202 protein-coding genes, 6 tRNA genes and 4 pseudogenes (2 of these 212 only partly in view) are annotated in these 230686 nt (G+C 63.2%); 75 read left to right on the forward strand and 137 right to left on the reverse strand.

Annotation, left to right across the window (positions count from 1 at the left end):
* A protein-coding gene (gene gltB / locus MTHMO_RS08935) for a glutamate synthase large subunit (RefSeq protein WP_202214467.1) crosses the window boundary here: on the forward strand, positions 1-2789 show its 3' portion. 1777 nt of this gene lie to the left of the window's left edge; 2789 of the gene's 4566 nt are visible here — the last part of the coding sequence; its start codon lies off the left edge, out of view; the stop codon is at positions 2787-2789.
* 6 nt (positions 2790-2795) lie between these two features.
* Here the strand turns inward: gltB and MTHMO_RS08940 are convergent, their stop codons facing one another.
* From MTHMO_RS08940 to MTHMO_RS08955, 4 genes are all read right to left on the reverse strand, one after another.
* Positions 2796-3380 carry an aquaporin gene (locus MTHMO_RS08940; protein ID WP_370568305.1) on the reverse strand — a complete coding sequence of 195 codons (585 nt, stop codon included), beginning with the start codon at positions 3378-3380 and terminating at the stop codon, positions 2796-2798.
* A gap of 140 nt (positions 3381-3520) precedes the next feature.
* Entirely contained in the window at positions 3521-4141 is a 621-nt protein-coding gene (locus tag MTHMO_RS08945) for a hypothetical protein (RefSeq protein WP_202214468.1), read from the reverse strand.
* Positions 4138-5541, reverse strand: a complete 1404-nt coding sequence (locus MTHMO_RS08950) for a selenium-binding protein SBP56-related protein (protein WP_202214469.1) — start codon at positions 5539-5541, stop codon at positions 4138-4140. Before MTHMO_RS08950 ends, MTHMO_RS08945 begins: the two co-directional genes overlap by 4 nt.
* A gap of 162 nt (positions 5542-5703) precedes the next feature.
* The gene (locus tag MTHMO_RS08955; RefSeq protein ID WP_202214470.1) at positions 5704-6042 is read right to left on the reverse strand and encodes a LysM peptidoglycan-binding domain-containing protein; all 339 of its coding nucleotides are present in this window, start codon (positions 6040-6042) and stop codon (positions 5704-5706) included.
* A gap of 124 nt (positions 6043-6166) precedes the next feature.
* Between MTHMO_RS08955 and MTHMO_RS08960 the strand changes: the two genes are divergently transcribed.
* Complete coding sequence (locus MTHMO_RS08960; protein WP_202214471.1) at positions 6167-7699, forward strand: YifB family Mg chelatase-like AAA ATPase; 1533 nt, start codon at positions 6167-6169, stop codon at positions 7697-7699.
* 98 nt (positions 7700-7797) lie between these two features.
* Positions 7798-8661 carry an outer membrane lipoprotein-sorting protein gene (locus MTHMO_RS08965; protein WP_237394866.1) on the forward strand — a complete coding sequence of 288 codons (864 nt, stop codon included), beginning with the start codon at positions 7798-7800 and terminating at the stop codon, positions 8659-8661.
* Here the strand turns inward: MTHMO_RS08965 and glmM are convergent.
* From glmM to polX, 5 genes are all read right to left on the reverse strand, one after another.
* Positions 8620-9987, reverse strand: a complete 1368-nt coding sequence (glmM, locus tag MTHMO_RS08970; RefSeq protein ID WP_202214473.1) for a phosphoglucosamine mutase — start codon at positions 9985-9987, stop codon at positions 8620-8622. The two genes, MTHMO_RS08965 and glmM, sit on opposite strands and share 42 nt — an antisense overlap.
* 14 nt (positions 9988-10001) lie before the next feature.
* A complete protein-coding gene (locus MTHMO_RS08975) occupies positions 10002-10139 on the reverse strand; it encodes a hypothetical protein (RefSeq protein WP_202214474.1) in 138 nt (45 codons plus the stop codon).
* A 33-nt stretch (positions 10140-10172) separates the two neighbouring features.
* Positions 10173-10916, reverse strand: coding sequence for a diadenylate cyclase CdaA (cdaA, locus tag MTHMO_RS08980; RefSeq protein ID WP_202214475.1), 744 nt, complete (start codon positions 10914-10916; stop codon positions 10173-10175).
* On the reverse strand, positions 10913-11740 hold the full coding sequence (gene folP / locus MTHMO_RS08985; RefSeq protein WP_237394867.1) for a dihydropteroate synthase: 828 nt from the start codon (positions 11738-11740) through the stop codon (positions 10913-10915). Before folP ends, cdaA begins: the two co-directional genes overlap by 4 nt.
* 118 nt (positions 11741-11858) lie before the next feature.
* On the reverse strand, positions 11859-13643 hold the full coding sequence (gene polX / locus MTHMO_RS08990) for a DNA polymerase/3'-5' exonuclease PolX (RefSeq protein ID WP_202214477.1): 1785 nt from the start codon (positions 13641-13643) through the stop codon (positions 11859-11861).
* A gap of 147 nt (positions 13644-13790) precedes the next feature.
* Here polX and hemL point away from each other — a divergent pair, with 147 nt between their 5' ends.
* From hemL to MTHMO_RS09010, 5 genes are all read left to right on the forward strand, one after another.
* Positions 13791-15080 (forward strand): glutamate-1-semialdehyde 2,1-aminomutase, encoded by a 1290-nt coding sequence (gene hemL, locus MTHMO_RS08995; RefSeq protein ID WP_202214478.1) that lies wholly within the window; start codon positions 13791-13793, stop codon positions 15078-15080.
* Positions 15077-16843, forward strand: coding sequence for a SpoIVB peptidase S55 domain-containing protein (locus MTHMO_RS09000; RefSeq protein ID WP_202214479.1), 1767 nt, complete (start codon positions 15077-15079; stop codon positions 16841-16843). The genes hemL and MTHMO_RS09000 overlap by 4 nt, the downstream gene beginning before the upstream one ends.
* 133 nt (positions 16844-16976) lie before the next feature.
* Positions 16977-17729, forward strand: coding sequence for a cytochrome-c peroxidase (locus tag MTHMO_RS09005; protein WP_370568308.1), 753 nt, complete (start codon positions 16977-16979; stop codon positions 17727-17729).
* A gap of 23 nt (positions 17730-17752) precedes the next feature.
* The gene (locus tag MTHMO_RS11270; protein ID WP_370568309.1) at positions 17753-17998 is read left to right on the forward strand and encodes a hypothetical protein; all 246 of its coding nucleotides are present in this window, start codon (positions 17753-17755) and stop codon (positions 17996-17998) included.
* A 10-nt stretch (positions 17999-18008) separates the two neighbouring features.
* The gene (locus MTHMO_RS09010; RefSeq protein ID WP_202214480.1) at positions 18009-20177 is read left to right on the forward strand and encodes a WD40 repeat domain-containing protein; all 2169 of its coding nucleotides are present in this window, start codon (positions 18009-18011) and stop codon (positions 20175-20177) included.
* 6 nt (positions 20178-20183) lie between these two features.
* Here the strand turns inward: MTHMO_RS09010 and ftsH are convergent, their stop codons facing one another.
* The 8 genes from ftsH to dapF form a co-directional block, all read right to left on the reverse strand.
* A complete protein-coding gene (gene ftsH, locus MTHMO_RS09015; RefSeq protein ID WP_202214481.1) occupies positions 20184-22256 on the reverse strand; it encodes an ATP-dependent zinc metalloprotease FtsH in 2073 nt (690 codons plus the stop codon).
* A 55-nt stretch (positions 22257-22311) separates the two neighbouring features.
* A complete protein-coding gene (gene mqnE, locus MTHMO_RS09020) occupies positions 22312-23493 on the reverse strand; it encodes an aminofutalosine synthase MqnE (RefSeq protein ID WP_202214482.1) in 1182 nt (393 codons plus the stop codon).
* On the reverse strand, positions 23484-24344 hold the full coding sequence (locus tag MTHMO_RS09025; protein WP_202214483.1) for a UbiA-like polyprenyltransferase: 861 nt from the start codon (positions 24342-24344) through the stop codon (positions 23484-23486). The genes mqnE and MTHMO_RS09025 overlap by 10 nt, the downstream gene beginning before the upstream one ends.
* Entirely contained in the window at positions 24341-24904 is a 564-nt protein-coding gene (locus MTHMO_RS09030; protein ID WP_202214484.1) for a UbiX family flavin prenyltransferase, read from the reverse strand. Before MTHMO_RS09030 ends, MTHMO_RS09025 begins: the two co-directional genes overlap by 4 nt.
* A gap of 91 nt (positions 24905-24995) precedes the next feature.
* Entirely contained in the window at positions 24996-25634 is a 639-nt protein-coding gene (locus MTHMO_RS09035) for a hypothetical protein (protein WP_202214485.1), read from the reverse strand.
* Positions 25635-26382: 748 nt separating this feature from the next.
* A complete protein-coding gene (dapB, locus tag MTHMO_RS09040) occupies positions 26383-27123 on the reverse strand; it encodes a 4-hydroxy-tetrahydrodipicolinate reductase (RefSeq protein ID WP_202214486.1) in 741 nt (246 codons plus the stop codon).
* Positions 27120-28010, reverse strand: a complete 891-nt coding sequence (gene dapA, locus MTHMO_RS09045) for a 4-hydroxy-tetrahydrodipicolinate synthase (protein WP_202214487.1) — start codon at positions 28008-28010, stop codon at positions 27120-27122. The genes dapB and dapA overlap by 4 nt, the downstream gene beginning before the upstream one ends.
* Complete coding sequence (gene dapF / locus MTHMO_RS09050; protein WP_202214488.1) at positions 28007-28825, reverse strand: diaminopimelate epimerase; 819 nt, start codon at positions 28823-28825, stop codon at positions 28007-28009. The genes dapA and dapF overlap by 4 nt, the downstream gene beginning before the upstream one ends.
* A 128-nt stretch (positions 28826-28953) precedes the next feature.
* Between dapF and hisH the strand changes: the two genes are divergently transcribed.
* On the forward strand, positions 28954-29568 hold the full coding sequence (gene hisH / locus MTHMO_RS09055; protein WP_202214489.1) for an imidazole glycerol phosphate synthase subunit HisH: 615 nt from the start codon (positions 28954-28956) through the stop codon (positions 29566-29568).
* Positions 29565-30296: a HisA/HisF-related TIM barrel protein gene (locus MTHMO_RS09060; RefSeq protein ID WP_202214490.1), complete on the forward strand. Its 732-nt coding sequence runs from the start codon at positions 29565-29567 to the stop codon at positions 30294-30296. The genes hisH and MTHMO_RS09060 overlap by 4 nt, the downstream gene beginning before the upstream one ends.
* 454 nt (positions 30297-30750) lie before the next feature.
* Here the strand turns inward: MTHMO_RS09060 and MTHMO_RS09065 are convergent, their stop codons facing one another.
* Positions 30751-32100: an IS1380 family transposase gene (locus MTHMO_RS09065; protein ID WP_202214491.1), complete on the reverse strand. Its 1350-nt coding sequence runs from the start codon at positions 32098-32100 to the stop codon at positions 30751-30753.
* A 186-nt stretch (positions 32101-32286) separates the two neighbouring features.
* Between MTHMO_RS09065 and MTHMO_RS09070 the strand changes: the two are divergent.
* Positions 32287-33813, forward strand: a pseudogene (locus MTHMO_RS09070) (IS1182 family transposase).
* On the opposite strand, the gene MTHMO_RS09075 reads toward MTHMO_RS09070, so the two are convergent.
* The 8 genes and pseudogenes from MTHMO_RS09075 to tgt form a co-directional block, all read right to left on the reverse strand.
* Entirely contained in the window at positions 33810-34982 is a 1173-nt protein-coding gene (locus MTHMO_RS09075; protein WP_202214492.1) for a metallophosphoesterase, read from the reverse strand. The pseudogene MTHMO_RS09070 and the gene MTHMO_RS09075 overlap by 4 nt on opposite strands.
* A gap of 9 nt (positions 34983-34991) precedes the next feature.
* Positions 34992-38224, reverse strand: a pseudogene (carB, locus tag MTHMO_RS09080) (carbamoyl-phosphate synthase large subunit).
* A 90-nt stretch (positions 38225-38314) separates the two neighbouring features.
* Positions 38315-39421: a cyclic dehypoxanthinyl futalosine synthase gene (gene mqnC, locus MTHMO_RS09085; RefSeq protein ID WP_202214493.1), complete on the reverse strand. Its 1107-nt coding sequence runs from the start codon at positions 39419-39421 to the stop codon at positions 38315-38317.
* Positions 39412-40143, reverse strand: a complete 732-nt coding sequence (locus MTHMO_RS09090; RefSeq protein ID WP_202214494.1) for a menaquinone biosynthesis protein — start codon at positions 40141-40143, stop codon at positions 39412-39414. The genes mqnC and MTHMO_RS09090 overlap by 10 nt, the downstream gene beginning before the upstream one ends.
* A 36-nt stretch (positions 40144-40179) precedes the next feature.
* Positions 40180-41955 carry a single-stranded-DNA-specific exonuclease RecJ gene (gene recJ / locus MTHMO_RS09095; RefSeq protein ID WP_202214495.1) on the reverse strand — a complete coding sequence of 592 codons (1776 nt, stop codon included), beginning with the start codon at positions 41953-41955 and terminating at the stop codon, positions 40180-40182.
* Between the two features lie 99 nt (positions 41956-42054).
* On the reverse strand, positions 42055-44355 hold the full coding sequence (secD, locus tag MTHMO_RS09100; RefSeq protein ID WP_202214496.1) for a protein translocase subunit SecD: 2301 nt from the start codon (positions 44353-44355) through the stop codon (positions 42055-42057).
* A gap of 36 nt (positions 44356-44391) precedes the next feature.
* Positions 44392-44745 (reverse strand): preprotein translocase subunit YajC, encoded by a 354-nt coding sequence (gene yajC / locus MTHMO_RS09105; protein WP_237394868.1) that lies wholly within the window; start codon positions 44743-44745, stop codon positions 44392-44394.
* A gap of 3 nt (positions 44746-44748) precedes the next feature.
* Positions 44749-45897, reverse strand: coding sequence for a tRNA guanosine(34) transglycosylase Tgt (gene tgt, locus MTHMO_RS09110; RefSeq protein ID WP_202214901.1), 1149 nt, complete (start codon positions 45895-45897; stop codon positions 44749-44751).
* 287 nt (positions 45898-46184) lie between these two features.
* On the opposite strand from tgt, the gene MTHMO_RS09115 reads away from it, so the two are divergent.
* From MTHMO_RS09115 to MTHMO_RS09125, 3 genes are all read left to right on the forward strand, one after another.
* Positions 46185-47210 carry a DUF4931 domain-containing protein gene (locus MTHMO_RS09115; RefSeq protein WP_202214497.1) on the forward strand — a complete coding sequence of 342 codons (1026 nt, stop codon included), beginning with the start codon at positions 46185-46187 and terminating at the stop codon, positions 47208-47210.
* Between the two features lie 81 nt (positions 47211-47291).
* Entirely contained in the window at positions 47292-49451 is a 2160-nt protein-coding gene (locus MTHMO_RS09120) for a glycoside hydrolase family 57 protein (protein WP_202214498.1), read from the forward strand.
* Positions 49439-51478, forward strand: a complete 2040-nt coding sequence (locus MTHMO_RS09125; RefSeq protein WP_202214499.1) for an alpha-amylase/4-alpha-glucanotransferase domain-containing protein — start codon at positions 49439-49441, stop codon at positions 51476-51478. The genes MTHMO_RS09120 and MTHMO_RS09125 overlap by 13 nt, the downstream gene beginning before the upstream one ends.
* On the opposite strand, the gene MTHMO_RS11040 is transcribed toward MTHMO_RS09125, so the two are convergent.
* From MTHMO_RS11040 to MTHMO_RS09145, 4 genes are all read right to left on the reverse strand, one after another.
* Positions 51450-51668 carry a hypothetical protein gene (locus tag MTHMO_RS11040; RefSeq protein WP_237394869.1) on the reverse strand — a complete coding sequence of 73 codons (219 nt, stop codon included), beginning with the start codon at positions 51666-51668 and terminating at the stop codon, positions 51450-51452. The two genes, MTHMO_RS09125 and MTHMO_RS11040, sit on opposite strands and share 29 nt — an antisense overlap.
* A gap of 765 nt (positions 51669-52433) precedes the next feature.
* Entirely contained in the window at positions 52434-53528 is a 1095-nt protein-coding gene (locus MTHMO_RS09135) for a hypothetical protein (protein WP_202214501.1), read from the reverse strand.
* Positions 53417-54340 carry a hypothetical protein gene (locus MTHMO_RS09140; RefSeq protein ID WP_202214502.1) on the reverse strand — a complete coding sequence of 308 codons (924 nt, stop codon included), beginning with the start codon at positions 54338-54340 and terminating at the stop codon, positions 53417-53419. The genes MTHMO_RS09135 and MTHMO_RS09140 overlap by 112 nt, the downstream gene beginning before the upstream one ends.
* Positions 54341-54343: 3 nt before the next feature.
* The gene (locus tag MTHMO_RS09145) at positions 54344-55531 is read right to left on the reverse strand and encodes an SMI1/KNR4 family protein (protein ID WP_202214503.1); all 1188 of its coding nucleotides are present in this window, start codon (positions 55529-55531) and stop codon (positions 54344-54346) included.
* Positions 55532-55974: 443 nt separating this feature from the next.
* Between MTHMO_RS09145 and MTHMO_RS11275 the strand changes: the two genes are divergently transcribed.
* Positions 55975-56463, forward strand: a complete 489-nt coding sequence (locus MTHMO_RS11275) for a hypothetical protein (RefSeq protein ID WP_370568366.1) — start codon at positions 55975-55977, stop codon at positions 56461-56463.
* Positions 56378-56770: a transposase gene (locus tag MTHMO_RS11280; protein ID WP_370568365.1), complete on the forward strand. Its 393-nt coding sequence runs from the start codon at positions 56378-56380 to the stop codon at positions 56768-56770. The genes MTHMO_RS11275 and MTHMO_RS11280 overlap by 86 nt, the downstream gene beginning before the upstream one ends.
* Before the next feature lie 14 nt (positions 56771-56784).
* Here the strand turns inward: MTHMO_RS11280 and sixA are convergent, their stop codons facing one another.
* The 17 genes from sixA to MTHMO_RS09235 form a co-directional block, all read right to left on the reverse strand.
* On the reverse strand, positions 56785-57324 hold the full coding sequence (sixA, locus tag MTHMO_RS09155; RefSeq protein ID WP_202214504.1) for a phosphohistidine phosphatase SixA: 540 nt from the start codon (positions 57322-57324) through the stop codon (positions 56785-56787).
* A 409-nt stretch (positions 57325-57733) separates the two neighbouring features.
* Entirely contained in the window at positions 57734-58525 is a 792-nt protein-coding gene (locus MTHMO_RS09160) for a cytochrome c oxidase subunit II (protein WP_202214505.1), read from the reverse strand.
* Between the two features lie 255 nt (positions 58526-58780).
* On the reverse strand, positions 58781-59113 hold the full coding sequence (locus tag MTHMO_RS09165; RefSeq protein ID WP_202214506.1) for a hypothetical protein: 333 nt from the start codon (positions 59111-59113) through the stop codon (positions 58781-58783).
* On the reverse strand, positions 59110-59325 hold the full coding sequence (locus tag MTHMO_RS09170) for a hypothetical protein (protein ID WP_202214507.1): 216 nt from the start codon (positions 59323-59325) through the stop codon (positions 59110-59112). The genes MTHMO_RS09165 and MTHMO_RS09170 overlap by 4 nt, the downstream gene beginning before the upstream one ends.
* A 9-nt stretch (positions 59326-59334) precedes the next feature.
* On the reverse strand, positions 59335-59637 hold the full coding sequence (locus tag MTHMO_RS09175; RefSeq protein ID WP_202214508.1) for a cytochrome C oxidase subunit IV family protein: 303 nt from the start codon (positions 59635-59637) through the stop codon (positions 59335-59337).
* A gap of 27 nt (positions 59638-59664) precedes the next feature.
* Positions 59665-60462, reverse strand: coding sequence for a cytochrome c oxidase subunit 3 (locus tag MTHMO_RS09180; RefSeq protein WP_202214509.1), 798 nt, complete (start codon positions 60460-60462; stop codon positions 59665-59667).
* 23 nt (positions 60463-60485) lie between these two features.
* A complete protein-coding gene (locus tag MTHMO_RS09185; protein ID WP_202214510.1) occupies positions 60486-62357 on the reverse strand; it encodes a cbb3-type cytochrome c oxidase subunit I in 1872 nt (623 codons plus the stop codon).
* Between the two features lie 265 nt (positions 62358-62622).
* Complete coding sequence (locus MTHMO_RS09190) at positions 62623-63285, reverse strand: cytochrome c (protein ID WP_202214511.1); 663 nt, start codon at positions 63283-63285, stop codon at positions 62623-62625.
* On the reverse strand, positions 63282-63869 hold the full coding sequence (locus tag MTHMO_RS09195) for a cbb3-type cytochrome c oxidase subunit II (RefSeq protein ID WP_237394870.1): 588 nt from the start codon (positions 63867-63869) through the stop codon (positions 63282-63284). Before MTHMO_RS09195 ends, MTHMO_RS09190 begins: the two co-directional genes overlap by 4 nt.
* Positions 63866-65326, reverse strand: a complete 1461-nt coding sequence (locus tag MTHMO_RS09200; RefSeq protein ID WP_202214512.1) for a cbb3-type cytochrome c oxidase subunit I — start codon at positions 65324-65326, stop codon at positions 63866-63868. The genes MTHMO_RS09195 and MTHMO_RS09200 overlap by 4 nt, the downstream gene beginning before the upstream one ends.
* 19 nt (positions 65327-65345) lie before the next feature.
* Positions 65346-65768 (reverse strand): hypothetical protein, encoded by a 423-nt coding sequence (locus MTHMO_RS09205; RefSeq protein WP_202214513.1) that lies wholly within the window; start codon positions 65766-65768, stop codon positions 65346-65348.
* A 12-nt stretch (positions 65769-65780) separates the two neighbouring features.
* Positions 65781-66989, reverse strand: coding sequence for a hypothetical protein (locus MTHMO_RS09210; protein WP_202214514.1), 1209 nt, complete (start codon positions 66987-66989; stop codon positions 65781-65783).
* A gap of 2 nt (positions 66990-66991) precedes the next feature.
* Entirely contained in the window at positions 66992-67603 is a 612-nt protein-coding gene (locus MTHMO_RS09215; RefSeq protein WP_202214515.1) for a cytochrome c, read from the reverse strand.
* Positions 67604-67616: 13 nt separating this feature from the next.
* Entirely contained in the window at positions 67617-69635 is a 2019-nt protein-coding gene (locus MTHMO_RS09220; RefSeq protein WP_237394871.1) for a quinol:electron acceptor oxidoreductase subunit ActD, read from the reverse strand.
* A 21-nt stretch (positions 69636-69656) separates the two neighbouring features.
* Positions 69657-72914: a 4Fe-4S dicluster domain-containing protein gene (locus tag MTHMO_RS09225; RefSeq protein ID WP_202214516.1), complete on the reverse strand. Its 3258-nt coding sequence runs from the start codon at positions 72912-72914 to the stop codon at positions 69657-69659.
* A gap of 25 nt (positions 72915-72939) precedes the next feature.
* Positions 72940-73593 carry a cytochrome c3 family protein gene (locus MTHMO_RS09230; protein WP_202214517.1) on the reverse strand — a complete coding sequence of 218 codons (654 nt, stop codon included), beginning with the start codon at positions 73591-73593 and terminating at the stop codon, positions 72940-72942.
* 172 nt (positions 73594-73765) lie between these two features.
* Positions 73766-73837, reverse strand: a tRNA-Met gene (locus MTHMO_RS09235).
* Between the two features lie 154 nt (positions 73838-73991).
* Here MTHMO_RS09235 and MTHMO_RS09240 point away from each other — a divergent pair.
* Both MTHMO_RS09240 and MTHMO_RS09245 read left to right on the forward strand, forming a co-directional pair.
* Positions 73992-74066 (forward strand) — tRNA-Pro (locus MTHMO_RS09240).
* Positions 74067-74133: 67 nt separating this feature from the next.
* On the forward strand, positions 74134-74769 hold the full coding sequence (locus MTHMO_RS09245) for a polyphenol oxidase family protein (RefSeq protein WP_202214518.1): 636 nt from the start codon (positions 74134-74136) through the stop codon (positions 74767-74769).
* Between the two features lie 21 nt (positions 74770-74790).
* Here the strand turns inward: MTHMO_RS09245 and MTHMO_RS09250 are convergent, their stop codons facing one another.
* The 10 genes from MTHMO_RS09250 to thrS form a co-directional block, all read right to left on the reverse strand.
* Positions 74791-75189 (reverse strand): hypothetical protein, encoded by a 399-nt coding sequence (locus MTHMO_RS09250; RefSeq protein WP_237394872.1) that lies wholly within the window; start codon positions 75187-75189, stop codon positions 74791-74793.
* An 8-nt stretch (positions 75190-75197) separates the two neighbouring features.
* Positions 75198-76283, reverse strand: a complete 1086-nt coding sequence (hpnH, locus tag MTHMO_RS09255) for an adenosyl-hopene transferase HpnH (protein WP_237394873.1) — start codon at positions 76281-76283, stop codon at positions 75198-75200.
* A 53-nt stretch (positions 76284-76336) separates the two neighbouring features.
* Positions 76337-76627 (reverse strand): twin-arginine translocase TatA/TatE family subunit, encoded by a 291-nt coding sequence (locus tag MTHMO_RS09260; protein ID WP_202214519.1) that lies wholly within the window; start codon positions 76625-76627, stop codon positions 76337-76339.
* A 108-nt stretch (positions 76628-76735) separates the two neighbouring features.
* Positions 76736-78496, reverse strand: coding sequence for a (E)-4-hydroxy-3-methylbut-2-enyl-diphosphate synthase (ispG, locus tag MTHMO_RS09265; protein WP_202214520.1), 1761 nt, complete (start codon positions 78494-78496; stop codon positions 76736-76738).
* A gap of 2 nt (positions 78497-78498) precedes the next feature.
* Positions 78499-79932, reverse strand: coding sequence for an RIP metalloprotease RseP (rseP, locus tag MTHMO_RS09270; protein ID WP_202214521.1), 1434 nt, complete (start codon positions 79930-79932; stop codon positions 78499-78501).
* Between the two features lie 2 nt (positions 79933-79934).
* Complete coding sequence (locus tag MTHMO_RS09275; protein WP_202214522.1) at positions 79935-81098, reverse strand: 1-deoxy-D-xylulose-5-phosphate reductoisomerase; 1164 nt, start codon at positions 81096-81098, stop codon at positions 79935-79937.
* Complete coding sequence (gene rplT / locus MTHMO_RS09280; protein ID WP_202214523.1) at positions 81095-81472, reverse strand: 50S ribosomal protein L20; 378 nt, start codon at positions 81470-81472, stop codon at positions 81095-81097. Before rplT ends, MTHMO_RS09275 begins: the two co-directional genes overlap by 4 nt.
* Positions 81473-81633: 161 nt before the next feature.
* Entirely contained in the window at positions 81634-81843 is a 210-nt protein-coding gene (gene rpmI, locus MTHMO_RS09285; RefSeq protein WP_202214524.1) for a 50S ribosomal protein L35, read from the reverse strand.
* Positions 81844-81874: 31 nt separating this feature from the next.
* Positions 81875-82468 carry a translation initiation factor IF-3 gene (gene infC, locus MTHMO_RS09290; RefSeq protein ID WP_237394874.1) on the reverse strand — a complete coding sequence of 198 codons (594 nt, stop codon included), beginning with the start codon at positions 82466-82468 and terminating at the stop codon, positions 81875-81877.
* A gap of 1 nt (position 82469) precedes the next feature.
* A complete protein-coding gene (gene thrS, locus MTHMO_RS09295) occupies positions 82470-84305 on the reverse strand; it encodes a threonine--tRNA ligase (protein ID WP_237394875.1) in 1836 nt (611 codons plus the stop codon).
* Between the two features lie 267 nt (positions 84306-84572).
* On the opposite strand from thrS, the gene lgt reads away from it, so the two are divergent.
* Positions 84573-85379 carry a prolipoprotein diacylglyceryl transferase gene (gene lgt, locus MTHMO_RS09300; RefSeq protein ID WP_202214525.1) on the forward strand — a complete coding sequence of 269 codons (807 nt, stop codon included), beginning with the start codon at positions 84573-84575 and terminating at the stop codon, positions 85377-85379.
* Here lgt and cimA read toward each other — a convergent pair.
* The gene (gene cimA / locus MTHMO_RS09305; protein ID WP_202214526.1) at positions 85356-87008 is read right to left on the reverse strand and encodes a citramalate synthase; all 1653 of its coding nucleotides are present in this window, start codon (positions 87006-87008) and stop codon (positions 85356-85358) included. The genes lgt and cimA overlap by 24 nt on opposite strands.
* 64 nt (positions 87009-87072) lie before the next feature.
* Here cimA and hpf point away from each other — a divergent pair, with 64 nt between their 5' ends.
* Positions 87073-87438 carry a ribosome hibernation-promoting factor, HPF/YfiA family gene (gene hpf / locus MTHMO_RS09310; protein WP_202214527.1) on the forward strand — a complete coding sequence of 122 codons (366 nt, stop codon included), beginning with the start codon at positions 87073-87075 and terminating at the stop codon, positions 87436-87438.
* A 60-nt stretch (positions 87439-87498) separates the two neighbouring features.
* Here hpf and MTHMO_RS09315 read toward each other — a convergent pair whose 3' ends face one another.
* From MTHMO_RS09315 to MTHMO_RS09335, 5 genes are read right to left on the reverse strand one after another with little or no spacing between them, the layout of a single operon-like run.
* Positions 87499-89346, reverse strand: a complete 1848-nt coding sequence (locus MTHMO_RS09315) for a M3 family oligoendopeptidase (RefSeq protein WP_237394876.1) — start codon at positions 89344-89346, stop codon at positions 87499-87501.
* Positions 89277-91694, reverse strand: coding sequence for a glycosyltransferase (locus MTHMO_RS09320; protein WP_202214529.1), 2418 nt, complete (start codon positions 91692-91694; stop codon positions 89277-89279). The genes MTHMO_RS09315 and MTHMO_RS09320 overlap by 70 nt, the downstream gene beginning before the upstream one ends.
* Positions 91681-92421, reverse strand: a complete 741-nt coding sequence (locus MTHMO_RS09325) for a DUF2334 domain-containing protein (protein WP_202214530.1) — start codon at positions 92419-92421, stop codon at positions 91681-91683. Before MTHMO_RS09325 ends, MTHMO_RS09320 begins: the two co-directional genes overlap by 14 nt.
* Entirely contained in the window at positions 92418-93128 is a 711-nt protein-coding gene (locus tag MTHMO_RS09330; RefSeq protein ID WP_202214531.1) for a GNAT family acetyltransferase, read from the reverse strand. The genes MTHMO_RS09325 and MTHMO_RS09330 overlap by 4 nt, the downstream gene beginning before the upstream one ends.
* A gap of 27 nt (positions 93129-93155) precedes the next feature.
* The gene (locus tag MTHMO_RS09335; RefSeq protein WP_202214532.1) at positions 93156-94367 is read right to left on the reverse strand and encodes a glycosyltransferase; all 1212 of its coding nucleotides are present in this window, start codon (positions 94365-94367) and stop codon (positions 93156-93158) included.
* A 335-nt stretch (positions 94368-94702) separates the two neighbouring features.
* Between MTHMO_RS09335 and MTHMO_RS09340 the strand changes: the two genes are divergently transcribed.
* Positions 94703-96031: an outer membrane beta-barrel protein gene (locus MTHMO_RS09340; protein ID WP_237394877.1), complete on the forward strand. Its 1329-nt coding sequence runs from the start codon at positions 94703-94705 to the stop codon at positions 96029-96031.
* A 54-nt stretch (positions 96032-96085) separates the two neighbouring features.
* Here the strand turns inward: MTHMO_RS09340 and MTHMO_RS11285 are convergent.
* A pseudogene (locus tag MTHMO_RS11285) lies at positions 96086-96925 on the reverse strand (S1C family serine protease); the annotation flags it as partial.
* Positions 96926-97284: 359 nt separating this feature from the next.
* Here MTHMO_RS11285 and MTHMO_RS09350 point away from each other — a divergent pair.
* The 8 genes from MTHMO_RS09350 (at position 97285) to lepB (ending at position 105452) form a co-directional block, all read left to right on the forward strand.
* Positions 97285-97638: a hypothetical protein gene (locus tag MTHMO_RS09350; RefSeq protein WP_202214534.1), complete on the forward strand. Its 354-nt coding sequence runs from the start codon at positions 97285-97287 to the stop codon at positions 97636-97638.
* A 358-nt stretch (positions 97639-97996) separates the two neighbouring features.
* Positions 97997-98308: a transposase gene (locus MTHMO_RS11290; protein ID WP_370568318.1), complete on the forward strand. Its 312-nt coding sequence runs from the start codon at positions 97997-97999 to the stop codon at positions 98306-98308.
* A 45-nt stretch (positions 98309-98353) separates the two neighbouring features.
* A complete protein-coding gene (locus MTHMO_RS09360; RefSeq protein WP_202214535.1) occupies positions 98354-99334 on the forward strand; it encodes an aldo/keto reductase in 981 nt (326 codons plus the stop codon).
* Positions 99335-99435: 101 nt separating this feature from the next.
* Complete coding sequence (locus MTHMO_RS09365) at positions 99436-99702, forward strand: transposase (protein ID WP_237394928.1); 267 nt, start codon at positions 99436-99438, stop codon at positions 99700-99702.
* Between the two features lie 305 nt (positions 99703-100007).
* On the forward strand, positions 100008-101525 hold the full coding sequence (locus MTHMO_RS09370; protein WP_202214536.1) for a circularly permuted type 2 ATP-grasp protein: 1518 nt from the start codon (positions 100008-100010) through the stop codon (positions 101523-101525).
* The gene (locus tag MTHMO_RS09375; RefSeq protein ID WP_202214537.1) at positions 101522-102448 is read left to right on the forward strand and encodes an alpha-E domain-containing protein; all 927 of its coding nucleotides are present in this window, start codon (positions 101522-101524) and stop codon (positions 102446-102448) included. The genes MTHMO_RS09370 and MTHMO_RS09375 overlap by 4 nt, the downstream gene beginning before the upstream one ends.
* 50 nt (positions 102449-102498) lie before the next feature.
* Positions 102499-104307: a translation elongation factor 4 gene (lepA, locus tag MTHMO_RS09380; protein ID WP_202214538.1), complete on the forward strand. Its 1809-nt coding sequence runs from the start codon at positions 102499-102501 to the stop codon at positions 104305-104307.
* Positions 104304-105452 (forward strand): signal peptidase I, encoded by a 1149-nt coding sequence (gene lepB / locus MTHMO_RS09385; protein ID WP_202214539.1) that lies wholly within the window; start codon positions 104304-104306, stop codon positions 105450-105452. Before lepA ends, lepB begins: the two co-directional genes overlap by 4 nt.
* Here lepB and MTHMO_RS09390 read toward each other — a convergent pair.
* Both MTHMO_RS09390 and MTHMO_RS09395 read right to left on the reverse strand, forming a co-directional pair.
* Positions 105424-105915 carry a universal stress protein gene (locus MTHMO_RS09390; protein WP_202214540.1) on the reverse strand — a complete coding sequence of 164 codons (492 nt, stop codon included), beginning with the start codon at positions 105913-105915 and terminating at the stop codon, positions 105424-105426. The genes lepB and MTHMO_RS09390 overlap by 29 nt on opposite strands.
* 81 nt (positions 105916-105996) lie before the next feature.
* Positions 105997-107673 carry a formate--tetrahydrofolate ligase gene (locus tag MTHMO_RS09395; RefSeq protein ID WP_202214541.1) on the reverse strand — a complete coding sequence of 559 codons (1677 nt, stop codon included), beginning with the start codon at positions 107671-107673 and terminating at the stop codon, positions 105997-105999.
* Between the two features lie 127 nt (positions 107674-107800).
* Between MTHMO_RS09395 and MTHMO_RS09400 the strand changes: the two genes are divergently transcribed.
* The 3 genes from MTHMO_RS09400 to ileS all read left to right on the forward strand — a co-directional run bounded on the left by MTHMO_RS09400 (position 107801) and on the right by ileS (position 113524).
* Positions 107801-109711 carry a cytochrome c biogenesis protein ResB gene (locus tag MTHMO_RS09400; RefSeq protein WP_202214542.1) on the forward strand — a complete coding sequence of 637 codons (1911 nt, stop codon included), beginning with the start codon at positions 107801-107803 and terminating at the stop codon, positions 109709-109711.
* Between the two features lie 67 nt (positions 109712-109778).
* The gene (gene pheS / locus MTHMO_RS09405; protein WP_237394878.1) at positions 109779-110807 is read left to right on the forward strand and encodes a phenylalanine--tRNA ligase subunit alpha; all 1029 of its coding nucleotides are present in this window, start codon (positions 109779-109781) and stop codon (positions 110805-110807) included.
* A 5-nt stretch (positions 110808-110812) separates the two neighbouring features.
* Positions 110813-113524: an isoleucine--tRNA ligase gene (ileS, locus tag MTHMO_RS09410; protein WP_202214544.1), complete on the forward strand. Its 2712-nt coding sequence runs from the start codon at positions 110813-110815 to the stop codon at positions 113522-113524.
* On the opposite strand, the gene MTHMO_RS09415 is transcribed toward ileS, so the two are convergent.
* The 11 genes from MTHMO_RS09415 to MTHMO_RS09465 form a co-directional block, all read right to left on the reverse strand.
* On the reverse strand, positions 113521-114234 hold the full coding sequence (locus tag MTHMO_RS09415) for a L,D-transpeptidase (protein ID WP_202214545.1): 714 nt from the start codon (positions 114232-114234) through the stop codon (positions 113521-113523). The genes ileS and MTHMO_RS09415 overlap by 4 nt on opposite strands.
* A gap of 61 nt (positions 114235-114295) precedes the next feature.
* Positions 114296-114367, reverse strand: a tRNA-Cys gene (locus MTHMO_RS09420).
* A 49-nt stretch (positions 114368-114416) separates the two neighbouring features.
* Positions 114417-115100: a lipopolysaccharide assembly protein LapB gene (locus tag MTHMO_RS09425; protein WP_202214546.1), complete on the reverse strand. Its 684-nt coding sequence runs from the start codon at positions 115098-115100 to the stop codon at positions 114417-114419.
* Positions 115097-115777, reverse strand: coding sequence for a 6-phosphogluconolactonase (pgl, locus tag MTHMO_RS09430; protein WP_237394879.1), 681 nt, complete (start codon positions 115775-115777; stop codon positions 115097-115099). Before pgl ends, MTHMO_RS09425 begins: the two co-directional genes overlap by 4 nt.
* Before the next feature lie 4 nt (positions 115778-115781).
* Complete coding sequence (gene zwf, locus MTHMO_RS09435; protein WP_202214548.1) at positions 115782-117338, reverse strand: glucose-6-phosphate dehydrogenase; 1557 nt, start codon at positions 117336-117338, stop codon at positions 115782-115784.
* 95 nt (positions 117339-117433) lie between these two features.
* Positions 117434-117862: a DUF420 domain-containing protein gene (locus MTHMO_RS09440; RefSeq protein WP_237394880.1), complete on the reverse strand. Its 429-nt coding sequence runs from the start codon at positions 117860-117862 to the stop codon at positions 117434-117436.
* A 2-nt stretch (positions 117863-117864) separates the two neighbouring features.
* Positions 117865-118557, reverse strand: coding sequence for an SCO family protein (locus MTHMO_RS09445; RefSeq protein ID WP_202214549.1), 693 nt, complete (start codon positions 118555-118557; stop codon positions 117865-117867).
* Positions 118554-119354, reverse strand: coding sequence for an ABC transporter permease (locus MTHMO_RS09450; RefSeq protein WP_202214550.1), 801 nt, complete (start codon positions 119352-119354; stop codon positions 118554-118556). Before MTHMO_RS09450 ends, MTHMO_RS09445 begins: the two co-directional genes overlap by 4 nt.
* Complete coding sequence (locus MTHMO_RS09455; RefSeq protein ID WP_202214551.1) at positions 119335-120339, reverse strand: ABC transporter ATP-binding protein; 1005 nt, start codon at positions 120337-120339, stop codon at positions 119335-119337. Before MTHMO_RS09455 ends, MTHMO_RS09450 begins: the two co-directional genes overlap by 20 nt.
* A gap of 34 nt (positions 120340-120373) precedes the next feature.
* The gene (locus MTHMO_RS09460; RefSeq protein WP_202214552.1) at positions 120374-121717 is read right to left on the reverse strand and encodes a 3-deoxy-D-manno-octulosonic acid transferase; all 1344 of its coding nucleotides are present in this window, start codon (positions 121715-121717) and stop codon (positions 120374-120376) included.
* Positions 121718-121726: 9 nt separating this feature from the next.
* Positions 121727-122728, reverse strand: coding sequence for a tyrosine recombinase XerC (locus MTHMO_RS09465; RefSeq protein WP_202214553.1), 1002 nt, complete (start codon positions 122726-122728; stop codon positions 121727-121729).
* Positions 122729-122979: 251 nt separating this feature from the next.
* Here MTHMO_RS09465 and ppc point away from each other — a divergent pair, with 251 nt between their 5' ends.
* A complete protein-coding gene (ppc, locus tag MTHMO_RS09470) occupies positions 122980-125751 on the forward strand; it encodes a phosphoenolpyruvate carboxylase (RefSeq protein ID WP_202214554.1) in 2772 nt (923 codons plus the stop codon).
* An 84-nt stretch (positions 125752-125835) separates the two neighbouring features.
* Positions 125836-126057 (forward strand): hypothetical protein, encoded by a 222-nt coding sequence (locus MTHMO_RS09475; protein WP_202214555.1) that lies wholly within the window; start codon positions 125836-125838, stop codon positions 126055-126057.
* Between the two features lie 38 nt (positions 126058-126095).
* Here MTHMO_RS09475 and MTHMO_RS09480 read toward each other — a convergent pair whose 3' ends face one another.
* The 8 genes from MTHMO_RS09480 to rsmA form a co-directional block, all read right to left on the reverse strand.
* Positions 126096-127706 (reverse strand): 2-isopropylmalate synthase, encoded by a 1611-nt coding sequence (locus MTHMO_RS09480; protein WP_202214556.1) that lies wholly within the window; start codon positions 127704-127706, stop codon positions 126096-126098.
* Positions 127703-128758, reverse strand: coding sequence for a ketol-acid reductoisomerase (ilvC, locus tag MTHMO_RS09485; protein WP_202214557.1), 1056 nt, complete (start codon positions 128756-128758; stop codon positions 127703-127705). Before ilvC ends, MTHMO_RS09480 begins: the two co-directional genes overlap by 4 nt.
* Before the next feature lie 21 nt (positions 128759-128779).
* A complete protein-coding gene (gene ilvN / locus MTHMO_RS09490) occupies positions 128780-129259 on the reverse strand; it encodes an acetolactate synthase small subunit (RefSeq protein ID WP_202214558.1) in 480 nt (159 codons plus the stop codon).
* A 294-nt stretch (positions 129260-129553) separates the two neighbouring features.
* Positions 129554-129787, reverse strand: coding sequence for a broad-spectrum mercury transporter MerE (gene merE, locus MTHMO_RS09495; protein WP_202214559.1), 234 nt, complete (start codon positions 129785-129787; stop codon positions 129554-129556).
* A 12-nt stretch (positions 129788-129799) separates the two neighbouring features.
* Positions 129800-131365, reverse strand: coding sequence for a mercury(II) reductase (gene merA, locus MTHMO_RS09500; protein ID WP_202214560.1), 1566 nt, complete (start codon positions 131363-131365; stop codon positions 129800-129802).
* Positions 131366-131412: 47 nt separating this feature from the next.
* On the reverse strand, positions 131413-131721 hold the full coding sequence (gene merP, locus MTHMO_RS09505; RefSeq protein WP_202214561.1) for a mercury resistance system periplasmic binding protein MerP: 309 nt from the start codon (positions 131719-131721) through the stop codon (positions 131413-131415).
* 13 nt (positions 131722-131734) lie between these two features.
* Positions 131735-132115, reverse strand: coding sequence for a mercuric ion transporter MerT (merT, locus tag MTHMO_RS09510; protein ID WP_202214562.1), 381 nt, complete (start codon positions 132113-132115; stop codon positions 131735-131737).
* Positions 132116-132261: 146 nt separating this feature from the next.
* A complete protein-coding gene (gene rsmA, locus MTHMO_RS09515) occupies positions 132262-133038 on the reverse strand; it encodes a 16S rRNA (adenine(1518)-N(6)/adenine(1519)-N(6))-dimethyltransferase RsmA (RefSeq protein ID WP_202214563.1) in 777 nt (258 codons plus the stop codon).
* Between the two features lie 120 nt (positions 133039-133158).
* On the opposite strand from rsmA, the gene metE reads away from it, so the two are divergent.
* On the forward strand, positions 133159-135483 hold the full coding sequence (metE, locus tag MTHMO_RS09520) for a 5-methyltetrahydropteroyltriglutamate--homocysteine S-methyltransferase (RefSeq protein WP_202214564.1): 2325 nt from the start codon (positions 133159-133161) through the stop codon (positions 135481-135483).
* Positions 135484-135499: 16 nt separating this feature from the next.
* On the opposite strand, the gene MTHMO_RS09525 is transcribed toward metE, so the two are convergent.
* Entirely contained in the window at positions 135500-135772 is a 273-nt protein-coding gene (locus tag MTHMO_RS09525) for an acylphosphatase (protein ID WP_202214565.1), read from the reverse strand.
* A 107-nt stretch (positions 135773-135879) separates the two neighbouring features.
* Between MTHMO_RS09525 and MTHMO_RS09530 the strand changes: the two genes are divergently transcribed.
* Both MTHMO_RS09530 and MTHMO_RS09535 read left to right on the forward strand, forming a co-directional pair.
* Complete coding sequence (locus MTHMO_RS09530) at positions 135880-136986, forward strand: glycoside hydrolase family 3 protein (RefSeq protein WP_202214566.1); 1107 nt, start codon at positions 135880-135882, stop codon at positions 136984-136986.
* Between the two features lie 90 nt (positions 136987-137076).
* Positions 137077-139206 (forward strand): AMP-binding protein, encoded by a 2130-nt coding sequence (locus tag MTHMO_RS09535; protein WP_202214567.1) that lies wholly within the window; start codon positions 137077-137079, stop codon positions 139204-139206.
* 19 nt (positions 139207-139225) lie between these two features.
* Here MTHMO_RS09535 and MTHMO_RS09540 read toward each other — a convergent pair whose 3' ends face one another.
* Genes MTHMO_RS09540 through MTHMO_RS09555 form a run of 4 tightly spaced genes read right to left on the reverse strand, consistent with a single transcriptional unit; the run spans position 139226 to position 142723 of the window.
* Positions 139226-139777 (reverse strand): DNA repair protein RecO, encoded by a 552-nt coding sequence (locus MTHMO_RS09540; protein WP_202214568.1) that lies wholly within the window; start codon positions 139775-139777, stop codon positions 139226-139228.
* 3 nt (positions 139778-139780) lie between these two features.
* On the reverse strand, positions 139781-140080 hold the full coding sequence (gene ybeY / locus MTHMO_RS09545) for an rRNA maturation RNase YbeY (protein ID WP_237394881.1): 300 nt from the start codon (positions 140078-140080) through the stop codon (positions 139781-139783).
* Between the two features lie 25 nt (positions 140081-140105).
* Positions 140106-141749, reverse strand: a complete 1644-nt coding sequence (locus MTHMO_RS09550; protein WP_202214570.1) for an HD family phosphohydrolase — start codon at positions 141747-141749, stop codon at positions 140106-140108.
* Positions 141746-142723 carry a PhoH family protein gene (locus MTHMO_RS09555; RefSeq protein WP_202214571.1) on the reverse strand — a complete coding sequence of 326 codons (978 nt, stop codon included), beginning with the start codon at positions 142721-142723 and terminating at the stop codon, positions 141746-141748. The genes MTHMO_RS09550 and MTHMO_RS09555 overlap by 4 nt, the downstream gene beginning before the upstream one ends.
* 225 nt (positions 142724-142948) lie before the next feature.
* Here MTHMO_RS09555 and glgA point away from each other — a divergent pair, with 225 nt between their 5' ends.
* Positions 142949-144373, forward strand: coding sequence for a glycogen synthase GlgA (gene glgA, locus MTHMO_RS09560; protein WP_202214572.1), 1425 nt, complete (start codon positions 142949-142951; stop codon positions 144371-144373).
* A 4-nt stretch (positions 144374-144377) separates the two neighbouring features.
* On the opposite strand, the gene MTHMO_RS09565 is transcribed toward glgA, so the two are convergent.
* A complete protein-coding gene (locus MTHMO_RS09565) occupies positions 144378-144938 on the reverse strand; it encodes an NADPH-dependent FMN reductase (protein WP_202214573.1) in 561 nt (186 codons plus the stop codon).
* Positions 144939-145081: 143 nt separating this feature from the next.
* On the opposite strand from MTHMO_RS09565, the gene ald reads away from it, so the two are divergent.
* Positions 145082-146191, forward strand: a complete 1110-nt coding sequence (ald, locus tag MTHMO_RS09570; RefSeq protein WP_202214574.1) for an alanine dehydrogenase — start codon at positions 145082-145084, stop codon at positions 146189-146191.
* Positions 146192-146204: 13 nt separating this feature from the next.
* Here the strand turns inward: ald and MTHMO_RS09575 are convergent, their stop codons facing one another.
* The 8 genes from MTHMO_RS09575 to MTHMO_RS09610 form a co-directional block, all read right to left on the reverse strand.
* The gene (locus MTHMO_RS09575) at positions 146205-146900 is read right to left on the reverse strand and encodes a biotin/lipoate A/B protein ligase family protein (protein ID WP_202214575.1); all 696 of its coding nucleotides are present in this window, start codon (positions 146898-146900) and stop codon (positions 146205-146207) included.
* Complete coding sequence (locus MTHMO_RS09580; RefSeq protein WP_237394882.1) at positions 146897-147613, reverse strand: dienelactone hydrolase family protein; 717 nt, start codon at positions 147611-147613, stop codon at positions 146897-146899. The genes MTHMO_RS09575 and MTHMO_RS09580 overlap by 4 nt, the downstream gene beginning before the upstream one ends.
* A 263-nt stretch (positions 147614-147876) precedes the next feature.
* Positions 147877-149133, reverse strand: coding sequence for a Glu/Leu/Phe/Val dehydrogenase (locus MTHMO_RS09585; RefSeq protein ID WP_202214908.1), 1257 nt, complete (start codon positions 149131-149133; stop codon positions 147877-147879).
* 17 nt (positions 149134-149150) lie between these two features.
* A complete protein-coding gene (locus tag MTHMO_RS09590) occupies positions 149151-149762 on the reverse strand; it encodes an aminodeoxychorismate/anthranilate synthase component II (protein ID WP_202214577.1) in 612 nt (203 codons plus the stop codon).
* A 39-nt stretch (positions 149763-149801) separates the two neighbouring features.
* Positions 149802-151283, reverse strand: coding sequence for an anthranilate synthase component I (gene trpE, locus MTHMO_RS09595; protein WP_202214578.1), 1482 nt, complete (start codon positions 151281-151283; stop codon positions 149802-149804).
* A gap of 67 nt (positions 151284-151350) precedes the next feature.
* Entirely contained in the window at positions 151351-151971 is a 621-nt protein-coding gene (locus MTHMO_RS09600; RefSeq protein ID WP_202214579.1) for an energy transducer TonB, read from the reverse strand.
* Positions 151972-151990: 19 nt separating this feature from the next.
* Positions 151991-152497: a biopolymer transporter ExbD gene (locus tag MTHMO_RS09605; protein WP_202214580.1), complete on the reverse strand. Its 507-nt coding sequence runs from the start codon at positions 152495-152497 to the stop codon at positions 151991-151993.
* A 33-nt stretch (positions 152498-152530) separates the two neighbouring features.
* Positions 152531-153166, reverse strand: a complete 636-nt coding sequence (locus MTHMO_RS09610; protein ID WP_370568323.1) for a MotA/TolQ/ExbB proton channel family protein — start codon at positions 153164-153166, stop codon at positions 152531-152533.
* A gap of 348 nt (positions 153167-153514) precedes the next feature.
* On the opposite strand from MTHMO_RS09610, the gene MTHMO_RS09615 reads away from it, so the two are divergent.
* A complete protein-coding gene (locus MTHMO_RS09615) occupies positions 153515-154288 on the forward strand; it encodes an HAD family hydrolase (protein ID WP_202214582.1) in 774 nt (257 codons plus the stop codon).
* Positions 154289-154300: 12 nt separating this feature from the next.
* On the opposite strand, the gene MTHMO_RS09620 is transcribed toward MTHMO_RS09615, so the two are convergent.
* Genes MTHMO_RS09620 through MTHMO_RS09635 form a run of 4 tightly spaced genes read right to left on the reverse strand, consistent with a single transcriptional unit; the run spans position 154301 to position 158310 of the window.
* Entirely contained in the window at positions 154301-155455 is a 1155-nt protein-coding gene (locus MTHMO_RS09620) for a glycosyltransferase family 4 protein (RefSeq protein ID WP_202214583.1), read from the reverse strand.
* A complete protein-coding gene (locus MTHMO_RS09625) occupies positions 155452-156225 on the reverse strand; it encodes a bifunctional 2-polyprenyl-6-hydroxyphenol methylase/3-demethylubiquinol 3-O-methyltransferase UbiG (RefSeq protein ID WP_202214584.1) in 774 nt (257 codons plus the stop codon). Before MTHMO_RS09625 ends, MTHMO_RS09620 begins: the two co-directional genes overlap by 4 nt.
* On the reverse strand, positions 156222-156989 hold the full coding sequence (locus MTHMO_RS09630; RefSeq protein WP_202214585.1) for a bifunctional 2-polyprenyl-6-hydroxyphenol methylase/3-demethylubiquinol 3-O-methyltransferase UbiG: 768 nt from the start codon (positions 156987-156989) through the stop codon (positions 156222-156224). The genes MTHMO_RS09625 and MTHMO_RS09630 overlap by 4 nt, the downstream gene beginning before the upstream one ends.
* The gene (locus MTHMO_RS09635) at positions 156982-158310 is read right to left on the reverse strand and encodes a mechanosensitive ion channel family protein (RefSeq protein ID WP_237394883.1); all 1329 of its coding nucleotides are present in this window, start codon (positions 158308-158310) and stop codon (positions 156982-156984) included. Before MTHMO_RS09635 ends, MTHMO_RS09630 begins: the two co-directional genes overlap by 8 nt.
* A gap of 280 nt (positions 158311-158590) precedes the next feature.
* Here MTHMO_RS09635 and MTHMO_RS09640 point away from each other — a divergent pair, with 280 nt between their 5' ends.
* On the forward strand, positions 158591-159523 hold the full coding sequence (locus tag MTHMO_RS09640) for a bestrophin family protein (RefSeq protein ID WP_202214586.1): 933 nt from the start codon (positions 158591-158593) through the stop codon (positions 159521-159523).
* Between the two features lie 235 nt (positions 159524-159758).
* Here MTHMO_RS09640 and MTHMO_RS09645 read toward each other — a convergent pair.
* From MTHMO_RS09645 to MTHMO_RS09655, 3 genes are all read right to left on the reverse strand, one after another.
* Positions 159759-159831 (reverse strand) — tRNA-Lys (locus MTHMO_RS09645).
* Between the two features lie 88 nt (positions 159832-159919).
* The gene (locus MTHMO_RS09650; protein WP_202214587.1) at positions 159920-160492 is read right to left on the reverse strand and encodes a rhodanese-like domain-containing protein; all 573 of its coding nucleotides are present in this window, start codon (positions 160490-160492) and stop codon (positions 159920-159922) included.
* Complete coding sequence (locus tag MTHMO_RS09655) at positions 160489-160905, reverse strand: secondary thiamine-phosphate synthase enzyme YjbQ (protein WP_202214910.1); 417 nt, start codon at positions 160903-160905, stop codon at positions 160489-160491. Before MTHMO_RS09655 ends, MTHMO_RS09650 begins: the two co-directional genes overlap by 4 nt.
* Positions 160906-161090: 185 nt before the next feature.
* Here MTHMO_RS09655 and MTHMO_RS09660 point away from each other — a divergent pair, with 185 nt between their 5' ends.
* Both MTHMO_RS09660 and MTHMO_RS09665 read left to right on the forward strand, forming a co-directional pair.
* Positions 161091-162404, forward strand: a complete 1314-nt coding sequence (locus MTHMO_RS09660) for an APC family permease (protein ID WP_202214588.1) — start codon at positions 161091-161093, stop codon at positions 162402-162404.
* A complete protein-coding gene (locus MTHMO_RS09665) occupies positions 162368-163513 on the forward strand; it encodes a hypothetical protein (protein ID WP_202214589.1) in 1146 nt (381 codons plus the stop codon). Before MTHMO_RS09660 ends, MTHMO_RS09665 begins: the two co-directional genes overlap by 37 nt.
* On the opposite strand, the gene MTHMO_RS09670 is transcribed toward MTHMO_RS09665, so the two are convergent.
* From MTHMO_RS09670 to MTHMO_RS09700, 7 genes are read right to left on the reverse strand one after another with little or no spacing between them, the layout of a single operon-like run.
* Positions 163470-164594 carry a serine hydrolase gene (locus MTHMO_RS09670; protein WP_237394884.1) on the reverse strand — a complete coding sequence of 375 codons (1125 nt, stop codon included), beginning with the start codon at positions 164592-164594 and terminating at the stop codon, positions 163470-163472. The genes MTHMO_RS09665 and MTHMO_RS09670 overlap by 44 nt on opposite strands.
* A complete protein-coding gene (gene ruvB / locus MTHMO_RS09675) occupies positions 164591-165619 on the reverse strand; it encodes a Holliday junction branch migration DNA helicase RuvB (RefSeq protein ID WP_202214590.1) in 1029 nt (342 codons plus the stop codon). Before ruvB ends, MTHMO_RS09670 begins: the two co-directional genes overlap by 4 nt.
* Positions 165616-166227, reverse strand: a complete 612-nt coding sequence (ruvA, locus tag MTHMO_RS09680) for a Holliday junction branch migration protein RuvA (protein WP_202214591.1) — start codon at positions 166225-166227, stop codon at positions 165616-165618. Before ruvA ends, ruvB begins: the two co-directional genes overlap by 4 nt.
* Positions 166224-166709, reverse strand: a complete 486-nt coding sequence (gene ruvC / locus MTHMO_RS09685; protein ID WP_202214592.1) for a crossover junction endodeoxyribonuclease RuvC — start codon at positions 166707-166709, stop codon at positions 166224-166226. Before ruvC ends, ruvA begins: the two co-directional genes overlap by 4 nt.
* A 45-nt stretch (positions 166710-166754) precedes the next feature.
* A complete protein-coding gene (locus tag MTHMO_RS09690; RefSeq protein WP_202214593.1) occupies positions 166755-168020 on the reverse strand; it encodes an MFS transporter in 1266 nt (421 codons plus the stop codon).
* A 12-nt stretch (positions 168021-168032) separates the two neighbouring features.
* A complete protein-coding gene (locus MTHMO_RS09695; RefSeq protein ID WP_202214594.1) occupies positions 168033-168401 on the reverse strand; it encodes an iron-sulfur cluster assembly accessory protein in 369 nt (122 codons plus the stop codon).
* Between the two features lie 58 nt (positions 168402-168459).
* The gene (locus tag MTHMO_RS09700; protein WP_202214595.1) at positions 168460-169344 is read right to left on the reverse strand and encodes a 5'-3' exonuclease H3TH domain-containing protein; all 885 of its coding nucleotides are present in this window, start codon (positions 169342-169344) and stop codon (positions 168460-168462) included.
* Positions 169345-169502: 158 nt separating this feature from the next.
* On the opposite strand from MTHMO_RS09700, the gene MTHMO_RS09705 reads away from it, so the two are divergent.
* A tRNA-Asn gene (locus tag MTHMO_RS09705) sits at positions 169503-169577 on the forward strand.
* Between the two features lie 58 nt (positions 169578-169635).
* Here the strand turns inward: MTHMO_RS09705 and MTHMO_RS09710 are convergent.
* A complete protein-coding gene (locus tag MTHMO_RS09710) occupies positions 169636-169923 on the reverse strand; it encodes a hypothetical protein (protein WP_202214596.1) in 288 nt (95 codons plus the stop codon).
* Between the two features lie 395 nt (positions 169924-170318).
* Here MTHMO_RS09710 and MTHMO_RS09715 point away from each other — a divergent pair, with 395 nt between their 5' ends.
* The 3 genes from MTHMO_RS09715 to MTHMO_RS09725 all read left to right on the forward strand — a co-directional run bounded on the left by MTHMO_RS09715 (position 170319) and on the right by MTHMO_RS09725 (position 174621).
* Positions 170319-171542 (forward strand): SufS family cysteine desulfurase, encoded by a 1224-nt coding sequence (locus MTHMO_RS09715; RefSeq protein ID WP_202214597.1) that lies wholly within the window; start codon positions 170319-170321, stop codon positions 171540-171542.
* 20 nt (positions 171543-171562) lie between these two features.
* Entirely contained in the window at positions 171563-172003 is a 441-nt protein-coding gene (gene sufU, locus MTHMO_RS09720) for a Fe-S cluster assembly sulfur transfer protein SufU (RefSeq protein WP_202214598.1), read from the forward strand.
* A gap of 74 nt (positions 172004-172077) precedes the next feature.
* Positions 172078-174621 (forward strand): TonB-dependent receptor, encoded by a 2544-nt coding sequence (locus MTHMO_RS09725; RefSeq protein WP_202214599.1) that lies wholly within the window; start codon positions 172078-172080, stop codon positions 174619-174621.
* A 230-nt stretch (positions 174622-174851) separates the two neighbouring features.
* Here the strand turns inward: MTHMO_RS09725 and MTHMO_RS11295 are convergent, their stop codons facing one another.
* The 3 genes from MTHMO_RS11295 to MTHMO_RS09735 all read right to left on the reverse strand — a co-directional run bounded on the left by MTHMO_RS11295 (position 174852) and on the right by MTHMO_RS09735 (position 177716).
* Positions 174852-175817: an IS1634 family transposase gene (locus tag MTHMO_RS11295; protein WP_370568326.1), complete on the reverse strand. Its 966-nt coding sequence runs from the start codon at positions 175815-175817 to the stop codon at positions 174852-174854.
* 198 nt (positions 175818-176015) lie between these two features.
* On the reverse strand, positions 176016-176519 hold the full coding sequence (locus MTHMO_RS11300) for a hypothetical protein (protein ID WP_370568327.1): 504 nt from the start codon (positions 176517-176519) through the stop codon (positions 176016-176018).
* Positions 176520-176600: 81 nt separating this feature from the next.
* On the reverse strand, positions 176601-177716 hold the full coding sequence (locus tag MTHMO_RS09735; RefSeq protein ID WP_237394885.1) for an ISL3 family transposase: 1116 nt from the start codon (positions 177714-177716) through the stop codon (positions 176601-176603).
* 137 nt (positions 177717-177853) lie between these two features.
* Here MTHMO_RS09735 and MTHMO_RS11045 point away from each other — a divergent pair, with 137 nt between their 5' ends.
* From MTHMO_RS11045 to MTHMO_RS09750, 3 genes and pseudogenes are all read left to right on the forward strand, one after another.
* On the forward strand, positions 177854-178189 hold the full coding sequence (locus MTHMO_RS11045) for a hypothetical protein (protein WP_237394886.1): 336 nt from the start codon (positions 177854-177856) through the stop codon (positions 178187-178189).
* A gap of 572 nt (positions 178190-178761) precedes the next feature.
* Positions 178762-179259, forward strand: a pseudogene (locus tag MTHMO_RS11050) (sialidase family protein); the annotation flags it as partial.
* Between the two features lie 499 nt (positions 179260-179758).
* Entirely contained in the window at positions 179759-181231 is a 1473-nt protein-coding gene (locus tag MTHMO_RS09750; RefSeq protein ID WP_237394887.1) for a hypothetical protein, read from the forward strand.
* Between the two features lie 18 nt (positions 181232-181249).
* On the opposite strand, the gene MTHMO_RS09755 is transcribed toward MTHMO_RS09750, so the two are convergent.
* The 7 genes from MTHMO_RS09755 to MTHMO_RS09785 all read right to left on the reverse strand — a co-directional run bounded on the left by MTHMO_RS09755 (position 181250) and on the right by MTHMO_RS09785 (position 189376).
* The gene (locus tag MTHMO_RS09755; protein WP_370568329.1) at positions 181250-183097 is read right to left on the reverse strand and encodes an alpha/beta fold hydrolase; all 1848 of its coding nucleotides are present in this window, start codon (positions 183095-183097) and stop codon (positions 181250-181252) included.
* A gap of 199 nt (positions 183098-183296) precedes the next feature.
* Positions 183297-183893, reverse strand: coding sequence for a K(+)-transporting ATPase subunit C (gene kdpC / locus MTHMO_RS09760; RefSeq protein WP_202214601.1), 597 nt, complete (start codon positions 183891-183893; stop codon positions 183297-183299).
* 11 nt (positions 183894-183904) lie between these two features.
* Positions 183905-185944: a potassium-transporting ATPase subunit KdpB gene (gene kdpB / locus MTHMO_RS09765; protein WP_202214602.1), complete on the reverse strand. Its 2040-nt coding sequence runs from the start codon at positions 185942-185944 to the stop codon at positions 183905-183907.
* 10 nt (positions 185945-185954) lie between these two features.
* The gene (gene kdpA, locus MTHMO_RS09770; protein WP_202214603.1) at positions 185955-187706 is read right to left on the reverse strand and encodes a potassium-transporting ATPase subunit KdpA; all 1752 of its coding nucleotides are present in this window, start codon (positions 187704-187706) and stop codon (positions 185955-185957) included.
* 12 nt (positions 187707-187718) lie between these two features.
* Complete coding sequence (gene kdpF, locus MTHMO_RS11305) at positions 187719-187799, reverse strand: K(+)-transporting ATPase subunit F (protein WP_202214912.1); 81 nt, start codon at positions 187797-187799, stop codon at positions 187719-187721.
* A gap of 206 nt (positions 187800-188005) precedes the next feature.
* Positions 188006-188965, reverse strand: a complete 960-nt coding sequence (locus MTHMO_RS09780; RefSeq protein WP_202214604.1) for a zinc-binding alcohol dehydrogenase family protein — start codon at positions 188963-188965, stop codon at positions 188006-188008.
* Between the two features lie 330 nt (positions 188966-189295).
* Positions 189296-189376 (reverse strand) — tRNA-Leu (locus MTHMO_RS09785).
* Positions 189377-189475: 99 nt separating this feature from the next.
* Here MTHMO_RS09785 and rsmI point away from each other — a divergent pair.
* The 9 genes from rsmI (at position 189476) to MTHMO_RS09830 (ending at position 197418) form a co-directional block, all read left to right on the forward strand.
* Positions 189476-190267: a 16S rRNA (cytidine(1402)-2'-O)-methyltransferase gene (gene rsmI, locus MTHMO_RS09790; RefSeq protein WP_202214605.1), complete on the forward strand. Its 792-nt coding sequence runs from the start codon at positions 189476-189478 to the stop codon at positions 190265-190267.
* A gap of 65 nt (positions 190268-190332) precedes the next feature.
* The gene (locus MTHMO_RS09795) at positions 190333-190854 is read left to right on the forward strand and encodes a hypothetical protein (RefSeq protein ID WP_237394888.1); all 522 of its coding nucleotides are present in this window, start codon (positions 190333-190335) and stop codon (positions 190852-190854) included.
* The gene (locus MTHMO_RS09800; RefSeq protein WP_202214607.1) at positions 190854-191603 is read left to right on the forward strand and encodes a MotA/TolQ/ExbB proton channel family protein; all 750 of its coding nucleotides are present in this window, start codon (positions 190854-190856) and stop codon (positions 191601-191603) included. The genes MTHMO_RS09795 and MTHMO_RS09800 overlap by 1 nt, the downstream gene beginning before the upstream one ends.
* On the forward strand, positions 191566-192009 hold the full coding sequence (locus MTHMO_RS09805) for a biopolymer transporter ExbD (RefSeq protein WP_202214608.1): 444 nt from the start codon (positions 191566-191568) through the stop codon (positions 192007-192009). The genes MTHMO_RS09800 and MTHMO_RS09805 overlap by 38 nt, the downstream gene beginning before the upstream one ends.
* Complete coding sequence (locus MTHMO_RS09810) at positions 192006-192758, forward strand: hypothetical protein (RefSeq protein ID WP_202214609.1); 753 nt, start codon at positions 192006-192008, stop codon at positions 192756-192758. The genes MTHMO_RS09805 and MTHMO_RS09810 overlap by 4 nt, the downstream gene beginning before the upstream one ends.
* Positions 192759-192769: 11 nt before the next feature.
* The gene (locus tag MTHMO_RS09815; protein WP_202214610.1) at positions 192770-193000 is read left to right on the forward strand and encodes a hypothetical protein; all 231 of its coding nucleotides are present in this window, start codon (positions 192770-192772) and stop codon (positions 192998-193000) included.
* A 2-nt stretch (positions 193001-193002) separates the two neighbouring features.
* Positions 193003-194181, forward strand: a complete 1179-nt coding sequence (locus MTHMO_RS09820; protein ID WP_202214611.1) for a GuaB3 family IMP dehydrogenase-related protein — start codon at positions 193003-193005, stop codon at positions 194179-194181.
* Between the two features lie 5 nt (positions 194182-194186).
* Complete coding sequence (gene guaA, locus MTHMO_RS09825; RefSeq protein WP_202214612.1) at positions 194187-195800, forward strand: glutamine-hydrolyzing GMP synthase; 1614 nt, start codon at positions 194187-194189, stop codon at positions 195798-195800.
* A 418-nt stretch (positions 195801-196218) separates the two neighbouring features.
* Positions 196219-197418 (forward strand): site-specific integrase, encoded by a 1200-nt coding sequence (locus tag MTHMO_RS09830; protein WP_202214613.1) that lies wholly within the window; start codon positions 196219-196221, stop codon positions 197416-197418.
* Positions 197419-197430: 12 nt separating this feature from the next.
* Here the strand turns inward: MTHMO_RS09830 and MTHMO_RS09835 are convergent, their stop codons facing one another.
* Positions 197431-198345, reverse strand: coding sequence for a LuxR family transcriptional regulator (locus MTHMO_RS09835; RefSeq protein WP_237394889.1), 915 nt, complete (start codon positions 198343-198345; stop codon positions 197431-197433).
* A 186-nt stretch (positions 198346-198531) separates the two neighbouring features.
* On the opposite strand from MTHMO_RS09835, the gene MTHMO_RS09840 reads away from it, so the two are divergent.
* Genes MTHMO_RS09840 through repC form a run of 3 tightly spaced genes read left to right on the forward strand, consistent with a single transcriptional unit; the run spans position 198532 to position 200463 of the window.
* Complete coding sequence (locus MTHMO_RS09840) at positions 198532-198753, forward strand: AlpA family transcriptional regulator (protein WP_202214615.1); 222 nt, start codon at positions 198532-198534, stop codon at positions 198751-198753.
* A 2-nt stretch (positions 198754-198755) separates the two neighbouring features.
* On the forward strand, positions 198756-199628 hold the full coding sequence (locus MTHMO_RS09845) for a helicase RepA family protein (protein ID WP_202214616.1): 873 nt from the start codon (positions 198756-198758) through the stop codon (positions 199626-199628).
* Complete coding sequence (gene repC / locus MTHMO_RS09850; protein WP_237394890.1) at positions 199549-200463, forward strand: replication protein C, IncQ-type; 915 nt, start codon at positions 199549-199551, stop codon at positions 200461-200463. The genes MTHMO_RS09845 and repC overlap by 80 nt, the downstream gene beginning before the upstream one ends.
* Positions 200464-200816: 353 nt before the next feature.
* On the opposite strand, the gene MTHMO_RS11055 is transcribed toward repC, so the two are convergent.
* Positions 200817-201854 (reverse strand): IS1634 family transposase, encoded by a 1038-nt coding sequence (locus tag MTHMO_RS11055; protein ID WP_370568332.1) that lies wholly within the window; start codon positions 201852-201854, stop codon positions 200817-200819.
* A gap of 984 nt (positions 201855-202838) precedes the next feature.
* Between MTHMO_RS11055 and MTHMO_RS09860 the strand changes: the two genes are divergently transcribed.
* From MTHMO_RS09860 to MTHMO_RS09885, 6 genes are all read left to right on the forward strand, one after another.
* On the forward strand, positions 202839-204047 hold the full coding sequence (locus tag MTHMO_RS09860; protein ID WP_202214199.1) for an ISL3 family transposase: 1209 nt from the start codon (positions 202839-202841) through the stop codon (positions 204045-204047).
* A gap of 339 nt (positions 204048-204386) precedes the next feature.
* On the forward strand, positions 204387-204761 hold the full coding sequence (locus tag MTHMO_RS09865) for a CopG family transcriptional regulator (RefSeq protein ID WP_202214617.1): 375 nt from the start codon (positions 204387-204389) through the stop codon (positions 204759-204761).
* A gap of 179 nt (positions 204762-204940) precedes the next feature.
* Positions 204941-205516, forward strand: coding sequence for a recombinase family protein (locus MTHMO_RS09870; protein ID WP_202214618.1), 576 nt, complete (start codon positions 204941-204943; stop codon positions 205514-205516).
* Positions 205517-205606: 90 nt separating this feature from the next.
* Positions 205607-207274 (forward strand): Eco57I restriction-modification methylase domain-containing protein, encoded by a 1668-nt coding sequence (locus tag MTHMO_RS09875; RefSeq protein WP_202214914.1) that lies wholly within the window; start codon positions 205607-205609, stop codon positions 207272-207274.
* Positions 207275-208015 carry a PaeR7I family type II restriction endonuclease gene (locus MTHMO_RS09880; RefSeq protein ID WP_202214619.1) on the forward strand — a complete coding sequence of 247 codons (741 nt, stop codon included), beginning with the start codon at positions 207275-207277 and terminating at the stop codon, positions 208013-208015.
* A gap of 20 nt (positions 208016-208035) precedes the next feature.
* Entirely contained in the window at positions 208036-210690 is a 2655-nt protein-coding gene (locus MTHMO_RS09885) for a TrlF family AAA-like ATPase (protein ID WP_202214620.1), read from the forward strand.
* Between the two features lie 261 nt (positions 210691-210951).
* On the opposite strand, the gene MTHMO_RS09890 is transcribed toward MTHMO_RS09885, so the two are convergent.
* The gene (locus MTHMO_RS09890; RefSeq protein ID WP_202214621.1) at positions 210952-211362 is read right to left on the reverse strand and encodes a hypothetical protein; all 411 of its coding nucleotides are present in this window, start codon (positions 211360-211362) and stop codon (positions 210952-210954) included.
* 229 nt (positions 211363-211591) lie between these two features.
* On the opposite strand from MTHMO_RS09890, the gene hisD reads away from it, so the two are divergent.
* The 3 genes from hisD to MTHMO_RS09905 are packed head-to-tail and all read left to right on the forward strand — an operon-like array spanning position 211592 to position 216565.
* Positions 211592-212929 (forward strand): histidinol dehydrogenase, encoded by a 1338-nt coding sequence (gene hisD, locus MTHMO_RS09895; protein WP_237394892.1) that lies wholly within the window; start codon positions 211592-211594, stop codon positions 212927-212929.
* Position 212930: 1 nt separating this feature from the next.
* A complete protein-coding gene (locus tag MTHMO_RS09900) occupies positions 212931-214037 on the forward strand; it encodes a protein arginine kinase (RefSeq protein ID WP_202214622.1) in 1107 nt (368 codons plus the stop codon).
* 17 nt (positions 214038-214054) lie between these two features.
* Complete coding sequence (locus tag MTHMO_RS09905) at positions 214055-216565, forward strand: ATP-dependent Clp protease ATP-binding subunit (RefSeq protein ID WP_202214623.1); 2511 nt, start codon at positions 214055-214057, stop codon at positions 216563-216565.
* On the opposite strand, the gene MTHMO_RS09910 is transcribed toward MTHMO_RS09905, so the two are convergent.
* The 4 genes from MTHMO_RS09910 to MTHMO_RS09925 are packed head-to-tail and all read right to left on the reverse strand — an operon-like array spanning position 216552 to position 222445.
* The gene (locus MTHMO_RS09910; RefSeq protein WP_202214624.1) at positions 216552-217532 is read right to left on the reverse strand and encodes a 2-dehydropantoate 2-reductase; all 981 of its coding nucleotides are present in this window, start codon (positions 217530-217532) and stop codon (positions 216552-216554) included. The genes MTHMO_RS09905 and MTHMO_RS09910 overlap by 14 nt on opposite strands.
* A gap of 14 nt (positions 217533-217546) precedes the next feature.
* Positions 217547-217888, reverse strand: coding sequence for a hypothetical protein (locus tag MTHMO_RS09915; protein ID WP_202214625.1), 342 nt, complete (start codon positions 217886-217888; stop codon positions 217547-217549).
* Positions 217875-219260 carry an efflux RND transporter periplasmic adaptor subunit gene (locus MTHMO_RS09920; RefSeq protein WP_237394893.1) on the reverse strand — a complete coding sequence of 462 codons (1386 nt, stop codon included), beginning with the start codon at positions 219258-219260 and terminating at the stop codon, positions 217875-217877. The genes MTHMO_RS09915 and MTHMO_RS09920 overlap by 14 nt, the downstream gene beginning before the upstream one ends.
* A complete protein-coding gene (locus tag MTHMO_RS09925; protein ID WP_202214626.1) occupies positions 219257-222445 on the reverse strand; it encodes an efflux RND transporter permease subunit in 3189 nt (1062 codons plus the stop codon). The genes MTHMO_RS09920 and MTHMO_RS09925 overlap by 4 nt, the downstream gene beginning before the upstream one ends.
* A 209-nt stretch (positions 222446-222654) precedes the next feature.
* Here MTHMO_RS09925 and MTHMO_RS09930 point away from each other — a divergent pair, with 209 nt between their 5' ends.
* Positions 222655-222981 carry a hypothetical protein gene (locus MTHMO_RS09930; RefSeq protein ID WP_202214627.1) on the forward strand — a complete coding sequence of 109 codons (327 nt, stop codon included), beginning with the start codon at positions 222655-222657 and terminating at the stop codon, positions 222979-222981.
* 33 nt (positions 222982-223014) lie between these two features.
* Here MTHMO_RS09930 and MTHMO_RS09935 read toward each other — a convergent pair whose 3' ends face one another.
* From MTHMO_RS09935 to MTHMO_RS09945, 3 genes are all read right to left on the reverse strand, one after another.
* Positions 223015-223983: a transporter substrate-binding domain-containing protein gene (locus tag MTHMO_RS09935; RefSeq protein WP_202214628.1), complete on the reverse strand. Its 969-nt coding sequence runs from the start codon at positions 223981-223983 to the stop codon at positions 223015-223017.
* 223 nt (positions 223984-224206) lie between these two features.
* The gene (locus MTHMO_RS09940) at positions 224207-225031 is read right to left on the reverse strand and encodes a homing endonuclease associated repeat-containing protein (protein ID WP_202214629.1); all 825 of its coding nucleotides are present in this window, start codon (positions 225029-225031) and stop codon (positions 224207-224209) included.
* Between the two features lie 80 nt (positions 225032-225111).
* Positions 225112-226137: a glycosyltransferase family 9 protein gene (locus MTHMO_RS09945; RefSeq protein WP_202214630.1), complete on the reverse strand. Its 1026-nt coding sequence runs from the start codon at positions 226135-226137 to the stop codon at positions 225112-225114.
* Between the two features lie 58 nt (positions 226138-226195).
* Here MTHMO_RS09945 and cysK point away from each other — a divergent pair, with 58 nt between their 5' ends.
* The 3 genes from cysK to MTHMO_RS09960 all read left to right on the forward strand — a co-directional run bounded on the left by cysK (position 226196) and on the right by MTHMO_RS09960 (position 228872).
* Complete coding sequence (cysK, locus tag MTHMO_RS09950) at positions 226196-227161, forward strand: cysteine synthase A (RefSeq protein WP_202214631.1); 966 nt, start codon at positions 226196-226198, stop codon at positions 227159-227161.
* A gap of 335 nt (positions 227162-227496) precedes the next feature.
* Complete coding sequence (locus MTHMO_RS09955; RefSeq protein ID WP_202214632.1) at positions 227497-228333, forward strand: RNA polymerase sigma factor RpoD/SigA; 837 nt, start codon at positions 227497-227499, stop codon at positions 228331-228333.
* Entirely contained in the window at positions 228330-228872 is a 543-nt protein-coding gene (locus MTHMO_RS09960; RefSeq protein ID WP_202214633.1) for an adenine phosphoribosyltransferase, read from the forward strand. Before MTHMO_RS09955 ends, MTHMO_RS09960 begins: the two co-directional genes overlap by 4 nt.
* A 33-nt stretch (positions 228873-228905) precedes the next feature.
* Here the strand turns inward: MTHMO_RS09960 and MTHMO_RS09965 are convergent, their stop codons facing one another.
* From MTHMO_RS09965 to rlmN, 3 genes are all read right to left on the reverse strand, one after another.
* Positions 228906-229232, reverse strand: a complete 327-nt coding sequence (locus MTHMO_RS09965; RefSeq protein ID WP_202214634.1) for a DMT family protein — start codon at positions 229230-229232, stop codon at positions 228906-228908.
* Between the two features lie 75 nt (positions 229233-229307).
* Positions 229308-229934, reverse strand: coding sequence for a hypothetical protein (locus tag MTHMO_RS09970; protein ID WP_202214635.1), 627 nt, complete (start codon positions 229932-229934; stop codon positions 229308-229310).
* 14 nt (positions 229935-229948) lie between these two features.
* Positions 229949-230686: the 3' portion of a 23S rRNA (adenine(2503)-C(2))-methyltransferase RlmN gene (gene rlmN / locus MTHMO_RS09975; RefSeq protein ID WP_202214636.1), read on the reverse strand. Its footprint extends 387 nt past the window's final position; the window shows 738 of its 1125 coding nt (coding positions 388-1125); its start codon lies off the right edge, out of view; its stop codon occupies positions 229949-229951.

Raw genomic sequence — 230686 nt, forward strand, 5'->3', positions numbered from 1 at the left:
AGGCCCGGACGATCTCGTGCCTCTTCCCCGCGGGAGAAGGAGTGGACGGATTCCTCCGCCGCCTCTCCGAGATCCGCGTCGAGGCCGAGGAGGCCGTCAAGAAAGGGTTCTCCATCCTAGTGCTGAGCGACCGGGGCGTCTCGCCCGGCCAGGCCGCCCTTCCGATGCTCCTGGTCGTGGGTGCGGTCCACCACCACCTGATCCGCGCCGGCACCCGGATCCGCGCCTCCCTCGTCTGCGAGACCGGAGAGTGCCGCGACGTCCACCATTTCGCCTGCTTGATCGGCTTCGGCGCCACGGCGGTCAACCCCTATCTCGCCTTGCAGCTCCTTGCCGACCTCGCCGCGCGGGGCGAACTGAAGGCGGCGGCTCCGGAGAGCGCCCAGAAGAACTACCGGAAGGCGGTCGAGAAGGGGCTCCTCAAAATCCTGTCCAAGATGGGAATTTCCACTCTCTGGAGCTATCACGGCGCCCAGGTATTCGAGGCTTTGGGGCTCGGCGCCCAGGTCATCGAGGAATGCTTCGAAGGGGTCGTCTCCCACTTAGGAGGGGTCGGCTACCCCGAGATCGCGCAGGAAGCGCTCGCCCGCCACGCCGCGGCCTTCGCCCCGGCCTCGAAGCTGCCCGACCGAGGCCACTACCGGTATCGGAGAGAGGGAGAGCGTCATGCGGTCACCCCACTCCTGATACAGAGCGTCCACACCTTCGTGGGGCTCAAGGGGCGCGACAAGGCATTCCGGTACGAGGACTACCGGAAAATCGGGGAATCGCTCGCGACCAATCTGCCCCTCTCGCTGCGAGACTGCCTCCGCTTCCGGCCTCAGGAAGCCGTCCCCCTTTCGGAGGTTGAGCCGATAGAGGAGATCCGCCGGCGCTTTACGACGGCGGGAATGTCCCTGGGCGCCCTCTCGCCGGAAGCGCACGAGACCCTGGCCCTCGCCCTCAACCGGATCGGGGGCAAGTCGAACACGGGCGAAGGAGGGGAAGACCGGGCGCGCTTCGTGCGCCTACCCAACGGCGATTCCCTCAACAGCGCGATCAAGCAGGTCGCCTCGGGCCGGTTCGGTGTCACCGCGGAATACCTGGCCAGCGCATCGGAGATCGAAATCAAGATGGCACAGGGTTCTAAGCCGGGAGAGGGGGGGCAGCTGCCCGGACACAAGGTCACCGCCCTCATCGCCCGGCTCCGCCGAAGCACTCCGGGGGTCATGCTCATCTCGCCCCCCCCGCATCACGATATCTACAGCATCGAGGATCTCGCCCAGCTCATCTATGACCTCAAACAGGTCAATCCCCGTGCCCGGGTCTGCGTAAAGCTGGTTTCCGAGGCGGGGGTGGGCGCGATCGCCGCCGGGGTCGTAAAGGCGCATGCCGACGTGGTCCTGATCAGCGGCCATGACGGGGGCACGGGCGCATCGCCGCTTTCCTCGATCAAGTATGCGGGCAGCCCCTGGGAGATCGGGCTGGCCGAAACCCAGCGGGTCCTCCTGACCAACGGATTGCGGAGCCGGGTGACCCTGCGGACCGACGGGGGAATCCGGACCGGGCGCGACATCGTCATTGGCGGTCTGCTGGGCGCGGAGGAGTTCAACTTCGGAACCATGGCCTTGATCGCCCTGGGCTGCGTCTATGTGCGCCAGTGCCACCTCAACACCTGTCCGACGGGGATTGCGACACAGGACGAGCGGCTGCGGGGGAAATTCCGAGGGACCCCGGAAGGCCTGATCGCCTACTTCGACGCGGTTTCTCAAGAGGTGCGCGAGATTCTCGCCAGCCTGGGCGCCCGCACCTTCAACGAGATCATCGGGCGGGCCGATCTTCTGGAACCGAAGGAGATTCCCGACCATCCTAAGGCGAATCGGATCGATCTCCGACCGCTTCTTTCCTTTCCGGGCGTCGGGGAGACCGAGCCGCGCTTCCACACTTGGGAGCGGAACGATCCGCAGGGCGACCGCCCGTTGGACGATATCCTGCTCTTGGAAGCGAAGAGCGCGATTCACTCGAAGGAGCCTATCGAGCTGCGCCATCGGGTGCGGAACGTCCACCGCTCGATCGGAGCCGGGCTCTCCGGAGAGATCGCCTACCATTTCGGCGACGAGGGTCTGCCGGAAGGAACGATCCGCCTGCGTCTCTCGGGAACCGCGGGCCAGAGCCTGGGCGCCTTCTTGGTCAAAGGAATCGCCATTCACCTGGAAGGCGAGGCGAACGATTACGTCGGCAAGGGGATGTCCGGAGGCGAGATCGTCCTCGTTCCGCCCGCCGGATGCCATTACCGGCCGGAGGAGGCCGTCATTTGCGGCAACACCGTTTTGTACGGCGCCACGGGCGGTCGCCTCTTCGTCCGCGGCAAGGCCGGCGAACGGTTCGCGGTCCGGAACAGCGGGGCGCTCGCCGTCGTCGAAGGAATCGGGGATCATGGCTGTGAATATATGACCGGCGGAGTCGTCGCCGTGCTCGGGCCCACCGGGAAGAATTTCGGAGCCGGCATGTCCGGGGGGCTCGCCTACGTCTTCGACGAGGACGGATGCTTCGAGGAGCGTCTTAACCCCGAGATGGTGCGATTGGAGCGCGTCACCTCCCCGGAGGATCAGAAGCAGCTCCAGGAGCTTCTCGATCGCCACTTGGAGAAGACCGGCAGCTCTCCGGCGGAACGGATTCTGCGGGAGTGGGAACGGTTCCGCCCGCTTTTCTGGAAGGTCGTGCCGCTGCCGCCTTCCTCCGCACCGACGGCGGCTCCCGAGCCGGAACGGAAGCAGGTTCCCGCCGCCGCGGCGGAGCAGAACCGTTGATCGCGGTCAGCGATCGTCGGGGTTGAGGCTAAGGAAGATCCAGGCGGCGCAGGCGCCGGCCAGCAGTTCCGCGACCCAGTAGAGGCCCAGGTACGGCCAGGCGACCAGGCCGATCCAGCCCAACCCGACGGCGACCGCCGGATTGAAGGCGCCGCCGGAGATCGATCCGACGGCGGAGGCACCCACCATCACCGTGATGCCGATCGCCAGCCCGTAGAAGGAGTTCCCGGCCGTCGCCTTGGCGGTCGCGCTGTTGAGGACGACGTAGACCAGCGCCAGGGTAAAGAGGAATTCCGCCAGGAAGGCCGGACCCGCGGCGACCGCCATCCGCGTGACCGAGCTGCTTCCCTTGATCGCTTGAGCGGCGACCGAGCCCAGGACCGCACCGGCGACTGGGGCGATCCAATACGGGAGGAAATACGGGAGGACGTCTTGCGCCGGGCACCGGCCGCGCAGCCACGCCCCGAGCGTCACCGCGGGATTGTAATGTCCTCCCGAGAGATGCCCCCCCCCGGCGAACACCATGAGGGCCGATCCGACCGCCAGGGGCGCGAGGACCCCCGGCGAGGGCGCGATCGCGCAGCAGCCCACCGTGATCCTGCGGACGATCCGGCTTGCTAGTACGACTTGCGGCCTCGGAAGGCAAGCTCTATTCTCCTTCCGCGCATCTCGGGAGCCCGGCAGGGGCGGCCCTGCGGGAACGGTCTCCGTCCCTCTCCCGCCGCGTCCGCCTACGGGAAGAGCAGGAGGGTGCCGGCGGCCAGCAGCAATGCGATCCCCCAGAGCACGTCGAGATTCCACCAGGCCCGCCGCAAGAAAGAGAGGCCGACCCGCTCGAAGACCAGCAGCGAGATGCCCAAGGCTACGGCCCAGTAAGCCACCGAGTGCACGGCTGTCAACCCGAGGGCTTCGGTAATCGGCATCCCGCCCGATGCCTGGCGGCCGCAAAGGGCGGCGCCGCCTAACGCCGGCGCCAGCATCAGCCCGGCGCCGTGAGCGGTGGCCATGAGGAAGGCCCAAAAGACCAGGTCCCGGAAACCGACGCGCATGCCTACCCAGCGAGGATGCCGGGCCCGCAAAAGCCAGAAGAGGCCGAAACCCGCCAAGAGAAGGGCGGCGCCCAGGGCGATCCAACGGCGAGGAATCCAGACGCCGGACCCCCAAATCAGGAGGACGGCGGTGCCCACGGCGAGGCAATGGCCGAGGACGAAGGCCGCGACGGCCGAAAATACGGCCTTCCTACGCCCCTCCTGGTAGCCGAGCGCCACGGCGAAAAGCCATCCCATGGCCGGATTCAAGCCGTGAAAGGCGCCTAGCCCTAAAGCCGCGGCCCAGGGAAGCCATCGGATCACGGAAAACAGAAGGAGTCGGTGGAACAGTCCCCGCCTTCGAGCCGGATTTGATGCGCCCGGTGCGTCCGGGGGAACTCGACGAAGAAGCGGGGGTCCCAACGAAGCCCATCCTCCCCGGCATGGGCCAAAACCATCCAGCTCGAGATGCCGTCCGGATAAAACTGGTCGTCCCACGCGCGGTAGAGCGAATTCGTCAGGTAGACCCGCTTTCCATCCCGGCTCACCTCCACCATCTGGCAGCCGCCGTTCAGAGGCTTCTGCGGCGCTCCGGGATGAGCGGTTCTCCGCGCAATCCCGCCCAGCCGAAGGCTGCTCACCCGCTTCGGATGAAAGGGATCGGTCACATCATACTGGAAAATCTCTCCGGTCCCCCAGCACGATAGGTAGAGAAAGCGATCGTCCAGGGAAAGATCGATATCGGTAAGAAGGGGCGGCACGACCCCGAAGCTTTTCAGGAGCGGAGGGAGCTCCGCTTCGGTTGCCGGCTCCGCCGGGATCTCGATCACTTTCTGCACCGCCCATCGGTCGCCGTCCCGGTACCAGAGCCAAACGGAGCTCGCTAGATCCTCCAGGGAAAGCACGACGCCGGTGAAGCCGTACGATTTCCTCGGATCATGGGCGGGGCGGACTTCCAGAACCATCTGCTCCTTTTCCTCCAGGTCGAGCTTTTGCATGTGCCGCCGTTTCCGGAGGTCCCAAACGTGGAGGGAGCGGCCGTAGGCACCCTTCATCAGCTGGTCGGGCAACAGGCCGTTTTCCAGCATCCAGGGCACGCCCCATTCGCTGCTGATCAAAACGTCCTGGCTGATATGCCACCAGAAGTCGTAGGCGAAAAACTGGGGACCCCTATCGATTTCCCAGCTGCCGAGAGGCTCGAACGAGAAATGGTCCAAGAGGAGAATGCCGCCCGGACCGTCCCCCTTGGCATTGCCGAAGGCGCTGATGTAGATGCCCTCCGGCCCGCAGTGGACGGTGTGAGGCCGCGTGTAGCCCGTCCTGCGGATGAGCTCTTCCGGCTCGATCCGCTTGACGATCTCGGGCCGGCGCGGATCGGGTCGCGTATCGACGATGTAGATCCGGGACGAGCGGACCCCGGGGATGACGAGATAGCGCCGCTCCAAGTGCGGATGCGGAGCGTAAGGACAGAGTGCGGAGCTGCAGGCGTTCCAGCCAAAATGGTGAAATTCGTCGCCAACCGACGGAACGGCAAGCCAGTGGACGATCCTGCCGTATTCCGATGACTCGGGATCAAGATCGACTACCGCGAGGGCATCGGGATTCCCGCTGGGGCTGCCCCCGTCGGCGGCCAACGCCACGACGTAGCCGAGCTTTTCTCTGGGGCCTTCCATCGCAAGACGGGGAGAGGGATAGAAGGTCGGATCGGGAGCTGTGAACCTCATGAATGCCTATTCTTTGTTACTCTTGCATCAATCGTGTCCGACAAGACAATCCGGTAAGCGCTCCTCTCACCGCTGCCGGCCTTCCGGCGACGCGGAGCCGCCCGGCTATCTGGAGAGGCGCCGGTCTCGGACGGGATTCCCATCCCTTGCGCCGTTCCGCTCCTAAGGGGCCGTGGACGCCGGAGGATTGGCCGCCGGCGGAGGCGCGGGGATCCCCGAAGGCTCCTCGGCCTCCTCTTTCTTGCCCCTCGGCGAGGGGGGAGGAACGATCAGCTCCTGTCCGATCTGAAGCCGGTCGTTTTTTAATCCGTTGGCCTTGCGAAGCGCTTCGACGGTGATCTTGAACTTGCGGCTGATCTTCCACAGCGAGTCTCCCTGCCGGACGGTGTATTTCGTCGAGCCCGGCGGCGGAGGTTCCGCAGGGGCTTCGGCGGCCGGCGGCGCGCCGGATTCCGCGGCTCCCGCGGAACGGAGCATTCCGCCGCTCCACAGCAAGGCCATCGATCCTAACAAGGCAACAGAGCGAAAGAGGTGCTTAAGCATGGAAGCATCATAAGTTGCTTTTCGGGCAAGAGAAGAAGGAACCTTCCCGTTCGCCCGAAAAAATGGCAGAATCGGCCGCCGCATGCTCGCCCGGACCTTCTCCGCCGCGCTTTGGGGGGTGGAAGCCTTGCGCGTCGAGGTCGAGGTCGACAACTCCCCGGGTGCCTTTCTGACGCGGGTGGTCGGGCTACCCGACGCCGGCGTGCGGGAAAGCCTCCACCGCGTATCCACGGCCTTGCAAAACTCCGGCTTCCGCCCTCCCTTCGGCCGCACCACGATCAACTTAGCTCCGGCCGATCTCCGCAAGGAGGGCCCCAGCTTCGATCTTCCCATCGCTCTGGCGATCCTCGGGGCCACCGAGCAGCTCGAAAGCCGTCTTCTTGGCGATTTCTGGGCGATGGGCGAGCTCGCCCTTTCCGGCGAGCTCCGGCCGATCCGCGGGGTTCTCTCCGCCGTCCTGGAAGCCAAGCGGCAGGGGGCTAAGCACGTCCTCCTTCCCGCAGCCAACGCGCGGGAAGCCGCGGTCGTCGAGGGCATCCGGATTCATCCGGCGGGCCATCTCGCGCAAGCCGCCGCTTTCCTCCGCGACCCGGATTCTTCTCCGCAGCCCGACGGCGCAACCTCGACTTCGGTGCCCGAGCCCGCCTGGGAGCAGGACTTCGCCGACGTCAAGGGGCAGCTCGCCGCCAAGCGGGCCCTGGAGATCGCCGTCGCCGGCGGACACAACGTGCTCCTGATCGGACCTCCGGGAAGCGGCAAGTCGATGCTCGCCCAGCGGCTGCCGTCGATATTTCCGCCCATGACGTTGGAGGAAGCGATCGAAACGACGCGCATCCACAGTGTCGCCAACCTGCTTCCCGACGGGCAGGGGCTGATCCGCCGCCGTCCCTTCCGGTCCCCGCACCACTCGACCTCCGACGCCGGCCTAGTCGGCGGAGGCCCCCGCCTCCTCCCCGGTGAAGCCAGCCTAGCCCATCACGGGGTTCTCTTCCTGGACGAGCTGCCCGAATTCAGCAGAAACGCCTTGGAAGCGCTCCGGCAGCCGCTCGAGGACGGGACGCTCACATTGTCGCGCGCCGCAGGAACGGTCACCTTCCCCGCGAGCTTTATGCTGGTCGCCGCAATGAATCCCTCGCCCACCGGCGGGTTCGACGACGCGGCCCGCGGCAAGTGCACGCCCGGGGCGATGCGCCGCTACCTCAACCGGATTTCCGGCCCTCTCCTCGACCGGATCGACCTCCACGTGGAGGTTCCCGCCGTCGATCGGGAACTTCTCCTCCGGTCCGAAGCGGGAGAAAGCTCGGCGGCGATGCGAGGCCGGGTGGAGGCCGCCCGCGCCGTTCAAGCCCGCCGCCTCGCGGGCCGGCGCAAGATCCGCAACAACGCCCGCATGGGTCCTCGGGAGATCGCCCGCTTCTGCGCCCTCTCTCCTTCCTGCGCCCGTTTTCTTTCCCAAGCCCTGTCCGATCTCGGGCTTTCGGCGCGGGCTTTCCACCGCGTCCTCAAGGTCGCGCGGACGATCGCCGACCTCGCGGGCCGAGAGGAGCTGCGGGAGGAAGACTTGGCGGAGGCGATCGGCTTCCGCTCGCTCGACCGCCGGCTCTGGGGGGAGTAGGCCCCCGGGTCCGGTGCGAATCCCCCTTCTTTCTTTTTGGAGATACAAGGAAGCGGAGCTAGGTTGTTGCCGGTTTCCATCCGCAGGAGATGACGTCCATGACTCCCCGCAACCGGCGCCCAAGGCAGGCCAACCCGAGTGCGAAGGTCATGCTGGCCCTCGCCGGCGCACTCTGGATCTCCGGACTGGCCGTTTCCTCCTTCGCGACGCCCGATCCCGGCAAGCCCTGCCCGCCGCTCGAATTCCTCCAGGGCCGTTTTTGGAAAAATTTCCGCCTCCAGGACTTCGCCCTGCACGGAGTGATCGAGTCGGAGCGGGAGAGCTATCCGATCCAGCTCATCCTTCACGACCGCCGGATGATCTATGATTTCGAAAATCCCTCCTTCCAGATTCGCGTGGAGATCCAGCCGGAGCGGAGCGTCGTCGAGCGGCGCAGGCACCCGCAGGACCCCTGGCAGCCGGTGTCAGGCCGGGAACGGATGAGCCCGGTTCTCGACACCGACATCACCTATGAGGATCTTTGCCTCGACTTCATGCGATGGGAACAGGTCCGTCCGTTGGGGACCGATCACGTGAAAACGTTGACCGCCTGGGCCTTCGATGCGGTTCCACCGCCGGGGGCCAGCGCTTATGCCCGAGTCCGCTACTGGATCGCCGCCGAGTATTACGCGCTCTTGCGGGCCGACGGATACAACGGGGCGGGCGATCTGGTCAAGCGTTTGGAGATCAACGGGGTTCAGCGAATCGGAGACGCCTACGTCATCAAGGAGATGCAGGTGTCCTCCTTCGATCCGAAGAAGGAAAGCTCCTCCCACACCTTGATCAACATCCGCCGCGGAGAGGCCCTTCCTCCGGAAGGGGGGAAAGTTTCCTCCGGCTCCGTCCCCCGCTGCCCGCGGACGCCGGGCTTGGCCTCCCGGCTACGGGAGCAGAATCCCTTCCCGGCGGAGGGCCAGAAGTAGCCGCTCTTCGCACTGCTCCAGGACGCGGGGCTCTGGCCCCTCGATCAAAAGACGGATCTTCGTTTCGGTTCCGGAATAGCGCAAGAGGATCCGGCCCTGATCCCCCAGAATGCGCTCGACCTGCGCGAGAGCCTCTTCGACCGCCGGCATGCTCTCGATCGGCTTCTTCTCCCGGACGACCAAGCTGAGCTGCCGTTGAGGATACTTTTGCAGCCGGCGGAGCCGCGCCAGCGGGGTGCCCGTCGTCAGGACGACGCGGAGGATTTCGAGTGCCGCGCGCAGCCCGTCGGCGCTGGCCGCCTGATCCAGCAGCAAAAGATGCCCCGACTGCTCCCCGCCGAGATTGAGCCCCCGGGCATGCATCGCCGCCGCCACGTGCCGATCGCCGACCGGGGTCCGGATGACGCGTACTCCGGCCTCTTGCAGCGTGCGATCGAGCCCGAGATTGCTCATGACCGTGGCCACCACGGTCCGATGGGAAAGGACCTCGCGGCGTTGGTAGTCGAGGGCTAGGATGGCCAAGAGATCGTCGCCGTCCAGCAGCGCGCCCTCATGGTCGCAGCAGAGCAGGCGGTCCCCGTCCCCGTCGAGGGCCAAGCCGACGTCCGCATTGGTCATCCGCACGAGCTCGGAGAGCGTTTCCGGATGCATGCTGCCGCAATGGAGATTGATGTTGATCCCGTTGGGACCGGCAAAAAATACGAACGGCTGGGCACCGAGGGAGGCGAAAAGCGGACCGATCAAGTCCGAAGCCGCTCCATTGGCCGCGTCGATGACGATCCGCATCCGGGAAAGGTCTCCGGAGCCGGACCAGCGGCTGCGCAGCGAGTCGAGGTAGAGCTCTCGGGCCCGCAGGTCGGCCTGACGGCGTCCGACCCCCGAGCCTACCGGCCCTTGCGCGGAAACCCATGAGTAATCGGAGAGCCGGCGCTCGATCTCCGCTTCGGTCTCTTCCGGCAGCTTGGCCCCGTCGGGTCCGAAAAGCTTGATTCCGTTATCCGGAAATGGGTTGTGGGATGCGCTGATCATCACACCGCCGGCGGCCCCCAGAACCCGCGCCAGGTGGCCCACCGCCGGAGTCGGCAGCACGCCGACGGGCACGACGTCGACGCCGGCCGAAAGAATTCCGGAGATCAGGGCCGATTCGAGCATCTCGCTCGAGATCCGCGGGTCCCGTCCGACGACGATCTTTTTCCTTTCCCCTCCCGCCAGGACGGAGGCGGTGACCGCCCCCACGGCCACGGCGACCGCCGGGGTCAGCGGATGCCGGTTGGCCGTTCCCCGGATACCGTCGGTGCCGAACAGTCGTTCCGTCGATTGCCTCATCCATCGCCCTCGGGCTACTTCGCCAGACCCAGAGAGGAAAGAATCTGATCGATCGAGCCGGGTTCGATCGATTCCCGGAGGATCGCCCAAACGGCGACGGCCAGAATCAGGGAGATCAGCTTCTGTTTCCAATTCTCCAGCAGGTTGCTCATGTTCGCAATCCGGTCGGTTCGCGGATTCTCAGGCTAAACCAGAATCTCCGTCAACCGCGCACGCAACCGATCCCGATCGAGATGGCGCTCGAGCTTCCCCTCGAAGGCGATCGAGATGCCGCCGGTCTCCTCGGAGACCACGATGACCACGGCATCGGTCATCTCGCTCAAGCCCAAGGCCGCCCGGTGGCGCAGGCCGAGCGGCCTTTCGAGCCGCTCGGTTTCGCTCAAGGGGAAGACCGCCGCGGCGGCAACGAGGCGGTTGTCCCGGATGACCACCCCGCCGTCGTGAAGGGGAGTGCGCGGATAAAAGATCGTTACGAGGAGGTCGGCGCTCAGCTTGGCGTCCAGGATGGTGCCTGTATCCCGGGCCGGACCGTAGAGATCTTCCCGCTCCAGGGAGATCAGCGCCCCGATCCGCTCCCGCTGGCAGATTTCGGCCGCGTTGACGATGTGCTCGATGACCTCCGCCTTCAATTGCCGGCCGGAGGTGGTCACACTTCGGCGGCCCACTTCCGCCAGGACTTGCCGCAGCTCGGGCTGGAAAAGCACGATCAATGCGACGAAGAAGGAAGGCGAGAAGAGCCGGATCAGCTCGGTGACTACCCGCAAATGAAGGACTGCGGAAAAAAGGGTGAGCACCACCAGCACGATGAGAAGGCCGGTCAGCACCTGCACGCCGCGCGTCCCTTGGAGGAGCTTCCAGACCTGGTAGATGACGACGGCCAGAATCAGGATCTCCACCGCCCAGGAGAGGGGCTGCCCGAAAGCCTTCACGAAAGCTCTCCCTCCAGGAGGACGCACACCTTGCGGGCGGCGACCGCCCCGTCCACGTCATGGACCCGCCACACCGCGGCGCCACGGCTCGAGGCGAGGACCGCCGCAGCCAGGCTCGCCGCATCGCAGCCTTCGTCGCCGACCAACTCGCGAAGGAAGCTCTTCCGGGAAAGGCCCACCAGCAGCGGCCGTCCCATCTCGGCAAAAAGCGGCAGGGCTCGAAGCAGCCGCCAGTTCTGCCGTCCGGTCTTGGCAAAGCCGAAGCCGACGTCGCAGACGATCCGCTCCTCGGGGATGCCGGCCTCGATGCACTGCTTCAGTCGCGCCGCCAGCTCCTCCCGCACCTCACGGACGACGTCGCCGTAGACCGCATCGGCCCGCATGGTCTTCGGCCTACCCCGGGAGTGGACCAGCACATAGCCCGCCCCCGTCTCCCGCACCGCTTCCCATACCCCGGTATCCCACTTGCCCCCCGACACATCGTTAATGATCTCCGCCCCTTCCGAAAGTGCGGCGCGCGCCACCCCGCCCTTGTAGGTATCGACGGAGATCGGGATCGTGAGCCGCCCGGCCACCGCACGCAGAACCGGAAGGAGCCGGCGCAGCTCCTCCCTTTCGGGCACCGGTTCCGCCCCGGGCCGAGTCGACTCGGCGCCGAAATCGACCAGATCGACCCCGAGCTGCTCCATCCGCAGCGCTTCGTCGGCCGCCTTCCGCGCCGAAAGCAGCCGCCCGCCGTCAGAAAAGGAATCCGGAGTCAGGTTGATGATCCCCATGATCCGCGGCCTTCGGGAAGAGAGAGCGATCGTGCGGGCGGAAGTCACCCAGAACGCGGAGGGGTCGGCAGCGGATGCGTCTCCCGGCTGAGAAGGCGAACCGGGTGCCGTGGGCTTTCCCCGAGCGGAAGGAGACAGTTTGCCGGAAGCGAAGATCTCCACCCCTTCAGTCGCCGCCTCCCCGCTTTTTTCTCAACGCCTCTTCTACGAGCTTCAGCGAGAGGGTGTTTATCACGTCCTGGCGGCGAAGCCAACCCTTCCTCGCGATGTTGACCCCGATCCGCAGGAACCCGAGTTCCCGGGCGTGGTGCGCGTCCGGATTGATCACGCAACGGACTCCTTTGTCCCTCGCCGCATGCCACCATCGCCAATCGAGATCGAGCCGGAGCGGCTGCGCGTTGAGCTCGATCCAGGTTCCCGTTTCGGCCGCGCAGTCGATGATCTTTTCCAGGTTGACGGGATAGCCTTCCCGTACCAGCAGGAGCCGCCCAGTCGGATGGCCCAGCATTGTGACGTAAGGGTTTTCCATGGCCCGGATGATCCTTCGCGTCATCTCCTCCTCGCTCGAGGAGAATCCGGCGTGGACAGAAGCGACGACATAATCGAAGGTAGCCAGCACCGAGTCGGAAAAATCGAGCCGTCCGTCGCGCAGGATGTCGCACTCCGTTCCGGAAAAGAGCCGGAAGCCGCGAAAGGTCTTGTTGAGCCGGCGGATCTCCTCCTGCTGGCGCTCCACCCGGGCCTCGTCCAGGCCGCCCGCCTGAAACGAGGACTTCGAATGGTCGGCGATCCCTAAGTATTCCAGCCCCAGCTCCTGCGCCGCCTCGGCCATCGCTTCCAGCGTGCTGTGTCCGTCGCTTGCCGTAGTGTGACAGTGAAACGTCCCCCGCAGATCGGTCCACTCCACCAGCCGGGGAACGGCATCCTTCTCGGCCGCCTCGATCTCACCCAAATTTTCCCGCAGCTCGGGAGGAATGTACGCAAGCCCCAGCTTGGCGTAGATCTCGGCTTCATCCCGGCACCGGATCCGTTCTCCTCCCGCCTCCTTCTCCGGGCGACTGTCCTCCGATCCCTCGGAGAAACGTCCCCGGCTCTCGCGGAACAGCCCCCATTCCGAAAGCTTCTTTCCCTGGGCGATCGCGCGCTGCCGCAGCGCGATGTTGTGCTCCTTGCTTCCGGTGAAGTGGAGGAGAGCATAGGGATAGTCCTCGTCGGGCACCACACGGAGGTCGCAGGCGAGGCCGCCTTCCAGCACCACGCTCGACTTGGTCTCCCCGTGGTTGACGACGCGGCGCACCCCGGCGGACGAAACGAAAGCCTGCATCACCGGTGCCGGCTCAGACGAAGAGCAGACTAAATCGAGGTCCCGGACGATTTCCTTGCCGCGCCGGAAGCTGCCCCCCAAGCTCACGCGAATCACGGCGGGATGGGAGCGAAGCTGATCGACTAGCTGCTCCGCCAGCCCGATCACATCCCCGTACCGGTGGTAGGAGGCGTAGGTGCGGTGCTGCTCGATCCCCGCCAGGATGTTCTGCTCGGTCTTCGACCCGAAACCGGGAAGCCGGCCCACCCGGTGATCCCGGCAGGCAGCCTCGAGCTCGGCCAGGTCGCGTATCCCCAATTTCTCCCAGAGAATCTTCGCTCTCTTGGGTCCGAGCCCAGGAATGTCGAGCAGGGCCACGACACCCGGCGGAAATGAGCGCTTGAGTTCTTCCAGGTAGGGCAGACGGCCCGTGGCGACCCATTCTTCGAGCTTTCCGCGGATTCCTTCCCCGATTCCCTTGACCCCGCGCAGCTTCCCTTCCCGAACGAAGGACGCGAAATCCTCCGGAAGCGAGTCGATCACCCGTGCCGCCGTCCGGTAGGCCCTGGACTTGAAGGGATTTTCGCCCCGCAGATCGAGCAGGGTCGCAATTTCCTCGAGCAGGGCAACGGCATCGTCCTTGGTCATGGAGGTCTCTCCCCGATAAGCATATCTTCCGGAAGGGGCCCCGCCAAGCCGCAGGAGAACGCCAGCGGACCCGGGGAGGCCGAAGCGCGGCCGACCGACGACCATCGCGTTGCGCGGTGACCTCCGGTCCGATAGACTCTCGCTGAGGTGGATCCCCGCTCATCCACGAGCCTCTGGCAGGAGGCCCGCACGCTTTTTCCCGGGGGAGTCAACTCCCCGGTCCGTTCTTTTCGGGCCGTCGGGGGAGAACCGTTTTTCGCCCGGCGCGCGGAAGGGGCGACCCTCTGGGATGTCGACGGCCGCCCCTACATCGATTACGTCTGCTCCTGGGGAGCGCTGCCGCTCGGCCACGCGCACCCGGTCGTTGAGGCCGCCGTCCGCGAAGCCCTTGCCGAGGGGACGAGCTTCGGGGTGCCGAGCCCGCGGGAAGTGCGGCTCGCCGCAAAGATCCGCGCGTCGGTCCCCTCGATCGAAAAGCTGCGGATGACCTCGAGCGGAACCGAGGCGTGCATGACCGCGATCCGCTTGGCGCGCGGCTTCACCGGGAGGGACAAGATCCTCAAGTTCGCCGGCTGCTATCACGGACATAGCGATTCCCTCTTGGTGAAGGCGGGCTCCGGAGCGCTCACCCACGGGGAACCCGACAGCGCCGGAGTTCCCCGGCCGCTGGCCGAGCTCACGATCGTCCTTCCCTGGAACGATGCCGCCGCCGCACAGGAACTCCTCGACCGGGAGGGCGGGCGGATCGCCGCGGTCATCCTGGAACCCGTGCCCGCCAACGCCGGCCTCCTCCCGCCCCGGCCCGGCTTCCTGGAACGGATCCGAGAGCTGTGCGATCGGCACGGCATCATCCTGATCTTCGACGAGGTGATCACCGGTTTCCGCCTAGGCATGGGCGGAGCCCAGGAGCGTTTCGGGATTCGGCCCGATCTGACCACTTTCGGGAAGATTGTCGGCGGCGGCCTGCCCGCGGCCGCCTTGGGCGGCCGGGCGGAGATCCTCGACCGGCTGGCTCCCGCGGGAGAGGTCTACCAGGCCGGAACCCTAAGCGGCAATCCTCTGGCCATGGCCGCCGGCCTCGCGCAGATCGAGGAGATGGAGAGGAGCAGGGCCTACGAGCGGCTGGAGCAGCTAGGGGCGATGCTCGAGTCGGAAGTCCGAGAACTTTTGCGGCGGCGGGCGGAGAAATCCGTACAATTTCACAGAATGGCCTCCCTCTTCTGCTTCTTCTTCACCGATCAGGCGGTTTTCTCGCTCGAAGACGCGATAGCCAGCGACCGCAAGCGATTCGCCCGCTTTTTCCATTCGCTCCTCCGCCAAGGCGTCTTCTTTCCGCCATCTCCCTTCGAAACCTGCTTTCTTTCCACCGCGCACTCGGAAAGGGAAATCGAGAAAACGGTCGCGGCCATCGGCCGGGCCCTGGAAGAGTCCCAATGAGACATCGGCTTCTCTTTGCCCTCCTTCTGCCCACTTTCTGGACCTGCCTTACGGCGGACGCGCAGGCGGCCGCTCCGTCGGAGTCGGTTTTCCCCAAGAGCCAGCTCCGTCCGGGCATGCACGGTCTTACCTACACGGTGCTGCAGGGCAACAAGATCGAGCCGATCCACACGGAAATCCTCGGCATCGCCAAGGATTTCGTCGGCCCGGGACTCGACTTGATCATCGCCAAACTCGTCGACGCCAAGACGGCGACCACGGGAGCCGTGCACGGCATGAGCGGGAGCCCGCTCTACATCGACGGCAAGCTGGTGGGTGCCCTCTCGCGGCGGATCGCCTCTTTTGAAAAAGACGGTCATTGCGGGTTCACGCCGATCGAGGACATGCTCCGCATCGAGCAGGAGCCGTCTCCGGAGCCGATCCGGCCCTTTCCGACCGAACTGCGGGACGCGTGGCGCTGGGGGGGGCCCGCACCCCTGCGCAGCGCGGCTCTTCGGGCTGACTACTTGGGAATTCCGCTCTCCGTCGGTGGACTCAACCCGAAGATTGTATCCCGCTTCCTGGAGGCGCTCGGCTTCCGGGGAGCGCCGATCCTCGCCGTGCCGGGCGGGGGCACCACGGCGATCGCCGGCGGAGGGTCGGCCCTGGAGCCGGGAGCTTCTCTGGCCGCCGTGATGATGACCGGAGACATCAACATCTCGGGAACCGGAACCCTGACTTGGCGCGACGGCAACCGGGTGCTCGCGTTCGGCCATCCGATGTTCGGCTTCGGGAAGAGCGACCTCCCGATGGCCGCAGCGGAGGTCGTGACGACCGTGCCCAGCTACGAGACGCCCTATAAGCTCACCAACGTCGGACCGGTCGTGGGGACGATTTTGGAGGACCGCCTCTCCGCGATCGGAGGAAAGGTCGGGCAGATGCCGAAGCTCGCCTCCTACCGCTTCGAGCGCTTCCACTGCGGCCGGCGGTTACCGACGCTGCGGGGAGAGTTCGTCTCGCATCCGCTCTTGACCCCGCTCGTGGTGAATCTGGCGATGGGCCAGATCTTTTCGGCAACCGACAGCTTCGGTCGGAGCTTCACTGTTTCCGTCGACGGCTTCGTCCATTTTCGCAACCTGCCCTCCCTCCGCCTCCGGGGCCTCTACTCGGGCGAGGACGGCGATCTGGCGACCGCCATCCTCGAGATGGTGCAGCCTCTCCAACTGCTCTTCCAACAACCTTGGGTCGAGCCGGTCGTGGAGTCTCTCGAGCTGAAGACCGTCTCCACCGAGAAGGAAGAGAACTGGACGATCGAAAGAGCGTCGGTGGACAACCCCCGGTGTCCCCCGGGCGGCACGGTCTGGGTCCGCTGCGTCCTGCAGGAGCGGCATGGCCGCCGGCTCGAGCGGAGAGTCGCGCTCCCTCTGCCGCCGGGGCTCCATGAGCAATCCGTGGCCGTCCGAATTGCTTCGGGACGCGCTCTGGACACACGCGCCCTTCAGCAAAAAATACCCTCCGCGCAAAGCGCCGAGGAGCTCATCGCCCTGCTCAATGCGCAGCATCCCAACGACACCCTCTACATCCAGGCGGTCTCCGAAGCGCCGGGGATCGTTTCCGGGGCCAGCGACCTGCCGGCGCTCCCACCCACGATCCGGACAACCCTTTCCCCCTCCACCTCTTCCAAGCAGGCGGATTCCTGGAACGAGCTGATCTGGTCCGAAGAGGCCCTGACCGTCCCAGGGGTCGTCGGAGGCGAGCAGACGGTCCGAATCGAAGTGCGGTGAAGGCAAGACGCTTGACGGTCCCCGGCGGAAGCCGCTAAATAGCTGCCGCAACGGGCCCAAACGTCCCCGGGCAGGGAGAACCCGCCATGGCGAAGCGTGTTCTGCTATCGATCGTTGCAGAGGAGGAGACAACGTGAAACGATTGCTGCTTTGTGCGCTCGCCTTGATCCATGGCGGCCTCATCGGTTCCGCAATCGGACAGATCATCGACCCGGATCAGGCAAAGCAGATCTTCGGCGTTCTGCCGAAGGTGGCGGAGAATCCGCAGAACCCCGTGACCCCGGAAAAGGTAGCCTTGGGGAAGTCGCTCTATTTCGAGCGCCGCCTCTCCAAGAGCAGCTCGATCAGTTGCTCGAGTTGCCATGACCTGAACATGGCCGGCGTCGACGGCCTCCCCACCTCGCTCGGCTACCGCTGGCAGCTCGGGCCCCGCAACGCGCCCACCGTGCTGAACGCGGCCTTGGAGTTCGCGCAATTTTGGGACGGCCGCGCCAAGGACCTGGAGGAGCAGGCCAAAGGCCCGATCCTCAATCCGAAGGAGATGGCGTCCACCAAGGAGCTGGTCCTCCAGCGGCTCAAGAGCATTCCGGAATACACGGCCGCCTTTCATCTAGCTTTCCCGGAAGAAAAGGAGCCCATCACGTACGACAACGTCGCGAAGGCGATCGCCGCCTTCGAGCGGACCCTGCTTACCCCCTCCCGATTCGATCAATACATAGCGGGGAATCCTTCCGCGCTCAGCGAGCAGGAAAAACAGGGGTTGAGCACCTTTGTCGCTGTGGGATGCACCGCCTGCCACAACGGCGTCGGGGTCGGGGGAGCTTCCAGAAATTCGGCGTGTTTCACAAGCCCGATTGGCTCAAGGACTTGGGTAGATATGAGGTAACCAAGAATCCTGCGGACAAGTACGTGTTTAAAGTCCCATCCCTCCGCAACGTCGCCTTGACCGCACCCTACTTCAACGACGGCTCCGTCTGGAGCCTGGAAGAGGCCGTCAAGACGATGGCCTACGCCCAGCTCGGCCGCACCCTTTCGGAGACGGAGGTCAAGAATATCGTCGCCTTCCTGCATGCCCTCTCGGCCGATCCGGCCCTTGCCGTCACCCCACCCACCCTACCTCCCTCTTCCCTCTCGACTCCGAAGCCGATGCCCTGAAGGGTTTCTTTTGCCGCCCGTACTTTGTTGTCGCCGGATCCTCACGCTGCTCTTCCTTCCGCTGGCCTGGCTGGCGTTCCCCGGACAGGGATTCGCCGTCCATCCGCAGCGGGTCGTCCTCGATACCTATGCCGATTTCGCCCAGGGAACGGCCGAGGGTGTGACCGTCGGCGACGGGGGGCTCCTCCAACCGGCGCCCTCGGTGGAGCTGCTGGCCCGTTTGCCCGCCGACCAGCTGTGGGTGATTCTCCCCCAAAGCGACGGCACGGCGCTCGTCGCGGCCTCTCCGAAGGCCAAGATCTTTCGGATCGGCAAACACCAAGAGGTCACGCTCCTGGCCTCTTTTCCCGAGCAGCAGATTCACGCGATGACCCGCAGCCCGAAGGGCGACCTGTTCGCGGCGACTTCTCCCGATGGCAAGGTCTATCTTGTGCCCGAAAAGGGGGCTCCGCTCGTCTACTTCGACCCGAAGGAGAAGTACATCTGGTCCCTCCTCTTCGATCCTAACGGCGTCCTCTATGCCGGAACCGGCACGGCCGGAAAGATCTACCGCATCGAAGGGCCGCAAAAAGGCGGCCTGTACTGCGCCACCGGAGAGACCCACGTCCGTTGCCTGACGTGGGAAAAACCGGGAGTGCTGCTTGCAGGCAGCGCGTCCCGTGGGCTTCTCCTCCGTGTTCTGCCCGGCGGACAAGCCGTAGCCCTGGTCGATACCGAAAGAGAAGAGGTTAACCAGATCACCGTCTCTTCCGACGGCACCGTCTTCTTTTCAGCCGTCGGGATGCGCCAGGCTCCCCGCGCGCCGGGACCGGCTCCGGAACCCGGCTCCGCTCTCGTCGAGATCGGTTCTGCTCCGTCGGAGCCGCCGGAGTTGGAAGAGCCGCCGCGGGAATCCGGCCGCCGGCTTCCGTTCGGCATGATCAAGCCCGCTGCGGCCTCCTCCCTCTCCCAGCTATGGGCGATCGACCGCTCGCTGGTGCCCCGGCCGATTTGGGGGACTCGCGAGCTCCTGTTCTCCCTCCTCCAATCTTCGCTGGGTCTCCTGGCCGGAACGGCCGGTGACGGTTACCTTTACCGCATCACTCCGGAAGGGAGGAGCGACCGCTTGCTCAAGATCGACGCTCCTGCCGTTCAAGTCGCGGTCGCCGCCGGTTCTCGGGGAGAAATGCTGCTCGGGGCGAGCAATCCCGCCCGAGTCTTCCTGGCCGGCGGCACGCCGCGCCGCGAAGGGCTCTACCGCTCCGCCCCCATCGACGCCGGAAATTACGCCCGCTGGGGGCGCTTGCTCATCGATAAGACCGGAGCGGTGCAGGTGCGCACGCGAACCGGGAACAGCGCGAAGCCGGATACCTCATGGTTCGAGTGGACTCCGGCCCCCGACGGGCGCTGCCACAACCCACCCGGCCGCTATTTTCAGTTCGAGCTCGGGCTGGGCCTAGGAAGCACGGTCAATCGCGTTCAGGCGGTCTTTTTGCCCTATAATCTTCCCCCTAGGATCGAGAAGCTGCAAATTCTGCCCCCCGGAGTCGCCTACTCTGAGCTGCCTCCCCCTCCCTCTCCTCTGCAGGCGCGCACGCTCGATCAACTTCTCGCCCAGGAAAACAAGCCCGAGCCCGTGGATGCCTTTCCGCCGATGCCTCCCCGATACCAGGCGAAGGAGGCCCGCGGACTCCGGACCGTCGTCTGGAAGGCGGAGGATCCCGACGGCGACGACCTCCTCTATTCGGTACTGTATCGGAACGAGAAAGAGCAGAGATGGCATCTCCTCGTCAAGGACTGGGAGCAGGAGCTGTTCAGCTGGGACACCTCGGGATGGCCCGACGGCCGGTATCTTCTCAAGATCGAGGCTTCCGACGCCCGGGACAACGCGCCCGGAGAGGGACTGACCAGCTCCCGGATCAGCCGTGCTTTCCTCGTTGACAACACCCCGCCGCGCATTCGCGTTCTCGCTTGCGGCGACGGAAAGCTCCGCTTCCTCGTGAGCGAAGATGCCAGCGGGATTCGGTCGGTCGAGATCTCGCGCGACGGCCGGGAGTTCCTTCCGGTCCCTCCCATCGACGGAATTCTCGATTCCGAGGAGGAGGAGTTCGAAGTTCCTTGCGCAAAGGGGGAAACCCTCTTCATCCGCGCGGAGGACGAATCCGGCAACATTGCGAGCGCCTCTTCGGCGAGCCGGTGAAGTTTCTCAGGCGGGCGATCCTTCCAACCCGGGTAGCAGACCTCCGGCGGCCGGAGTGCCCGCGGCCGGGGCGGAGACCTTGGTCCCGCAAACGGACGGAGCGGTGCTGCCGTCAGGATTCGGGCGCGGCGGCGGAGAAAGCAAGCGGCCGGTGCGGACAATCTCCTCGGCCTGCGCAGCATCCAAGGTTTCGTAATCCAGGAGCGCCTTCGCCAGCGCTTCCATCTGCGCACGATTGGCCAGAATCAGCTCCTTCGCCCGCTGGTAGGCGTCTTGGATCAACCGCTTGACCTCACCATCGATCGCTTCCGCCGTAGCCTCGCTGTACGCTCGCGACATGCCCAAGTCGCGCCCCAGGAAGGTCATCGTCGGATCGTCCGCATAGTGAACCATGCCCAGCTTCTCGCTCATACCCCACTCGCATACCATCCGTCGTGCATACCAGGTCGCCTGCCGTATATCGCCGCTGGCCCCGCTCGAGATGTCGCCCAGGAATACCTCCTCCGCCACTCGGCCGCCCATCGCCACGCAGAGGTTGTCGAGAAGCTCCTTCTTCCTGGTGTTGTATCGATCGGTAGCCGGCAGCATCATCGTCACCCCGAGGGCGGGCCCCCGCGGGATGATGCTGACCTTGTGCAGCGGATCGGTATGCTCCAGGAGCACGTTGAGCAGCGCATGACCGGCCTCGTGATACGCGGTGATCTTCTTCTCCTCATCGCTCATCGCCAAGCTCTTGCGCTCGCGTCCCCACCGCACCTTGTCGCGCGCCTCTTCCAGTTCCGGCTGCCCGATCGACTCCTTGCCCCGGCTGGCGGCCAACAGAGCCGCCTCGTTGATCAAGTTGGCCAGCTCCGCGCCCGAGAAGCCGGCTGTGCCCCTGGCCAGAGCATGAAGATCGGCATCCTGCGAGAGCTTTACCTTGGAGGAATGCACCTTCAGGACTTCCTCACGTCCCCGGATATCCGGGAGGTTCACGCGCACCTCCCGGTCGAAGCGTCCCGGACGCAGAAGGGCCGTATCGAGGACATCCTTGCGGTTGGTCGCCGCGATCACGATCACACCTTCCTGCGATTCGATGCCGTCCATTTCGACAAGCAGGGCATTAAGCGTCTGCTCGCGCTCATCGTGGCCTCCGCCGAGCCCCGTCCCGCGGCTGCGTCCGACCGCATCGATCTCATCGATGAATACGATGCAGGGAGCCTGCCGTCGGGCCTGCTCGAACATGTCCCGGACGCGCGAAGCACCGACTCCGACGAACATCTCGACAAAGTCGGATCCGCTGATGCTGAAGAAGGGCACGTCGGCCTCTCCCGCAATCGCCTTTGCGAGCAGGGTCTTTCCCGTCCCCGGAGGCCCGACCATCAGCACTCCCTTCGGGATGCGCCCTCCTAGCTTCTGGAAGCGTTTCGGGTCCCTAAGAAACTCCACGATCTCCTGCACTTCCTGCTTGGCTTCCTCAATCCCCGCCACGTCCCGAAAGGTGACCTTGGTCTTCTCGCCGGAGAGGAGCCGCACCCGGCTCTTCCCGAAGCTGAAGGCGGTCTTGCCCGCCATCCGGATCTGCTGCCGGAAAAGCAGATAGAGAGCCAGGATGAACAGGAGAAAGGGGAGAACGCTCAGCAGCGCCTGGCCCCAGAAATTGTGGACGACCCGGATGTCGACCTCGGGGAAGCCCTTAGCGGCGAGAAGATCGTGAAGATCGCGGTTGAAATCGAGATCGACAACCGTTCGGAACGGGACGAGGACCATCCCTCCCGGCGCGTCGGGCGAGGGCTTGACATAGCGTCCTTCCAGATAGGTCTGCCCATTGGAAGTGTCCCGCACGAAGGCAATCGACTTCACCTGCTTCTGATCGAGAAGCCGGACAAGCTGCGGCAGGCTTTTGCCCTCGATCGCGGGGGACGGCCCCGCGCCCACGAAATAGAGGAGCGTCGAGAAGACAAAAGCCACCAACAGAAAAAAGACCAGCCCCTTCCATTTCCCCTCTCCCGGGCCTTTCGGATCCCGCAACGGGGAGTCGTTCCTCTTGCCTCGAGCAGGCTTGCTTCTTTCCGGAAATTGGCTCGGCGTCAGCCCCATCGTCTTCTTTTCTCCTATTAATGCGCGTGTCGCGCTTAACCTTATCACCGCTCCCCTACCCTGGCAAACGGAGGCTCGGCTCCCGGTCGGGGCCCGACCCTGGTGCGGTCGCACCGCCGTTCCCGCGTTCACAGAAAGCCGGACGGTAGTAGGTATCGCGCGGAACGGGCTCGCGTCCGCTCTCGCGGATGGCCGCCGCAAGAGCGTCGGCGGTTTGCGCAACCGGGCTCTTCGATCCCGCCATGTGGAAGATCTTTTCCTCCTCGATGGTCCCGTGAAGATCATCGGCTCCGAACGAAAGAGCAACCTGACCCAGGGAAAGCCCCGAGCTGACCCAATACGAGGTGATGTGGTCGATATTATCGAGGTAGATTCGGCTCACCGCGATGGTGCGGAGCATGTCCCAGGGGCTCGCTCGACGGAGATGGGCAAGCTTCGTGTTGGCCGGCTCGAAGGCAAATGGCACAAAGCCGCAAAAGCCCCCGGTCTCCTCTTGAAGCGCGCGCAATCGCCTCAGGTGATCGACGCGGTGCGCCAGCGTCTCCACATGCCCGAAGAGCATCGTGGCCGTGCTCTTCTTCCCCATCCGATGCCAGATCCGGTGCACCTCGAGCCACTCCTCGGCGCTTTCTTTCCCGCGGCAGATCCGGCTCCGAACCTCGGCATCGAAGATTTCGGCTCCGCCGCCGGTGAGGGAGTCGAGTCCGGAGGCGGCCAGCGCTTCCAGCACCTCGGGGATAGAACAGCGGGCGATCCGATGCGCCAAGTGGCGGATTTCGACCGCTGTGAACGCCTTTACCATCATCCCGGGGCAGCGCTCCTTGATCGCGGAAATCAGGTCCCGATAGTAGGAAAAGGGCAGCTTGGGGTGCAGCCCTCCGACGCAATGCACCTCGACCGCCCCGCGTTTCCACGACCGCGCAGCCAGCTCGGCAAGTTCCGCCACCGAATAGAGGAAGGCCCCCGGTTGGCCCTCCCGACGATAGAACGCGCAAAAACGGCAGCTCAACACGCAGATGTTGGAATAGTTGAGGTAACGATTGATCAGGTAGGATCCGCGCGAACCGTTCTTGCGGCGGGAAACCAGATCGGCCAGAGCACCGACGGTGTTGGCGTCCGGACAAGTGAAGAGCCGCAGCGCGCTCCCCTCATCGATTCTTTCGCCGGCGGCCACTCGCTCGGCGATGTCCGCGATCCCCGCCCTCCGAGCGGCTTCCCAAAAGGCCGTCACAGCCATAAGCTTCCAACGACCCCCAGCAAAAGAAGCAAGCTCACCGCCACATTGATTTCGAAAAAGGCCATGTTTAGAGCGCGACCGTCCTGCTCCCGGCAGAGTCGATGTTCGTAGAGGAGAGCCACGCCGCAAATCGCGCAAGCCCACCAATACGCCGTGGAAAGACCCGCCTGCAAGCCGAAAGCGACCCAGCCGATCCATGCCGCCCCGTGGAGGAGGCGCGCGGTCCGCAGCGTGGCCGCCGATCCGAACCGGGCGGGAAAGGAGCGGAGTCCGAGCCGGCGATCGACGTCCAGATCCTGCAGCGCGTAGATGAGATCGAATCCGAAGGTCCAGGCGAGCACCGAAGCCGCAAGCAGGTAGGGAGTGAGGTCGGTCAATTCTCCTCGCACCGCCGCCCACGCACCGAGCGGGGCCAGCGCCAGAGCCAGGCCCAGGAACGCATGGCAAAAGGAAGTGAAACGCTTCGTGTAGGAATAGCCGAGGACGATCACGACGGCCAGAGGGGCGAGAAGCCGGCAGAGCCCGTTGAGGAACCAGAGCCCGAAGCCGAACACGGCAAGCCCGGCCAGGCAGAGGACCAGAGCTTCCGTCCGGCTCGCCAGTCGGCTCCTTTCCACCGTCCGGGGATTCCGCCGGTCGATCTCCCAATCGACATACCGGTTGAAGGCCATGGCGGCGGTCCGCGCGCCGACCATGCAGATCAGGATTCCCCAAAGAACCCTCGCGGAGGGCAATCCCCGGGCGGCGACCAGCATGGCGGCCAGCGCGAAGGGAAGAGCAAAGAGCGTATGGCTGAACTTGATCAGCCGAAGCAGGTTGACTAGCCGAGCAACCGGAGGGTCGGCGCTCATCCGCTCTCTTTCTCCTTCCACCGGACGGCCAGATCGTGCGGTATCCGCAAGTGATCGAGCACGCGGGCGACCACGGTATCCACGAGGGCCCCAACGCTCTGGGGCTTCCCGTAAAACGAAGGACAGGCGGGAATCACGACGGCCCCGGCCTCGATCAGCGTCACCATGTTCCGCGCATGGATCAAGTTCCACGGAGTCTCGCGGGGAACCAGAAGGAGAGGCCGGCGCTCCTTGAGGAAAACGTCTGCCGCCCGTCCGATCGCCCCTTCGGAGACGCCGTGGGCGATCCGCCCTGCCGTGCCCATCGAGCAGGGGATGATCACCATCGCCGAAAACCGATTCGATCCGCTCAGGAACGGAGCCGCCATCGAGCGCTCGCTATGGACAACGAAGCGCGGCGGAACGGCAAGCCCCTCCTTCTCCAGCTCCTCCCTAGCCACTTGGCGCGCGTAGTCGGTGACGATGACGTGAACCTCGTGATCCCCCTTCTCCAGGAAAGAGAGCAACCGCTGAGCATAGAGCGCTCCGCTGGCTCCGGTTACGGCTACGACAAGGCGCATGGATCGTTTACCCGCAGGCGAGGCTCAACCCGCAGCCCGCCTCACGGATCCGCTCGGAAACGAACGCGCCAGGAACAGGCGCGGGCCTGGCTTACACCAGGTCGTAGTCACCGTCCGAATAGCCGCCGACATCGTCCGGATCGTCGGCGGCCAAGTCGGCTTCCGAATCCTCGCTTCCGTCCCCGCCGTCGCAGCAGTCCGAAGGTTCGGCTGGCGGCTCTTCCGGCGGCGCTTGTCCCCAAGATCCTTCCCGCGGCTTTCCCGGCTCGACAATCACTTCGACCGGCTGCTGCGGGTGCGGGCCGAAGACCCGATCGATCATTCCACCCATGAGAGCGCCCAAGCCCAGGAAGCCCGCCGCCTTAGCCACTTCCCCCGCGGGGTTGCCCGCCGGCGCCCCCGGAGCCGCAGGCCGTTCCTCGCGCCGCGGTGCCTGATCGAACCGGGTCGTGACGCCATGCCCGGATCCGGCTGGAGCGGCAGCCCCGGGGAGCCGAGCGGCGATCACCTCCCGCAACCCTTCTACCGTGGGGGCGGGGATCGGATACGGAAAAACCAGAGAAGTGGGCGCGGCGGGGTCGACACCTTGCTCCTTTCGGAGCGCACCGGCCAGCCATTCGCGTTCCTCAGGAGAGAGAAGCGCGGGGTTCACTTCGAGAACGACGCTTTCGGGCGCGTCGATGCCTCGCCGCAGCGCTTCCACCGGGTCGACAGAGCAACGAATTTTCATGTTGTCCTCTCAAAAATCTAATTTCTAGCGTAACCGGTACCCTCCTTGGAGGCAAGCCGGCGTCTCCCGTGTCGCAGGCAACGGGGCAAGCGATGCGACCGCTGCTCATCGGTCCACCCCCCCCGCCCAGGGGCCTGGCACCCGGTGATGGAGGTTGTAGGAGCTTCCCGGAGGGCTGAGAGACCCGCGCGGGCTTCTCGTCCCTTTGGTGGATTCTTGATCCGCTGCTCCACCCGGTCCAAAAGGCCTCCGCCAGCCGGTCCTTGTGGTGGTCCCGGACCTCCGCCCAAATTGCAGCGTCCGCTTTGCGCTCGTTGCAGCGGTCGCGCCAGTGCTCCGGCTTTCCCTCCCCCTTGCGCTTGCCGCGGCCCGGCTCCCGCCTCTCCAGTTCCTGCCGACGTAATCTTGTGAACGGAAGGAGGATCCTGGGCTTACTTTTTTGCCTCCCCTTCTTCCGGCGCGAGAAGCGGCAGACGATAGCGCAGATCCCGGACGAAGGTCTGGAAGTCGGGCAAGCACTTGGCTGTCCCATGCCATAGCGCTCAGTGCGACATGTCTGGGAGAGCCGAACGTCTCCCATGCCGCAACGCTTTTGTAAGATGATCTCCATTTTCCGCTCGCGTCTCCGCCGGTGCATACTGATCGTGATGGCCGGACGTAGTCCAAGCCGGCAAGGACCTCTTCGAGGCTTCGAGGGCCGCGCCTCCCGGAGACTCCGGATCGGAAACACCCGGCGCCGGCTTTCCCCTCACCCTCCGGCCAACCCGAGCACGTCTTCCATCGAGTAGATTCCCGGAGGCTTTCCCACCACCCACCGCGCGGCCCGAAGGGAGCCGAGGGCAAAGGTATCGCGCGACTCGGCCCGATGGGTCAGCTCCAAGATTTCTCCGCGCCCCGCGAAAAGGACGGTGTGGACTCCCACGATCCCTCCGGCGCGGATCGCGTGGATCCCGATCTCTCCCGCCTCCCGAGGTCCGGGCTCTCCTTGCCTTCCATAACGGGCGGCTTTTTCCAGCGGAACCCCGCGCATCTCCGCCACGATTTCCGCCAGGCGGCGCGCGGTTCCGCTGGGCGCGTCCCGCTTGCCGCGATGGTGGGCTTCCACAATCTCCGGATCGAACTCCTCCCCCAGCACCGCCGCCGCTTTCCGGACGAGGTAGAAGAGGAGATTTACCCCCGTGGAGAAGTTAGGCGCCCACACTATCGGGATCTTCGCGGCTGCCCGGCGCACCCGCAATCCCTCCTCGGCCAGATGGCCCGTCGTCCCGATCACCAGCGCCTTGCCGGCTTCCGCGCTCGCTTCAGCGAGTTCGGCGGAAAAGCCGTGCTCGCTGAAGTCGATGATGACATCGCTCCGGCGGAGAGCGGGCTCGAGCGGATCCCCTCGATCGACGGCTCCGACGATCTCCCACCCGCCGGCCGAGCGCGCCCGCTCCAGAACCGCCGTCCCCATGCGCCCCTTGGCGCCGACCACCGTCAGGCGGATCATGCCTCCTCCGGAGCCGTTCCCACCAAGGCCAGCGTCTTTTCGAGCCGGGCCCGGCTGCTCGGTTGGAGCGGAACCAGGGGAAGGCGAACCTCGGGCGAGATCCAGCCGCGCAGCGCGAGCGCCGTCTTGATGGGCACCGGATTGGTCTCCACGAAGAGATCGCGGAAAAGCGGGTAGAGGCGCCGATGGAGCCGTTCGGCTTTCGCAACCTTCCCCGAGAGAAACGATTCCACCAGATTGACGACCGCCTTCGGCACCAGATTGGAGGCGACGCTGATGACCCCGACGGCACCAACGCTCAAAAAAGGGAGGGTGAGCGAATCATCCCCGCTGAGCAGGGCGAAGTCCTCGGGGAGGAGCTGACGGAGCTGGCTGAGCCGGTCGACAGAGCCGCCGGCCTCCTTGAGCCCGATGATGCTCTTATGCTCCCGGGCGAGCGCCTGCACGGTCTCCGCCGCGATCTCGACGCCGCACCGGCCCGGGATGTTGTAGAGCACCAGAGGGAGCCGGGTGCTCTGGGCGATCGCGGCGAAATGGGCGTAGAGCCCGGCTTGGCTCGGCTTGTTGTAATAAGGGGCGACGAGCAGAGCCGCGTCGGCTCCCGCATCCTCGGCGGCCCGGGTCAGGTCGATCGCCTCGGCCGTGCTGTTGGATCCGGTTCCCGCCACAACGGCAACCCGCCCGGCGGCGAACTCGACGGTCTTGGCAATGACCCGGATATGCTCCTCATGCGTCAATGTGGGGGACTCCCCCGTGGTTCCCACCGGAACCACGCCAGCCACTCCGCCTTCGATTTGCGCCTCCACCAGCCGCCGCAAGGCCTCCTCGTCCACCGCTCCTCCGCGAAACGGAGTCACCAGCGCGGTATACGTTCCCGAAAGCTTCATTCCTCCACCTCTACTTCTCCCGTGAAGATCACTGTTGCCGGTCCTTCGAGCCGGACTCCCTGAATGCGATCGTCCGTGCGTTCGAATCCTACACGCAGCCAATCCCCGCTTCGCACCAGCACCGACACTGGAGGGGAAACGCCCTTGACGAGGTGAGCGACGACCGCGGCGGCCGTCACACCGGTTCCGCAGGCGAGCGTCTCCGCTTCCACTCCCCGTTCGTACGTTCGAACCGAAATCCGATCGGGACCCAGCAGCTCGACGAAATCGGCGTTCACCCCGTCGGGCGCGAAATCCGCCAGCCACCGGAGCTCCCTGCCGAGCTCCTCCACATCGATACCGTCGACGCTCCGGACGAAGACCACCAGGTGCGGCACTCCGGTATGGATCCAGTGCACCTCCAGTGGTCCATGCCGGGTGGACACCAGCTGCCGCAGGCGCGCCGCGCTGGGATCGGGCATTGTGATGGAGACCCCTTCCCCCTCGAAGGTGGCTTGGATGAGCCCGGCACCCGTGAGGAAGGAGACCGTTCCCCCGTCTTCTTCCTTTAGCAAGGGCTGCAAAAAGCGGGCGAAGCAGCGGGCGCCGTTCCCGCAAAGAGAGGCCTCTCCCCCGTCCGCGTTGTAGTATCGCATCCGGATGCGGTCTTGCTCCCCGTCGGTTTCGGCGACGAGCATCCCGTCGGCGCCGATGCCGTAATGGCGATTGCAGAGCCGGGCGATCTGCTCGGGACGGAATCGGAGGCGGCCGTCTCGGTTGTCGACGAGGACAAAGTCGTTGCCCGCACCCGTCATTTTCGTAAATTGAACCTTCATGTGTGATCGCTAAGTTTCGATCGAATTAGACCTTTTGCCAACGATATACAAAACAAACCTTGGACTCCCCAGCCGCTGAATCCGCCCCGGAAGCTCTCCGGCCCCGCATCGGTGTAATCGATTGCGGCATGGGCAATCTACGGAGTGTCGAGAAAGCGCTCGCCTCCGTCGGTGCCGATCCGCGACGCGTCACGGCACCCGAATCTCTGGCCGATTTGTCGGCGGTCCTTCTTCCGGGAGTCGGCTCCTTCGGGGACTGCGCCGCCCGGCTGACGCAAGCCGGATTGTGGGGCCCCCTCCGCGAATGGATCGCCGGGGGCAACCCCTTCCTCGGCATCTGCCTGGGCTATCAGCTCCTCTTCGAAGGAAGCGCCGAAAGCCCGGGAGCGACCGGGCTCGGGATCATTCCGGGTGAAGTCGTCCGATTCCCCGCGCGGGTCGGCAAGGTCCCCCAGATCGGCTGGAACACCGTCCGCATCCTTCGCCCGAGCCCGTTCACCCAGGGGATCCGGTCGGGGGATTTCGTCTATTTCGTCCATAGCTACTTCCCCGTTCCTGAGGATCCGGAATGGGTCGCTCTGGAAACCGACTACGGGGTCCCCTTCGCCAGCGGAGTCTGCCGCGGAATGCTCTTCGCGGTCCAATTCCACCCGGAGAAAAGCCAGCGGGTTGGGTTGCGCCTTTTGGCCAACTTCGTCGACGTCGCCGCGCGCCGGGAAACAGCGGCTCCGGCCAATCCGTGAAGCTCTTCGCCGCCATCGACATCCTGGGAGGCAAGGTGGTGCGCCTCCGGCAAGGGAAGAGGGAATCCGCCACGATCTACTCGGAGGATCCGCTGGCCACCGCCCTCCGCTGGGAAGAGGAAGGGGCGGACGGCCTGCACATCGTCGACCTGGAGGGAGCGTTCTCCGGCGTCTCTTCCGTCCTGTCCTGGGTGGAAGCGATCGCCGGCAAGGTCCGCATCCCCATTCAGCTCGGCGGCGGCCTCCGCACGACGGCGGCCGTCGCGGAGGCGCTTCGTTGCGGCGCTTCGCGCGCCGTGATCGGAACACGCGCATGGGAGCAGCCGGAATTACTTCCGGAGCTTGCCGCCCGGTTCGGTTCCGAGTGTATTGTGGTCGCCCTCGACGCGCGCAACGGGGAAGTCCAAATCGGCGGCTGGGAACAGGGCACGGGGAAGAACGTGATCGAGGCGGCTTGGGAAGCTCGGCAGAACGGCGCGGGCTTCCTCCTCTACACCGATGTTTCCGCCGACGGGATGCTTTCCGGCCCGGATCTCGTTCGGACCCGGCGGCTCGTGGAAGCCGTCCGCATTCCCGTCTTCGCCTCGGGAGGGATCGGGAAACCCGCGGATCTGGAGGCTCTGCGGCGAATTCCCGGCCTCTACGGAGCCGTCCTGGGCCGGGCGATCTACGAGAAGAAAATCTCCCTGCGGGATTGGCGCCGGCGGGAAGGACGGGAGCGCTCGTAGAGGCCGAGCGCTTCGGAAGCCGAACCTCCTCCGCCACTCTCGCCTAGCGGCCATTTCTCACAAATTTCGTAGCCGAGGCGCCGCAAATGGGCTTGGGTGCGAGGCGGGCGCAGGTTTTCCACCGGAGCTGTATGAAGACATACTGCGAGGATGGAAAACCAAGCCCAACGAAGCAGACGAGCCCGTTTTGCAAGCCGTAGGAGAAAGCTTGTGAGAAATGGCCGCTAGCCCCCATTTCTCACCAGTACGAGCTTTCGGGCGAGAGAGGTGCCGGTTGAGTCGCTTGCGAGCAGTTCCGCCCGCGCAGAGCTCTTCGTGAGGCGGGATCGAGCAAGATTTTCATTCGATTTGCCTTAACGCGAGCACTGCAAAGCGCAAAAAGCCGGTTGTGGAGCAAGACTCCGCCTGGTCGTAGGCTTTGCCGAAGGAACAGATCTGCGGTTTTGGCAGATGCTCAGCAACGCAGCACTCGGAAGACGTGGGTAAAGAGGCTCTTCCAAGGATAGGCGCTGCTCATCGAGAGGAAGACGCGGCGGACGCTGACGCGGACCAGCGTGCCGATCTTAAAGAGCTTGATCCGGAGGGTGTCGACCTGGGCCTCGGCCCAGTCCGTTCCTCGCAGAGCCAGCCGTCGCAGCGCTTCCACCAGCGTGTAAGCGAGAGCCGAGAAGTAGAGGCGAAGTTGGTTGCTGGCCATTTGCGCGGTCGAGAGCCGGTCGGCAAAGAGGTGGAGTTGTTCCTTGATCCGATTCTCCATGTCGCCACGAGCACAGTAGAGCTTCTCGTAAAGGTTTTGGGCGGGCCACTCCTCGGTGGAGAGAGAGGTCACGACAAAGCGCGGATTCTCCCCTCTTTCCAGGTACTCGGCTTTGGCGACCACCCGGCGCTCCCTCGACCAGCTGCTCAAGGTGCGGTAGGCAAACTCGGTAAAGAAGCGGGCCGGCTTGCCACTCGACTCGTGCAGACGACGGGCTTGCTCCATCGACCCCTGAATGGTCCGGCACAAGCGCTCGTTGCGCGCCAAGCCGAAGAGGTAGTCGACTTGATTGGCTTCGCACCAAGCCATGATCTCTTCCCGGCAGAAGCCCGAATCGGCCCGGAGCACGATCCGGACTCCGGGCCAACGGGTACGGAGTTGTTCCACGATCCGGCTCACCTCCGTAAGGGAGCCCGCCGACGCATCCTGGTTCGATGGCCGAAGCCGGACGCCAAGGAGTTGATCGCCAGCAAAGATGTAGAGCGGCAAATAGCAGTAGGAGTCGTAGTAACCATGGAAGAAGCGCTCCGGCTGATGTCCGTAAAGGGGGATGTCGGTCGCATCCAGATCGAGCACCACCTCCTCAGGGGGCTGGGGATGCGATTGGAGGTAGAGATCGACCAGAAGACGGTCGATCGCTTCGGCCGAGTAGTCGATCTTGTGGTAGCGCTCGCTTCGACCCACCAGCTCCAGCCGGTTGAGCGTGCTCTTGCCCGCCAGATCCTCTTCCAGATCGCTTTTCCCGCTCAGGAGAGCAACCAACGGATCGGTCCGCAACTGCTCATGGTCGTTGAGGTCTTCGTAGCCCATCGCAATCCCGAAGATGCGCTGGGCAAGCATCTCCCGTACCCGATGCACAATGCGTTTCGGATGGCGTCGATCCACGAAGCAACCCTCTAACCGTCTTAACAAACCGATCTTCCGATCCGCTTCCCGCAACAGAATTGCGCCCCCATCGCTGGAGATCCGACCCGCGGTAAATCCCGCTTCCACCCGTCGCGAAAAATGCGCTGTAAACGCAAAAGTCTCTTGGCTACACTCTGTCATGGAAGGCCGTTTCTTTTTTCTGGTTGTAGTAACGTCTTCTTAACGCACTTATACCAGGGAAAGACGGCCTTTCCTATGCCCTTTTGTCGGCTTTTTTGCCCTCCGCTATGCCCGCTATTGGTGAGATATGGCGGCTAGCAGCCTGTCGGACTTTCCTTTTCCTTCTGGAATATGGTAAAAGAGGGCATGGCTGAGCGATTTGTGACGGTGGATCGGCTGACGCCGATGCTTTTGCCCGAGGACCTGCGAGATTGGGTGGAGGAGGACGACTTGGTGCATTTTGTCATCGAGGCGGTGGAGAGGATGGATCTGCGGGGATTTCGGGTGAACGTACGCGGGACTGGGGACGCACAGTATCCGCCGTCGATGATGCTCTCGCTTTTGATTTATTGCTACGCCAACGGAATCTTTTCGAGTCGGAGGATTGAGGCAGCGACGCGGCGGGACGTGGCGGTGCGTTATCTTTGTGCGAACACCCATCCGGATCACGACACGATCTGCCGGTTTCGGCGGGAGAACTTTGCTGCGGTGGCGGACTGCTTTTTGAAGGTCTTGGAGTTGGCCCGGGAGATGAAGCTTTTGAAGGTCGGGGTGGTGAGTGTCGACGGGACCAAGATTCGGGCCAAGGCGAGCAAGCATCGGAATGTGACCTACGAGCGGGCCGGAGAACTGGTGGAGCTTTTGCGGGCGGATGTGGCAGATCTCTTGAAGAGGGCGGAGGAAGCGGACCGGAGAGAGGAAGCGGATCCGGGCAAGCTACCTGAGGAGATTGGTCGGCGGGAGCGGCTCCAGGCAAAGCTAGAGGAAGCGCAACGCCGGCTGGAGGAACGGGCCAAGGAGCGAGCGGAGCGGGAGCGTGCGGATTACGAGCGGAAGGGAAAAGAACGGGAAGCTCGCAAGGGGAGTGCCAAAGGGCGGCATATCCACCCTCCGGAGGAGAAGCCTGGGGCGGAGGAGCAAAGCAACCTGACCGATCCCGAGAGCCGGCTGATGCGCAAGAGCCGCAACGAAGCCTTTGAATAGAGCTACAATGCGCAGGCGGCCGTGGATGCGGAAGGGAGTGCCTTGGTGCTTTCGGCTCGGGTGAGCGTCTGCGCCAACGATGCCGGCGAGTTGGAAGCCGACGTGCGGGCCATTCCTACGGAAGCCGGTCGGGTCCGTGCGGTGCTGGTAGACACGGGGTATGCCAATGGCGAACAGGTCGAGGCTCTGCAGGCGGAGGGAATCGAAGTCTACTGTCCGATGAGGGCTGAAGCTCTGGAATGCCGCCGGCGATACGAGTTCCGGCCCACCGATCGTCGACGGGAGAAGCCCGTGGAATATACCGCCCCGTGGAGACGCAAGATGGTTGAGAAGCTCGCCAGTCCGGAAGGCCGCCGCCTCTATGCTCGACGCAAGCAGACGGTCGAACCGGTCTTCGGCATCATCAAATCGGTAATGGGCTTCCGGGCGTTTCGGCTCCGCGGGCAAGCCAAAGTCCAGGGCGAATGGTCCTTGGTCTGCTTGGCGTACAACTTCAAGCGACTTTGGAAGCTTGGGGGAGCCCGCAAGCCCGGTTCCCTTCCGATTGGATCCCTATGGTCGCTCTCCGCCGGAAAAACGGTCGTCGCATTGTCTTGGTTTTTAGGATTCCCGAGACAATCGCTCCCCATGCCGCATCGGACCGTCGCCGCATCGTGGCAAACTCTCGTACTAAGGCCGACAGGCTGCTAGCCCTCCGCTTCCCCGGAAGGGAAGCGGAGGGTGATCCGGACGATTTCCGAGCAATGGCCCACGCGCACCGGAGGACCCCAGGTGCCCGCGCCGCGGGTGACGACGATATGGGTCTTTCCCCGGCGCTCGTAGCCGTAGGCCAGGGGAAAAAGCCGGGAGACGATGTGGTTGATCGGCCAGAACTGGCCTTCATGGGTATGGCCGCAAACGAGCAGGCTCGCCCCGCAATCGATCGCCTCCCCGAGCGCGGAAGGCCGGTGGTCAAGGAGAAGGAGGGGCAAGCGCGGGTCGGACTTCTCCAGGATCCGCCGGAGCGGGAGGCGGGGCCGGCCGTCGCCCAGCACCGCTTTGACGCGGTCCTCCCTGCCGGCGATCCGCAGGAAACCGCCCACCTCGACGCACCGGTCCCGCAGCACGGAGATCCCGTTTTTTTCCAGAAAAGCGGCGGCTCCGTCCGCCCCGCAATAATACTCGTGGTTTCCCAAGCAGGCGAAGACACCCAGCGGGGCGCGCAACGCGCGGAAGAGAGCCCCCACTCCCATCCTCTCGAGGGCCTCCGCGGGGGCATCGACCAGGTCCCCCGGCAGAAGGACCAGATCGGGCTCCGTCGCCCGGATCGCCCGGGAGACCCGCGCCAGAGTCCCGGCCCACAAGGGACCCGCGATGTGGAGATCCGAAGCGACCGCGATCGTTATCCGGGGAGGGCCGGGAAAGGGGGCAGGCGGCGACTCGCAGAGAAGATCGAGCCTCCGGATCTCCAACCGTCGGGCGTTGGCAATTCCCTTGAGCAGCACAAGGCAGACTAAGCCCACCAGGACAAGAGCCCACGCCCCGCGGGGAAGCAGGCTTTCCTCCCACCGGGCGAAGGCGGGCAGCAGCCGCAGCAGATCCCACAGGCTGACTCCCAGGAAGAGGTAAAGAACCGAGGGAATCCAGAGCGAGGAGAAGAGCACCGCCCAATCGGCGGCTACTGAAGGCCTCCGCTCCTGCCAACGCCGGGCGGCCGGATAGCCGAAGACAGAGACTAGGGCGAGCGCAAGGTAGGCGACGCGCAGGACGGGGTACGGAGGGATGATCGGCCACCCGCGCAGGAAGACGTAGAGGCCAAGGGACAGATATCCGCTGACCAGGAGAGTCGAGAGGGAAATCCCCGGGATCCTCCTCGCCACGACATGCTCCTAGCGGCGCGAAGCCAGCGTCGCGTGATACTCCTGCAGCGCCTTGACGCGGAATTCCTTGTGCTGGAGCGACCGGATCGCCTCCACCGTAGCCCACGCGGCCGCCATCGTGGTCATCACCGGGACTCCCGCGTAGAGCGCCCGAGTCCGGATCTGGATCTCGTCCTGCCGCGCTGTTCGCCCGCCCGGACAGTTGATCACCAGAGCAATCTCCCCGTTCTTCAGCATGTCGAGGACGTTCGGGCGCCCTTCGGAAAGCTTATGGAGCCGCCGACAGGGGACGCCCGCCTGCTCAAGCGCGCGACCGGTCCCCACCGTGGTATAGAGGGTGAAGCCGAGCTCGTGCAGGGCGCGAGCGATCCGGGCCGCCTCCTCCTTATCCTGATCCCGGACGCTCACGAAGACGTTGCCGCCGAGCGGGAGGCGCGGCGAGGCCGCCGACTGCGTCTTAGCGTAGGCGAGCCCCAGGTCCTCATCAATCCCCATGACCTCCCCAGTCGACTTCATCTCGGGGCCTAGGAGGATATCGACGCCGGGGAAACGAAGAAAGGGAAAGACGGCTTCCTTGACGCAATAGTAGCCCGGGATCACCTCCCGCGTGAAGCCGAGCTCGGCGAGCGTCCGCCCGGCCATCACTTTGGCCGCCAGCTTGGCCAGCGGCACTCCGATGGCCTTGCTGACAAAGGGTATCGTCCGGGATGCCCGGGGGTTGACCTCGAGGACGAAGAGGTCGTCTCCCTTGACGGCGAATTGCACGTTCATTAGCCCGCGCACCTCAAGCTCGAGCGCAAGGGAGCGCGCCGCCTGCCGGATCTCTTCTTGGATGGCGGCCGGAAGCGTAGGGGCGGGGATCACGCAGGCGCTGTCGCCCGAATGGACTCCTGCCTGCTCGATATGCTCCATGATCGCTCCGACGACAACGGTCCGGCCGTCGCACAGGCAATCGACATCCACCTCGGTCGCCTCTTCCAGGAAGCGATCGATGAGGACCGGCCTCTCCGGGCTGACGAGCAGCGCTTCCCGGATATAGCGCCGCAGGTCTTCCTCGGTGTAGACGATCTGCATCGCTCTGCCGCCGAGCACGAAGGAGGGACGGACGAGGACCGGATATCCCACCTGCGCGGCTCCGGCCACCGCCTCCGCCTCGCTCCGGCCGATCACATGGAGAGGCTGGCGCAGACCGAGCTTGGAGACGAGCGCGGTGAAGAGTTCCCGATCTTCCGCCCGCTCGATCGAGCGCACCGCGGTCCCCAAGATCCGCACCCCCGAGCGCTCCAGGCCCGCGGCAAGATTGAGCGGCGTCTGCCCGCCGAACTGGACGATGGCTCCAGAGGCCTGTGTCGCCTCGTAGATATTGAGGACATCCTCGAGGGTGAGCGGCTCGAAAAAGAGCAGATCGCTGCAGTCATAGTCGGTGGAGACGGTTTCGGGGTTGGAGTTCACCATGACGGCTTCCATCCCGAGTTCCCGGAGGGCTTGCGCCGCGTGGACGCAGCAGTAGTCGAACTCGATCCCTTGCCCGATCCGATTCGGTCCGCCGCCGAGGACAAGAATCCGCTCCTTTCTTCCGGGCGGGGGCAGCTCCCGGCATCCGCTCTCATAGCTGGAGTAGTAGTAGGGGGTAAAAGCAGTGAATTCGCCGGCGCACGTGTCGACAAGCCGGTAGGAAGGCCGAATGCCGTGCCGGGCTCGTAGAGAGCGCACCTCTTCTTCCGACATCCCCCAGAGGTGGCCGATTTGCCGGTCGGAGAAGCCCTTGCGCTTGGCTCGGGCGAGCTCCTCCGCATCCTTCGCTCCGCGGGAAAGGCGCTCTTCTTCCTGGACCAGGTCCCGAATCTGCTCCAGGAACCAGTGGTCGATGCCGGTCAGCTCGGCGATTTCCTCGACGCCCATTCCCGCCCGGAAGGCGTGGCGGATGTAGAAGATCCTTTCCGCGCGCGGGGTCACTAGGTAGTGACGGATCTCCTCCATCGAGGGGACGGGATCGGACCGCGCCCCGCCCGCTCCCAGACCCCAGGCCCCCACCTCCAGGGAGCGGAGACCCTTTTGGAGAGACTCCTGGAAGGTGCGTCCCATCGCCATCGCTTCTCCGACGCTCTTCATGGATGAGGTGAGCGTTGGATCGGAGGTCGGGAACTTTTCGAAGGTGAAGCGCGGCAGCTTCGTCACGACATAGTCGATCGCCGGCTCGAAGCTGGCGGGTGTCTCCCGAGTGATGTCGTTGCGCAGCTCGTCAAGCGTGTAGCCGACCGCCAATTTCGCTGCAATCTTGGCGATTGGATAGCCGGTTGCCTTCGACGCGAGGGCCGAGGAGCGGGAAACCCGGGGGTTCATTTCGATGACGAGCTGCCGCCCGCTCTTCGGATCGACCGCGAATTGGATGTTGGAGCCTCCGGTTTCCACGCCGATCTCCCGGATCACAGCGAAGGCCGCATCGCGCATCCTCTGGAACTCCCGATCGGAAAGGGTCTGGATGGGCGCGACGGTAATGCTGTCCCCGGTATGCACCCCCATCGGGTCGACGTTCTCGATCGAGCAGATGACAACGCAATTGTCCATCGAGTCGCGCACGACCTCGATCTCGTATTCCTTCCAGCCGAGCAGGCACTCCTCGATCAAGACCTCACCGATCGGCGAGGTGGCCAAGCCGCCCGCCACGATTCCCTCGAACTCTTCCCGGTTATAGGCGATTCCCCTCCCATCCCTCCCAGCGTGAAGGCCGGTCGGATGATCAAGGGGAACCTCCCGATCGCCTCCGCGATATTGCGCGCTTCCTCGAAGTTCCGCGCGGTCCCCGAATCGGGCACGGCCAGGCCGATCCGCATCATCGCTTCCTTGAACAATTGCCGGTCTTCGGCTTTCTTGATGGCCTCCGCCTGGGCCCCGATCATCCGCACACCATACCGCTCCAAGAGCCCGCGGTCGGCGGCTGCGATCGCCACGTTGAGCGCGGTCTGCCCGCCCAGAGTGGGGAGAATCGCATCCGGCCTCTCCCTTTCCAGGATTTTCTCGAGCACCTCGACCGAGATCGGTTCCAGATAGGTACGATCGGCAAACTCCGGATCGGTCATGATGGTCGCCGGATTGCTATTGAGAAGGATGACTCGATAGCCCTCCTCTTTGAGCGCCTTGCACGCCTGCACTCCGGAATAATCGAACTCACAAGCCTGCCCGATCACGATTGGCCCGCTGCCGATCAGCAAAATCGAATGGAGATCATCCCGCTTGGGCATAGGCTGCAGACATTTCCGCTTCCCGCCGCGCGCATGGCCGCGGAGAGGACCGCTCCGCAGCCGGGCGGCCCGCCGCGGCGGAGGCTGCGGTCATGACAATAGCTCGTACCAATTGTTCCGGCGCTTGGGCACGAATCCGGCGTCGCGGATGCAGTCCTCGATGTCTGCCGCCGTCATGCGGAAGGTCGTGCCCGCCGCCGAGACGACATTCTCTTCCATCATGACGCTTCCGAAGTCATTGGCGCCGAAACGGAGAGCGACCTGCCCGATCTCCGGGCCCTGGGTCACCCAGGAGGATTGGATGTTGTCGATGTTGTCCAAAAAGATCCGCGAGAGGGCTTGCATCCGCAGGTACTCGGAGGGCCCGAGCTTCGGGACCCGCAACGCCGTATGATCGGGCTGGAAAGTCCAGCAGATGAAGGCCGTAAAACCTCCGGTCTCGTCCTGGAGCTCGCGCAGACGGCGGAGGTGCTCGATCCGATCCTCGAGGGTCTCGACATGCCCGAACATCATGGTCGCAGTCGACCGCAATCCGAGCCGGTGAGCGGTCCGCATCACCTCGAGCCACTGACCCGCAGTGCATTTGAGAGGAGCGATGCGCCGGCGCACCTCGTCGACAAGGATTTCGGCGCCTCCGCCGGGTATCGAGCCCAAGCCCGCGTCGCGGAAGCGGCGGAGCACCTCCTCGAGCGGCATGGCGAAAGTCCGGGAGAAGTGGACGAATTCCGGCGGGGAGAATCCGTGGACATTGATCCTCGGATGCTTTTCTTTCAAGTAGTGGAGAAGCTCCAAATAGTAGTCGATCCCCAGGTCCGGATGGTGGCCGCCCTGGAGCAGGATCTGCGTCCCGCCGATCGCCTCCAGCTCGGCAACCTTCTGGCCGATCTGCTCCGGACGGAGCACGTATTGGTCCGGGTCTCTCTGCCTCCGGTAGAAGGCGCAGAAGCGGCAACCAACGTTGCAGACATTGGTATAGTTAATGTTGCGATCGACGATGTAGGTAACGATCCGCTCGCCGTCCCCTCCGTAGGCCTCCTTCTTCTTCCAGCGGCGCCGGGCGTCTGCCAGAATCCCCAGCTCGGGCAAAGGAAGGGAATAGAGATCCCGAGCCTCTTCCGGAGAGATCCTCTCGCCGCTTAAAATCTTCGCCTCCGCTCGTTTTGCCAGGCCGTTACGGCTGCCTACCGTCACACCCATAACAGATCCCTCTCGTCGGTCGCACGCTCTCCCAGGATCCGCAGCTCCCGGACAAAGCGGCGGATCCCCTCTTTTTCCCGCGCCTCTACGTCATACCGGATGTACCGCGTCAAATACTCGAGCTCGCTCTCATCCTTCGCGATCGAACTCCGCGCCGCAAGGCCCCGCCGCTTCGCCTCGCGCAGGAGCGCGGCGAGCTCCGCAGCCCTCGCCGCTCCGCGCGGGATCGCCCAGGCCGCGAAGACGAACGGAAGCCCGGTCTTCTCGCGCCAGCCCTGCCCCAAATCGAGGAGTTGGGCCCCAGGATCGGCCCTCCGGAACGCCAGCGCCCGATCTCCGATCATCAGGCGGGCATCGGCCCGCTCCGTAAAAGGGACGTACTCGGGACGAAAGCCAAGAAAATTTTCCAAAAGCACGCGCAGGAGAAGGAAAGACGACCGCGTATCGGGATCAAGGGCGATCGAGCGCACCTCAGAAAGAGGAAGATCATGAACGAGGATGACGCTCTTGACAGGACCGTCGGCCACGATCCCCACGCCGTCGACCAGGGCAAATTCTTCCGTAAGGCAGGCGCCCAGCGGGGCTAGGCCGGCGTCAAGCAGGCCCTTCCGAAGCCGGTCGGGCAATTCGGCGGGCGCGCAGAACAATACAGACTCCTCCAGGCCGTAAAGGAGCGGCTTGGCGTTGAGGTAGGGAGCGCAGCCGATTCGGAAGGGACTCATGTGCGGCTTAGTTCCCACCTTCTATATGATCCGCCCTCAGCGTTCAATCGTTCCGGCACCGCCCCCGCCGGGTTCGGGTCTCCAGTCGACGATCCGCAGGCGGACCCGTTTCCCCACCGTGTCCCAGTCGAGATGGCCCGCAACCTGGAATCTCCCGGAAATCACGCGGCCGTCCGGCGGGTCGAAAGAGAACGCCTCGCACCGGGCATCGCCAGAGCGGAGAAGCATCCGCGTCAGCCGTCCCGCCTGGACCGGAGGCCCTTCGAGACAGAGTGTCGGGAAGGCGAAGAGCGGCCGGGTGTTTCCCGCCCCGAAGGGTGCCAACCGCTCCAGCTCCTCGTAAAGCGGCAGGCTCGCGGCGGAGAGAGGGAGCAGCCGCACGATCTGGAGACGCTTGCAAAAGAGCTCAGGAGCTCCGTTCCGCGCCGCCCATCGGTTCAACTCCTCCCGGAAGGCGGCTAGGTTCGCCTCCCGGAGAGAAAAGCCCGCGGCCAGATCGTGTCCGCCGAACTTGTCCAAGTGGGCCGCGCTCGCCCGCAGCCCCTCGACGATCGACATCCCCGGGATCCCCCGCGCGCTCCCCTTTCCGTTCCCGGATTCGTCGAATGCAACGACAGCCACCAGTCGGTGAAATCGGCTTAGAAGACGCGAGGCAACGACACCCGCTACACCCGCGTGCCATCCCCTCTTGCCCACCACGATCGCTCGGCCTATCCGGGCCGGAGGCTCTTTCCGGACCATCTGGAGCGCCTCCTCGAGCATCTCGTGCTCGACCAGCCGTCGCTGCCGGTTCTTTTGGTGGAGAGCCAGCGCCCCCCGCTCCGCCTCGGATGCCGAATCGGCCAGGAGGAGGCGGAGCGATTCCATGGCGTCGTCGAGCCGCCCGCTCGCGTTGAGGCGCGGAGCCAGCCGAAAGGCGACGTCCTCCACCGTCGGCTTCTCCCCCACATTCGATACGCCGGCCAGCGCGCGCAACCCGGGCAAGCGGCGGCGGCCGAGCTGCTCCAATCCACGCGCAACAAGAATGCGATTGTCGCCGGTCAAAGGGACGACGTCCGCAATAGTCCCCAGGGCGACCAGATCAAGCTCTTCCCGCAGCACCAATCGTTCCCGATAAGCCGGCTCCAGCTTGAGCAGACCGTGGAGCAGCTTGAAGACGAGCCCGGCGCTCGCAAGCCGGCTGCCGCGGCCGTCGCGATGCGGATTGACGATGGCGCAAGCCTGCGGCCAAAAGCCGGCGGGCTGATGATGGTCGACCACGAGCGCGTCGACTCCTTCCGCGGCGAGCCAGGCCAGCTCGTCGATCGAGGTCGTGCCGCAGTCGACGGCGATCAGCAGCTCGGGCTTCTCCTTACCGTCCGGATCGTGCCGCCCTCGCTCCCGGCGGAACAGGCGAAAGGCCCGCTCCAAGCCCTTGCGAGTGAGGCCGTAGCCTTCCGAAGCCCTCTCCGGAATAAAGGCCGAGACGGGCGCCCCCAGCAGGCGCATGGCCCGCACCAGAAGAGCCGTGGCGCTCACCCCATCGACGTCGTAATCTCCATACACGAGCGTGCATTGCCTCCGGACGATCGCCTCCTTCAGCCGTTCGGCCGCTTGCCGCAAGCCGGTCAAGGCGAAAGGATCCTCCAGATCCGAAAGCCGGGGCTCGAGAAAACGGGCCGCCTCCGCCGGATCGCGATAACCGCGCGCTACCAGCAGCCCGGCAAGGAGGGAGGAGACGCCTAGATCCCGAGCCAGGGCTTCGGCCTCTTCCTCCGAAGCGCCGATCTCCCAAATCGTCTCGACCTTGTCTCCCGTGGCGGCTTCATCCATGGCAGACGTCCCCCTCCCGACCCACAACCGACCTCTCCCCCGCTTTCCGGCTCGAAGGCCGCGCAGCCGAGGGGCGTGCGAGCGGAACGTCTTCGGAGCTCACGCGCTCTGGGCGGCCGGGCGCCCGGCCGCGGGCTGGCCGCCGCCTTTCCCGCGCAGCTCGTGAAACCAGTACATGAGCCCGGGGGTAAGGAAGTGGGAGGAGAACATGCCGCCGAGCACACCGATGAGGATCGCCAGCGCAAACGGGGAAATGACCGGGCCCCCAAGCAGCAGCATGGAGAGGGTGGCCAGCAGCACGGTGCCGCCCGTGATCAGCGTCCGGGCGAGGGTCAAATTGACGCCGCTGTTGACGTGATCCGCGAATGTGCCCGCCAAACGCAGCCGGGCCGCTTCCCGGACCCGGTCGGAAATCACGATCTTCTCGTTGATCGAATAGCCGAGAATCGTCAGGAAAGCGCCGACCAGCGGCATGGTGAACTCCTGCCCCAGGATCGCCATAAAGCCTATGGCCAGGAAAACGTCATGGAGCTGTCCGAGCGCCGCCGCGGCAGCAAAGGACCACTCGTAGCGGATCGTGACATAGAAGAGGATCGCCGCCAGCCCCAGCGAAAGGGCCAGCAGGGCGCGCCCTTTGAGCTCCTCCCCCACTACAGGGCCGACACTATCAAGCCTGGCATTGGCAAATCCGGCCGCCGGGAGCTTGCTCTGCAGGACCTGCAAGGCACGCTCTCCTTCGCCGTAGCGGGTCTGCAAGGAGAGCTGCCGGTACTCGTGCGCATATTGCACCATGCTGGGATGGATGCCCGCCGCTTCCAGCGCCGCCCGGACCTCCTGGAGGGGTGCCGCCTGCCGGTATCCGACGGTTAGGGAATCCCCACCGACGAAATCGACTCCCAGGAGCTTATCGCTCCGGAGGAAAAACGCGGCCATCCCGGCTGCCAGCAGCGCGAGGGCCAGCCCACCGGCTGTCCGCCGCCAGGCCAGGAACGGAAAGTTCGGGCGCGTCAGAATCCGCATCATCGAAAGGCGCCGGAGCCAGCCACTCGCCAGGAGCCACTCGAAGGCATTCCGCGTCACCACCAGAGCCGCGAAGAGATTCGCCGCAATGCCGAGAACGAGCGTGACGGCGAAGCCTTGCAGAGGTCCGCTCCCCAGCCACATCAAGATCAAGGCGACCAGGATCACCGTGAGGTTCGAATCGAAGATCGCGCTGAAGGCGCGTTCGAAGCCGGCGGTCACGGCTTGGCGGAGCGGCTTTCCCGCGTCGAGCTCATCCCGCATTCGTTCATAGACCAGGACGTTGGCGTCGACGGCCATGCCGATCGTCAAAATGACTCCGGCCAGTCCGGGAAGGGTGAGCGTGAAGTGGAATTGCGCCAGGAACCCGAAGAGCAAAAAGAGGTTGACGGCCAGGGCGAGGACGGCAACCAGGCCGGCTAGTCGATAATAGGCCACCATGAAGAGGACGACGAGCGCCAAGGCCGTCAATCCCGCTCGCGCGCCGCTCAGGATCGAGTCGCGCCCCAGCGACGGGTCGACCCCCCGCTCCTCGAGGAGCCTGACCGGAGTTTCCAGGGGGTTTTCCAGAACGCTCGCCAAATTCTCCGCCTCCTTGGGGCTCATATTGCCCCCCGAGATCACCGCGCTGCGGAAGATCGCCGATTGGATCACGGGGGCGCTTTTCACCTCACCGTCCAGCACGATGGCCAGCTGCTTTCCGATGTTGCTGCTCGTGATCGCTCCGAAGCGACGGGAGCCCTCATCGGTGAACTCGATCACAACGGTGGGGCGGCCGACCTCGTCGAACCCGCGATACGCCCTCCGCACGAACTTCCCTCCCATCTCCGCTCTGCGCTTCACAAGGATCTGCCGCTGGCCGGAGGCCTTTCCTTCCTCGGCCGCCAAGGGAAGCAGCTCGTAGTCGGGCGGGATCCGTGCCCGACCCGCCTGGATCTCCGCAACCAGCTGCCCGGACTGCGGATGCACTAACTTGAACTCGAGCTTGGCCACCTTAGAAAGCTGCTGACGCGCCGCATTCTTTTCGGCTTCCGCCAACCCGGGGATCTGGACGCTGATCCGGTTTCGGCCCACCGGCTGGATGATCGGCTCGGACAAGCCGAACTTGTCCACCCGTTTCCGGATCACCGCCGTAGCCTGCTCCAACGCGCCGGGAGAAGGCTGACCTTCCAGCTCGAGAAGAAAGGCGGTTCCCCCTTTGAGATCGAGGCCGAGCCGGATCGATTTATCGAGCGGGAAAAGGGAAAGCCCCGCGTTCGCCAGAAGCATGACGATGGATACGAGCCCCACCCACCGGCGCGTTCGCTCCTCGGTCGAGGTGAAATACCCGATCAAGGCGATGAGAAAAAAGAGCGCTGTGGCGAAGGACCAGAGCAGCATGGTGTTTTTCTCTCGTTCCTCAAGCCGATCGGAGCGCTATTTGGCTTCCGCTTCCCCCTTCGTGACCGAAGTAAGGCTCGATTTGAGCACTTCGACCTTGACGTTCTCCGCCACCCGGATCAGCACGGTCTTATCCTTGACGTTTGTCACCGTTCCCAGCAGCCCGCCGCTGGTGACTACCCGGTCTCCGGTCTTCACGCTGGCGATGAGGCGCTCTTGCTCCTTCCGGGCCTTCTGCTGGGGCCGAATCAAGAGGAAATAGAAAACCCCAAAGATGAGCGCGAGCGTAATCAGCGACGAAAAAGCCGGCACCTCCGGCGGCGGGCCGGCGGCTTGGCCCCCCTCCGCTCCCGCCTGCGCCGCGGCCATCCAGAAAAGTTCTATGCCCATGATTTATTGTCCTTCCTTCTCTTCCCTGCGACGCGCCCTCTGCTCGGCAAGGAAAGCCTCCCAGCGCCCCGCCTCCAGCGCCGCTCGTATTTCCTTCATTAGGGAAAAGTAGAAATACAGGTTATGCAGCGACAGGAGCATGACGCCAAGCATTTCCTCCGACTTCAGTAGATGGCGGAGATAGGCGCGATGGAAATGCCGACAGGTATAGCAGCCGCACTCGGGGGAGATGGGAGCCGTGTCGAGACGGAAGGAGGCGTTGCGGAGCGAAAGGCGCCCCCTTTCGGTATAGACGACCCCGTGCCTGGCCAGCCGCGTGGGCAGGACACAGTCGAAGAGGTCGACGCCCAGATTCACCATCTCGACAACCTGCCACGGCTCCCCCACCCCCATCACGTAGCGTGGCCGGAGCCTGTCCAGATGGACGACCGTATCTGCGACGGTGCGCACCGCTTCCTCCGCCGGTTCCCCTACGCTAACCCCCCCGATGGCAAATCCATCGAAGCCGATCGCCGCCAGCTCCTCCGCGCAGAGCGCCCGGAGCTTGGCATCGGCTCCTCCTTGCACGATGCCGAAGAGCCCGGCTTCGGGAGTGGGAAGCGCCGGATCTGATTCCCGAAGGCGAGTCCACGCCGCCTTTCCCTTCGCCGCCCAATCCACCGTCCGCCGCACCGCTTGTTCGAGGACGCTGGCGGAAGCGGGCCAGGGGGGGCATTCATCCAGGCTCATCACCAGATCGCTGCCGGCGACCAGCTGGAGCTCGATCGCCAGTTCGGGGGAAAGAAAAAGGGCGCTCCCGTCCAAGTGAGACCGAAAGGCTACGCCCCGGTCGTCCACGTGCCGAAGGGAAGAGAGGCTGAAGACCTGGTAACCGCCACTGTCCGTGAGGATGCTTCCTGGCCATCCCAGAAACCGGTGCAACCCTCCGAGATCGCGCAACGCCTGGATGCCGGGCCGGAGGAGCAGGTGGTAGGTATTGCAGAGGATCATCTCCGCACCCAGGTCGAGAAGGTCGCGGGGCAGCACACCCTTGACCGTCCCTCGGGTGCCCACGGGCAGGAATGCCGGAGTGCGCACCAAGCCATGGCCCGTGGTGAGCAGTCCGGCCCGAGCCGAACTTGTTCCGGGGGGAACGAGCAGGCGAAAGTTCATCTCGGACGAGAACGAGGCCTCAGCACCGCAGACCATGCCGGCGGGAAGGAACGAAACGGGCGGCAGCCGGGGTCCTCCGACACCCGAGCCCGCAATGGCCGCCCGGGCGGGCTGGCGATCGGCCCCGCAGCTGAGGTAGAGGCCGCGGCGCCGGCTGAAAAAGATCGTCGGCCATTCCCCTTTATCGTTGAGCGGACCTACTCTTTCCCATAGAAGAGAACTCTCGCAACCTTTTTCGGGGAACTTCGCCCCGCGGGGCGGAACGACCAAGGCCATCGCATCTCTTTATGCCGCAACTTCGCCGAGAACCCCTTTTTCCCAAGCGATGGGTTGTGTTTGCTCCCGAACGCAAGCAGCGTCCGATCGACTATCCGCCCCCGCCCGAGCCGTCGCATACAGCCTCTCCGTTCGTGGCCGGCAAGGAAAGCTTGACCCCGCACGAAGTCTTCGCGATCCGGCCGGGCGGAGGACCGCCGAACTCCCCGGGCTGGACGGTCCGGGTGGTCCCCAACCGGTTCCCGGCCCTCCGCATCGAAGGGGAGCTGCTGCCCGAGGGGATCGGTATCTACGACCAGATGAATGGGATCGGAGCCCATGAAGTCATCATCGAGACGCCGAACCCGGATCAGGAGCTCGAAGACCAGTCCGTAGAAGGGGTGACCGACGTGCTCCGGGCCTACCGGGCGCGGATCATCGATCTGATTCAGGACGTCCGCTTCCGCTACATCCTCCTTTTCAAGAACGTCGGCCTGCTCGCCGGAGCCTCCCTGCGGCATCCCCATTCCCAGCTGATCGCCCTCCCGGTCGTTCCGCGAGTCGTCGAGGAGCTGCTGGCGACCTCCCGGTCCCATTTCGAGCTTAAGGAACGCAGCCTCTTCGCCGACGTCCTGCAAGCCGAGCTGAAATCGCGCGAGCGGTTGGTCTACGAGAATTCGGCGTTCGTCTCTTTTTGTCCCTGGGCCAGCCGGTTTCCTTTCGAAACGTGGATTCTGCCGAAGTTTCCCGCCGCCCACTTCCATGCGCTCGATGACTTCCATCTCGGTCTGCTGGCCGAAGTGCTCCGCCACGTGCTACGCCGCATTCGGAAAGGCTTGCAGAACCCGGCTTACAACATGATCCTGCAGACAGCACCCTTTCATCCCTCCCGCTGGCGGGAGGCCATCCCTCCCGAAGTCGAGTTCCGCTGGCATATCGAGATTCTTCCACGCTTGGCGCAGACCGCGGGATTCGAATACGGCACCGGATTTTACATCAACACGACCTTTCCGGAAGAGGCGGCGGACTTTCTCCGGCGGGTCTGCGTGGAATCATAGGATGGGGCTTCCCTCGGATCCGAAAGTCAGCCACACTACCTTCCGGAAAGTTCCGCGAGAGCGGGCCATAGGTGCTTCTCGATGAATATCATCCTCCTTTGGCACATGCACCAGCCGGACTACGTCGACCGGCTGAGCGGCAGAGCCCGCATGCCCTGGGTCCGGCTCCACTCGGTCCATAGCTACTTCGATATGATCGAGATGGTCGACCGCTTCCCCAGCCTTCGAGTCGCTTTCAACTTCACTCCGGTTTTGCTCGAGCAGCTCGTCGAGCTGGGCGAGGGCAAAGTCATCGACGACTGCGAGGCATGGAGCCGCATACGGGCGGAGGACCTGACGCAGGGCCAGAAGGAGAAGATCCTCGAGCACTTCTTCCGCGCCAATTTCGATACGCTCATTCGCCCCTTTCCTCGCTATTGGGAGCTGCTCAACCGGCGCGGCCGCATCGTCAATTTCAACAACCTGGCGGAATTGACCGGCCTCTTCTCGGCTCAGGACTATCGCGACCTGCAGACGCTCTACAACCTGGCCTGGTGCGGCTTTGCGGCCTGCCGGGCCTACCCATTCCTCCAGGAGCTGCGGGCGCAGGGACGCGGCTTCACCGAAGAACAAAAAAACCGGCTTCTCGATCTCCACCGCCAGATCGTTCGCTCGGTGCTCTCGCGCTACCGGTCGGCCGCCGAACGGGGCCAGATCGAGATTACGACCTCCCCCTATTGCCATCCGATCCTCCCGCTTCTCTTGGACACCAACCTGGCTCGCCGCTCGATGCCGCACGTCAACCTTCCACCGCAATTTTCCGCCCCGGAAGACGTGCGGAGCCAGCTCGCGCTCGCCCAGGAGAAGATGCGGGAGCTTTTCGGAGCCCCGGCGCGCGGAATCTGGCCCTCGGAGGGATCGGTGGCTCCCGAGCTAATTCCCTTCTTTCGCGAGGCGGGCTTCGACTATTTTTTCACCGACGAGGCCATCCTCTTCCGCAGCTTGGAGCTCGATCCGTACTGGAGGGGAAAAGGAGTCGATCACATGGTCCTCTTCCAAGGATGGGCAGTGAGCTGGGGCGGAGCCGCGCTATCGGCCCTCTTCCGCGAAAGGCCGTTGTCGGATTTCATCGGCTTCCGCGCCTCGCAAAACCCCCCCGACCAAGCGGCCAACTATCTTCTGCATCATTTCGAGCATATTTGCGACGTGGCAGGCTCGCCGGAGGCGGCGCTCTTGATCGCCCTCGACGGCGAGAACGCGTGGGAGGCATTCCCGGACGGCGGCGAGCGGTTTCTCTCGTCTCTCTACGGAGGGCTCACGACGCACAGCCGGCTCCGCACCACCCGGCCGACCGACTATTTCGACCATTTTGCTCCCAAGGCCGAGCTGCGGGCGCTCCATACCGGCTCCTGGATCAATGCCGATTTCGACATCTGGATCGGCGATGCCGAGGAGAACCGCGCCTGGGAGTGGCTTGGTCGGACCCGCCAATTCCTGCGCCGCTTGGGCGAGGAGGGAGCGCTGCCTGCGGACCGGACCGCGGCGGCGATGCGGTCGCTCTATGCGGCCGAGGGCAGCGACTGGTTCTGGTGGTATGGGCCCGACTTCTCTACCGACGCCGACCTTCTTTTCGATGAGATCTTCCGGACCCATCTGCAGAACGTCTATCGTGTCCTCGGATTTTCTCCGCCGCCCTATCTCGAGTTTCCCATCTGCGCGCCGGCCGCTCCCACGCCTTATACGGCTCCCAGGCTGTACATCCACCCTCAACTGACCGGCCGATTGGATAATTTCTTCGACTGGGTGGGGGCGGGCACCGTCGATGTTGGGGTCCAACAGAGTGCGATGTTCCAAATGAACCGGCTGGCCCAGAAGCTGTATTTTGGCTTCGACGAGGAGCGCTTCTATTTGCGGCTCGATTTGACGGCCTGCCCGGAGGAAATCGAAGTCGAGTTCCTGGCCCCCCAAATCCGCCGGGTGACGGCCGCGCTGCAACCGTCCGGCTCCTGGAAGGTTCGCACGGAGCGCTCCGAAGACGCCGTGCGTTTCACTCCCGTCGATGAACGGGGCATTGCCGCGTGGAGGGATTTTTTCGTCCTCATGGTGCCGACAGCCTCTCTCGGATGGAAAGCAAACGACTCGGTCAGCTTTTTTGTCCGCCTGCTGCGCGAACGGCTCGTTTTGGAACGCTACCCGGAACGGGGGACGATCGATTTTACTTTTCCGTCCAAGGACTTCGAAGCCCGCCAATGGTTCGTCTAAACCCGCTGCGGCTGGTTTGGGTCGTCCACTTTCACCAGCCCTTGGACAACTTCCCCGAAACTTTCCGTCGCTTTCTCGACCGGGTCTGCCGCCCCTTTTTGGATGCCCTGGAGCGCCATCCGCGGATCCGGATGGGCCTCCACTTTTCCGGCGGATTTCTCCTTTATCTGGAACGGGAAGAGCCCGAGCTGCTGGTAAAGCTGGGCGGAATCATCTCCCGCAATCAAGTCGAGCTGCTGGGCGGCGGCTTCTACGAGCCGATCTGGAGCATGATTCCGGTTTCGGACGCCAAGGCGCAACTACGCAAAATGGCCGAATGGATCCAAAGCCGTTTTCAGGTCGTGCCCAGGGGCGCGTGGCTCCCCGAATCCGTCTGGGAGCCTTGGTTCCCCAAGCTTCTTTGCGAAACAGGCTACGATTATGTTCTGCTCGAAGACCGTTTGCTGCAGCGGGCGGGCCTCGAGCCGGCGGAACTTTGCCACCCGTTTCTGACCAGCCACCTCTCCTCCACCGTCGTTGTCCTCCCGTTCGCTTCCCGCCTTTCGGCGGAGATCCCCTTTCGGTCCATTCCCGAGATTCACGCCGCGCTCGTTCAGCTCTGCCACCGTCCGGAGCCGCAGACGCTGGTTCTCGCCCAGAGCGCGGAAGCCTTCGGGTTCTGGCCTTCCACTTTTCAGAGATTTTACGAAGACGCCGTTCTCGAGCAGTGGCTGGTTTATCTGGAAAACCAGTCGGAGCGCTTGTCCACGGAGACTCCGGGCGAGGCGGCCGCGGGAAGATGGCCAGCCGTCTTCTTAGCGTCCGGCGCGCGAACCGATCTCGAAGGCTACGCGCTGCCCGCAGCGGCGAGTCGAGCGTACTTCGCCGTGCAAGAAGACCTCTCCCACCGATTCGATGCCGATCGCTTCTTCCGCTTCCTGCACGGCGGGGCCTGGCAGCAATTTCTGGCCAAATATTCCGAGGCGAACTGGATGCACAACAAGATGCTGTCGGTCAGCCGCCGCCTTCGCAGCCTTCCGGACGGGCAAAACGCGCCAGCCTACGACAGCCTCCTTGCCGCGCAGGAGCATACCCCCTATTGGCATGCCCTGAGCGGCGGGCTCTTCGCCAACTATCTGCGGGATGCGGTCTACCGGCGGCTGATCGGGATCGAACAGGATCTCGAAGAAGCTTCCTCCTGCCCGGCGACGGAGCAGGCGGACCTCGACGCCGACCGCGAACCCGAGGTGATCCTGCGCACGCGGACCTGCCGGGCGGTCGTCGATCCGGACTACGGCGGGTCGCTGGTGGAGCTGGCGTTCCTTCCCACCCGGTACAACGTGGCCAACACCTTGCGTCGCTACGCCAAAGTCTTTCCGGAGCCCCCCCCGTCGGAGCCGATCGTCGACTGGCACCGGCGCCACCTATTCCAGGAGCACTTCGTCCCCGAGCAAACATCCTTCCCTGATTTCGGAAACGAGTCCTACATCGAACGCGGCGATTTCATCAATCTTCCCTACAGGATCCTCTCGCTCGTGGAGGAGGGGCCGGCACGGCGGCTGCTGCTGGAGCGGGAGGGCGGGGTGTATTTCGACCAGGAGCGGAGGCCGCTGCGCTGTCGGAAGCTTTTTGAGCTCGAAGAGCCCGATTGCCTCCGGGTGCAGTATACGATCACCAACGAGAGCGAACTCCCGCTCGATCTTCACTTCGTCTGCGAGGCGAATTATACCCTTCTCGCTCCGGAAGGACCGCAGCGGTTCATCGCGATGGGCGAAGATCGGCTCCCCTGCGGTCTCCTTTTCGAGCGCGGCGGGATTCAGTCGTGGGAGCTCGTCGACCAGACCCGATCGCTGCGCTGGGAGTGGGTGCTCCCCGAAGGACCGTCGACTCTTTGGCACTATCCCGTTTACACGATCGGATACGCCAACGGGCAGTTCGAATACAATTATCAGGGATCGGCTCTCGGGATCGTCTGGCCCCTCCATCTGCCATCGGGGGAAAAGCAAGTGTTTACAATTTTCACTCGCTTTCACCATCTCCATGATTGATCTCGGAATGCCTTCCCACTACTCTCCTGCCCAAAGAGATGAAAAAAATCTTTCTGGTTTCACTGAGCTTCAGCTTCTTCGTGTTCGGTTGCGCCTCCCATTCCAAGAAGATAAAGAGCGGCGAGGCTTCCGGTGCCAGCTCGGGGTCGATGCCGCAGCCAGCGAACCAGCCCGAATCGACCGCCGCCAATCCGCCAAGCAGCGCCGGCTCTTCTTCCGGAACTTCTTCGAGCCAAACACCGGCCACTGGGCAATATAAGCCATGGGGTCAGGAGGGCCAGGCCCCGGCAGGGTCATCTGCGACCGCTACACGCTATCCTAAAGGCCTTCCTATCGAAGGAAAGCCCGGGTACGTGAAGAGTCCTTATGCGCCGGACGCTGGGCTTGTCGACGTTCGTGGCTTCCCTCCGGGGACCGAGGTGCGCTGCCCCTACACCGGCAAGATCTTCGTGGTTCCCTGATCTGGGGGGTCGCAGTCGGCTGACTTCCTGTTATGGGATCAGACCTGCCCGTGCGAGCGGGTCAGGTTGGCTATCCCACCAGGTTCGACCCGCAACGCCATGCCATGCTTGCGCTTCTGTCGCCGGGCAGCCAACACAAGGCGGCCGAAAAAAGCGCTTCGCATCCCCCCCGCTTGAGATGCCGGCACCCGTCTCGGGCGAACCGCTCTCCCTGTGGCACAAGCCGCCTTCGCCGGAAGTCCGCTGGCTCCAGCAGCAGCTTCTCTCGCGGGGAGTCTATCTTTTTTGCCAGCATAACGTGCTTGCTCGTCGCCCCCCCGCTCACGATCACGGAGGACGAGCTTCAGGCGGGAATCGAACAGCTCGGAGAGACGCTCCGAAGGCTATGCCAAGAGCCATCGTTCGGTCTTCAAGGAAGTTGATCCGGTCCCGCTCCCGGGTGGCCGAGCCGCGCGGCAGCGGACGGATTGGCTTTTGTTCCCCGGAGAAGCGGCCTACCGCTCCTGCCCGCGCGAAGTTGGTGGGCGCTCCCGGCAGAAGGAATAAACCGGGTTGACCGAGGGAGAAGGGCTCGGACTGCTCTTGGGCTTCTCTTCCCTCTCCGGCGGAAGCTCACCCTTGCGCCGCTTTTCCTCCATGATGGGATAGACGAAGCGGCAGAGGTCCTCCCGCATCTTCTGGAGCTCCGGAGTGTCCTTAACCCAAGGGTGGAGTCGGAAGCTTGCGACCATCTGCTGGATGGCGCGCTCCCTTGCTTCCTCGGGAGAGACCGGAGTCGGCTCTTGGGCGGCCTTTCCCTTGGCCCTCTGGTTCCCCCGATCGGGAGCGGCCATCCCGAAAGCGGGGCCCACCCGGCCCGGCTCCGAGCTCTGCGGCAGCTTCGGAGCGACCCTTGCGCCCGGAACGGAAGCCGAATCCGCTATGGCTTCCTCCTCCTCGGCAAGCGCCCGCGATGGTCGCGGCGCCCAGCGGCCGGGCGCCTCTCCGAAGAATCCTCTTGCGGACGGCTCCTCCGGTTTCCCGTTGTTCAAGGACTCGACCGAATGCCCCGAATCCGGAGACTTCCCGATCTCCCGCTCTTTGGCCGGGGACACCTCCTCTCCCCCCTTCCGGCTCCTTCCCTCCTCCCCGCAAGCCTCGATCCCCCGAATGCGGCCGCTTTCCTCGACGCCATCCTTGGCCATTGCAGACATCCGCTCGATCCCGGCCGCCTCCCGCTCGGTGAGGGCCGAAACGGCGAAGGCGCCCGCCATCCCCATGGTCCGGCCGCCGATAGGGCCAAGTTGCCCGCGGCTCCCGCTCCCCGCCAGAGAGCCTGCCGCAGCCGGACGCCCGCTTCCTCTCCCTTCCCGAGGGGCACACCGGAGCGCCTGGTAAGCGTCGTAGCCCGCCTCGGCAAAACCGGCGACGGCCCCGATCACCGGAAGCCGCTTGAACACCATCATCGCGGACGTGCGGAAAAGCGCCACCGCCGGTGTCAAGGCGTAGGCCGCCGAGCCCACCGCCCGGAGCCCGTCCCGCCCGGCTTCGGCAAGCTTCCCCTCCCGGAACTCCCGCCCCGCCTCCTTCGCCTCCTGGAAAGCGGCCATCCCCGATTCGAGGGCACTTCCCCGGCCAAAGATCCCCGGAGGAGCGCCCCCGCCCTTCCCAGCAGGCTCTCCCGCTCCGGAAGAAGATGGCGCCAAGCCTCCCCCGTGAGACTCTTAAACTGCTCCGCGGTGCGAGATATGAGCTTGTTAAGCTCGCCGGGAGCCTTGCGACCCATCTCGCGCAGCTTGGGATACCTCGGGTTCTCCTTGGCCACCCCCGGCAACTCCCGGGCCTTGAGCCCCGTGGTGGCTAGCCTTGGGGCGGGATTCTTGGTTATGGCCTCCAAGGGACGGAGCTCCTCTTCGAGGCTTAGGATCCTGCCGTTGAACCGATCATAGAACGACAGGGACTCCCGCTCCGCGGTCGGCACCCATATCTTTTGGCCCGGCTTGAGGATCTCCGTCACCGGGGCGTAGATCGCATCGTCGAAGGCGCTGTGCGCCCTGCCCGGAATTACGAGGAGGTTCCCGACATGGTTGATCTGCTCATGCTTCCACTCGCCCGCCAAGGAACCCGGCACCCGGTGATGGAGGCTGTAGGGGATTCCCTGAGGGTTGATGAGACCCGGGCCGTATTTCTTTCCTTTGGATCGATGCCTGGCCAACCGCTCCACTTGCTCCAGGAGCCCCGCCTCCTCGAGCCGGTCCTTGTGGTAGTCCCGGAGCTCGGCCCAGAATTGCGGCGTCTGCTGGCGCTCGAGGAAGTGCTTGCGCCAGCTCACGGGCCTTCCCTCCGCGTTAGGTTCGACCCGGTTTGGATCCCGCCTTTCCAGTTCCTGCCACCGAAATCCGGTAAGCGGAGTAAGGTTCATGGCCTACTCCTTTCCCTCTCCCTCTTCCTCCGGCACGGGGAGCTGCATATCGTCGTGCATGTCCCGGATGAAGGTCTCGAAGTCGGGCGAGCTTACCGATGCCCCTGCGATGCTGGAGAGATCGTCATCGTTATAAAACATGTGAAAGGTCGCCGTGCGGGGATCGTAGATCCAATATTCGACCCATTCGTCCGCCACGCCTCCCCCAAAGCAGAAGAACTCGGGGTTGACCCCCCTCTTATCCATGCTGAGAGAGCCGCGTCCGTAGTCGGCGTGATCGAGCTCATGGAGGTTGTCATTCCAGGAGAAGAGGAAGCAGGTGTGGTAGTACCGAGGGCGCTTGGTCCCCGTTCGTATCCACTCGACCGGAGAGCGCTTGTCCTGGATGCAGTAGATGAGCCCACCGAACAGATCCAACCCATTGTAATAGGGGAGGAGATCCCGGTAGAAGAGCGGGAGGGGATAACCGTTAAGCCGGCGGGGAGCCTCCGCGATCGCCTCCTCAATCGCCTCAGGACTCGCTGGGATGGGAGGCCAGTCATCTGCGTCCGCCATCGCCGCTTGCAAAACCGGCAGGCTGGTCGGATCGAAGCGGGCTTGCGGGCGCCGCTCGGCCAGAAGCCGGCGCTCGATCTCCGGATCGAGGCTCATGGCTAGCTTATGGACCGGATCCCCCTCCCTCCGAGGTCTCGGCACGATGCGCTCGATGAAGGAGCCCGGATCGGGAAAGCTGACCAGCGCCGTCGAGGCGTCCTCAAGGGCAAAGAGCGGGGAAAAGAGATGAATGCTCCCCTTCCGGGTATCGTAGGCGAGGTAGTTTTCTTTCCAAAAGCGGCCGAAGACAAAGAAGTGGGAAGCGATCCGCCAGGGCCTCCGCCTTGTCCGAAAACGCCGGTTTTGGCGCACAACGCTCTCCCACTCCAAAAACCCCGGATGGCCGGGCTCGGGATAGAGCAAAAATTTCCCGCCCCAGAACGGATAGCCGTTGGATTGCTTTAAAGCCTCGACATAGAAGTCGGGGAGCGGAAAGCCCAGCTCCCGGGCGCACCACTCCTTGGCCGCCTCAATCGTCTCGGGCTTGGCCGGCGGAAAGAACCGGGGATGGTCCCAATCCCGCTTCTCCAGTTCCACCCACTTGAATCCTTCAAGCGGGGGAAGGTTCAGCGGGTCTGTGGGGTCGATGGGGTGCATCGTCTACTCCTTTCCTTTTCTTTCTATCCCTACGCGGAAATCCGCTCCTCATCGCTCCGGCGTTCAAGGATAAAGGAGGCCCGGTTCAGCTCCAGTATTTCTTACTTTCTCCGGCCAAATCTCCCAAGCGGAGGAAGAGGTATCGTCCGCTTCCTTGGTTTCAGCTCCTTAGCCGCCTGTCGGACTTTCCTTTTCCCTCTGGAATAGGGGAAAAGAGGGCATGGCTGAGCGATTTGTGCCGGTGGATCGGATGACGCCGATGCTTTTGCCCGAGGACCTGCGGAATTGGGTGGATGAGGACGACTTGGTGCATTTTGTCATCGAGGCGGTGGAGAGGATGGATCTGCGGGGATTTCGAGTGAACGTGCGCGGGACCGGGGACGCGCAGTATCCGCCCTCGATGAGGCTCTCGCTTTTGATTTACTGCTACGCCAACGGGATCTTTGAAGGTAGAAGAACGGGAAGCGCGCAAGGGGAGCGCCAAAGGCCGGCACCTCCACCTTCCGGAGGAGAAGCCTGGGGCGGAGGAGCAAGCCAACCTGACCGATCGCGAGAGCCGGCTGATGCGCAAGAGTCGGAACGAAGCCTTGGAACAGAGCTACCATGCGCAGGCGGCTGTCGATGCGGACGGGAATGCCTTGGTGCTTTCGGCTCGGGTGAGCGTCTGCGCCAACGACATCGGCGAGTTGGAAGCCGACGGGCGGGCCATTCCTACGGAAGCCGGTCGGCTCCGTGCGGTGCTGGTGGACACCGGTTATGCCAATGGCGAACAGGCGATACGAGTTCCGACCCGCCGATCGTCGTCGGGAGAACCCCGTGGCGTATACTGCTCCGTCGAGACAGAAGATGACCGAGAAGCTCGCCAGCCCGGAAGGCCGCCGCCTTTATGCTCGACGCAAGCAGACCGTCGAACCGGTCTTCGGCCTCATTAAATCGGTGATCGGCTTCCGAGCCTTTCGGCTCCGCGGGCAAGCCAAAGTCCAGGGCCAATGGTCGTTGGTCTGCTTGGCGTACAACTTCAAGCGCCTTTGGAAGCTTATGGGAGGACGCCGAATCGGGCCTAGCCAAGGAGGGATTACCGGATCTCCCAGCATCGCCTCGCTCTCCACCCTCCTCGGCGCGCCGCTTGGGGTCTCGACTTCCGCCCTTTTGGGCTTCGGCAGGAAAATTCTTGCCACCCCGGAAGGGAGGTTTCGCAACCATTGCGGCTCTCTCGCATTAACCCCGACAGGCGGCTAGCCAAGGAGAGCGGATCAGGCGATCTTCTCGAGCTGCTCGTTCCGGAGACGGAAGCGGAGGGCGGCCTTCCCGAGTTGGATCGTGTCGAGACGAAGGGCGGCGATTCCCCCTTTATCGAGGGAAAAGTTCTCGGGTGAGGTCGCGCCGAGTAGGGCGGCCAGATGCTCCGAGAGGCTCGGCATGTGCCCGACGAGGATTACCTCGGAATCGGACGGCAAGGGTTTGAGCAGCGCAAGGAGTTCCGCCGTCGGCGTATCGTTCTCGAGCTCCCCCTTGACTTCCACAGCGGGCGGGTGGCTAAAACCTTCTGCGGCGATCTCCGCCGTCTGACGCCCGCGCAGTAAGGGGCTAGACCAGAGGAAGTCCGGGTCGGTGCCGAGTCGATGGAGCGCTTTTCCCGCAATACGGGCTTCGTGGTGCCCTTCCTTGGTCAGCGGACGCTCGGCATCGGTCGGCGCTTCGCGAGAAGCCGTCGCATGACGGAGAAAGTAAAGAGTCATGAGCAGAGCGTAACGCGGCGAGCGCACGGAAGAAAGCATCGGTCGATCCTTCACCGCTCCATTATCTCTAGCCCGGGAACGAGATTGGGGAGCATGTTGGGGATTCAGCCAGGGCAGCGGCTTTGGAGAGCGGATACGGCCTGGTTCGGAGAAACCGGGAGGAAGCGTCGGTACATTCCCATCCGCCGCATGGATGTGGGCTGGATCACATCTAGCCGCCATTTCTCACAAGCTTTCTCCTGCGGCTTGCACGATGGGCTTGTCTGCTTCGCTCTCGCTTGGGTTTTTGGCCATCCTCGCCGTATGTCGTCCTACAGCTCCGGGGGAAAACCTGCGCCACGTCTCGCATCCAAGCCCATCTGCGGCGCCTCGGCTACGAAATTTGTGAGAAATGGCTGTTAGGCAGTGAAGATAGAAATGGCTCTTCGCGGAATGGAATGGGCGGAGGGAGCAGATTCTCGGGCTAACGTCGCGCCACGGCCGTGTCGCCGACGGGAGGCTTGGTCCGGGAAAGCTGCCCCATCTGCTTGAGCCAAGCCTCGTAGTCGTCGGCCGTGTCAACAACGAGGAAACCCTTCATGGCGAAATGTCCAACGCCGCAAAGCTGGCCGCATGCGATCTCAAAGCGCCCGGTATGCGTCGGGGTGAACCACATCGGGATCGTCAGGCCCGGGATCGCGTCCCGTTGGATCCGCATCTGGATCACATAGTAGTTGTGCACCACGTCGCGGGAGCCGAGATAGATGAGCACCGGCTTGCCCACAGGGACATGCATCTCGTTCATGGTGATGATGTCGTCCTTGGCAGCCGGATCGCTCTTGTCAAGGCCGATGGGATTCATCGCGTCCGCCAGCCGCATGTCCCGCCGCCCTAGCCTTCCGTCAGGCCCCGGATAGTGAAAGATCCAACCGAACTGCTGGGCCACCGCCTCCAGAGTAACCGCTTCTCCCGGCCCCGGCGGGTTGAGCACCCGATTTCCCCACAAAGGAACGGAAAACCCGAAGAGCAGCACCATTTCCGCAAAGATGATGGTCCACTCAAGGTGCTTGGGCCATGAGGCCTTGAGCCCCTCGTAGCTCGCATGGGGGTTTTTCGCCGCCCCAAAGCGCGCCAGCGAGTAGACAAAGAAGCTGAACCAGATGACGAAGAGGATCAGCGAAAACCAGAGAATGATCTCCATGAATTCGTCGATCTGCCTGCCATGCTCGGACATGCAGCGGGAAATGCCCGTCAGCTCAAGAAGAAGTGCGAACACGATTCAACCCCTCCGATTGATTTTTGGACCTCCCGGCCCGGATAAAGAAACGGAGAAAAGCCCCGAAGACCAGCCCAAGGAGGACCAGCATAAGCAGCACGGCGGGCAAGATGCCCCTGGTCGCCTGGGATTTGGGGAGGCCGCACACGGCGCACGCCCGGCCCACGGCCGGGTAGGCGTTCATAACTCCGAGAACAAGGATGGGAAGCGCCCCAACGTTTCTGCGTGTGCTCACCGGCGTGTTCTCCCTTTTTTTTACCACCGCAGGGCACCCCCTGTTCCGCGGTGAGGCGTCCTCACGCGGGACCCGCAATCTTCCCACCCTGCTCCTTCGAGAAATTCCGCATACGCGGGAGGAGGCTTTTGCGAGCGGCGGTAGAGGCTCCATACAAAGAACAGCAGGCTTCCGATCGGGATGAGCGCGATCCCGACCAAGGCCCAGGCCGCAGCGTCTCCAGGCTCGTGTCCCTGTGCAGGAATGTCGGCGATCGAAGAAAACGAACGCTCCGCGATCGCGATCAAGCCGAGCGCACCCAGGAAGAGGAGCCCCCCTCCTACGGATAACAAGACACTCAGGAGTTTCTTCATTCGATCAATCCCAGCCGCCGCGTTTTCCGCAAGAACCAGACACCGTAAATGACCACGCCGACCGCCGTCGCCAACGACGCTACCCCCAGCCAGACCAAGATGCTTCCCTGACTTTCCTGCTGGTGGTATTCGACCAGCGCCCAGCCGCCCAACCCCAGGAAGAGGCAGGTGACGATGCTCACGAAGAGCAGATGGAATTGGCGAAGGGACACGGCAGCCTCCTATTTTGCAGAGTTCAACTGATCTAAGTAACACCAAAAGAAGACGACAAGCAACATGACGACGGTGCCGACGGCTATCCCCATGAGCTGATGCACCGTCTTCTTTTCAAAAAAGAAGTGCATCAGGATTCCCACGGCCAAGACCGCCTGGGTTCCCGCGATCAGCAGGCCTACGCCCAAGTTGCCCGCGCCTAAGGGGAGGTAGGAGGCGGCGACGTTGATCACCGCAAGAAACAGGAGGAGGCCGAAGACTTTGACGTACGCAGCAATCTGCTTCCGGGGATCGTGCGATTCTTCGCTCATAAAGGACATCCTATGGGATTGCTTCTTCTAAAGAAGATAGAGGGTGGGGAAGAGAAAGATCCAGACCAGATCCACGAAATGCCAAAAGAGCCCCGCCACCTCCACGCGGTTGGCCAGATGCTCGGGATTGGTACGATAGAGACTAGCACCCGGTCCCCAGAAATAGCCGAGCACCAGCAATCCGCCGATGATGTGCAGGCCGTGAAGCCCCGTCATCGTAAAATAGGTGGCAAGGTACGTACTGTAGCGAGGAGTGAAGTTCGACCACCATTGGATCTCGCTCTTGGGAATCTCGAGGACCTTCTCCTCTGCGCCGGAGGCCGGGCGGCCGAACACCGATTGGAGCTGATAACCGAAGCTGCCGGCATTCTCCGGATCCGGGAGAATGCGAAGCACGCTGCTCTTTTGCGCCTCCTCCGGAGTCATTTCTAAGTGCCCGGTGATCTCCTGACCGTTATTGAGGATAACCCCGTAGTGGTGGAACTTGTCCTTATATTCCATCGTCTTTACGCAGAGGAAGAGGACCCCGCAGGCCAACGTCGCCCCCAGCCAGCGGCGATAGCTCTGGAACTGGCGCATCTTGAGAGCCGTCCAGGCCATCACCATGGTGATGCTCGAGGTGATCAGAACGAAGGTGTTGAAAAGCCCCATCGGCACGTTCAGCAGGTGGTGAGGCCAATGGGTCGACCCCATCCGCAGAAAGATGTAGGCGGAGAAGAGGCCGCCGAACAGCATCACTTCCGAGGCCAGAAAGAGCCAGATGCCGATTTTTGCGTTGTAGGCGCCGGTATCCGGCCGGGCCGTAACGGTATAAGGAATCTCCATTTCCATCGCTGCTTCCTCTGCGACTAGACGGTGGATGGCTTCGCTTCGGGCCGCCCGCTTTCTTCCTTCACCCACTGGGGCAGGTAATCGCTAGCAGCGCCCGGAACACTGTATTCGTAAGGCCCGCGATAGACAACCATCGGATGGGGGAAGTTGCCATGGCCGGGAGGCGTCGGCGCCGCCCACTCCAGGGTGTTCGCCTGCCAGGGGTTGTCCGAATTCACCTTCCTGCCGTGCCAAATGCTCCAGAAGAAATTGATGATGAACGGAATTTGGCCTAACGCGAGAATCCAGGCCGAAAAGGACATCACTTGATTGAGCCAGAGCACGTTGTGGGCCATCTGCCAGCCGGCCCCGCCGTCGTACCAGCGACGGTGGACTCCGGCAAATCCTTGGATGAGCATCGGGAAGAAGACGCCGTTGAAGAAGATGATCGTCATCCAGAAGTGCACCTTGCCCCAGAATTCGTTCATCATCCGGCCGGTCGCCTTCGGGAACCAGTAGTAGATTCCGGCAAAAAGGCCCAGGATGGAGGCCGGCGCCATCATGTAGTGGAAGTGGCCGATCACGTAGTAGGTGTCGTGCAGGACCATGTCCGAGGCGGTCCAGCCGAGGGGTAATCCGGTCAACCCCCCGATGCCGAACATCGGCAGCCACCCGAGGGCAAAGAGCATGGGGACGGAAAACCGGATCGACCCGCCCCACAGGGAAAGCAGGAGCACCGTTCCCAGCAAAACCGACGGGATCGAAATGATCGTGGTGAAAATCTGGAAGAAGGTGCTGATGCTTTGGCCCATGCCGGTCATGTACATGTGGTGGGCCCAGACGACCATCGAAAGGAATCCGATCGCCAGCATCGAGTAGACGAAGGTCTTATAGCTCCAAAGGGGCTTCCGCGTGTTGTTCGCAAACACTTCTCCGACGATTCCCATCGTGGGCAAAATTTGGACGTAAACCTCCGGGTGCCCTAGGAACCAGAAGAGATGCTGCCAGAGTAGCGCGGAGCCGCCTCCGCTGACCGGCCAGCGGCGCCCTCCGACGATCAGGCCGTCGGGCGAGAAGAAGCTCGTGCCGAAGAGCCGGTCCATGAGCTGCATGAACGCGGCGGATTCCAGCGGCGGAAACGCGAGGAGCAAGAGAAACGCGGTCACGAGCTCCGACCAGACGAAGACCGGAAGGCGCATCCAGTGGAGGCCCGGCGCGCGCAGTTGGATGATCGTGGCGATGATATTGATGGAACCGAGCAGCGACCCCGTAATGTTGAAGGCCATGCCGATCAGCCAGAGAGTCTGGCCGTTGAGGATCGGATGGAAGCCCATTCCCGTATCCACGATGTCGGCCAGGGGCGGGTAGGAGGTCCAGCCCGACTTCGCCGCCCCTCCGGGCACTAGGAAGCTCACCAGCATGATCAGCACACCCGCAAAGAAGGTCCAGAAGCTCGCCATGTTCAACCGCGGAAACGCCATGTCGGGAGCGCCGATCTGCAGGGGAACGACGAAATTGCCAAAGCCGGCAAAGAGCGCAGGGACGATCGCCATGAAGATCATCATCGTCCCGTGGATGGCTCCGAAGGAGTTGTAGAGGTTCGGAGTCATCACCCCGCCCGGAGCAAGGTTGGCCCCGAAAACGGAGGTCAGCAGCGGACCGATCACGGGGACGGGCTTGCCAGGGAAAGAAAGCTGCCAGCGCATCACGATCATCAGACCGAAAGCGAAAAGGGCCACCAGCAGGGAGGTGATCATGTATTGGATGCCGATCACCTTGTGGTCCGTGGAAAAGACATACCGTCTCCACCAAGACAACTCCGGATGGTGCCCGGAATGATCGTGCCCGTGGGAGACCCCCCCGCCCTTGCCGCCTTCCGACTGTGCCGTCTTGTGCTTCACCTCGTCCATATCAACCGCACTCCGTTTTGCGCTTCTCAGAAATTTTGGGGCGCCAGCGTACTCTCGATGCCCCCTCCCGCTACAAGTGAATTCTTTTCTTCCTGGCTGACAAGCATTTTCTTTCCAGCTTGTCTTAACAAGTTAGCAGCCATGCGGATGCCGCTCTCATCCGCCTTCGGCATTCCGACAGGGCGTTTGGAAAGATCTCTCCTAGGAGATTTGCCGGAGGCCGACCTTCCGGACCCGGATATCTTCGCGCCCGCTCAGCCGGGCTCTACGGGCCTTTCTTTTCCGCCTTCCCCGCCGATAGATCCCGAAGCTCTTCGACCTTCCACGGCCCGGAATGCCCGCCCAATTGGGCGCGCACCGCTTTTACCTCCTGTTCGCCGACAGGGGAGGCATGGTTCCCCCACGATTGGCGCAGGAAGGTCAAGATGGCGGCGATCTTCTCATCGGTCAACACCGTCTTCCAGGCGGGCATCATCCCGTTGTATTCAGCCCCCGCGACCTTGACCGGCCCCTGGAGCCCTCCGAGCACGATAGCCGCCAACACCCGGGCATCGCCATCGACCCATTCCGAGCCGGCGACCGGGGGAAACTGGCCGGTCATTCCCTGCCCGTTGGGTTGATGGCAGGCGGCGCAATTCGCTTGGTACTGCTCCCGGCCGAGGGCGACGGGATCGACGGCCGCCGGCTTCGGCTCCTCCCCCCCCGGAGCATTGGCCGTCCGTGCGGCGGATCCCGGGGCCGTGGGCGTCCAGCCTGCCAGCAGCCCGCTCGCATCGTAGACGTCGCAGCGGAAGCCGCCGTTGTACCGGAGGAAATAGGCGATCGCGAGGAGAATGATCCACGATGCGAACACGATAAAGGAACACGGGATTCTCTCCCGCGGCGAATCCGTCGGCGGAAGCTTTTGCGGATCGGATTCGTGGTTCATTGGGTGTTGTGCGTGCCGGCTGGCGGTGTTCTCTTAAGGGAGAGCAGGTACGTCACCAGCGCCCGCGCCTCCGGCCTCGGCACCACCTGAAATCCCGGCGCAGGGGCATTCCGTCCGGAAAGGGGCAAGGCATCGGGCAGTGGGGTCCCCAGCAGGGGCACACGCGCGTACAGGTACCGGTAGGACGGCATGAGTGAGCCCGGGAAGATCGTCCGCGGATCGTACAAAAGCCGGTAATACCAGCGGGCATCGGTCCGGCGCTCTCCCACGTCGGCCAGGTCCGGTCCGAGACGGAGCACCCCCAGCGGGACGATGTGATCCTCCCGGTAATCCGAGGGGATCGTCCGGCGGGAGCCCCAGCCGCGGGCGATATCGGATCCGAGGTTCGCCGGCCGAACCACCTGGGTATGGCAGGAGGCGCACCCGTTGGCCGCGTAGATCCGCCCGCCCACAGCGGCCCGCCCGAAGGGCGCGCCGCCCGGGGAGGCCCCTCCGAGCTTCGTCAGGGGCAGCCAAACAAAAAGCAGCCACCCCATTCCTGTCGCCAGGAGGATCCCTAAGAGCACCCCTTTGGCTCCCCTCACGGCATTCGCGCTCCTTCGATCGCCGCGCCGGAAAAGCCCGCGGGATTTTCCGGGCTCGGATTCGCTCCACTTTCGACAAGGAGCCACAGGAGATGGAGGCCGAAGACCGCATGGGCCGCCAGCAACGCGAGCGCCGGAGCCGCTGCGCTCCGCAGGAAGGGAAGAAGGGAAAGGATCACCTCATGGATGGGAAGCTCGGCGTCATCGAGGGCAAACCCTTGAAAGAGCCCGCCGACGGCCAATAAGCCGACCAGAAAGCTGATCCCGTAGCTGCTCAACAAAAAATGCGCCTTCGCCAGTCCCGGGGAAGGCCAGGGCCTGCCGAGCACCCGCGGCAAGACGGCGTAGAGCAGAGCAAAAAAGGTCATGCCCAAAAAACCGTAAAGGAAGAGTGTCAGCTGCGCTTCTTCCAGGACAGTATAGTGGACGTAGCGGCTCCAAGTCGGAAGGGCAAGCAGCGCCCCGAGCCCCGAAGCCGCCAGGAAAGCCACCATGCCGAATCTCAGGAAATCCCAGCCGGCCCTCCCCTGCCCTTTCTTCGGGGACGGCGCCCGGCGTGCCGCCTCCCAAAAGCCTAAGCCAATCGCGACCGCCGCCACCCACAGCAGAAAACGGGAAGAGACCCCCGATGACACTATCCAGAGTGGAAACGGCCCCCCCACCAGATGAGCCATGCCGGCCAGATTCGCGAGAACCGCCCAAGCCCAGAAGGCGCAGCGGCCCAGCCCCGCGAATGCCACCGGTCGACCGAGATAGTCCGGGACGAGCAGATAGACCGCCCCGAGCGCAAAGGCTCCCAGACCCGCATAGAGCAGCCCGTCGTTAAACCACCACTCGAGCGATCCCATCGCCACCCCGCGCGCCGCCGGCTCGTGCAGCACGAGCACCGCCGCGCCTCCCGCCCACGGAATCCAGACCAGACCTAGGAGCAGAAATCGGGACGCGAGCGAGGTTTCCTCCCACCGGCACACCAAGGTGGCGACCAGCCAGCCCGCGGAAAGCAGATAGGCCATCCCGAGCGAAGGCAGGGAAAATGCCGGCAATCCGAGCCAGGAGAGAGAGCGGCTCTCTCCGGCCAATACTCCGGTGATCCCGCTCCACAATCCGAAATTCCAGAGGAAAGACGAGGCAAGGAACCATCGCTCGCCCAGGAGGGGAAGCTTCCCGCCCTTCGTGACGGCCCAGAGCGCCGCAGAGAGTCCCATGGGGACGCCGAATCCGTAGACGAAGCCTAAGAAAGCTGCCGGGCTGATCCTCCCGAAGCTGAGCCAACCCCAGGTGCCCAGAAAGCGGGGATCGACGAGCTTGAGGCTGCCGAGCAGCGCTAGGACGCTGGCCGCCCAGAGCCAGACGGCGGCCGGAATCATCAGTCCCAGGATAGGGACGCGCAAGGACGATGCCCCGTCCCCGCGCAGAGACTTCACCGGCGTTTCGCCCGATTCCGAAGATTCCGCCATGGTTGCCGTTCCTTCGCCCTCAGCCTGCCGGTTGGGGTTTTGGCGCCGGCGGAGGCGGCTGCCGCAAAAGCGCACCCGGCAGCAGAACGGACGACGGCCCTACCTTCTTGCTCTTCAACCGCTCCTCCTCCAGCTCCATGGCCCGCGCGATGGGAATTGCGACCACCCCTTTCTCCCGATCGATCCAACGGTAGCGGCCCAGCGTCTCGCGATCCGCTTTGCGCAGGGCCTCGAGCCGGCTGACCCGCTCGGCCTGAGCCCGCTTCTCTGCCGCCTCCTCCGCTTGTGTCAAGCTGCGGGTCATGAGAAAAACACCGACGACCGGCCAGACGAGCAGAAACACGGCCCACAGGTAGCTCGTCATGCCCGGGAAGCCGCTCCCGCCGCCGGGCCCTCCCGCCTCCTTTTCGCGCACTCCGCTTCCCGCTGCTGCCTCCGACATGCAGATCCTCCTCTAGCCGATCACGTCCAACGACTCCTGCAACCGGGGGTCACGCCTGGGGAAAATCTCGCAGGAGACCAATCGCCGGAGGAAGGCGCCCGCCAAAAGGCACCCCATCCCCGCCCAAATGGAGAACTCAAGAACTCCCACGGAGACCCCGTTTGCGAATACTCCCGGAAGAACAAGCCAATAGAGCTCGGCCGCTTGCATCAACACCACCCACCCGGCCGCCAGCGCGAGCGTCTTCGGATTGCGCTTGGTCCCCTGCGGAAGAAGCAAGAGAAAGGGGACGAAGAACCGGCCAACCACCAGACCGATGGCGAAGCCGTTCCAGCTCCCCATATTGCGGCGGATGAAAAAGTAGGTCTCCTCCGGAATGTTTCCGTACCAGATCAGCATGTATTGGCTGAAGGCGAAATAGGCCCACAGGGCCGTGAAGGCGAAGAGCAGCCGGCCGAGGAGGTGAAGATGCTCTTCGGTCATCTGCGGGAGATAGCCCCTCCCCCGTAGCCAGAGGAGGATGAGAATCCAGAGAGCCAGGCTCGCCCCGGCAGCCCCTACGAAGATGTAGCCTCCCCAAATCGTCGAGCCCCAGCGGAAGTCGAGGCCCATCAGCCAGTCGATAGCCGCGAAGGTCATGCAGGCGCCGTAGATGACGAGGAGGCCGTAGGAGAGCTTCTGCATCCGCACCGTATGCCAGGGATCCCCGTCGCCGTCCTGGCTGCAGGAGCCGTTCCAGAAGAACCAGGCGGCGGCAATCCAAAAGACGAAGAAAAATACCGCCCGGATCGTGAAAAACGGGAGATTAAGATAGGCGGATTTTGCATGAAGCGCCGGATCACGAGCGAGAGCCGGACTCGTCCACTCGTAGAGGTGATGTCCCCAAAACACATCCCAGAGGATCGGCAGAAAGAGGAAAGCGACCCATGGGAAGAGGGTGGCGAGGTTTTCTACCTGCCGTCGCAGGAGCACGCCCCATCCCGCGTTGGTGACATAGTGGAGCAGCACCCAAAAGAGCGCTCCGGCACAAAGGCTGAAGAAGAAGAAGAACGAAAAGAGCCAGCTATGAAAAAACTCCTTGGGCTGCCACCAGGCACCGCCGAACGATGCGGCCAAGAGGAGCACGCCGGCTCCTTGCAACCACCCGCCGACGGCTTTCAGGCGGCCCGCCGGAAGGCGAACGGCCCCGCGAAGCTCGGGAGCGCACTCCTTATGTCTCATCGCTATTTCCCCTCGAGAGCCGGCCGTTCCGCGATAGGAACATCGGCAAGCGTTGCATTCTGACTGAGTTGCAAGGCTCGGATATAGGCGACGATAGCCCAGCGCTCTTCCACGCTCAGGTTGGCACCGTACCCCAGCATCAGCCCCTGGCCATGGGTGATGACATAGAAGATCTGGCCGTCAGGCATCTGCCGGGTGTGGTCGGAATGATAGTTCGGCACTCCGACAAGCCCGTACTGGGTCGCAATGCCGTTTCCCATTCCGGTCGCCCCGTGGCAGGCGCTGCAAAAGATCTCGAAGCGTTCCTTCCCCTTCTTCATGGTTTCGGCGTTCACGGGAATGGGGATGCCATCGCCCCAGTAATCGCCAATCATTCCGGTGCTCAGGTAAGGACGATCGACCGGATCAACGGTCGGCACCGTGCCCGCGACGGGATACCGGCTCGCCCGGCCGTCCGGGAAGAAGAGGCTCGGGGCCTGCTCCTTTACTTTGGCCTGTCGCACCATGTCGGGAAAGATCTCGATCGGGCTCCGCGTCGTCTTGGTGCCGCGGAACCCGGTCACGCTGACGACCGCAAAGACCAGGCAGGCGATGAACAAGAGGAAGGTGCGCATGATCCCGAACGGCCTATCGCGGAATATAGGTGATTTGTTTCCCTCCCAAGCGCTCCAGGAATTGCCAGCTCTCCAGCGGTGAGAAAGCGGGATCCCGGGCTTCGATCACCAGAAAAAATCCATCGTCGGTCGCCCGCCGAGAGAGTTCCTGCCAATTCCACACCGGATGATGCGGTCGCGGGAGACGGGAGAGAAGTACGGCCGCCAAAAAGGCGCTGAACGCGGCAAAAAGAATGGTCATCTCCAACAATATGGGGACGAAGGCGGGGAGGCTGAAATAGGGCTTTCCTTGGACGACGGTCGCGTAAAAGAGGCCCTGCAGCTGGCTCGTCGTCCGGCTGTGGAGGAATGCCGGCCGCGGAATCGAGGTGGCCGTCACCATGGCCAGACCGATCAAAAGACCGAGCAAACCTCCCATAAGCACGAAGAAGGAAACGCGGGACTTGGGAAGGTGCATGGCCCGATCCATTCCGTGAATCGGATGGGGCGCATAGGCGTCCCACCAGACGTATCCCTTCCGCCGGGTCTCCTCGCTCGCTCTCCGCAGCTCCTCTTCGGAAGAAAACTCGGCTCCCAATCCGTAGATCTCGCCTCGCGGGGGTCGCATCGCCTGCCGAGGCTCCGGCTCGGGTATCCGCCGGCGCCGCGGCCCGCTCAGCAGGGTCTTGATCTCGGCGATCGAAATCGCAGGCAAGACCCGAAGAAAGAGCAGGAAAAGGAAGAAAAAGAGGCCGACGCTTCCGAAGAAGAGCCCCCAATCCACCCAGGTCGGCAGATAGTGGCGCCAGGAGGAGGGCAGAAAGTCCCGCTCGAGGCTGACGATGATGATCGAGTAGCGCTCGAACCACATGCCCACGTTGATGAGTATCGAAGCCGTCCAGAGAATCCAAGGTTGGATTCGGCAGCGTCGAAACCAGAAGATTTGCGGAAGGACGACATTGAAACCGAACATGAAGAAGTACGTGGACGCATCCGGGCCGGTAATCCGATTCCAAAATGTGTATCGTTCGAAGGGATTGGCTCCATACCAGGCCATGAAGAGCTCGATGAGATAGGAGTAGCCGACAAGCGATCCTGTCGCCAAGAGGATCTTCGCCATGTTGTCCAGGTGCTTCTCCGTGATCATATCCTTGAGCTGAGGATAAGCGGCCCGGAGCGGCACCATGAGCGTCACGATCATCGCAAATCCGCTGAAGATCGCTCCGGTAATGAAATCGGGCGGGAAGATGGTGGTGTGCCATCCGGGCACAAGGGTGGTGGCGAAGTCGGTCGAGACCACCGAGGCGACGGAGATCACCAGCACGCTCACCACGCCGGCCAGGCAGAGATATCCCGCTTCATAGTGGTGCCACGCGCGGAGGGAACCAGTCCATCCCCAGCAGAGCACGTGATAGAGGCGCTTCTTCCATAGGGTGGTCGCCCGATCCCGAAGGGAGGCGATGTCGGGAAGCAGCCCGAAATACCAGAACAGGCAAGAGACCGTAAAATAGGTGCCCACGGCGAATTCGTCCCAAAGAAGCGGAGCACGAAAGTTCTGCCAGACCGCGTAGGACTCCGGGACCGGAACCATGTACCAGAACATCCATTGGCGGCCGATGTGGAAAAGTGGGAAGACCGCCGCGCAGAGCACCGCGAAGATGGTCATCGCCTCCGCAGCCCGGTTCACGGAGTTCCGCCACCGTTGGCGGGTGAAGAGCAGGATCGCCGAGATCAAGGTGCCGGCATGCCCGATCTCGATCCAGAAAACGAAATTGAGGATCGCGATGCCCCAGAAGACCGGGCTCTGCAGCCCCCAAACGCCCAGACCCGTGCTGATGAAATAGACGACAACCAGCGGGACCGCCCCCGCCAGCAGTCCGAAGGCCACCGCTCCCAGCCACCACCAGAGAGGAGCCGGCTTTTCCAGCACGGAGCAGACCGCGTCGTTCACCCAGGAGGCGTCCCGACCGTTGAGCACGAGCTCGGGACGCGCGAGCATGGCCCGCCCGCTTTCCGCCCGATCGATCGTGTTCTCCACCTTCGGCATCTTCATTCCTTCCTTCCGCGCGCCCTTTTAGCCGGCGCGCTCGCCGGCTGTCCCGCTCGGGCCCTTCTCCGGCTCACCCGCCTTCGGGAACGACTCGGTTCCGCCCAGATCGGGATTGGGATTGTAGATGCGCGCTAGGTAGGAAACCCGCGGGCGCACATTGAGGTATTCCAGCACGCGGTAGGCTCGGGAGTCGGCCTTCCAGCGGGAAACTCGGCTCTCCGGATCGGCCAGATCTCCGAACACGATCGCGTCGGCCGGACATGCCTCCTGGCACGCAGTCCGCACGCTGTCGCGGGGGATGCGTTGCGGGACGCCGTCGCGCGCCTGAACCAGAGTAGCGATCTTGGCTTGCTCGATCCGCTGTACGCAAAAGGTGCACTTTTCCATCACCCCGCGCATCCGTACGGTCACGTTCGGATTGCGCTGCATCTGCACGGTCAGCGGGCTTCCCAGCGCCCCGAAGGGGCCCAAGTAGAGATTCCCCACCGACCATGGGCCTATCTTCTTGGTCTTCAACACGTCGCGCTTGTTGAAATCGAAAAAGTTGAACCGGCGGACCTTGTAGGGGCAATTCGCCGCGCAGGCCCGTGTGCCGATGCAGCGGTTATAGACCATGACGTTGAGCCCCTCCTCGCTGTGCACCGTGGCGTTAACCGGACAGACCGCTTCGCAGGGAGCATTCTCGCACTGTTGGCAAAGCATCGGCTCGGGTATTGTGCGCGGATCGGCTTCGGGACCCGTAAAATACCGGTCGATGCGGATCCACTGCATGATCCGGCCCCGGATCACCTGCCCCTTGCCTACGATCGGAATGTTGTTTTCGCTCTGGCAGGCGATCACGCATGCATTGCAACCGACGCAGCTACCTAGGTCGATGACCATCCCCCACTGGTAGGCGCCTTTGGTCACGCCTTGGGTGTAGGCCGGCCCGGGCTCTTTGGCCCCGTATGGGTTGGGATAGATAGAAACTTCCGGGACCGAACGGGCTTCCGCATCCTCCCGCCTGGCGAAATCGGGCACGGCACGGTATTCCGCCAGACTGCCCTCCCGCACCACTCCCCGATCTCCCGGGTCCGCGTGGGTTTGCGACTGCGCGACGGGGTAGCTCCTCCCGGTCCGGATCACGGAAACCCCGGAGGCATAACGCATCGTATCCCGAGTCCGGAGCCGGTAGGCGTTGAACCCGTGGCCTTGTGCCACCCTCCCACCGAAGGAGCGTCCGTACCCGAGGGCAATCGAAAGGGAGCCCTCCGCGTGGCCCGGAACGGCCAGCGCCGCGGCCTCCAGCCGACGGCCTCCGCATTCCAGCACCACGAGCTCCGCCCGGCGGAGGTCTCCGCCTCCGGGGGGGAGCCCCAGCTCCCGGGCCGTCCGCGGCCCCATGAGGACCGCATTATCCCAGGTGAGCTTCGTGATGAAATCGGGCAGCTCCTGCAGCCAAGCGTTGTTGGCCTGACGCCCGTCGCCGATTTTGGCGCAGGGGTAGAAAGAGAGCTCGAGGCCCCGCGCGGCGGGCCTGCGCGCCAGCTCTTCGGCAACCATCCGCACCGCCTGCTCCCAGCGTGGCTCCGGAGAAAGCGGGCTAGGGGCGCTTCCCGCCCAAAAGCCGTCGTGGAGGCACCGCCGCCATGCTTCCGCCCGATCCTTTTCCTCGATGCGGCAGAGTCGGATGAAGCTCTCCTGGACCTTTCTCGCCGCAACGGGCAACGGCAACAAAGGAGGTCCTCCCGCAAGCGGAGGCTGCGAAAGCTGCGTCGGGCTCGGGCTTTCCGGCGGCCGCAAGGCCTCCGCTTCTCCGCACAGGGCGGCCAGGACGTCGATCTCCGAAAGCGCACCGTAAAAGGGCAGGATCATGGGCTGGGCGCTTAGGTAGGTCCCATCGGGCGCGAAGGCGTCCCCCCAGCTTTCCAAGTAGTGAGCCATGGGTGCATGCCAGTGGCTCGCCTGCGCCGTCTCGTCGGCTAACAAGCCGAGATGGATCACCTGCGGCACGCTCCGCTGCAGTCGCAGCCAATCGAGATCCACAGGCGCGGTGTAGACGGGGTTGGCTCCGAGAATCAGAAGAGCCTGAACATTTTCCTTCCGAATCTCTTCCGCAACCGCCTCCAGAGGCAGTGCCTCGTCCTCCAATGGAGGAATGAGAGCGAGTGCCGACCTCCTTCCGAAAGCCATGTTCATCGCCAAGGCGAGCAGCGCCACGGAAGCGGGAGCGTCCCGACCCGCCATAATCAGCGGCCGCTTGGCTTGGACCAGATCCCGGGCGACCAGTTTCGCCCACTTTTGCACCGGCTCTCCCCAACCCTCTTCCGCCAACCGGCCGAAAGGCTCCAGCTGCCAGAGGCCGCCGGCCGCGAGCTCGCGTGCCACCATGGCCAGAAATGCCGCGTGATCTCCCACCCGCAAGGCCAAGCGATGATCCGCGAAAGCGCCCGCGGACGTCAGCCGCTCCTCGACAACGTAGATCCGGTTCATCTCGTCCTCCGGGTTCCGCAACCGGCGCCGCGCGGCAATTCCCCGGATAGCCGAAGGCCCTTCCTGGTCTCCCGAAGCGAAGTCGCACCCGACGGAAAGAATCACATCGGCTTCCCCCCATCGGGGAAGCAGAGTGAGCCGTTCGCCGAAAAGCCCGCGGGCGGCGGCCGAACGTCCTCCGCTCCCCAATGGCGAATAGGTGGAGAGGAGGGCTTCCGGATAGCGCTTTTGCAACTCCCCGCGCAGCCCGGCGAGCGTCGGAGAGACGGTCGGTTCGACGATCACGGCAAGCCCCGCCCCTTTCTTTTCCCGCCAAGATCCGATCGCCTTGCCGAGGAACTCGGTGAACCTCTGGCGGCCGGCGGGATAGCCATTCTCCAGAAACCCGACGGCGCGATCCGGATCGTAAAGATCGAGGATCGAAGCTTGGATCTGGGGGGTCAGTCCCGCATCGGAAAAGAGCCGGTTGGCCTCCAAGTGCGTAGGCCGTCCCTCATAGGTGGTCACGAAGAGAGGGACGCCGCCGAAGGCTGCGGGGGCCGCCGTGGCGTAGATCAGCGGCTTTCCCGGCACCACCCATTCGGGGCTCGCCGTGTACGGAACCAAGTGCCCTTCCGGACGGCGGCAGCCGGTCAAGCCGATTCCGCCGAGGGCGAAGGACGCCCCCATCAGCCGGAGGAAGGTCCGACGGTTGATCGAATCCCAGGAAAAATCCGGTGGCGGTTCGTTCGCCTTCAAAGAGGAGGGCCGCCCGGCGAGGGGAGGAACATCGCTCCCACGGGTCGCCCGCCGCGTGTTCTTGGTGTCCATCAACGCATCCTCTTCCTAGCCCCGCCTACCGGTGGCAGGCCGCGCAGTTGTCCGACGGCTGGATCTTCGCCGCTTCGATCAGCCGCTTGGCCATATCGACCTGCTGCGACCCGGCCGGAGGTGTCCAGGCAAGATCGAAAACCTTTTCCTGCGGCCGGACGAAATATTCCGGATTCCGGTGGCAATCCAAGCACCAGCTCATGCTCAAAGGGGTCTTGTGATAAATAGTCCTCATCAAGTTCACCTCCCCATGGCAGCTGAAGCAGCTCACACCTCGGTTCACGTGAGCGGAGTGATCGAAGTAGACGTAATCCGGCAACTGGTAGACCCGGGTCCACCGGACCGGCTCCCCGCTTTCCCAACTCTCCCGCAACGCAGCCAGCTTCGGGCTGTCGGCTTTGACCATGCGATGGCAGGACATGCAGGTCTGCGTCGTCGGCACGTTAGAGAAGCCGCTCTTTTCCACAAAACTATGGCAGAAGCGGCAATCGAGTCCCAGACCCGTTACGTGCAGGGAATGGTCGAAAGGAATCGGCTGCTCGGGCATGTAGCCGACCCGCGTGTATTTGGGAGTAAAGTAGTAGGCGACCCCGGCAACTGTCAGGGCGGCAATGATGAGAATCCCCACGACGATCTTCCCGGGAAGCTCATTGGCCGCTTTCCCGAAGAGATTCGCCATTCGTTATTCCTCAACGCTCCGAAAAATTCTTCCCGGCACGAGGAACCCGTCGCCGGATACCGCTACCTCCTCCCGTACTGAAAACCGGCTAGCACACCGGTGCCCGAGGAACAAGCCTTTTGGCCGGCAAGACGCCGAGGAAAAGAACACGCCGGCTCGCATTCCCTGTGCGTGGCAGGGGAGAGAATCGAACTCTCGACCAAGGGCTTATGAAACCCCTGCTCTGCCGCTGAGCTACCCTGCCCGACGAATTCGGCCCGACCTCTCCGCGGCCACGACCCGATTGCCGCTATTGTTTTGGGAACTCGGGGAAGGTCAACCAAATTCCAGACCCCCCCAAGCCCAGAAAGAACTTTGCCTTTGGCTGAATCCCTCTACAATCTCCTCATCCGCTTGAGCGGGCTGTAGCGCAGTCTGGCTAGCGCGCTTGGTTCGGGACCAAGAGGTCCAGGGTTCAAATCCCTGCAGCCCGATCGGGGTTGAACGTGGGAGCGGGTTTTTCGCGCACCGCAGGCGGCTCGCTCCGGGCTTATTTCGCCCATGAAGCCGTGGAATGCGCCCCCGGGCACCGGTCCTCGATCCTGGGAGTTTTTTCCCTCCCTGACCGCGAAGAAGCTCCCGCACGGCTTTTCGCTCCGCACCAGCGTGATCGACCGTGCCCCTCCGCTTGCCGATTTGGGCATCGATCCCGACCGCGTCGTTGAAGCCGAGCAGCCTCACGGTGACCGAATCGCTTTCGTCGAGGACGCCGCCTGCCGGTTGTACTCGGGCGTCGACGGTCTCCTCACCGAATGCCGCGGAGTCGCCCTCAAAATCCGCGTAGCCGACTGCGCCGCCGTCTACCTCTTCGATCCGGAGATTCCCGCGATCGGCCTCGTCCATTCCGGCCGCAGGGGGAGCGAAGCGCGGATCGTCGTCAAGGCGATCGAAGGCTTTCGCAAGCGCTGGTCCACTCCGGCCGAACGGCTCATCGTCCAAATCAGCCCGTGCATTCGTCCTCCGCATTATGAAGTTGATTTTGCGCGCCAGATCCGAGAGCAAGCTCGGAGCTTGGGAGTCCGGTCTCTCTTCGACTGCGGAACGTGCACGGCGTGCCACTTGGACCGGTACTTTTCCTATCGGGCGGAAAAGGGAAAAACTGGACGGATGTGGGCGGTAGCCATGCTGGCGCCATGAGAGCACCGCCGCCGCATCCGTTCAAAGCAGCCCTTGTCGGCGCATCTCGGAGGCGACCCGTTCCGCCTCCTGTTTTCGCTCCGCCTTCTTCTTCGCCTTCCAAGCCTCGTAGGATTTTCCGTCGGCGGCATCGGCGCCGCTCAGCACGATTTCCTCAATTTCGCGATAGGGAATGCTTAGCGAGCTGGCGCCGTCCGGCAGCATGAGCTCGACAAAGGCTTCCTCCCCCTCCCCGGCCCGGTTGAAGAGATAACCTGTCAGCGACCGCCCTCCGGAAAGCCGCAGGGTGACATCTCCGCGATAGTGAAATGCGTTTTCGATCTGCTGCGCCAAACTTGCAGGCGCGGACGGGGCGCCGCCGGCGCTCTTCAGCTTCTCTTCCATCGCCTCGGCCTGGCCTTCGCGCCGCTCATCACCCACCCTATCGCCTAGGCGGATACAGGTTCCTCCTGGTTTTCCGGATGTCGCACGGACGTTCCCGGCATTCCCGACGACGAGGAACCTCCACCCTTGCCCAGGCTCGCGCGAATCGTGCGCAGCAAACCGGAGAAGGACCCAAAGGTGTCGTTGACGGCACTCGCCTCGTAGCCGGAATGGACCATGCAGTCGGCGCACCGCGGATTCCCGCTGCGCCAGCCGTACGCTTCCCAACGGGTCTTCTGCATGAGCTCCTCGAAGCTCTTCGCGTAGCCATCCTGCAGGAGATAGCACGGCCGCTGCCAGCCGAAGATATTATAGGTGGGATTGCCCCAGGGAGTACAATCGTACTCGATGTTCCCTTGCAGAAACTCAAGGAAGAGAGGCGAGAGATTGAACTTCCAGCTCTTCTTCCGATCGCGGAAAACCTCCCGGAAAAGCGCGCGTGTCTTCTCCCTCTTTAGAAAATGTCCCTGGTCCGGAGCCTTCTCGTAGCTGTAGCCCGGAGAAAACATGATCCCCTCGATCCCCAGCTTCATCGCCTCATCGAAAAACCGGCGGATCCTCTCGGGATCGGCTCCGTCGAAAAAGGTTGCGTTCACCGTCACCCGAAAGCCGCGGCGGACGGCTTCCTGTATCCCGGCGACCGCCGTCTTATAAACGCCGTCCCGGCAGACGGACTCGTCGTGGTCTTCCTCGAGTCCGTCAAGATGAACGCTGAAGGTAAGATACTTCGACGGGCGGAAGAGATCGATCTTCTTCTTGAGGAGCAGCGCATTGGTGCAAAGGTAAACGTACTTCTTGCGAGCAATCAGCCCTTCTACGATCCGATCGATCTCCTGGTGAATCAGCGGCTCCCCTCCCGGGATGCTCACGATGGGAGCGCCGCATTCCTCCGCTGCAGCCCAGCATTGTTCGGGGGTGAGCCGGCGGTTCAAAATGTGATCCGGGTACTGGACCTTGCCGCAGCCCGCGCAGGCGAGGTTGCAGCGGAAAAGCGGCTCGAGCATCAGAACGAGCGGATACCTCTTCCGGCCGGTGAGCCTTTGCTTGAGGATATAAGAGGAAACCGTCCAAATTTGCGAGAAGGGCACCATAGGTCCTCCAGGCTACGCCAGGATAGCCGACTGTCAATCCCGCAAGACCTCGATCAGGCCGATTTCTTCTCTTCCCGGGGCACGGCACCCTCGGGGGCCGGTGCGGAAGCCGGGGAAGCCGAGGAGGCTTGCGTTGTTTGGGGTGCGGGCTTGCTCACGGGTTCTTGCAACGAATGGTGGATCTCCCGTTCGAACTCCTCGCGAGCCTTGTGGAACTCGCCCAACGCCCTGCCGACCCCTCGGGCCAGCTCAGGGAGCTTCTTCGCGCCGAAAAGCAGGAAGACGACGACGAAAATCCAAAACCATTCCGAACCCGACGGCAACCCGAATGCCAACCAGAGCATGCCCAACTGTAAGCCCTCCTTGAGATTTTGCCAATGCCATCGATCCCAAGCCCGGCAACCGGCCGGAGACTTTCGCCCCGTTGCAGGATGTCCTCGGGAAAAAGCGGGTCAGGACCGCGGAGGATCGATCCATTTCCCCTCCTCGGCGATGAGCGCAATCAGAGAATCGACCGCCTGCTCCTGCGGGATATTAAAGCGCACCGCCTTTTTTCCGACGTAGAGGTTGACCTTGCCGGGAGCGCCGCCGACGTAGCCAAAGTCCGCGTCCGCCATTTCCCCAGGGCCGTTGACGATGCAGCCCATGACCGCGATCTTCACCCCTTTGAGATGCCCCGTCGCCGCCCGGATCCGGGCCGTGGTCTCCTGCAGGTTAAACAGAGTCCTGCCGCACGAGGGGCAGGCAACAAAATCGGCCTTGAAGCTCCGATTCCCTGTCGCTTGGAGAATGTTGTACGAAAGCTCGAGCGCTTTCTTTGGATCGGCTTCCCGCCGCAGCAGAACCGCGTCACCGATCCCGTCGCAGAGAAGGGCTCCTACCTGAAGGGCGCTGTTGAGCCGCTCCCGAAGCGGGTCTCCCTTCTCGCCCGGAAAGAAGGTATCCTTGAGCAGGATCGGATGGCGCGAAGGGATCCGCGCCGCCAGCATGCGAAAAGCATACAGCGGCGGATAGGGGCAGCCGTCCCGCACGGTCACCAGGCGGGGCGCGCCCGTCTCCAGCTCGGCCAGCGTCGCGGGATCCTCGGGGTCGACCTCCTCGGCCATCCCCGGCCGGTAGCCGAGCTCGGGCACCATTTCGGTTCCGGCCGAGGCGCTTTCCAGCGCGGCGAAGTTCTCCTCGAGGACGGCGACGCGAACCGGCTCTCCTCCGCCCACCTTGGCATTCCGCACCCAGCGATGCGAGTGTCGGCGTTGGAACGAAAAGGGGTCGAAGGGCGGGACCAGCGCTTCCTTGGGGCGCGGGGCGCCGGCGAACTCCTCGACCAGGGCTCGCAAGGCTTCGGCCACGGGGATCTCGCGCACGCTATCCTCGGTCAAGGACACGCGGATCGTGTCGCCGATCCCATCCGCGAGCAAAGCGCCGATGCCGACGGCACTTTTTACCCTGCCGTCTTCCCCATCCCCCGCCTCCGTTACCCCGAGATGGATCGGGTAGTTCCAATCCGGCCCGAGCTCTTGGAGAACGGCGATCAGCCGTCGGTAGGCCGAGATCATGATGCGCGGATTGGAGGCCTTCATCGAGAAGACGATCCGGTGAAAGCCGGCCTTGCGGCAGATGCGCGCGTACTCGAGGGCGCTTTCCACCATCCCCAGAGGCGTGTCTCCGTATCGATTGAGGATGCGATCCGAAAGGCTGCCGTGATTCGTTCCGATACGCATGGCGATCCCCCGCTCCTGGCAGAGATGAACGAGCGGGAGGAAGGCGTCCTCGAGCCGCGCGACCGCGGACGCGTATTCCTCATCGGTATAGCTTCGGACCACGAACTTCTTCCGGTCCGCATAGTTGCCCGGGTTGATCCGGATCTTGTCCACCCAGCGGGCGGCCTCCATGGCAGCCTCGGGCTTGAAGTGGATGTCCGCGACGAGCGGAACCGGACAGCCTCGGCTCCGCAACTCGTCACGAATCGCCCGCAGATTGGCGGCATCTTTGACCGTCGGGGCGGTGATGCGCACAAGCTCGCAGCCCGCCTCGACCAGATCGAGGGCTTCCCGCACGCAGGCTCCGGTATCCATCGTGTCGGAAGTCAGCATCGACTGGATGACGATCGGAGCTCCGCCACCGATCTGGATCGGGCCGACGGGAACCGCCCGCGACTCGCGCTTGGTGTATCGGGAGACATCGGGAACGTATGGCGAAGAGACGGGCGTCATGGTTACTTTCCTGTCGATGGGGATGGGGCGTGGCTCTTTCCGGGGAACTGCATTTCCGGCCCCTTCTGGCCCTTCCAAGGGAGATCCTGAACGTCAAAAAAGGTCACGTAGAGGATGAAGCCGACGATCAGGGTGGCGAAGATCATCTGGAGCGCCTCCAGGACGCGGACGCTCAGAGGCCTGCCGCGCACCCATTCCGCCAGGGAAAGGAGGATGTGCCCGCCGTCCAACACGGGAACGGGCATCAGGTTGAGGAGGGCCACGTTGACGTTGAAGAGCACGCTGAACCAGAGCGCCAGCCGCCAGCCGTACGGACTTTGAAAAAGCAGATAGTACAACCGCATGATGCCCACGGGGCCCGAAAGGTGCTGGGGCTTGATGTCGGAGCGCGGCGAGAGCATCGCCGTCACCGTGCTGGTCATTGCCCGCACGCTGGCGAGGATCTGCTCGAGAGGATTGGGATGGACGATGCTCATCGTGCCGGCCAGATCCCATTGAATTCCGATTCGAGGCACGGTGTCACCTACAGGTACCTCCGGAACGATCTCTACCACCCGGCTCCGGCCCCCGCGAGCGACTTCGAGCGAGAGCGGCCGGCCGGGGTGCTTCAGTATGTACTCGTTGAGCCCGATGGGCGACAGAAGGCGCTGGCCGTTCACGGAGAGGATCTGATCGCCAGGCAGCAATCCCGCCTCCGCGGCGGGACTCCCCGGGAAGACCCGGGCGATGGTCGGAGTCTCTTCCGGCAGGATGAAGATCTGCCGCAACCCCTTACGCCTAAGGAAACCTCTTTCCTCTCGAACCGGTGCCACGAAGACGGTCAGCGTCCTCCCGTCCCGTTCCACGGTTATGGGGATCTCGCTCTCTTCGCTCCGCACAATGTTCCAAATGATCGCGCTGTCGTCCATCCCCTGGAAGCGGCGCACCGGATGCCCATCCACTTGAAGAATCCGGTCACCGGCCCGCAGCCCCGCTTTTTCCGCAGGTGAATTGGGGAAGACGTACCCGATGGTCGTCGTGGCCTCGCTTTGGCTGACCGGCCGGCCGACGACCCAGACGACAAGCGAGAAGAGAACGGCCAGCAGGACGTTGGCCGCCGGCCCCGCCAAGGCGACGATGATCTTATCCCACGGCTTGGCCGGGGGAAGGGGCTGCTCCTCCCCCGCCGGCCTCCCTTCGAGAAGCTCCGCTCCCGCCATCTGGGGAAGCGCTACGAACCCCCCCGCCGGAATCCAACCGAGCGCGTAGGTCACCCCCCCGATTTCCTTTTCCCAAACCGCGGCACCAAACCAGATTTGAAAGCGGTCCACACGCAGCCCGCGCAGCCGAGCCGCCACGAAGTGGCCCCACTCGTGAACGACGATCAAGACGTTGAAGAGAAAGAGAACCTCCAGCAGGGTTCCCACGAAACGCATGATCTCGCCGAACGGCAACATGCTTAAGGATAGCCCTTGTTGCGAATCCACTCAACGGCGGCTCGACGCGCCTCCGCATCGACCCGCTGCAAGACTTCCAGGTTCTCCACCTTCATCGGCTTGTGCGCATCAAGCACCGCCTCCACGCAGTGCGCGATCGCCGAAAAGGGGATCCGCCTTTCCAGAAACGCGGCGACCGCGACCTCGTTGGCGGCGTTGAGCACACAGGGAGCGGTTCCGCCCGCCTCTCCCGCATAGCGGGCCAACCGCAGCGCCGGAAAGCGCTCGTGATCCGGCTGCTCGAAGGAAAGCTGGCCGACAGTCGCCAGGTCCAAGAACGGCACCGGGCTCGGAAGGCGCTCAGGATAGGTCAACGCATATTGAATCGGCAGGCACATGTCGGAACGGCTTAGTTGGGCCAGGTGGGAGCCGTCCACGAACTCGACTAGGGAGTGAACGATGCTCTGTGGATGGACGACGACGTCGATCGCCGAAAAAGGGACCCCAAAGAGCCAATGCGCCTCAATCATCTCCAGCGCCTTGTTGAACAACGTCGCCGAATCGATCGTGATCTTTTTCCCCATTTTCCAGGTCGGGTGATCCAACGCATCCTCCACGGTGGCCGCCGCCATCCGGCGGGCATCCCAGGTGCGGAACGGCCCCCCCGAGGCGGTAAGCAGGATTCGGCGGATTTGGACACCGGAACTCCCCGCCAAACATTGAAACACGGCGTTATGCTCGCTATCGACGGGCAGGATGGGGACATTCCGTGCCCGCGCCTCCGCCATGACGATCTCCCCGGCCATGACCAGCACTTCCTTGCTTGCCAGGGCCAGGCCCTTTCCGGTTCGAATCGCGGCCAAGGCCGGACCGAGCCCGGCGGTGCCCACGATTGCCACCAGAACCATCTCCGCTTCCGTTTCCGCCACCATCTCGAAGAGCCCGGCGGGCCCTTCGTAGATTTTCGTCTTCCCGGGGAACCCCTGGCGCCAAGAGGAGCCCGCAGGGGGATTGCAGAGTCCGACCGCCCGAGGCCGAAACTCCTCGGCCTGCGCCCGCAGCTCATCGAGCTGTCTTCCGGCGGCGAGGCCGACTACCTCCAGTCGTTCGGGAAGCTTCCGGACGACGGTCAGCGCGCTCCGACCGATCGATCCGGTCGAGCCGAGGATCAGGATGCGCTTTTTCATGCCGCCGGCGCGGCCGGCGGGCAAACCTTCGCTTTGGCAAGCGCCGCGATCCGAGAGAACTGCGCCGGGGATCGTACGGCAAGATCGGCCAGCACCTTGCGGTCGATTCCGATCCCGGCCTTCGTCAAGCCCTCCCAGAAGCGGCTGTAAGTCAACCCCTCCGCTCGGACAGCGGCATTGATTCTGGCGATCCAGAGCGCCCGCAGCTCTCTCTTCCTCGTTTTCCGGTCCCGGTAGGACCAGTACTTAGCCTTGAAGATCGCGTCCTTTGCGTACCGATAGAGCTTGCTCCGCCTTCCGCGAAAACCGCTCGCCTGATCTACGACGCGCTTGCGCCGCTCGCGTGAAGCCGGCGCGTTCGTTGCTCTGGCCATAATTCGAACCTTTCTTTGCTGCCGCTTCCCGCTTTTGCTAAGCGATGGCGATTTCGCCCAGAAAGTTCCGTGATCTTGGCGGCTCTTCGCCCGAAAGTCAAAAAGGAAAAAGCAGATGCCGACGGGGCGGTGCCGCCCTCAAACGCGCCGGGAGGTCCCTTCTAACGAAACGGCAGGCTCTCGAGCACGTGCCCGACATCTTCGTCGCGGACGATCTTCGGCTTTCCCAGCCGGCGCATTCTCTTTCGATTCTTGCTCGAGGCCAGGTGCCGCCTCCCGGCACGGGGAGCCAGCACCTTCCCGCGAGCCGTCACTTTGAACCGCTTGACCACGGCCTTCTTCGTCTTTCTCCGCGCTATCGCCTTCGGCATATCTCTTCTCCCTACCTCTCCGCTGCAGGAATCAATCGCTCTCCGTCTCCCCTTCCTCCGTGGTATACTTGCGCCTCCTCTTTTGTGCGGGCAGGGGTAGGAGCATCAAGACAATACTGCGGCCGACCGGCTTGATATCCTGGTCTCCGGTCGCGATGTGGCTGAGATCGTCGCGCACCCTCTTCATCAGATCGACCGCCAGCTCCTTATGAATGTTCTCTCGGCCTCGCAGCATCAAGTTGAAGCGCACCTTCATCCCCTTCCACAGGAACCCCTCCGCCTGCTTCAGCTTGATCTGGTAATCATGGGCGTCGATGTTGATGTGAAGTTGGAGCTCCTTGAGCTTGGAGGTGCCGACGCTCCCCTTCTTCGAGTCCTTCTCTTTCTTGGCCTGCTCGTACTTGAATTTGCCGTAATCCAGAATCTTGCAGACCGGCGGCTTGGCGTTGGGCGCCACTTCCACCAAGTCGAGCATCTTGCGACGTGCGATCGCTTGGGCATCGCCCGCGGACATGACCCCGAGCGGCTTGCCGTCGGAGTCGATCACAAACACCTCCGGCGCGCGGACAAACTGGTTGATCCGCACCCGAGGCTGCCGCTGAAAAGAACGATACGGAGGACGCACGCTACAGAGACCGCCTCGCCACCTCTTCCACTACCTGGTCCACGAATGCCGTCAGGCTCATGACGCCGAGGTTCCCTCGCTTGCGGCTCCGCACCGAGAGATTTCCTGAAGATTGCTCGTTCTTTCCAACAATGGCCATATACGGGATCTTCTGCCTTTCGGCAATGCGAATTTTTGCGTTGAGGGTCTCGCTTTTTTCATCAACCGTCACACGCAGCCGGCGCTCGCGGAGCGCGGCGGCTACTTCCCTGGCATAACCCAGCTGCGCGTCGCTGATCGGCAAGACCCGCACCTGCTCCGGAGCAAGCCAGACCGGAAAATCCCCGCCGAAGTGCTCGATCAAAATCGCCAGGAAACGCTCGAGCGAGCCGAAGGGCGCCCGATGGATCATGACCGGACGGTGTTCGCGATTGTCGGCGCCGATGTAGGTGAGCCCGAAGCGGTTGGGCAGGTTGTAATCGAGCTGCACCGTGCCCAGCTGCCATTCGCGCCCCAGGCAATCGCGCACCAGGAAATCGATCTTGGGTCCATAGAAAGCCGCCTCCCCCTCCTCTTCCGTGAAGTCGAGTCCCGCCTTCCGGATGGCCGCGGCGAGCGCGTGCTCGGCCTTGTCCCAAAGAGCCGACTCCCCGATATACTTGTCGGCCTCCGGCCCCCGCAAGCCTAACCGGATCCGGCATGCCCGCAAATCGAGCGTCGCCAGCACCGTCCGGACCAATTCCAAGCAGCCCTCGACCTCCGCCTCCACCTGATCCTCAGCGCAGAAAATGTGCGCGTCGTCCTGAGTGAATCCGCGCAACCGGGTCATGCCTCCAAGCTCTCCCGATTTTTCCCAACGATAGACCGTCCCGAACTCGGCCAGGCGCACGGGAAGCTCGCGATAGGACCGGGGCCGGCTGGCGAAAATCCGGATGTGCATCGGGCAGTTCATCGGCTTGAGCAGATAGCCCCCGACCTCCCCGATCTCGATCCGGTTGGCATACTCGGCGCAGCTGCATCCCTCTTGCACCAGGTTCTCCCAGGCGGCCGGTTCCGGGATAGGGGGGAACTGCGCGTCCCGGTAGTACGGGAAATGCCCGGAGGTCCGATAGAGCCCGATCTCTCCGACGTGCGGGGTAAAGACAGTTTCGTAGCCCTGCCGCGCCAGGAGCTCCCCTAGGAACGCCTGAAGCTCCTGCCGGATGACGGCCCCCCGGGGCAGCCAGAGAGGAAGACCGGCGCCCACGGCCTCATCGAAGCCGAAAAGCTCCAGTTCGCGGCCGAGCTTTCGATGATCCCGCTTCTTGGCCTCTTCGAGCCGCGCCAAGTGCTCTTCGAGCTCGCGCTCGGTCGGGAAGGCCGTTCCATAAACCCGCTGCAGCTGCGGATTTCTGGCGTCGCCCCGATAATAGGCGCTCGCGACATGGGTCAAGCGCACCGCGCCGACCAACGACGTGTTCTGGACATGGGGACCCGCGCAAAGGTCGAGAAAGGGTCCGTTCTGATAGAGGGTGATCTGCTCTTCCTCAGGGATGCCGCGCAAGATATCGAGCTTGAACCGGCTCGGCTCCGTCCGGTCGGATAGAGCGCCGAGCCGCCCGCGCAGGGCCAGCTTCTCCGCTTCCTCGCGGGTCACCGGAAGGCGGACAAACGGCTGTCCGGCGCGGATGATTTCGCGCATCTTTTCTTCGATCGCCGGGAAATCCTCCGGGGAAATCCGGTGCGGAAGGGCGACGTCGTAGTAGAACCCGTTCTCCACCGGAGGCCCGGCGGCCAGCTGCGCCTCGGGCCAGATTTCCAGAAGAGCGGTCGCCAGAATGTGCGCCGCGGAATGGCGCAGGGTTTCCAGTTCTGTCACAGTCGTTCTTTCTTTCTTACTACTTCTCGATCTTCGTCGCAGCAGCGCTCTTCGTACCTCGCCTAGGCCGGCGACGACCAGGCATTTTCCGCCCGGCTCGGGCTCTCACATGCGCAGGGCGCGGCCGCTATCCAACAAACCAAAGCTCATGGGATTTGCAAGCCGGGGGGAGACGGCTCCTCGGAAATCCGTAGCATCCGTTTCGGCCGAAACCCCCGCCTTGCCGAAGGATTCGGCGAGACGTAGCCTCGGGCACGCCTTCTTGCGATGCTCGCGTTTTACGTCGACAACCTCAGCCCCTATTTGTTGCGGTTCCCGGGGGGTTGGGGAATCCGCTACTACGGGCTGGCTTACCTCTTGGGCTTTCTCTTCCTCTGGTGGGGACTCCATTATCAACGAAAAAAGGGTTGGCTGCGGTTGACCGATCGGCAGATCGACGATTTCGTGTTCTGGCTCGCCATGGCCGGAGTCATCGCGGGAGGCAGGCTCGGCTACTGCCTGCTATATGATCTTCCGCACATTCTCCGCCGGCCGCTGGATCTCTTTGCCCTCTGGCAAGGAGGAATGTCGAGCCACGGGGGCATCGTCGGCGTCCTCATCGTGCTCTTTTGGAGCGCACGGCGCTACCGGCTCCCCTTTTTCCATCTCGCGGATGCTGTCTGCTGGTGCACGCCCGTCGGCCTCGGGCTGGGCCGGATCGCCAATTTCCTCAACGGAGAACTTTGGGGCCGCCCTTCGACAGTCCCCTGGGCCGTCATATTTCCGGAGGCTCCGCTCGTCCACGGGCAGGCGGTCCCGCGCCATCCGTCACAACTCTACGAAGCGGCCCTGGAAGGACTTCTGCTCTTCGCGCTGCTCACCGGGCTGCGGGCAGGCGGCGCCCGGGAAGGCACGGTCGCCCTTTGCTTCCTTGCCGGATACAGCGTCGTGAGAATCGTCGCGGAGTGCTTTCGCGAGCCCGATGTGCAGATCGGCTTCTATTTCGGTTTCCTGACGCAGGGGCAGATCCTTTCCGGGATCACCCTCGCCGTCGCCGGGCTGCTCTGGGAGCTACGGAGGCGAGGCCGCCTCTGAGCGAGCTTGCGGCATGCCCGCACCCGCGCATCGCTCCGAACGGAGCATCCAGTATTCGATGCTGTCGACAAGAGCCTCCCAGGAAGCCTCCACGATGTTGGTGGATACACCCACCGTCGTCCAGCTGCGCACCCCGTCTGACGACTCGACGAGCACGCGCGTCGCCGCCGCAGCACCCCCTTCTGGACTCAATATGCGCACCTTGTAGTCCCGCAGGCGCACGCGGGCCAGATCCGGATAAAAACGTTCGAGCCCTCCCCGCAGGGCCTGGTCCAAGGCGTGAATCGGGCCGTCGCCCTCGGCAACGGTGTAGACGGGCTCTCCCTGGACCGACAGCTTCACCGTGGCCTCGGAAACTTCGTACTTCTTGGCGGGGAAGCGCCGGATCGAAACATGGTATTCCACCAAATCAAAGAAGGGTGGATACGGGAGCAGGCGCCTGCGGAGAAGCAGCTCAAACGAGGCGTCGGCCGCTTCGAATTCGTAGCCCCTTCCCTCCATTTCCTTGATCTGCTGCAACACTCCCCGCGTCCGCTCGTCATCCTCCCGGAGCGTCAACCCCAGCTCCCGCGCCTTGATGACGATATTGCTCCGACCGGAAAGCTCGCCCACCAGGATCCGCCGCCGGTTCCCGACGGCTTCCGGCTCGATGTGCTCATAGCTGCGGCAGAGCTTGCCGATCGCGTTGACATGCGTGCCGCCCTTATGGGCGAAGGCGCACCGGCCGACGAAGGGGGCGCGCGGGTTCGGAGCGAGGTTGGCGGTCTCGTCCACGAAGTAGGAAAGTTCCCGGAGGCGGGAAAGACTGCCGGCGGGAAGAGCACGCTTGCCCAGCTTGAGCTCGAGATTGGCGATGGTCGAAATCAGATTGCAGTTGCCTGTCCTTTCCCCATAGCCGTTGATCGTGCCCTGAACCTGGGTCGCGCCCGCTTCCACCGCGGCCAGGGCGTTGGCGACCGCAAGCTCGCCGTCGTTATGCGTATGGATCCCGATGCGACAACCGATCTTCTGCCGAGCCAGCGCGGTGAGCTCCGCCACCTGCTTCGGTAGCGACCCGCCGTTGGTGTCGCAGAGAACCACCCAGTCCGCTCCGGCCTCGGCAGCGGCTGCCAAGGTCTCCAAGGCGTAGCCGGGATCCTCGCGATATCCATCGAAGGCGTGCTCGGCATCATAGATCACTTCCTTCCCGCGCTGCTTGAAGAAGGCGACGGTTTCCTGAATCATCGCCAAATTCTCAGCCGCGGTGGCGCGCAAGATCTCGCGGACATGCAGAAGCCAGGTCTTGCCGAAGACCGCGACAGCCTGGGTATCGGCATCCAAAAGCATGAGGATCTGAGGGTCCTCCTCCACGGCGGTGCCGGCCCGCCTCGTGCTGCCGAAGGCGACGATCCGGCTCGTCCGAAGCGGCAGATGCGCCACTTCCCGGAAAAAGGCTAAATCTTTCGGATTGCTGCCCGGCCACCCTCCCTCGATGTAAGAAATCCCGACCTCATCGAGCTTCCGGGTGATGCGCAACTTGTCCGAAAGGGAAAAGTGGACGTTCTCCCCCTGGGCTCCGTCCCGCAGCGTGGTGTCGTAGATCGAGACCGCCTCCTCGGCACGGGAATCCGCATCCGCCGCTCTTATCATCGCCTCCACCGTTCTCGTAGAAACCCCTGGACAAAAGGAAAATCAGGGCAGAAAGTTTACAACCATGCAGATCCAATGGAATCCGCAAGGAATTAAGCTGACCCCAGCCTTTTGCTCCTACGTTGACAAAAAATTACAAAAGCTGGAACGCCACGAGGATAGAATCGTCGCCGCCCATGTCAACGTCCAGCACGATCCGCCCAAGGCTACCCTTAACAAGCAGGCCTTCATCGTCAAGGTCCACCTTTCTCTTCCCGGACGGGATCTCCATGCCGAGGATCGCGGGCACGACCTCTACCAAGCCATCGATTTGATCGTCGACCGCCTGGAAGCTCAGCTTCGGCGCCGGAAGACCGAGCTGACCGAAAAGGCGCGGCACGACTCCCGCGAGGCGAAGCGCGAGGTCCACGCGCCCCCCCCTCCCGAATAGATCTTTCCGTCGGGACACCGGCGCCGCCCACCGGCAGCGGCGCAGGGAACCGGACGCGGATCAGCCCGCATCGTCGCCGAGCCCGCGCAGTTCTTCCCAAACCGCCGCAACCAGCGTCGCTAAGTTGTCGCGTCCAAAGGATAAGGGCGCTCCGGCAGCGGAAAACAAGTCGGGAAGAGGCCTCGACCCGCCCAGCGCGAGGGCGCCCCGGTATGCCTCCAAGGCTCCCTCGGGGTCCCTGCGAAATCGGCTCCAAATCGCCAAGGCGCCCAGCTGGGCGATCCCGTACTCGATGTAATAAAAAGGATATTCGAAGATGTGGAGCTGACGATGCCAGAGGGAGCCCAGAACATCTTCATATCCGGACCAGTCCTCTTTTCCGCCGAAACGCCGCACCAGGTCTTTCCAAACAGCGGCTCTTTCTTCGCGCGAATGGCCGGGATGGGTGTAGAGCCAATGCTGAAACCCGTCCACGACCGCCATCCAAGGAAGAAAACGGAGGATCCCCTCGAGATGGTTGCGGCGGGCGCGGCGTAGTTCTTCCTCTCCGTAAAACTCTCCCAGGTAGGGCGCGGCCAAAAGCTCCATGGCCATCGACGCCACCTCGCAAAATTCCAGGGGAGCGGATCGATACGCATAAAGCGGCTGGGTGCGCGCAAGGAGGGTGTGAAAGGCATGGCCGCTCTCGTGCAGCAGGGTTTCCAAGTCGCGATGGGTACCGACCGCGTTCATGAAGATGAATGGCTGTCGGGCTTCGGCAAGCGTGCTTTGGTAGCCGCCGGGAGCCTTGCCCTTGCGGTTTTCTAGGTCGACCAGGCCGTCTTGGCGCATCTGCCGGAAGAGAGCTCCTAAGGGCTTGTCCAGGGCGCAGATCACCCTTTCGGTCTTCTCTAGCAGCTCGGCGCTCGTCCGGAACGGGCGCAGGGGAGGTTTCCCATCGATGTCGACCGCTAGATCCCACGGACGCAGCCGATCGATCCCGAGCCGCTTCTCCCGCCGGGAGTCCATCTCCCGGCAGAGGGGAACGACCACCTCTTCGATCGCGCGGCCGAACTCGAGGCAATCGGCCGGGGTGTAATCGAATCGTTCGGCGCGGGCGAAGGCGTACTCGCGGTAGTCGGGGAATCCGGCGGCGGCGGCGATCTCCGTCCGCAGGGACAGCAGGCGATCAAAGATCTCCTCCAACATCCCGGCGTCCTGCAACCTGCGCCTGGCAATCTGCTCCCAGGCTGTCCGCCTTCTCTCTCGATCCGGCTCCTCGAGCACTCTCCCTACCTGGGCAAGGGTCTGTTCCCGCCCGTCGAAGGAGATGGTCATCGCCCCGACGATCTTTTGATATTGCTGGCAGAGACGCGCCTCTTCCGTCTCGCGTGCGATATTCTCCTCGCGGAAGAGGCGGACTTGCATTTCCACGCTTCGGCGAAAAACAGCGTAGGTCTCGGGAAGGGCGGCGAAGCAGGGATGCCGGTGAAAAGCGCGGAGGATCGCCATTTGCCGTTGCTTCCTCCACGGATCGACGACGGTAAGAATTTCCAAGTACGCTTTTTCCCGTTCCGGATCGTCCGTTTGACAGGTCATCGCGATGTAGCGCTTGGCCCGCACCTCGTCCATCGCCGCCTGGACCTCATCATAATGACGAAGCCAACTCTCCAGGGCAGATACCGATCGGGCAGCGTGCAACTCTTCTTCCAGTCGCCGGAAATGACCTTCAAGAGAGCAAAGGGAGCAGAGATCGGTTTCGGCGGGGAGAAAGGAGCGCGGGACAAACGGGAGAATCGGGAAGGACGCGTTCATCTTGGCAGACAAGCGTTGCCACCGCCGGCAGGCGAGGGCAAGCCTCAATGCGGTCCGTCGCCCGACGATCCGATCGACTCCCAAAAGCGGGCGAAGGCCAGATCCCAATTCCACGATCGGCGGACCTCTTCGGCCACCCGCTCCCGCTCAGCCCGAGGCGGTGGAGAGGTCAGCAGCTCGGCGATCGCACGCGCCCATTCTTCGGGTGAGCCGGCGCGGCACACGCGCCCCATCCCGAACCGGGCCAAAAGCTCGGGAGGCCCCCCTACATCGGAGACGACGACCGGCAGCCCGGAGCTCATGGCTTCGAGCACCGCGTTGCCGAACGTGTCGGTCGTGCTCGGAAAGACGAAAATGTCCGCGGAGGCATAGGCTTCGCTCAATGCCCTGCCCGTCAATACTCCGGTAAAGAGCGCGTCGGGAAGGAGCCGCATCAACTCCTGGCGGTAGGGCCCTTCTCCCACGAAGGCGAGGGTGAACTTCAGGCCGCGACGGCGCAACGCTTCGGCGACCGCCGGCAGAAAGCCGAGTTCCTTCTCTTTGGAAATCCTCCCGACATAGAGCAGCACCGGACCCGCCGCTCCCCTCTGCGCCCAGAAGTCCGTTCGCCGGAACGAGGGATGAAAAGCATCGACGTCGATCCCGCGCGGGAGAATCGCCAGCTTTTCTTCCGATATGCCTCGCTTGCGCCAGGAGCGGAGATATGCGGACGAATTCACATAGGTTTTCGCCATCTGGCCGTAAAACCAATCCATGTAGCTCCATGCCAGTCCTTCCATCCACGGGTCCTGACTGAGAAAGCGAGCATACTGAGGAAAGTCGGTGTGGTAGATCCCCACCGCCCGCAGTCCCAGGATCTTCCCGATCGCCAGCGCGCACAAGCCGACCGGTCCCGGCGTGCTGATGATCAGCTCGGTGAATCGTTCCTTGTAGACGAACTCAAGGAGGTCGAAGAACGGAGGAAACGAGAGCTTCTGCATCTCGTATTCCGGGATCGCGAACTCGCCGATCGGGGGGAAGTTCCGGAAGAGAATTCCGTCCACTTTCGGGTGTGCCCGCGAAGTGACGACCGTCAAATCCGCTCCGGCCCGAGCGGCAGCGCGAGCCATGGCCTGAATTGTCCTTGTCACCCCGTTGACCTCGTCGAGGGTATCGGTGAACCAAGCCCGTTTGCACAAGAGGATCTCAGCCGGAAGGGAGGAGAGATACCGGCGGCTGAGGCCGCGCAGGAAATCACGGTCCACTCCTTGGCGTTGAAAGGCCAGAAGATGGGGAGCGGCCGCCGCCGCCACCGGGAGAAGTCCGGCCAAGGATTGGAACGCCTCCAGCACGCTTCCTCTCCTCAACTGGGCGGCCGCGCCGATCAGCAGCCGGTAGACTAGCTGGCTCACCAGGTAGGATGCGACACGGAAGGAAGCGTCGACCGGCGTCGCTGCCCGCTCGATGATCCGGTCGATCTCGCCCCGTACGTCGGGATTGGTGAAGAAATCGGCGAACGCGCGCACCAGCGTTCCCTCTCCGGGCTTGAGCAGCTCGAAGACTTGCCCGCTGCGCACCGCGGCCGCCAAGTGGCCGATCCGTTCACCCAGGGAAAATGCCGTGGGATTTTGCCCGGAGACAAAGCGTTCGGCGATCTTTTGCAGCAGCGTCGCCGCCAGGGGAGCTGACTGCCGGAGCCGCTCCTGGGCGTACTGGAATCCAATGTTGTAAAAGGCGATGGAAAACCGCGCCGGGTCGCCCGGCACCCCGCCACCCGTTCTGCCCCTTCCAGCAAAAAGCTCCCGGAAAAAGCCTTCGACGGTCCCGTCGTCATCGGCTTCGGTCCAGAACGAACCGGCGGCCAGCCCCCCGTGATCATTGGATCCGCCCACAAAGATTTTCTCATGGCCCGGCTCGTCGAGCGGGGCCATCCCTTGACGTTTGGCGATCTCGGCGATCCGCTCGGGCGTCAAAGCGAGCAGGCAGAGGCGTGCAATCTCCTGCGGGAGCCCGGGACGGCTTCCGTCGGCTGTCTCGAACGCGCGAAAGAGCAAGATGAGCTTCTCGAAATGATCCGGAGTGAATTTCCCGTTGAGATTTTCCAACGGGTGGGCCACCGCATGCGGGATGTTTCTCAAGCGGAGAAACGATGCGAGCTTCTCGATGTCGGGAGCGAGCTCCTGAATTCGCGGATGATCGGCCTCGCGCAGGTTCCAGACCAGCAAGTGGATTTCGCAGCCATCCGGGAAGAAGGTCGTCACCTCCTCACTCAGAAAGACGTCCGGATGCCGATCCCGCAACTCCAGGCAGCCGTCGATGCGATCATGATCGGTGATCGTCTTCCAGGTCATGCCGGCGTCGGAAAGCTTCCGGTAGAGGGCCTCAGGATCGGAGTAGCTCTGCCGGCATCCGATCTTCCGGAGGATCCACTCGGAAGGCCGGTCGGAATACCGGGAATGCAGGTGGAGATCAGCGCGAGACATAGCGAAGGTAACTGAGAGGGCGGCTCCCTCGATCGAGGACCCGCTTGACGATCCGCTCGATCTGATCACGGATCGAACCGTAAAGAAAATCCCCCGGATGGACGCTGACACGGACCACCTGCCGGACCGCCTCCCGCGAAAGCAGCCGGTTCCATGCGAGCGAACAGGCTCGCCGCCAACCCGCCCGGGTGCTCCAACAGTGAGTCCGGGCGGGAATCCATCGTTGCGCCGGACGGAGGGTCAATATCCCACCGATCCGCGTCGTGTACCGGAAACCTTCGCGCGCTAGAATCGGCCAGAGGCGCGGATGCATCAGCCAGCCGGGCGCCACGAACCCTTCGGCGGGCCAACCCTGCGCTGCGAAGAGCTCGCGCGCGCAGCGGAGGCGCTTCGCCGCCTCGGCCGGCGGCAGATCGAAAAACTCCGCCTCCCTCCGGGTATAAATCTCGGTCCAAAACCAGCTCCGCCAGTCGCTGGCGCCAGCCTCGCGCCAATGAAAGTAACCGTGCACAACGGCCTCATCACCCGCTTCCCTCTGGAGGTCGACCCACCGGCAGAACTCGCCGTCTTCACAAAAGAACGATCCGCAATGGTAGGCCGGAACGACGAGCAGGCTCGCTTCCCTCACCCCCCATTCCCGCAGCTTCTCCCGCTGCCGGGCTACGAGCGAAAACGAACCCGGGTGGACGTCGTGGAGAGAGACGATCAGCGCAGTCCCTTCGTTCATTCGCGCGAAGGCGGACAGGAGCCGTACAGTCGAGGATTGGCCTGAAGGTCTTTGACCACGGTGCAGAGGTACACCGACCCGGAAAACCACCCGGCATATTTGGTCACCGGCACCCGGTCGACCACCCGGAATCCATAGCGCTCGAACATCCGTTCCCCGCGGCGGCGATCGAAGACGACAACCTGGCCGTAGACGGCCCGCTCACCCTGTCGGACCAGATAGTCCAAAAACGAATCCACCAGCTCCCGGGTGCGCGGCACGCTGCGCCACGGCGCCAAAATGTTGAAGTGAAAATGCGGGGTGTCCGGAAGGCTTCGCGGAGATTCGCGGCGTCCGTGCCAAAGGAGCCAGCGGAGATATCGCCGGCTAGAGGCCCGATAAGACGGATAGCGGGCCAGCACGCGCAGGAAGAACCGCACATTGTGAACAAGGTGATACCGCGCCTTGGCCCTCGGCTTCCGGCATCCCGTCAAGTAGCCGACGATCTGCCCGCCCGCCTCGCAAACCCAAGCCGATTCCGGCTCCTTGTCCGTGTAGTAGGAAGTCAGGTAGTCGGCGAAGAGCTCGCGATCCTCGAAGACCGGATCGATTGGAGAGCCCAAAAAACCGGTATCCGCGCAAACCCGACGAACTCCCTCCCGATCGCTCGCACGATAGGGACGGATTGTGACGACCTCCGTCTCCCTCCCTGCCGCAGCCGTGCTCATCTTTCCGCTCTCTCCCCGGCTCGCCGGCTACTCCGTCGGAACCGCTCCCGTCGGAAGCTCCGCCTTCTCGAGGGCCGGAGCACCCCCTCCCATCGCCAACCGGTAATAGCGCCAAAGTCCCATGAAAACGTTCGGCCAATCATAAATCTCTCTCGTCCGCACGGAAGCCGAAATGCCGATCTGCCGCAGGTCCTGGTCGGCGGCACGCTCGATCGCCTCCGCCAGCTCCTCCGCGCAATTTCGGTGCGCCCACAATTCCAGGCCCGCATGGATATGATCATCCATGTTGGTCCCACGGATGCCGATGACTGGGCAACCGCAGGCCTGGCTTTCGACAGCGACAAGCCCGAAGGTTTCGACGACTCCCGGATGGACGAAAAGGTCCGCCGCCCGATAGCATCTCCGCAGCTCCGTCTTCTCCTCGATGTAGGGGCGCCAGATCACCGCATCGGTCTCCTCCTGCAACCGCCGCACCTGCTGCCTGAGCGGCCCGTCGCCTACCACCAGGAGCCGATAGTCGCGTCGACGCGAAGCGCGCAGGGCTTGGAAGGCGCGCAGCAAGACCGAAATGTTCTTTTCGCGCGCGAGCCGCCCTACGTACAGGAGCAGAAAGGCGGAATCGGGCACCGCGAGCTCTTCTCGCCAGGCCCGGCCGTCCGGTCCGGGACAAAACGTCCGCGCATCAACCCCGAGGCGAATCGGAATCGTATTCCTCAACCCCCAAGACTCCAAAAGCCTTTGGAGCGTGGCCGAGGGCACGAAGGTGTACCGGAAACGGGCGTACAAGCGGACAATGTACCTCCGGGCTGCAGAGAAGAGCATCTGCTCGACCAGTCGGCCCCCGAAGCGGCAAGCCGTGCGCAAATAGGCATCCGGAAAGTGGGAATGATAGAAAGCGACGGCCGGAATACCGAGCTCGCGGGAACTCCGAAGGACCGTCCACGCCAGATGATAGGGATCTCCGGATTCGACGATGTCGGGGCGAACCTCGCGCAGAATCGAGCGGACCAGCGGAACGTTGCAAAGGATACGATAGCGCGAGGTCCGGTCGATCTTCGGAGACGCTATTGTGATCAGGTGCGTCCTGCCTTCACACTGGTGCGTGGTCCTTTCGCCCGGCACGATCAGATAGTGCTCATCCTCCGTCCGCTCCCGGACATATTCCTGCTTTTCGCCCAGATAACGCCTCACCCCGCCGCTGCGCGGTGAATAGAACTGGGTTACGTCACAGATCTTCATCGAGGCGCGGGCCTTCCCGCGTTCGGACGAGCCGACCCCGGCATTCCCCCAACCCGGCGTTCCCGCAAACCGCTTTACACAGTCGGTTCCGGGAAGGATCGGCTCTAGCCGGCCCGCTGCCGTTTGGATCGACGCGCATCGCGATTTGCCTTGAGGGCTAAGGTGGGAGATGGCGTTTCTCTCCTACGGGAAACGAGGTGGACAAGCAACCCCATTTTGTTCCGGCGAGATTCCGAGCTTTGCCTACGCCGGCCCCTGTCATTCCGAGCGGTTCCCCGGAGTTCTCCCTGCCCGCGCGGCTTTTTGCAACCTTGGCTTGGATCGGATTTTCCTCCGTGCTCCCGGCCAGAGCCCAGTCCGATCCTACGCTCGCCACGACGAGCGCCGCCGTCCCGGGCACGGCCGAGCTCCAAAAGGCGCTCGAAGAGGGCGGGATCGCCGTCCAAACCGTGCGTCCGGGCATCCGGCTCGCCGGATATCTGGACAGCTCCTTCGTCGACAACTTCATTCCCCCCAATGCTCGAATTCCGACCCGGATGGCCGACGACGGGATCGCCGGCGGGGGATTCAACTTCAACGCCGTGCGGCTGCTCCTCGAAAGGCCGCTGGATGATCAGAACCGATGGGAAATGGGATTCCGTGTGGATCTTTTCGCCGGCCAGGATGCGGCCTCCATGGGAGGACCGGACAACCTGGCCGGACTGGGAGTCCCCACGGAGGCGGGGAACGCGCGGAACACTTCGAGCTTCCTGCTGGCCGAAGCCTATATCCTCCTTCGCATTCCCGTCGGGAACGCCATCGACCTGAAGATCGGGAAGTTCGTTCCTCCCTTGGGATTCGAAGTGATGGAGCGCCCCGCCAACCTCAATTTCACCTATGGCAACCTGTACAGCAACCTGATCCCGGAGATGGTCACCGGAACGGAGGCGGTCTATCGACCGGTCGATTGGGTAGAGACCACGCTCGGAGTGCTCGATGGATCGTTCAACGCTGCGCGAGCAGGATTCCCCTTCTTCGGGGAAAGCACGAATAGCCTCGGCAGCGCAGAGGCCTATCTTTTTCTAGCCTCCGCAGCCTTCGACGCTCCCGCGCGCAACGCCCGGCTGGTGGCCAGCGCCCTCTATGGGCCCGACGGCGCCGACCCTCCCGGATTCGGATTGGCTCCGTCCATTCCGGGGAGCGGGGTTTTCGTCCAAAGCCCCCTGAACCGCGCGGCGCCGTTTTTCTTAGGCGATATCTGGGGGGAGTGGATTCCCAAAGCCGCGCGCGACCGCATCCTGCTCGCTTGGGAAGCCACGGGCGGCTTCTACGAAGGCGTTGCCGCTCCCGGGGCCGACTCGCTCCAGGCTTCCCATTGGCTCGGAGCCAGCCTCTGGGCTCGATACCAGATAAGCAGCTTCGTCAGCTTCGCCCTCCGGACCGACTGGATTCATGCGAGCGCCAACGAGATCCTCCCGGAGCACATCGGACCGGAAGACATCTGGAGCGTGACGGGGACCGTCGGCTTCGACATTTGGGAGAACCTGATGGTGCGAACCGAGTTCCGGATGGATTGGGGTGCGGCGATCTACGGCACCCCGATTTTCCCGACCGGAACCCTCCTCTTCCCCCTTTCGAGCGGTCCTGCGTTCCTTTGGGCGGTGGAAACCGTCTACTCGTTTTGATCGGCGGGGCCGGCGCGACCCGCCGACCGCTAGCCCGTCGAGCCAGTTGGCGACAATCGGCGCTCCGATCACAAGGCCGACGCCCTCCACGGACCGCCCGGTCACCTTCGCGAAGCAGAGACCGACCAGCTTTCCTTCAAGATCGACAACGGGCGCTCCGCTATCTCCTTCGTTCACGGGAGCATCCACCTGGAGCAAGGGGAACGCAAGCCCCCGGTCTATCCCGATGCCGCGCGGCCGCGCGCTCAGCACGCCCCGAGAGACCGTATTCCCGTAACCTATGCCCGAGCCGATGACGAGGACCGTCATGCCCAAGAGCCCTTCGGATAGACGGGAGTAGGGAAAAACTCCCGGAAGGGTTCCGGGCTCGACCCGCAAAAGCGCGAGATCGGTTTTCCTGTCGGCACGGATCAAGTGCGCGAGCCGCACACGCCCGTCAAAGAAAGTCACGAGCAGATCCCTCCGCGCCACGCTCTTGCCCAGCACATGGGCGCAGGTCACCACCTCTCCTCTTTTCGACACGACGAGCCCTGTTCCGATCGCCTCGATTTTCCGAGTCGACCCGAAAGGCCCCCAGCTTCTCTTTTCGACCGAGATGGAAACCACGGCCGGCAGCGTGCGGCGAACCACTTCCACCACAGCGCGGTCGTACGCCGACAAGGCTCCTGCCGGCTCGGGCCGTGCGACCGCGGCGAAGGCTCCCACCATGAGGGAAGTCCCGGCCGACAGCGATCCGTGCCACCAGCCAGACACCCGCCGTCGACCACGTAAGATAAGCGCCATGAAGCTACTCTGACGGAAGGCGGCCCGGATGACAATGCGACATCCCGAGGAGGTCGGCGGGAGCGCGTCGGCCAGGGTTCTTGCCTTGCCGGTCTCCGCCGGCCTTCCCATGGTCTTTCCCACCTAACAGCCTGTCGGACTTTCCGTTTCCCGCTGGAATATCTGGTAAAAGAGGGCATGGCTGAGCGGATTGCGACGGTGGATCGGCGCCGATGCTTTTGCCCGGGGACCTGCGGGATTGGGTGGACGAGGACGAATTAGTGCATTCTTTCGAGTGAACGCGAGCCGGACGGGGGACGCGCAGTATCGCCGTCGATGATGCTCTCGCTTTTGATTTACTGCTATCCCAACGGAATCTTTCCGAGTCGGAGGGTCGAGGCGGCGGCCGCGGCGAGATGTGGCGGTGCGTGATCTTTGTGCGAACACCCATCCGGATCGCGAGGCGATCTGCCGGTTTCGGCGGGAGAATCTTGGAAAAAGAGGAGGAAGCGGACCGGAGAGAGGAAGCGACGAAGCGGATCCGGGCAAGCTCTCCGCGGAGATCGGTCGGCGGCAGCGACTCCAGGCAAAAGCGGGAGGAAGCGCAACGCGGCCTGGAGGAAGGGGCCAAGGAGCGAGCGGAGCGGGAGCGTGCGGATTCCGAGCGGAAGGAAAAAGAACGGGCAGCCCGTAAGGGGACTGCCAAAGGGCGGCATATCCACCCTCCGGAGGAGAATCCTGGGGCGGAGGAACAAAGCAACCTGACCGAGCCCTTGAGCCGGCAGATGCGCAAGAGCGGGAAGCGAAGCCTTCGCACGGAGCTATTAATGCGCAAGCGGCCGTAGATGCGGAAGGGAGTGCCTTGGTGCTTTCTTTCGGCTCGGGTGAGTGTGTGCGCCAACGAAACCGGCGAGTGGGAAGTCGGCGTGCGGGCCATTCCTACGGCAGCCGGTCGGGTCCGTGCGCTGCTGGCCGACACGGGGTATCCCCATGGCGAAGAGGTCGAGGCTCTACAGGCGGAGGCAATTGAAATGAACTCTCCGATGAGGGCCGAAGCTCGGGAATGCCGCCGGCGATACGAGTTCCGGCCCGCCGATCGTCGACGGGAGAAGCCCGTGGCGTATACCGCCCCGTGGAGACGCAAGAGGATCGAGAAGCTCGCCAGTCCGGAATGGCCGCCGCCTCTATGCTCGAAGCAAGCAGATGGTCGAACCGGTCTTCGGCATCATCAAATCGGTGATGGGCTTCCGGGCCTTTCGGCTCCGCGGGCAAGCCAAAGTCCAGGGCGAATGGTCCTTGGTCTGCTTGGCGTACAACTTCCAGCGCCTTGGGAAGCTTGGGGGAGCCCGCAACTCCGGTTCTCTTCCGATTGGATCCCTATGGTCGCTCTCCGCCGGAAGAACGGCCGTCGCAGTATCCTGGTTTTTATGGTTCCCGGGACAGTCAGTCCCCATGCCGCATCGGACTGCCGCCGCATCGCGGCAAATTCTCGCACCAAGGTCGACAGGCTGCTAGGATGAGCCGGCGGAGAGCAGGCAGTCTCCAGAGGGAGGAGATCCGATGGAATATACGTCGCTGCCCGGGCTGGAAGAGCAGGTTTCCCGAATCGGACTAGGCACCTGGGTCATGGGCGGATGGATGTGGGGCGGTGCGGAAGAAGCGGACGCCGTGGCCGCGATCGAGACGGCGGTCGACGCCGGCATCTGCTTGGTCGATACCGCTCCGGTCTACGGATTCGGGCGAGCGGAGGAGATCGTCGGGAAGGCAGTCCGGAATATCGGTCGGGACAAGATCGTGCTGGCCACCAAAGGCGGCCTCGAATGGAATGCGCGGGAAGAGATACGGCGCAACTCGAGTCCGGAACGGCTGAGGCGGGAGGTCGACGAGAGCCTGCGCAGGCTGAGAGTCGATTGGATCGATCTCTATCAGATTCACTGGCCCGATGCGCGGGTACCGATCGAGAAGACGGCCGAGACCCTCCTCGATTTGCAAGCCCGTGGCAAGATTCGCGCGCTCGGCGTAAGCAACTATTCTCCGGAACAGATGGAGGCTTGGCGCAAGGTCGCCCCGCTTCATACCGATCAACCCCCTTACAACCTCTTCGAGCGCGGGATCGAGAAGGATGTCCTTCCCTACTGCCGCGCACACGGCATCGGCGTCATCGCCTACGGCGTCCTCTGCCGGGGGCTTCTCACTGGCAAGTTCACCGCCCGGCACACCTTCCCGCCGGGAGATCTTCGCCGGATCGATCCCAAATTTCAGGGCAAAACCTTCGGGTGTTACCTAGCTGCAGCGGCCGATCTGCGTAAGCTGGCCGAGGCCCGCGGCTTCACTCTGGCGCAGCTCGCCGCCCGATGGGCGCTCCAGCAACCGGGGATCTCGGTCGTCCTGTGGGGAGCACGCAAACCATCACAGATCCAGGAGGCCGCGGCATTGCCGTCCTCCCTTCTTTCGGACCGCGATTTGGCCGAAATCGACCGGATCCTCGCACAGCACGTTCCGGAGCCGATCGGCCCGGAATTCATGGCACCCCCGCTCTAGCCCGCATTCTCACTACCCTGCACGTCTCACCAATAGCGGGCATAGCGGAACGCAAATGAGGAGAAGCTCTACTCTGCGCGCAGCGACAGGGAGAAAATCAGATCCAGGAAGAGCGCTATCTCTTTGCCAACCGGCTCTCGACCGCGCAAATGGCCGGCAACCAACTTCGGCTCTCCTTCTCGGCTCTGGCATACTCGCTGGTGGAAGCGCTGCGACGGCTGGGTCTGCGAGGAACGGACTGGGCCCAGGCCCAGGTCGACATCCTCCGGCTCCAGCTCCTTAAGATCGGCACGCTGGTCCGAGTCCGCGTCCGCCGCGTCTTCCTCTCGCTGAGCAGCGCCTATCCTATCCTGGGAAGAGCCTCTTGACCCACGCCTTCCGAGTGCTGCCTTGCTGCGCATCTGGCAAAACCCCAGTTCTGTTCCTTCGGCAAGAGCCTACGATCGGGCGGAGCCGTTGCTCCACAACGGGCTTTTTCCCCTTTGCAGCCTTCGGATTCAGGCAAATCGAAGGAGAATTTTGCTCGATACCGCCTCACGAGAAACGCTCCGCGCGGCTAAAACTGCTCGCAAGCGACTCGACCAGCACCCTTCTCACGCGAAAGCCCGTACTGGTGGGATATGGCGGCTAGCGTTCCGCCCCGGCATGGTTCCTGCTATACTGAAGGGCGGCCATGCCTTCCTCCTTCCCGGCCCCCGCCGGTGTCGGCGATCGCCAAAAGAACTGCTTGCCCGGCATGGATTACGGGCTTGACGCCGATTTCGACGAGATGGTCGACGCGACGGGCCGGCCCCGGCCCCCCTACCGAGGTCTCTGGGAGCTTCTGGAAACCTTGGGGCCGGAAATATGGGAAGAACGGCAACGAGCGGCTGGCGAAGAGTTCCGCCGCCGCGGAGTCACCTTCGCGGTCGGCTCCGGAAGCGAAGAACGCATCTTTCCCTTCGACCTTCTGCCTCGCATTCTCTCAGCTTCGGAATGGCTCCGCTTGGAGAGGGGACTCATCCAGCGGGTGACCGCGCTCAACTGCTTTCTGCAGGATATCTACGGTCAGGCCCGGATCCTGCACGATCGAATCATCCCCGCCGACCTCGTCCTGGGATCGTCCCAATTCCGGAAGGAAATGGTCGGGGTCGCGATGCCCCACGGGATCTATGTGATGGTTGCCGGGCCGGATCTGCTTCGACTGCGGGACGGCTTCGTCGTCTTGGAAGACAACTTGCGGGTTCCAAGCGGGGCTTCCTACATGCTCATCAACCGTCGCGTCCTGCGCCGGGTCCTTCCCTCCCTCTTTGAATCCGCCCCTGTCGCCTCGATCGAATCCTATCCCGCCCTTTTGCGGCAGGCTCTCCAATCCCTCCGCCCCGAGGGGGCTCGGGATAAGCTCGCGGTCCTCCTGACACCCGGAATCCATAATCCGGCCTACTTCGAGCACACTTTCCTCGCTCAGGAGATGGGCATTGCGCTGGCAGAAGGGAAGGATCTGGCCGTGATCGAGGGAAACGTGCAGCTTCGGACTGCTTCTGGCTGGAAGGGAGTGGGCTCCATCTACCGGCGGCTCAACGACGACTTTCTCGATCCGCTCGCCTTCCGGCCGGAGTCTCTTCTGGGGGTACCGGGGCTCTTCGCGGCTTTCCGGGCGGGACGGGTGAACATCCTCAATGCGATCGGAGCCGGGGTCGCCGACGACAAGGCGATCTACCCGTTCGTCCCATTAATGATCCGGTACTACCTCGCAGAAGACCCGGTCCTTCCGAACGTGGAGACCTTTCTTTGTGAACGGACGGCGGAGCGAAACCACGTCCTGGCGAATTTGGAGAAGCTCGTCGTCAAGGAAGTCTCCCAAGCCGGAGGATACGGCATGCTCTTCGGACCGGCGAGCAGCATCCAGGAGCGCGCCGCCTTTCGAGAAAGAATCCTCGCCGAACCTCGGAACTACATCGCCCAACCCGTGCTCTCCTTCTCGCACCTCCCTTGCTGGATCGACGGACGCTTCCAGCCCCGCCGAGTCGACCTGCGCCCATTCGTTCTCCTCGCTCCCGATCCCGTGGTAGTTCCGGGAGGGCTCACCCGCGTCGCCCTGGCGAAAGGGTCCTTTATCGTGAACTCCTGCCAAGGAGGAGGAAGCAAGGACACTTGGATATCGGGGGTCGGCACAAAAGCCGGAGGGGCGGAGAACGCGGCAGAGCCATGATCTTCCGAAAAGCGGCCTACTTCTATTGGCTCTCCCGCTACCTGACCCGGGCGCTCGACACAATCCGGCTCGTAGAGGCCTATTGGCCGCTTTGCTGGGACCGAGAAAATGGCAGGGGAGAGGATGCGCTGATCCGGCTGCGCCAAGCGTTGCGCATGTCTCTCCCCAGTCCGAACTCCGGCACGGCGGGCCAGCTATTCTGGTTTCTCGACGCTGAGGAAAATCCGCTCTCGGTCCGAAGTTCCCTTGGAGCCGCCCGATTCAACGCGCGCCTCCTGCGGGAGGAGCTTCCGGAGGAGGCATGGGAGCTGTTAAGCGAGCTCCCCGCCGATCCGCCGGGCTCTCCGGATCCCGATCTTCCCGTGGCCTTCCCCCGGACTCCTTCCCTCCCCTGGGTGCGAGGGATCGCCGCGTTCTATGAAATCGCCCGGACCGCACTGGCGCAAGGAGCGGCATCGGATTTCCTTGCGCTCGGGCAGGCGATCGAAGGGATGGGGAACCTCGCGGCGGCGTTGCATGCGCTGGTGCAGGATGCATCGGCGGGCGAGGCTCCACCCCCGGAGGAACAAGCGGCGGTGCTCCGCGGCTTCTGCTCCCTCCACGCTTACCGTTCGATGCACGGCCCCTTCTACGAAGGAGAATCCGTCTGCCGCAGCCTTCTCGGCAGCCGGCGGCTTCCACGCAGCTTCGCCGCACTGCTGCACGCGGCCGCTTCCGCCCTCGAGCGGCTCGAGAAGCAGAGCGTCTATGCGCTTTCGCCCGCATGCGACGCAGCCTTCGCCCTCGGCGCAGTGCTCGCTTCCCTGGAAAAGACTCCCAAGGAGCGCCTGAGCTCTCTCTTGGTAGAGCTTCCCATCGGTTGCAACCGGCTCCACCAGCGGGTCGAGCAGGCGCTCGGTCAGCCCGGCGGAAATGCAGGTTAACCTTTTGCGGCCTGGTCTTTTCTCCATTATAAGAGGTGAAGAACGCCCGCATGTTTTCTCCATCCCGCATCCGCAATTTTTGCATCATCGCCCATGTGGACCACGGCAAGACGACCCTCTCCGACCGGTTGCTCCAGGCTACCGGCACGATCCCCGAGCGGCAGATGCAGGACCAGCTCCTCGATTCGATGGATCTGGAGCGAGAACGGGGGATCACGATCAAGGCGCACCCGGTGACAATGCGTTACGAGGCCGCAGACGGGGAAACCTATCAGCTCAACCTGATCGACACGCCCGGCCACGTCGATTTTTCCTACGAGGTCTCCCGAAGTCTTTCGGCCTGCGAAGGAGCTCTGCTCGTGATCGACGCGGCCCAAGGAGTCCAGGCGCAGACCGTCGCGAACGTGCAGCTGGCCGCGCGGCAGAACCTCCATTTGATCCCGGTCATTAACAAGATCGACCTGCCCACCGCCAATCCGGCCTCGGTGAAGCGGCAGCTCGAAGAGGTTCTCGCTATTCCCGGAGAAGAAGCGATCCTGGCGAGCGCCAAGGCCGGGATCGGCATAACGGAAATCTTGGAAGCGGTGATCCGCCGGATCCCCCCGCCGGAGCCCTTCCCCGACGGGATCGTCCGCGCCCTGGTCTTCGATTCGGTCTTCGATCCGTATCGAGGGGTGGTGCTCTACGTCCGCGTCCGGTCGGGCGAGCTCTCCCGGGGTCAGAAAATCCTGCTAATGGCGACGGAAAGCGTTTACGAAATCAAGGAAGTGGGGATCTTTAGCCCCAAGATGACCGCGCAAGCCCGCCTGGAGGCGGGAGCGACCGGGTATGTGATCGCCAACATGAAGAGCCCGCTTGAGGTTAAGATCGGGGATACATTGACTTCCGCTCTCCAGCCGGCGGCCGAACCGCTCCCTGGGTTCCAGGATGTCCGCCCGATGGTTTTTAGCGGCATCTATCCCGTCAATCCGGCGGACTTCGAAAAGCTCAAGGCCGCCCTACACAAGCTCCAGATCAACGACCCGGCGATCACCTTCACCCAAGAGAGTTCCGCGGCTTTGGGCTCGGGCCTGCGGTGCGGCTTTCTGGGCCTGCTCCACATGGAGATCGTCCAAGAACGGCTCCGGCGCGAGCACCAAGTCGAGATCCTAGCTACCTATCCCAGCGTCGTCTACCGGGTGCGGCTGACGTCCGGCAAAACCATAGAGGTGGACAATCCGCTCCGGATGCCCGACCCGTCTCAGATCGACTCGATCGCCGAACCGACGGTGCGCGCCTATCTGCTCATTCCAACGGAACGGATCGGAGAGATCCTTCAGCTTGTCCTGGAAAAGCGCGGGATCTGCGAGTCGACCGAATCGGCCGGCGAAGACCGGGTGATGCTCCGCTGCCGGATCCCGCTGAGCGAAATCCTCATCGATTTCAACGACAGGCTGAAGTCCCTCACCCGGGGCTACGGCTCGATGGACTACGAGCCGGGCCCTTATCAGACCGAAGACTTGATCCGGCTTGACATCCTCGTCAATGGAGAGCCCGTGGAAGCCTTCTCCTGCATCGTGGCGCGGAGCCGAGCGGAAGCCCGCGGCCGGGCGATCCTGGCCAAGCTGCGGGAATTGATCCCGCGGCATCTCTTCAAGATCGCCCTCCAAGCGGCTGTCGGAAGCAAGATCCTCGCCCGCGAGGACATCGGCGCAGTGGGGAAGAATGTGACCGCTAAGTGCTACGGAGGCGATATCACCCGTAAACGCAAGCTCCTGGAGAAGCAGAAGGAAGGAAAGAAACGAATGAAGACCTTTGGTCGCGTCGACATTCCACAGGAAGCCTTTTTGCAGATTCTCAAAACGGAGAGTGGCTCATGAAAGCAGTCCCCTCCTCGTTTTCCGACCGGCGCGAACGCCGCCGCCGGAGGAAGGAGCTGGCTCGGTTGCGAAAGGCGATTCACCGCATGTCGATCCGCCAGAAGGACCTGCTCTCCCCGGAAGCGCGGCAGAACGCGGCGGCTTTCCAGACGGAGGTCGCTTCCTACCTCGCCGACCCCCACGCCCCTCCCGAAGGCGCTTCCGCTCTTCTCGACCGAGGGGACAAGCTCGCCGGGAAGCTCTTTCCTCGAAAACCCTGGCAGGAGCTGCGGGAGAACGTCGAAATCTTTCTGGTGGCGATCGCCGCCGCGTTGGCCATCCGCGCTTACTTCCTCCAGCCCTTCAAGATTCCCACCGATTCGATGAAGCCGACCCTCTACGGGATCCAGACGATCGCCCGGACCGAACCTCCGCCAGCGGTCCCCGTGCGTCTGCTCGAGATGGTTCTCTTCGGCAAGCAGTACCACTATCTGCGCCTCTCGCGGCCCGCCACTCTCGTCGACCTGGTCCCCGGCAAGTTTTTCCTCGAGTATACCGACCTGCTCTTCGACGACGGGCAGAAGCGGAGGGTCTGGATCCCGGCGCCGACGCTCGTCTACAAGGTTGGACTGCGGCCCGGCCTATCCTTTCGCGCCGGAGAGCCCGTCTTCAACTTCGCAAGCGTCGCGGGAGACCAGGTTCTCGTCAACAAGGCGGTGTACAACTTCCGCAAGCCGAAACGCGGCGAGGTCTTCGTCTTCCGGACAGCCGGCATAGAGGGCATCGAATCGACCTTGCGGGATCACGGGCTCGACGGGTCGCTTTTCTACATCAAGCGGTGCGTCGGAGTGCCGGGCGACCACCTCCAAATCGACCCGCCGATCCTCCGAATCAACGGAAGCCCCAGACCTCCGAACGCAGCCATGGCCCGCGTCGAAGCGGGGCGCGACGGATACCATGGCTATGTCATCCTCCCCGGCCAGCAATATCTCCGCTCTCCCGCAGAAGAGGTCGTCGTCCCCAAGGATGGCTACTGGGCGATGGGCGACAACAGCCCGGATAGCCAAGACAGCCGCTTCTGGGGGCCCGTACCTCGGCACGATCTGGTTGGGACCGGGCTCTTCGTCTACTGGCCGTTTAGCTTCCGCTGGGGTTGGATTCACTGACGGATGCTTGCCGCTCGGTCCGAACAAGGAGGATCGGAGCCTCGGCCAGCCGCCGAACCGGAAAGGAGGTGCTCAGGCCGAAGAGCGCCCCCAGGATTGTGTGCGCATGGCTCCCCATCACGATGATATCGGCACCTTTTTCCTTCGCCGTCCGAACGATCTGGCTGACCGGGTCGCCCAAAGCGAGCTCGACTTCGACGGAGAGCCCTTGGCTTTCCAGATCCTGGGCCTTCGCTTCGAGATAGCGCCGCGCCTGCTTCATCGCTTCGTCCTGGCGCAGGGCGATCCGCTCGCCCGATTCCAGAGTCCACTCCTCAATGCCGGCGAGAGGAACGGCGGGAACGGGGCAGGCGTGAAGAAGCACCAGCCTGGCGCCTGAGAGCCGGGCCAACTCGCGGGCGTGATCGAGCACAGCATCATCGACGGGGCTCTGCTCCAGCGCCGCCAACAGGCAGTGATACACCGAAAGCTAGAGTGGCGTATTTCATGGAAAAAAGACAGCATTGGATTGCAGCCTTGGCTGCAAGCCTTGCAAGAGGGCTGGCTAGAGAACGCCCACGACTCGCCCATCGTCATCGATATCGATCCGCAGCGAGGCGGGTTCCTTCGGCAGCCCGGGCATCGTGAGAATCTCTCCGCAGAGGGCCAGCACGTAGCGCGCGCCGGCGGCCAGGCGCACCTCGCGAACCGGAAGGCAGTGCCCTTCGGGCGCTCCGCGGAGCCGGGGATCGGCGGAGAAGGAGTACTGGGTTTTCGCGAAGCAGACGGGCAGGCGGCCGAAACCTTCCTCCTCCATCCGGCGGAGCGCGCGCCGGACGGAAGCATCCGCTCTCACCTCGCCGGCGCCGTAAACCTTCTCGGCTACCGTGACGATCTTTTCCCAAAGCGGGATGTCTTCGCCGTAGAGGAAGCAAAAGGGGGCGGGATCGGCCGCCGCTTCCAGCAGCTTTCTTCCCAACTCCTCCGCACCCGCCCCTCCCTCCGCCCAATGCCGGCACTGGGCGGAAGGGACGCCCAGGCTTCTTGCTCTCTCTTCGACGAATCGCAGTTCGGCATCGGTATCCGAGGTGAAACGGTTCCAGGCGACGACCACAGGCAGCCCTAGGAGATCCCGCATGATCTTCACATGCCTCCGCAAGTTGGCAAACCCTGCTTCCAGGGCTCCGAAATCTTCCCGCTCGAGAGCGTCCAGGGGCAGCCCCCCGTGGAACTTGAGGGCCCGGATCGTGGCGACGATCACCGCGGCCGCCGGACGTAGGCCCGACTGGCGGCAGAAGATATCGATGAACTTCTCTCCCCCGAGATCGCTGCCGAACCCCGCCTCGGTCACGACCCAGTCGGCCAGGCTCAATGCCGTCTCCATGGAGACCACGGAGCTGCACCCGTGCGCGATGTTCCCGAACGGCCCCCCGTGAATGAACGCCGGGGTCTGCTCGAGGGTCTGCGCCAGATTGGGCAAGAAGGCGTGCCGGAGCAGGGCAGCCATCGCTCCGGAGGCGCCGAGATCTCCCGCGGTCACCGAGCCCTCGCCGATGCGGGCGGCCACGCGAATCTCCGATAGGCGCGTGCGCAAATCGGCGAAATCCCGCGCCAGGCATAGGATCGCCATCACCTCCGATGCGGCGATGATCTCGAACCCATCCCTGCGAACGAGCCCCTTGCGGCCGTCCAAGCCGACAATGATCTGCCGCAGCGCCCGATCGTTGATGTCGACCACCCGCTTCCAGTAGAGCCGGCTCGGATCGAGCGCAAGCTCGTTTCCGTGATAGAAATGGTTGTCCACGAGCGCGGAAAGCAGATTATGCGCAAGGCCGACCGCGGCGAAGTCCCCGGTAAACTCGAGGTTGATCTCCTCCCGAGGCACGACTTGCGCCCGACCCGCTCCGGTCGCCGCCCCCTTTCTGCCGAAGATTGGCCCGATCGACGGCTCGCGCAGGCAGACCGCCGCTTTTTTTCCCAACCGTTGCAAGGCGTCGGCCAAGCCGATCGCCGTCGTCGTCTTCCCCTCTCCGGCCGGGGTCGGTGTGATCGCCGTTACCAGGACCATCCGGCCCTTGGGCCGACCACGGAGGGTCTTGAGAAACGACCAGTCGAGCTTGGCGCACCCCGTTCCGTAGGGGAGAAGGGCCTCCTTCGGGATTCCTAACCGGGCTCCGATCTCCTCGATGGGAGCGGGACGGGCATTCCGTGCGATGGCCAGATCGGTGAAGGGTTGGCTCATGTAGATCAGATCCCCCTGGTTCGCTTCCTAGGCGCCGTCCGAGGAATGGATTTCCGCTTGGCTTCCCCGCATGTTCCCGACTAGCATAAAAGCTTCGGAATCCGCCACAAGCTTCCCTTCCGCCCGGGTGAAATTCTTCTCCTCCCTCTCCGACCAAGCCCGCGAGGAACTCATCGCCGAGCGCAAGCGCAACTCCTCCCTTTGGAAGGTCATCCACGGCCTGGCATCCCTCCGCCTCGCCGTCGCCCTGCTCCTCAGCTTGGCGGCCGCCTGCGCCGCCGCGACCGTGATCGAGTCGCGATTCGACTCGACGGTCGCCCAATATTATGTCTACCGGTCCCCTTGGTTCCTTGGCTGGCTCGTGCTCCTCTGCATCAACCTCTTTGCCGTCACCCTCACACGGCTTCCCTGGAAGCGGCAGCATCTCGGATTCGTCATCACCCATTACGGAATCATCCTTCTGCTCGCCGGTGCGATGATCGGACGCCTCGCAGGCTTCGAGGGTTTTGTCCACCTGCGGCTCGGCGAGCCCGCCGAAGACCGGGTCACGCTCAACCAGACAGCGCTCTTCCTGGAGAATCCTCTGCGCAACGAGGTCTTCCGAGTGAGCTTCCCTACCGAACTCTGGCGGCCTCGTCCCGACCACCCGCGCAAGATCGCGATCCCTGGAACGGACCTCCGCCTAGTCATCGACGATTTCTCCTCGGATTTGACGCTCGTCGAGGAGATCGTCCCCTCCTCCGATTCTTCCGCCGGACCCGGCATCAGTCTCCTGCTGGAGAGCCGGATGGCCCGGCAGAAGACCCTGCTCGCCCTCCTGGAAAAGGAGCCCGCCCACCAAGTCCAGGATTTTTTTGGCCTCGCCAAGGTTCTTTGGCTCTCCGAACCGCCGGTCTCGCCCCCAGGCCGGACCCTGCATGAGGCCCAGGTCGTCTTCGCCCGGTCCCCCGAGCAGCCGATCACCCATGCGGCCGACGGAATCCCGTCAGGGTACCGGTTCTTTCTCGTTCCGGACGAGCAGAGTCGGCAGATGCTCCTGGTCGTGATCTCCCCATCGGGAGAGAAGAACGCCTGGGAGGTCACTTCCTATGTCGGGAAGGTTCTCGATTTGCCCGGCGGAGCGCAGGCATACCTTACCGGCTATTGGCCCGATTTCGCCATGCGGGAGGGAAAGCCGACCTCTCTTTCGGATCGTCCCGAGAACCCGGCCGTCCTGGTCGAACTGCGCTGGCGGGAAGCGGGACGGGCGTCGCCCAGCCTTTTTCTGTGGAAATCCGCTGATGGCGACGCCATCGCCTATCAGGCCTGGAACCGCCGAGGCGAGATCTCGTCCCAGGGCCAGACGACTGCGGGTCGGAAGTTTTCTTTGGGATGGGCCGACTGGGAGGCATCGGTCCTCCGCTATGAGCCGCACGCGTCGATTCAATCGGTCATCCGAAAGCAGGAACCCGGAAAGGCGGTCACGATGGCGATCGGCCCGGGCGTGCACGGGCGGGTGGAGGATCCGAAGGCCAAGCTTCAGTCCGTTCCCCTCTGGATCCTCTCGGGAGTGGCCCAAACCTTCTCGTTGGAAGGGATATCGGTCCGGGCCGCCTATGGCCTGGAGAGCCGCCCGCTCCCCTTTCGCATCTCGCTGGAACGGTTCCGCGTCCCCCGGGAAGAGGGAAGCGATGCTCCCGTCGACTTTCAAGCGACCGTGCGCTTCGAGGACCCGAAGACCGGCGCAACCCGCACCGAAACCGCCCACATGAACTCGCCGGCGACCTTCCCAGGTGGGTTTTGGCGCTCGGCCCTCGGACGGAACTACAAGTTTTCCCAAGCGTCTTGGAATCCGCAAGACCTTCGGGAAACCACCCTCCAGGTGCTCTACGATCCGGGCTGGCCCTGCAAATGGATCGGCTCGCTCTTGATTTGCATGGGCATTCTCCTCATGTTCCTCCAACGGGGATCGCGACGGAGCTCGGCTCCCGTCCCGACGGTTCTGCCACCCGAAGAGGCGTTCTCGCCGCGCAGAGCCGATTCCACGCAGGCTCGGTGAAGTCCGGAGCAGCCGTCGGGAGCTAGGAAATCCGCCTTGGTCAGGAGGGCGTTTCATGGAAAAGGAAATGCAAGAGCGAGTGGCCGAGCTTCGGGCGTCTTTGCAAGCGGCGGAGACGGAAGGGGCGCTCGAGGCGATCCGCATCCGCTACTTCGGGCGCCATGGAGAGGTCCCGCGCCTGCTCGCCTCCCTCGGCACCCTGCCGCCCGAGCGGCGCCGGGAAGCCGGCCGCGCGATCAACAACTTCAAGGCCTTGGCCGAAAAGGCGATCGAGGAGAGGCGCGCGGAGCTGGCTCCCGCTCGACCGAAAGGGCCTGCTTTCGACGCGACGCTGCCGGGCCGTCCCGTGCCCGAGGGCTCGATCCATCCGATTTCCCGCATGTGCCGGCGGATCGTCGAGATCTTCCGCCGGCTCGGCTTCGCCCTGGCCGACGGTCCGGAAGTCGAGAACGAGTTCTACAATTTCGACGCCCTCAACACTCCGCCCGATCATCCGGCACGGAACGAGCAGGATACCTTTTTCCTCAAGGATTCGACCCTCCTTCCGGCGGCTCCTTTCCGCGGGGGCGGACGGCTCCTGCTCCGCAGCCAGACAAGCCCGGTGCAGATCCGGGCGATGGAGAAGCAGCGGCCGCCCATCCGGATCATCGCTCCCGGCCGCTGCTACCGGCGGGATGAAATCGACGCCACGCACTCGATTGCGTTTTTTCAGGTCGAAGGGCTTGTCGTCGAGGAAAGCGCGAGCCTCCGAGAACTCAAGGGGACACTCGAGCTGGTTTTCCGGGAGCTCTTGGGGCAGGAGACCCGCTTCCGCTTTCGCCCCCATTACTTCCCCTTCACCGAGCCGAGCTTCGAAATCGACGGCTTCCGGCCCTCCCCCGCCAAGACCGGAAAGGAATGGCTCGAGCTTTGCGGGTGCGGGATGGTCCATCCCAAGGTGCTCTCGGGTGCCGGCATTGATCCGGATCGCTATTCCGGCTTTGCCTTCGGATTCGGCATCGAGCGGCTCCTGATGATCGTCGAGGAGGTGCCCGATCTCCGGCTCTTTACCGAAAACGACGTCCGCTTCCTCCGCAACCAGAGCTGCCCTGTCTAAGGTCCATGGATTATCGCGACACAGTTCTTCTCCCGCGCACTTCCTTCCCGATGCGCGCGGAGCTGCCCAAACGGGAGCCGCTCCTTCTCGAACGGTGGCGGCGGGAGCGACTTTATGAGCAGATCCTTGAAGCTCGCAGCTCGGGCCCCCGATTCATTCTGCACGACGGTCCGCCGTTCGCGAACGGGGACGCCCACCTCGGCCATGCCCTCAATAAGACGCTCAAGGACTTAGTGCTCAAGTCCCGGAACATGATGGGCTTTTTCGCCCCCTATGTTCCCGGCTGGGACTGCCACGGTCTGCCCATTGAAGCCAAGGTGATGGCGGACCTCCCGCCCGAAGGGCGAGATCCGGTGCGGGTCCGGCAGCGATGCGCCGCCTATGCGCTTCACTACATCGCCGTCCAGCGCGAGCAGTTCGAACGGCTCGGCATCTTCGGAGACTGGCAACGGCCCTACCGCACCATGGATCCGCCCTACGAGGCGGAAGTCCTGCTTGTCTTCGCCGACCTTGTGGAGAAGGGATTGGTCGTCGAAGGGCTCCGGCCGGTGTTCTGGAGCACCGGCTGCCGCACGGCTCTGGCGGAAGCCGAGGTGGAATACCATCCGCGAACCGATCCGGCGATTGAAGTTGCTTTTCCTCTCCTGCCGGAAAGCTGCCGGGAGCGCGGCCTTCCGGAGGACACCGTGCTCCTGATCTGGACGACAACCCCCTGGACCTTACCCGCCAACCTGGCCGTCGCGGTGCATCCCGGCCTCCCGTACGCCCTATACGCCGTCGGCGGCCGCCATATCCTCGTGGCCGAAGGGAGGGCAGAGGTTCTTCCGGGCTTCCGGGAAGCGCCCGCGGTGCGCCGCTTCGCGCTCGGCGAGCAGCTCTGCGGGCTTCGCTATCGCCATCCACTTTTGCCGCGCACCGGTTCGGTGTACGCCGCCGATTTCGTGACGGGGGAGAGCGGCACCGGCTTGGTACACATCGCGCCCGGCCATGGAATGGAAGACTATCTGCTTGGCCAAGAGCACGGGCTCCCCCCGCTCTCACCGGTCGACGACGACGGGCGGTTCACGGAAGAGTGCGGGATTCCGGAGCTGGTGGGCCTCACCGTCTGGGAGGGCAATCCCCGGATTATCGCCCGGCTCCGAGCTGAAGGGCTGCTCTGGTCCGAGCACGCCTACGTCCACGACTACCCGCACTGCTGGCGGTCGAAGACCCCGATCCTCTTTCGCTCGGTCCGGCAGTGGTTCATCCGCGTCGAGGCGTTTCAGGCGGAGGCTTTGCGTCGGATCGACGAGGTTGAGTGGATTCCTAACCGGGCGCGCAATCGCATCCGGAGCGCGGTCGAAAGCCGTAGGGACTGGTGCATCTCCCGGCAGCGCTCGTGGGGCATCCCCCTTCCGGTGTTCTACCGGGAGGACGGGAGCGCGGTCCTCAATCCGGGGGCGATCCGTAAGCTGGCGCGTGTGGTAGCCCGGAGCGGCACTGACCTATGGTATATGACCGACGACGCGAGCCTCGCCCGGCTGCTCGATCTGCCCGCCGGCCTCCGGAAAGGAACCGACACGCTCGACGTCTGGATCGACTCCGGATGCAGCCACGCCGCGGTTCTCGCCCCGCGCGGGGAGTTCCCGGCCGATCTTTACTTGGAGGGGAGCGACCAGCATCGCGGCTGGTTTCAATCCTCCCTTTTGCTTTCGGTGGCTCGAACCGGAAAGGCTCCCTACCGGACCGTCCTGACTAACGGCTTCGTCCTGGATCTCGACGGGCGCAAGCTTTCGAAGATGTCGGGGGCACGCGGCCTCTCCGACTTTGTCGCCCAATACGGGGCGGACATCCTGCGGCTCTGGGTGGCAAGCCAGGACTACCGGGATGACGTGCCGTTTTCCCAAGAGATCCTTGCCCGCATCTCCGACGCCTACCGGCTCTTGCGGAATGCGTTTCGCATCCTCCTCGCCAACCTGCACGACTTCGATGCTTCCCTAAGCCGAGTCGATGAAGCGGACTTCCCGGAACTCGACCGATACATGGCCGATCGGCTACGCAGCCTTGTTCGGACGGTTCTCGATGCCTATCGGCGCTACGACTTCCCGACCGTCTATCACGCACTCACTCGATTCTGCTCGACCGAGCTTTCCGCGTTTTACATCGACGTGCTCAAGGATCGGCTCTACTGCGACCCCGCCGACGGCGCAGCCCGCCGCGCATCGCAAACCCTCCTCTACCGGATGGCGGAAAGCCTCTTCCGGCTCGCCGCACCTCTGATCCCGTTCACAGCCGAGGAAGCCTGGCAATCATTGGGAAAGACCCGGTCGGTCCACTTGGAGCTTTTCCCGGAGGAGGAAGCCGCCAAGAACGATCCCGCCTTCTCGGATCGCTGGGCACGCCTCCTCGAGCTTCGGTCCCGGGTGAACGAGGCGTTGGAGAGCAGCCGCCGGGCCAAGGAAATCGGCAAATCCTTGGAGGCGGAGGTCGAAATCCAGACCCCGCACTTCGTTCCATCCGACGCCGGACTTCTCGCCGAGGTCTTTCTCGTCTCCCGGGTGCGCATCTTCCCATCCGAAGCGACGGAAATCCGGGTGCGACGCGCCTCCGGCAGACAGTGTGCCCGGTGCTGGAAATTTTCCGAAGAGGTCGGGCAAACCGATCCGGCCCACCCGGCTCTCTGCCCGCGCTGCGCCGCGGTGGTTCGGGCACAGGGGCAGCCGGTTAGGACAAGCTAATCCCAGGTCCGGGAAAAGACCGCTTCGGAAATCAGGAAGTCGTTCGGGGGATCCGGCAGGCGCGAGTCGTCGAACCGAGGAATCTGCCGACCGATCGTCTGGTCTTCCGGCTGGCTTGGGCGGATCTGGACCGGGGTCCCCACATCTACCAGCCGGTAGAACTCGCGGGCGGCCGAGCCGTGCAAGCGCAAGCATCCGTGCGTATGCGGTTGCGGCCAGACATATCCCTCATGAAACCCATATCCCGGCAGGAACTCCACCCAGTAGGGCATCGGATAGCCGACATAGCGCCAGCCCGGCCCGGGACTTCTCCCCCCTTCGGTGGCGATGATGCGGCCGCCGTTGACCCAGAACCCGTAGGAGCCCGATCGTTTGCGCTCGAGCTTCCGCTCCACCCGATACGTTCCGGTCGGGGTCGGATGACCGGGCTTCCCTACGTTGGTGGCTGCGGCCCAGATGACACGTCCGCCGTCAAGAACGTAGACCGACTGGCTTTGGAGCGAGACCTTGACAACCCGGTCCGGCGGAACCGGCCCGGACGGAACGTTTCCCCAAAAGGTGCGGCCGCTTCGGCCGGCGGCGATCGAATTGCTGGGCCCCGCGCAAGCAGGCAAAAGGATCAAGCACGCCGGCAGGAGAAGGAGAAGGTTGGCGAAGAAACCCCGTGGCGGAGGAAGCAGGCGGTTCTTCCCGCAAAAGGAGGACAACATGCCGGATGCCGATCCTAGCATTTGCCGAGCCACCGGACCGTGTCAAGCCCGCGAATCGGGGAGGCGGGGGTGGGAATCGAACCCACGCATAGGGCTTTTGCAGAGCCCGGCCTTACCACTTGGCTACCCCGCCGGCGATCCGGGCACCGGCTCCGGCCCGGGCAACGGACAACCTACGGGCTCTACCGAGGATCGGCAAACAGGAATTCAAAGTCGCGCAGGTACTCGGCGAAGATCTCGTTGCCGTACATCACCCGGGCGGTCTGCAGCAGGTCCTTCTCATCCCTGGGCTCCCGCGGGCGGGCGCGGAAAAGTGCCGCTTTCCCGAAATAGTAGGCCGGATTGGTTTCGTCGAAAGGGCTCAAGCGCGCGAGAAGACGCTCGGCCGCGCCCGAGTTGCCCAGCATGACTTGGCAGTAGAGCATCTTGAGGATGAGATCCTTGTCGTCCGGCTCCCGCAGCAGAGCCTCGTTGTAGAGGCGAAAAGCTTCGGCGAATCTCCGCTGAGCGAAGGCCAAGTCCCCGGATGCCCGAAGCGCGGGGCCGAACTGCGGGTTCCGTCGCAGGGCCTCCCGGAGATCGGCCTGCGCCTTTTCATACTCTTTTTTTTGGATCCGGATTCTCGCCATGAGCACCAGCCCTTGCGGGTCGTCCGGATCGATTCGCCGCGCGCGGTCGACCGCCTCCTCGGCCGCCCGCCAATCTTTTCGATGAAAGGCGACGAGAGCGTCCTGATAGGCCTGAGCGAAGAGCGCCTTCTTCTCCTCGGATGCGGCGCGGACCGACGGCACTACCAGAACGATCAACCCCGCGGCCAGGAGGGCGACCCGCGGACCGCCCAAAAAAAAGAAAGAGGGGCCTCTCATCCGTTGGGAACCCAATAGAGCCGTTGGCTGGCGGCCCGGATACGCGCCGCGGGGATACTGGAATCGGAGGCCAAGAGGCGCTCGACAACCTTCGCCTTGGCGCCTCCGGTGACGAGAAACCATACCGAGCGGGCCGCGTCCAGACAGGGATAGGTGAGGGTCAGCCGGAGCGGCCCCCCACCCGGATGTGGATTCGCCACGGCGTATGCCCTGCGCTCCTCCAACGCCGCGCTTCCGGGAAAGAGCGACGCGGTATGTCCGTCCTCGCCGAGACCCAGGAGGACCAGATCGAAGGCGGGAGGATCGCCAAGGGCCTCCCGCAATGCCTTGTCGTAAAGTCTCGCCGCTTCCTCCGGATCCTCCGAAGCGTGCCAGCTTCGCAACCGGAGGCGGTCACCGGGCCCCGCACCCAGGGTTCTCCGGATCATGCCTTCGTTGCTTTGCGGATCCGTGACCGGAACCCAGCGCTCGTCGCCGATCCACCAGTCGATCGCCTCCCAAGGAAGGTCGAGCGTCGCCCAACGCCGATAAAGAGGTGCGGGAGTGCTCCCGCCGGAGAGCGCCACATGGAACGTCCTTCCGCTCTTTCGACTTTCGTCGACTCTGTCCTGGAAGTCGGCCGTCAGGCGGTGCAGCCATGCATCGGAATCCGGAAACGAAAAAACGGTTACCGCCAACGCGCTACTCCCGCAGCTCTTCCTCCTGCTCGCAGGGAGGATCTCCCCAGCGCCTTCCTTCCCGGCGCAAGAGCTCCTCGGCCTCCACCGGCCCCATCGAGCCGGGTGCATAGAGAGGCAGCCGGTCGAGATCCTCTTCGCGCCAGGCCGCCTGCACGGCATCGATGATTCGCCACGCCTGCTCGACCTCGTCGGATCGAGTGAAGAGGGTCGATTCTCCGTTCAAGGCGTCCAAGAGCAAGCGCTCGTAGGCTTCCGGGAAATAGTGGTCCTGGCGCCGGTAGTAGAAGTCCATCCGGGCTTCCTCGATGGCCGGCTGTCCCGGCACCTTGGTGTTGAAGATCATGTGGATTCCCTCGATGGGCTGGATCCGGATCTTCAGCCAGTTGCGCGCGATGCGCTTGAGGTTGTGCGCAAAAAGCACGCAGGGGGCCCGGTGGAAGACGATGCAAATCTCCGTGTACTGGTGGCCTAGGGCCTTCCCGGTGCGGAGATAGAAGGGCACCCCTGACCAGCGCCAGTTATCGACCTCCAGCCGCAAGCAGACATAGGTCTCCACCAAGGAGCGGCGGGAGACCCGATCCTCCTCGCGGTACGGGCGCACCGTCTTCCCATTCAGGATGCCGGGCCCGTATTGGGCGCGCACACTGTTTCGCAGGACCTCCTCCGGGGTCGGGGTCGGGACCGACCGCAGCACCTTGACTTTTTCGTCCCGGATCGATTCGGCCTCCAAGGAGGCCGGCGGCTCCATGGCGATCAAGGTGAACAGTTGCATCAGGTGGTTCTGCAACATGTCCCGGGACGCTCCGGCCGTCTCGTAATAGGCGCCGCGCGTTCCTATGGTCTGCGTTTCCGCGACGGTGATCTGCACATGATCAATGTATCGCCGGTCCCAAAGGGGCTCGAAGATCGAGTTGGCGAATCGGAAATAAAGGAGATTTTGAACGTTCTCCTTTCCAAGATAATGGTCGATGCGGAAGATGCACGGCTCGGGAAAGTACTGGTGTAGAATCTGATTGAGCGCCCTCGCCGACGGAAGATCGGTCCCGAAGGGCTTTTCCACGATCAGCCGCCGGTAACCGCCGGTACCCTCCCGTGCATCCAGCCCGGCCTTGCCGAGATTCTCGGCGACGATCGGGAAAAAATTGGGTGCGGTGGCCAGATAATAAAGATGGTTCCGCCCGAAAGCGGCCGCCTCGGGTAGGGTCCGCAGCCGTTCCGCCAGCCTGACATAGTCCTCGGGATTCGCCAGGTCTCCCTTTTGGTAGTAGATATGCGGCTCCAGGGACGCCCAGACCGCATTGTCGATCGGATGGGTGTGGGAGTGGTCTTCCAGCGCCTGGCGTAGCCCCTCTCTAAACTGCGGCTCGGATTGGTCGCGCCTTGCGAATCCCACGATCGCCATCCCTTCCGGGAGATGGCCGTTTTTCTGCAAGTGGTAAAAGGCAGGCAGGATCTTCCGGTGCGTGAGATCGCCGGATGCTCCGAAAATCACGACGGCCGCCGGTGCAACCTTGCCTCCGATCATGTGTCCGAGCCCGGCAGTCTGGCGAGTCGTCATCTCCCCCGAATCCGCATTTCTTTCTTAATAAGAGCAGAATACTGCCGCTCCCGCCTCCGTGTCGAGCGGCCGCCGTCGTTCCCGGCGGCGGCCGCCTATCCCGCAGGGGCACGAAACCAGTGGTAGAGCATGAAATATACGAGCACCCCGGTCACCGACACATACATCCACGACGGCCAAAGCAGACGGGTGAGCCGGGCGTGCGCGGCGAAGCGCCCTTTGGCGGCAAGATAGAGCGCCGCAAAAATGGCGGGAAGGTTCACGACCGCCAGAAACGTGTGGGATATCAGAACGCTGAAGTAGAGAGGACGTGACCAGTCATGCCGGGGGAAGGGCGTCGCTCCATGGATCGCATGATACACGAGGTAGCAGGCTAGGAAGACCATCGAGGTGACGAAAGCGGCGATCATGCACTTGCGATGCGCGGCGACCTGCCTACGCTTAATCGCGACGAAACCGGCGACGAGGAAGCAGGTCGTGATGCCGTTCAGACTGGCATTGACCGCGGGGAGATACGAAACCACGGCTATCTGGCTCCACCGCCAGTAGGGACCGGGCTCCTCTCCGGACCGGCTGTCGGCCGTTCCTCGAGCAGCGCCCGGATGTCCCGAGCGACACGCGCCGCCGTGGCCGGCCGCAAGCCGTCGTAATAGGCCCGAATCCGTCCCTCCTGATCGACCAGCGCAAACTGTGTCGAATGGAAAACCGGGCCTTCCTCGGCCGGGCGGTTGGGTGGGTTCTCTCCGACGGCCAAAGCGAAGCTCTCCGTGGCCAGCCGCCAAATCTCCTTGACCGTGCCCGTGAGGAAATACCACTTGGCTGGATCGGCACCATGGGCTTGCGCATAGCGTGCAAGCACCTCCGGTGTATCGACTCCCGGATCGACCGAAAACGAAACGAGGCGGACGTCCGGCAGCCCGGCGACGAGGTCCTGAATCTCTTTCATCCGGAGCGTCTCCGCCGGGCAAGGTCCGGGACACGAGGTGTAGATGAAATCGGCCACCCACACTTTCCCGCGCAGGTCGCCCAAGGTGACCGTCTTCTTCGATTGGTCCGTCAGCGAAAACGTCTCGACCCGCCGCAGCACGGGCAGTCGCGCGGCTCCCTCCTTCCGATGGAAGAGCGCCTGATAGGTTAGCGTCAGGAAGAGGGAAAGGAGGACGACTGTCGCCAGTCCGAACGGAATCAGCCCGATCCGCCGCGTGCCCTTCTCGCTCATGGATGCTTCACCCGGACCCGGTGGGTGATGACAACCGCCGCCATGGCCACCGCCGCCGTAAAGAAAAGGGTGATCGCGCCAAAGAGCCAAAGGGACGCGCGCGGCGGTCCCGGCCAAAGGGCGGCCCGCAAGAGCTCCAACCCGTAGTAGAGGGGGTTGGCATGAATGACCAGGCGCATCCAGCCGACCGAACCTTCCGGCGGAAAAAGCGCTCCGGAGAGAAGCCAGAGAGGCATCAGCAGCAGGTTCATCAGCGCGTGGTAACCCTGAACCGAATCGAGCGGCCAGGCGAGCAGATATCCAAGGCCGGTCAACGCTAACCCCAAGAGGCAAAGAGTCACAACCGTCAGAGCGAAAGATCCCGGCGAAAAGTGAAGCCCCATGGGGAGCGCCAACATGTAGATCAGCAAGCACTGGAGAACGCTCAGAGTCATCCCTCCCAAAAGCTTCGCCGCCACCACGGCCGATCGCGGGACGGGAGCCACGAGCACCGCCTGCAAGAAACCTTCTCGACGGTCTTCGATCAGGGAGATGGTCGAGAAGATCGCGGTGAAGAGAACGACCAGGAGCAGCATCCCAGGAAAGAAATAGGAAAAGTAACCGCCGGAACCGGTCCCGCCGGTGCGAAAAGAGCTTCCGACTCCGGAACCGATCAGAAACCAGAAGACCAAGGGAGTTCCCAGCGCGCCCACGACCCGATTCTTCTGCCGGAGGAACCGCACGACCTCCCGGCTCCAGAGTGTATAGACCCCCAGCAGAAAGTCGCCGTAAGCGACGCTAGTCTTCCTTGGTTCCATCGAAGTCCTCGTTCCGGCCGTCGAAATGGTGTCCGGTCAAGTGCAGAAAGACGTCCTCCAGCGAGGGCTGGGAGACGGTCAAGGCGGTCACCTCACCGGCGAACCGTTGCAGCAAATCCGCCGCGTTCCGCATGGCGTCCCCGGCTGCCTCTTCGGCCCGGGGCTCGATGCGGAGGGTGCCGTCAACACGGCGAACGACCCGGCCCGGCCAGAACCGTTTGATCTCGTCTTCGATTTCCGCCAGCTTCGGCGAACGGATCGAGAGCACCGACCCCGGAATGAGCGCGCGCAGCCGGTTCGGTGTATCCCATGCCACCCGCTTCCCCCGATCCAGCACCAGAAGCCGATCGCAGCGCTCCGCCTCGTCAAGCAGATGGGTCGTCACCAGAATCGTAAGCCTTTTCCGCTCCTTGAGCGCGAAGAGGTGGCGCCAGAAATCCCGGCGTGCGGCCGGGTCGATTCCCGTGCTCGGCTCGTCCATGAGGAGCAACTCCGGCTCGTGAAGAAGCGCCTTGGCCACCTCGACCCGCCGCTGCAGTCCTCCCGAAAGCGTCTCGACCAGATCCCGGGCCCGCTCTTCCAGGCCAAAGAGCCGGAGAAGCTCCATAGATCTCTTGCGCAATGCGCCTCCCCGCAGTCCGTAGAGATGGCCCTGATGGAGCAGGTTTTCGAAGACCGTGAGCTTCCTGTCCAGGCTCGGGGACTGGAAGACCACCCCCATCCGCCGACGCGCCGCAGCGGCCTGTCCCGGATAGGAGCAGCCCGCTAAGGTGATCATCCCCTCGGGGGCCGGATACAGGGTGGAGAGCAGCCGAAAGAGGGTCGTCTTCCCGCTTCCGTTCGGCCCCAGGATTCCGATGAGGTCTCCCTTCTCCACCTGAAAAGAGACGCCGTCGAGCACCTTGCGGTCCCCGTAAGCGTAGCAGAGGCCTTCAACGGAAACGGCGACCTCCTCCGCGACCGTCCGGGGGGCAAACTCGGTCATTGGAGGACATCTTGAAAGAGAATCCGTCGTTCTGTCAAACGTCCTCGCGAAAGCGAGCCGCCCCTTCCGCCCGAAGCAGCCCTGTCACGATTTCCGCCGCGCGCGCGGCCGCTCCGACGTTCCTAGCGAAGACTCCACGCGCTCGTTTCCCCAGTTCCGATCGCAGCGACTCGGAGCCGAGGAGCGCTTCGAGAAACGACGCAAGCTCCCCCCGATCGGCCGCCTGCAAGAGCGCGTGTTCCTTTCGAAATTCCCGGACGAGCGCGGCGAAGTTCCCCATGTGGGGGCCGACCAGAATCGGCTTTTCCGCGCAGGCGGCTTCCAAGAAATTCTGCCCGCCATGAGCACACAAGCTCTTTCCGACGAAGACGATAGCGGCTTTCTCGTAAAGGAAGCGCAGCTCCCCAGTCGTGTTCACAATCAGAACATCCGGCTCCGAGCCGATGGGAGGCGTCGGCCCAAGCTCGGTGCGCAGCACGACTGAAAAGCCGGCTTTCCGGCAGAGCCGTTGAATCCCGGGGCTCCGTTCGACATGCCTCGGGGCAAGCACCAGACGCAGCTTGGGATGGCGAGGACGCAGCTCCCGGTAGAGGTCGAGCATGACCTCCTCCTCTCCCGGATGCGTGCTGCCCGCCAGCAGAACCAGGGTGTCCGGAGACCATCCACAGCCTTCCCACCAGGAGCAGAGCGGCCCGGATTGCCCGCACGCGGCCTCGGCAACGTCATACTTGAGGTTCCCCGTGATGAAGATCCTCTCCGGCGGAAATCCGGCATCCGCCAGGCGGTCGACGTCCTCCTGCGCCTGCGCCAGCACCAGCGAAAGAAGCTGCAAAATCGGACGAAAGACTTCGGGAAAGCGCCGATACCATCGCTCGGTCCGGGGCGAGAGACGGGCGTTGAGCAGGACGACCGGCACCCGCCGCCGCTTGGCCTCCCAGAGGTAATTCGGCCAGATCTCCGTCTCCACCAGAATCAGGGCACGCGGCCGCAAAAGGTCGAAGGCCCTCTTGACCACGCCCGGAAAGTCGACGGGGCTCCACAGAACGATCGTCTGCGCATCCGCTGCGCCCAAAGCGATCCTCCGGCCCGTAATCGTCGTCACGCTCAAGGCAACCCGGAGAGGCGGCCCTTTCCGCCGGAGCTCCCGCAGAAGGGCGAGAGCGACCAGCACTTCTCCGACGCTGACCGCATGGATCCAAAGGTCTACTCCCATCCCGACCTTCTCGCGCAGCGAGGCCGAATAGAACGCCATCCGCTCGGCCAACCCTTCCTGCGGGCTACCGCGCTTGGAGAGCCGGACCATGTAATACGGGCTGACCAAGACGGCGACGAAGGGGAAGGCCAGCCGGTAGCACCAGCGCAGCAGACGAACCTTCACCAGAGCCCCCTACGCCCGCGGATGCGCAGCTTGGTAGACCTCCCGCAGCCGCTGCGCAGATACGCCGGTGTAGATTTGGGTGGTCGAAAGTCGGGCATGCCCCAACAGTTCCTGCACGCTCCGCAGATCGGCGCCGTTGTCGAGCAGATGGGTCGCGAAGCTGTGCCGGAGCTTGTGGGGACTGTACGCCCCTTCCAGGCCCGACTCCTCCAGGTATTTACGGAACGCCGACTCGATGAAGCGCGGAGAGAGAGGCTTCCCTCGACCGGAGACGAAGAGCGCATCGCCCGGGTAGGGGCAGAGCTCGAGGTAGCGCAGGATCGCCGCGGTGGCGCTGGGCCCGATCGGACAGATCCGCTCCTTTCCTCCTTTCCCTCGGACCCGGATCAGCTCCTGATCGGGATCGAAGTCCTTGCGGCGCAGGCCGGTCAGTTCCCGCAAGCGCAGCCCTGCGCCGTAGAGCACCTCCAGCCATGCCTTATCCCTCCACATCTGCCATTCCTTCCAGGAGGGACCGCGGACGGCTCTCCGCTTCTCCCGATCGCTCCACCTTCGTTGCGGCGCCTCCAGGAGCCGCAAGGCCTGCTCCTGCGTCAAGAAGATCGGCAGACGTCGACTCAGCCGGGGAAGGCGCAAACCGTGAACGGGATTCTCGGCAATCCACTTCCGCTGCACGGCCCGAGCGAAGAACGAGCGGAGCGCCGCAAACCGGACGCGGATGGCCGCCGCCCCCAATTCCGGGCGGCGGCAGAGTTCGTAAAGATAGCCGCGCACATCCTCGGGTCCTACCGACCACCAGGAATGCCCCGGCCGCCGGCGGGCAAATTCGCGCAAGGCGTGGCCATAATTCCGAACGGTATACGGGGAATAGCCTTTCTCGTCCCGGAGAAACGCGAGGAAGCTTAGGATTTCGCGCTCCTTGCTCTCCGCAAGCTCCGATCCGGCCGATCCCGCCTTTCCTTCGCCGGCTCCTTTCTCTTTTTGGCTCCCTCGGAACGATCCGCGATGCATGCTCCCTCGCCCGTTGATCGGGAAGGGAGGTTACCCTGCCGGAGGGGCTTTCCGCCAGAAGAAAACCGCAAACGCCTCCGGCGCCTCGCAGAGGGAGCGCAACGCGAGGGCACGCCCCTCCCAGCGCGGCGAACCGCGCCTTTCCCGGCGATCCACCCACGCCGGCGGCCTTTCCGCACGTTTGCGCCCGCCGCGCCCCTCGCCTTTGCGCGGCGGCAAAAGGAGTGTACTATCCCTCGATTCGGGCACACATGAGCTCAAGGCCTCCGCCGACAGATCACGATTTCGAACGCTTATCCCAGGCCATTCACCTCCTGGGAGATGCTCTGGGCCGCGTGATCTCCGGGATCGAAGGGGAAGAGGTGCTGGCTGTCGAGGAGGAGATCCGCTCGCTGGCCAAAGCCAGCCGGGCCGGAGAATCATCCGCCTCCGAAGCACTTGGCGCCGCGGTCGCCGGGCTGTCGGCGCCGCTCGCCTACGAAATCGCCATGGCCTTCACCAGCTACTTCGAGCTGGTCAACTTGGCCGAGGAGGACTACCGGATCGATCTGCTGCGCCGCCGCCGCAAGCGGCAGCTGGAGTCCGGCATTTTCCCTCGCGCCTCGATCGAAGCGGCATTGGCGGAGCTCAAGACTAAAGGGGTCAAGCCGGAAGAGATGCAACGGATCGTCGACAAGCTCCATATCACGCTCGTCGTGACGGCACACCCGACAGAAGCCAAGCGGCGCACGATCCTCATCAAGCTCCGGCGGTTGGCGAAGCTGCTCCGCGAGAGGGAAAGAATCTTTTTCGATCCGTCGGCCGATTGGATTGCTGCCATGGAGAGAGAAATCGCTTCCCTCTGGCTTACCGATCGCAGCCGTACCGAGCGACCCCAAGTCCTCGACGAAGTGCGGACCGGACTCTGGTTTTTCGATGCGACGCTCTGGGACGTCATCCCCGAGCTGCAAGCCGAGATGGAAAGAGCTCTAGCGCGCCACTACCCGACGGTGCGGCCCCCGGAGCGCTGGATCTCCTTCGGCTCTTGGATCGGAGGAGATCGGGACGGACATCCGTCGGTGACATTCGAGACGACCGCGGAAACCCTCGTTCTTCACCGCCGTCTGGCGCTGTCTAAGATCGCTGCAGGCCTCGAGCGGCTCTCGCGCTTTCTCACTGTTTCCGTCCGCCGGGACCCTTCGGCGGCGGCGCTGCTCGAACTCTTCTCGCAACGAGAGCGACGGATTCTCCAGCGCAACCGCCTCGCCCTTCTCTATCCGAACGAGCCCTACCGGCTGTTGTTGGCCGCCATGCAGGAAGAGGTGCTCGCCGAGCGGGACAACGCTCGGGCCGCCGACCTTCTCGACTTGTTCGGACCCCCTCCCGAGCCTCAGCTCACGGCGGCCGATCTCGACCGAGAGCTCGATGCCATCGCCGCGACGCTCAGGCGGGGCCGAGCTCCGGAACTCGCCGACGGGGACCTGCTCCGCCTCCGGCGACAGGTGAGAACTTTCGGCGTCCACATCGCCGCCCTCGATATCCGCCAGCACTCGCGCGTGCATGAAGAGGCGCTCGACGAAATTCTGCCGGCCTACGGCGGGATTGCGAACTACTCGCGGCTGGATGAAGCCCGCAAGCAAGCCCTTCTCACCGATCTGCTCCGGAATCCGCCGTCCACCGATCTTCGCCGGCTATGGGAGGCTTGCAATCAGGCCGGCCGTGATGCCCTCGGCTCTCTTTTGACCGCTGCGCGAGCCCAGGCGCTCTATGGGAAAGAGTGCGCGGGGGTCTACGTCATCAGCATGACCCGCGAGCCCTCCGATGTGCTGGAGGTCCTCCTGCTCTGCCGTATCGCCCGGGTCGATCTCGCGATCGCACCGCTGGTGGAAACGTTGAGCGATCTCGCGGCGGCTCCGGCGATCCTGCAATGTCTTCTCACCCATCCGGGGTATCGATCGCACGTGGAACGACACGGGAACGAGCAGATCGTGATGCTCGGGTATTCCGACAGCAACAAGAACTGCGGCTACCTGGCGGCCAGCTGGGCGCTCTTCAAGGCGCAAGAGGCCATCGTCGACGTTTGCCACCGGCACGGGGTCGCTCCCATCCTCTTTCACGGCCGCGGCGGAACGGTGGCTCGCGGTGGAGGGCCAGCGGCCCAGGCCATTCTGGCCCAGCCCTGCGGGCTGGTCGCAGGAAAGATCCGGATCACCGAGCAGGGAGAGGTGCTCTCCACCCGCTACCACGATCCGGACCTCGCCTTTCGGATCCTTCAACAGATCACCTACGGGGTTCTCACCGGAATTCATGCTTCGCAAGCCCCATCGCGCCCGCCCGCCCGCTGGACCGACGCGATGGAAGAGATCGCCGCGCAAAGCGTTGTCCTCTACCACGACTTGGTGCGAAACGATCCCGGCTTTCTCCGGTTCTGGCAGGAGGCCACGCCGATCGACGAGCTGCGGCAGCTCAACCTCGGGTCCCGGCCCGCTGCTCGCTCGCAGGCCGATTCTCTGGAGGATCTGCGGGCCATTCCCTGGGTTTTTTCCTGGATGCAGAGCCGGTTCGTCCTGCCCGCCTGGTATGGCATGGGTGCCCTGGCCTCCTTTTGCGAACGATCCCCGGGCGGGCTTGCGCTACTGCGGGAAATGTACGAGGAATGGCCCTTCTTTCGCACCACGCTCGACAATGCTCAGCAGTCCCTTGCCAAGACCGATATGAGCATCGCCGAACGCTATGCCTCGCTTGTGCGCGACTCGGAAATCCGGGAGAGGATTTTCTCGAAAATCCGGGCCGAATACGATCGTTCGGTCGCCTCGGTGCTGGCCATCTGCCGGATCGAATCCCTGCTCGACCGGGAGCCGATCCTGCAGCGTTCGATCCGGCTTCGGAATCCCTATGTCGATCCGCTCAATTATATCCAAGTCGAGATGATCCGCCGCTTGCGCGCTCTCGAAAAAGGCCAGGAAGCGGAGGAACGCGCCCTGCGCCGGGTTATCGAGCTGACCGTCAACGGAATCAGCGCCGGCTTGCGCAATACCGGATGAGGCCCTTCCGCACGCCCGGAACGGTTCGCTTGAATATCGATGAATGGATTTGCTTTTTCACCCGGAACGCGGCTTAATTGTGCCGTGGAAACGCATGGCAACCGCATTCAGGCGCCCAGGCCGGGAGAGCATCAGGATGCGACCCACGAGCATCGGCACCGGGATATGACGTTCGGGTTGATCGTGATTATCGTGATGGGTTATCTGTTTCTCTTGGCCTTCGTTACTTTCAACCGTCTGATCACGATCTTGTTGCCGGAGTATGCGCCTCCCCTCTCCGGTCGCCCCGCCGCCTCCCTCCCCTGAGCGGCTCTTCCTTCGGCACCGCAGGTCCGCCCCCCGGATCAAGAGCAGGCTGCAGCGGCTGCCACGGGCTCCCGGCCGGATGTCTTTTCCGGAGAAGAGGCGTCGCCCGCCTCGGCTCCGGGCGCCGTCCGGGCAAGAAAGGAACGATTGACGGCGTTGAGATAAGCTCGAACGCTCGCATCGACCACATCGGTGGAGGCGGCTTTCCCAGTGATCAGCCTGTTCTCGCCGAAGTCCACGCGAACCGTGACTTCGCCGATCGCGTCTTTGCCTTCGGTGACGGCTTCCACCCGATATTCGACCAAGTGCCCGTGCCGTCCGGTGATCCGATCGATCGCTTTCATCGCCGCGTCGACCGACCCGTCGCCCACCCCGGCGTCCGTCAACACCGCCCCTCCCTTGCGGAGGCGGACAGTAGCAGTGGGCACTCCCTGGAATGCCGTCGAAACGCTCCAATAGACCAGTTCGAAAGTCTCCTGGATTCTGGTGATCTGTCCTTCGGCCAGAGCGACCAGATCGTCGTCGTACACGAACTTCTTTTTGTCGCCGATCTCCTTGAATTTCCCGAAGATCGCGTCGATCTCCTCGCGGCTCAGCCCGAATCCCAGAGTCCGGAGCCTTTTTTCCAAGGCGGCCCGGCCGCTGTGCTTCGTCAAGGGCAGCTCGCTCTCCCCCCAGCCGACCGAGGTAGGATCCATGATCTCGTAGGTCTCTCTCTTCTTGAGGACTCCGTCCTGATGAATTCCGGCGCTATGGGCGAACGCATTTTCTCCGACGATTGCCTTGTTGCGCTGGACGTGGAGACCCGACATCCGAGCCACCAGGCGGCTGGTCCGGACGATCTCCTTGGCATGGATGCCCGTATCGAGTCCGCCGAACACGTCGCGGCGCGTGCGAAGCGCCATCACGATCTCCTCGAGCGCCGCGTTCCCGGCCCGCTCGCCGATCCCGTTGATCGTCCCTTCGACCTGCCGCGCCCCCGCCTGGAGCGCCGCCAGCGAGTTGGCCACCGCCAAGCCGAGGTCGTTGTGGCAATGCACACTCAGCACGGCCATCCCGATGTTGGGAACGCTTTCGCGAAGCATCCGGATCCGTTCCGCGAACTCTCCGGGCGTCGCGTATCCGACGGTATCGGGGATGTTGATCGTCGTTGCGCCCGCGGCGATCGCTTCGGTCACGATGCGCACGAGAAAATCGGGCTCCGTCCGGGTCGCATCCTCCGGAGAAAATTCCACGTCCTCGACGTAGCCGCGGGCGCGGCGAATCGCCTCGACGGCGATGCGAACGACTTCCTCCCGGCTCTTCGCCAGCTTGTGCTCGCGGTGGATCGACGAGGTCGCCAGGAAAACGTGAATCCGTCCGCGCCTTCCGGCCGGCCGCAGCGCCTCGCCCGCTGCGTCGATGTCCGCCGCGATGCAGCGTGCCAGCCCGCAGATTTTCGGACCCTCGATCTGCTCGGCGATATCCCGAACCGAGGCGAAATCCCCCTGGCTGATGACCGGAAAGCCGGCCTCGATCACATCGACGCCGAGCCTCGCCAGCTGGCGCGCTACCTCGAGCTTTTGCCGGGGCGTCATGCTCGCCCCGGGACACTGCTCTCCGTCCCGCAACGTAGTATCGAAGATCGTGACCCGAGCAGCCTCGTTCATATGGCTTTCTCTTTTGCCGGACCCTTTTCGTAGGCGGCCTGCGCCCCCGACACATCCCGTTTTTTCAGCCACGGCATGAGGGAGCGCATCCGCTCGCCCACCTGCTCGATCGGGTGCGCGGCTCCCTGCCGCAGAAGCTCCAGATACCGTTGCTTCCCGCCCCGGGCTTCGGCGATCCATTCCCGCGCGAAGCTCCCATCCTGGATACGGGAAAGAACCTTCCGCATCGTGGCGCGTACGTGTTCGTCGATGATTTGCGGGCCGACCGTCACATCCCCCCATTTGGCGGTTTCCGAGATCGAAAAGCGCATGCCCGAAATACCGGCTTCGTGCATCAGGTCGACGATCAGCTTCATTTCATGGAGGCATTCGAAATAAGCCAGTTCCGGCTGGTATCCCGCCTGGACCAGGGTTTCGAAGCCTGCCTGCACCAGGGCGGTCATCCCGCCGCAGAGCACCGCCTGCTCTCCGAAGAGATCGGTCTCCGTCTCCTCCCGGAAGGTGGTTTCGATGACTCCGGCGCGCGCCGCTCCGATGCCCGCGGCCCAGGCCAAAGCCGTCTCCAAGGCCTTGCCCGAGGCGTTCTGGCCGACCGCCACCAGCGCGGGCACTCCCTTGCCCTGGGTAAATTCCCGCCGCACCAGGTGGCCGGGTCCCTTGGGGGCTACGAGAACGACGTCCACGTCCGCGGGAGGAGCGATCGTCCGATAATGAACGGCGAACCCGTGGGCGAAGCCCAGCGTCCGCCCGGGCCGGAGGTTCGGGGCGACATCGGCCGCGAAGATATCGGCGATCGCCAGGTCGGGGGCGGCCAAGAAGATCACGTCCGCCCTCCTCGCCACCTCCGCGCCCGGATATACGGCAAATCCCAGATCGCGTGCCACGCTCACCGAACGGCTCTTCTCCGGAAGGCCCACGATCACCTCGATCCCGCTGTCCCGCAGATTGAGCGCGTGCGCATGTCCTTGCGACCCGAACCCGATCACGCCGAAGACCCGTCCCTGCAGCGGGGCCAAACTCGTCTCTCTTTCCGTATAAATCTTCGCCCCCATAGTCTCCGTCTCCGCTCCTTGCTATTTTCCTTGCCTGGGCAAGGCGATCTTGCCTGTTCGAGAAATATCGAGGATCCCGAAGCTCTTCATCAAATAGAGAAACTTCTCCACCTTGCTCTCATCCCCGGTGATCTCTATCGTCAGGTCCTCCGGCTCCACGTTCACGATCTTCGCTCGGAAAATGTCGCAAATCTGCATGAGCTCGGCTCGGGAACGCTCGGTGCTTTTGACCTTCACCAGGATCAGCTGGCGGTCGATGTATTCCCCTTCCCGAAAATCCTGAACGGCGATCACGTCCACCAGCTTGTTGAGCTGCCTCGTCACCTGTTCGAGGACCTTGTCGTCCCCCTTCACGACGATCGTCATCCGGGAAACCTTCTCGTCGTGGGTCGGACCTACATTCAAGGTATCGATATTATACCCGCGTCCGCTGAACAGGCCCGCGATTCGGGTCAGCACCCCGAATCGATTCGCGACAAGCACCGAGATCGTGTGCCGCATCCGCGCTTCCGGCTCCTTCCTGGACAAGTTCCCCGGCTCCATAAAAAAAATCCGTTTCTCGAAAGCAGGAGAAACGGGAAAACGATCCGAACGCCGCGACGACCGCGCCCCGCTCCCCTAAAGGGCGGCTAGCTTGCCGATCGACGCCAGCGTCATCCTTTCCATGACTTAGGTATTGGATAATCCTCCGCAGCTTCAGGGTCAAAGCAAAACATTCGCCGCCTTCGCCCGGCACCACTCCCCATCAACACATGGAGACCGGAGTCTTCTCCCTCCCGCGGCCGCGCAAAGCCCTCACGAGCGCTTGCGGAACGCCCGCCGGGCCTGCTGCAGGGAGAGCAGAAAGAGGCCGGTCATTCCCAGTGCGGCGGCCCAGCGGTGGTCCCAGAGAAACGCCCCTCCGGCCGTCCCCGCCAGAGCCAGGGCCAGGATCGGAAAATGGCAAGGACAGCTCAACACAGCCAGCCCTGCCCATAGGAAGCCGGATAGCCGGCGGAGGGTTTGCGCTTCTCCCTGGTTCGCGCTCATCTTCTCCCGCAATCATCCGGCGCAGCAGGACAGATGCCTCACGTCCTGGCGAAACGCCTGCGCTGCGAGCTTCAATCCCTCGACCATCGTCAGGTAGGGAAAGAGCTGGTCGGCCAGATCCTCCACGGTCATCCCGCAGCGGATCGCCAGCGCCGCCGCCTGGATCAACTCCCCGGCTTCCGGTGCCACCGCCTGCACCCCGATCAGGCGGCGGGAGCTTTCCTCGATCACCAGCTTGAGGAAGCCCCGCGTGTCGAAGTTGACGAGGGCACGCGGCACGTTGTCGAGGGTGAGCGTGCGGCTCTCGGTCTCGATCCCGGCCAGACGGGCTTCCTGCTCGCTCAGGCCCACGGTGGCGACCTGGGGATCGGTGAACACCACGGCGGGCATGGCGGTGAGATCGAGCGATGCATCCCCGCCCGTCATGTGGATCGCCGCGCGGGTTCCGGCGGCGGCCGCGACGTAGACGAACTGCGGCTGGTCGGTGCAGTCGCCGGCCGCGTAAATGCCCGGGACGCTCGTGCGCATGCTGGCATCGACGATGATCGCCCCCTGCGGGTTGCAAGCCACGCCGGCCGCCTCCAGGTTCAGGCTCTCCGTGTTCGGCTTTCGGCCAGTCGCGATCAGCAGCCGGTCGGCGGCCAGCCGGCCGTCGGGAAGGAAGAGTACGAACTCGCCGTTCCGGTAGGCGACCGCGCTCGCCTGGGTATGCTCGCGCACCTCGATGCCTTCCTCCCGGAAAGCGGCTGCCAGCGCCTCGCCGACGGCCGGATCCTCCCGAAAGAGCAGCGTATGCCGGGCCAGGATGGTCACCCGACTGCCGAGCCGTGCAAAGGCCTGCGCCAGCTCCACGGCTACGGCCGATGAGCCGATGACCGCCAGCCGCTCCGGCAGGACCTCGGCCGCCAGCGCCTCGGTCGAAGTCCAGTAGGGAGTGTCCCGGAGGCCGGGAATGGGGGGTACGGCGGGACTCGCCCCAGTGGCAATCAGGCAGCGATCGAAGGGCAACGCATGCTCGCCGCCTCCGCGGAGTCGGACGATCAAGCTCCCGGCATCCCGGAACCGCGCTTCGCCGTGCAGCACGCGAATGGCCGGATTCTCCGCCAGGACGCTCTCGTATTTGGCGTGGCGCAGCTCTTCGACCCGCCCCCGCTGTTGGGCCAGCAGCCGCTCCCACCGGATCGCCGGCGGGGTGGGCGGCAGGCCCTCGTCGAACGGACTTTTGCGGCGTAGCTGGGCGATCTGGGCGGCCCGAATCAGGATTTTCGAAGGCACGCAGCCGACATTGACGCAGGTGCCGCCGATGGTGGCCCGCTCGACTAGCGTCACCTGCGCCCCGCGCTCAACCGCTTTCCGGGCGGCCGCCATCGCTGCCGCCCCGCTTCCGATCACCGCCACGTGCAAAGGCCCCGCTTGGTATCCAAGGCCGGTCACCGCAGCCACCAAGGCTTGCCGAGCCACCGCGCCCTCCGTCATGACCTCCGCCCGTCGCTCGGCATACGATACCGACACGGACCGGACGCCAGGGACCTTCTCCAAAGCCCGCCGGATCCGTTCGGCACACGAGGGGCAGCTCATCCCTTCGATCGGGAGAGAGTGGCGGAAAGAAGAAGCCGCCGGTGCGGTCACTGCTTCTCCTTCTCTTTCTCGCCGGCAGGGTAGCCCGCATTCTTGGTCGCGCGCTTCAGCGCACTGACGTCGGTTTTTCGATCGTCATACGTGACGGTCACGAGCTTTTTGTCTCGATCGACGGTCACTTTTTCCACGCCGGGCACCCGCTTGAGGGCGGTGCGGACTGTCGCCGGGCAGGCCCCGCAAGACATTCGGGGGATATACAGCGTCGTGCTCTGCGTCGACGCCCAAGCCAGGGAAATCATGACCGCGGCCAAGCCGGCGAGCACGATCAGGGTCTTCTTGTTCATTTCGAGCTTCATCTCCATCTCCTTTTCAGGGGAGGAGCCGCAGAAGGTACGGAAAGCCCAGGGCGAACATGACCAGGGCGGCCACGAGCCAAAAGAGGATCTTGTAGACCTTTGCGGCCCGCGGCGCGGCACAGGCTTCTTCGGCCTTGCAGGAGGCTGCCCCGCCGAAGATGGCCCGCCAGGCGAAGAAGAGCGCAACCAGAGCCACACCGATGAAAATCGGCCGATACGGTTCCAGGGCGGTCAAGTTGCCGATCCAAGCGCTCGAGAACCCAAGCGCCACCAGCACCAGGGGGCCCAGGCAGCAGCCCGAGGCGAGCAGCGCGGCGAATCCCGCCGCCGCCAGGGCACCGCCGCCTCTCTTTCCTTCCGAAACGGCTTTCTCTTCTCCGGGCTCTCTCCTCATTGGATTCACTATAGCCACCGTACCTAACTACGGTGTCAAGGGTCCTCGGTTCGGAAGCGGAAGGGGGAGGCATTCCCGCTCGGTCCCCGCCGGAAATCCGGGACCGGCGGGCGGGGTGCGGGAGAGCACCGGGAGAATCGCGACGCTTAGCCGCGCAGCTCCTGCCAGATCTCCACCCACTCGCTTACGCTCAATTCCTCGGGACGACGCGGCTCCTTGCGGTTCCACCGCCTTCCCAAGCTCTTCCGCCGCTGCTGGAAGCTTTCGCGGACGAAGGCGCAAAAGCCTTCCCGCTCCTCGCCGGGAATGCCCGGCTCGCCCAAGGGCTCGAGCCGAACCACCGCTGACTCTACTTTCGGGGCGGGATAGAAGACCGACGGCGGCAGCCGCTTGCGGATCACGATGCGATAGAGCGACTGACCCATGACGGAAAGGCTCCCGAAGGCCGACTGTCTCGGCGCGGCCACAAGCCGCTCCGCGACCTCCCGCTGGAGCGTGACCACGATGCGGCGGAAGGGCGCCCGGCGGCGGAAGAGAGAAGCGAGGAAGGGGCCGGAAATCGAATACGGCAGATTGCCGATCAAGATCCACTCGCCCGCGGGATCGGGCCATTCCGCTTGGAGAACGTCTCCTTGGTGGAGTGCGAAGCGGGCCTCGGCCCCGAAGCGCTCGCGCAGGATCGCGGCAAGACCCCGGTCGATCTCGATCGCTCGAACCTCCGCCCCTTTTTCCAAGAGCAGTTCCGTCAGGATCCCGAGGCCGGGACCGATCTCCCAAACCCGCCACGGTCCAGGCAGCTCCTGAAGGGCCGCGTCGACGATCCAGCGGGCGAGATTCCGGTCGTGAAGGAAGTGTTGCCCCAGCCGGCGCTGCGGGCGGAGCGCCGACGCCGCGAGCCGCTCGCGGATCTCCCGTATGCTCATCCCTTCTTTTCGACTTCCATCCAGCGCGGGATTCCCTCCTCTCCGTTCCGCGCGCCGTTCCTCACCGCCCGTAAAAACCTTGCTTGCGGCGCCCGATCCCTTCTGTTATCCGCGAATAGCATGGAGCTGACCACCCATAATCTAGGCTATCCGCGGATCGGCCCCAATCGCGAGCTCAAGCGAGCGGTTGAATCCTACTGGAAGGGAGACCTTGCGCTCGATGCGCTCTTGCAAACCGCTTCCGATCTTCGCCGGCAAGCCTGGACCCGCCAGAAGGCCGCCGGCATGCATTGGCTTCCGACGGGCGACTTCAGCCTTTACGATCACGTCCTGGACACGGCTGCCCTCCTGGGCGCGGTCCCTCCCCGATTCGGCCCGCCCGGAGACAATGTTTCGGTCGATCAACTCTTCGCGATGGCTCGCGGGCTGCTGGAGCGCGAGCATGGGCGCGGCTCCCAAGGCATCGCTCCCATGGAGATGACGAAGTGGTTCGACACCAACTACCACTATATCGTTCCGGAGCTGAAGGCGGGTCAGACCTTCCGCCTATCCTCCCGGAAGCCGTTCGACGAGTTCCTGGAGGCGCGGCAGCTCGGCTTCCCGGCGAAGCCCGTGCTCCTCGGACCGATCAGCTTCCTCCGCCTCTCCAAGATGGAAGGGAACGGGGATGCGGCCGCGCTGCTCCCCGCTCTTCTTCCCGTCTATCGGGAAATCCTGCAACGATTCGGCCAAATCGGCTGCGAATGGATCCAAATCGATGAGCCCGCCTTGGTTCTCGACCTCCCCCCTTCCTTCCAAGCGGCGCTTACGGTCGCCTACGGCGAGCTCCGTGCAGCCGTCCCCGGACTCCGGATCCTCTTGGCCACCTACTTCGGCCCTCTGCGTGATAATCTCGAACCGGTCTTCTCCCTGCCGGTCGACGCCGTGCATTGGGATGCCACGCGGGGAGGCTCGGAGCTAGAGCATGTCCTAAGCGCGATCCCGCGGAATATGATTCTCTCCTTGGGTATTGTCGACGGGCGGAACGTCTGGCGCAACCGGTTCTCCGAGTCGCTCCTCGTCATCGAACGCGCCCTGGCGGTCCTAGGACGCGACCGGCTCTGGCTCGCGCCGTCGTGCTCGCTGCTCCACGTTCCGGTGAGCCTGGAAGGGGAGAAGCGCCTCGATCCGGAATTGCGCAGCTGGCTCGCCTTTGCGGACGAAAAGCTTCACGAAGTCCGCCTGTTGGCCCGACTTGCCGTCGGAGATCCGGCCTCTCGGCCCGCTCTCGAGGAGAATCGGCGGATCCAGGAATGCCGTCGAGCAAGCAGCCGGGTGCACGATCCGGAGGTCGCACGGCGGGCGGCGGCGGTCCGTCCCCTCGACCTCCAGCGGAAGAGCCCCTATCCGGTTCGAAGGAAAGCGCAGCGCAGCCTCCATCCGCTGCCCCTCCTTCCGACGACCACGATCGGCTCCTTTCCCCAGACGCCCGAGGTGCGGAAGGCCAGGGCGCGGTGGCGGGCCGGAGGGCTTACGACCGCCGAATACGAATCCTTCCTGGAAGGAGAAATCCGCAAGGTCGTCGCGCTGCAGGAAGAGATCGGCCTCGACGTTTTGGTCCACGGGGAATTCGAGCGCAACGATATGGTGGAGTACTTCGGAGAGCAGCTCGCCGGCTTCGCCTTCACCGAAAACGGATGGGTGCAAAGTTACGGCTCCCGCTGCACCAAGCCGCCCATCATCTTCGGCGACGTGTCGCGGCCGAAACCGATGACGGTTCGCTGGTCCCGGTTCGCGCAATCGCTGACGCAAAAGCCGATGAAGGGAATGCTCACCGGCCCGATCACGATCCTCCAATGGAGCTTCGTCCGGGATGACCAGCCCCGCTCCACCACCGCCCGGCAGATCGCCCTAGCCATTCGGGATGAGGTCGCCGATTTAGAAAAGGCCGGCATCTCGATCATCCAGATCGACGAACCAGCGCTGCGCGAGGGGCTGCCGCTCCGGCGGGCGGATTGGCCCGATTATCTCACCTGGGCCGTGGAGGCCTTCCGGCTAAGCGCATCGGTCGTCGACGACGCGACGGCGATCCACACGCACATGTGCTATTCGGAGTTCAACGACATCATCGACGCGATCGCCGCGCTCGATGCCGACGTGATTTCGATCGAGGCCAGCCGCTCCGGCATGGAGCTCCTCCATGCGTTCGTCCACTTCCGTTACCCCAATGAGATCGGCCCCGGCGTCTGGGATATCCATTCGCCTCGGATCCCCTCGGTGGAGGAGATCGTCACCGCGCTGCGGCGCGCTTTGGCCGTGCTTCCGGCGACCGCGCTCTGGGTCAATCCGGATTGCGGTCTCAAGACGCGAAGCCCGGCGGAGGTCGTCCCCTCCCTGCGCCACATGGTCGCGGCGGCCAGGCTTCTCCGGAAGGAGTTGGCGGGAAAAGATGAAGCGGGGGCCTGAAAAGACAGGGCGCATCTCAGGCGATCACGAACCCACGGAGATCACCGCCAGGTTCTTCCCAATGGACATCCACCGATTCGATTCCCGAGGCCAAATGGCTCGTGCCTACTCGCTGCAACAACCGGGCGATGGCCTCCTCGTCGCCTTCGACCAGCAGTTCCACGCGCCCATCCGGGCGGTTCCAAACCAGGCCATCCAGAGGGAGGCTTCGGGCGAAGCGGGCGACCGTCGCGCGAAACCCGACGCCTTGGACCCTGCCGGAGTAAACGACGCGCAACCGTTTTTTCATACGAGTGCATCCGGCCGATCGCGTCCTTCGCTGTCGGCCGTGCCGATCAATCTATCGGCTTCCGGGGCGCAAGGACAGCAACGTTTCCCAATGGAGTGGCGCCGCCCATGTCTGATTCTTTAACCGAGGGCGGGAAGTTTCTAATCTTGGGGATTCCTGGACCGGAAGTCGACCCGGCCACGCGCGAGCTGGCGCGGGCCATCCGCCCATCCGGCTTCATCCTTTTCAGTCGGAACATCGGCTCTCCGGAGCAGTTCCGTGCCCTGCTCGACGAGCTGCGCGCCCTCTTGCCCTTCCGCCCTTTTCTCGCCGTGGATCAAGAAGGGGGCCGCGTCTCCCGGCTCAGGCAGATCGGAAACGAGCCGCCCTCCGCGCGCCATCTGCGTGAGCGCGGAGACCCATCCCTGGTCCGGCGTCACGGCTCTCTCACCGGGCAGCTCCTCCGGCTCTTCGGACTCAACTGGAATCTGGCCCCGGTGTTGGATATCGAAATTGACAACGATGCCGACAACTCCCTCCGGGACCGATGCTACGGCCGCACTCCGGACGAAGTCGTTCGATTCGCCTCCGCTTTTCTGGAGGGCATGCGCGCCGAGGGGATTCTCTCCTGCGGAAAGCATTTCCCGGGATACAGCTTCGTGCGCGTCGACCCGCACGAGGCCCTCCCATCCCTGGAACGGACGCCGCTGCAGCTCGACGCCGAGGAGTGGATACCGTTCCGCCGGCTTCTGCCCGCTTGCGACTCCCTCATGGTCGGGCATGTCCGCTGCCCGTCGATCGACCCCTCCGGCACGCCCAGCTCCCTCTCCCCGGCCCTCGTCAAGGGGATTCTCCGGGAACGGTGGTGCTATTCCGGCCTGGTCGTGACCGATGACCTCGATATGGGCGCCATCGCGAATCGATATGCTCTCCCGGAAGCCGCAGAGCTGGCGCTCCGGGCCGGCAACGATCTCGTGCTCATCTGCCATCGGCCGCATCTCGGATGGGAGGTCGCCGAACGCCTCGCCCGCCTGCCAGCCACTCTCCGAAGCGCGGCCGAGCGACGGATCGAGGCGGTGCGCAACCGGCTGGCCGATCCGATCCCCTTTTCTCTCGAACGCTTCGTTGCTATCGACGTCCGGATCGGCCGGCTCCGGGCGGACACGCTTCCGCCCGAACAAGCGAGCCTTCCCACGCACGACGGCGCCAAGCGGTCCCCGGTCGAAACCTTTTGAGCAAAGGAATCGGCTCTTCTCCCCCGCAAATCACGGTGGCAAAGCAGTGTTGCCATCAGCCGCGTTCTAGCGCAGTTTCCTTTCCTTCGCATGTCGACTTCTCGCTGGCTCGGAATAGAATGGCTGCCTCCGACAGGCTGCCTCTTGGCTGTCGCCGGTACCTCGCTCGAGTCGCTTTTATCCCTGGGCGCGGACTTCCCGCGCCCTCTGCTCCTGGCGGTGCCGGACACCGGCCTTTCGGCGGAGGAGATCGCGCATCTCCGCCGTCAGGGGGTCACCGTATTCGGCAAAGAGGAGTCCGCTGCGATCGCGCGAATGATCCGCGAGCGAGTCGCTACCGGTGAGGTCGTTGCACTGGCGGACGACATCCGCTCGGATCTCGATCAGACGGTCCGGTCCCCGAACCCGGTCTTCCAAAAGGTCTTCGAGGACTACCGTGGGCCGGTCTGCCCCGCGTGGGTGGACCGCCTATGGGCCCGGCTCTTGCTGCGCTGGACTCCGGACGCATCGGAACCGGCGGAGTCCTTCCTCGTCTACATCGGCCCGCCGTGCCCCATGCCGGCCGCTTCGTGCGATTGGCTCCACAAGAGCTGGTATGATCTCGGCGAGCGAGCACTTTCCGAGAGGCCCGAAATCCAAGAAGGGCTGGGCGTGGCCTGTTTCCTGGCTCTACGCCGCGCTCGCTCCCGCGTCATCCTTACCGACGGATTCCAGGAAGGGCGCAGTCTCTCCGGAGGAAAGCTGCTCGCCGCCGGTCTACGCCTGGCACGCTGGCTGCACCGATGGGTTCCCGAGCGGCGCGTCGGAATCGTGTTGCCACATGGGATCGGGGCCACCATCGCCAACCTCGCCTGCCTTCTGGCTGGGAAAACCCCGGTCAACCTCAATTTTACGGCCGGACGCGCGATGAACTCCGTGGCCATACGCCATTCCGGCCTCCGAACGATCCTCACGGCCGACGCCCTTCGCGCCAAGCTGGCCGATTTCCCATGGACCGATCGGACGGTGGATCTTCCCAACCTTCTGCGGAGCTTTTCCCGCCTATCCTTCCTCCGTGACCTGCTCCTTTCCGCCTATGTGCCCGCCCGGCTCGCCATCCGCCTGGCCCGCATCCCCGCCCATGGGGGGGATGCGGAGGCCGCTCTTCTCTTCACCAGCGGGACGGCCGGCGATCCGAAGGGAGTGGTCCTATCCCACCGAAATCTCCTGGCCAACGTCAGCCAGATCGAGGCGATCCTCGGTCAAATCCGGATTGAGCGGCTTCTCGCCTGCCTGCCGGTCTTTCATAGCTTCGGGGCCACCGCCACACTCTGGTGGCCTCTCCTCGGCGGCCCGCACGCCGTCACCTACGTAAGCCCGACTGAGGCCGAAACGCTCGCCCAACTGATCGAGACCTACCATATCGACCTGCTCATTACGGCCCCCACGTTCCTACGGACGCTTTTGCGAAAGGCCACACCCCAGCAATTACGCAGCCTGAAGCTGGTCATCGTGGGATCCGAAAAGCTTCCGCCCGCGTTGGCAGCCGAATTCCAGGTGAAGTTCGGCGCCCCGGTCTGCGAGGGATACGGGTTGACGGAGGCTTCGCCCGTGATTTCGACCAACGTCATGGATCTCCGCTACCCGGCGGGCAGCCCCGCCTACAGCGAGCGAAACCGGCTGGGAACCGTGGGCCGAATTGCTCCGGGCATCAGCTTGCGGATCCGGCACATCGACACCGGAGCCGACCTTCCGCTTTCCGAAAGGGGCATTCTCTGTTTCCGAGGGGCGAACATCTTCGGGGGCTATCTCGACGACCCGGTCCGCACCGAAGCTGCGCTCTCAAACGGCTGGCTCGTGAGCGGGGATGTCGGATGCCTCGATGAAGCGGGTTTCCTGCGCATCGAAGGGCGGATCAGCCGCTTTTCCAAGCTCGCTGGCGAAATGGTGCCCCATGGAACGGTGGAAGAGGAGGTTCTGCGCGCGTTCATTCCGGAACTCGGCGAAACCTTGGAAGTCGCCGTCGTCGGGATTCCCCATGGAAAGCGAGGAGAGGAGCTCGTTCTTTTCTCCAACCAGCCCTTGTCACCCGCCGCGATTCGGCGCAAGCTGGCCGCGCGGGGATTTTCCTCCCTCTGGAGCCCGCGCAAGGTGATCGTTCGACCCGAGATCCCCAAAACCCCTTTGGGGAAGGTCGATTTCCGCAGACTCCGGGAGATCGCCCTCACCGAAGGAGAGTGATACCCGGGAAGCCCGGCCGCTATCCGGAAGGCCTTAGGGCTTCCTGCACCCTCCGGCGGATCGCCAGAATCCGGGGAGCGCCCCCGCCCAGCAGCTCGCCGAGGCCGTCGAGTCCGGCTCCTTTCATGCCGCTGAGGGCCAGGAGGCGCTGTTCAAAGCGTTCGACCAGCAGCAGGGAAGGGGGATGCGTCTCCAGATAGGTGAACGCCTTCCGGAGCAAGTCATACAGCTCCGGAACCGGCGTTCCGCGTTCCACGGAGCCACCCGCCAGCTCCCCGAAATACTGGGCGCAGGAAAACGTGGCCCAGTTTTTCCTAAGGGCTAAAAGGGGATTTTTCACGCTAGCCTCCTTAAAGAGATAGAGCTCCCCCGTGCGCGGCCGAAGCACCGCGATCTCGCAGAGATAAAACAGATCGAGCGGCTCCCGGAGGACACCCGGCTTCCTTTTGGCACCCTTGGCCAGAGTCTGAATCCAGCCCAGATCCGCAGTCAGCCAGCCGAGGATCCAGCTGCTCTCGGAATACGAATGCCGGCGAAGAAGGATGGCCTCGGTATGCCGATTCCGGTCCATCCTTCAGCGCCCCCCGGGAGCATCACGGAAGAAAGAGCGAGGTGCGGCTCCCCGCGCCAAGGCAAGCAGGCGCCGCTGCTCGGCCTCCATCGCCAGCCGGTCCTCGGGGCACCGGTCGTCCCATCCCGCGAGGTGAAGCAGACCATGGATCCCGTAAAGAAGCACCTCTTCTTCGGTCGTCAGGTGATGCCGGGGTGCTTCCCTTTCTGCCACCCAAGGGCAGACGAAGACCTCCCCGTAATCAAAGGCAAGAACATCTGTCGGTCCCGGCACTTGCAGCCATTCGGCATGAAGAGCCGCCATGGCCCGCGAAGAAACCAGGGAAAGATCAATGCTCGTAGGCAACGGTCTGCCGCGTGTCCCGATTCGCCGAAGAGCCATCTGCCACTGGCGTAGCAAGGCTCGGGGGGAGAGGCGCACCTGGCGTTGCCGATTGTACAGGAAGAGCTTCGGCACCATCTTTTTCCTTCTGCGGATACCGGAGGCGGCTGTGCAACATCGTCTTCAGCGTAAAGCTCAGAGTTGCCTCGATCGCACGCAACTCCTTAAGGGTGAGATCGCACTCGTCGAGTTGATGGTCGGCGAGCTTTTTCTCGACCAGCTCGTGCACCATCTCTTCGATCTGTTGCGCGGTCGGCTTTTCCAAGCAGCGCGAAGCGCTTTCCACCACGTCGGCGAGCATGAGAATACCAACCTCCCGGCTCTGCGGCTTCGGGCCGGGATAGCGAAACTGGCTTTCGTCGAATCCCGGGACGTCCTTTTCCGAGGCTCCCAGAATCCGGATTCCGACCTTGCAATCTTCGATCGTTCGCAGGGCTCGTTGATAAAAATAATAAACCAGGGAGTCGCCATGGTGCTGCTGGATCCCTTCCACGATAGGCCGCTTCAGATGGTAACGCTGGGCCAGCTCGACCCCATCCTTGACATGGGAGACGATGACCAGGGCGCTCAACGAGGGAGAGAGCCGGTCGTGGGGGTTTTCCTCCTCGTTGATGTTTTCCACGAAATATTGGGGGTTCACCAGCTTCCCGATGTCATGAAAGTAGGCCATCACCCGGCAGAGAGCCGGGTTGGCTCCCACCCTCTGCGCCGCGGCTTCGGCCAGATTCGCCACCATCAGGCTGTGGTGATAGGTTCCGGGCGCCTCGGCCGCCAGTCGCCGCAGCAGAGGATGATTCAAATCCGAGAGCTCGAGCCACGTAAAGTCGGTATTCACGGAAAAGAGCTCTTCCATGAAGGGCAGAATCGCGTTGACGAAGACCCCGGTCAAAAAACCAAGGATGACGCTCCAGGCCCCTTGCTCGATCAGCACGTCGCTCTCCGTCTCGCCCACGTAGCCGAAGGCCATGGCGCAAATCAGGCTGACCAAGCCTACAGCCATCCCGGCTTGAATGATGTCGCGGCGGCGATGCACCTGCCGGGTCATGTAGACCCCGACAAAGCCGGAAACCAGATTGTTCACCAGAAGCGGAATGCTCTGGTTGATCAAGACCGCGCTGAACAAGGAGGAGGCGAAGACCGTGAAGAGGCCCGGGAAGGAGCCGAGAAGCGAGGTCGTCAGCAAGGGAGCAAAGGCGGTCGGGACATAGAAGTACAGAGCGCGGAACTCGGCTCCCGGCTGGTGCATCGACCAGAGATACACGGCCTTGCCGATGTAGAGATTGATGAGGACGGCCGCCAGCACGAGCGCTAGCTTGGAATTGCTCTTAAAGAGATCGGGCAGCCCGATCCGCATCGGGATAAAGATCCCGACCGCCAGCACGGTCGTGAGCAGGGCTACCGCGTAGGTCGGATGGGAATGCGGCCAGCTACCGCAGACGATGCAAAGCGCGGTGAAGAGGGCGAAGAGGAGACCCCGGACGCGCCTGTCGGTCTCCAGCTTCTCTCTCCACGGAGAGGAGCTGGACGCCCGCCGGGATCGGCTGCAGGCCAGCCCTTTGCGCAGCAAGCGCCAACGTTCGAAAAAGCTCATGCGCCGCCTCCCCCGCGCCGCGCTCGCTCGCGATGCGTGCGATACGCCTCGAGGATGCGCCGGACCAGCTCATGGCGGACTACGTCCTGTTCCGAAAATTCGCAAATCGAGATCCCTTGTTGCCCCCGGAGGGCGGAAACGGCTTCGAGCAGGCCCGACCGCCGACCCCGGGGAAGATCGATTTGCGTAGGATCTCCGGTGACGACACACCGGGAGTCCGGGCCCATGCGGGTCAGCAGCATGAACATCTGCTCCGGAGTGGTGTTCTGCGCCTCATCCAAGATTACGAAACAATGGGACAGGGTCCGGCCTCGCATGAACGCCAGCGGCGCGATCTCGATCCAGCCTCGGCTCAGATAGCGCTGCAGCTCTTCGGAAGGGAGCATATCCTGCAAGGCGTCATAAAGAGGACGAAGATAGGGAAAGATTTTTTCCTCCACTTGGCCCGGGAGAAAGCCCAAGGCTTCTCCAGCTTCCACTGCGGGTCGGGTCAGCACGATCCGCTGCACCTCCTGCGCCCGATGCGCCGCCACGGCGGCGGCGACCGCTAAGTAGGTCTTCCCCGTTCCTGCCGGCCCCACCCCGAACACGAGCTCATGGCTGCGTAGCGCCGCCACGTAGGCTCGCTGACCGGGTGTACGCGCCAGAATCGACGCCCCGTTGGGAGAAGGGCGCAAGGCTTGCTTCTGCAACGTGGCCAGATCGACTCCGTCTCCTCGCTCCACAGCGTCCACGGTGTACAGCAGCTCCCGTTTTCCGATGCTCACGCCCTGATGCCGGGCATCCTTGAGCTGGCGGAAGGCTTGCGTAGCCTTCGCCACCCCATCGGGCGTCCCCTCGATGCGTACCCAGCCTTCCCGGGTAGTCACTTTGACCGAGAAGGCCTCTTCGAGGATGCGGACATTCTTCGATTCATTGCCGAGTATCTCCGCCACATCCCTCGGCCCGTCAAACGCCAGGGTCTCCCGTGTCATCGCACTTGCGTTATGACCTTCCGCAAGACATGAGTGATTCCGTCGAACGTCCTCGCCGGAGATAGCGAGACGCGGGAGCGTCGATCACGCGACGGCGGAGCCAAGGCGCAAGCCTTTGACATTTCGATTCGATCTTTTTATCCGAAAGCAAACTATCTTCAAGTCTGCGCTTGTGCAAATCCAAAGCGGGTTTCCTCGCCAGCGCGAACGTAGATCTCGCGCAAAATGAATATCCTTTTCGCCGCGACGGAGCTTGCTCCCTATGCGAAGACCGGGGGACTGGCGGATGTGTTGGCCGCCCTTCCGGCGGCGCTGCGCGGGCGCGGCCACTCGGTCGCCTGCGTCCTTCCGCTCTTCCGTTCGATCCGGGATACGCTTGCGGACTTAAGGCCCACCGATCTCGTTCTCCACGCTCCGTTAGGTGAGGGACGACATAGTGCCCGGATCTGGGAAGGCCGCACCGATCGGGACGTTCGCCTCTTTCTTGTGGAAAAGGACGAGTTTTTCGACCGGACCTACCTGTACGGCCGTCCCGGAGAAGACTACGCAGACAATGCGAGCCGGTTCTTTTTCTTTTCCAAGATCATACCCCTGCTCGCCCGGCATGTTCGACCGGCCCCGGAGATCCTCCACCTCCATGACTGGCACACCGGTCTGGTTCCGGTCTTCGTCCGCTCCGCGCGTCTCCCGTACCGAACGGTGTTCACGATTCACAACCTCGCCTACCAAGGGGTCTTTTGGGGCTTGGACTTCCCCCTGACCAACCTGCCGGCGGAGTACTTTACGCCGGAAGGAATCGAGTTTCACCAGCACATCAACTGCCTGAAAGCCGCGATCGTCTTTGCCGATCGGCTCACCACCGTGAGCCCGCACTATGCCCAGGAAATCCAGACGCCGGAATTCGGCTGCGGGCTCGACGCCGTGCTGCGGGAGCGGAAGTACAAGCTCTCCGGGATTCTCAACGGCGCCGACTACAGCCGTTGGGACCCGAGCCGCGACCCCCTCCTCCCCATGCCTTACTCGGAGAACAGCCTAGGCGCCAAGCAGATTTCGAAGGACCGGCTGGCTAAGCAAGTCGGGTGGGAGCCCTTCCGGGCGCCGCTTTTTTGCATGATCTCCCGGCTCACCGAGCAAAAAGGCATTCAACTCCTGCTCGATGTCGCCCCCGAACTCCGGAAGGAAGGGGATCACCTTGTCGTGCTGGGAGAAGGCGATCCCGGCTGGGAGGAGAAGCTGCGCGATCTGGCTCGCGCATTCCCCGAGAACATTGTGGTTCATATCGGGTTCGACGAAGCCTTCGCCCACCTCCTGTTGGCCGCCTCCGACTTTCTTCTCATGCCTTCCCTTTTCGAGCCGTGCGGCCTGACGCAGCTCTATGCCCTCCGTTACGGGACGCTCCCAATCGCGCGCGAGACCGGAGGGTTGGCCGACACCATCCTTCCTTGGGATCCGGCGACGGGTCGAGGGACCGGATTTCTCTTTTCGTCCCCGACCAGCGCGGCTTTTTTCGAAGCCATCCAGAAGGCAAGGACCGTCTATCAAAACCTCCCTTGCCTGGAAACCATGCGCCGGGAAGCCATGCGCCAGGAGTTCTCTTGGGATCGAAGCGCGGCCGCTTATGAAGAACTCTACCGTGGGATGCTCGCGTGAGCGATCAGGGAGGATCCGCAGGCGAGCTTCCCTGCAGCTTCCTTACAAAGCGCAGAAATCCTTCCGCCTGCTCCCGCAGCCGCTTTACGGCGGCCGGGTCCTCGATCCTCGCCTCGGACCCGAGCAGCTTCTCGATATCCGAGAGAAGAACCGTGTCGGGGTAAAGATGGGCTCTTCGGTAGACGAGATGTCTCTGCAGATCGTCGACCGCCCGCAGGCCGCCGAACCGGCCCCGCGCCACGCCCACCATGCAGGTCGGCTTGCCGTCCAAAGGACTAGGGTGCGGCAGAAGATCGAGGAAGAGCTTGAGGATGCCCGGGATGCTCCCGTTGTATTCCGGAAGCACAACGACGACCCCTAGCACCGCTTGCAAGAGCGAAGCAAACCGGAGGACCTCCGCCGGCTTCTCGGCGTACGCGCGCGGGCTCCCCACGGCCGCCGGCAGGAATCCGAGATCGATCGGGCGCACTTGCTCTCCCAGCGCCGCATATAGCCGGGCGATTTGCGCGCCGACGATCCGCGCGCGGCTCCCCAAGCGATTCGTTCCGATCAGGATCGCCAGCACCGCTCCCTTGCATAAGGGGTCCCTCCCGGCAAGGCAAGCAGCACCTCGCAAAACGGATCTTCGCCGTGCCGAGAGATCGGCAAAAAGGCTTGTCGCGGCCCTTACAGCCTGCTTTGTTGCCGACCATCGGAAAGGAAACAACCATGCACATCGGCGTCCCGAAGGAGCGAAAGAGAGGCGAAAACCGAGTCGCCCTCACGCCCGCCGGCGTTCACGCCCTGGTGCAGGCCGGCCATGCGGTTACGGTCGAGGAGGAAGCCGGCCTGCTGAGCGGCTTTTCCGATGCGGAATACTCCCGGGCGGGCGGGCGGATCGGCGATTGGGAAGAGTGCTGGCGAGCCGACCTCGTGGTGAAGGTGAAGGAGCCCGACGATTCGGAACTCGCCTTCCTCCGGGAAGGGCTTCTCCTCTTCTCGTATCTCCATCTGGCCGCCAACCGCCGGCTGACCGAAGCGCTCGCTTCCCGGGGCGTGACGTCCCTGGCCTACGAGACGCTGCAACTCTCCGACGGCAGCCTGCCCCTGCTTATACCCATGAGCGAGGTCGCCGGAAGGGTGGCCGTGCAAGCGGGCGCCCATTTTCTCGAGAGCGCGCAAGGGGGCTCCGGAATCCTGCTCGGCGGGGTGCCCGGCGTTCGGCCTGGACGAGTTGTCGTCATCGGCGGCGGCACGGTCGGCACACAGGCGGCTCGGATCGCGGCAGGCATGGGGGCCGAGGTACTCCTCTTCGACCAGAGTCCGGTCCGGTTGCGGTTGCTCGACGACCTCTTCGGCGGCCGGATCCGCACCGCGGTGGTCACCCCGTACTACTTGGAAGAGGAGCTTCAACGTGCGGATCTGGTGATCGGTGCCGTCCTGGTTCCTGGTGCACTTGCGCCGAAGATTGTTTCTCGCCGGATGGTCCAGCAGATGCGGCGCGGTTCGGTCGTGATGGACATATCCATCGATCAGGGCGGCTGCATCGAGACGGTCACACACGCGACGACCCATGACGATCCAGTCTTCTCCGTGGACGGGATCCTCCACTATGCGGTGGCCAACATCCCCGCAGCCGTTCCCCGGACCTCGACCTTCGCGCTCACCAATGCCACGCTTCCTTGGATCCGGATTCTGGCCGCCGAAGGCATCGCGGCGGCGAAAACGCATCCGGAGCTCCGTTCCGCCATCAATACGCTCGGCGGCAAGGTGACCTGCCCGGGGGTGGCCGAAGCCTTCGGATGGCAGGCGGCCGACCTGGACAAGATCCTCCGCTAGCGGCGCACCTGCGTCACCGCTGCCGGTTCCACGACTCGGTCGCGTATCGCTCCCGCTCGAGGCGCTCGGCCAGCCGAGCTTCCTCCGGGGCGAGCCGATCAGGTTGAAGTTCCGCCCCGAGGAGGGACGCCAGCGCCGATGGGAGAGCGGAGGCGAGACGATCGCGATCCGACGCCCACCAAAGGATGCTACCCTGGTGAAGGAGCCCCTCGCGCGTCCGCCGCTGGGCCCCGCCGGCGATCTTCTTGCCCCCCGCCATCACGTCGAAACGCACAGGGCGGGAGAAGCAGTGGGCCGAAGAGCCGGGCGCGCTTGCGGCGGCCAATTCGGCGGAAAACCCGAGCGAGAGGAGGGCCCGGCAAACGGCGGTATGGAAAAGCCGATACGCGTCCAAGGTCGAAAGCCCCGCAACAGGATGGCTGCGCGGGACGATCACCGTGTACGTCAGGTCGGCGGCGTGATCGACCAGTCCCCCTCCTGTCCAGCGGCGGACGAACGGACGGCCCGCCGGAACCTCTGCCCACGGCTGAAAGTAGCCGATGCTTACGGCATCCTCAGCCCACGCGTAGATCCGAAGGAGCGGGCGCGGAGAGGATCGCAGAAGGGCCTCGTCCACAGCCATATTCCAGGCACGGCCCCCGGGGCCGTGCCGGAGGAGCCGCCAGACTCCCGCTCCTCCGCCTTCCCGGGGAGCGGGCGGAGAGGTCATTTCTTTTCGCTCATGCGGAAAAGATCGAGCCATCCCCCGTTCTTCTTCGGGCCTCCGGCTTCCGCCAGATTGCGATCCAAAAAGTGCGCCGCGATGTTCCATGCCGCCTCCGCGCTGACCGGGTCGAAGCTCGGGCTGCGCGGATCGGCGAAACTGCTTCCGGCGGGGAAGACATGCAGGTCGAAAGGCTTATGTTCCTCTTCCACGATCTTGGTGAAGCGAAGGAGCTCCTCCTTGGGGATGGAAGGATCGCGGTCTCCGTAGATTCCGCAAACCGGAGTCCTGAGCTTCGCCAGCTTTCCCCGATCGAGCTCGAGGGGACCATAGAACAACACCCCGGCGTCGATCCCCTTTTCGACGAGAAGCAGCTCGAGGACGAAGCCCGCGCCGACCTCCCAGCCCATCAACGCCACCCGGTCCGTCCGGAAACGCGGGCTCTCCCGCACGAACCGGATGCCCGCCCGGATGACGCGGAAGCAAGACTCGCCCCGCAAACTTCGTTCCAAGTCGGCGGCGATCCGCGCGTCGGGAGGAACCTGTCCATTGAAGAGATCGACGGCCAAGGCGACGAATCCCTGCCGGGCCAACCGGTCGGCACAAAGCTTGATCCGGTCGTCCAACCCCCACATGCCGGGGACCAAAACGACCGCCGCCACGGGCGGGCTGTCGGGAATCGAAAGATAGGCGATATCATCCGCGCCGAAATCGCTCAAACGGACCATCGCCCCGCGCAGGGCAGGCTTAGCCGTCTCGACGACCGAAGGGACGGGCTGCGCGCGAACAGCTGGCGGTGCAGAGGAAGCTTCCGCTGCGGCCGTTCCCGGTTCCGCTTCCTTCTCGGCCCCAAAGGCCGGCAGCACGAACCAAGAGCCGAAGAGCAAAAGAATCCAACCACGCACGACCTAAGGGACTCCGCACCAACGGATGCTACCCAGAACATCCCACGGCCCGGCTCCTGGGCAAGCAAAAAGCGAAATCACGGGAAGAGCCCTCGAATCCTCTTAGCCTCCGCCACCCGCTCGATCCCGATCATCAAAGCGGCCATCCGCGTGGAAACCCTCCGCTGTTCCGCCCGCTTGAGAATCTTCGCCAGAGCATCCGTCAGGATGCGGAAGAGCGCATCGTAGATCTCCTTCTCCGACCAGAAGAAGCTCTGGAGATCCTGCACCCACTCGAAGTAGCTCACGACCACCCCGCCCGCGTTGCAGAGGATGTCCGGCAGGACGAAGATCTCCGGCCGCTCCGCCAGCACGCCGTCCGCTTCCGGTGTCGTCGGGCCGTTAGCTCCTTCGGCGAGGATGCGGCATCGGATTCTTCCGGCAACGTCTGCCCTGATCACCCGCTCGACCGCGGCCGGAATCAGGACATCGCACGGCTGAACCAGAATCTCCTCCCCATCGATCGGGTCGGCTTCCGAAAAACCCTGAACGCCGCCCTCGCGCGCGACATGCCGCTGCAGGGCGGCCAGATCGATCCCTCCGGCACGATAGACCGCACCGGTCCGGTCGGAGATCCCGACGATGCTCGCTCCGGTGCGGGCGAGCTCGAGAGCGGCATGGCAACCAACGTTGCCGAATCCTTGCACGATCACCCGCAAGGGAGAAGGGAGCTTGAGCAGCTCGGCGGCCCGATTCACGAGGAAAGCGACTCCTCTGCCAGTCGCCTCGCGGCGGCCTAGAGAACCACCGATCGAGACCGGCTTCCCGGTGACGATCTCCGGGACCGCATAGCCGGCATGGTTGGAGTAGGTATCCATCATCCAGGCCATCACCTGCTCGTCCGTGCCCAAATCCGGCGCTGGAATATCCGAGTGGGAGCCGAGGAACGGGATAAGCTCCTGGGTATACCGGCGCGTCAACGCCTCGCATTCCCTCCGGCTGAGCTCCCGCGGATCGCAGGCGACTCCCCCCTTGGCTCCCCCGTACGGAAGCCCCATTAACGCGCACTTCCAGCTCATCCACATGGCAAGCGCGGATACCTCCCCCAAGTCGACAGTGGGAGCATACCGGATCCCTCCCTTGGTCGGTCCCAAGGAAAGATGGTGCTGCACCCGATACCCGTTGAACACGGTGACCTCCCCGGAATCGCGGCGCACGGGAACCGCTACGGTCACCATCCGCTTCGGCCATTTGGTCCGCTCGCGCAGGTCCTGAGGAAGATCGAGAAGGTCCGCGGCTTGATCGAACTGCCGGCAGGCCATGGCAAAGGTCGGGTTGTCCAGAAGAAAGCGCATCGCCGGATCCGGTTCGCTCAACACTGCGGCTTACCGGCGGGCCGGCGCTTGCGCCGGGCGTCGGGGCGCAAAGAGAGAAAGTTCTCCAGTATTCGCTTGCCTTCCCGAGTGAGGATCGATTCCGGATGAAACTGCACGCCGTAGATCGGGAGGCTGCAATGCTGCAAGCCCATGATCTCTCCCTGATCGCTCTCCGCGGTGATCATCAGGCAGCCGGGGAGACTCTCCCGCTCGACCAAGAGCGAATGGTACCGGGTCGCTTCGAAGGGGGAAGGCAACCCCGCGAAGATTCCCTGGTTCCGGTGGTAGATCGGCGAAGTCTTCCCGTGCATCAAGCGCGCGGCGCGGACCACGCGGCCTCCAAAGGCTTCGCCGATACACTGGTGTCCAAGGCATACCCCGAGGATCGGCACACTCGCGCCCAACGATCGAATCACCTCGCAGCAGATGCCGGCCTCCCTAGGGGTCTTCGGCCCCGGCGAAAGAACGATCCAGTCGGGGGCCAGGCGGGCGACGCCGGCGACATCGATCGCGTCGTGGCGGAAGACGACGGGGTCCTCTCCCAGCTCGCCGAAGTATTGGACGAGGTTGTAGGTGAACGAATCGTAGTTGTCGACGACCAGCAGCATGGGCGTAAGCCCCGGAGGAACGCTTGCGAGAGCCGCAGGTTAACGAAGAGTGCTTGCCAGCGCAAGGGCCTTCAAGCCCGCCTTCGCCTTATTGAGGGATTCGCGATATTCCCCCCATGGGGTCGAATCGGCTACCAGGCCTCCTCCGGCTTGAAGATAAGCTTTCCCCTTGCGGAGAAGGACGGTCCGGATTGCAATGCAGGAATCGAGCGCCCCCGAAAATCCGAAGTAGCCGACGACTCCGGCGTACGGCCCCCGCTCGGTCGGCTCGAGCTCTGCAATGATCTGCATCGCCCGAACCTTCGGAGCTCCGGTGACGGTACCCGCCGGAAAGGTGGCACGAAGCACATCGAAGGAGTTCATGTCCGGCCGCAGCCTCCCTTCCACGCTCGAGACGATATGGAGAACGTGGCTGTACTTCTCTATCGTGAAGAAATCGGCCACCCGCACCGAGTCGTAAGAGCAGACGCGCCCCAAGTCGTTGCGAGCCAAATCGAGGAGCATCACGTGCTCCGCCCGCTCCTTGGGGTCGGCCAGGAGCTCGCGGATGACGGCTTCCTCCTCCCGGGGATCCTCGGGCCGAGGCCGGGTTCCCGCAATCGGACGCATGAGCACCTTGCCGTCCCGGCAGCGGACGTGGATTTCGGGCGATGAGCCGACAAGAGAAAATTCTCCGAGGCGCAGGCAAAACATGTAGGGAGAAGGATTGACCAAGCGCAGTGCCCGATAGAGATCCAAGGGGTCTCCGGCAAATTCGACCTCGAGCCTTTGCGAAGGGACGACCTGAAAGATGTCGCCGGCTCGGATATACTCCGCCATCCTCTCGGTCATGCGGACGTACTCCTCGGGCTCCATGTTGACCGTATACGGCAGGTCCAAAGCCGGCTCCGGCCGCAGGAGCGAGGGTCGCTGAATCCCGCGGCTGAGGGCCTCTTGCATCCGGTCGATCCGTTCTACCGCCGCAGCGAGCGCCGCCTCGGGATCGTCGCGCACCCACGCCTGCGCGATAAGCTGAATCCGCCGTTGGTGGTGATCGAAGGCCATCAGCGTGTCCGCCAGGAGGAAAAGGAGATCGGGCGTTCCGAGATCGGCCATAGGCGCACGAGGCACCGTCGGTTCGAAGTAGGTTGCGCTCTCGTACCCGAGGAATCCCACCGCCCCTCCGCTAAACAGGGGAAGCTCCTCTAGAACGACCGGTTGGAACCGGCTCATCAGGCGCTGCAGCTCGCCCAGCGGATCTTCGCGGCACGCGTACTCTTCGGTCCGCCCATCCCGATAGTCGATCCGCATCCGTCCCGCCCGGATGGTCAGCACCAGGAGCGGATCGACCCCGAGAAACGAGTAACGGCCGAAGCGACCTCCCTCGGCCGATTCCAAAAGAAAGGCGAACGGCCGATCCGCGCCCAGCTTGGCGAAGGCCGAAACGGGGGTGTCGAGGTCCGCGACGATCTCCCGGTAGACGGGAATGAGGTTGCCGCTCTTCGCCAGCTCCAGGAAAGCCTTCCGCCCCGGGGTCACCACGGCTCCACGCTAGCCGCACGCAGCCGCGAGCACAAGGCTCCCGATCGGCGACCGGGCTGTCGTCCTCCTACTTTTTGTTGAGAACGAAGTTCACGGGCACGTCGGCATTGATCGGAATCGGGATCGGTCCCACCCGCGCCGGGCGGAATCGCCAATGGCGGACGGCCTCGAGGGCAGCCTGATCGAGACCGCTGTACCCCGAGCTTTGGAGAATGCTCACCGACTCGGGCCTGCCGTCCGCGGAAACGTGCACCCGCAGGATCACCCGACCCTGGTGGCCCGCCGCACGTTCGGCTGCCGGGTACGCCGGCTTCGGATTCCTCAGGTAATCGGGGACCGCCATCTGCGTAGGCTTGCCCGCCGAGGAAGGAGCAGGAGCTCCGACGGAAGCCGACGCTTTCTTCGGCGCCGTCCGCGGTTTGGTAACGGGAGGAGGCGGAGTCGGCTTGGCTTCCGGTGCCGGAAGGGCCATTTCCTCCGGAGCCGGCGGCGGAGGAGGCGGAGGGAGAGGCTCCGGCGGCGGAGCCGGCTCGGGCGCCGGCGGTTCGGCCAGATCCACCTCCGTCGCCGCCGCTCCCGACTGCATCCCGTACTCGATCCGCTGGATGAAGAACAGGCCGACGACAAACAGGATCGTGGCGTGAAAGAGAAGCGAGAAGAGGTATCCTAAAACGTCGTTTCTTTCCATGGTCAGCTAGGTTATCCGGCTAGTTATGTAGGGCCTGCCCCGGCTGGGGCTGCGGCGCGACCGTGCCCGCCGGCGCCGGCGCTTTCGGTTGCGACGCAGCTCCGGCTCCGGCCGCCACCGGCTTCGGCTTGGTCGTCTGAATGGCGATCCGGCTGATTCCCAGCTTTCGCCCTTCGTCGATGACTTGGATGACCCGTTCAAAAGGCGCCTCCGGTTCCCCCGTGACGAAAACCTTCGGGTCGGGATTCGCAGCCTTCAGCGCCGCCAGCCGCTTGGCCATCTCCGCGGCGGGCACCTTTTCCTTGCCGAAGCTGTAGTCCCCGTCGGCGCGGACCGTGACGATCAGCTGATCGTTGGGGTTCTGCACCACCGTGGTCGTCCCCTGGGGCAGGCGGATCGATATGGCTTCGTTTTTTGTCATCGAGAGCGAGACGATCATAAAGGTGGCCAAGAGAAAGAACATCACGTCGATGAACGGGATGATCTCCAGCCTCGGCCGATGACGATCCGGAAGAACGACGCGCATGGAGGAACCTTTTCCTAAAGGCCGCGAATCGGCTCAGGCGACCCGATCGACCATCATGGCTTCGGCGTCGGACCGGTTCCGGGCGAGCATCATTTCCAGGCGTGTCGCGGAGGCCTCGATCTCACGGCGGACCCGCTCCGCCCGGGCGTTGAGAAAGTTGAGCGGAACGATTGCGACGATGGCGACACCCAAGCCGAAGCAGACCGCGATGAGCGATTCGGCAACCCCGCCAGTAATCGCCGCCTGCTTTCCCGCAAGCTCGCCTCCGCCCACCAGACTAAACGCCCGCATCATTCCGGTGACCGTGCCCAGAAGGCCGAGCAGCGGCCCCAGAGTGACGGCCGTATCGAGCACCACCAGCCCGCGGTGGAAGCGATGGATCTGCTGACTTGCGCTTTCCGCCAGAGCCTCGCTCAGCGAGTTGTTCCGGTGCCGGAGGCCCTCTCCTAAAACCTGCACGACCAAGTCCTTGGACCGCGCCGCCGTGGCCAAGGCCTCGTCAAGAGCACCCCGTTCCACCAGCTCGAACACGGCCCGCACCGCCTTCGGATCTCTGTCCAGGCTCATTCGCAGGAGAAAGGCGGCCCTTTCCACCAGAACGGCCGCCGTGATCCCCGACAGGACCAAGATCGGCCACATGATCGGTCCGCCCTTAAAGAAAAGCTCCATCAGCATCGTTTAGCTCCCATCGGTTTGTCTTTCCGTCCTGCTCCGGCTCGCCAAGCTAGCCGCTACCGGCAACGGCCGGCGGTTGCTGTCGTGCGGATCATCTAGCGAAAAGAAAAACTGCTCGCCTTAGTCTATCCAACGGCGGTCGATTACGAATGTTACAATTGTGTGACATTTTTTGATTTCACAATCGATTGCTGCTCTGTGCATTATCGACAGCTTTCGGATCGGTTCCCTGATTTTTCCCCGCGCTTTGGCCCAAGCGGGTCGCCCTTCCGGGAAGGTTTGCCTCCGCGGGCGGCTTTGCGGTAAAAACCGCTGGTTCCGCCACCCCGCCTCCGCGCCTTGATGAGCCTGCGCCTTGTCTGCACCGATTTCGACGGAACCCTGCTCCCCGCCGGGGAGGAAGCCGATCGATCCGTCTGCGCCGAGTTTTTCTCGCGGCTCGAACGTCTCAAGCAGGAGAAAGGAGTCATCTGGGTCATCAATACCGGACGTCCCTGGGAGAGCCTGTGTCGAGAACTCGAGCGGCTGCGTTTTCCCTACTGGCCCGACTGGGTCGTGCTCGGCGAGCGGGAGGTCTACCGCATCGAGCGCCGGCTCCCTATCCCCCACCGCGCCTGGAACGAGCGCTGCTCCGCCCTCCACCGCGAGCTCTTTGCCGCCACGGCCGCCTTCTGGGAAGGGATGCGCCACTTTCTCCGGAACGAGACGCGCGCGGTGTATGACCATGCGGAATGGTCTCCCTTGGAAATCTTGGCCTCCGATGCCGCGGAAGCGGACCGGATTCACGAGAAGATTCTCGATTGGATGGCCCCTTTCCCCGAACTGTCCGTGCAGCGCAACTTCGAAGGATTCCGCTTTTCTCACCGGGAAATACACAAGGGAAGCGCCCTGCAAGCGGTCCAAGCGCAGATCGGGGTGGAGGCGGCCGCGACGCTCGCCGCCGGGGATCATCACAACGACTTGCCGATGCTCGATCGCCGTTACGCGGCTTTCTTGACCTGTCCGGCAAACGCCATCCCAGAAGTCAAGGAGCGCGTCCGCAGCCAGGGCGGATTCCTCGCCAGCCTGCCCGCCTCGGCCGGGGTCGCCCAAGCGCTCTCGCAATTCGAAGCTTGAGCCGGCGCCCGGCTATCCGATCTTCTGTTCCAGGCAATCCCGGTAGACGGCCGCCGTCGCCGCGGCGACCGCATCCCAGGAATGGGCGCGGGCGGTCTGCACCGCTCCGGCGGCCAGAAGATCCCGCGCTCCGGGTTTCCCCAGCCACTCTTCGATCGCCCGGCTCGCCGCCGCCCCGTCCATCGGATCCTCGATGACGGTGCCCGCTCCTTCGGGAACAATCTCCCTGGCGGGGACCCGGCCGCTCACAATGACGGGCAGCCCCGAAGCCACGGCTTCCAGAACGACCATGCCGAAACTTTCGAAGCGCGAAAGAAGAAGAAGAAAGTCGGCGGCTCGGAAAAACCGCTCCCTTCCTTCCTCGACGTTTCCCAGAAAGGCGACATCCGCTCCGCGCAGCCCGGCCGCCCGCATCGCGGACGGCCATTTTCCTTTGTTCCGTTCGCTGCCCATCACGAGAAGCCTCACCGGATGTCCGTTTCTCCGCAGGATTCCCATCGCTTCCAGGGCGCTGCCAAGGCCCTTGTGCTCCCAGCCGTTCCCCACGAAGAGCCCGACCGGATCGTATGCCGGCCAGCCGAACCGGGCGGCAAGCTCCGCGCGCGCAGCCTCCCTTTCTGCCGGGTCCGGAGGAGCGAAGCGGCGAGGATCGACTCCGGGGTAGAGAGTCTTCACTCTGACCGGCCGGCGCGCCAGCTCGGGATACTCGGCCATGAGCCAGCGGACCGATTGGTTCGAGTTGGCCAGAACCCAGCGGAGCCGACCCGAAAAAAGCAGGCGTCTTTCGATCTTGCGCTCGAGGAGTGTTCGGAATCCGGCCCGGCCCCCGGCCCGCAGGCGCGGCCAGAGCGCGACCGGAGCCCCGAAGGTGACAACGTCGGCAAGATCGATCAACTCGTGGCTATGGATCAGATCGAAGCGCTCCCGAGCCGCGATCCGGCGGACCGCAAGGGAGAGCGCCTGCTTCTGCAGCGTCCGGGGCCATTTTCGGAGGTCAATGCGGTGGTAGACGATCTTCCCCGTCCTCTCCTTCCAGCGGTGCGCCAGGACATGAATCTCGAATTCCTCCGATTCGGCGAGCCGATCGGCAACCTCGCTCGCGAGGAGCTCGGCGCCTCCGGCCTCCCCATAACCGAGGCTGACGACGGCGACGCGCGGCCGCTTCATTCCGGAGCCACCTCCCCTGCTCCTTCCCGGCCGGGCGACAACGGCTTCTTCGCCCGGATGATGCAGGTTCGACCCAGGAGCAGCGGAACGGAGTTGACGGCCTTCACGTACGCCTCGTTCTCCGGGGAAACGGTGCCGAAGCGCCCCTTCTCGCGCCGAAAGGCGGCTCCGCCGAAGAGCCGGAGCGGCCCGTAAAGGATAACCAAGGAGAGAAGCGAGGAGCGCTGCCAACGATCGACGGAAACTCCGATGTCGACGAACCCCGCTTCCTGCAGCGCGTGGACGAGATAAAAATAGTGGACGGGGGTGATATGGCCGTCGGTGTCGACGCGGATCTTGCGGGAGAAGGAGAGCGGTCCGAAAAGATTCCAGAAGCCGAACCAGAGAAACCGGAGACGGGATTTGAGGTTGAGGATGTTCGGAGTCGAAAGGACGAGGAGACCTCCCGGCCGAAGCACCCGAAAGATCTCCCGGAGCAGCCTGCGATAGTCCTCGAGGTGCTCGATCACCTCGGTGCAGCTCACCGCATCGAAGAAAGAGTCCGGGTAGGGCAGCGGCGCCTTGTCGAGATCGACCACTTCGACCTTTTGGCCGGGAAGCCGCATCCATTCAGAGGTGTAGTCGCAGCCGAAGCTCGTCCCCTGCCATCCGGCCCGCAGCCGCCGGATGAGCTCTCCCGAGCCGCTCCCCACATCCAGATGGCGCCCGTCCGCCGGGAGGTGGGAGCGCAGCAGAGGGAGCACCGCTCGGTAGATGGCCTCGGTGCTCACTGCGCCCGCTCTCCTTCCCGTCTTGCCAGCACGATCAAGGTGCTCCCCCCGAAGAGCACCGGCCCCGACTCCGTTTCCTGCCAACGATATTTCTCCCGCCGCTCCCGGGTTTGGAGCCTGCCGAAACCCCAGAGGATCACGCCGAGCGGGCCGAGGAAAACCAGCTGCCTCCACTTGAGCTTGTCGCGAAACAGACCCTGGACGGCAAAGCCGTTCCAATCGAGCAGCTGGCGGATCTCTATCCAGGTCATGAGGTTCTGATGATCGAATCCGCTCCCGTGCTCCGCATACTCCGGAGCCGGGATATAGCGATAAAAGGCGCCGCGAACCAGGAAGTTCAGCCGCTCCTCCAGATTGCAAATGTTCGGGGTGGACAGCAGAAGGTATCCACCCGGGCGGCAGATGCGGCTCAGCTCCCGGAGAAACTGAAACGGATTTTCCAGATGCTCGATCCCCTCGAGGGAAACGACCAAGTCGAAGAATCGGTCCGGAAACGGCAGAACCCCGTTGAGATCGGCGCGCTCTCGCCTGATCGCCGGATGGATGCCGTCGGATTGCGCCAGATCGATGTCGGCACCCCAAACGGTGAACCCTTCTTGGCGCAACCACTCTGCCATCGCTCCCGGCCCTAGCGGGGCGTCGAGCGCCCGAGCGCCGCTCGGCAGGTTCAACCGGCGCACCAGCTCGCCTACCTTCCGGTGGATTTCCGGCCTGGCTCGGGGCGCGGGCGACCTTCCCGGAAACGGATGAGCCGGTTTATCCATCGAGAAGCTTGCTCTTAGCCGGATCCGGGACACCGTCCCATTCCGCCCGAATTTTGGGGAGACATTCCGGAAAACGCTCCCGGACGAAGGCGATCATCTGTTCCCGCACCGCGCAACGCAAATCCCAGAGCTTCGAGGAGTCCTGGGCGCTCACCAGCAGGCGGACGTTCATCGTCCGCTCGGTGGCGTGAGTGACTTGCGTGACCGCAACCCGCCCATCCCAAAGAGGGTTCTTCCGGCAGATTTCCAGCAGATACTTCCTCATCTCCTCGACCGGCATCGAGTAGTCGACAAATACGTGGACGGTGCCCAGAAGCTCGCTCGAATTCCGCGTCCAGTTCTGGAAAGGATGTTCGAGCAGGTACGAAATGGGTAGCACAAGCCGGATCTGATCCCAGACCGCGACCACGACGTAGGTCAACGTGATCTCCTCGATCTTTCCCCACTGTCCCTCCACCACCACGACGTCGCCCAGCCGGACCGGTTGCGTCCATGCGATCTGTAGTCCCGCAAAGACGTTGCCGATGGTCCGCTGCGCAGCCAGACCTCCGATCACCCCGACGATGCCGGCGGAGGCGAGAAGGCTGGCTCCCAGATGCCGGACCTCGGAGAAGAGCATGAGGATCGCCGCGACGGTCAGCAGGCCGATCAGGAAGAAGAGGGCGCGGCTCGCCACCAGCACCTGGGTATGGAGCTTGCGGGCCCGCAAGCCAGCCACGGCATCCGTCTGAGAGAACGGGTGGCTGCGCAAGATCAGATCCGCAGCAGCGGCCACCGTCTGCCCCGCGGCCAAGCCCACCAGACTGATGGCATAAATCGCCAGGATCTTGTGAAGGACTAGCCGAAAGAGATAGGGCAGCGGGAAGCCTTCGACGGCGATCAGGCCGATCGCTGGAACAAAGAAAGAGACGAAACGGACGAGCCTCGGGAAGACGACCGCCCCCAGGTTCCCTCGACCGATGTCGGTTCGCCGCTGAATCCAGCCGAGAGAAACCGCCGCAAAGCGGGCCAGAAACCACCAGAAAGCCAAGGACCAGATGCCCCCCAGTCCGACGGCGACCGAGAGACGGAGCGGGCCATGGCCGGCCTCCCGACGTAGATACTCGGAGAGAGCCAGGACGCCAAGGAGCGCAGCGGTTCCGAACAGAGCGGACACAAAGGGGGGATAGCCGGCGGCGAACGCCGCATCCGTCCACCCCTCCGCCTCGCCGGGGACACGCCAGGGGATCGGGCGGGGATGCCAGCGCTTGCGAAGGGAAGCGGTCAGTCCTGCCAGCGCGAGGATTCCGATTGCGATCGCCCCCTCTTCGAGGCATCGCACTTGCCAGGCGGGTAGCGAGGACAGCATCATCGGGACGCGGGGGAAACCTTCCAGCCGCTGAGGGAAGGTCGCCGGCTCGGACGAGCTTCCGAACCTCCCGTCAAGAGGCTGCGACAGGCTCCGGTCCCTGTCAAAAACTTTCTCGGACTCCGCCGAGCGTCCGCCGGGTTGCCTATATCGAAAAGAGTTTTTTCGATCCCCGCCGGCGGTAGGATCAGCCTCGATGCACCGGTCGCCCCGCCTCGCCTCCGCCGAACGGGCGGCCGCGCGCTGCTTTCGGATGAAGAGATCTTCGAAGAGACACCGCTCCGTCTCGACGGTTTGGCGCTCCTTTTCGCCCGTCGCCCGGCCGGTCTTGCTTATCCTGGTGATCTCCCTTCTCGCCACTCTCATCGACCTACCCGCTCATCTCTTGCGCGCCATCTCCATTCCGGATCAACCCCTGGCTCTGATGGGCGCTTTGATCGGGGTCGTCTTAGCTTTCCGGACCAATCTCGCCTACGCCCGGTGGTGGGAAGCGCGCACTCTCTGGGGCAATCTCCTCAACGCCTCCCGAACCTGGCTTCGCCAGGTTGTGAGCTTCGTAGGCCCTCCGCCGTGCCCGGAAGAGGAGAAAAGCCGCCGAAGGCTCATTCAAGGCCAGCTAGCTTTCGTCCACGCGGTGAGCGCCGAGTTGCGCGGGAAAGACGCACTGCCGGAAACCCTCCGCTTTCTCCCTACGACGGAAACCGTCGAGCTCGCGCAGGAAGGGTCGAAAGTGAGCAGCAGGCTTCTGATGCTCCTGGGCCGCGAGGTGGCCAATCTCCGCCGCCGGCAAGCGATTTCCGAACAGCAGATGCGGGCGTTCGACAACACCCTGACCACCATGACCGATGCCATGGGGGGCTGCGAACGGATCCGCAGCACTCCCTTCCCTCGGGAATACGACGGCTACCTTCACGCGCTCACCTACGCGTACTGCCTGCTCCTTCCGATCGCAATCGCCGATGAAACCGGTCCGCTTTCCATGATCACAGCTCCTTTGGTCGGCTTGGTGCTGTTCATGCTGAACCAGATCGGCCGCAACCTGGAAAACCCTTTCGATCATAGCGCCGCCTCGATTCCCGTCGTCTCTCTAGCCCGCAAGCTTGAAGGAGAGTTCCCGCAGGAATGGGGAAGTGCGCCGACCCGTCAAAAGACGATGGCGGCCTCTTCCGAGAACCGTTTTTCCTAGCTCGGTCTTGCAGCGCCCTCCTTCCGACCGCCGCAGCCGGGCGTCCGGAAAACGGAGGCCCACTGCAGCGGGAGCCGGAGAATCCAGCCCACGATGGATGATCCTCCGACCCGCTCGTCTACGCTCACCCAGCCGTTCCCACCCGGAGAGATGCCTCTGCACGGGCTCTTCTCCGCTCCGTGCCGGCAGGGGCGCCGCTTGCCGCGATCCGAGGACCGGAGCCCAAAAAAGGAAGTGCCCCGACTAGGACTCGAACCTAGGACCAAGTGATTAAGAGTCACCTGCTCTACCAGCTGAGCTACCGGGGCCAATGGGTACGGTGAAACTCCCGCAAAGAACAGTTAGGCGAGAAGAAGCACAAAAACAACTCTCTTTTCTATCCGCAAGCCCTGCTCATCAAAAGACCGGACCGCTCAAATCGAAGAGGGAGACCGAACGGCGCTCCTTCTTAAGAAGCTGACCCCAATAGGAGTCGGAAGGATGCACGACGGCGACCACCTTGTCCCCGCGGTAGAGAGGGCGCCCTTCGTTGGCCCATTTGAAGATCCCGCCGTCCAAATACTTGGCTTCCCGGAAGCCCTCTTGCTGGAGGCGCCGAGCAAAGGAAGCGGCCCGAAAGCCGACGGAGTCGTAAACCACGATCGGCTGGTCCTTCGCCAAGCCACGGGTGACGGTTCCGATCCGCTCGTTGGGAGAGACACGAATCGCACCCTTGAGGTGGCTTACCTCATATTCATCGACGGTCCTCACGTCCAAGAGCAGCGGGCGCCCATCGCGAGATCTCTCCAGCACTTTGGCCAGTTGCTCGGTCGAGATCGTCGGAACGTCGGGGAACCGGTCGTGGATCGCCGACAAGACCCGCTCCCAAGAAAGCTCCGGCGGCGGGCCCACCAGGCTGCATCCGCACAAAAGCACACCTAAAGCGAGCCAAAACCAGCAAAAGCGAGCCGCCGGAGGTTTCGCGCTCACTCTCCCACGATCTTCACGAGCACGCGCTTGCGCCGCTTCCCATCGAATTCGCCATAGAAGATCTGTTCCCACGGCCCCAGGTCGAGCTTCCCCCTCGTCACAGCAACGACGACCTCGCGCCCCATGATTGTCCTCTTGAGATGGGCATCCGCGTTGTCCTCGCCGACATTGTGGCGGTATTGGGAGTGGGGGTTCTCGGGAGCGAGCCGCTCCAGCCACCGCTCGAAATCCTCGTGAAGCCCACGCTCGTCATCGTTGATGAAGACGCTGGCGGTGATATGCATCGCATTGCAGAGGAGAAGGCCCTCCTGGATGCCACTCTTGCGGAGACACTCCTCGACTTGCCTCGTGATGTTGATGAATGCTCGCCGCGTCGGAAGCTCGAACCACAGTTCCTCGCGAAAGTTTTTCATCCGGTCCCGAATCCGCCAATTCCGCACCCGATAGTCCGGGGCGATAAACGGCGCCGACAAGAGCTTTCCTTTTTACCAGCGTTTCGGGCCATGGCAAGCGTCTCCAAAGGCCTTTTATCGGCTTTACATTGACTATCAGGCGTTTATGCTACTTTCCTGAAGAGTGCTGCTCGGAGTCCCCTGGCATGGACCGCATTCCCCTCCGCACCGCCGTCTTTCTGGTCATCGGCAATATGGTCGGAACCGGCGTCTTCACCAGCCTCGGGTATCAATTGGAGCATCTCCACACCGGCTTCTCCATCACCCTTCTCTGGCTTTTGGGCGGTATCGCCACCCTGTGCGGGGCTTTGGCCTACGGTGAACTCTCCGCGGCCATTCCGCGGAGCGGAGGAGAATATAGGCTCCTGCGTCGCATCTATCACCCCTCGGTCGGCTTTCTCGCCGCCTTCCTCTCGTCGACGGTGGGCTTTGCCGCGCCGATCGCCTTGGCCTCCATGGCATTCGGCGCCTACGCCTCCGCCGTTTTCCCCGGTGCCTCTCCCGGCTGGCTCGCTTGGACGGTGGCTACCTTGCTGACCGTGCTGCAACTCACCCGCGTGGAGGTTCGCGCCCGCTTCCAGGAAGCCGCTACCGGGCTCAAGGTTCTCCTAATCCTCCTGCTGTCTGCCTCGGGCTTCTTGTTCGCGAGCGGCCAGCCGGTCTCTTTCGCCCCCACTCCGTCCGCCCTGCACGAATTGGTGGAAGCTCCTTTTGCGGCGAGCCTCGTCTACGTCATGTACTCGTATTCCGGCTGGAACGCCTCGGTCTACATCGCCGAGGAGGTCCGAAACCCGCAGCGGACCGTCCCGCTTTCGCTGGCGATCGGTTCGGCGATCGTGACCGGCCTTTACGTCGCCCTCAACGCTTCCTTCCTTCATGCGGCTCCAATCGCCCAGATGCGGGGAATCCTCGAAGTGGGTATGATCGCGGGGCGTCAGATCTTTGGGGAGGCCGGCGGGCGGATCGTCGCCGGGACCATCGCCCTCGGCCTCCTCTCCTCGATCGCGGCCATGACTTGGATGGGGCCGCGCGTCACGATGGCCGTTGGAGAGGACTATCCCGCGCTGCGCTGGCTCTCCCGGCGCAATCGGGAGGGGGCTCCCTCGCGCGCCCTTCTTTTTCAATACGGGGTTGTCGTGCTCCTCCTGGCAACAGGGACATTTGCGCAAATTTTGACCTACATCCAATTCACGCTCACCCTCTCGTGGTTTGCCACCGTTCTCGGTGTTTTCATCCTCCGGTGGAGAGAACCCGCCTTGCCCCGGCCCTACCGGGCCTGGGGTTATCCATGGACGCCGTTGGTCTTCCTTGCCGTCTGCCTCTGGATGCTCTGGGATCTGCTCCGGGTGATGCCCCGGGAATCCCTCGCCGGCCTTGCCACCCTGCTGCTCGGGCTGCCTATCTACGCCCTGGTCCGGCAGCCGTGCCCTCCTCCGAGCCGCCCCACGACCTCGTCATGAACGTCCGCTTCTTGCTGCTTCCTCTCGCCTCGGCCCTCACCCTGCTTCCGGCGCTCGCGTCGTTGTCGGCCGAACCCCAAGAGCGGTCCGCCGAGCTTGACGAGGCCGCCCGCTTCCTGGCCGGCCTACCTCCGCTTCCCGGCTCCCCCCTGGAAAGCCTCGCCTCCCATCCCGCCTGGCAAGAGCACGCCAAGGAGATGGAAAAACTCTGGGAATATTTCCGCCACTTCCAACTCGATCCGATCCGGCAGTGGTCGGCCGAATTCCTAGAAGCCTCCTTTTCGTCGACCAGTCCGGTCTTTTACCCCTTCAGCGGTCCCGATGCGATCTATCCCCGCTGCTTCTTCCCCTACGCTTCGCTCTACGTGCTGGCTTCTCGGGAGGAAACCGGAGTTCCTCCCTCATTCGCCGGCTTGCAATCGGCCGACCTTGCCTGGGAGCTTCCTCGCATCCGCCAGTCTCTTCAGTGGCTTCTCCAATGGAGCTTTTCGGTAACGAAGGAAACACGCCGGTTGACGGCATCCTCCACCCTGGGCGGAATGCTCCCCCTCTATTCGCTGCTCCTGGTCCGGGACGGCTGCCGGCTTCTTTCGGTCGAGCGCGGTCCCTCCGGTGGCAGCACCTGCCTTCTGTTCCAAGGGCCCGAAGGGAGAGAGCAGCGGCTCTGCTACTTTTCGGTCAACCTGGAGGACGGAGCGATCTCCTCCTCGGGGCTCCCGCGTTTCCTGCAAACCATTCCCGCCGGACCGACCTTGATCAAAGCCGCCTCCTACCTGCTCCACGGCAGCGGCTTCTCCGAACTGCGCCGACTCATCCTCGCTCGGAGCACGCTGGTTCTCCAGGACGACTCGGGGATCCCGGTCCGCTTCTTCGCCGGCGGATGGACTCTCCGATTCTTCGGACTCTACCAAGGTCCCATCCGGATCTTCCGCGAGTTTTATCAGCCCGAGCTGGCCACGCTCACGGCCAATGCCCATCCCCCGCCTCTTCCCTTTGGCTTCGGCTACCGGTGGAAGCGAGAGGAAGCCTCCCTCATCGTCGCAACCCGATCTCCGCGCCCGCCGTCTACCGCCACGCGGAATAAGGAGGGTCGGAGCCCGCCGCGGTGACCGGTCGAGGGCCGCAGGCGCCGGGAAGCAGGAGCCGGAGGAAATCGCCGTCGGAAAAGAAATCGCTGAACCCTTGGCGCACGACGATCAGGCCGCGCGAGGGGATCGCGTAGAGCCGCTGGCCGTGGGAACCGATCGCCGCCACAAGATCCGGCGGGCCGCCCCGCCAAAGGCAGGCGTTCCGCCAGTCCTGGCTGCGCCACGGCCGGGAGAGCATCGCTTCCACATTGACCTCCCGGGCGGCGGGCCAAGCGGCGGCGCGATTGTTCCAAAAGCCCATGCCGAAAGCGGGATTCACGGCGGAGCCGCGCAACGCTTCCTCCATTAGCTCCGGCCGGACGATGGGGGCTCCCTGATGGACGAGGACTTCGCCGATGGCGGCCCATTGCCGAGGGCGCAGGAGAAAGCCGGTGGCCAGGAGCGGGTTCCCGGAGCCGTCCTCCAGATAGCGCTGCCTGCCCAGCCCCATCGGATGCAGCACGCGGGTTTCCAGGAAATGGGTCGGCGTCTCCCGGCGCGGCAGCAGACACCGGCGAAAGAACTCATGAAAGACCTGGAGCGAGGCTGGGCCATAGAGGAAGGCCTGCCCCGGGCGGGCCAGAAGCGGCAGCGCAAGTGCGCGTGTGTTGCGATCCGGCAGCTGGGCGGTATGCAGGAAAAAGGCAGGCTCCAGGCCGCTCGTGAAGTTCAAGAGCTCCCGGACGGTGATCTCCCTCTTGGCGGGATCGCTCCGCCACTCCGTCACGATTTCCGAAACCGGAGTGTCGAGGGAGAAAATACCCTCTTGGACAGCGCGCAGGGCCGCTAAAATCCAAAACCCTTTGGTGCCGCTGAAGATTCTCCGTCCGCCGGCCCACAGGGTCCCTCCCCGGTCTTCTTCCCAGCGGACCTTACCCCGTTCGATGACGAGCAGGGCGTAGCCGCCGTGCCGGGCGGAATACGCGGACGCCGCGGCGAAGGCGAGCTCATCCGCTCCTGCACGCCCCTGGGCCGCAGCGCCGGCGAGCAGCGCCGCGGACGCCAGGAGCACCATCAGCGAGCACAGCCGGCGCAGGCCGGCGCCTGCCGCCCGAGCTTTCAAAAGAGCTCCGATTGTTCTCCTTTCTCCTCCCCGCGGGAAACCCCGAGCTTCCGATAGGCTCTCTGGGTCGCCACCCGCCCCTGCGGGGTGCGCTGAAGAAACCCTTCGAGAATCAGGTACGGCTCGTGGACCTCCTCGATCGTTCCCGGGTCTTCGCCCACGGCCACCGCGAGGGTGTTCAGCCCCACCGGCCCCCCCGCGAACTTGTAGACGATAGTTTCCAAGAGCTTCTTGTCCATCTCGTCGAGGCCGTCCGCATCGATGTCGAGCATCTCCAGGGCATCGTGCACCACGGCTGCGGAGATCGCTTCGCCTTCCGCCCGTACCGCCGCATAGTCCCGGACCCAACGGATCAAGTTGTTGGCCAATCGAGGGGTGCCGCGGGATCGCCGGGCGATTTCCCAAGCTCCCGACTCCGCCGTTTCCACCCCCAGGATCCGCGCGGAGCGTCGGACCACCCGCACGAGATCTTCGGCTGTGTAATACTCGACGCGATTGACCAGGCCGAAGCGTCCGCGCAGCGGGGCGGTCAACATGCCCGCTCGCGTCGTCGCCCCGAAAAGGCTGAACCGCGGCAGGCTCAGGCAGACGCTGCGGGCAGCCGGCCCCTGGTCGATGACGATGTCGATCCGAAAATCCTCCATCGCCGGATAGAGATACTCCTCCACCGCTCGGCTCAGGCGGTGGATCTCGTCCACAAAGAGGATGTCTCCCGGCTCGAGCCCGCTCAGCAGCCCGGCAAGATCGGCCGCCTTCTCCAAGGACGGACCCGAGGTCAACCGGAGATTCGCGCCCATTTCCTTGGCGAGAATATGCGCGAGGGTGGTCTTTCCCAGTCCCGGCGGACCGCTGAAGAGGAGATGGGGCAGCGGTTCCCCTCTCTGCCGGGCCGCTTCCACCAGAACCGTCAGCCGCTCCTTAAGGCGCGGCTGGCCCACGAAGGCATCGAGCGACGAAGGACGCAACGCCTGCTCCAGGCGCTCGTCCGGACGACCGCGAATATCCGTGCCCTGAATCCTTTTCACCGGCCCGCCTTCCCTTCCGATCCGCGCAGCGCCTCGCGAATGAGTTCCTCGACACCCGCAGCCGGTAGCTTCCGCCGCGCCAGGCCCACCGCTTTCTCGGCTTCCGCCTCCCGGTAGCCCAAGGCGATGAGGGCCAGACGGGCATCTCTGCGGACCGGATCCTCGCTTGGAGGTCCCCCGGACGCGCCGAGCGGCCCGTCGACCGTGGGGAAGCGATCGCGCAGCTCCACGATCAATCTCTCTGCCGTCTTCTTTCCTACACCCTTGATCCGGGAAAGCCACGCCTGGTCGCCGCGGGCGACCGCCCCGCGCAGCTCCTCCGGAGTGGTGGCGCCGAGTACCGAAAGAGCGGTCCGCGGCCCGATGCCCGGAACGTGATCGACAAGCAGGCTGAAGAGAGCCCGCTCCTCCTCGCCCACGAAGCCGTAGAGCTCCACCCCTTTTTCCTGGACCTGAAGCCGCGTGAAAAGCTGCACCTCGGCCGGCGGAGGCGGGAGCTTTTGATACGAGAGCAAAGAGATGAAGAGATCGAAACCGACTCCCTGGACCTCAAGGCAGACCTTGGCGGGAGAGGAATGAATCAGCCGGCCTCGCAAATACCCGATCACAAGGGGCTCCCCGTAACCAGGGATCGCCTCCGTGCCGCGGCATGCGCAAGGGCGACGGCCACGGCGTCGGCGGCATCCGGAGGAAGGTTCTGCCGCAACCCAAGAAGGCTGCGGATCATGAAGGCCACTTGCGCCTTGCGGCTTCCTCCGTAGCCGGTCGCCGCCGTCTTGGCCCGGCGCGGGGGATATTCAAAGACGGGCAGCTCGGCGTTTCCCGCCGCAAGAAGGGCCACACCGCGAGCCGCTCCCAACTGGATCGCGGTTCGATGATTCTGGACGTAAATTACCCTCTCGATCGCGATCTCCTCCGCCTTCTGTTCCACCAGAACGCGGCTGATAGCCCGATGGATTTCCCGGAGGCAGTCGAGCTCGGACTTCCGGGAGCTGACGACAATCACCCCGAAATCGAGCAGCCGCTCCCCGTCGGGAAGCAGCTCGAGGACGCCGTAGCCCGTCCGTCGCAGGGAAGGATCGATCCCCATTATCCGCACGTGATCCCAGTATTCAAAGGCAGGCGCGCCCGAGAATCAAGGACTCCTTCCCGGAAGATCCTCTTTTCTACCAGCGTCGCCGAGAGGAATCCGGCCCCCGGCGAACCGCCGCTGGGTCTTCGCCAAGAGAGGCAAAGAAAGAAGCTGCGCTCCGCAAGAGAAGGCGACCAGCAGGATCGGCGAGCGATCGTAAAGAAGGCCCATCAGGAAGCTCCCGCCAAACCAAGCAAAACCGTAAACCAGGTTGAACATCCCGTATCCGGTGCCCTGACGGCCGTGCGGCACCAGCTCCGCTACGGCCGCCCGGATCACCGATTCCTGGACACCCATCCCGATTCCCCAAAAAAGAGCACCGGCCAAGAGGAGCGTCATGCCGCGGCCCAAAAAAAGCAACGGAGCCGCCAGAGATCCAAGGAACACCAGCCATCCCAGCGTCTCGAACCCCTTGCGGTCGAAGAGCCTGCCGGCCAGAAGCGCTGCGGCCGCATCGATTCCCATCCCCAAAGCGTAAAGCAAGGGCACTCCCTGCGGGGCGATCCCTCCAGTTTTGGCCGCATGAAAGGCGACCAGCGCGAAGTCGGCATAGCCCGCCGCAACGCAGCCCACCGCGGCCAGATAGCTCCAAAATGCGGGCGGCAGGGGCTGCGAGCCGCAGCCGGCCTCATCCGGCGAGCCGCCGGTCACCTCCCGCGACCGCACCCACCTATGGTAGGTGCTTCGGGCCGATCCTAGGGCCACGAATGAAAGGAACGCGGGCAGGGCGAGCAGAAGGAAGCTGAGCCGATAGCCTCCCCGGTACGCCAAAACCAGGGACACCAGCACCGGACCGAGGACGGCGCCCACCTGGTCCATTGCCTCGTGGATGCCGAAACCCCGACCACGCCCGAAATCCCGAGTGGCGACGGCGAGCAGGACGTCCCGCGCGGGCGTTCGGATCGCCTTTCCGACACGCTCGGCGACGACCAGGAATGCTGCTATCGGCCAGGAGGATACGAAGCCCAAGACAGGCACGGCCAGCAGATTGACCCCATAGCCCAAAAAGGTCAGCCGCCAAAAGGAACGCGTTCGGTCGGCCAACACCCCGGAAAAGAACCGGAGTCCGTAGCCGGCGAGCTCGCCCATCCCGGCGACCAAGCCCACCGCGGCTCCGTCGGCTCCCAAGCCGCCCAGAAAGGGGCCGAGAATCGACCGCGCCCCCTCATAGGTCATGTCGGCGAAGAGGCTGACGGCGCCGAAAAGCAGGATCAGCCGGAAAACGGCACTATCCGAACGGGGAGGACACCGGCCACCTCCAGCGCTCATGGAGCCGGCCCGTTACACGGCAAAGCTCTTCCCGCAAGAGCAGTGGGACGACGCCCTCGGATTCCTCACGACGAAGCCGCGGTTCTGCAGGTCATCCGAATAGTCCAAGACCGAGCCGGCAATAAAGAGCGCGCTCTTCGGATCGATCACCAGCCGGACCTCACCCGCTTCGATCAGGATATCCTTCTCCCGGAGCCTATCGACCAGCTCCATCTGGTATTGGAGCCCGGAGCAGCCGCCGCCCACCACGGCGATGCGCAGCGCCCCGCCCGGCTTGCCGGCTTCCTGCAGAAGCCGCCAGAGATGCCGCGCCGCCTCGCTTGTAATCCGGCAGAGCTTCTCGCTGCCGATCGTGTAACGTATCGATGCCGCTCCTTGCATGGTTTTTCCGCCCGCGGAAATGTTCCCCCGCTCCTGCGGAGCGGTCAAGCGCCCTGGATCAGAAAAAGAACTCAGACTGGCTCCGCGCTTTGGCCGCCACCTCTTCTGCTTCCTTCGCCAACTTTCGAAATTCCCACCGGCGGAAGAGCTCGGCCTGCTTGGCCGGATCGGGTCGAATCGCCAATGCTTCCAGAGGGAGCGGAAGCGGCAGGTCCGTTCGGAGCTCGACCATTTTGCGGTTGCGGAGAATCCGCTCCCGTTCGGGACCAGAAAGCCGGCGCAACCTCGCGCTGCTCGCCCGCGGAGCTTCCCGGAGAAGCGACTCCAAGGAGCCGTAGAGGCGGAGCCAGCGGGCCGCCGTGACCCTGCCCACACCCGGGATCCCGGCGATGTTGTCCACCGAGTCGCCGATCAAGGCGAGCAGATCGGGAATCTGCGCCGGAGGAACTCCCCATTTTTCGGTGATTTCCTGTTCCCCCAGGAGATGGAACTTCTTCCCGCTGCTCTGGTAGATCGAGACGCGAGGCGAAACCAACGCGAGGAGATCCTTGTCGTTGGTGGCCAGAACCACTTCTCCCTCCCGCCGCGCGGCGGCGGTGTAGCTGGCCATCACGTCGTCCGCTTCCTCCCCGGCGACCCGCAGCACGGGGATTCCCAGGGCGGCCATCAGCTCCTCGACCTGGTCGAGCTGGACCGATAGCGCCTCGGGCACCGCCGGCCGATTCGCCTTGTATTCCGGGCAGAGGGCCAACCGGTCGGCACAGAGACCGTCATCCACCGCCCAACCGGCGTGCGTCGGCCGCAGGTCGGCAAGCATCCGCCGAAGCACTATGGTAAGGCCGTAAAGGGCGTTCGTCGGCCGCCCCGAGCTTGTCTGCAAGGGCGGCATCGCATAAAAGGATCGATAGGCGTAGTAGCTTCCGTCGACAAGAAGCAGGCGCATCCCTTTTTCTATCTCCACTCGGCTCGAGAAGCGAGAGGAACTCGAGAGCTTTCCTTTTCCTACCCAACGGCCTTTTGTTACGGCGTTTTGTTTTAGGGTTGATGATCGGCGGAGGAGTTGAAAAGATGGCCATCCGGCGACGAACCGGCCACTCTCACTCCGGAGTAGCTCAGCGGTAGAGCGAGCGGCTGTTAACCGCTTGGTCGTAGGTTCGAATCCTACCTCCGGAGCCATTTGGTGACGCCGCCCGGCTGGTCGCCCCGGAAGCTCGCACATCCGACGGCAGGCGGCTCATTTCCGGCCCCAAACCCGCAAGGCTTCGCCGCGGAACAGCCCGAAAAGAAGCCAGATCTTTCCCTCTTCGGTCCGCCGGCGCTGGAGCCAGAGGAGGCTGCCGGCCGAGAGCGAGAGCAGGGGCGGCACCTTTTTCTCCAAGAGAAGGCGCGTGGGAAGGCGCGTGGCCATCTGGGCCAGATTGGGCTCGTGCCCGACCAGCAGGAGATCGGTCTTCTCCCTTCTGATCGCCTTGATAGTGCGGCCCGGCGCGCTCTCCGGATCGAGGCTCTCCCAGAGAGTCAAGCGTCCACCAGGCAGGACGGCGGGCAGGAGGATCTGGGCGCTCTGCCGGCTACAAGCCTTGGGCGTGGGCGAGGAGATACACGCGAGCCCCCCAGGGCGCGCAACATCCGGGCGAGCCGGGAAGATTCGGCGATGCCCGCCTCGGAAAGAGGCTGCTCCGGATCTTTTTCCACCGGCACAGCCGTTCCATGCACCACCAGATAGAGATTCACCGGCTGGACTATATCAGAGGGGGTCGGTCAATCCAGGGGGAAAGGGCCGGCGGAAACTCCTCGCACGGGAAGAGGCGCTTGCCATCGCCTCCCATGCCGCCGCCCTCGGGGGCGGAAGCATCCGGGCAGCGGCTCTTTCGTTTCCCTTGTGCGGAAAAGCCCTAGGCCGTATCTTGCCACGGCATGCGCCCGGCCGAAGAGCTCCGCACCGATTTCCCCGCCCTTTCCCAGACGGCGCATGGCCGTCCGCTGGCGTATCTTGATAACGCGGCGACAACCCAAAAACCCAAAGCGGTCCTCGAAGCCGTGCGCAGCTTTTATGAGCGGGATTGCGCCAATGTCCACCGCGGTCTCTATGCGCTGAGCGTCCGGGCGACCGAAGCATTCGAGTCGTCGCGGCGCCGCGTCGCGGATTTTATCGGAGCGGCTTCTCCCGAAGAGATCATCTTCACCCGGGGAACGACCGAGGCGATCAACCTGATTGCGGCGACGGCCGGCCGCTCCCTTCTCCAGCCCGGAGACGGGGTGCTCCTCACGGAGATGGAGCACCATGCCAACCTGGTTCCCTGGCAGAGGCTGGTCCCCTCGGGCATCCGCCTCTACTTTCTTTCCGTCGAGGACGACCAGGGAACGATCGATTGGAACCGGGTCGATGAGATGGCCAAAAAACACCGGATTCGGATGCTCGCCTTCACCCACGTTTCCAACTCCTTGGGCAAGGTCAACGCCGCCGCCGAGATCTGCAGCCGTGCGCGTTCGCTCGGGCTTTTCACCCTGGTCGACGCCGCGCAGAGCGTAGGCCACCGGCATTTGAGCGTCCGGGAGATCGGTTGCGACTTTCTCGCCTTTTCCGGCCACAAGATGTGCGCCCCCACCGGGATCGGCGTGCTCTACGGACGCCGGGAGCTCTTGGAGCTTCTTCCCCCTTACCAAACCGGCGGCGAGATGATCGCCGAGGTCCGGCTCGATCAGAGCAGCTGGAAGGATCCTCCCCACCGCTTCGAAGCCGGCACTCCCAACATCGGCGGGGCGATCGGTCTGCGCGCCGCCATCGACTACCTGCAGGCCGTCGGGCTCGACGCGATCGAAAGGCATACAGCTTCGCTGGCCGCCTACGCGGCCTCGGGGCTCGCTGCGATCCCCGGCATCCGGATTTTGGGGCCGCCGGACCGTCGGGCGGGGATCGTCAGCTTCGTCCTCGATCGGGTGCACGCACACGACCTTGTCGCCTTTCTCGACCAGGAAGGGTTGGCCTTGCGGGCTGGGGACCACTGCAACCAACCGCTCCTCCGGAAACTCGGGCTCGCCGCCACGGCCCGCGCAAGCTTCTACCTCTACAACGTCCGGGAGGAGGTCGACCGGCTGGTCGCGGGTGTGGAAACAGCGCGCCGCTACTTCGCGGGATAAGCCGGAGAGCCCGATATACTATGGAACTCGACGAACTCTACCGGGAAGCGATCCTCGAGCACGCCCGGCACCCGCGGAACTTCGGCGACCTGGAAAGCTGCGACCGGTCGGCCGCCGCCAAGAACGTGAGCTGCGGGGATTCGGTCCGGCTTTTCCTCCGGCTCTCCCCCGAGGGAAAGATCGAGGCGATCCGCTTCAACGGGTCGGGCTGCGCGATCTCCACGGCCTCCGCTTCTCTCCTGACCCTGGCGGTTCACGGAAAGACGGCCGAAGAAGCCCGAGCGCTCTTTGCCAAGGTTCAGCGGCTGCTCACCGGCGCTACCACCGAGCGGGACGAGCTTCCGAGAGACCTGGCCGCCCTTGCCGGGGTGCGCCGCTTCCCCCAGCGGGTGGGCTGCGCCATGCTCTCTTGGCACGCGCTCGAGGACGCGCTCCGAGCGGGCGAAAAGAATTCGGCCTGAAAATTCTCGATTTCTTGCAACAACGGCATTGTTTTTGCTTTCCAACGTAATGCAAACATTACGTGCGGAAATCTATGAATATCCGGCGCCGATTTTCGCCTTTCTCTCCTTTTTGCCTCGGTCTTTCATGGCTCCTCTTCACGGGTCATGCCGTACCCGCTTCCTCCGAGGCGGATCCTTCCACCTCCGACGAAGGGGCTCCGCTTCCCTCCGCCTCGAGCAAGAAGGCCCCGCCGCCGCTCTCTCCCGGGTCCGCCGGCCAACCGTACTCGCTCCCCGCGGTCACGGTGACCGGGGTGGGAGGCGAGGAAAGCGTTCTCCCGACTGCGCGGCCCGACTCCTCGGTCTACGGAGTCCCGATCGATGTCATGGACACCCCGCGGAACGTCGTTCCGATCTCCCGCGGACTCGCGCAATCGGCTGGGATCGGCCAATTCGGATTTTTGGATCCTCTTTCGACGGCCATGCTCGCTCCCGCGGCCCTTACCCAAATCAATTATGGAATCGCCAGCGCGCCCACCATCCGCGGCCGCAACGGCCTGACCCTGATCAACGGCATCGAGGAGACCCTCAACAACAACAGCGAGCAGAACATCCCCTGGAACTACAACATGGTCGAGTCGATGGACCTCGTCGAAGGGCCCTCCAACGCAGTTTATGGAGCCACGCAGGTTTCCGGAGGCTACGTCAACTACATCACCAAGCAGCCCTACTTCGACCAGTTCCGCGGGTATCTCTGGGATACGATGGGAATGTACCAGGAATACATGTGGGGGGCCGATATCGGGGGACCCATCGACAAGGACAAGAAGGTCGCCTACCGATTCAGCTACATGGGCCAGGAAAACGGCAGCTATTATCAGTACCAGCGGAACGACCAGCAGAACTTCTACCTGGCCTTAGGCTACCGCCCTAACGAATCCTACACGATCGACTTCTTCGGAGATCTGGGCACCTACGACTACACGCCCATGTGGGGAATGATCAACCGGCCGACCCAGTCGCTGATCGATAACGGCCTCTACCTTCCCGGAGCGCTCTCCCCCATGCAAGCCACCATCGGCCCGGTGAACAATCCGGGAGCCGCGACCTACCTCGGATCTCCCGTCGGGATCAGCCGCCGGGACGTGCTCTTCAACCCGACGGACGGCGGCTACGGGACAACAGGCCTCATGCAGGTGATTCAAAAGGCCCAAGTCAACGAGGATCTCCAGATCGTCAACAACACCTTTTTCTGGTACCACGATGACCAGTGGATTCTCCATCCGATCTTCTATAGCGAGTCCTGCCGCGGCGATTACGAGATCGATAACCGGACCGAGTGCCGGCTCACTTTCGATCTCCCGGCGGGCGCGGGAGACGAATCGGAGCAAACCAGGGCCGTGCTGGGAGAGCTACGCCTCCACAACCTCGTCGATGCCGGGGTCGAGCTTCACTATCAGAAAAACTTAGACTACAACTCCGACTCCTTCATCGTCCTAAACAGCTACAGCCTGATCAATCAGAATCCCCTCCTCTGGAACGCTCTTCTCTCCAAGGCGTTCCAATCCAGGATCGGCAATCCCAAGGCTCCCTTCGGAGGGGAGTGGCCGATCCCCGGCGCCCCGCCCGGCTACTACTTCGAGCCCGCCAATCTCGCAGCCGGAACCACCGATTGCCGCTACGCGGCGGTTTCGCCCTTCTACCAGCACTCGCTCGAGATTTCGGACAAGCTCTCCCTCCAGGTCGGCGCCCGAGCCACCGGCTACTTCGTTTCCGCCCAGACTCCTCCGGGGACCCCGGCGGTGCTCTTCACGCAACTTGACACCACCCAATTGACGCCGCTGGTGACGGTCGGTCCGGTCTACCGGATCTTCCCCTGGATGAGCGCCTACTTCGACTTCAACTGGGGCTACGTCGTCAACGCCGCAGACATGGGGGGGTTTTCTCCTTTTTTCACCGCCAACCAATTCCGGCTGCTCAACGAACTCTACGAAGGGGGATTCAAGTTCGACCTACTCCGGAACAGGCTCTTCGCTTCGGTCGACGCCTTCTCGCAATACACCTATCTCAACAATCGCGCCGGTCCCGCCACGCCGTCCACCGTCACCGGCTTCGAAGCCGGCATCACCTACCAGCCTGACCGCCATTTCTGGGCGAAGCTCGGCTATGCCTACATGCACGGCACGGAGGATTGGACCTCGGTCGGCCATGGACCGCCCATGTACCAGACCTACTCGACCGCGCTCGCCCTGCAGCAGAACCTCCCCCTTAACAATAACGGCATGTTCCCGGCGGGAATCTACAACTTCCTCGGATTTCCCGACCAGGTCATGAGCGGCATGGTCACCTATCGAACCGACCTCGGCTTGGGAGTTACCCTCGGCGGCCTCGTCATGAGCGAGCAATCCTTGGGCTACGACTACGCGGTAAAGATTCCCACTCAGTTCGTGCTCAACGCGACTCTATTCTATACTACCCCCCGTTGGGAATTCCGCCTCTACTTCTATAACTTCACGAACGAGCCCTACTGGCTTGCCTTCGGCATGGGCGCCAACGGCACCCGGACCTTCAACTATGAAGACATCGTCCCCGGCATGCCGTTCTGGGTCCAAGGCACCTTGGTGTTCAAGTTCTAACGGCCATTTCTCACACATTTCGTAGCCGAGGCGCCGCAAATGGGCTTGGGTGCGAGGCGGGCGCAGGTTTTCCACCGGAGGCCTTTTCGCTATTTCATGTGGCCAAGGCGGGAACATCCAACCTCAGCCTTCCGGCCCATGTTTGGGGGAAGGTCTTGTAAGTCGTTGCGAGACAGTACCCGTCATTTCCAATTGGCACTACAGGGGCTATTTTTGCCCTTTGCGGTCGGCTACGGCTCCCGGGCAGAGATGCGTAAGGCGGAGAGGATTTGCCGGGCCTGATGATTCCCGGCGGTGACCCCGCGACGTTTTTCGCTTCCGAAGGAGAAATCCACCAGATGGATGGTTCGGAGGGCAGCCCAAGCTTGCTCGCTGGAGAAGGGTAGATTGGCCGCCTTGAGTTTCTTCTCCAGGAGCCGGTCGAGCAGGAAGGCCAAGGCGGCGACGAAGACGTGCGCCCGCACCCGTTTGGGATTGTGGTGGTAGATCGGACGAAGCTCCAGGACGTCCTTGAGCTTCCGGAAGGCTCTTTCCACCTCGGAGAGCTCCTTGTAGGCCCGGACCGCCTCGAGCGGGGAGAGATCCTTTTCCTCGGTGAGGATCACGTACTTCCCCTCCAGAAGCTTTTCGGTCTCCACCGGCTCTTCGGACACTTGGAGCTTGCCTGCCCGCAGACTCCAGCGGAAGTAGCGGTGGCCGCGATGGAGAGAGAGGATTCGGGCGACGCAGCTGCCGATCTCTTCCCGATTCCGAAGCTCTCCTTTTTCGATACGCTTGGCGAGTTTGCCCAACTCTTCCCGGGTCTTCGTGACATCCCTCTCCCGCATGGCCTGCTCGTAGGCCAGCCGCTCGGCGCTTTCGACCACGAAGATCCGCTGCCCGGGAAGCGCTCCCTCGACTTCGCAGACCCGATCCTTTTCCTCCGGAGAGCAGGGCTGCCAGGAACCGCTCTGGGCCTTGCGGACATACTCCAAGACCTCCGGGCTCCTTCGTCGGCGTAAGCCGAACAAAAACCCATGCCCCTGGCTCCACAGGAAGCCCAAGTTGGCCGTGCTCACCATCCCCCGGTCCCCGACGAAGACGATCCGACGCAACCCGAAGCGTTTCTCCAAATCGGCGACGATCGGCAGAACTGTTTCCGAATCGTGCCGATTGCCCTGGAAGACATGGTGGGCAATCGGCCAGCCATTGGCCATGACGACCCCCAGAGGATCTGCCGGTTTCCCTCCCGCTGATCCCGGCTGTAGCCGTATTGAGCCAAACCCTCGGGGCCTTCCCTTCGAAATAGGAGGAAGTCAAATCATAGAAGACCATCTCGGGCTTAAGAGAAAAGAGATCCCGCAGCCGGGCAAAGAGCCCTTCCTAGGTCCGCTCCTTCCGCCCCCTGAGACTCGTCAAGGGTCCGGTACCACGGCCAAAGGAAGCGGTGGTCGACCCGAACTCGGCCATTCTGCTTCCAGACCGGCCGGATCCGCTCTCCTCTCCCGTCGGGAACGTAGTCGGTCTCCAGCCACTGGGCCAAGGCGTGTTCGCTCCCGGGGACAAGAGCCGGTTGACCACAAGGACGAACGCCCGTTCCGCAAGGGACAGTCCTTTGCCTTTCCCCTCTTCTCCTCCAAGAGCTCTTCCATACCCAGCTCCTTCCAGAGATGTCTGGCGACAAGCGTTGGACCCCAAACTGTGGATTCCTGAGGCTCAAGCGCTCTCCGAGAAGCCGGCGCGCTCCGCCCGAGCAACTCCGCGAGCCGATCCAAGTGGGGTGCCAAGAGATCCTTGCGGCCAAGAGTCGCGACAATCCGCTGCTTGACCTTTCCCTTTTCCCGGTAGCTTTCCACCAAGCGGACATACTCCGCCTCGCTCCCGTCCTTCCGACGCAACCGCAGGGTGCGCAGAAACATGAAATAGCATTACCGGTCGTCACCGTGAATCGCAAGCACAAAAGGCCACTTTCATGCAGCCAAGTTGTTCACAGTGTGGCACTACCTTTTTGCAAAATTTCCTTCCCCAACCCTGGAGCCGTCGTCAAAAAGGCCGCTTTTCACCAAACATGGGCCGGCTTTGAGGAAAGCGGCGATCCGCAAGCACCGGAAGCTTCGGAAGCCTCTGGCCATCCTTTTGGCGAGCTGGATAAGGCCGCCTTTCGCCTCGATGAGACCATTGGTCACCCGGCTCTGGAGGAAAGCAAGGACGCCATCCATGTGCTCTTTGATCGTCTTGGAAAGCTTTCGGAAGGGAGCAAGCCGGCTGCGGTCGGCCCACTGGAGCCACCGGCGGAGCTCTTGGGGATCCTCTTGGGCGAGGATCTCTTGCAGAGCCTCCCGCAACCCAATGGCTCTTCCCAGTCGGGGGTAGGCCGCACAAAGAGAAGCACGCAGACTCTTCTGCTCCCTGCTTCGCGTCCATTCGTTGCCTCGCAGTGCCCAGAGGCTTCCCTTCGGCAGCAGCCCCTGACGCACGAACTCCTTGCGCACCCGGTCGACCGCCTCCCTCGCCATCTGCATGAGCTGGAAGCGGTCAAAGACGATCTGCGCCCTGGGGAAGTGCTCCTTGGCTCCGGAAATGTAGGAGGGGCTCATGTCCATGCAGATCCGCTCGATCTGCTCGGGATCCGCTCCATGCTCCCGCATCTCCTTGGCAAATGCCTCCAAGGTCTCCTTCCCTTTGCCCTCCGCCAGGAAGAGGAGCTTCCGGCTGTCCGCGTCGGTCACCGCGGTCAGGTAGCGGTGACCCCGCTTGCTGCTGGTCTCGTCGACCAAGATCCGCTTCACCCCGCTCCAGTCCTCCTTCCGGTAGGCCTTTTCCACGTAGTGCTCCAAGATTCTCCACAGCCGGGTGTCCTGCTCCTTGAGCATCTCGGCCACCTGCGAAACCGGCATCTCCTGGGAAAGCATCAGGATGACCGCCTCCATCATCAGGGTAAACCCGCCCCCCGGTCTGGCCAGGGAACTTCCGCCAACCGCACTCCGTGCTCCGGACAGTCCACCCGTGGAACCCCCGCCACCAGCTCGGTCTTGTACTGCCACAAGTTCCTGTGCCTCCACCGCAGACAGTTCGCTTCGAGTCACCTTCCATTCCGGACCCAACTGTAAGGCCATCCCAAAAAGCTTGTTCGCATCCCTGCCCAAAGAATCGGAAAACGAGGCGAGCTTGGCAATCCGCCGTCAAGGAGGATCGACGAAGTCGAAGTGTCCTTGACGGCAAATCGCCCGGACGCACAATCCGTCGAAGACGGATGGCAAGAACACCGTTTCTTGCCATCCCTCAATGGCAAATCCGCCCCCTCCATCCACTCCCCACAGCGAAGAGCCAAAAGCTTCTCCCCTGGCTCCTGGTCGATTACAAGGAATCGGATCGCCTCATTCTGAATACGAACTTCATGTACAGCAACTTCCGCTTCGCGAACGATCCGGTGTACCATCAGAACAGGTTGCCTCTTTTCCCGATCAACTATCTGCAAGCGCAACTGATGTATCAACATCCCTCCGGGTTCTATATCGGTCCGAATGTCGAAGCCTCGATCACCCCCTACCCCGTCGATTACGCCAATACCCTCGACGTTCCCGCCTAGGCCGTCCTCGGCTTCCGGTTCGGCTACACTTCGAAGCACGGCTGGTCGCTCTATTTCGACGCCCGGAACATCACCAACAACATCTACGCGGTGACCGCGACGCCAGTCACCAACGCGATGCTCGCCGGAGGAGCCGCGGCCCAGTCGGTCTTCTATCCTGGTCTTTTGCAAGCCTTCTACGGCGGCTTCCAGCGGAGTTGGTGATGATCGCCTCGATCGCTTGGAGCTTGATCTCGTGCGCGCTTTTTGCCGCTTTGCCGCAAGGCTCCCCTCCACACGGAGGCCCTCACCGTCGCCAGGCGGAAGTCATGGGGACGACGGCGGTGGACATCTATCGGGCCCAGGGCGTTCTGCACCTCTTGCTCGAAGAGGAAGCAGCCGGCGAACCGCCGCGGCTTCTCTACCGCGCGTCTCGGGACGGGGGCAGGAGCTTTTCCTCGCCGATCGACGTCCCGACGGACGTCCCACCCGTTCCTGGACATCGGGGGGGCGACCCGCAGATCGCCGCCTTCGGCAAGGAGATCGTCTGCGTCTGGACCGGTCGAGGGAGCGGATATATGGGCCGAGGCAAGATGGGGGTCGCCCGCTCGACGGACGGCGGCAAGACTTGGCAAGCCGGGAGGAACCCGGCCGGCGATGGGGATGCGGGCGGCGCCCATGCCTTTCTGGATCTCGCCTTTGATACCGGCGGCAGGTGCCATTTGGTCTGGCTCGATGAGCGCAACGGCCGGATGGGGCTCCGTGCCGCCTTTTCCGACGATGCGGGAATGCACTGGTCGGCAAACCGGACGATCGATCCCGATAGCTGCACCTGCTGCCCCAACGCTCTCCTCACAGAGGGCCAGACGCTCTTCGTCCTTTACCGGATGGCCCGTCCCCGCGACACGGCCCTCGCGGTCTCGCTCGACCGCGGAGAACGGTGGAAGAGTCTCGGCCCGGTGGGAGATTTCCACTGGGAATTCCTCGCCTGTCCCCATTGGGGCTCCGGGATCGCCAGCCTCGGGTCGGGCCAAGAGAAGACTCTTTGCACCGCGGTGCAGACGGGGAAGCAAGACCGCGCCGGGCTCTACTTCTTGAAGAGCAGCGATGGCGGAAACACCTGGACTCCCCCTGCCCGCCTGGCGGCCCAGGGGCGCTTTGTCGATCTCGCGGCGGCGGCGGGCACTCTTTGCGCCGTCTGGGAAGATTCCGCGGGGTCCACCTCTCGAATCGTCGCCGTCCGGTCGGTGGACGGAGGCAAGAGCTGGAGCGCCCCCCCAGCCTCTCTCCCAAGAGCGGGTTTGGGCGACCCATCCTCGGGTCGTCGGCACCCAGGATGGCTTCCTTATCCTTTGGACGGAAGCTCCCGACCCCCTCCACAGCCGGTGGAACTCGGCCCGCCTCGACCTGCGCTGACCGCTTCGGCCATAGCGAAGGGCCGGAAGGCTGCCTTCCCTACGACCCCTCAGGGGAACCCCGATTCCCTCCCCAGGGTGTTTTTCCGGCACAGACGTGAGCACCGGGTGCGCCGGTCGGTAGACGATCTTACCCGCTCGCCGCTATGCTCCCGGCAAAGCTGGATACATCATCATGACAAACACGAGAAGAGATGCCACCGATTTCCGGAGTTTCGTTTGCCAAAGGAGTCCTACTTTCCGCTCAATCCTTCTCGTTTCTTTACTACCAACTCTTTTAACGCTATCGGAGAAGCGAGCCTACGCGGGCTCCGCGCCCGGCTTCGCTCCCGAGATCGCCGCCGACGAGGTTCCCCCATCCCAATCGGGACAGGCCCAGTCCCTAAAGAAGCCCCTCCTCTCCCAGAACCTTCCCACCTCGACCGCCGAGGAGACGGTCGTCGAAGGCAAGGCCCCTACTGTCCTGGCGCCATGGAACAACTCGAGGTGGAGCCTCGATTCTCCGGAGATCTGGAGTGACAAGATCGCCGCGAGCGACGCTCCCGCCACGCTCATGGGCACCGGACATATGCACCGGAAGTATCAGCCGATGGTCGGGTTCTGGTGGATGTACATGAACATGGGACCGAACTATTACGAGGGCTCCAACGCCATGAACCTCAACGGCCTGGGCGCGGTCCAATACGGCGGCAAGCCGGTGGCGATGGGAGATCTCAACATGTTCATGGAGCAGTTTATGCCGATGCTCATGATGGGCATCACCGACAACCTGACCTTCATGGCCATGTTCCCGATCTGGGACAAGCAGATGACGATGGTTGGGCTGCCCATGGGAGGGTACATGCCGCCGGGCATGATGCATCACGGAATGGCCATGGATCACGGAATGGCCATGGGCTATCCGACTGGAAAGAACGGACTTCCCCTCCAGCCGATGCCCCCGGGATCGGAGATGTCGATGCAAGCAATCGGCCTGGGGGACATCAACTTCCAGGCGATCTGGAAGGTCTTGGACTTTCACCGGAACCGGCTCCAGATGAACTACGGGTTCTCGGTTCCTACGGGGTCGATCGACGAGACGATGCCCGACATGGCCGGACACAATGTCTATCCCTACGACATGCAGCTCGGCCTCGGGGTGCCTGCCTTCATCACGGCGGCGACCTACCTAGGGCAAAGCGAGGATCGCCACTGGGGCTGGGGAGTCCAGGGCTACGCCACGATCCCCGTCGGGCGCAACTCCCAAGGGTATGCTTGGGGCAACTCGTTCCTGGGCAACGGATGGATCTCCTACAGCTTCACCGAGGCGATCTCCCTCAACTTTAGCGGCTTAGGCTCCTACCAGGGTGGGATCCATGGAGCAAACCCGGTCAACGAGCTTTCCCTCCGAACCGCTCCTTTTGTCGCCATGCCCGATATCGTGGCCTCCTGGACAGGAGGAGAGTGGGCTGGAGTCGGCTTGGGCGTCAACATGAGGATGCCCGGCTTCGCCAGCGAAGGCTTTCAAAAGATCGCGACCTCGCCCGAAAGCGCTCTCCAGGGCAACTTTCTTACGGCACAGATCGTCGTGCCCTGCTACCAGTCTTGGAACGGGGTCCAGTACGGCATGGGCTGGATGGCCACCGTCTCCTGGCAGTGGTGGTACTGAATTACGGAATTCTCCCGCTCAACGGATTGCCTGTTCGGGCTCCGCCCTTTCCTCGGCCCTTCCGCCGAGATGCCGGGCCAGGAACCTCTCGGCCGCCCGGAAGAACCGGAGGCGATCCTCCGGACGGACAAAGCCATGGCCCTCGTCCGAGAAGAGGAGATAGTCGACCGGAAGCCCTTGCTTGCGCATCGCCTCGACGATCTGATCGCTCTCCGCCTGCTTGACCCGGACGTCATTGGCTCCCTGGGCTATCAGGAGAGGAGCCCGAATACGGCCGGCAGCAAAGAGCGGGGAGCGTTCCCGGAGGAACGCTTCGTCCTTTTCCGGGCTTCCGAGGCGCTTCTCGAAGAGAGCCCGCATCGGCTCCCAGTAAGGGGGGATCGAGCGGCTCATGGTAAGCAGGTTGGAAGGGCCCATGGCTTCGACCCCGCAGGCGAACTCTCCGGGATCGAAAGCCAGCGCCGCCAGAGTTGCATAGCCGCCGTAGCTCATTCCCATGATCGCGAACTTCCCGGGATCGGCGTAACCGTGCGCAACCGCCCACCGCTTGGCATCGATCAGGTCGCTTTGCATCTTTCCGCCCCATTCTCGATCCCCCGCATTAACAAACTCTTTTCCGTAGCCCGTGGAACCGCGGAAATTGACCTGCAGCACACCGTAGCCCCGGTTGGCCAGAAGCTGGACCAGCGGGCTGAATCCCCAGCTGTCGCGCGCCCAAGGGCCGCCATGGACCAGAAGAACGAAAGGCACCTTGCCGGTCGCCCCGAGCGGCAGGGTGAGGTAGCCGTGGAGGAGAAGGCCGTCCCGCGCCGGGAAGGAGATGGGCTCCATGGGCGCAAGCCGGTAGGAAGCCAGCTCGGGCCGGGAGGCGAAAAGAAACTCGAGTTTTTTCTCCTCCGGCCGAAAGAGATAGAAGCTCGCAGGGTCGGTATCGGAAGAGAAAGCCACGGCCCAAGTCGTATCGGAGAAGTCGCGGCTGGCGATCGTCACCTCGCCGGGATGCCGGCTCTGGAGATAATCGAATGCCTCACGGACCCGCGGGTCGAAGAAACGCCATTGGAGCTTCTCTCGCTCGAAGGCGACCGCCTCGAGGCGATAGGTCTTCGGATGCGTCAGGATGGCCGAAACATCGTAGTGCGGATCCTCGGCCAGAATCGTCTGCTTCCCGCTCTCCGGATCCACTTCCAGGAGCCGCTCGGCGTTCGCTCCTACGGTCGAAAGGATCCAGAGCGAGCGATCGTCCGGAGAGAATCCCACCAAGCCCCCTGATTCGTCGGGACCCCAGGAAGCCACCGCTTTCCACGGAGCGTCGGTCGCCCTCCGAACGCTCACCTCCTGCCGGGCCCCGGACAGCATAGCCAATCGGGCGCGGACGACATACCGATGGTCCTCCTCCCACTCGACCACGTTCCCGGGATTCTCGGCGAGCAGGGCGAGCCGATTGTCGGAAAGGTCCAGCCGGTAGACGTCGAATATCTTGGGGTCCCGTCGATTCAACGTGAGGAGGATGGATCGGGCATGGGCGGGGTCGTCCGCCTGAAGATGGACCTTGACGCCCGGGAACGGGGTCAGATCGGTCGCCGAGCCTTTGTCGAGATCGACGCGGAAGAGGTGGCTGTTCTCGTTTCCGCCCTGGTCTTGGAGATAGAAGATCGCCCGGCTGTCCGGAGACCAGAAAAAAGAGCGGATACCTCGCCCTTTTTCCGCCGTGATCGGACGGTCATCTCGCTTTCCCAACGAACGGATCCAGACGTTCAAGACTCCTTGGTGGGGAGCCAGATAGGCCAGCCTGCCGCCGTCGGGGCAGATGCGCGGAGAAGTCCGCTTCGGCTCCTCGAAAAGCACCCGAAGGGGAATGAGGGGCACGGCGTTCCCGCCGGCAGGAGCGGCCGGAAGGAGGGCCGGAATCTCGCCAATCCCGGAGCAGAGGAGCAAAAGAAAAAGGCGAAACATCGAGGGGGAGCGCATCGCGATGAGTCCAAGGACCGTAGGGGAAAACCCTGGCGCTGACAACCCCGCTTTCGCGGAGGAGATCCCGCAGGCGAGGATGGGGCCGTCGCCCGCCCTACCGGTCGCCGAGCTTTCCGTCGAGCGCCCAGTTGACCATGGCCACGTTGACGACGGGCTCGCCGAAGAGACCTAACCATGGCCTGCTCGTGTACCGGGCCAGGATCGCCCGCAGCTCGTCGTCCCCCATCTTCCGTTCCCGGGCCACCCGGGGGAGCTGGAGAAGCGCGTTGGCGACGCTGATGTGGGGATCGAGACCGCTGGCCGAAGCGGTGACCGCATCCGCGGGAATCCTCTGGTCCGGCGAGAGAAGATTCTCCTTCCGGTATTCGGCGGCGCTCTGCGCGACCGCCTCCACCAGCTTCTTCGAGGTCGGCCCTAGGTTCCGTCCACCGGAAGCCGTGGCATCGTAGCCCGCTTCCCCCGCAGCCGAGGGCCGGGGATGAAAATATTGGGCGCCTCGGAAGTTCTGCCCCAACAGGGCCGAGCCGAGCAGGGTTCCGTCGGGAGCGCGGACCAAGCTCCCGTTCGCCTCAAAGGGGAAGAGGAGTTGGCCGGTCCAATAGACGGCCAGAGGGTAGAAGCCGCACAAAACCACCAAGAGCACACCGGTGACCGCAAGAGCGATCCGGATGCGCCGGAAAAGACCTTTCATCGGCAATCTCCCTAAAACAGAGGCAAGAGGCCCAAAAGCAGATCGATCGCCTTGATTCCCACGAAGGGGGCGATGAGCCCGCCGAGTCCATAGATGAGAGCGTTGCGGACCAGGAGCTGTCGAGCCGTCAGGCCCCTAAGCCGGATACCCCGCAGCGCCAACGGGATCAACGCCACGATGATCAGCGCGTTGAAGATCACCGCGCTGAGAATCGCGCTTTCCGGGCTCCGGAGCTTCATGATGTTCAATGGAGCGATCGCCGGAAAGGTTCCCATCAGCATCGCGGGAATGATCGCAAAATACTTGGCGACATCGTTCGCTACGCTGAAGGTAGTCAGCGCCCCGCGGGTCAGCAGGAGCTGCTTGCCGATCTCGACGACTTCGAGGAGCTTGGTCGGGTTGCTATCGAGGTCGACCATGTTGCCCGCCTCCCGGGCGGCCTGCGTTCCGGTGTTCATCGCCACGCCGACATCGGCCTGGGCTAGCGCGGGTGCATCGTTGGTTCCATCCCCGGTCATCGCCACCAGGTGTCCGCCCTCCTGCTCGCGACGGATGCGGGCGAGCTTTGCCTCCGGGGTCGCCTGGGCCAGGAAATCGTCCACCCCCGCCTCCATCGCGATCGCCGCCGCCGTTTGGGGATTGTCCCCGGTGATCATGATCGTCCGGATGCCCATCTGGCGCAGCTGGGCGAATCGCTGCTTGATCCCCCCTTTGACCACGTCCTTGAGATAGATGACGCCCAATGCCTCCTTTCCCTCGGCGACCACGAGGGGAGTCCCGCCCTCCCGGGCGACCCGGTCTACCGTTTCCCGAACCGAATCGGGTAGACAGGCGCCTTGCTTGCGCAAGAAGAGCTCGATCGCGTCTGCGGCCCCTTTCCGGATGATCCGAGCCGGGAGCCCGTCTGTTTCCGGAAAGTCGACGCCGCTCATCCGCGTCTGAGCCGAAAAAGGAACGAAACGGGCCTGGTTCTCCAGCACCTGCCGCGCCCGAAGCCCATACTGCTGCTTGGCCAGAATCACGATCGATCGGCCTTCGGGCGTCTCGTCGGCCAGCGAAGCAAGCTGGGCCGCATCGACCAGCCGGAGAACATCCACGCCCGCCGCCGGAACAAACTGCGTGGCCATCCGATTTCCGAGCGTGATCGTGCCCGTCTTGTCCAGGAGGAGCACGTCGATGTCGCCAGCAGCTTCCACCGCGCGCCCGCTTGTCGCGATGACGTTGTGCTGCACCAGCCGGTCGATTCCCGCGATGCCGATGGCACTCAGAAGCCCTCCGATCGTCGTTGGGATCAAGCAGACGAAGAGAGCCGCCAGCGTCGGGATAGAAACCGGAGCGTGGGAATACCGCAGGAACGGCACCAGGGTGAGGATGACCAAGAGGAAGATGAAGGTGAGCGCCGCCAGCAGGATGCCGAGCGCGATCTCATTGGGCGTCTTTTGCCTCTTGGCCCCTTCGACGAGCTGGATCATCCGGTCGAGGAAGGTCTCCCCGGGGTCGCTGGTGATCCGGACCACGATCCGGTCGCTGATCACCTTCGTCCCGCCCGTCACCGCGCTCCGATCCCCCCCGCTCTCCCGGACGACCGGCGCCGATTCTCCCGTCACGGCCGACTCGTCGACCGTCGCCGCGCCCTCAATCACCTCGCCGTCGGCCGGAATGAGATCGCCGGCGGCGCAGACCACCAGATCCCCTTTGCGCAGATCGGAGGCCGACACCGTCTCCTCCCTTCCGTCCAACAAGCGGCGGGCCATCGTGACCGTCCGGGCTTGCCGAAGGCTATCCGCCTGGGCCTTCCCCCGGCTCTCGGCGATCGCTTCCGCAAAGGTCGAAAAGAAGACCGTGAACCAGAGCCAAAGCGAGATCTGCACGGTGAAGAGCTTCGACTCCGGGGAAAGAAAGATGGCGAGGGTGCTCACCATGGCACCGATCTCGGTGACGAAGATGACCGGGTTACGCCAGAGAACAAAGGGGTTGGCCTTCGTGATCGCTCCCTGCAGGGAAGAGGCCAAGAGTTGCGGGTCGGAAAAAGAAAACTGCTTCGCCTTCATGGGTTCTCCTCTAAAAAGTCCGGCCCGCGTGGAGGAGGAAGTGCTCGAGGATCGGCCCCAGGGCGAGAACCGGAAAGAAGTTGAGCGCCCCGACGATGAGGACCGTGGCCAGCAGCAGAACCATGAAGAGCCCGCCCGATACCGGAAAGGCCGCTTGGCCGGTTGCCACCTTCTTCTGGGCGGCCAGGAGCCCGGCCAGCCGCAGCACCGGGACGAGCATCAGGTAGCGCCCCGCCAGCATCGCGATCCCGAGGGTCGTGTTGTACCAGGGGGTGTTCGCCGAAAGCCCCGCAAAGGCGCTCCCGTTGTTTCCGGTGGTCGAGCTGAAGGCGTAGAGGATCTCACTCAGCCCATGGGGGCCTCCGTTGCCGAGGCCCGCCAAGCCCCAGGGGCTGGCGATCGCCCACGCGCTCAATCCGAGGATCGAGAGGGTCAGCACGAGCATGCTCAAGACGGCCAACTTGACCTCGCTCGCTCCGATCTTCTTCCCCAGATACTCCGGGGTCCGCCCGATCATGAGACCGAAGAGGAAGACCCCGAGGATCACGAAGATGAGCATTCCATAGAGCCCTGACCCGACTCCGCCGAAGACCACCTCGCCCATCTCCATGTTGAAGAGCGGGATCAGGCCGCCCAGGGGCGTGTAAGAGTCGTGCAGGGAGTTGACCGCTCCGCAAGAGACCGCCGTCGTCACGACCGCGAAAAGAGCCGAATCGAGCGTCCCGAACCGCGCCTCCTTCCCTTCGCGATTGCCGTCGATCGGCGAGAGCCCCTGCGCCACCAGAAGCGGGTTGCCGCCCGCCTCCGCCTGCCAGCAAACAAGGATTCCTCCCAAGAGCAAGATCGCCATCACCCCCCAGACCGCCCAGCCGTGAGCCCGGCGGCGTACCGCCAGCCCGAGGTAGACGGCGAGTGCGGCCGGGATGCAGAGTATGTTGTAGATCTCGATCAGGTTCGTAAGGGGTGTGGGGTTCTCGTAGGGATGGGCCGAGTTGGCGTTGGTGTAGCCTCCTCCGTTGGTGCCCAGCTGCTTGATCGCCTCCTGGGAGGCAATCGGTCCCTGGACGATCTCCTGCGTTTCGATCCGGCGCTCCTTTCCATCGGGACCCGGGAGCACGACCGGTTCCACGAGCCGTGCCCGGGCATAGGGGGAGAAGTTCTGCGGAACCCCTTGGGAAACGAGAACGACCGCAATGGCGAAGGAGAGGGGAAGCAGCAAGTAGTAGTGGATCCGCACCAGGTCGACCCAGAAGTTGCCGATCGTCCTGGACCCGGTTCGGACAAGCGCCCGGATGAGCGCCGCCGCTGCGGCTATCCCGGTGGCCGCGGAGGTGAAATTATGCAAGACGAGCCCCACCATCTGGGAGAAGTAGGAGACGGTCGACTCCCCCGCATAGCTCTGCCAGTTGGTGTTGGTGGCGAAGCTCACCGCCGTGTTGAAGGCCAGGTCGGGGGAGAGCGGGCCGAAGCCCTGGGGATTGAGGGGTAGCTCGTGCTGGATCCGCAGGATCAGGTAGGTCAACAGGAGACCGACTAGGTTGAACGCCAGCAGGGAGCCGAGATACCCTTTCCAGTTCTCCTCCTTGCGGGGATCGATCCCGCAGAGCCGGTAGGTCCACCGCTCGAGCGGCCGAATGAGGGGATCGAGCCAGGTCTTCCCCTCCGGATCGAGCACCTGGCGCAGGTAGAGGGCCAAAGCCCAGCTGACGAGCGCGAGCCCTCCGAAAAACAGCCCGAGGGCCAGCCAGAAGGAGGTTGTCATGCCTGAAAGATTCTAGAACTTCTCGGGCCAGATCATGGCCGCGAAAAGATAGGCCAGGAGCCCGACGCAGAGGATACCGAGAACGGCCAGCATGCCTGCTCCTTAGAGGCGATCGCACCACTCCCCGTAGGCCATGGCCAGGGCGAAGAAGAGGAGCATCCCCGCTATGTATAGCACGTCCGCCATCCGATCCGAACGCTAGCGCGCCCCAGCCGGCCTGTAGACTCAAAAGGGCGCGGGCAGGAATCAAAAAAACGTAAACGGGCCGGCCTCGCTTTCGCAAAAGGCAATTTTTCGATTCACGATGGATCAAAGACCAGGACCTGCTTTTCCCCGGGTCGGGCCTTGGCTGCGGAAAGCGCGTCTTTCGCCGAGGCGAAGGGCCAGGTCCTCACGGAGGGAGGAGTGAGCTCTCCTTCCTCGAAGCCGGCCCGCAACTCTTCCAGAATTCGGGCGATCTCCTCGCCGCGCAGAGCCATGCTGTCGACCCCGATCAGCCGCTTGGCCCCATGAAAAAAATCCACCAGGTTGAAAGAGACGACGGGAGGATGGCTTGCGATGGCGAGCTGGCGCCCGCCCGTCCGCAACGTCTTGAGACATGGCTCGAAGAATTCGCCTCCGATCGTGTCGAGCGCCAGATCGACTCCCTTTCCTTCGGTCAAGCCGACCACCCTTCGCGGCCAGTCGGGCTCCCGGGCGGAGATCAGGTCATCGGCACCGGGAAGAGCGCTTGCCGAACGGGAGACCGCAATCACACGGGCTTTTCGCCAGCGCGCGATGTGGATCGCCGCCCGGCCGACCGCGCCGGCGGCCCCGACGATAAGAACGGTCTCCTCGGGCATGAGACCGCCGGCAACGATCAGCGCGGACCAAGCCGTCACATACGGCACGCCGACCGCCGCCGCGGCCTCCATCGAAAGGCACGAGGGTTTCTTGCCCACCCAAGAAGACGGAACGCACAGATACTCGACAAAGGCTCCGTCCCGGTCGACGCCGAAGCCCGGGCCGCTGCCCCAAACCTCCTCTCCTTGCCGACCCGCTCCGGCCACAATGACCCCCGCAAAGTCCCTTCCCGGGATACGGGGAAGCCTGGTCCCGAAGTAGCCCGCCACGTTTTTGACGTCGCTCGGATTGATCCCGATCGCCGCTACACGGATCAGCACTTCGTCCGGGAGAGGCTCCCGAACGGGAATCTCTATCGGAGTCAAGACCTCGGGGCCCCCATAGCGGGAGAAAGAATACGCCTTCGCCAGTTTCATTTTTCCAATGTCCTTCTTCGGTTTGCTCGCGCCGGGAGCTTGCGCACGTCGGTTCGTCCGTTGGTCGTCCAATCGCAAAGAAAAGAGGGCCATCCGCATCCTGTCAACGGGACCCGGCAGGGCTCATTCTCCTGCCCCGGCGGGCCGCCGGGAAGACTCCGGAAGCTCCGGAATCTTGGGGGTTCCGCAAGAGATTACGACAGGCTTCCGGCTGAAGCCCGAAAGTAGGCGAAGCAGGGTTACAACAACCGGCGCGCGGCGAGGCAGGGAGAGCCGGGCAGCACGAAGGGGACGGCAAACCGCTCCACCGCTGTTCCACACTGTTCCTGCTGGGCTCGCCGGGACTCGAACCCGGATGGGTTGCCCCACTAGATCCTAAGTCTAGCGCGTCTACCGTTTCGCCACGAGCCCGGGGCCGGTGCCCAGCCTAACCTCCGGGCCGGCCGCTGTCCAGACGGCGCTCGCCTTGGCGGCCACTTTCCCGTAAATGGAAATGGGAGAAGAATCGTGATGAGGGCCGGAGAATCGAACCCCCGAAAGGGAGAGGAGTCCGAGAGGGATCTCCCCGGCTGGGGAGATGGCGCGGCAGAGGCCGCCGCACCGCCGGAGGCGCCGCGCCTCTGGGTCGTGGCTACCCCGATCGGAAACCTCGAGGACATCACGCTGCGAGCGCTCCGGGTCCTCCGGGAAGCCGATCTGGTCGCCGCCGAGGACACCCGGCGAACGGGCCAGCTTTTGCGCTGCTTCGGGATTCAGAAGCCGCTCGTCAGCTGCCACCGATTCAACGAAGCCCGGCGGCTTGCTCAACTCCTGGCTTGCGTGCGCGAAGGGAAACGGGTCGCGCTCGTCAGCGACGCGGGCATGCCGGGGATCTCCGATCCAGGGGAGCGGCTGCTGCGGAAATGCGCGGAAGAGGGGGTGCGGATCGAGGTAATCCCGGGTCCCTCCTCGGTGTTGACCGCCCTTCTGGCCTCCGGCTTTTCCACGACTCCGTTCTACTTCGGAGGGTTTCTTCCCGTTAAAGCGGCCGCTCGGAGCGCGGAGTGGGAGGCGGCACGAGACCGACCGTGCACCTCCGTGTACTTCGAGTCTCCGCACCGACTCCGCCGCAGCTTGGAGCAAGCGGCTGCGTCTCTGGGCGATCGGAAGATCTGCCTAGCTCGGGAGCTGACCAAGAAGTTCGAAGAGGTGCTGCGCGGGACCGCGGAAACCCTCCTCTCGGAGTTCCGGGGCCGGGAGCCCCGCGGGGAGTTCTGCGTGGTCGTAGAAGGAGCGAAGGAGGCGGCGCACCGCGCGGCGTGAAAGGGGGATTCCGCCGATCCTATTCTTTTCAGGAAGAGCCGCGTGGTGTAGAAGAATGGATAAAGGTGCGGACGTTCTGGCTTCTTCTCTGGGTTGGGGTGCTCGGGCTACCGGCGATCGGGTTCGCCGAGAAGGCGCGGCGCGCCTACGAAATGCAGCCGGGCGGCGAGTATCTCGTACCCAATTCTCAAGTCAAGATCGGCAAGATTTGGACTTTCCTCAACGTCCCCGCCAAAAAGGGCAAGCAGCTGGGCAACCAGAGCATGGTCTTCGAAAGGAGCTACTGGAATTGGGGGGCGATCACCCCCGAAGACTTCGCCGTGCGCCAGGGCGAAATCTACATTTTTAACTGGAAGAACGGCGGGAAGCCTCGAGACCTGGTGGCCCGATTCGAGTATCGGCAGACGCGGACGCGCGAGGCAGTCTGGTCGCAGGTGGACGTCGCCCGGCAGGCCCACGGAACCGTGCGGTCGGTCTTCATGGTTACCGGAGACGATCACGCGCAGCATGGGCGGATCTACGCATGGCGCTTTTCGGTGCTCGACGGAAACCGTATTCTTGCCCAGGCCAAATCCTTCATCTGGTGATGTCCGCCTGCTTTCTTTTCTTTTCGGCGACCGGCCAAGCCAATCCGCGCGTGGTCTCGGAGGCGATCAGCCTCTTCGAAATCGTCCATCGAGGCGGCTTGGTCATGTGGCCGATTCTCCTCTGCAGCGTGATCGCCGCCGGAGTCTTCCTCGAACGAATGCTCTTTTACCGAAAGGAGGAGTGCAATGTGGACTCTTTCCTGGCCGGACTCGGGAACCTGCTGCGCAAGGGGCGGTACGAGGAAGCTCTGCTCCGCTGCCAGGAAACGCCCGCACGGGCGGCCGATATTGCCAGGCAGATCATCCTGCGCCGGGACTACCCGCCGACGGAGCTGCGGGAGATGACGCGGGAGACGGCCCAGCTCGCCCTGCCTCCCCTCGAAGCTCACCTGCCCATCCTGGCGACGATCAGCTACGTCACGCCCCTTCTCGGGCTCCTGGGGACGGTCACCGGCATGATCGAAGCATTTCTGGCCATGAACCGGGCCTCAGGATCGGTCTCGCTGAGCGATCTAGCCTCCGGAATCTGGGCCGCGCTGGTGAGCGCCGCTGCCGGAATCGCGGTCGCCATTCCCACGTCGATCGCCTACAATTATCTCCTGACCCGCCTCACGGCGATTGTGCAGGACATCGATCGAGTCTCCATCGAAGTCTTGCACGCGCTGGCCGACAGCAAGAGACTCAACCGTGCCACCCCTTACCCCGACGAGATTGCAGCCTCGCTTAGCGCTGCTTCGCGGAACGCCTAACCTCGTTCCTCTGGTCACCGTTCTCTTCCTCTTGCTTCTTTTCTTCCTTCTCGGCTCTTCGTTTGTCACCCAGCCAGGCCTTGTGGTCGAGCTGCCCAAAAGCTCCCTCGGCGTCCGGATGCCTGTCAACGGCTGGATCGTTTCGGTGACCTCGACCGCCGAGGCGAAAGCGAGCGGAGGGCGAAAGCCGCTCATCTTCTGCCGCGACGAGCTGCTCGACCTGCCCGGCCTGCGCAGGCTCATCGAGGAAGCCTCTCACGGACGTCCTCCACAAACCCTAGTGATTCGCGCCGATAAGGACGCTCCGGCCGGGCTCTTGGTAGAGATCATGAACATTGCGCTCGCCCAAAAATGGTCGGTATTGTTGGCCACGCAGCCCGAGAGCGAGCCCCCGGGAGGACCGTGATCTCGACGGAAAGAAGCCAGCCTTCCGTTGGCGATCTCCGGCTTCGGCTGGTGCTGACCTGCGCCGCGGCCGCCGCCGTCCATCTTTTCGTCCTGATCTATTGCGACGTCACTTATGTGCCCCCGCTTCTCGAGCCACCTCCGACCAGCCACGTCTACCTCTTTACGCCGTCGGCTGCCGACGAGGGCTTGGCCCGGAACCTCAACATCTGGCTCGATCTGGCCGATCCGAGTCGCTTGATCCGGCCGCGGTACCGGCTTACCGCCGCGCCCAAGCCGGTTCGGTTACAGCCCCTCCCCGTGGAGCGGGAACGGGTCGATGAGCCGGCTGCCAGCCCTACCGATCCACCGCTTTTCCCGATGGGATCCGTAGAGACGCGCAATGCTCTCCGGCTCGCGCTTCCGCCCGTGTCCGCTCCCGCAACCGAGGACCTGCCCGCCGCGGTGCCAGCCGAAAGCGTCGCGGAATTCGACGAGGCGCTCTCCCGCCGCCTTCTTCGTTCCTGGAACCCGCCTGCGGTCTCGGTCCGGCTGCTTTCGGAGACGGGCCAGACCGTCGTCCATCTGGCGATCGATGCGGAGGGCTATCCCTGCGCCGTCCTCCTCCAGGAGAGCTGCGGAGAACGGAAGGTCGACGAGATCGCCCTGCGGGAGATCGGGCGTCTCCGATTCCTGCCCGATCCCGGCGCCCCGCCCACCTGGGGCCGCGTCAAGGTGTTCTGGCACTTCCGGGAGCCGCGTGCGCCGTGATGCGGATCACGATGCCGGAGGCCTTCCTCCTCTACGTTGCCGTTCCTCTTGCCGTCCTTCTTTGGGTATGGTTCTCTTTTAGCGCAAGAAGAGGCGCTTGGCGGCGGGCGGCCCGACGAGGGACCGTTTGCCGGTTCTGCGGGGAGAAGATCACGATTCCGCCGGATCGCCAGGAGTTTCGTTGCCCGTCCTGCTCGGCCGAGCAACGCGTGATCGCCAACGAGGAGAAAGGGGCAATCTGATCATGGGAATGTGGATTGGCAGGAACCGAAAGGCACGGGTGTGCTACGGCTTTGACGAGATTTCGCTCGTCCCGGGAAGAGTCACGATCAATCCCGATGAGGTGGATACGAGCTTCGAGATCCCCAACCCCTCGGGCGAACCCATCCGGCTCAAGATCCCCATCCTGGCCAGCGCCATGGACGGGGTTACCGATGTGCCGTTTTGCGTGGAGATGGCCCGCCTGGGCGGCTTGGGAGTCATCAATCTCGAAGGGGTGCAGACGCGCTACGAGGATCCGAAGGCGGTCATCCAAGAGATCATTTCGGCGGATCAGAGCAAGGTCACCGAGCTGCTCCAGAAGATCTACTCGGCTCCGATCCAGGAACACCTGATCGCCAAGCGGATCGAGGAAATCAAATCCCACGGGGTTCCGGCCGCGGTGTCGGCCATTCCGCAGAAAGCGCAAGCCTTCGGAGCGATTGCGCAGGAGGCGGGAGTCGACATCTTCGTCGTCCAGTCGACGGTCAGCACCGCCAAGCATATTTCCCGGCAATACGCTTCCCTCGATCTGAGCGCTTTCTGCCGCCAGATGAAGGTTCCAGTCATCATCGGAAATGCGGTCACCTACGACGTGGTCCTCGACCTGATGGAATGCGGTGTCAGCGGCGTTTTGGTCGGTGTGGGTCCGGGTGCGGCCTGCACGTCACGCGGGGTGCTCGGGATCGGGGTGCCGCAGGTCACGGCCACCGTCGACTGTGCGGCGGCACGGGATGCTTTCTATAAAAAGACCGGGCGCTACGTTCCGATCATTACCGACGGCGGCATGCGGCGTGGGGGGGATCTCTGCAAGGCGATCGCCTGCGGTGCGGATGCCGTTATGATCGGTTCGGCCTTCGCCCGGTCGGAAGAGTCCCCCGGCCGGGGAAGCCACTGGGGGATGGCGACACCCCATGCGAATCTTCCTCGCGGAACCCGGATTCAAATGGGGATCAGCGGTCCGTTGCGGCAGATCCTCTACGGGCCCGCGACGGTCGACGACGGCTCGCAAAATCTAGTGGGCGCCCTGATGACGGCCATGGGCAACGTCGGTGCGGCCACGATTGCGGAATTCCAAGAGACCGAGGTGATCATCGCGCCGAGCATCCAGTCGGAAGGGAAGCTCTTTCAGATGGTGCAGTCGGTCGGCATGGGCAGCCGCTGAAAGCGATGTCTCATCCGCCCAGGAGCCGAGCGATAACCGCCGGCGCCCACCCGGACGGATCGGCGACGGATGCGCCCGAAGTCGAAAGCCGGATCGTCGTGCTCGACTTCGGCTCGCAGTATACCCAGCTCATCGCCCGCCGCATCCGCGAGTTGGGGGTTTTCTCGGAGATCGTTTCTCCGCAGACGCCCGCCGTAGAGCTGGCCCGCCCCGGCGTCCGCGGTCTCATCCTCTCCGGAGGACCGTCGAGCGTCGCGCAAGAAGGATCGCCGTTGCCCGACCCCGAGATCTTCTCCCTCGGGATTCCGGTGCTCGGCATCTGCTACGGCCTGCAGGCCATGGCGCGGCTTTTGGGCGGAGAGGTCGAGCGAGCACGGTCCGGCGAATATGGGCGGGCGGTCCTCGAATGGAGGGAGCCTTCCCCGCTTTCCGCCGAGCTTCCCAACCATTCGGCAGTTTGGAACAGCCACGGGGACCGGGTTTCCCGCCTTCCCGAGGGCTTCGTGGTGCTGGCCCAGACCGAAGAAGAGCCGCACGCGGCGGTCGCCGACCTCAAGCGGCGGCTCTACGGGCTTCAGTTCCATCCCGAGGTAACCCACACCGAATTCGGGAAGGAGATGCTCGCCAACTTTCTCTTCCGAATCTGCCACGCTCCCGCCAGTTGGAAGCTCTCCTCTTTCCTCGACCGGAGCTGCGCCGAGATCCGCGCCCGGGTCGGGAACGAGCGGGTGCTCCTCGGCTTAAGCGGCGGCGTCGACTCGAGCGTGACCGCCGCCCTGCTTCATCGGGCCATCGGGGACCGGCTCCACTGTCTTTTCGTCGATAACGGCCTTCTGCGCCAAGGAGAGGTCGAGACGGTACGCCACCTATTCGGCGAGGAGATGGGCTTTGCCGTCCACTTCGTGGATGCCTCGGCGCGCTTCCTGGGGAAGCTGCGCGGAGTCGCCGATCCCGAACGGAAGCGGAAGATCATCGGCAGAGAGTTCATCCAGGTCTTCGAGGAGGCCGCCCGAAGCCTGGGCCCGGTCCGATACCTCGCCCAGGGAACCCTCTATCCCGACCGCATCGAAAGCGCGGCGGCTGGCCATGGGCGGCCGGCGGTGATCAAGAGCCATCACAATGTCGGCGGTCTGCCCAGGCGGATGAAGATGCGCCTAGTGGAGCCTTTGCGGCTTCTCTTCAAGGACGAGGTCCGCGAACTGGGCAAACTCTTGGGGCTGCCCCGCGAGATCCTCCACCGGCACCCCTTCCCCGGCCCGGGCTTGGCAGTCCGCTGCCTGGCCCCGATCACCCCGGAGAACCTTGCCCTCCTCCGCGCCGCCGACGCGATCGTGGTCGAGGAGATCCGCCGGGCCGGGCTCTACGACGAGGTCTGGCAGGCCTTCGCGGTCCTCCTCCCCATCCGGAGCGTGGGAGTCATGGGCGATGCGCGGACCTACGAGCTGACGGCTGCGGTCCGTGCGGTGCAGAGCGTCGACGGGATGACCGCCGACTGGGCCCGGCTGCCGGCGGAACTCCTCTCCCGGATCGCCAACCGGATCATCCAGGAGGTCCGCGGCATCAATCGGGTCGTCTACGACATCTCCTCCAAGCCACCTGCCACCATCGAGTGGGAATGATTCCACGTCCGGCAGCTGCCGGCAGGATCAGGCACCAGACACACCTAAGCCCGCGTCACTGCGGGCTTTTTTGTGCTTTCAACCTGGCACGGACTGGCAGCCTGGGGTATGGCCAAGCACGAATTTTTCATGGCATAGTCGATGGCACGAAACCAGCCCTGTGCCATGCCTCGCCGCCGATGCCATGCGCCTCGTTCCCAGGTGGTCATGGTATCGGAATCATGTAAGTGGTTGCTGTAAAACGAATTTTTGTCGTTCCGCGCGGGGTTTTCCTGGCATGGTATTGATGGCCGGTGAAGTGTGTGCGTCACGATGGCCGTGCCATGGGTACGTCCCCGTAAGCTGTTGACTTGTAAGGGGTTCTCTTTGGTTCAAGCAGGGCGCACGACGCATGGTGTTGCAAGGGAGCGTGTGTGTCATGTTGACCGATACCAAGCTGCGTAACCTCAAGCCGACGGGCAAGCTGTACAAGGTGGCGGACAGGGACGGCCTGTATGTGGCCGTCACCCCCTCAGGAACCATTTCGTTCCGCTACAACTACGCCCTCAACGGGCGCCAGGAGACCATCACCTTCGGCCGGTACGGGCCGGGCGGGATCACGCTGGCCGAGGCCCGGGAACGCCTGGCCGAAGCCAAGAAGATGATCGCCGCGGGGAAGTCTCCGGCCCGGGAGAAAGCCAGGGAGAAGGCCCGTGTGCGCGACGCCGAGACGTTTGGTGCCTGGGCGGAAAAGTGGCTTCGCAGCTACCCGATGGCCGACTCCACCCGGGACATGCGGCGCTCGGTCTATGAGCGCGACCTGAAGGCCAAGTTCGGCAACCTCAAGCTGACCGAGATCACCCACGAAGACCTGCGGGCCCTGACCGACGCCATCGTCGAGCGGGGCGCGCCGGCCACCGCCGTCCATGCGCGCGAGATCGTGTACCAGGTCTACCGGTGGGCCATCGAGCGCGGCCAGAAGGTGGAGAATCCCGCCGAGCTGGTCCGCCCGGCCAGCATCGCGAAGTTCGCGCCGCGCGACCGCGCCCTGACGCCGGAAGAGATCGGCCTCATGTACCAGTACCTGGAGCGCGTCGGCACGTCGCCGTCGATCCGCGCCGCCGTGAAGCTGCTCCTGCTGACGATGGTGCGCAAGAGCGAGCTGACCAACGCCAGGTGGAGCGAGATCAACTTCAGCGAGGCCCTGTGGACCATCCCGAAGGAAAGGATGAAGCGGCGCAACCCGCACCTGGTGTTCCTGTCGCGGCAGGCGATGGACCTGCTGGTCGCGCTGAAAACCTTTGCCGGTGGTTCGGAATACGTCCTGCCGTCACGCTATGACCCCAGTGCGCCCATGAGCAGCGCCACGCTCAACCAGGTGATGAAGCTGACCTATCAACTGGCGCAGAAGGACGGCAAGCCGCTGGGCAAGTTCGGACCGCACGACCTGCGCCGCACGGCCAGCACCCTGCTGCACGAAGCCGGGTACAACAGCGACTGGATCGAAAAATGCCTCGCCCACGAACAGCGCGGCGTCAGGGCCATCTACAACAAGGCCGAGTACCGGGAGCAGCGGCGGCAGATGTTGCAGGACTGGGCGGACATGATCGACCAGTGGACGAAGGCACCAAAGCCGTAACCGTGGCGGCGCTCAACGCGGCGCTGTGGGTTTTCGTGCCACGCCTGACAGCAGGAACTCGATGCTGTATTCGGGAAGGCTGGGCAGCTGCCAGAACACGCTGGGGATACGGGCGCTGGCCTTGGAGACGGCTTGCCGCTGAATGCCAAGGACGCTGGCGGCATCGGATTGGCTCATGCCGTACCGCAGCAGCATGACGATTTGCTTCTTGCGGTCGGTCAGCCGGGCGTCTGTCATCCGCCTGGCGTGATCGCGCAGTTCGGACGTATCGCCATACCGGAGGCGGTGCTTGAGCACGTAGTGGTGAAGGTAGCAGTCGACCAGCCAGTCGCCTGACCCGGCGCACGGTTCGCGCCAGTTACCTGCCTGACGGGTGAGGCGCTCCAGCTCCGCGTCGAACTGTGCGGCCGAACGCCTGGCCCTTTGGTGCTCAGGATTCCACCCACCATCCGGCAACTTTGGACGGTGCAGTGAACAGTAAAGGCTGCTGAATTGCAGCGTCTCGTCAGGGTCACTTGCCAGGCGGCCGTTGGCGTAGGCCGCCAGTTCCGTTGGGGAGCCGCAGTAGCGGCAGAAGTCCTGGATGCGATCCCTGTCCACCTGCTTTCCATTCGCACGCGAGGTAAGCGGTGGCTTGCGTGCGCACGCTCGCGTGAGAGCGAGAAGGGTTTCCAGTGTGGCCACGAACCGTCGGCACTGGTCAGTCTTTACGCCGTGGCTCGAAACAAACTGGCGAAGCAACTGGCGCTGAAGGCGTGCAGCGTCGTTCAGGCCAACCAGCCGACAAATGTCGCTGAACGAGAGGCCTGAGCCTGCACCGGGCAGAAAGTGGAGCAGGTCGGGCGGCAGCGTGGCTGCATAGGCTGCTACGGCCGGATCGATGACCTGCTGGATGAGCCGGTCGATGCGCTTGCTGCGGGACGCCATCGAGTACGGCCGCCACTCCTCCTGCAACCTGCGGACTGCAGCACCAATGCCTGGATCACAGCCCTCCCAGACAGGGATGATGGGAAAGTGCGGCATGTCAACCAATTCGTCAAATCTTTGACTGTATCGATTTTGCACTGCCGGGCACCATCACGCAACGCTTCGCATTGACTTGGAGGTTGCTGCATGGAGCCAAGGCAGAAAGTGTTGATCAACCGGAAGAAGCTCCACTCGATGATCCCACTCAGCGAGCGGACCATCTTCAACATGGAGCAGCGGGGAGAGTTCCCCAGGCGCATTGCGTTGACCCGACGCAACGTTGCGTGGGATCTGACTGAAGTCGAAGCCTGGATCGAGGCGAGGAAAGCGTCCTGCCAGCAGGCGGACCGTCCTGGAGGCGGGCAGTGACGATGACGGTCAACGTGCAGGCCGCGTTCGAAAACGATCCGCCTGCGCTCGACTTCGTCTGGCCCGGCTTTCTCGCTGGTACGGTCGGAGCGCTGGTGGCTCCCGGTGGCGCGGGCAAGAGCTTCTGGGCGCTGGAGGCGGCAATGGCCGTTGCAGGCGGGGATGCTCCCGGCAGTGATCTGCTCGGGCTTGGGCCGTCACGGGCTGGGCGGGTGGTCTACTTTGCCGGCGAGGATCCGGCCCCGATCCTTGATTGCCGCATCCATGCCATTGGCAGACATCTGAGCGACACAGCGCGCTCGGCCATTGCGGGCCGGATGACCGTCGAGCCGGTCGCAGGCAGCTCCATGAATGTCACGGACAGGCACACGCTGCACCAGTTGGTGGAGAAGTGCTCGGGGGCGCGCCTCGTTGTGCTGGATACGTTGAGCCGCATGCATCGTCTTGACGAAAACAGCAACGGGGACATGGCGGTGGTGGTGGCGTGTCTGGAGCGCCTTGCACTGGAAACGGGAGCGTCCGTCTTGTTCCTGCACCACGTCAGCAAGGGCAGCGCACGAGAGGGGGCCACCGATCACCAGGGAGCCGCGCGGGGTGCGTCGGCGCTTGTCGACAATGCCCGGTGGTGCGGGTTCATTGCACCCATGACTTCAGAGGAGGCCGCACGCCTTGGGGAAGAACCCAAGGGTGCGCCACCTATCGGCGAGGCGCGCCGCAGGCATTTCGTCCGTGTTGGTGTCTCCAAGCAGAACTACGGAAGCGCGCCGCCGGACCGCTGGTATTCGCGGGACGGCCATGGCGTGCTCCTGCCGGCAGCGTTGTCGGCTTCGGAGCCGACCGGCCGCAGAAAGGGGGCGCATCGTGCACAAGCCTGAGCTGACGCACGCGCGCCATGACCCGATCCATTGCCTGGCACCGGGCTTGTTCCGCAGTCTCCAGAAGGGCGAGCGCAAGCGTGCCAAGCTGGATGTCGTCTATGACTTCGGCGACGGCAGGCGGGTGGAGTTCAGCGGTCCCGAACCGCTGGGAGCGGACGACCTGCGCATCTTGCAGGGCCTGGTGGCCATGGCGGGGCCGGCTGGGCTGGTGCTTTCACCCGAGCCGCAAACGGAGGCGGGCCGGCAGCTCCGGCTGTTCCTTGAGCCCAAATGGGATGCGATCCGGCAGGATGCGATGGTTGTCAGGGGAAGCTACAGGGTACTGGCACGTGAAGTCGGCTACGCCAATGTGGATAACGCCAAGCCGATCCGAGACTGCATCGAGCGTCTCTGGAAGGTCTCGGTCATCGTGCAGGATGGGAAGCGGCGCCAAGGCTTCAGGCTTCTTTCGGAGTACGCCAGCGACGAGCACGACGGAAAGCTCTACGTGGCGCTTAACCCCCTTCTGGCCCGTGCCGTGATGGGCGGTCAGCACGTGCGGATCAGTATGGGCGAGGTGCGGGCTCTACGAACCGATGCTACGCGCCTCCTCCACCAGCGCCTGTGCGCCTGGATTGACCCAGGCAAGTCGGGCCGTGCGGACATCGACACTCTGTGCGGGTACGTTTGGCCCGACGCAGCGGTGAATGCCAACACGGTCAAGACCCGGCGTCAGACAGTCCGCCGTGCCCTGGCTGAGCTGGACGCGCTGGGCTGGAGAGTGGAGAGCTACACCAAGGACAAATGGGAAATCTCCAGGCCCAAGCTTACCGAACCCCGGCTGGGGCGGTGAGCATGCGTGGGGCCCACTTTAACGCCACCCAACCCCCACTTTAACGTCACCCAATCCCCACTTTAACGCCACCCCGATGATGCAAAAAAATTCAATAAATACAATGTGTTATGAGAGGTCTGGAAATGCTTTCCAAGATTATCCAAGAGATAATCCACTAACCGAACTTCCGCTGTGTAGTGTCGCAAGTGATTGTAGCAGAACGTTAAGACTTTTTCGTTCTGCCTACATGGCCCATTTGGGCGGGCGAGCAAAGAGGGGGAGGAGGTCGAGCTTTTGGAGCAGTGCGTTGATGTCGGCGGGGATCTTGGAGAAGAACCCGATCAAAGGCCGTCCGTTTGGGGCAAGCCGGATCAAGCGGATCGCCTGAAGGCGGCGGAGCACTTGGGCACCTCTTCGGTAAACCCTTTGGCCACCCATTCGGTCCTGAGGCGGGCATTCATCCAGAAAGCCAAGAAGCAGATTCTCACGTGGTTGCGGACCCGATCGGGCCGCCAATGATAGACCGGACGGACTTCGAGGTAGCTCTTGAGTTCTGAAAAAGCGGCCTCGACCTCTGCGAGCCGCTTGTAGTGGGTCAGCACCTCCTGAGGAGAAGCCTTGGCGGACGGGAGGTTGGTCTCCAAAAGATACCAGCCGTCGATCGCCTCTTCTTCTTTGACCCGCTCTTGGTCAAGCTTCCACCAGAACCGGCCCTTGGCGTCGACTCCATACTGAAAGTACTTATGGGCCTGGATCCGCTGGAGCGCCCGGCCGATCCGGCTGCCGAGCTCGACCGGGTCTGCTCCCTTGCGCGTTGCCTTGGCAATCTGGCGCAGCTCTTCCTCTCCTCGGGCAATGCGGCTCTGCCGCCGCTCCCGATCGCGCATCGCGCGCCACTCCCCTCCGGCAACGACGTAGCGAACCCCTTGGTGCTCGATCTCCATCACCCGGGTTCGATCCGTCAGCCAGAGCTGCCGATCTTTGGGAAGTCGCCGAACGATCTCCTGGAGCTTGGTCCCAGTTGATCGGGTCACGTACTCAAGCTCCATGCCGGTGAGCATCTCCAGATTCCACCGGCTCTTCATCCCGCCATCGAAGACGAAGGTAGCCTCTCGGATCCCGAGTCGGCGTCTGAGAGTCACCAAGAGCCCCGTCAGCGTCGTGCTGTCCGCCCGGTTCCCCGCAGGACCTCCACATGGATCGGATCCCCGGGCATCGGTGGCGACCGCAAGAAGCACCTGCCGCCGATCTTGCCGGTGATCCCGGCTGTAGCCGTACTGCGCCAATCCCTCGGGGCCGTCCCCTCGAAGTAGACACTCGAAGGTCATAGAGCACCAAGCTCGCTCCCTCTGGTTGGGCTTCCCGGTAAAGCTTCTTCTCGATCCCGCTCCAAACGCCGTTGAGCCCATCCATCGCCCGGTAGAGATCGTCTTCTTCCAGGTCCTTCTCCTCCAGCCCGCATACCTTAGCCAAAAGCGTCCCGCCTGCTTCCTCCCGAAGGGCGAGCTTGGAAGAGGGAAAGAGAATCCGTCCAAAGATCATCGCTTTCAAAAGCCGCCCCTTCCGCTCCGAACCCACCCCGGAAAGAACCTGATCGAGTCCAAATCGCTGCCACGCTTGCTCGAGGACCGCGAGTCCTCCGTAATCCAGAGCTTCCTGCCCTTCCAGTCCGTCCAGGGGCACCAGCTTCTTCCCCTGCAGCAGCGCTCGGACCGCCTGCTGGACCTCCACCGGCATCCGGGTCAGATTGGACAGGATCCTCGTCTTGACCTGCTTGCCCACCCGATACGACTCCCGGACAAGAACGGATCGGTAGACTTTGCCCCTCTGGCAAGTGCGCACCTCTTGCACGTACATGCCTACAATATGCCAAGAGCATGATGCTTATGCAAACAAATGTTATTCACATTGTATTCGCATTACACGTCCTACATTATTTTGTGTAAGTCCTTCATGTGCCAAAACAATCCTCAAAATTGTGCGGAAGATGGGCTAGGCGCGGCCGAGGCCTTGCCTTCCTTCAGGACACCAAAAGATACAAGGGCCGGGAAGGGTACGTGTAATCTGTTAGCACCTCCCCCGAGGGGCGGCTCAACACCCGTGTCGCCGTTGACTGTCCGGCCCTTGGGCGGCGTGGCAGATGCATGTTTTGTCTGTGAATCGAGGGGCCGCTGGAATCTGCCGAACGGCCCCTTTCCTTTTGGGGCTCTTCGCTGAATGGAATGGGCGGAGGAGGCAGATTTGCCATTGAGGGATGGCAAGAAACGGTGTTCTTGCCATCCGTCTTCGACGGATTTTGAGTCCGGGCGAATTGCCGTCAAGGACACTTCGACTTCGTCGATCCTCCTTGACGGCGGATTGCCAAGCTCGCCTCGTTTTCCGATTCTTCGGGCATGGATGCGAACAAGCTTTTTGGGATGGCCTTACAGTTGGGTCCGGAATGGAAGGTGACTCGAAGCGAACTGTCTGCGGTGGATCACACCTTGAAGATCTGGCTCGATTTTCGCGAGGGCCATCGGTTCCCCTGTCCGGAATGCGGGCGTCCTTCTCCTGCGCACGACACGGTGGAGAAGCGGTGGAGGCACATGAACTTCTGGCAGTACAAGACCGAGCTGGTGGCGCGGGTTCCTCGGGTGGACTGTCCGGAGCACGGAGTGCGGTTGGCGGAAGTTCCCTGGGCCAGACCGGGGAGCGGGTTTACCCTGATGATGGAGGCGGTCATCCTGATGCTTTCCCAGGAGATGCCGGTTTCCCAGGTGGCCAAGATGCTCAAGGAGCAGGACACCCGGCTGTGGAGAATCTTGGAGCATTACGTGGAAAAGGCCTATCGGAAGGAGGATTGGAGCGGGGTGAAGCGGATCTTGGTCGACGAGACCAGCAGCAAGCGGGGTCACCGCTACGTGACCGCCGTTACCGACGCGGAGAGCCGGAAGCTCCTCTTCCTGGCGGAAGGCAAAGGGAAGGAGGCCTTGGAGGCATTTGCCAAGGAGATGCGCGAGCATGGAGCGAGTCCCGAGCAGATCGAGCTAATCTGCATGGACATGAGCCCTTCCTACATTTGCGGAGCCAAGGAGCACTTCCCCAAGGCGCAGATCGTCTTTGACCGCTTCCACCTCATGCAGATGGCGGGGGAGGCGGTCGACCAGGTGCGTAAGGAGTTCGTGCGTCAGGGGCTGCTGCCGAAGGGAAGCCTCTGGGCACTGCGAGGCAACGAATGGACGCGAAGCGAGGGGCAGAAGAGTCTGCGCGCTTCCCTTTGCGCCGCCTACCCCCGACTGGGAAGAGCCATTGGGCTCCGGGAGGCTCTGCAAGAGATCCTCGGCCAGGAGGATCCCCAAGAGCTCCGCTGGTGGCTACAGTGGGCCGATCGCAGCCGGCTTGCTCCCTTCCGAAGGCTTTCCAAGACGCTCAAAGAGCACCTGGACGGCGTCCTTGCTTTCTTCCAGAGCCGGGTGACCAATGGTCTCATCGAGGCGATCAACGGACTCATCCAGCTTGCCAAAAGGATGGCGAGAGGGTTTCGAAGCTTCCGGTGCTTGCGGATCGCCGCTTTCCTCAAAGCCGGAAAGCTGAGGTTGGATGTTCCCGCCTTGGCCACATGAAACAGCGAGGAGGCCCTTTTGGTGCCCATCGCGACCGCGCGCAGGCCATGTTGCGCGAATATGTGCGATTCAATGCGACGAAGCGCGAACGTACGCGACGAAACGCGATGATGCGCGAAGACGTGCGATTGATCGTAGATTCGCGCGCCGATCGCGAAAGATCGCATAAGTTCGCAGTGAGCTTTGACGGCAAGATATGTGTTGTGGGCCTACGCGCAAGCGCGAAGTCCTCCAACACTCCCCCTTACTCGCCATTGGCTCGACGGCATCCTGCTCTGCGAGGCGCACCTTCGCTGCCGCGACAGTTGCCCTCACTCGCACCCACGGGAGGAACATGCGATGCCAGGCGATAGCGCGAACGACCTGCTTGAGCTACCCCGGCGCAGCCTGCCGCCGATCAAGGTCTGGGTCACACTCGAGGAACGGGCCGAGATCGAAATCCGTGCGGCACAGACCGGGCTTTCGGTTTCGGCCTACATGCGGGCGGCAGGGCTGAACCACCCGGTCCGCTCTGTCCTTGACCTGAAGGCCGTGGCTGACCTGGTAAGGGTCAACGGCGACTTGGGGCGGGTTGCCGGACTACTGAAGCTTTGGCTCGCCGAGAAGCGAGGGCAGGGGGCTAGCCCTGTGGACGTGGAGGCGTTGATGAAGGAGCTGTGGGCGCTCCAGACCGAGATGCGTCAGATCATGGGGCGAGCGGTCCGGGGGAGGTAAAGGGCCGGCTACAACAGCGCTCAACTTGTGGGTTTGGTTCAGCAGGCTGGTAAGTGCCCTATCCTGCCAGCCAACAGTACAACACTTCAGCGCATTCCTTGCAGAGTTTCGATTTTACTGGCGGAGCATATCAAGAACTGTTAAGATAACCGTCAGTTTTCTATGTCCATGAACTGTCAATGAATAGGCGTGTCGGATATGCGCGCATTTCGATGGGCGAGCACCACCTGGACCTGCAGCGCGATGCGCTCCAGCAGGCTGGGTGCAGCCTGATTTACGAGGAAGTAACCATCGGCAAGAACACGGTACGCCCTGAGCTTGAGCGTTGCTTCAAGGCGTTGCGGCCCGGGGATACCTTCGTGGTGTGGCGATTTGATCGACTCGGGCGCAGTCTGCATGACTTGGTGCAGCTCGTGTCCGAACTTGAGCGGCACGGCGTGCATTTCGAGAGCCTGGTCGAGAAGATCGAGACAGGCAGTGCATCGGGCAGACTGCAATTTCATGTGTTTGCGGCGCTAGCTGAGTTCGAGCGCGGTTTGATCCGTGAACGGACGCAGGCAGGGTTGGCTGCGGCTCGCGCCCGTGCTCGTGGCCGGCGCGGTGGCCGCAAGCCGAAGTTAGATGCCCAGCAGGTACAAGAGATCAAAGCGCTGCTGCGCGATCCAGATGTCAAGGTGGCCGAGGTGCCTCGCCGTGACGGAGTTTCCCGAACCACCCTTTACAAGCACGTTGGCGTCATCACGCCGTTTCAATGAGGACTTGGGATGACCCAGCAGCTAGATATTGTAGTAAGCACGCGCCGCAAGGTTGACCCTAAAGCTGTTGCAGCCTCTGTGTGTCCTGTCATGGCAGCCGCTGAGGCTTTGGCGAGTGAAGGGGGGCATGAGATGCGAGGGGCTGTTTTCACGCGCCCTGAGGTGGTGAATTTTATTCTCGATCTGGTTGGTTACACGGAGGATCAACGGCTTTACGAAAAAAAGATTCTGGAGCCGTCATTTGGTGCTGGCGACTTCCTACTCCCGATCATTGAGCGGCTATTGAGGGCCTGGCGGGCGGAAAGGCCGAACGGTTCCGTGCTATGCGAGCTGTCCGATGCTGTCCGTGGGGTAGAGCTACACAATGACACTTTTCACAACACCAAAGCTGCTGTGATCGAACTGCTCAAAGGCCATGGGATAGCCGAGAACGAAGCTAGAACCTTGGCGAGCCGTTGGTTGTTGCAGGGCGATTTCCTGTTGACGCCGCTGGACGGACAATTTGATTTCGTGGTGGGCAACCCGCCCTATGTTCGGCAGGAGCTGATCCCGGCACCGCTACTTGCGGAGTACCGAAGTCGTTACAGGACGATGTATGACCGGGCCGACCTCTACATTCCATTCATCGAGCGGTCGCTGTCGGTCTTGGCGGAAGGAGGCAGCCTAGGCTTTATCTGCGCGGATCGTTGGATGAAGAATCGTTATGGCGGCCCCCTGCGCAGGCTAGTTGCCGAGCGATTCCACCTGAAGGTCTATGTTGATATGGTCGATACTCCGGCCTTCCACTCCGATGTGACTACGTACCCGGCGATCACCGTCATAAGCCGCGAAGCGCAGGGAGTAACGCGCATCGCTCACCGACCGAATATCGATCATGCAACGCTGACTGCACTGGCAGACTTGCTCAAGGCCCGTACCTTGCCGAAAGGAAACGGCCTAGTGCGTGAACTGGCTGGTGTAACTGAAGGTGCAGAGCCGTGGCTGTTAGGCTCATCGGACCAGATGGCACTCATTCGTCGCTTGGAAAGGGATTTCCCGCCATTGGAAGAGGCAGGATGCAAGGTTGGGATCGGTGTGGCGACTGGCGCAGACAAGGTGTTCATCGGAGATTATGAAGCGCTCGACGTTGAGCCATGCCGGAAGCTTCCGCTGGTGACGACCAAGGATATCTTGTCTGGCGAGGTAAAGTGGTGCGGTCTAGGCATCATCAATCCCTTTTCCGAGTCTGGCGGGCTGGTCGATCTCAACGACTATCCGCGTCTGCGCCGTTACCTTGAATCTCGGCGAGAGGTTCTTGCTGCTCGACACTGTGCGCAGAAATCTCCAGCTAACTGGTACCGAACGATTGACCGCATCACGCCGTCGCTCGCTGCGCGTCCGAAGCTCTTGGTGCCTGACATCAAGGGCGAGGCACATGTCGTATTTGAGAAAGGCGAGTTATATCCCCACCACAACCTCTACTACGTCGTATCAGAAGAGTGGGATTTGCGGGCATTACAGGCTGTGCTTATGTCTGCTGTCTCACGTTTGTTTGTGGCGACCTATTCGACAAAAATGCGGGGTGGATTTCTGCGCTTTCAAGCACAGTACCTACGCCGTATCCGCATCCCGCGCTGGGCCGATGTATCCAAGACGCTGCGCCGTGAGCTGGCTGAGGCTGCGATCAAGCGGGACATACACGCCTGCAACCAGGCTGTGTTCAAGCTTTACAAGCTTAGCCAACAAGAACGATATGCCCTCGGGGGGAATGGAGAATAAATGGCACTCGATCTCGTCAACTACGAGCAGAAGGCTCGCGAGGCCGTGAAGGCGTTTTGGGGAAACCGTGAAGCCGCAAGACAAAAGCAAATTGAGGCGGGGAAGGCTGACCAAGGGGAGCGTGCAGGAGTCACCGCTGGTAAGAATATGGATGGCTTCCTAGCTTTGGTGCTCGATGTCATCAAGGCGAATGGGCTAGCCCACGCCGAAATTCACCAGAATCGGGCAATGCTGACCTTGCCCGGCTATTTTCGTCCAACGAAGCTGTGGGATTTATTGGTACTCTACAAAGGGGAGCTGATCGCAGCCATTGAGCTAAAAAGCCAAGTAGGCCCCTCATTTGGCAACAACTTTAACAACCGAACTGAGGAGGCCGTCGGCACGGCCCATGATCTTTGGACTGCCTTTCGCGAAGAGGCTTTTGGCAAGCAACCGCGCCCCTTTGTAGGATGGTTGATGATGGTCGAGGATGCGCCCGAATCGCGCAAACCCGTTCGTGATTCCTCGCCACACTTCCCTGTTTTCGATGAGTTTAATGGGGCGTCTTACCTCAAGCGGTATGACTTGTTGTGCCAGCGGCTTGTACAGGAACAGCTTTACACTACCGCTGCTGTCATCGCTGCAAAGCGTAGCGCGGTAAATACCGGAGATTTCACGGAGCTTTCGTCGATGACCAGTCTTAGGACGTTTGTAACTGCATTGGCTGGTCATGTTGCGGCAGTGGCAGCGCGGTTAGGTTGATAGCTGTAGTGATTAGGGATATGGGCGAGCAATACACCTACGCACGATTCTGGCGATGCGCGCTACAGGTAAATCCTGTCGGCTATAACAGCTCTTACAGAGGAGTTGATCACGGTCTGGATGAATGCAGTTACAACCAAGCGCTGCTTCAAAAGTGCCTTGAGTTAGATATTAAGGTTGTCGGTCTAGCCGATCACGGCAACGTGGCTAGCGTCGATACGTTGCGTCAGCTGCTAAGAGAGCACGGCATTGTGTTGTTCCCGGGCTTCGAGATCGCATCAAACGATAAGACTCACTACGTCTGCCTCTTCCCTGAGGACACTACGGTGCAGCAGCTTGAACGCTACCTCGGTCGCCTCGAGCTGTGTGATCCGGCGGATGGGATCCGACCTTCTCAGCTAAGTTCAGAAAAGTTAATCGAAGAGGTCGATCGACTGGGTGGCTTCATCTACGCTGCACACTGCACCCAGAAAAACGGACTGCTCAAAAACCGACTGGACCACGTATGGAAGCATCCCAAGTTGCGCGCGGCCCAGATTCCTGGGTCGATAGACGACCTCGCGGGCGTTGAAGATGGCTTTTATCGCAGGGTGTTTTTGAACAAGGACGACAACTACCGTCGTGAACGGCCTGTGGCCGCGATCAATGCCAAGGATGTGGCCAAGCCTAATGACTTGGATCATCCCAGCGCAACATGCTTGGTCAAGATGACACGGCCTACGTTCGCTGCGTTCAAGGTCGCCTTCCTCGATCCGATATCGCGAGTTCGGCTTAACTCGCAGCAGGCACCGAGCCCAATTGGCAAGATTGTACGCATGACCGTGGATGGCGGTTACCTTGATGGTGTCCGCATAGATTTTTCCGACCACCTCAACACGGTGATCGGCGGCCGTGGGACGGGTAAGTCAACGTTGCTTGAATGCCTGCGCTTTGCATTGGGTGTACCACCTAAGGGCAGGCTGGCTCTGAAGTACCACCAAGATATCATCAATGAGAACCTTGGTCGCGCGGCTGGCCGTGTTGAGCTGACTGTAGTGTCTTCCGCTCAGAATGGCAGGGTGTATACCATCTCGCGCCGTTACGCCAAGCCTCCGATAGTTCGCGACGTGGATGGCAATGTCTCCACTTTGCATCCGCGCGACTTGCTTCCCTGTATCGACATTTACGGGCAGAACGAAATTTACGAGTTGGCCCGAGATGAGGCTAGTCGATTGCAACTATTGGATCGCTTCCTGCCTCCGGACACGAAGTATGAAGAGAAGGTCGATAGCGTACGTCGGCGCTTAACGGAAAATCAGCAGAAACTCACAAAGGCCCTTTCTTACCTTGACGAGCTGCATACGCAGATTGAGCGTTTACCGAAGTTGGAAGAGCAGCTTCGCGGGTTTGAAGAGCTTGGTATCAAGGACAAGTTAGCCAAGACCCCATTGTTGGCACGCGAGCGTGAGATTGCGAAGGCTGCGCGCGATAGCGTACAGAGTTTTTACGACACGCTTTCATCAATGCGTGATAGCTTGCCTGACCTTGGCTTCATCAGCGATGAGGCATTGGATGGGTTGCCAGACGCTGCCCAGTTGTCCTCTATGCGGGAAACGCTGGACGAACTTAAGAAGGAGTTTGCCGAGCATCTGTCTGCTATGCAGGCCTTGCTTGACGACCGGAGAGGACAGTTCACCACACAGTATGGCTTATGGGAGCAGGCTATCCAAGCGCACGACGCCGAACTAGAAAAAGCGCTTCGGTCGTTACCTGCTGCTGCTGGAAAGAACGGGCAGGAGGTCGGTGTTGCCTATCAAAAATTGGTAGCGGATATCGAGCGGATCAAGCCCTTGAGGTCGCGGGTTTCCACTCATGAGTCTCAGCTAGAAGCCTTACGTCAGGAGCGACGCAACCTATTGGCCGAGCTATCTGATTTGCGTGGTCAGCGCATACAGGCTTTGCAAAGGGCTGCAAAGAAGCTGAATAAGAAGCTTGAAGGAAAGCTCAAGGTGGAAATCGTGCCGGAAGCTGTCCGAACGCCATTAATGAACTTCCTGTTAGGCTGCAAGCTTGATGGCATTGGCGAAAAGCGGCTTTCGTTCATTGAGGAGGCTGAGGCGATTAGTCCATTGTCGTTAGCTCAGTCGATTCGGAATGGCGCTGCCGACGTGCAACGCGACTGGGGTGTCACGCAAATGGTGGCCGAAGCTCTCACCAAGCTTCAACCGTCTCAGCTCATGGAAATGGAGGCATTGGAACTAGAGCATCGTGTGGAAATCTTCCTGAACGTTTCGCACGACCAATCCCATCCGGCATTTCGGCCTCTCAGCAAGCTCTCGATGGGCCAGCAGTGCACGGCGGTCCTGCACATGCTATTGCTTGAGAACGCTGATCCCCTTGTGGTGGATCAGCCGGAAGACAACCTGGACAACGCCTTCATCGCGGATCGGATCGTAGCCGAGTTGAGAGGGGCAAAGACCAGCCGTCAGTTCTTGTTTGCGACGCACAATGCGAACATTCCAGTGTTCGGTGATGCTGAGTGGATTGGAGTGTTCACAGCGGCTGAGAACCACGGGAGCCTCGGCTTGGAAGCGCAAGGCTCAATTGACGTTCCTGAGATTCGTGACCAAGTCGCTCGCATCCTAGAGGGTGGCCGTGACGCATTCATCCAGCGCAAAGAGAAGTACGAGTTCTAAGCGGTCGTAGAGATGGGCATGCAGCAGAGGTGAGAGCGCATGGTATTTTTCATGGTATTCTGTGCGTTTCCGTAGAATAAGTTATTGAAAGATAAGAATAAGTTTTATAAGAGTATGATAGAATGGGAGATCGGGCACGGCCCCCGGCGTGGATAAAGATTATTCCGTCCGCCGACCTTTGCTTCGCCGGAAACGGAAAGCGAAGAGCCCTCCGATCCGACCACGCGGGGAAACCATGCCGCCGACCGGAGGAAACCGCCCTCACGGATTCCCGGTTTCGAGCTCCTTAGCGTACTTCTCCAGGACCTCGGCGTCGGCTTTCATCAAATCGGCCTTCATCCGAAGCTTGCGGGCGGTGGCCTTGGGGTTCTTCGTGGTTTCCACCTCCTGGAGGATCCGATCCCAGTTCTCCCCGCCTCCGCCACCCATGCCGGCCATCCCGTGGCTCATGCCTCCCATCCCCCCTTTGCCGCACTTCATGCCGTGCTCCATCCCCCCCATTTCGGGGCCTTCATGCTCGTCCTGATCCTCGGCGGACTGCTCGGCGTCGCCCTTCTTGGCTCCTCCGTGATGCTGGTGCTGCGCATGGAGAGGCCAAAGAGAAAAGCCTCCCATCAGGCCGAGGGCGGCCAACAACAGAGTCGATTTCCTGACAAAGCCGTTTGTTTTCATGCTTTTTCTCCCAAACCGACGTGTCGATCGTGCCGGCGGGCGCGCCGACCCCGATCTCCCGGAGCTCCCATAAACCTGACATTACATCAGGACTCGAAGGGAAAGCCAGTTCTTTCTCCCCGATGGCCAAAGGGTGAGCGGCCTCCGGAGGATCGATCGGCGTGCGGCTGCCGCGGCGGAGATAAAATTTCGCGGGAGATCGGCGTGCGATCTGCTATAAGAGAGACTTGTGACGAGCCCTTACCGAGTTCTCCGCAGCGACCGGGAAGATCCTACCGTGCTCCGCCGGGAACTCCGCCGCCGGACTTTCCCGAATCCCGGGCTCGCCGAGCGGGTTCGCGCTATCTTGCAGCGGGTCGAAACCAAAGGGGACCAGGCGCTTGTCGAGCTCACTGCAGAGCTCGACCGCATAGCCTTGACACCTTCGGAGCTTTGCCGGACGGAAGCGCCCGAGCCTCCTGCTGCGCCGGTCCGCAAGACCCTGCGCTGGTCGCTCGGCAACGTGCGCCGGTTCGCACGTGCTTCGCGGCCGAGGGACTGGCGGATGCGGAACCGTGAAGGCGCCTGGGTCGGTGAACGCTTTCTCCCTCTCGACCGGATCGGAGTCTATGTGCCGGGAGGAACCGCCCCTTTGATCTCCACGGCCATCATGACGATCCCTTTCGCCCGGGAGGCCGGAGTCCGGGAGATCGTGGCGGTTAGTCCCCCGCCGATTCATCCCGTTCTCTACTATGCGCTTCGCATCGCGGGAGCCACGGAGGTCTACGCGGTGGGCGGGGCTCAAGCGGTTGCGGCGCTCGCCTACGGCACGGAGAGCATCCGTCCAGTCGACAAGATCTTCGGACCGGGAAACGCCTATGTGGTCGAGGCGAAGCGCCAGCTTTTCGGACTGGTCGCGATCGACCTCCTCCCGGGTCCGAGCGAGGTCGCGGTCGTAGCCGACGAAGGGGCGCGGGCGGAGTTCGTGGCCGCCGATCTCTTAGCGCAGGCCGAACACGGCAGCTCCAGCCGGATTCTTCTTCTCACCCCAAGCGCAAAGATGTTGGAAATGGTATTGTCCCGCATCGAGGAAGAGATCGAGACGCTGCCTCGACGAAGCATGGTGGAATCGGTCCTGCGCGACAACGCGCTCTTCGTCCTGACCCGTTCCCTGGAAGAGGCCCTTGACCTCGTCGGAGAGTTCGCACCGGAGCACCTGAGCCTGGCCGTCCGCCATCCCCGATCCGCGGCCAAGCGAGTCCGCCACTGCGGCGCGATCTACTTGGGAGACTACTCAGCGGTAGCCGCCGGAGATTTTTTGGCCGGCCCGAGCCATACTCTGCCCACCGGCGGATCCGCCCGTGCCTTCGACGGGCTCCGGATGGACCACTTCTTCCACCGTACCAGCCTCGTCGAATACACGCGCTCGGCGATCGCCCGCGTCGAGCCGAAGATCGCTCTGTTTGCGGAAATCGAAGGGCTCGCGGCGCATGGAAGGTCGGCCTCGGTCCGTGTCGCCGGAAGGGGCCGGCACAAAGAAAACGGGCCTTTCTTGCGGGGGCGGCCACCTTCGGCTAAGGTGAGATGATTTGAAGAGTCAGATTCAGGCGCTTTTGCAGCTTCCTTGCGAGTGGCTCCATGCCGGAGAGCAGGGCAGCCGCATCGTTCTCTCGAGCCGCATCCGGCTCGCTCGAAATCTCAGCCGTTTCCCCTTCCCCGGTTGGGCCAGAAGAGCCGAACGGGAGAAGGTCCTGGCCTTGGCTCTGCCCGCGGCGGTGGGATTGACCGGAATGAAGGAGGCTGTTCTTTGCGACTCGATGGATCACTTCACCCCGGTGGAAAAACAGGTCCTGGTGGAAGAGCATCTGATCAGCCGGGAGCATGCGGGCCGCAACGCCGGCAGCGGGGTCGTGGTCAACCGCGCTCGAACGATCAGCTTGATGATCAATGAGGAAGATCATTTTCGCATTCAAGCCTTCAAAGGGGGACTCCAGTTGAAGGCCGCCTGGCGAATCGCGGACAAAGCCGACACGGAGCTCGACGAGAAGCTCGAGTTCGCCTTTTCCCCCAAGCTGGGCTACCTCACCGCCTGTCCGACCAACGTCGGCACGGGATTGCGGGCGTCGGCGATGATGCATCTCCCCGGGCTCGTCCTTAGCGAGCAGATCGGCCAGATCATAAAGGCGGTCAACCGGATCGGCCTCGCCGTGCGGGGTCTCTACGGGGAGGGGACCGAGGCGTTGGGAAATCTCTTCCAGATTTCGAATCAGATGACGCTTGGAGAAAGCGAGGAGGAGATCCTCGAGCGGATGCATAAGGTGATCGCACAGGTGGTCCAGCACGAGGAGAATGCCCGGCAGAAGCTGATGGAGGAGCGGCCGAGGCTCGTCATCGACCAGGTCAGCCGCGCCTACGGAATCCTTGGCAATGCGTACACGATTTCTTCCAAGGAAGCCCTCAATCTCCTTTCCTTGCTGCGTTTGGGCATCGATATGGGACTCTTCCCCGATCGCTGCCGGGCGGTCGTCGATGAGGAATGCCTGATCCAGACGCAGCCAGCGCATTTGCAACTTTCCCAAGAAAAAAAGCTGTCCACGGGGGAGCGGGACGCGTTGCGTGCGGACTTTCTCCGAGCGCGCCTTCGGGACGTGCCCCCTCCGGAAACTGGACAACTCTCCACGCCGTTGCATAGTTAAACAAGAGAGGAAGACCCATGACAAACTTTACTCCGCGAGCACAGCAGGTGTTGGCATTGGCCAGAAAGGAAGCGGAGCGCTTCAACCACAACTACGTGGGAACCGAACACCTGCTGCTGGGATTGATCAAACTGTCCCAAGGAGTGGCCGTTAATGTGCTCCAGAAGCTCGGCATCGAGCTGGAAACGGTGCGTACCGAGCTCGAGAAGCAGATGACCACGGAAGTCGAGGGCAAGCCCACAACTCCTATCCCCTACACACCGCGGGTCAAGAAGGTGCTCGCGCTCGCGCAGAAGGAAGCTAAGGGACTCAACCACAGCTACGTCGGAACCGAGCATATTCTTCTCGGCCTTCTGCGGGAGGGGGAAGGGGTTGCCGCGCGGGTTCTCAAGAATCTGGAGATCGATCTCGAGCGGGTTCGCAACGAGATTCTGAAGGAGCTCGACCCGAATTTCTCCGCCTCGGAGGGCAACGAAGAGGAAGCGTCCGAGCCCGCATTTGCCGGCGGAACCGAGACGGGGACGAAGAAGGAGGTCAAGACACCGGCGCTCAAGGCCTTCGGGCGGGACCTGACCGAGCTGGCGCGCCGTCATGAGCTGGATCCCGTCATCGGCCGGAAGAACGAAATCGAGCGGGTCATGCAGATTCTCTGCCGCCGAACGAAAAACAATCCTGTGCTCATCGGAGAGGCGGGCGTCGGTAAGACGGCGATCGTGGAAGGATTGGCACAGGAGATCGCGGCCGACAACGTTCCGGAGATGCTGCGGGATAAGAGGGTCATCACCCTGGATCTGGCCCTTATGGTGGCCGGGACCAAATACCGCGGGCAGTTCGAGGAGCGAATCAAGGCCGTGATGGAGGAGATTCGCCGCAGCAAGAACGTCATTCTCTTCATCGACGAGCTGCATACGATCGTCGGAGCTGGTTCCGCGGAAGGCGCGATGGATGCCTCGAACATCATCAAGCCGGCTCTCTCCCGAGGCGAGCTCCAGTGCATCGGAGCGACGACCTTGGCGGAGTACCGGAAGTACATCGAGAAGGATGCCGCGCTCGAGCGGCGCTTCCAGACCGTGCTTGTCGAGGCTCCCTCTCGCGAGGAGACGGTGCAGATTCTGCATGGGCTCAAGGCAAAATACGAGGCGCACCACAAAGCCCGCTTTACCGATGCAGCCATCGAAGCCGCCGTCGAGCTCTCTGAACGCTACTTGACGGGGCGATTTCTCCCGGACAAAGCGATCGACGTCATGGATGAGGCGGGAGCCCGCGCACGGATCGCCGCGACCATGAGACCTCCCAACGTGAAGGAGCTCGAAGCGGAGCTGGCGGCGGTGCGCAGCCAGAAGGATGAGTGCATCAAGCTCCAGGACTTCGAGAAGGCCGCGGCACTGCGGGACAAGGAGCGCGAGAGCAAGGAGCGACTGGAGCGCGTGCTGGCCGAATGGCGGCAGAATCGCGACGAGAAGGAGATCGTCATCACCGAGGATGACATGATGCAGGTGGTGGCAAAATCGACCGGAATTCCGATCTCCCGCATCACGGAACGGGACCAGGACCGATTCCTTCGGATCGCCGAGGAGCTCAAAGCCCGCGTCATCGGTCAGGATGAGGCGATCGACGCTTTGGCTCGCGCGCTGCAGCGATCCCGGGCCGATCTTAAGGATCCCAAGCGGCCGATCGGCTCCTTCATCTTCCTCGGACCCACGGGGGTCGGCAAGACTATGCTCGCCAAGACGTTGGCCGAGCATGTCTTCGGGAGCGCCGACGCACTCATCCAGCTCGACATGAGCGAGTATATGGAGAAGTTCAACGTCTCCCGGCTCGTGGGGGCTCCGCCGGGATATGTGGGCTACGAGGAGGGCGGACAGCTCTCCGAAAAGGTGCGGCGCCGCCCGTACAGCGTCGTCCTTTTCGACGAAATCGAAAAGGCGCATCCCGACGTCTGGAATCTTCTCCTCCAGATTTTGGAAGACGGCATCTTGACCGACAGCCTCGGCCGCAAGATCGACTTCCGGAACACCATCATCATCATGACCTCTAATGTCGGAGTCGAATCCGGTCTCAAGCATGGGGTGCTCGGCTTCACCGCCAAGCGCGACGAGGCCGGATACGGTCAGATGAAGGATCGGATGATCGACTCGGCCAAGAGGACTTTCAAGCCCGAGTTCCTCAACCGAGTGGACGAGCTGGTTGTCTTCCGCCCGCTTAACCGGGAAGACATGGTCAAGATTGTTGCTCTCGAGGTGGAGAAGGTTACTTCCCGCTTGAAGAGCCGTAAGCTGGCCCTCAAGCTCACGCCGGCGGCAACCGATTTCCTGATCGAAAAGGGCTACGATCCGACCTACGGCGCTCGGCCGCTGCGGCGCGCGGTGGAGAAATATGTCGAGCACCCGCTGGCCGAAGAAATTCTCCGCGGGCGCTTCGTGGGTGCCAAGACGGTCGCCGTCGATCTTCGCGAAGGAGCGTTGATTTTTACGCCCGAAGGTGCGGAGAACGAACCCTCCGAGACGTCCCCGGCTACCACGGCGTAGGGCGGGCGAGTCTCTTCGCCGGATGACGGCCTAGGGAACGGAGGAGCGCGTAGAGCGTCTGCAATCGGGGGGTACGCGCACCAACAGCGGCCCCCCGGCGCAGGGGCTCCCCCCAGATCGCCTCCACTTCGATCGGCCGGCCGGCGAGAAAGTCGAGGAGTGTCGAGGGCCGGTACGGTCCCATCCGAGCGGTTTCGGCCATCATCCGCTCTATCCAATCTTGCGGAAACGGAAGTCCGCGTTTTTCGGCAATATCCGCGACCTCTTCCATAAGGCCGACTACGAGGAGACGCAATTGCGCATCGCGCAGGATCTCTGCGACGTCATATCCTCCGACGGCCACCGAGACGCCATTGAACGGGATGTTCCACGCAAGCTTGCGCCAACGGGCGGCCTCGAGGTTCTCGACACGCGTACAGGGGACGCCAGCCTGTTCAAAAAGTCCACCAACCTCCCGCAGGAGTGCTTCGGTCACCCCAGAGTACCCCCCCAACTCGATCCTGCCGAAGGCGCTGTTTCTGACCTTTCCGGGCGCTATCCTTGTCAGGCAGGCGAAGACGATTCCGCCCAGAATCGGACGGCCGGGGAACTCCTGTGCCAGCCACTCCTCGTTTCCTAAACCGTTCTGAAAAGCCAGCAGGGCTGTCCCCGGGCCGAGAAGCGGGGGCAGGAGGGCCCGCAGCGCATCCCGCGCGGTCGCCTTGAGAGCGATGATGACAAGGTCACACGACCCCATCTCCTCGCTCCGGCGGAATCCCTGCACCGGGTGGAGACGAAAAGCTTCCTTGGGATAGTCCTCAATCCAAAGCCCCCGCCCGATCACCGCCTCCCAATCACTGCGCAGGAGAAAGGCGACGTCGCAACCCGTCCGGGCCAGCCGAGCGCCATAATAGGAGCCTACCGCGCCTGACCCCACGATTCCGATCCTCACCGGACGACGGCGGCCGCTTCCGATGGGCTCCGACATCTGACAAGCCGATCCTACTGAAACATCCCCGCCGGATTCTCGTTGACTTCGATCTCCTCGACGATCCCCCACTCGTTGCTTCCCGGCCGAATATCGGCAACCATCTCCCGTTGAAAGAGCGTAATCAACTGTCCGAGCTTCTGACCCCTCACCCAGAGATCGTGGCTGATGGTCCGCATAAAGAAGACATGTCCTTCGGTATCCGCATGCGCAAAGAGAATCCGTCCGTAGGGGAATACCCAGCTTCTCCCCGGCGATTCCAGGCTAAAAAAGGCAACACGCTCGTCCGCCTTCCGAACGCCGCCTCCCTCCCCGACCGCCTTCGTCCCATGACTAGTAGCCTCACCGAGCGCCACGATCTTCGTGCCCTCCCTTCTTTTTCGATTTTTCGTCTGCCGCCTTCGAGAGGTCGGCCGCGACCACGACCGGGTCACCGTCCTCTAGCGAGTCCGGAGGGTTAAGGATGACCCGTTCATCCGGTCTCAGGCCTGCGGTGATCTCCATCTGATTGCCGAGATCATGGCCGAGCTCCACCTTTCGAAAACGAACCTTCGAATCCTTGTCGACGACGAGCAGGAAGTTTCCATCCGATCGGTAGACGACCGAATTGACGGGCACCAGCAAAAGCGTGCTCGCGGTCGGAAGGTGGAAGATGACGTCAACATACATGTTCACGACGATCCTTCCGTCCGGATTGCCGACATCGACCTCCGTGAGGAGCGTCCGCGAGAGAGGATCAACCGCCTGGGCCGTCCGCACCACGATCCCGTGGTAGACGACGCCCGGCAACTCGGAGGCGGTCACGTCGGCCCAACTCCCTACCTGAATTTGCGGCACGTAGTTCTGCGGAACGGCGACATACACGCGCATCAGGTCGTTGACGGCCACCCGATACAGTTCATGCACGCCCTTCTCGCTTCCCAAGGACACCAGGGTGCCCACGTCGATGTTGCGGGCCGTGACGATCCCCGTGAACGGGGCTAGGATCTTCTCGAACGACTTCAGCTGCTCGTAGTGCTGAAGTTGCCCGCGCGCCGCGTTCACCCGAGCAAGAGCGGCGTCATACATCGCCTGCTTTTCGTCGAGAGCCTGCTGGGAGACCGCCCGCGTCAGGATGAGCCCCTTCCATCGGTCAAGCGTAATCCGCGCGATGACAAGGTTCGCTTCCGCGGAGTGGAGGGCGCCTTCGTATGCTTCGACCGACTTGTCGATATCGGGCGCATCGATCTCCGCCATCAGCTGTCCCTCCTTGACTCGCTCGCCGATATCGACCCACCAGTTCTTGATGTAGCCGTTGACCCGTGCCCAGATAGGCGTCTCGTAGTAGCCCCTCGCGGTCCCGGGCAGGAGAAGATCGGTCAGGGGCTTCGGCTTCTCCGGCAACGTCACCGACACGGCGATCTTTTCCCCTGCGAGCATCGCCCGATGGAGCGCGATCTTATTGAACAATCTTGGAATCAACCCGATCAGGAACAACGCGAGCAAGGCTCCGCCGAAAAGAACCGCAAAGCGATAAATCCCCCTCCCCTTCGGAAGCTTGCCGCACGACTTGCCGGTGAAGCCGACCTCCTCCGGAGCGACTTCCGGCGCCGACGGCGGCTCGATCACCCCGTCTGCACCCTGATGGGCCCGGCTCCATCGCTTGTCCGGGTATTGCGGCGTCTCCTGCCCCCCCTGGACAAGGCCGCTTCCGTTTTCGACCGGCTCGAAACCTTCGGGCATATTCATTCCTTTCTCTCCGGACGCCCGCGAATGAGGGAATAAATCACCGGCACCACGAACAAGGTGCCGACCGTAGCGAAAAGCAAGCCGCCGATAACCGCTCTTCCCAAGGGCGCGTTTTGCTCTCCTCCCTCACCCAACCCCAAGGACATGGGCAGCATCCCCAGGATCATCGCTCCCGCCGTCATTATCACCGGCCGGAGCCGAATCTTTCCCGCCAGCCAAGCCGCCGTGGTCGCGTCGTTCCCATTGCGCATCTCCTCGTTCGCGAAGGTGATCAGCAGGATGCTGTTCGAGGTCGCCACCCCGACCGTCATGATCGTGCCCATGAGCGAGGGGACATTGAAGGTCGTTCCCGTCAAGTAGAGCATCCAGACGATCCCGCAGGCTCCAACGGGCAGCGCGGTCAGAATGATGAAAGGGTCGAGCCATCCCTGAAAATTCACGACAAGCAAGAAATAGACCATCGCGATTGCAAAGACCGTTCCTAAGCCCAGCCGGAGGAACGCGCTGTTCATGCTCTGGGCCTGCCCCCGCACATGGATATCGTATCCCGGAGGAAGCTTTTTGCTGAAGTCGTCGACGACCTTTTGCACGTCGCCGGCAACTCCACCCAAGTCCCGTCCCTGGATGTTCACGAAGACGTTCTTGAGCGGCTTCATGTTGTAGTGGCTGATGACCGCTGCCTTCCTGGTCCGGCGCAGCTCTATGAGATTGCTGATGAGCTGCGGCTCGAGATGGGTCGTCAGCAAGCGGGAATAGATCTCTTCCGATGGATAGCCTACGTTGAGGTTCATCAGCCAGTTCCGGGAATCGAGCTTGAACTGCGGACTCTGCACGACGAGCGGGTAGTTGATGGTCGTCTCCGGGTCCGCCCAGTAATTGGGAGCCACGACATAGCTGGAGCTTAAGTGGTTGAGCACGTTGTCGGCGACCTGCTTTTGGGTCATCCCCAGGTCGAGCGCCCGAATCCGGTCAACCTCGATGTGCAGATAGGGTTGCCGCATTTGATAGACGATCGCGTCCACCGCTCCCGGGATCTTGCGAATCCTCCTTTCAATCTTTTGCGCCACGTCGGTGACGAGTTTCTCGTTTTTCCCCTCGACCTGGATGTCGATGGGAGCGGCCGAACCAAAGTTCAGGATCTGGTTGACCATGTCCGCCGCTTGGAAGAAGAAGCGGCAGCCGGGAAATTTCAGCGGCAGCTCCTCCCGCAACTTCTTCACGTAATAGGCCGTCGGACGATGATCCTCCTTGAGGGACACGAGAATCTCTCCATCGAAAGTCCCTTCGTTGATCGTGTCGCTGTAGGCGAGGGCCGCCGGATAGAAAAACGGGATTCCCATGTTGTCGACGACCGAGTCGGTCTCTTCCACGGGGATGACGCTGCGGATGTAGCGCTCGATCTGGCCGAAGATCCGCTGCGTCCTCTCGATGCGGGTTCCCGGTGGCGTGAAGACGTGCAGCCGGAACTTGCCCGCATCGACCGATGGGAAGAAATCCCGCCCGACTACGGGTAGGACGAGACCGGTCATCCCAACCAGGATCCCGAAGAGGACGAAAACCGCGGCACGATGGTGGAGCGCCAAGCGCAAGAGCTCGCCGAAACGGTCGCGGAAAGCCTCGAAGCCTTGCTCGAACTTCTGATGGAAGCGCTGAAACCGGCTCGGAGGTTTTCCTTCGGCCGACCGGCGATGTTTCTCCGCTTCCTCCGCGCTGATCAGCATGTCAGCCATCGTCGGGACAAGCGTCCGGGACAGGAAGTAGGAGAAGAGCATCGCAAAGACCACCCCCAAGGCCATCGGCGTGAAGAGGAACTTGGGCGGACCCTCGAGGAAGATCACGGAGGTGAAAACGATGCAGATGGAGAGAGTCGCCATGAACGCCGCATTGGCGATCTGTGCGGCACCGTCGAGAATCGCCTGGATCAGCGGCTTCCCGAGCCCGTGGTTCCGATGGATGTTCTCCACCTCCACGGTCGCATCGTCGACCAGCACTCCGACCGCGAGCGACAGGCCGCCCAGGGTCATGATGTTGATGGTGTAGCCCATCCGGCTCAAGATGAAGAGGGCGACCAGGATGCAGAGGGGGATCGAGGTGAGGACGATCAGGGTGCTGCGCCAACTGCCCAGAAAGATCAGGATCATGATTCCGGTGAGCGTCGCGGCGATCAGCCCTTCCTTCACGACCCCCTGCACCGATTCGCGGACGAAGATTGACTGATCGAAGATCGTGCGGATGTCGATCCCTTCGGGGGCGGCGGCCAAGGACTTGGGGAGGAGCTTTCGGAGATCCCCGACGAGCTGGAGGGTCGACGCCATGCCGTTCTTGAGCATGGGGAGGATGACTGCGGGGATGCCATTGACATGGGCGACATTCCACTGAACGGCACCCCCGTCGCGCGCATGGCCGATGTCGTGGAGGTAGACGATCTGCCCGTTGACCTTCTGGATCGGAAAGTTATTGAGATCGTCCACCTTCTTCGGAACGTTATTGACGCTGACCAGATAGTCGTATTCCCCGATCTTGATGTCCCCTGAGGGGAGATCGATGTTCTGATCGCTCAGCGACCTCATGACGCCGTCCGCGGTCATCCCCCTGGCCAAAAGCTGATTGGGATCGGTATCGACCATGATGAACCGCGGAGTTCCTCCCCAGGGCGGAGGCCAGGTCGATCCGCGAATGGTGGCCAGATCCCTCCGGAGGACATACCAGGAGTAGTCAAAAAGCTCCGCGGCGGACTTGGTCTTGCCGCTCACGGCCACCTGGATGACCGGAACCTCCGAGGCCGAATAGCGGAGCACATACGGGGGGGTGGTCCCCAAAGGCATCCGCTTGATGATGGTCTGGCAGATGCCCACCGTCTCCGCCAGAGCCGCATCGATGCTGGTCCCCGGCTGAAAGTACATTCGTATGACGTTGAGCCCGTAGAGCGTGCGGGATTCCACCCTTTGCACGTTGTCGACGTATTGCGTCAACGTGAACTCGCTGAAGGTGGTGATGTAGTTGGTCATGTCCTCCGGGGTCATGCCCTGGTAGAACCAGACGACGTTGACCACGGGGATGTCGATCTCCGGGAAAATGTCGGTCGGCGTCGTCGCGATGGTCAGCAAGCCCAGGACGAAGATGAGCGCCGCCATCACCCCTACGGTATAGGGCTTGCGCAATGCCAACCGGACAAGCGCCATCATAGCTAGAGTTGCTTCCTCGAAGCCGCTGAAGGCCGCGCTAGGCGGCGAGGAGTTAGGCCGATCCTCCGAAGACGCCGTCGACCGACGCATTCAAGCGTCGGCCCTCCGCCTTTGTCAAGTCGCCGCCGATCCGCCGCGCGCCGGAAATTCAGAGCGTTTGCTCCTTTTTCCCTTTTCGCAAGATCGATCCCTCAGTATATTTTGATGCCATGGGTATTCAATTGCCGCAAGCCGCGGAAAAGCTGAGCCCGATCGGCGGCCGTCTATCCATTGCCTTAGCTGTAGGAGGGGTCTTCTTTTGGATTGCCGTCGGCTTCCTCAACCTGATCCTCCGCTCGACCGACAGCCAAACGGAGTTGACTTCCGAATTTCTTGGCCTCTGCGCCGTGACGGGCTTCATGCTCAATGCTTCCGGAGTTCTCGTAGGCGGCCTAGCCTTGAGCCGAGAAAAATCCCCCAAGGCTACTCCCCTGATCGGGGTCGCCGTGAATGCCCTCCTCGCCCTGGTCGTGCTGGCCTTCATCCCGCTCTTTTAGCCGGTTTTCGAAACCCCACTCCGGCGATCGCGATCATAGTCCGTGGCCAACGCGATAGTGCAATTGCCCGATCCGGCGGATGATCTCCTCGTTGATTGCCTCCCGCAAGGGGCTGCCCCGGGGAAGCGCAAAGGCGTAGTCGATGCGTTGCAGCGGCTGCGGCACGATTTCAATCTCCCCCGCATAGGCCCTTCGCACCAAGTAGCGCAGCGTGGGCTCGCGCATGACGGCGGCATCGATCTTTCCGGCGACCAGCGCGGCGAGGCAATCCGGATAGGTGGGAAAGGAGAGCGCGTGCACCTTCTCGGCGGCCAGGAACTGCTCTCCTATGTCGCCGCGGACGCACCCCAGGCGGAGATCTTCCAATCTCCGGTGCTGCAACGACTGGTTGCTCACCTTCTCCACGGCGACGGCTGCGGTTACCCAAGCGGTAAAGCAGGAAACCAGGACCACGCCCACGAACATCCAGACCATGGCGATCGCCCTCCCTCTCGGGGTGCGCGGCACTTTGTCCCCGTATCCGATCGTGGTCATTGTCACGACCGCCCACCAGAAGGCGCTGCCGATGCCGTGGATCGTCTTTCCGCCGAAATGATCAGGGTTGTCTTTCCGCTCGACCAACCAGATCAGGATCCCCGCGAGCAGGGTAGCCAGGAGGAGCCCGGCCATCACGTAAACGAACTCCCGGCTGAGCAGAAAATGGACCACCGCCCACGCGGTGCTCGTCCGCTCCGAGCGGAAGGCCAGCGCCAGCGCGGAAGGGTAATACGGGTAACTATAGGAAATCTCGCGGGCATATTCGGGCGTCACGGCCACGCCCAGCGCGACGACGTCCACTCGGCCTTCCCGCAGGGCCGCGAGCATCGCGCCGGAACCGCCGGTGATTTCGACCAAGCGATAGGCCAAACCGAGATCGCCCGCGATCTCCCGCCATAGGTCGATGGCATAGCCCTGCCATTCCCCCAGGGAGTCACGTTCGGCAAACGGTGGATCCTCGCTCACCCCGACGCGTAGAACTTTAGAACGGTTGAGAGGGGAAGGAGCGGTTGTCTGCGCAAGGGTCGCCGCAGGAAAACTCCACCCGGCGATCGCTGCCGCGCCGAGCAGCCAAAGGGCGTTTCGCCAAGCGCGGTCTTGTTTGCGCGTCACGCGGCTCGCAATGCCCGAAGCCCTTTCTTCTCGTTTCCACGCGGCCCGAAGGGCGCGGCCGACCGGTCCGCCCTTGTCACCGGCCGCGGCTGCCGGTCGTCTCGCAATCCCGGCCCGCCGTCTCCGACCCGCCCAAGGCCGCTTGGACCGCCTGCCGCCAGCTGCCGAAAAAGCGCCGCTTGCACGCGGCGGCAAAGAGGGCGGGCTCCCGATTCCGAACCTCTGTGCTCGTCAAGGGTACCCCTTGCCTGTGCAAGGCACGGATCCGATCGAGGACCTCGGCCTCGGTCCACCGTTTCCGCTTGCGAATCTTTGCATAGTCGAGCCCGGCTCGCTCCACGGCCGCAGCCCAGGAGCCGAACCGCCGCCTCGCCGTGGCGATCAAGGAGTTGGCATGCTCGTCCATGTGCTTGGAGCTCAAGTCCGCGGACTCGGCGTGCAGTCGACGGATCTCCCGCAGGATATCCGCATCCTTCCAGGACCGATACCGGTAGATGTCGGCGGGGGCGAGCCCGGCGGCCAGAAGGGCGTTCTTCCAACTCCCGAAGTAGACCGGACGAATGGCCGCGTAAACCATGGGAGCGTACGGGCTCAACATCAAAGCCCGAAAGGAAAGGTCGGTCCCCTGCGCGTGGAGCGCACGGATCTTTTCCACGATGGTCTCCTTGGACCACCGTTGGTAGCGACGCACTTCCGCATACGGAATCCCGGCGGCTTCCACGGCCTTCTCCCAGCTACCGAAGTAGCGGATCCCCGCGGCAAGAAGCTCTTGATAGTGCCGGCGCATGTAGTGGGAGTAGAGCGGCCGCCCTTGTTGGCGCCAAGCGCGGATCTCGCGCAGGAGAATCTCTTCCCTCCACTCCCGATTCGTCTTCCTAACCGGAGCTTCGCTGGTTTTCATGATTGCTTTAAAATACAAAAATAGCGCCTAGTGCGGTCCTTGTCAATTATCTTTCCTAATGAAAGCAGCCCGCGTGCCATTTAGAAGGGGTCCCCGCAAATCGCCCGCAGCTCCTCTCGGACCAAAGCGGGCCGAATTTCCGCAAGGCAGCCGACGGGCCTCTGCTGCAGGCATCGGGTTCGCCAGCACGGCGAGCAACGGGCGGCTGCGGAGAGCACGCGCACCTGCCTTCCCACCGCCGCGGATTCCCGCCAGTCGGTCGGACCGAAGAGAATCAGGGTAGGCACCCCGAGAGCCGCCGCCAAGTGAGCGGGACCGGAATCGGGGCCCACCACCGCCTTCGCATGGCCCAGGATCGCCATCATCTGCCGCATGGGAAGGGAGCCGCGCAAGTCGACCACGTTTTTCGCCTCCAAGGGGAACCAGGGCCCTACCCCCATCACCACGAAGCAAAGATCCGGAACGGATCGCGCCAGTTCTCCATAATAGCGCCAGGGCCAGAGCTTTGTCCTCCACCGCGCGTACGGATGCAATACCACGTAGCGCCCGCTCGGCAATCCGGACATCGGCAGCGATCCGGCATCCAGTCCATAATCCACGGGTCCCTCAGGGACCCCCAAGTAGCGGAGGAAAGCGAGGTACCGCTCCTGGGCTGGCGGCGGAGGAGGCATGACCCGCTCACGATACACCAGAATCGAACCCTCCCGTCCGTTCCACGGGCCGATCCGCCGCTTCGCCCCGCTCAAGAGACAGAGAATGCCGCTGCGCAAAAGCCCTTGAAGATCGATAAGCAAATCGTACCGCTCTCTCCGGACGCTCGCGAGGCAGTGCGCGAGATCGAGGAGGAGCCGGGACGGCGTGCTTCGCCGCCGGGGAAACTCGACAAAGCGGTCGATCGCCGGGTGGTCCGTGAACAGCTCTCGGTACGGAGCGAAAGCCATCCAATGGATTTCGGCCGATGGCCATCGGCGCCGCAGGCCGGAGGCCACCGGAAGCGCTTGGACGACGTCCCCGAGCGAACTGAACTTGAGGATCAGGATCTTCTTCGGAGAGAACTCATCGTCCCCAAGCCGTCCCACCCGAAGCTCGCTCCGCCCGTCATTCATCCTTCCAGCCCGAGGTGCGAGCTTGACATATGTTCTCAAACTCTATAGAGAGCCAGCCATGTCGATCTTCCCCACGGTGATCGCGACAATCGGACGCACCCCTCTCATTCAGCTCAACCGGCTCGCACGAGGAATTGAGGCAAGGGTAGTGCTGAAGGCGGAATTTTTCAACCCGCTTGGCAGCGTCAAGGACCGGATCGGAGCCGCCATGATCGAGGCCGCAGAACGAGAAGGGCTCCTCAACGCAGAGACCGAAATCATCGAACCAACCTCCGGCAATACGGGCATCGCCCTGGCCTTTGTAGCAGCCGCCAAGGGATATCGCCTGACGTTGACGATGCCGGAGAGCATGAGCGTGGAGCGCCGAACGCTGCTGGCCCTGTTGGGAGCCAATTTGGTGCTTACCCCGGCCGCCGAAGGGATGGCCGGCGCCATTCGTCAGGCCATGGTCCTGAAAGAAAAGCGAGCCAACTCCTGGATTCCGCAGCAGTTCGAAAACCCCGCCAACCCGGACATCCACCGGCGCACCACAGCCGAAGAGATTTGGGCGGATACGGAGGGGGCCATCGATATTTTCGTGTCCGGGGTGGGCACCGGAGGCACGATCTCCGGCGTCGGCGAAGTGATCAAGGCGCGCAAGCCGAGTTTCCGCACCGTCGCCGTCGAGCCTCTCGGGTCGCCCGTCATCTCCCAGGCATTGCGAGGGGAGCCGCTGAAGCCGGGCCCTCATAAGATCCAAGGAATCGGGGCCGGCTTCGTCCCCAAGAATCTCAACCTCTCCGTCGTCGACGAGACCTTCTGCGTCGCCGACGCCGATGCGTTTGCGATGGCGCGTCGATTGGCTGCCGAAGAGGGGATCCTGGCCGGGATTTCCACGGGTGCGACCGTTCACGCTGCGCTTGAGATCGCCAAGAGGCCGGAGAATCGAGGCAAGCTCATTGTCGCGGTTGCCGCCAGCACCGGGGAGCGCTACCTGAGCACGGCTCTTGCCGAAGAAGCTCGCCGTCGCGTGGGTTCCTTGTAAGCTCCGGCGGATCCCCAGCGCTTTTCCGCTTGGGCCTGCGTCCGTCCCACTCCATACATAGGATGTCGACGTTCTTTTTGATTGCGAAGTCCGATTTCTAGCTCAATCCTACACTGCGTGGCTCATGAAGTTCGTGCCCGGGGCCCGGGCCGATGAGCCTGAATGCAAGGCGGGACGTAGTGGTTGTCCCGGTGTTGTATGGCGAGATGCTGCGATAAGGGCCGAAAAGTCGAAGGCCCGATAGCAGCCGGGCCTATTTCGCTAGCCACTGGAAATCGCTTCTGAGACAGGCTGGCTAAACACTCGGGCAGTCCCTTGCGTATTCCCGATTTGGCATGATCGACAACGACTCAGCGCTCAAACTCTATCTGCGGGAAATCAGCCAAATCCCCCTCTTGAGCCGAGAGGAGGAGGTGGAGCTGGCTCATCGGATCCAAAAGGGAGATGCGGCCGCCCGCCAGAAGATGATCCAGGCCAACCTGAGGCTGGTCGTGAAGATCGCCCATGATTACGCGACCAGCGGTCTCCCTCTCCTCGACCTGATTTCCGAGGGCAATATCGGGTTGATGAAAGCGGTCGACCGCTTCGATCCGTCCAAAGGCGGAAAGCTAAGCACCTATGCCGCCTGGTGGATCAAGCAATCGATCAAGCGGGCGCTGGCCAACCAGAGCAAGACGATCCGCCTGCCCGTGCATTTGGTCGACAAGATCGCTCGGATGCGGAGGACGGCGAGCCGGCTGGCGGAGGAGTTCGGCCGCGAACCGACCGACGACGAATTGGCCCAGGAGCTCGGCATCTCCTCCGCCCGCGTGGGAGAGCTGCGCACGATTGCGATTCAGCCCGCTTCCCTCAACGCGACCGTGGGAGAGGAGGAGGACGGTACCTCGCTCGGAGAGCTTGTCAAGGACGAAAGCGCGATCGATCCCGCTTCCATCATTCAAAACGAAAACTTACGAAAGACCGTGATGGAGCTCCTGCCCACCCTCGATCCCCGGGAGCGCAAGATCCTCGCGCTTCGCTTCGGACTCGAGGGAAACGAGGAGATGACCTTGGAGGAGATCGGCAAGAAATTCCACGTGACGCGGGAACGGATCCGGCAGCTCCAAAACCTCGCCTTGCGGAAGGTGCGCCGAGCCCTGGAAAAGAAGGAAAAGCGTCAGCTCTCCCGATGACCTTCCTTCTCCAGAGCACCCTATCCCGGCTCCGGGGGAAAGTCCGCACGATTCCGGACTTTCCGAAAAAGGGGGTCCTCTACCGGGACATCACGCCGCTCATCGGAGACGGGCAGTTCTTTCGCTTGGTGATGACGGTCTTCCTGAAGAGGTACCAGCGACGGAAGATCGACAAGATCGCAGCCATCGACGCCCGAGGATTCATCTTCGCCGGAGCCTTGGCCCACATCCTCGGCGTCGGGCTCGTCCCGATTCGGAAGAAGGGAAAGCTTCCGTACCAGACGTACGAAACCGAATACGCTTCCGAATACGGTCTTAACACCTTGACCATCCACCGGGATGCCATCGCTAAAGACGAACAGGTCCTGATTCTGGACGACGTGCTTGCCACGGGCGGCACGGCGGAAGCGGCGGCCAAGTTGATCGAGCGCTGCCAAGGAACGCTCGTCGAGCTCGGTTTCCTCATCGAGCTTCTGGATCTCAAGGGCAGGGAGCGTCTCTCCCGGTATCCGATCTACTCGATTCTGCAGTTTCCTTGATCCGTCTGGACGTGACCCCGCCCGGCCAAGCGGCTACCTCTTGAAGGCGAAGTAGACCGCGGCGATTAGGAATCCGTAGGAGATCAGGAGATTCCATCGCGGAACGGCACCGAAGAGAAAATAGGCCACGATCGTGAAGACCAAGAGTGTGATACACTCCTGGAGGATCTTGAGTTGGGTCACGGAGAACTCATAGGACCCGATCCGATTGGCGGGCACTTGGAAGATATACTCGAAAAACGCGAGCCCCCAGCTGGCGAGAATCGCAAGCAGAAGCGGCTGTTCCCGGAACTTCAAATGCCCGTACCAGGCAAGCGTCATGAAAAGGTTCGAAACAACGAGAAGGAGGATCGTTTTCATGCCGAGCCGGAGGGCTCACTGGCGGGGCGGCACGGATCGACGGGATACGCCGGCGGCTCCACGGAACGAAAGATCTTACCGAGGCGTTTCGGGAAGGTTCATCGACAGGATTCGAAAATCCGCCGGCGGTTCGAAGAGATCGGAAGGCTGAGGACCCGCTTGATACTGATCCCAATCGACCACCGTCTTCCCGTCGACCGGAGCGACCCGCAAAGGGTGCTTGCCGGCTTCGTCCAGCCAGACATAGACGCTTTTCGCGTTTCCCTTCACTAGGTACTTCGCACACCGACGGCCATGAACCGTCTCTTTCCCTTGCCACTCCCAGGAGGCCCCCGCTTCTCCCAGGAGGCCCGGATTCCCCGATCCTCCGGCGTCCCGATAGGCGCTCTCCAGAACGAGCTTTTGCGCCGGCAGAATCGTGTAGACCTTCTTCTGATCCTTGCGCAAGACGATGACCTGGGTTTCGGGACCCTGCTGCACCTCCACCCGGAGCTTGTCACCGTCCCGATAAAGGTGCTGCACGAAAGCTCCCCCGCCATCCATCTGGACGGTTTGGACAACGGAGAATTGATTCGCCAGGACGTACGGTGCCTTGTTGATTTCCCCCAAGACAGGCGGAATCCCGCAGAGGAAGCAGCCTACCGCGAAAAGAAAGGCCTGCCACAGGCAACCCGCAACCCGGGCCACACGAAGATGTTCCATCTTTCTTTCCCAGCCTACTCGCCTTTCGGCCGATCGACGAGCAACAAATGCGGTGGGCGCAGGACCTGCGTCCCGCGGGACGGAGGCACGGATTCGCCTCCTCCCGGAGAATCCCCCGGGGTTATCAGCCGAAGCTGGCCGCAGGCCGCATAGATCTCCTCCCCTTTCCGCCTCCGGACCGTGACACGGCATCCGGCCGCACGCAGCAGGCGTTCGAAGCGGTCCACGCGCTCGGGCTCGGGACGCTCCCACGGGAGCCCCTCGACCCGGTTATAAGGGATCAGATTGACCTTCGCCCGTAGCCGGCGCGCGATCCGCCCCAAGCGCGCCCCCTCCTTGTCCGAGTCGTTCACTCCCGCCAGCAGGATATACTCGAGGGTGACCGGCTGGCGCTTCTTCCGGCTGTACTCTTCACAGGCGTCGAGGAGCAAAGGAAGCGGATACCTGCGGTTGACCGGCATCAGCCGCGAGCGAAGGGCATCATCGGCCGCGTGGAGCGATACGGCCAGCCCCACGGCCAGCGGCTGATCCGCCAGCCGCCGGATCTCCGGAACCAAGCCGCTGGTCGATATCGTGATCCGCCGCGGGCTCATGGCAGCACCCCAAGGAGCCGTAATGAGGCGGAGGGCGCGCAGGAGAGAGTCCCAGTTGGCCAGAGGCTCCCCCATTCCCATGAAGACCAAGTTGTCCATGCGCCTTCCCACTATCGCTTCGGCCTGCAGCAGCTGCTCAACGATCTCGCCCGAAGAGAG

The organism is Methylacidimicrobium sp. AP8 (assembly GCF_903064525.1).
In the GTDB taxonomy this organism is placed as follows: Bacteria; Verrucomicrobiota; Verrucomicrobiia; order Methylacidiphilales; family Methylacidiphilaceae; genus Methylacidimicrobium.

Coding starts and splice junctions, on each gene's coding strand:
- MTHMO_RS08950 (WP_202214469.1), bottom strand. CDS start 5,541: ATGAGGTTCACAGCTCCCGATCCGACCTTCTATCCCTCTCCCCGTCTT.
- MTHMO_RS08955 (WP_202214470.1), bottom strand. CDS start 6,042: ATGGCCTTGCTGTGGAGCGGCGGAATGCTCCGTTCCGCGGGAGCCGCG.
- MTHMO_RS08960 (WP_202214471.1), top strand. CDS start 6,167: ATGCTCGCCCGGACCTTCTCCGCCGCGCTTTGGGGGGTGGAAGCCTTG.
- MTHMO_RS08965 (WP_237394866.1), top strand. CDS start 7,798: ATGACTCCCCGCAACCGGCGCCCAAGGCAGGCCAACCCGAGTGCGAAG.
- glmM (WP_202214473.1), bottom strand. CDS start 9,987: ATGAGGCAATCGACGGAACGACTGTTCGGCACCGACGGTATCCGGGGA.
- MTHMO_RS08975 (WP_202214474.1), bottom strand. CDS start 10,139: ATGAGCAACCTGCTGGAGAATTGGAAACAGAAGCTGATCTCCCTGATT.
- polX (WP_202214477.1), bottom strand. CDS start 13,643: ATGACCAAGGACGATGCCGTTGCCCTGCTCGAGGAAATTGCGACCCTG.
- MTHMO_RS09000 (WP_202214479.1), top strand. CDS start 15,077: ATGAGACATCGGCTTCTCTTTGCCCTCCTTCTGCCCACTTTCTGGACC.
- ftsH (WP_202214481.1), bottom strand. CDS start 22,256: ATGGGGCTGACGCCGAGCCAATTTCCGGAAAGAAGCAAGCCTGCTCGA.
- mqnE (WP_202214482.1), bottom strand. CDS start 23,493: ATGGCTGTGACGGCCTTTTGGGAAGCCGCTCGGAGGGCGGGGATCGCG.
- MTHMO_RS09025 (WP_202214483.1), bottom strand. CDS start 24,344: ATGAGCGCCGACCCTCCGGTTGCTCGGCTAGTCAACCTGCTTCGGCTG.
- MTHMO_RS09030 (WP_202214484.1), bottom strand. CDS start 24,904: ATGCGCCTTGTCGTAGCCGTAACCGGAGCCAGCGGAGCGCTCTATGCT.
- MTHMO_RS09035 (WP_202214485.1), bottom strand. CDS start 25,634: ATGAAAATTCGTTGCTCTGTCGACCCGGTGGAAGCGCTGCGGCGAGGC.
- dapB (WP_202214486.1), bottom strand. CDS start 27,123: ATGATCCGCCTGACGGTGGTCGGCGCCAAGGGGCGCATGGGGACGGCG.
- dapA (WP_202214487.1), bottom strand. CDS start 28,010: ATGAAGCTTTCGGGAACGTATACCGCGCTGGTGACTCCGTTTCGCGGA.
- dapF (WP_202214488.1), bottom strand. CDS start 28,825: ATGAAGGTTCAATTTACGAAAATGACGGGTGCGGGCAACGACTTTGTC.
- hisH (WP_202214489.1), top strand. CDS start 28,954: ATGGGCAATCTACGGAGTGTCGAGAAAGCGCTCGCCTCCGTCGGTGCC.
- MTHMO_RS09065 (WP_202214491.1), bottom strand. CDS start 32,100: ATGACAGAGTGTAGCCAAGAGACTTTTGCGTTTACAGCGCATTTTTCG.
- mqnC (WP_202214493.1), bottom strand. CDS start 39,421: ATGGGTGTGACGGTAGGCAGCCGTAACGGCCTGGCAAAACGAGCGGAG.
- MTHMO_RS09090 (WP_202214494.1), bottom strand. CDS start 40,143: ATGAGTCCCTTCCGAATCGGCTGCGCTCCCTACCTCAACGCCAAGCCG.
- recJ (WP_202214495.1), bottom strand. CDS start 41,955: ATGGATGAAGCCGCCACGGGAGACAAGGTCGAGACGATTTGGGAGATC.
- secD (WP_202214496.1), bottom strand. CDS start 44,355: ATGCTGCTCTGGTCCTTCGCCACAGCGCTCTTTTTTCTCATCGCCTTG.
- yajC (WP_237394868.1), bottom strand. CDS start 44,745: ATGGGCATAGAACTTTTCTGGATGGCCGCGGCGCAGGCGGGAGCGGAG.
- tgt (WP_202214901.1), bottom strand. CDS start 45,897: ATGAACTTTCGCCTGCTCGTTCCCCCCGGAACAAGTTCGGCTCGGGCC.
- MTHMO_RS09115 (WP_202214497.1), top strand. CDS start 46,185: ATGCCGCAACTTCGCCGAGAACCCCTTTTTCCCAAGCGATGGGTTGTG.
- MTHMO_RS09120 (WP_202214498.1), top strand. CDS start 47,292: ATGAATATCATCCTCCTTTGGCACATGCACCAGCCGGACTACGTCGAC.
- MTHMO_RS09125 (WP_202214499.1), top strand. CDS start 49,439: ATGGTTCGTCTAAACCCGCTGCGGCTGGTTTGGGTCGTCCACTTTCAC.
- MTHMO_RS09135 (WP_202214501.1), bottom strand. CDS start 53,528: ATGGCCGCTTTCCAGGAGGCGAAGGAGGCGGGGCGGGAGTTCCGGGAG.
- MTHMO_RS09140 (WP_202214502.1), bottom strand. CDS start 54,340: ATGAACCTTACTCCGCTTACCGGATTTCGGTGGCAGGAACTGGAAAGG.
- MTHMO_RS09145 (WP_202214503.1), bottom strand. CDS start 55,531: ATGCACCCCATCGACCCCACAGACCCGCTGAACCTTCCCCCGCTTGAA.
- MTHMO_RS11280 (WP_370568365.1), top strand. CDS start 56,378: ATGACCGAGAAGCTCGCCAGCCCGGAAGGCCGCCGCCTTTATGCTCGA.
- MTHMO_RS09165 (WP_202214506.1), bottom strand. CDS start 59,113: ATGAAGAAACTCCTGAGTGTCTTGTTATCCGTAGGAGGGGGGCTCCTC.
- MTHMO_RS09175 (WP_202214508.1), bottom strand. CDS start 59,637: ATGAGCGAAGAATCGCACGATCCCCGGAAGCAGATTGCTGCGTACGTC.
- MTHMO_RS09180 (WP_202214509.1), bottom strand. CDS start 60,462: ATGGAGATTCCTTATACCGTTACGGCCCGGCCGGATACCGGCGCCTAC.
- MTHMO_RS09185 (WP_202214510.1), bottom strand. CDS start 62,357: ATGGACGAGGTGAAGCACAAGACGGCACAGTCGGAAGGCGGCAAGGGC.
- MTHMO_RS09190 (WP_202214511.1), bottom strand. CDS start 63,285: ATGAACCACGAATCCGATCCGCAAAAGCTTCCGCCGACGGATTCGCCG.
- MTHMO_RS09200 (WP_202214512.1), bottom strand. CDS start 65,326: ATGGCGGAATCTTCGGAATCGGGCGAAACGCCGGTGAAGTCTCTGCGC.
- MTHMO_RS09205 (WP_202214513.1), bottom strand. CDS start 65,768: ATGTCGGAGGCAGCAGCGGGAAGCGGAGTGCGCGAAAAGGAGGCGGGA.
- MTHMO_RS09210 (WP_202214514.1), bottom strand. CDS start 66,989: ATGAGACATAAGGAGTGCGCTCCCGAGCTTCGCGGGGCCGTTCGCCTT.
- MTHMO_RS09215 (WP_202214515.1), bottom strand. CDS start 67,603: ATGCGCACCTTCCTCTTGTTCATCGCCTGCCTGGTCTTTGCGGTCGTC.
- MTHMO_RS09220 (WP_237394871.1), bottom strand. CDS start 69,635: ATGAAGATGCCGAAGGTGGAGAACACGATCGATCGGGCGGAAAGCGGG.
- MTHMO_RS09225 (WP_202214516.1), bottom strand. CDS start 72,914: ATGGACACCAAGAACACGCGGCGGGCGACCCGTGGGAGCGATGTTCCT.
- MTHMO_RS09230 (WP_202214517.1), bottom strand. CDS start 73,593: ATGGCGAATCTCTTCGGGAAAGCGGCCAATGAGCTTCCCGGGAAGATC.
- MTHMO_RS09245 (WP_202214518.1), top strand. CDS start 74,134: ATGAAGCCGTGGAATGCGCCCCCGGGCACCGGTCCTCGATCCTGGGAG.
- hpnH (WP_237394873.1), bottom strand. CDS start 76,283: ATGGTGCCCTTCTCGCAAATTTGGACGGTTTCCTCTTATATCCTCAAG.
- MTHMO_RS09260 (WP_202214519.1), bottom strand. CDS start 76,627: ATGCTCTGGTTGGCATTCGGGTTGCCGTCGGGTTCGGAATGGTTTTGG.
- ispG (WP_202214520.1), bottom strand. CDS start 78,496: ATGACGCCCGTCTCTTCGCCATACGTTCCCGATGTCTCCCGATACACC.
- rseP (WP_202214521.1), bottom strand. CDS start 79,932: ATGTTGCCGTTCGGCGAGATCATGCGTTTCGTGGGAACCCTGCTGGAG.
- MTHMO_RS09275 (WP_202214522.1), bottom strand. CDS start 81,098: ATGAAAAAGCGCATCCTGATCCTCGGCTCGACCGGATCGATCGGTCGG.
- rplT (WP_202214523.1), bottom strand. CDS start 81,472: ATGGCCAGAGCAACGAACGCGCCGGCTTCACGCGAGCGGCGCAAGCGC.
- rpmI (WP_202214524.1), bottom strand. CDS start 81,843: ATGCCGAAGGCGATAGCGCGGAGAAAGACGAAGAAGGCCGTGGTCAAG.
- lgt (WP_202214525.1), top strand. CDS start 84,573: ATGCTCGCGTTTTACGTCGACAACCTCAGCCCCTATTTGTTGCGGTTC.
- cimA (WP_202214526.1), bottom strand. CDS start 87,008: ATGATAAGAGCGGCGGATGCGGATTCCCGTGCCGAGGAGGCGGTCTCG.
- hpf (WP_202214527.1), top strand. CDS start 87,073: ATGCAGATCCAATGGAATCCGCAAGGAATTAAGCTGACCCCAGCCTTT.
- MTHMO_RS09320 (WP_202214529.1), bottom strand. CDS start 91,694: ATGTCTCGCGCTGATCTCCACCTGCATTCCCGGTATTCCGACCGGCCT.
- MTHMO_RS09325 (WP_202214530.1), bottom strand. CDS start 92,421: ATGAACGAAGGGACTGCGCTGATCGTCTCTCTCCACGACGTCCACCCG.
- MTHMO_RS09330 (WP_202214531.1), bottom strand. CDS start 93,128: ATGAGCACGGCTGCGGCAGGGAGGGAGACGGAGGTCGTCACAATCCGT.
- MTHMO_RS09335 (WP_202214532.1), bottom strand. CDS start 94,367: ATGAAGATCTGTGACGTAACCCAGTTCTATTCACCGCGCAGCGGCGGG.
- MTHMO_RS11290 (WP_370568318.1), top strand. CDS start 97,997: ATGGTCGAACCGGTCTTCGGCATCATCAAATCGGTGATGGGCTTCCGG.
- MTHMO_RS09360 (WP_202214535.1), top strand. CDS start 98,354: ATGGAATATACGTCGCTGCCCGGGCTGGAAGAGCAGGTTTCCCGAATC.
- MTHMO_RS09370 (WP_202214536.1), top strand. CDS start 100,008: ATGCCTTCCTCCTTCCCGGCCCCCGCCGGTGTCGGCGATCGCCAAAAG.
- MTHMO_RS09375 (WP_202214537.1), top strand. CDS start 101,522: ATGATCTTCCGAAAAGCGGCCTACTTCTATTGGCTCTCCCGCTACCTG.
- lepA (WP_202214538.1), top strand. CDS start 102,499: ATGTTTTCTCCATCCCGCATCCGCAATTTTTGCATCATCGCCCATGTG.
- lepB (WP_202214539.1), top strand. CDS start 104,304: ATGAAAGCAGTCCCCTCCTCGTTTTCCGACCGGCGCGAACGCCGCCGC.
- MTHMO_RS09395 (WP_202214541.1), bottom strand. CDS start 107,673: ATGAGCCAACCCTTCACCGATCTGGCCATCGCACGGAATGCCCGTCCC.
- pheS (WP_237394878.1), top strand. CDS start 109,779: ATGCAAGAGCGAGTGGCCGAGCTTCGGGCGTCTTTGCAAGCGGCGGAG.
- ileS (WP_202214544.1), top strand. CDS start 110,813: ATGGATTATCGCGACACAGTTCTTCTCCCGCGCACTTCCTTCCCGATG.
- MTHMO_RS09415 (WP_202214545.1), bottom strand. CDS start 114,234: ATGTTGTCCTCCTTTTGCGGGAAGAACCGCCTGCTTCCTCCGCCACGG.
- MTHMO_RS09425 (WP_202214546.1), bottom strand. CDS start 115,100: ATGAGAGGCCCCTCTTTCTTTTTTTTGGGCGGTCCGCGGGTCGCCCTC.
- zwf (WP_202214548.1), bottom strand. CDS start 117,338: ATGACGACTCGCCAGACTGCCGGGCTCGGACACATGATCGGAGGCAAG.
- MTHMO_RS09445 (WP_202214549.1), bottom strand. CDS start 118,557: ATGAGCGAGAAGGGCACGCGGCGGATCGGGCTGATTCCGTTCGGACTG.
- MTHMO_RS09450 (WP_202214550.1), bottom strand. CDS start 119,354: ATGGAACCAAGGAAGACTAGCGTCGCTTACGGCGACTTTCTGCTGGGG.
- MTHMO_RS09455 (WP_202214551.1), bottom strand. CDS start 120,339: ATGACCGAGTTTGCCCCCCGGACGGTCGCGGAGGAGGTCGCCGTTTCC.
- MTHMO_RS09465 (WP_202214553.1), bottom strand. CDS start 122,728: ATGCATCGCGGATCGTTCCGAGGGAGCCAAAAAGAGAAAGGAGCCGGC.
- ppc (WP_202214554.1), top strand. CDS start 122,980: ATGAGCTCAAGGCCTCCGCCGACAGATCACGATTTCGAACGCTTATCC.
- MTHMO_RS09480 (WP_202214556.1), bottom strand. CDS start 127,706: ATGAACGAGGCTGCTCGGGTCACGATCTTCGATACTACGTTGCGGGAC.
- ilvC (WP_202214557.1), bottom strand. CDS start 128,758: ATGGGGGCGAAGATTTATACGGAAAGAGAGACGAGTTTGGCCCCGCTG.
- ilvN (WP_202214558.1), bottom strand. CDS start 129,259: ATGCGGCACACGATCTCGGTGCTTGTCGCGAATCGATTCGGGGTGCTG.
- merE (WP_202214559.1), bottom strand. CDS start 129,787: ATGAGCGCGAACCAGGGAGAAGCGCAAACCCTCCGCCGGCTATCCGGC.
- merA (WP_202214560.1), bottom strand. CDS start 131,365: ATGAGCTGCCCCTCGTGTGCCGAACGGATCCGGCGGGCTTTGGAGAAG.
- merP (WP_202214561.1), bottom strand. CDS start 131,721: ATGAAGCTCGAAATGAACAAGAAGACCCTGATCGTGCTCGCCGGCTTG.
- merT (WP_202214562.1), bottom strand. CDS start 132,115: ATGAGGAGAGAGCCCGGAGAAGAGAAAGCCGTTTCGGAAGGAAAGAGA.
- rsmA (WP_202214563.1), bottom strand. CDS start 133,038: ATGAGCATACGGGAGATCCGCGAGCGGCTCGCGGCGTCGGCGCTCCGC.
- metE (WP_202214564.1), top strand. CDS start 133,159: ATGGAGCTGACCACCCATAATCTAGGCTATCCGCGGATCGGCCCCAAT.
- MTHMO_RS09525 (WP_202214565.1), bottom strand. CDS start 135,772: ATGAAAAAACGGTTGCGCGTCGTTTACTCCGGCAGGGTCCAAGGCGTC.
- MTHMO_RS09530 (WP_202214566.1), top strand. CDS start 135,880: ATGTCTGATTCTTTAACCGAGGGCGGGAAGTTTCTAATCTTGGGGATT.
- MTHMO_RS09535 (WP_202214567.1), top strand. CDS start 137,077: ATGTCGACTTCTCGCTGGCTCGGAATAGAATGGCTGCCTCCGACAGGC.
- MTHMO_RS09540 (WP_202214568.1), bottom strand. CDS start 139,777: ATGGACCGGAATCGGCATACCGAGGCCATCCTTCTTCGCCGGCATTCG.
- ybeY (WP_237394881.1), bottom strand. CDS start 140,080: ATGGCGGCTCTTCATGCCGAATGGCTGCAAGTGCCGGGACCGACAGAT.
- MTHMO_RS09550 (WP_202214570.1), bottom strand. CDS start 141,749: ATGAGCTTTTTCGAACGTTGGCGCTTGCTGCGCAAAGGGCTGGCCTGC.
- MTHMO_RS09555 (WP_202214571.1), bottom strand. CDS start 142,723: ATGACACGGGAGACCCTGGCGTTTGACGGGCCGAGGGATGTGGCGGAG.
- glgA (WP_202214572.1), top strand. CDS start 142,949: ATGAATATCCTTTTCGCCGCGACGGAGCTTGCTCCCTATGCGAAGACC.
- ald (WP_202214574.1), top strand. CDS start 145,082: ATGCACATCGGCGTCCCGAAGGAGCGAAAGAGAGGCGAAAACCGAGTC.
- MTHMO_RS09575 (WP_202214575.1), bottom strand. CDS start 146,900: ATGACCTCTCCGCCCGCTCCCCGGGAAGGCGGAGGAGCGGGAGTCTGG.
- MTHMO_RS09585 (WP_202214908.1), bottom strand. CDS start 149,133: ATGCGCTTTCTTCTGGACAACCCGACCTTTGCCATGGCCTGCCGGCAG.
- MTHMO_RS09590 (WP_202214577.1), bottom strand. CDS start 149,762: ATGCTGCTGGTCGTCGACAACTACGATTCGTTCACCTACAACCTCGTC.
- MTHMO_RS09600 (WP_202214579.1), bottom strand. CDS start 151,971: ATGGAAAGAAACGACGTTTTAGGATACCTCTTCTCGCTTCTCTTTCAC.
- MTHMO_RS09605 (WP_202214580.1), bottom strand. CDS start 152,497: ATGCGCGTCGTTCTTCCGGATCGTCATCGGCCGAGGCTGGAGATCATC.
- MTHMO_RS09610 (WP_370568323.1), bottom strand. CDS start 153,166: ATGGAGCTTTTCTTTAAGGGCGGACCGATCATGTGGCCGATCTTGGTC.
- MTHMO_RS09615 (WP_202214582.1), top strand. CDS start 153,515: ATGAGCCTGCGCCTTGTCTGCACCGATTTCGACGGAACCCTGCTCCCC.
- MTHMO_RS09620 (WP_202214583.1), bottom strand. CDS start 155,455: ATGAAGCGGCCGCGCGTCGCCGTCGTCAGCCTCGGTTATGGGGAGGCC.
- MTHMO_RS09630 (WP_202214585.1), bottom strand. CDS start 156,989: ATGGATAAACCGGCTCATCCGTTTCCGGGAAGGTCGCCCGCGCCCCGA.
- MTHMO_RS09640 (WP_202214586.1), top strand. CDS start 158,591: ATGAAGAGATCTTCGAAGAGACACCGCTCCGTCTCGACGGTTTGGCGC.
- MTHMO_RS09655 (WP_202214910.1), bottom strand. CDS start 160,905: ATGAAAAACTTTCGCGAGGAACTGTGGTTCGAGCTTCCGACGCGGCGA.
- MTHMO_RS09660 (WP_202214588.1), top strand. CDS start 161,091: ATGGACCGCATTCCCCTCCGCACCGCCGTCTTTCTGGTCATCGGCAAT.
- ruvC (WP_202214592.1), bottom strand. CDS start 166,709: ATGGGGATCGATCCTTCCCTGCGACGGACGGGCTACGGCGTCCTCGAG.
- MTHMO_RS09690 (WP_202214593.1), bottom strand. CDS start 168,020: ATGAGCGCTGGAGGTGGCCGGTGTCCTCCCCGTTCGGATAGTGCCGTT.
- MTHMO_RS09695 (WP_202214594.1), bottom strand. CDS start 168,401: ATGCAAGGAGCGGCATCGATACGTTACACGATCGGCAGCGAGAAGCTC.
- MTHMO_RS09700 (WP_202214595.1), bottom strand. CDS start 169,344: ATGCGCCTGCTTCTTGTCGACGGAAGCTACTACGCCTATCGATCCTTT.
- MTHMO_RS09715 (WP_202214597.1), top strand. CDS start 170,319: ATGCGCCCGGCCGAAGAGCTCCGCACCGATTTCCCCGCCCTTTCCCAG.
- sufU (WP_202214598.1), top strand. CDS start 171,563: ATGGAACTCGACGAACTCTACCGGGAAGCGATCCTCGAGCACGCCCGG.
- MTHMO_RS09725 (WP_202214599.1), top strand. CDS start 172,078: ATGAATATCCGGCGCCGATTTTCGCCTTTCTCTCCTTTTTGCCTCGGT.
- MTHMO_RS11295 (WP_370568326.1), bottom strand. CDS start 175,817: ATGGCCAATGGCTGGCCGATTGCCCACCATGTCTTCCAGGGCAATCGG.
- MTHMO_RS11300 (WP_370568327.1), bottom strand. CDS start 176,519: ATGTTTCTGCGCACCCTGCGGTTGCGTCGGAAGGACGGGAGCGAGGCG.
- MTHMO_RS09735 (WP_237394885.1), bottom strand. CDS start 177,716: ATGGCCTTACAGTTGGGTCCGGAATGGAAGGTGACTCGAAGCGAACTG.
- MTHMO_RS11045 (WP_237394886.1), top strand. CDS start 177,854: ATGGCAAGAACACCGTTTCTTGCCATCCCTCAATGGCAAATCCGCCCC.
- MTHMO_RS09750 (WP_237394887.1), top strand. CDS start 179,759: ATGACAAACACGAGAAGAGATGCCACCGATTTCCGGAGTTTCGTTTGC.
- kdpC (WP_202214601.1), bottom strand. CDS start 183,893: ATGAAAGGTCTTTTCCGGCGCATCCGGATCGCTCTTGCGGTCACCGGT.
- kdpB (WP_202214602.1), bottom strand. CDS start 185,944: ATGAAGGCGAAGCAGTTTTCTTTTTCCGACCCGCAACTCTTGGCCTCT.
- kdpA (WP_202214603.1), bottom strand. CDS start 187,706: ATGACAACCTCCTTCTGGCTGGCCCTCGGGCTGTTTTTCGGAGGGCTC.
- kdpF (WP_202214912.1), bottom strand. CDS start 187,799: ATGCTGGCCGTTCTCGGTATCCTCTGCGTCGGGCTCCTGGCCTATCTT.
- MTHMO_RS09780 (WP_202214604.1), bottom strand. CDS start 188,965: ATGAAACTGGCGAAGGCGTATTCTTTCTCCCGCTATGGGGGCCCCGAG.
- rsmI (WP_202214605.1), top strand. CDS start 189,476: ATGAGGGCCGGAGAATCGAACCCCCGAAAGGGAGAGGAGTCCGAGAGG.
- MTHMO_RS09800 (WP_202214607.1), top strand. CDS start 190,854: ATGTCCGCCTGCTTTCTTTTCTTTTCGGCGACCGGCCAAGCCAATCCG.
- MTHMO_RS09815 (WP_202214610.1), top strand. CDS start 192,770: ATGCCGGAGGCCTTCCTCCTCTACGTTGCCGTTCCTCTTGCCGTCCTT.
- MTHMO_RS09820 (WP_202214611.1), top strand. CDS start 193,003: ATGGGAATGTGGATTGGCAGGAACCGAAAGGCACGGGTGTGCTACGGC.
- guaA (WP_202214612.1), top strand. CDS start 194,187: ATGTCTCATCCGCCCAGGAGCCGAGCGATAACCGCCGGCGCCCACCCG.
- MTHMO_RS09830 (WP_202214613.1), top strand. CDS start 196,219: ATGTTGACCGATACCAAGCTGCGTAACCTCAAGCCGACGGGCAAGCTG.
- MTHMO_RS09835 (WP_237394889.1), bottom strand. CDS start 198,345: ATGGCGTCCCGCAGCAAGCGCATCGACCGGCTCATCCAGCAGGTCATC.
- MTHMO_RS09840 (WP_202214615.1), top strand. CDS start 198,532: ATGGAGCCAAGGCAGAAAGTGTTGATCAACCGGAAGAAGCTCCACTCG.
- MTHMO_RS09845 (WP_202214616.1), top strand. CDS start 198,756: ATGACGGTCAACGTGCAGGCCGCGTTCGAAAACGATCCGCCTGCGCTC.
- repC (WP_237394890.1), top strand. CDS start 199,549: ATGGCGTGCTCCTGCCGGCAGCGTTGTCGGCTTCGGAGCCGACCGGCC.
- MTHMO_RS11055 (WP_370568332.1), bottom strand. CDS start 201,854: ATGGGCTCAACGGCGTTTGGAGCGGGATCGAGAAGAAGCTTTACCGGG.
- MTHMO_RS09860 (WP_202214199.1), top strand. CDS start 202,839: ATGGATGCGAACAAGCTTTTTGGGATGGCCTTACAGTTGGGTCCGGAA.
- MTHMO_RS09865 (WP_202214617.1), top strand. CDS start 204,387: ATGCCAGGCGATAGCGCGAACGACCTGCTTGAGCTACCCCGGCGCAGC.
- MTHMO_RS09870 (WP_202214618.1), top strand. CDS start 204,941: ATGAATAGGCGTGTCGGATATGCGCGCATTTCGATGGGCGAGCACCAC.
- MTHMO_RS09875 (WP_202214914.1), top strand. CDS start 205,607: ATGGCAGCCGCTGAGGCTTTGGCGAGTGAAGGGGGGCATGAGATGCGA.
- MTHMO_RS09880 (WP_202214619.1), top strand. CDS start 207,275: ATGGCACTCGATCTCGTCAACTACGAGCAGAAGGCTCGCGAGGCCGTG.
- MTHMO_RS09885 (WP_202214620.1), top strand. CDS start 208,036: ATGGGCGAGCAATACACCTACGCACGATTCTGGCGATGCGCGCTACAG.
- MTHMO_RS09890 (WP_202214621.1), bottom strand. CDS start 211,362: ATGAAAACAAACGGCTTTGTCAGGAAATCGACTCTGTTGTTGGCCGCC.
- MTHMO_RS09905 (WP_202214623.1), top strand. CDS start 214,055: ATGACAAACTTTACTCCGCGAGCACAGCAGGTGTTGGCATTGGCCAGA.
- MTHMO_RS09910 (WP_202214624.1), bottom strand. CDS start 217,532: ATGTCGGAGCCCATCGGAAGCGGCCGCCGTCGTCCGGTGAGGATCGGA.
- MTHMO_RS09920 (WP_237394893.1), bottom strand. CDS start 219,260: ATGAATATGCCCGAAGGTTTCGAGCCGGTCGAAAACGGAAGCGGCCTT.
- MTHMO_RS09925 (WP_202214626.1), bottom strand. CDS start 222,445: ATGATGGCGCTTGTCCGGTTGGCATTGCGCAAGCCCTATACCGTAGGG.
- MTHMO_RS09930 (WP_202214627.1), top strand. CDS start 222,655: ATGGGTATTCAATTGCCGCAAGCCGCGGAAAAGCTGAGCCCGATCGGC.
- MTHMO_RS09940 (WP_202214629.1), bottom strand. CDS start 225,031: ATGAAAACCAGCGAAGCTCCGGTTAGGAAGACGAATCGGGAGTGGAGG.
- MTHMO_RS09945 (WP_202214630.1), bottom strand. CDS start 226,137: ATGAATGACGGGCGGAGCGAGCTTCGGGTGGGACGGCTTGGGGACGAT.
- cysK (WP_202214631.1), top strand. CDS start 226,196: ATGTCGATCTTCCCCACGGTGATCGCGACAATCGGACGCACCCCTCTC.
- MTHMO_RS09955 (WP_202214632.1), top strand. CDS start 227,497: ATGATCGACAACGACTCAGCGCTCAAACTCTATCTGCGGGAAATCAGC.
- MTHMO_RS09960 (WP_202214633.1), top strand. CDS start 228,330: ATGACCTTCCTTCTCCAGAGCACCCTATCCCGGCTCCGGGGGAAAGTC.
- MTHMO_RS09965 (WP_202214634.1), bottom strand. CDS start 229,232: ATGAAAACGATCCTCCTTCTCGTTGTTTCGAACCTTTTCATGACGCTT.
- MTHMO_RS09970 (WP_202214635.1), bottom strand. CDS start 229,934: ATGGAACATCTTCGTGTGGCCCGGGTTGCGGGTTGCCTGTGGCAGGCC.